Raw genomic sequence first — 225,878 nt, forward strand, 5'->3', positions numbered from 1 at the left:
TGCCCGCCGGCCCTCCATCGCCACCGTCACGCAGGTGCCGGGGACCGGGTCGGCGGAGCGGGTCAGGAACAGTCCGGAAGGGTCGGCGAGGCTGCTGATCCCGCCCTCGTGCATCTCGAAGCAGCCGACCTCGTCGGCGGTGCCGAACCGGTTCTTCACGCCGCGCACCATCCGCAGCGAGGAGTGCTTGTCACCCTCGAAGTGCAACACCACGTCGACCAGGTGCTCCAGCACCCGGGGGCCGGCGACCTGGCCGTCCTTGGTGACGTGCCCGACGAGTACGGTCGCGATGCCCCGCTCCTTGGCGACCGCGACCAGAGCGGCGGTGACCGCCCGGACCTGGGTGACCCCGCCCGGCACCCCCTCGGTGCCGGGGGTGGAGACGGTCTGCACCGAGTCCAGCACCAGCAGGCCCGGCTTGACCGCGTCGAGGTGGCCGAGCACGGCGGAGAGGTCGTTCTCGGCGGCCAGATAGAGCTGTTCGTGCAGGGCGCTCATCCGCTCGGCCCGCAGCCGGACCTGGCTCACCGACTCCTCACCGCTGACCACCAGCGACGGGCTGCCGGCTCCGGCCGCCCACTGCTGGGCCACGTCGAGCAGCAGCGTCGACTTGCCGACCCCGGGCTCGCCGGCAAGCAGCACCACCGCGCCGGGCACCAGGCCGCCGCCGAGCACCCGATCCAGCTCGGGCACGCCGGTCGGGCGGGCCCGGGCCGGGGCGGCGCTGATCGTGGCGATCGGCCGGGCCGGCTCGGCGGGCGCCCGGGAACTCACCACCCGGCCCGAGACGGTGGGACCGGTGAGCGTCGACTCGACGACCGCGCCCCACTCGCCGCACTCGGGGCACCGGCCGACCCACTTGGGCGGTTGGTGCCCGCAGGCGTCGCACTCGTAGGCGGGGCGGGGGTCGCGGCTCGCGGCGCGGCCGCGCCCGGTGGCGGGGCGGGGCGTGGCTCGGCTGGTCGTCACCCGAGCACGCTAACCAATCCGTACGACGGAACCGGAACGACCCGGCCGGACGTCATGCCGGGCCGGGTCGTGACGTGCCGGGGCCTACTCGTGTTCCTCGCCCTCGCCGACGACCGGGGTACCGACCGGGGCCGGCGTGAACGGCACCGCGACCGGGGCCCGTACCGGCACCTGGGTGCCGCCGAAGTCGAAGGTCAGCTCGACGTTGCCGCCCGGCGGCAGCGGCTCGGTCAGCCCGGAGAGCTGGAGCCAGTTGCCGACGGTCTTGTTCAGGATCACGAACCCGCCGGCCGGGATCCGGATCTCGGCCGGCAGCGTCGGGGACGCCGTGGGGGATGGAGTGGTGGCGGCACCCTCGGTCGGGGTCGCCGACGGCGAGCCGCCCGGTTCCGGGCTGCCCGAGGTGGCCGCCGGCGAGGGGCTGCCGGTGGTCGGCGACGGGCTCGACGAGACGGTGCCGGCCGGGGTCGGCGCGGCGGAGGCGCCGGCCAGCACCACCGAACGGGCACCGGCGGAGCTGATCCGCACCGTGACGGCCTCGCCGGAGTCGTTGTAGAGGCCGACGTTCATCGGCGCGTCGGCACCGGCCGGATAGCCCTGGGTGTTCAGGTAGTCGATCGACAGGTTGCGGACCTTGAAGGTGTTGTCGGCCGACTGCGCGTTGGTGCCGACGCTGGTGGGCACCTTGGCGGCGGTCTCGGCGATCTGGCCCGCACCGCACCCGGACAGCAGCAGGGTGGCGGCGGTGGCCGTACCGGCCAGCACCGCAGCGGCTCGCCGAGCCCCCCTGATCGAGCGCGTCACCTGGTCCTCCTCTGTGCGATCCCGGTCGCCGTCGCGATCCCCGGGTCGGCGGAACGGGCACCGTGGCCGTACCCGGGCCCAACGGGCTCCAGGGTAGTGGGCGGTGATCGGCTCGCGTACGCCGACCCGGTATCCCGGCCCGGCCCGCCCGGGCGGTACCGGCCGGCGGCGGGGGCGGGTCAGACCACCCGACCGCTGGTCACCAGCAGCACCACATCGATCAGCGCGACGAGCATGACGGCCCGGAAGACGGCCACCGGGCGGTCACCCCGGGCGGCGGCGGCCCGGCTGGCGTACCAGCCGAGCGCCGGGACCACGGCGGCGACCGCGACCGCCGTCAGGCCGGCCCAGGACGGCGGCCCGGGCGGCCCGACCACCAGGGTCGCGGTGGCCGCGAGCAGCAGCCCGGCGGCGGCCAGCCGGGAGCCGGCCGGGCCGAGCCGGTGCGGCAGGCCGCGCACCCCGGTCTGCTCGTCGTCGGCCAGGTCCGGCAGCACGTTCGCGAAGTGCGCACCGGCGCCGAGCAGCGCGCCGGCCGCGACCAGCCAGGCCGGCGGGGCCGGCGCGCCGGGCAGTCCGAGTACGACGACCGCCGGCAACGTCCCGAACGAGACCGCGTACGGCAGCACCGAGAGCGGGGTGGACTTCAGCGGCCAGTTGTAGAGCAGCGCGGAGACCAGGGCGAGGGTGGCCGCCCCGGCGGCGGCGAGGTTGAGGGTGAGCGCGGGCAGCGGGGTGAGTACGGCGGCCAGCACCCCTGCCGTGCCGACCAGCCGTCGGCTGATCATGCCGCTGGCCACCGGCTTGTCCCGGCGGCCGACCGCGGCGTCCCGGTCGGCGTCGAGCCGGTCGTTGACCCAGCCGATGGCGAGCTGGCTGGCCAGCACGGTGAGGGCCACCGCCGCGATGCCGCCGGGCGGGTGGCCGACGCCCCAGGCGAGCAGGGCCGAGACGGTGGTCACCGCGACCGCCGGCTCGGGGTGGCTCGCCCGGACCAGCCCTAACACCACATGCGACATATGGGAAGTCTGGTTGTTACCGCTCGGTCGTGCCAGGCTCGATCACATGCAGACAGCGCGGACCAGGGCAGACGCCGAGGCCGTCGTGCCCGGCAGCCGGGTCCGCCGGCTGCCCCGCAACGATCCCCGGCAGTACGACGACCTCGCCGACCAGTGGTGGCAGCCGGACGGCGCCTTCGCGATGCTGCACTGGCTGGCCGACGCGCGGGCCGCGCTGGTGCCGCCGGCCGCCCGCCCCGGGGCGGTCCTGGTCGACCTCGGCTGCGGCGCCGGGCTGCTCGCCCCCCGGGTCGCCGGCAAGGGCTACCGGCACGTCGGGGTGGACCTGGTCCGCTCCGCGCTCGCCCAGGCCGCCGCGCACGGGGTCACCCCGGTGAACGGGGACGCCGGGGCGGTGCCGCTGGCCGACGGCTGTGCCGACGTGGTGGCCGCCGGCGAGGTGCTGGAGCACGTACCGGACTGGCGGCGGGTGGTGGCCGAGGCGGCCCGGCTGCTCCGGCCCGGCGGCACGCTGGTGCTGGACACCCTCAACGCCACCGCGCTGAGCCGGCTGCTGGCGGTACGGGTGGCCGAACTCTTCCCCGGGGTACCGAGGGGGATCCACGACCCCCGACTCTTCGTCGATGCCCGGGAGCTGGTCCGCGAGTGCGCCCGGCACGGGATCGCGCTGCGGATCCGGGGCATCCGGCCGGCGGTCTGGGGGACGGCACGCTGGCTGCTGCGCCGGGCCGTCCGGCGCGTCGGCCCGGCCGGCGGGAACGCGCCACGGATCGTGCCGACCTGGTCGGCGGCGGTGCTCTACCAGGGGTGGGGTGCCAGGCAGGGGTAGGGCGGGCGACAGCACCGGCCGACCGGCCGGTGCGGGAAGGACACGGATGACGGTGGACGCGCTCGCAGCGGCACGCCGGGTGGCGCCGAGATTCGCCGCCCGGGCGGCCGAACACGACCGGGACGGCACGTTCCCGGTCGACGACTTCGCCGACCTGCGGTCGGCCGGGCTCCTCGGGTTGATGGTCCCGCCGGGGCTGGGCGGTCTCGGGGCCAGCTTCGCCGGGTACGCGGCGGTCGCCACCGAGCTGGCCCGGGGCAACGGCGCGACGGCCCTGGTGTTCAACATGCACGCCTCGGTGACCGGTGCGCTCGGCGCGCTGACCGAGGAGCTGGCCGAGGCGCTCGGCGTACCGTCCGAGGCGCTGGCGGCCCGGGACCGGCTGCTCGCCGAGGCGGCGGCCGGCGCCTGGTACGCGGTGGCGATGAGCGAGCGCGGGGCCGGCTCCCGGCTGTCGAAGCTGACCACGACGTACGAGCCGGTGGACGGCGGCTACCACATCAAGGGGGCCAAGACCTTCTGTTCCGGGGCGGGGCACGCCGACGCCTACCTGGTGGCCGCCCGGAGCGTCGCCGACCAGTCGGTGGTGTCGCAGTTCCTGGTCCCGGCCGGGCCGGACGGGCTGCACGTCGAGCCGACCTGGGACTCGCTGGGGATGCGGGCCACCGCCTCGCACGACCTGCACCTGGACGTGACCGTGCCGACCGACCGGCTGCTCGGCGGGGTGGAGGGGCTGGCCCTGGTGGTCGCGCAGCTCATGCCGCACTGGCTGGTGGCCAGCTACGCGGCCGTCTACGTCGGGGTGGCCCGGGCGGCGATCGACGCCGCCGTCGAGCACCTGACCGCACGCGGCCTGGACGGCCTGCCGGCGGTACGTGCCCGGGTCGGCCGGGCCGACGCGGCCACCGCCGCCGCCCAGTTGGCGGTGACCGAGGCGGCCCGCCGGGTCGACGAGGCGCCGGGCGACGCCGAGACGAACCGCTGGGTGTGGCGGGCGAAGCTGCTGGCCGGGACGACCGCGGCCGAGGTGGCGGCCTCGATGGTGGAGGCGGCCGGCACCTCGGCGACCCGACGCGGCCATCCGCTCGAACGCCTCTACCGGGACGCCCGGTGCGGGTCGCTGCACCCGGCGACCTCGGACGTCTGCGCGGACTGGCTCGGCATCGCCGCGCTCGGCGGCGACCCGGACCGGGACGCCGCGACCCCCAGGTGGTGAGGCGGCCGGTGACTGAACCATTTCCACCTGAACCGCGCGGCGCTCATACACCGCGTCCCCTTGCGGTCCGCGGACCGCAAGGGGAGGTTGAAAAAGGTTCAGTGGGTACCTGATGGTGCGCGAGCCGGCCGTCCGGCCACCACCGGTCGGGTCGGGCCGTACCGCGGTCGGGCGCGTTCGCCCTGGCGCGAGTCCCGAGGTCACGCTCGGGGGTTGGGCTCGGTGGGCGCGTGGAGCGTGCAGGGGTGCACGGTGTCGCGATCGGAGGACGGCATGGGAAGCGGAAGCGGGCGGGACGGCTCAGGGGTGATCGTCGGCGTGGGTGTGGCGCTGCCGCCCACAGCCAGCCAGCAGGAGCTGTGGGCGGGCTTCTTCGCGGGGCACTTCTCCGGGGCCACCCGGGCGCTCGCCGAGCGGATCTTCGCCAACTCCGGGGTACGGCACCGGCAGGCGGCGGTGAACCCGCTGCTGGAGGACGTCTCGGACTGGCCGACCGAGCGCCGGATGCGCCGGTACCAGATCGAGGCGCTGCCGCTGGGCAAGGAGGCGGTTGGCCGGGCGCTGACCGACGCCGGCCTGTCGGCGGGGGAGATCGGCCTCTTCGTGGTCTGCTCCTGCACCGGGTACGCCACTCCGGGGCTGGACATCCTGCTGGCCCGGGACATGGGGATGGCCCCGGACACCCAGCGCATGTTCGTCGGCCACATGGGCTGTTACGCGGCGCTGCCCGGGCTGGCCGCCGCGAACGACTTCGTCACCGCCCGGGGCCGCCCGGCGCTGCTGCTCTGCGCCGAGCTGACCAGCCTGCACATCCAGCCGTCGACGGCCCGGATGGACACCCAGCAGATCATCTCGCACGCGCTCTTCTCCGACGCCGCCGTCGCCGTCGTGGTCGCCCCGGGCAACGGTCCCGGGTACGCCGTCCGCGAGGTCACCGCCGTCACCGACACCTCGACGGCCGACCACATGACCTGGGAGCTGACCGACACCGGCTTCCGGATGGGACTGTCGCCGAAGGTGCCGCAGGTGCTCGCGGCGCACGTCCGTGACCTGGTCACCGACCTGCTGGCCCGGCACGGCCGGCGGATCTGTGAGGTGGACGGCTGGGCGGTGCACCCGGGCGGTCCCCGGATCCTCAACGTGGTGGAGACGGAACTCGGCCTGCCGCCGGAGGCGATGGCCGCCTCCCGGGCGGTACTCGACGAGTACGGCAACTGTTCGTCGCCGACGTCCCTGCTCATCCTGGAACGACTTCGGCGGGCCGCCGTTCCACCCCGTACCGTGGTGATGCTCGCATTCGGACCCGGGCTGACCCTCTACGCGGCACTGCTGGACCGGCGGCCCGGGGCGGCACGGGCGGACGGCACGCGGCCGGCCCACGAGGTCGGCCGGGGTGGCTCCTAGGGAGATCTCCGCCGGACCGGCGGGAGGAGGCGACCGGTGCGCAGGGTGGCGTTGACGATGGCGGCGGTGCTGCTGGTCGGGATCGGCGGCTGGTGGTCGGTCCGGTCGGCACCGGAGCCGGCCCGGCCGGGGCAGACCCGGGTCGGCGCACCGGAGGTGGTGCCCGGGATCGGTGGGGCGGACCTGGCCACCGAGCGGAGTGGAGGTGCGGCCGGGCAGAGCCTGCCGCGATTTCCGGACACCGTCTGGCGGGAGACGGCGACGCTGAACCAGCGCCGGTTCGTCACCTGGTCGATCGACACCCGTCCGGGCGGACGCTACCTGCTCCAGTACGTCTGCCTCAGCCCGGGCGAGCTGCACATCCGGGTACTCCGGGGGGTGACGGGGAGCTGGTCGAAGTCGGTGAGCTGCCCGGGACCGTTCGGCAGTGTGCAGCTCGTCGCGGCCGGTGACGAACTGTCCATCGGCGCACGGCGGCTGAACCATCGCCACGTGGAGATCGCCCTGCAGGTGGTGGCACTGTCCTGACCGGCCTGACGGGAACGTGACGCGGCGCCGGCTCAGGCCCGTTCGGGTGGCGGCTCAGGCGGCGGTCAGCAGGCGGGGCAGGTCGGCCTGGTAGTCGCCCGGCGAGCTGAGTTCCGGCACGGTCCGGAGGAGCTGCCCCGACCGGCTGGCCAGTACGGCGGCGGGTCTGCCCCTGCCGGCGCCCAGGCGCAGCGTGGCCCGCAGCTCGGAGGTCGGGTCGGTCAGGAAGCGCGGCACCCCGCCGCCGGGCGGCGGCATGGTCCGGGTGCCCGGTTCGGTCCGGCGGGTGCTGACCGCCACCACGGCGACCCCGGGCGGTACGGCCCGGACGGCGGCGTCGAGATGCTCGTCGCAGGCGCAGCCGTCGATGAGGATGATCACGGCCGGAAGCAGGCTCCGCAACGGGACCACCTGGCCGTTCTCGCCCACCAGGTCGAGCGCGGGCAGGGACCGCCCGGCGGGGGCCGTCGGGCTGCCCGGGTTCGTCGGGGCGCCCGGGTTGCCGGGGGTGCTCCGGCCGGTGGCGACCGGTCGGTGCGGGCTGGGCCAGGTGATGGCGAAGAGGCTGGTCAGGGTGGCCAGCAGGGCGACCGACATGATCAGCAGGGAGAGTCTCAGCGGGGCGGGGCCGGCGGTGGTGGTGGGCAACCCGAGGCGCCTGCGCCACCCGTCGCGGCGAGCCTGGAGCCGCAGCTCGCGGCGGACCTGCGCGGCTTCCGCCGCCAGCTCGGCGGGATCGTCGGGGATGACGATCCGGCCCCAGTCGGCGGGCAGGTCGGGCACGCCGTCGAACGGGCCGTTGTCCGGACGGCCGTCGCCGTCCGCCGACGTGCTCATGGCGCACCCCCTGGCTGCTCACCTGAGGTGTGAATCGGGCTCCGCTCCAGCCTCCCCTACCAGGGGTCGTATCGCCAGTGGGCGGCGGTGCCGGGTGCCGAAGAGATATGCTGGGGGGACCGCAACGCCCTACATCCGATTTTTCCGATCCGCCTTGTCGGCCGGTGATCCGTGTGTCACGCAGTGTGCCTAAATCCATGGATCGCTGCCGTGTCAAGCCGAAGAAAGACCTCTCACAGGGCCTCTGAGCTGCGCTAACGGTCAGGACTGCGGTGGGACATCGGTGCCTGAGCGTGTTACCCTAGACACAGCGAAAGGGGTTTCGAACCTATGGTTTTCAGTGTCGGCGAGACCGTTGTTTACCCCCACCACGGGGCCGCACTCATCGAGGCAATCGAGACTCGGGTCATCAAGGGCGAGCCCAAGCAGTACCTCGTCCTCAGGGTCGCTCAGGGTGATCTGACGGTCCGGGTGCCCGCCGAGAATGCCGAGATCGTGGGCGTGCGCGAAGTGGTCGGCGAAGAGGGCCTGGGCAAGGTCTTCGATGTCCTCCGTGCCCCGCACACCGAGGAGCCGACCAACTGGTCGCGGCGTTACAAGGCAAATCTGGAGAAGCTGGCCTCCGGTAACCCCCTCAAGGTGGCGGAGGTTGTTCGCGACCTCTGGCGCCGGGAGCGGGAGCGGGGCCTGTCGGCGGGCGAGAAGCGAATGCTCGCCAAGGCCCGCGACATCCTCGTCGGTGAGGTCGCACTCGCCGAAAAGAGCACCAAGGACGAAGCGGAAACTCTGCTCGACAAGGTGCTCACCGAGGCATAGCCCCCCACGCTGGCACTTTCCGCCGGTGCCCGCGAAGTACCCCGAAGAAAGTCCGAGGACCGCGACGTGACCGCGCAGCTCAATCCGCGCGGTGACGTCGCGGTCCTCGTTCCGGCTGCGGGTGCCGGCGTCCGGCTCGGGCCGGGCGGCCCCAAGGCGCTCCGCCGGATCGGTGGTGAACCGCTGCTGGTGCACGCCGTGCGGCGGATCGCCGCCGCACCCTCCGTGCACACCATCGCGGTGGCGGCGCCGCCGGGCGACGAGGACGCCGTCCGGGAACTGCTCGCCCCGGTCGCCGAGTTGACCGTGGTGACCGGCGGAGCCACCCGGCAGGAGTCGGTCGCCGCCGCGCTGGCGGCGGTCCCGCCCGGCCCGGAGATCGTCCTGGTGCACGACGCGGCCCGGGCGCTGACCCCGACCGCCCTGGTCGAGTCGGTGGCCGAGGCGGTCCGCGGCGGCGAGGACGCCGTGATCCCGGTGCTCCCGGTGGTCGACACGGTCAAGGAGGTCTCGGCCGCCGGTGTGGTGCTCGGCACGGTGGACCGGTCCGCCCTGCGGGCCGTGCAGACGCCACAGGGCTTCCGGCGGGCGGTGCTCGCCGCCGCGCACGCCGCCGCCGTCGATCCGCTGACCGACGACGCGGGCCTGGTCGAGAAACAAGGGGTACGCGTCGCCTGCGTCCCCGGCTCGGAATACGCGTTGAAGATCACCCGTCCGTTCGACCTGGCCCTGGCCGAGCACCTGCTCAACGCGGTGCCGCTCGCCGGGCACCACTGATCGCCTACGCTTTCGCACGTGATCCTTCCGCTGGTCGGTGTCGGCACCGACGTACACGGATTCGAGCCGGGCCGGGCCTGCTGGGTGGCTGGCCTGCACTGGCCCGGGGTGGACGGACTGGCCGGGCACTCCGACGGCGACGTCGCCGCGCACGCCGCCTGCGACGCGCTGCTCTCCGCCGCCGGCCTGGGCGACCTGGGCAGCAACTTCGGGGTGGCCGAGCCGGAGTGGGCCGGCGCCGCCGGGGTGGCGCTGCTGGCCGAGACAGCCCGCCGGCTCCGGGCCGCCGGCTTCGAGATCGGCAACGTCTCGATCCAGGTGATCGGGGTACGCCCGAAGATCGGTCCCCGCCGCGACGAGGCGCAGCGGGCGCTGACGGCGGCGGTCGGCGCCCCGGTCACGGTCTCCGGTACCACCACCGACGGGCTGGGGCTGACCGGTCGGGGCGAGGGGCTGGCCGGCATCGCCGTCGCGCTCATCCACCGGCGGTCCTGAGTCGGGCGGCCCCCGCCGTTCCGGTTGGCGCACCGTGGATTCTGTTGTCACGGATCACTACCATCACCCTCGATGGGCCGCCGACGCCGGGGGTGGGTGCCGTGACCTATGTGAAACCCAAGTCGCTGGACGGAAGCGCGAACACGCTTATCGAGCTGGCGGGCCTGCTCCGGGCCGGGCGGCCGGAGCTGACCCTGTCGGGCCGGGTCGCGACCCCGAACGCGCACGAAGAGGTGGCCGACCGGACCAGGGTCTTCGCCGACTACGCGCACGACCAGTACCAGGACGTGGTGGCGTTGCTGTCGGCACTGTCGACGAAGCTCAAGGTCGCGGCCGCCGGCTACGTCAACGCCGACGCGTCGATCCAGCAGAAGGTCGACTCCTTCATCACCGACTCCACCTTCCGGCGGACGTGACGCCGTGGCGTACCGGGCGGAGGTCAGGTACATCGAGGCGATGAAGCCGCACCTGGTCGACATGGCGGCCGAGGACTTCAAGCGGGTGGTCCGGCTGATCGAATCGGCCCTGCCGACCCTGGAACGGGTCAAACGCGGGACCAGGTGGGCCGGCACCGGCAAGGAGCTGTTCGACCGCCGCCTCAAGGAAGCCGACCTGATGATGGAGGCGTTGCGCGACGGCTACCGGAAGGCCGGACGGGCGCTCGACGACTACGTGGACGCGCAGACCGAGGCCCAGCGCCTGGTCGGCGAGGGCGTACGGGTCGAGAGTGCGCTAGGCAGCCTGGTCGGGCAGATCGGCGACCCCGGCCCTGAGCCGATGAAGGGGTGGGAGTACCTGCGCGCCCGGCATGCCGAGCTCGCCCGGGCCGGGGAGACCGGCATCGCCGAACAGATCAGGCAGATGCAGCCCGAGGCCGACCGGTTGTTCAACCAGGCGGGCGACTTCTACCAGCGGGCGATCAGGACCGAGACCGCAGCTCGGGGGTTGGCCGGGGCAGCGCTCGGAGCGGCCCGCGGCAACCTGCCCGACTTCCTGGCCAACAGTGGCGACGCGCAGGCCATCATCGGTGCCGTCTCGGGCCTTCAACAGGAGATCCGCCAGGCCGCTACCGACCCCAACGCCCGCCGGCCCGGCGCGGCGGTGATGGCGGAGTACCAGGTCGTGGAGGATCCCAACCGGGACAAGTTCCCTGATCCGCCGCTGAGCTGGGTCGTGGACCAGCGCCAGCTCACGGCGTCCGAGGCGGAGATCCTGCGGGAGTTGCAGCGGACGCGCGGCCTGCTGGGGCTACAGAAGTTCAAGGACATCCACGACGAGGCGTTCGCGGTGGCGGACGCGCGTTTCGCCTCCCCGGACCGGAACGACGACCACAACGACGCCTTCCGGCACGCGTACTGGAACGCGCGGCTGACCCAGGAGTTCGGCGAGGAGTGGACGACGCGCTACACGACGGCGCACGAGACCATCCCGGGCAACCCGGCGGCCCGCGAGGCCATGGACCTGTACAACAACGAGGTCGGCCGGGCCGTGGCGCTGGCGAACCCCGGCGTCTCACCCGAGGTGCTGGCCGACAGGGTGCAGGAGGCCGTGCAGCAGGGACGTACGGTGGTCATCGGCCGGGACGGCAAGCTGGACTACAGCGACCAGCTCACCATCCCGGACACGGGCCAGCCGGCCAACACGACCCTGCCGGGGCATCCCCAGCCGCAGAAGAAGACCGGATCGTGATCCGCAGGCGGACGATGCTGGTGGCGGCACTGGTGCTGCCGGTGTCCGCCGTGGCGGGCTGTGCGAAGGAGAGCCGGACGATGACCCCGCAGTTCGACGAGGACCTCGATGCCAAGTTCGCCGAGTTGCGGGCCAGTGGCGGGTCGGCGCCGCTGCGCACGCTGACCTCGTTCGACTGGGACGCCGTCTACTGCTACTACGAGGGCGCGACCGCCGACGAGGTCAACGGCGACGTCGGCGCGACCGTGCTGGAGTCCGGCAGCCGTTTGATGGTCTCCGGTGCCCTGGCCGTGTTCACCAACGGCGGCGAGGTGGTCAAGGCCCTGGTCATCCCCGAGCTGACCTTCACACCCGGCAAGCAGCCCGCCGGCACGACCGTCGTGGTCGAGCAGGGCATGAGCCTGGCGTCCCCGAACTGACGGGGCTAGCCGGCGGCCTGGCGCAGCTTCGTCCGGGGCGTCGCCCCGCACCGGTAGTCGAGCAGGCGATCGTCCCCGCATCCGGGTGGCAGCACGGGCGCGGGGGCACTGCTCGGGCTTGGGCGGGAGTCCTTTTGACGGGATCCCATCGAGGTTCGCGAGCGCGGAAGCCGAGGTGGGCTCGGCAGCGGGAAGCCGTCCGACCAGGTGACCGGGGGCATTAAGGGACCAAGCCTGACGCCACGGGGGGAGCGCCAGGCTTGGTCCCGTCTACGGTACCGCGCATCCGGCGGCATGGGGAGTGGGCATTCGGCGGGTCGCCGGTTAACTGGCCGGCGGCGGCTCGTCAACTGCCCGGAGAGTGGTGTCCGGCGGGTCGGGCGTGGAGATCCGGCGGGACAGCGCCGGATAGGCTCGGCCCGTGTCCAGCGACGCTGATTCCGACCAGTCCTCCTCCGCCGAAGGGTACGTCCAGCGCGCCGAACTGCTCGCCGAACTCGGCCGGTACGACGAAGCTGCCGCCGAAGTCGGGTTCGCGATCGCGCTCGACCCGTCGAACGTGCATGCGCTGGTCATGCTCGCGATGGTCAAGCTCGCGGGCGACAAGCCGGAGGAGGCGCTGAGTGCTGCCGACTCGGCCGTGGCCGCCGCTCCGGAGCTGATCCATCCGCTGGTGATCCGGGGACATGCCCTGGCGGACCTGCGCCGGTTCAAGGAGGCGGCGGCGACGGCCGACGAGATCCTCGCGCTCGGGCCGGACGACGCGTACGCCCAGCGCAGCGCGGCGGCGATCCTGGGTGAGTCGCGTAACGGACAGCAGGCGTTGAACGCCGCGTGGCGGGGTGTCGAGCTGGCGCCCGAGGAGCCGCAGGCGCACCTGGTGCTGGGCCTGGTGGCGGCCAGGATGCAGATGTTCGACCTGGCCGAGCGGGCGTACCGGGAGGCGCTGCGGCTCGATCCGGAGCTGGCGGCGGCCCAGCACAACATCGGAGTGATCCGGCTGGAGCAGCGACGCTACTCGGAGGCGCTGGAACATCTCGCGGACGCGGCGGCACTGGAGCCGACCAGCCGGGACGGTGCCCGGGCGATCGGCGGCGGGCTGCGCCAACTCCTGATGTACGGCGCCGGCTACACCATCGTGGTGTCGGTGCTGGTGGCCTGCCTGGCGGCGGCGAACCCGGTGTCGTCCCGGCTCTGGGCCGGACTCGCGGCGGTGACCGGCGGCATCCTGGTCTGGCGGTTCGCCAGGCGGGTGCCGAACCTGGGCCGGGGACGGCTGCCCGACCTGATCCGCTCCGACCGGCTGCTCGCCCTCGCCGTCTACGCCGTGATCGCCGGGCCCTGCCTGATCCTGCTCTACGCGATCCTCGGTACCCCGTGGCCGCTGGTGCTGGCGATCGCCACCACCGCCGCGACCGAGCTGGCGGTGCTCTTCGGCTGGTCACCCGACCGAGACTGACGGCATGATCCGTATCGGATGGCGTGGATGAACGGGTAGAGTCCGGGACAGTACGGAACATCCCGCTTCTTTTCGGTTCGCCCGTGCCGACCGGACGATCGGGGGTGCGATGGCTCGGCAGTGGACGCAGTGGTGGAGTCGCCGGATCGGTGTGGCGGTGTGCGGGGTGTTGGTGCTGACGGGGTGCACCAGCGAGACCGGACCGGAACCCCCGGCGCCCAAGGTGACCACCCAGGAGTTCGAACAGCGACTCACCGAGCACCTGTCCCGCGCGGTGGCCGGGGCGCTGGAGCCCGACGCGCAGGCCACCCCGCCGAGCCATTCCCGGAGCGTGGGCTGTGCCGACCTGCCCGAGGGCGGGCCGACCTGGGGTGTCCGGCCGCGAGCCGAGCTGACGGTCTCGGCCGGCGAGAAGGCCGGGAAGTACTTCGACGACCTGGACACCTGGCTGATCCGCGAGGGTTTTGCCGAGCACACCAAGCGGTTGCGGACCGGCACGCCCACCGACGTACGGGAGGTCATCGCCGAGCACGAGGACGGCACCGAGTTGCTGATGGAGATGGCTCTGGAGAGTGGAGGGTTCACCATCGGATTGACCGGACCGTGCACCTGGCCGCCGGATCGGCCCGGCGGCCCGCCGTCCTCCGGACAACTCCCACCCCTGCCGGCGCCGTCCGGTCCGACGCAGACCCGCAGCGAGGATTCCGCCGACCCGTGCCGGTCGCCGAAGCTCTACGTCTACAACCGCACCTCCCAACCCTTCGCCGGCCGGGGTCCGCACCTGATGATGCTGGTCAGGTATTCCGACGAGCGGGAGATGGAGTACGCCGAGATCCTGCTGCCCGATGCCTGGGAACCCCGGTACGAGCCGGGCACCTCCAAGCGGAACCTCGACCAGGTGCAACTCCTCGTCTGCGTACGGGTGGCGGCGACCCGGGACTCGCGCAAGGACGTCACCTGCAACTACGCGAGTGAATCGGCCCTCCTGGCCGGTGGTAGCCCGTTCACCTTCGACCTGTTCGAGAGCGTCTACCACGTCACGGTGCGGGAGGCCCGCAGCGGCAGGATGGTCAGCGAATTCACCGTGCCGGGGCGGCAGGGCGCCGAGGATAGCTGCCCGTTTCGCATGAACTACAACCGGAAGCTGGCCCGGGGCATCGACGAGACGGCCTTCGAGCGCAGGCTGCGGCCGCTCGTCGAGGCGCGCCGGTGACGGGTTGGCGGGGTGGGCTCAGCCGGTGGTCCGGCCGGACCAGGTCCAGGCGTACCCGGTGTCCTCGCAGGACAGTGCCGGACCGCAGAGGTCGAGTGGGCGGAAGGTGTCGACCATGACGGCCAGCTCGTCGAAGCTCTCCGCCCCGATCGCCCGCTCCGGGGCGCCGGGCTGCGGTCCGTGGGTGAAACCGGCCGGGTGCAGCGAGATGGAGCCCTGCTCGATCCCGGAGCCGCGCCGCGCCTCGTAGTTGCCGCCGGTGTAGAAGAGCATCTCGTCGGAGTCGACGTTGTGGTGGTTGTACGGCACCGGGATCGCCAGCGGGTGGTAGTCGACCTTGCGGGGCACGAAGGAGCAGATCACGAAGTTCGGGCCCTGGAAGGTCTGGTGCACCGGCGGGGGCTGGTGGAGCCGGCCGGTGATCGGCTCGAAGTCGTGGATGGAGAACGCCCACGGGTAGAGGTGGCCGTCCCAGCCGACCACGTCGAACGGGTGGTTGGCGTAGACGTGCCGGGTCCAGCCCCGGCGGTGCTGGACGTACACCTCGACGTCGGTCTCCTCGACCAGCAGCGGCGCCTCCGGGCCGCGTACGTCCCGCTCGCAGTAGGGGGAGTGTTCGAGGAACTGGCCGCGTACCGAGAGGTAGCGCTTGGGCGGGCCGATGTGCCCGGACGCGGAGATGGCGAGCATCCGCAGCGGTTCGGGGGCGACCGGCACGATCCGGTACACCACCGAGGTCGGGATGATCACGTAGTCGCCGGCGGTCACCCCGAGGACGCCGAAGCTGGACTCGACCCGGGCGGCGCCGGACTCGACGTAGAGGCACTCGTCGCCGACCGCATTGCGGTAGAGCGGGGAGGGCTGGTCGGCGACGACGTACGAGATCCGGACGTCGTCGTTGGCCAGCAGGTGCTGCCGGCCGAGGATCGCGTCGGTGCCGGCTCCGCCGTCGAGCTTGTGGGTACGCAGGTGGCGAGGCTTGAGTGGTAGGTTCGGCACCCGCTGCCAGGCCGGCGGGGTGAACTCCTCGGCGGCGACGATCGCGGTCGGCAGATAGCGGTGGTAGAGCAGTGACGAGTCGGAGGAGAAGCCCTCCTGCCCCATCAGCTCCTCGGCGTAGAGGCTGCCGTCGGGCTGCCGGAACTGGGTGTGGCGCTTCCGGGGAACCTCGCCGACGCTGCGGTAGTACGGCATGATCGCCTCCCTTTTGTCCCAGTCACCGGCCGAAAACGTCCGATAATCGGACGGTGTTGTCCGCTAGTCGTAGCGTCCCGTAAGTTCTCTGTTCGTGTCAACGCAGCTACCCCGGCTCTTCGCCGGGCTGGTCGACGACGCCGCCGTCTTCCCGCCCGGCAGCGCCACGCTGCCCGAGGCGGTCGCCGCGCACCGCCGGCACCGGGGTGCCTGGTACGCCCCATTGGTCGGCCCCCTGCTGCTGCCCGCCTCGGCCCTACCCGAGCTGCCGGCCCTGCTCGGCGACGACGAGCGGATCGACGTCGGCGTGATCGGCGACGTACCCGTGCCGGAGCTGTACGCGCTGCGCGAGCAGACCGACCCCCGGATCCGGATCCGGCAGGTTGAGATGGCGGTGGCCAAGCGGGGCGAGGACCCGCTGCCCGGGCTCGCCGCCCTCGCCCGGCTCCCCGCCCACCTGGACGACGCCGACGTCTACGCCGAGATCCCGCTCACCTGGGGGTTGCTCGGCGCGCTCGACCGGCTTGCCGACGAACGGGCCGGCGGCAAGCGGATCGCGGCCAAGTTCCGCACCGGCGGGCTGGCCGCCGAACTCTTCCCCACCCCGGTCGAGCTGGCCGCGGTGATCGGCGCCTGCCGGGACCGGGAACTGCCGTTCAAGCTCACCGCCGGGCTGCACCACGCGATCCGGCACATCGATCCGGAGACCGGCTTCACCCACCACGGCTTCGTCAACATCCTGGCCGGCACCGCCGTGGCCTGCGCCGGCGCCGAGGTGGCCGAGGTGGCCGAGACGCTGGCCGCGACCGACCCGCTGCCGCTGGTCGAGGCGGCCCGGTCCCGGCGGGAGCAGCACCGTCCGCTCTGGATCGGGTTCGGCTCGTGCAGCGTGCTGGAACCGCTGATCGACCTGGTCCGGCTGGGACTGGTGAATGGAGGCTTCGAGTCGTGACAGTTGGGGAGCACGCGTGACCTGGGTGGCGGAGGCGGCGGGATCGGCGTACGGGGTGCACAACCTGCCGTACGGGGTCTTCCGGTCGGCGGGGCGGGCGCCCCGGATCGGCGTACGGGTCGGGGATCTCGTCCTCGACCTCGACGGCGCGGAGGCGGCCGGGCTGGTCTTGGCCGGCGGCGCGCTGCGGCAGCCGACCCTGAACGCGTTCCTGACGCTCGGCCGGGCACAGTGGACCACCGTCCGGACCAGGATCGTGGAACTGCTGACCGACGAGCGGCACCGGGCGGCCGTGACCCCGCTGCTGGTCCCGCTCGACCGGGTGGAGCTGGTGCTGCCATTCGAGGTCGCCGACTACGTCGACTTCTATTCCTCGGAGCACCACGCCAGCAACGTCGGGAAGATCTTCCGGCCGGACGGGCGGGCGCTGCTGCCCAACTGGCGGCACCTGCCGGTCGGCTACCACGGCCGGGCCGGCACGGTGGTGGTCTCCGGTACCCCGGTGGTCCGCCCGACGGGGCAGCGCGGCACTCCGGACGGGCCGGTGTACGGGCCGTCGACCCGGCTGGACATCGAGGCCGAGGTCGGCTTCGTGGTCGGGGTACCGTCGCCGCTGGGCGAGCGGGTCGGGGTGGACGACTTCGCCGCGCACGTCTTCGGGGTGGTGCTGCTCAACGACTGGTCGGCCCGGGACATCCAGGCCTGGGAGTACCAGCCGCTCGGGCCGTTCCTCGGCAAGTCGTTCTGCACCTCGGTCTCGCCCTGGGTGGTACCGCTGGAGGCGCTGGCCGCCGCCTGGGTACCGGCCCCGGCGCAGGAGCCGGCGGTGCTGGACTACCTGCGGGACGTACCGCACCTCGGGCTGGACCTGCGGCTGACGGTGGACTGGAACGGCACCCGGGTCAGCGAGCCGCCGTTCGCCGGGATGTACTGGACGCCGGCCCAGCAGCTCGCGCACCTGACGGTGAACGGGGCGGCGCTGCGTACCGGCGATCTCTACGCCTCCGGCACGGTCTCCGGCCCCCGCCGGCAGCAGGTCGGCTCGTTCCTCGAACTGACCTGGGGCGGGGCCGAGCCGGTGACGCTCTCCGACGGCTCGACCCGGACGTTCCTGGCCGACGGTGACACGGTCAGCATCGGCGCCACCGCGCCGGGGCCGGACGGCAGCACCGTCGGCCTGGGCGAGGTCGTCGGGACGATCGCCCCGGCCCGCCCCGACTGAGGCCCGGCGTCCGCACAGCCGGTGTCCGGTCGGCGTTCAGCCGGGTCCCGCACAGCCGGTCGGACGGAGTGTGCGATTGACCGGTCGGGACGAGTAACAGGATTGCTCATCGCGCGTTGACTTACCCGGGCGGGGACAAACCCGTCATCAAGTCTGATAAGCCTTGAAAGGGTACAAAGATGTTCAACGCGGAAGTTGCTTGCTGGCGCAAGAGCAGCCGTTCCAACGACCAGGGACTCTGCATCGAGGTGGCCGACAACCTACCCGGCGTGGTCGGCGTGCGGGACTCGAAGGACCCCGACCCGGTGCTGTCGTTCGAGCCGGCCAGTTGGGCGGCGTTCGTGGCGGCGACCAGGACGGGCGCGTTCGGGAGCTGATTGAACCGCGCGGTTCCGAGCACGGTCGGGACCGCGCGGTCACGGGGAACCCTCGCCCCGGTCCGGCACCGGGCGGCGAGATCTGATTCGCTCCCTGTCGAGCTGGGTGCACGGACGGGGCGCCGACCCGGATGACGTGCGGCCGGACCGCCATCGTCGCGGGACGGTGTTGTCGGTGGGTGCACCGGCGGGGCAGCTCGACAGTCTCGCCCGGAGGCATGGTCCGGGACAGAGCGCGGGCGGTGCGTCGAGCGCGCGTCCGTTCATACGTCGCGCTGTCACGTTCTGATCATTCTGCGGCGGTCCGGACTGTGATCGGCCCCTCCCGCGCCGTACCGTGGTGTCGGGGAGGTGCCCAATGTCGACGGTGGCGTTCAGCCGACTGATCGAGGCACCCGCCGACGAGCTGTGGCGGGTCTTCACCGACCTGCCCGCCCGCCCCCGATGGCTCTGCCAGGTCGACGAGGTCGAGGTGCTGAATCCGGCCAGCGCACCGGCACCGGGCCAGGCCGCCGCGCCGTCCGGGTCCGGCGGCGGATCGAACACCAGCCGCGAAGGATCGGATACCGACCGCGAAGGATCGGCCACCGGTCTCGGGGTCGGCACCGTCTGGCGGGAGAGCCGGACCGGGCCGGACGGCACCGTGATGGTCGAGGAGTTCGCGGTCCAGGAGGCGCTACCGCCCCGGCGACTCGTCGTCAGCTCGTCGGGCAACGGCGTCGACTACCTGACGACGTACACCTTCGTTCCGGTGCCGGCGCGGCGACCGGGTCGGGGCCGGACCGTGGTGACCGTCAGCCACGAGGGTGTGCCCACCGCCCGGTACGGCCGGCTGCTGGCCGTGGTCTTCGGCGGGCTCGCCGCGCGGGCCGGCGAGGGTGCGCTCCGCCGGGACCTCGCCGACCTGGCCACCGCCACCGCCACCGGCCCGAGCGGCCCGGCCGTCGCCGCCTGACCGAGCGCGCCCGCCGGGTACCGATCGCGCACCTGCCCGGCGGCGGCCGCCCGGCGGTCGATAGGGTTCCGGCGGAGGTGTCCGGGCATGGCAACGCCGAACGGCGCGCGGAACTGGCCGCGGACGGCGGTCGCCATCGCGGTGGCGGTGCTGCTCGCGGTCGGGTCCGCCGTGATCGTCTACCGGGTGCTGGCGCCCGCCGAGGTGAGCACGCCGGCCCGGGCCGACTATCCGGCCCCGGTGACCGCCCGGCCCGGCGTGGTCGGCACCCTGAACGCGGCACCGCTGATCGTCGACGACCGGATCAGGGTCTACGCCACCACCCGGCAGGTCCGGGCCGACCGGCCGGTCGACGCACCGACCCGGCGCACGCCGTACTGGTCGTACCGGCGCTGGCCCGCGCAGGTGGCGGGGCTGGTGGCCGAGGGTGGCACGGTGGTGACCCGCTGGTCGGACGGCGAGTTGGTGGCGCTGGACGCCCGTACCGGCACGGTCCGCTGGCGGGCCACCGGACCACGCCCCGGGCACGACTATCTCGGCCGGCGCACCGGAGCCGCCACCGTCTACGCCCCGACCGGCCTCCACACCGCCCGCTCCTCGACCGGCCGCCCGGTACTGGTGGTCGGCGAGGCCGCCGACCGCCGCGGGATCGACCTCGACTCCGGCCGGGAACTGTGGCGCCTCAGCACCGTTCCGACCTGCTCCGACCGTGGCCCGGACGACGAGACCGCCGCCGGGGCGGGTCAGGGGCTGACCACCACCGACGGGTTCTTGGCCGTCCTCGACGGCTGTGCCGGGTCGGGCGGGGTGGAGTTCTACGACGTGGCCACCGGCGCCCTCGCCGGGCGCTGGCGGCCCGACGACTCCGGGCGGCCGGTCCGGGTCAGCCCGGTCGGCTGCGCGGCCGGCCGGTCCGGCTGCCGGGCCCTGCGGACGGTCAGCGGCGGCGTGACCCGGGGCTGGCTGGTCGACGGGACCCGCCCGGTGCCGGCCCCGGCCCTGGACGCGCCCGAGGCGGTACTGGTCGGTGAGGTCGCGGTGGCCCCGGGCGGGACCGGGCTGGTGGGCCGGTCGGTGCGGACCGGCGCCGAACTCTGGCGCTGGTCCGAGGCCGGGCAGTCCCGGCTGATCGCCGCCCAACCGGGCCGGGTGCACCTGCGTACCGCCGGAGGTGACCTGGTCACCCTGGACGCCGCCACCGGGGCGGAACGGTCCCGGTTCCCGTTCACGTACGGGCGGGACTCGACCACCTGGTCGCCCGGGTTCGCGTACGCCGCCGGCGGCTTCCTGGCGGTGGAGCGGCTCGCCGAGCCGGTGGATCCGGCCGCCGGGGACGACCGCTACTACCTGGCCGCCCAGCCGGTCATCCTGGCCGGCACCTGACCCGGCCGGAGCGGCGCCGCACCGGGCTGTGGTCCGGGGGACTACGACCCGACCTCCGCCCGGGCGTTTCGACGGCGGTGTGCCCGGCGGGCGACGACGAAGAGTCCGCCAGCCACGACCACGCCGGCGACCAGCGAACTTCCGAGAATCCCCCACGGGGTGCGCAGCGGCCCGAAGAGGCTGCTCGGCTCGCCCACCTCACCCGGATCGGGGAAGGTGATCCTTCCGGTGCCGGTCTGCCGCACCGTGCCGCTCGCGAGCTCGATGTCGATCTTCCACGGGCCGTTGGGTAGTTCCCGAGGGAACCGTACGCCGACCGTGCCGGACGTACCGGGTGCGAGTGTCGTCCCCTCGATCACGTCGAACGGGCCGGCGCGCGTTCCGGCGGGCCCCTCGGAGAGCGACACCGTTCCACCCAGGTCCAGTGCCCGCCTGCCGGTGTTCTCCACCCGGATGCCGACCGACGGTACGCCCTGCGCGTCCCGCGCCGGCACCACGTCACCGATCGTGAAACTGGACGGAGGCTCGCCGCCGACCCCGATGTCGAGATAGACCCGTACGCCGACCCGGTGGATCTGACTGACGTTGGCCGACTTCTTCGGCGGCGATTTCGCCGAGGCCCAGATGACGGCGTACCGCTCACCCGTCGAGGTCGGCGGTGGCACGTCGAGGGTGGCCCGGACCCGGGTCTCGGCGCCCGGCGGGAGGTCCACCCGGTCCTTGTCCAGGGTGATCCAGGAACTCAGCTCGTTCTGGGTCCGGCCCTCCCCGAACCGGAACCGGCCCTCCTCGACCGTGGCCGCCGCCGCGTAGAGGTCGATCCGCTGGGTGCGGGAGGTCTTGTTCACCACCAGCAAATGCCGCCGGATCACGGTGCCCGGCGGCAGGTGGTCCACGATGTAGCGCAGTGCCCGTGGGTCGCCGCGGCGGTCGACCGGTGCCTCCAGCAGTTGGATCCCGATGCTCTCCGTGTCGGGGTCCCGTGCGGCCGCGCCGGCCTGGGTGGGCGGCAGGCCCAGGCCGACGAGGCAGGCGAGGAGCAGCGGTGCCCAGCCCGCCGGTCGCCCCCGGTGACTAGGCCACCGAATGCGTCACCGTCCCGGTGTAGGTGCCGGCCTCGGCATCGAGCGGAACGTTGATGGACAGGCCCGGGTTCCAGGTGGCCGAGTTGTTGCCGGTGCCGCCGACGTGGGTGAACGCCACGAGCGGCGTGACGCTGTCCAGCGGGTCCCGGTCGGCGAAAGTGGGTTGGGCGGGTGTGAAGGTACCGTTGCCGGTAGAGGTGATCAAGGGCCCCGACCAGTAGTCCACCTCGGAGAAGAGGATGGTCTGGCTCGGCGTACCGGTGCCGGTGGTGAAGACGGTGGACGTCACGCTCGCCTCCCAGGAGGCGTCCGCCGAGGCGCGGGCGTCGGTGACGGTGACCGGGCCGAGCGAACCGTTGATCGCGGTGCCCGGTGCGCCAGAGCCGAGGTCGGCCGGGGCCGGCGCGTCGATGTCCAGGGTGCCGGCGGTGACGTCGAAGGTGACGCTGGTGGTGTCGGTCGGCGCCGCCACGGCGGGTGCGGCGGCGAGTCCCACCGCAGCCGTGGCGGCTGCCCCGATCACCAGCATTCTGGCAAGTCGCACGGACAGTACCTCACGTTTCTCGAATGGATCCTGTGATCTCGGGGGCCGGATCATGTCGGCCGCCCATTCAAGAAGATAAGGGGTAATGTCCCACGAAAGTCCTAAAGCGGACAACTGCCATTTTATTCGCGTTATTGCTGATTACTGAGCTGATCCGCGACCGCCAGGAAGGCGTCGTTCTCCGCAGGGGTGCCGACGGTGACGCGTACGCCCTCGCCGGCGAAGGGGCGGACGATGATCCCGCGCGCCTCGCACGCCTGCGCGAACGGCACCGACCGGTCGCCCAGCGGCAGCCAGACGAAGTTCGCCTGGCTGTCCGGCACCGTCGTGGTCGGCCCGGCCGGCAGCCGCTTGCGCAGCGCCTCGGTGACCCGGTCCCGCTCGGTGACCACCAGCGCGCAGCGCCGCCGTACCTCGTCGGCCTGGGTGAGCGCGGCCAGCGCCCCCGCCTGGGCGGCCAGGCTGGTGGAGAACGGGGTGACCACCTTGCGTACCGCCGCGGCCACCTCGGGCTGGCCGACCAGGAAGCCGATCCGCAGCCCGGCCAGCCCCCACGCCTTGGAGAAGGTGCGCAGCACCACCACGTTCGGCCGGTCGCCGTAGGCCGCGAGGCCGTCCGGCACCTCGGGGTCGGTGACGAACTCCCGGTACGCCTCGTCGAGCACCACCAGCACGTCGTCCGGCACCGAGCCGAGGAACCGGTCCAGCTCCGAGCGGCGCAGGCTGGTCCCGGTCGGGTTGTTCGGGTTGCAGACCAGGATCAGCCGGGTCCGGTCGGTCACCGCCGCCGCCATCGCCGTCAGATCGTGCCCGTGGCCGGCGTCGTTGGGCACCCGCACGCTGGTCGCGCCGCTGGTCGCCGCGATGATCGGGTACGCCTCGAAGGAGCGCCACGAGTACACCACCTCGTCCCCGGGCAGGCAGGTCGCCCGGACCAGGTGCTCGGCCAGCGCCACCGACCCGCAGCCGGTGGCGATCCGGTCCGGGTCGACGCCGTGGCGTTCGGCGAGTGCCGCCCGCAGCGCCAGTACGCCCATGTCCGGGTACCGGTGTGCGCCGGCGACCGCCTCGGCGACCGCCTCGACCACCCCGGGCAGCGGCCCGTACGGCACCTCGTTGCTGGCCAGCTTGATCGCCTCCGGCAGGCCCAGCTCCCGGGCCAGGTCGGCGGGGCTGCGCCCGGGCACGTAGTTCGGCAGCGCGTCGAGATCGGCGCGGGTCAGCCGGGGAGCCCCGGGCCGCCGGTCGGGGCCGGGGGTGGAACTGGTCGGACCGGTCATGACGCGGGGCCTCCAGAGCGATCGTTCGGGGTGCCGGTGTGCTCGGCCGGGGAACCGGCCGGTGAAGCGAGCCGGACCACCACGGTCTGGCCCCGCTTGTCGTGCAGGGCCTGCCGTAGCGGCCGGTCGAAGAGCGGGAGCGCGCAGTCGACGAGCTGGATCAGGAAGCCGATGCCGCAGCAACTCCAGAGGAAGACCGGCAGGCCGAGCATGTTGAACCGCCGGAACGAGCGGCCGAAGCCCAACTGCTCGGTCTCGGCCAGCGGTACGACCTTGATCCCCATCACCCGCTTGCCGAAGGTCTGCCCGGTGTTGGCCACCGACGGCACCTCGTAGGCGAACCAGAGCGCGACGGCGATCAGCAGGATGACCACCTGCAACCCGTCGGCCTGGGCGCTGGCCTGCGGCAGGCCCTCGGTGGTCGACTCGCCGGCCAGGGCACGCCGCCAGATCTCCCGGCCGACCGGCTCGATCTCCTGCACGAACCGCCAGACGAACCAGCCGTTCACCACCACGTTGAGTAGCAGCACCAGGCCGATGTCGATCAGCCGGGCGACCACCCGGGCACCGAGCGGCGCCAGTTCCAGCCCGTGCGGTCGGGGTGGTGGGGCGGCCCAGTACGGGTGCGGCCAGCCTGGCGGCGGCTGCCCGTACGGCGGCATCCCGGGCGGCGGCCCGTACGGCTGACCCGCCGGGCCGGCGCCGGGCCAACCGGGCGGGGCCGGCGGACCGGAGGCCGGTGGTCCGCCCGGTGGTGCGCCACTGACCGGCGGCGTCCCGCCCGGCGGAGCGCCGACCGGCGGCCCACCCGACGGTGGCCCACCCCAGGGCGGTCCGCCCCACGGTGCGGCCGGTCCACCGGGCGCGCCGGGCGGAGCCGGTGTCGCCGGTGAGCCGGGCGCGGCGGGGGAACCCGGCGCCCCGGGCGGGGCACCGGCACCGCTGGACGGTGCGGGTGCCGGCTCGGGCTCCTCGGCCGGCGGCGGGCCGGGCGGCGGTGTGGCGTCCACGGGCAGCGGCGCGCCCACCCAGCCCTCGCCGTCCCAGTACCGCTGGGTCGTCGGCTCGGCAGGGTCGGCGTACCAGCCCGGCTGCACCGTCACCGGAACGACCTTGGTTGAGTCCTGACGTTCACGCTGGAACCTTAACCACCACGGTCCTGGCGAACTTGTCGTGGAGGCACTGCTGGTACGGCTTGTCCCAGAGTTGCCAGAGCCCGTCGACGTAGCCCAGACCGGGAACCAGGCCGCTGCCCGCCTGCACCAGGAAGCGCCGGGCGAGGGGAGCCCGGCCGATCGAGCCGGCCGGGTCCAGCGGGACGATCTTGATTTTCATCACCCGCTTGCCGACGGTCTGCCCGGTCCGCCTCGGCATCTCCACCTGGTAGAGGTATTGCAGGGCGAACCCGACCACGAGCAGGGCGGCCTCCAGCAGCAGGAACGGCACCAGGAAGCCGAACGGGTCCGGCTCGACGACGGGACCGTCCGGATCGGGGACGGTGAAGAAGTCCGCGCCCACCGTCGAGAAGAAGACGACAAACGCCGGGATGGCGAGCACCAGCACCGTCCCGCCGAGGATCGCCGCGTCGATCAGGTACGCCAGCAGCCGGTCGCTGAACGAGGCGAGCGGCTGGCCGGACGGGCTGACCGGCGGTGGCGCCACCGGATAACCGGGCATCGGACCGTACCCCGGCCGGCCCGGCGGGTACCCGGGCAGGCCGTAACCCGGCGGGCCGTAACCGGGCGGGCCGTAACCGGGCTGGCGGGGCTGCGGCACGAACCCGCCGGGCGGCGGCCCGGACGGCGACCGACCCTCTCCGGGCGGCGGCGGCATGGCTGGAGGTTGCTGGGTCACGCAGGACAGTGTTACAGGTTTCCGCGCGCCTCTTGCTCCCGCTCGATGGCCTCGAAGAGCGCCTTGAAGTTGCCCTTGCCGAAACCGAGGGATCCGTGCCGCTCGATCAACTCGAAGAAGACCGTCGGCCGGTCCTGCACCGGCTTGGTGAAGATCTGCAACAGGTAGCCGTCCTCGTCCCGGTCGACCAGGATCTTCCGGGCCTTCAGCTCCTCGATCGGGGCGCGCACCTGGCCGATCCGGGCCCGCAGTTCCGGGTCGTCGTAGTACGAGTCCGGGGTGTCCAGGAACTCGACGCCGGCCGCCCGCATCGCGTCGACGCTGGCCAGGATGTCGTTGGTGGCCAGCGCGATGTGCTGGGCGCCCGGCCCGCCGTAGAACTCCAGGTACTCGTCGATCTGTGACTTGCGGCGGGCCACCGCCGGCTCGTTGAGCGGGAACTTGACCTTGCGGGTGCCGTTCGCCACCACCTTCGACATCAGCGCCGAGTAGTCGGTGGCGATGTCGTCGCCGATGAACTCGGCCATGTTGGTGAAGCCCATGACCCGGCGGTAGAACTCCACCCACTCGTCCATCCGGCCCAGTTCCACGTTGCCGACGACGTGGTCGACGGCCTGGAAGAACCGCTTCGGCTGCACGCCAGCGTCGATCATCGGCTGCCGGTCCACGATCGGGCCCTGCGCGACGAAGCCGGGCAGGAAGGGGCCGTGGTAGCGCGACCGGTCGACCAGGGAGTGCCGGGTGTCGCCGTAGGTGGCGATGGTGGCGATCCGGACCGTGCCGTGGGAGTCGGTGACGTCGTACGGGGCGGCCAGGCCGGTGGCGCCCTGTGCCATCGCGTGCGCGTACGCCGCGTCCACGTCCGGCACCGCCAGCGCGATGTCGAGTACGCCGTCGCCGTGCCGGGCCACGTGGTCGGCGTCCGGGGCGTCCGGGCGGACCGCGCCGGTGAAGACGAACCGGGCCGAGCCGCTGGTCAGCACGTACTCGGCGTGCTCCCGGTGGCCCTGCTCCGGCCCCCGGTACGCCACCCGGGTCATCCCGAACGCCGTCGAGTAGTAGTGCGCGGTCTGCTTCGCGTTGCCGACCATGAACCGGATGTGGTCGATGCCCTGCACCGGGAAGGGGTCGGTGCCGTCGTCGTGCGCGACGGCCCCGACGAGCCGGTCGACGTCAACGTCGAGGTCCAGAGCCGAGCCGGCGGTGGACGGCTGGTGGAGTGCGCTGGTCATCGTCCTGCCTCCCTGGGGTGCCCGACCGGCCGGCGGCCCGACCGGTCTTTCCCGGAGCATCCCGCTCGGGCGCCGACTGGGCAACCGAACCGCGAAATGCTGAGCAGGTTGTGCATTTAGTATGGTCAACGACCGTGAGTACTGTGCAAGATGTGCAGCTCGATCAGCTCGACGTCCGCCTGATCGACCTGCTCGCCGCCGAACCCCGGATCGGCGTCCTGGAGTGCTCCCGCCGGCTCCAGGTGGCCCGGGGCACCGTGCAGGCCCGGCTGGACAAGCTGCTCGCCCGGGGCGTGATCGCAGGTCTCGGCCCGCAGCTCGACCCGGCGGCGATCGGCTTCGCGGTGACCTCCTTCGTCACGCTGGAGATCCACCAGCGGCCCGGCCACGACCCGGTGACCGCACACCTGCACGGCATCCCCGAGGTGCTGGAGGTGCACACCATCACCGGCTCCGGCGACATGCTCTGCCGGATCGTCGCCCGGTCCAACGCCGACCTGCAACGGGTACTCGACCAGATCGTCTCGCACGAGCAGATCGCCCGGGCGTCCAGCATCATCGCGCTGGCGGAGAAGATTCCCTACCGGGTGCTGCCGCTGCTCCGCTCGGCCGTGGAGGCCGCGCCGGAGGGCGGAGCGTCGCCGGCGAGCGCGTCGCCGAGCGCGGTTCGCTCGTAGCGGACCGACCGGCCGAGCCGGGTCCGGCTGACCAGCCCGGCGTCCCGGAGCACCGCCAGGTGCCCGCCGACGCTGCCCAGCCCGGTGCCGAGCTGGGCGACGAGTTGACTGGTCGTGGCGGGGACGGCCAGGGCCCGCAGCACCGCCGCCCGGGAGGCGCCGACCAGCCGGTCCACCGCGTCCGGGGTACGGCCGGGCGGGGGCGGGCCGAGCAGGTCGGCCACGCCCCGGGCGGGGTAGACGATCGCGTACGGCCAGGGCGGCTCGGTGTAGCTGATCAGCGGGCCGAAGGCGGTGGGTACGAAGAGCAGCCCCCGGCCGGCCAGTTCCCGGCTGCCCTGACCGGAGCAGTCGACCTCGATCACCCCGTTCGCACCGTCCGAGATCCAGCGCAGCCGGGGGTCGAGGTCGGCGAGCGCGGTGGCCCAGCCGTACGTGCCGAGCTGACCGGCCCGGTGCACCAGGTCCCGTTCCAGCACCGCCCGCAGCCGTGTCCAGTCCGGCGCCACCAGCGCGGTCCAGGCCGCCTCGATCCCGTCGGCGATCCGGTCCACCACGTCCGGTGCCTCGAAGATCCGCCGCGCGTACTCCGGCGGGGTCCGGTGCCCGACCAGGTTGCGGGCCAACTCCTCGCGGGCCTGCTCCAGCGGGGTGGCCCGGATCGCGGCCAACTCGTCAGCGAAGGTCAGCCCGACCCCCGACGGCGGCGGCTGCACGAAGTCGGCGTTGTAGCCGCCCCGGCGCAGCAGTGCCAGCAGCGCACCGACCGCCGGCGAGTCCCGCTGCAGCCGCAGGTAGCGGTCGCGGACCCGGGCCACCCAGGGGGAGAGCGCGGCCGACCGGTGCTGGCCGGCGCAGAGCCGCAGCGCCGACATCGCCTCGCCGAGCGGCGAGATGGCGAACCGGCTGGCCGCCACGTCCGCCGAGGTCACCTCGATCCGGATGGTCACCGACGGGCCTCCCTCCGCCGCTGCCCCGCCGGTGCGCCTGCCCAGGCCACCGCGTCGACCTGGGGGTTGCCGGCACCTTTCGTTCCTGCCCGAAACCCTAGTGCGGTGCGGCGGGGCCGAGCACGCTGGCCGGGTGAGCACCGCGACGGGGCCGGCCGAGGACCGGGCGAGCAAACCCGGGCCGGACGGCCGGCCGCCCCGGACCGGCGCGCCCGCTCCCGGCGACGCGGCGCTCCGGACCGGGACCCCCGGCCCCGGCGACCGGCCCGCGACGTTCGGCAGCGTGCTTGCGGTACCCGAGTTCCGGGCGCTCTTCGCCGGCTTCGGCGTGTTCATGGTCGGCGAGACGGTGAAGATGCTCGCCCTCGCCGTACTGCTCTACGAGCGCACCGGGTCGGCGCCGCTCGCCGCCCTGGCGTACGTCGTCGGCTTCCTGCCGCACGCGGTCGGCGGCGTACTGCTGCTCTCCCTCGCCGACCGGTGGCGGCCCCGGGCCCTGATGGTCGGCTACGACCTGCTGCGGCTCGCCTCCGTCGCGCTGCTCGCGCTCGGGGTGCTGCCGCCGGCCGGCATGCTCGGGCTGGTCTTCGCGGTCGGGCTGCTCGCCCCGGTGAGCACCGCCGCCCGCAACGTGCTGCTGCCGGAGTTGCTGGCCGGGGACGGGTACGTGCTCGGGCGCTCGCTCTTCACCGTCGCGGCGGGCGGGACCCAGGTGCTCGGGTTCGCCCTCGGTGGCCTGCTGCTCGGCCTGGTCGGCCCGTACGGCGCACTCTGGCTGACCGTGCTCACCTGCGCGGTCTCCGCCCTCCTGGTCCGGTACGGCGTGGCGGAGCGGCCGCACCGGGCGGTCGCCCACGGGGTGGTCCGGCAGACCTGGCGGGTCAACCGGCTGCTGCTGCGCGACCGGCGGGTCCGGGGACTGCTGCTGGCGCACTGGCTGCCCGGCTCGCTGCTGGTCGGCGCCGAGGGCGTGATCGTGCCGTACGCCGACGGCCTCGGTCCGGGAGCGAGCGCCGGGGTGCTGTTCGCGGCGTCCGCGTTCGGCATGCTGGTCGGCGACCTGGTGGTCGGGCGGTGGGTCGCGCCGGCCCGGCGGGAACGGCTGGCCCCGTGGCTGGCGCTGCTGCTCGGCGCGCCGATGCTCGGTTTCGCCGCCGGGCCGGGGCTGGCGGCCGCCGTCGTGCTGTTCGGGGTGGCCACCTTCGGCTTCGCCTTCCAGCTCGGGCTGGCCCGGCGGTTCCTGGCGGCGGTGCCGGAACAGCGCCGGGGGCAGGCGTTCGGGCTGCTGGCCACCGGACTGATGACCGTGCAGGGGGTGAGCGCCGGGCTGGGCGGGCTGCTCGCCGAGTGGCTCGCGCCGGGCCGGGTGATGGCGCTCGCCGGGGCCGCCTCGATGGCCGCGACCCTGCTGCTGTGGCGCTGGCTGCGCCCCGAGTCCGCCACCCGAACCGCCGACGGCCAGAATTCCGCCCGACCCCGCATGCCCTGATCGTCGGTCGAGGTCGCGGTGATTCGCCGGGGTGCCTGGTCCTGTCACAGGCGCCTGGCAGTCTCGTACGCATGTGCGAGCGACCCGCGCGTGTGGCGCCCCCCGCGACCGAGATCAGGAAAGTAGGCTGGCGCAATGACCGTGTCAGCCCATGACGTAGCCGCGGCTCTCCGCCATCGGCTTCCCGGTCTACCGACGAAGAAACTGCACAAACTTCTCTACTACTGCCAAGGGCACCATCTTGCCGCATTCGGGGTGCCCCTGTTCCGTGAAACGATCTCGGCCTGGGACATGGGGCCGGTGGTCGGCAGCCTCTGGCAAGCCGAACGCGGCGGCGACATCCCCGCCTCCCCCCTGGAACTCGGCGAGGCCGAACTCAACACCGTCGGCTACGTCGTCAGCCGCTACGGCAAGCTCACCGGGACCGACCTGGAGCACCTCACCCACTCCGAAACTCCGTGGCAGTACGCCAACGCCCTCCGGATGCCCGGCGAGTCGGCCAGGATCGAACTGGAGTGGATACGGGAGTACTTCACCACCGCCGGCGCGGTGGACAATGACGACGAGATCCCAGTCGACGCCGCCGAGGTGCGAGCCATCCTCAAGGGCGCCGAAGCACGTCGCAACCCGAGCCCGCGCGCCGACGACCCTGAGCGGTTGCGCGCCCGGATAGCGGAGATGCGGGCACAACTGGGGCGGAGTGCCTGAGGGACGCGGGTTGTGGCAGTTGGCCGACTTCGAGGACCGCTTCGATGCCTGGGCTGACCGCGACAACCCGTCACCAGACCTTCGGATCGTCGTCGCCGAGTGGATCCTGACCCGCATGGAGGATCCTTACGAGGGCGCGAAGCGGGAGCCCGGGTTTCCGGATCTGTGGTCGGTGCGGATCCGGGGTACCGCGGCCGGTCGGCCGGGCGCGTTCGCGATGGTGCTCTGCTCGTTCTGGGTCAAGGAGACCGAGCACAGCGTGGTGTGCGACAACTTCTCGACCCTTGGCTATCCGGTGTGAGGTCGCCGCCGGATCCGGGAGCTGAGGACGGTACGGCTGGAATTCACGACACGGACATAACGTCCTAGCGGCACTTGCCGGACGATCTCGTTTACGGTAACCGGATGGCCAAGGGGAGCGCCCGGAGCGCGGGCGTCATGTCCGCCCTGGCCATCGCGCTGATCGCGGTGATCGTGCTCGCCGCGACCAACGTCTGGAATCCCTTCCCCGGGGTCTGGGACTGGGTCAACCGCGACGAGCCGATCTCCGAGCCGGACGTCGTCTGGCAACAGCGGATCGGCGGGACGCCGCAGAGCGTCACCATCGCCGGCAACACGGTGGTGATCCGCTACCGCACCCGGGTCGAGGCCCGCAGCCTCGCCACCGGGCTGCGGCTGTGGGAGCGCAAGGCCGACTGGGCCGCGGTGGCGGGTGGTGACCGGGACGCCGTCGTCGCCGTCGGCAAGCTGCTGAGCAAGGGCTACGAACTGCTCGACCCCGAGACCGGAGCGGTACGCCGCAAGGACAGCACGGCGGTCGGCGTCTGGACGTACCGCAACGCCCTGGTCGACGTGCGCTGCCGAGAGCCCCGGGACTGCACGCTGAGCGCCTGGGACCCCCGGGGCAGCAATCCGAGCTGGACGACGTTCCTGCCCGGAGTGGAGACCGGGCCACTGGCCGGCAACCCCGACACCCTGGGTACCCGGCCGTTGACCACCCGGCAGGTCCACGAGGGGGCCGGCGGCCCGGTGGAGATGCCGCCGCTGCTCGGACTCTCCGTCGACGGCCGGGTGCACATCGTGGACACCGCCACCGGCCGGGTGATGCAGGACGTGAAGCCGGGGCAGCAGGACCGGATCGTGGTGGTCGGCGGCCGGATGCTGCGCATCGAGGCCCGGGCCGCCGACGGTACCTGCTACTTCACCGTGGTGGCCCGGGATCCGGTGACCGGGCAGGAGGTGTGGCGCCGGGACGGGCTCAACCTGCGTACCGCCGACGGTGCCGGCTGCGTGCAGCGGGAGGATCCGCAGGGCGGGGAGAACGTCTTCGTCGGCGTCGGGCCGGACGCCCGGGAGACGGTTGTCGACGCGTACGACGGCCGGGTGCTGTGGACGGGTCCCAAAGGTGAGAAGCTGCTCGCCGTCGACGACCGGTACGCGCTCTCCCGCTCCGCCGACCAGCGCTCGGTCGTGGGCAGCGAACTCGCCATCGACCGGGCCCGGTGGACCCGGCCGGTCAACTCGGAGGGCGGCGCCGCGCTGGCCCGGCACGCCGCCCTGCTGATCGACCGGCGGCCGAACCGGATCATCGCGCTCGATCCGCGCAGCGGCCGGGAACTGGCCAACGTCCGCTCCTCGGCCGAGGTGCTCGCGGTGGGTCCGGCCGGGATGGTGATCGGCGACGGGCGGGACATCGGGTACCTCCAGTTCGCCGGGGTCTCGACCGGCGGCCCGGCGCCGACCGCCGGTCCGGGCGGCCAGGAACCCGGGCCCGGCACCGAGTGCGGCGGCCCGAAACAGCCGGAGTGTCCACCGGAGAACGGCAAGGACGGCTGACCGGCGTCCCGCTGGTCGGTCGGCGGGGCGGGTCGGATGAGAGCGGCGTCGCAGGGTCGACCCGGCGGGTGGGCCGGCCCCGGTCGGCTGGCCTAGGCTTGCCGGCTATGAGCAGTGGCGCGCCGTTCTCGTACTCCCCCCTGTTGCCCGTCGGCGCCGACCAGACCGAATACCGACTGGTCACCGACGAGGGCGTCGACGTGGTCCACGGGCCGGGCGGCCGCCGCTTCCTGACCGTGGAGCCCGCGGCGCTGACCGCGCTGACCGCCGAGGCGATGCACGACATCTCGCACTACCTGCGGCCGGCGCACCTGGCCCAGTTGCGGGCCATCATCGACGATCCGGCCGCGTCGCCGAACGACCGCTTCGTCGCGCTGGACCTGCTGCGCAACGCCAACATCGCCGCCGGGGGCGTACTGCCGATGTGCCAGGACACCGGCACCGCGATCGTGCTGGGCAAGCGGGGGCGGCACGTGTTGACGGACGGGTCCGACGACGAGGCGGTGTCCCGGGGGGTCTACCAGGCGTACACCCGGCTCAACCTGCGGTACTCGCAGCTTGCCCCGCTCACCATGTGGGAAGAGAGGAACACCGGCAGCAACCTGCCGGCCCAGGTGGAGATCTACGCCGAGGACCCGGACGGGCACCCGGACGCGTACAAGTTTCTCTTCATGGCCAAGGGCGGCGGCTCGGCCAACAAGTCCTACCTCTACCAGGAGACCAAGGCGCTGCTCAATCCCACCCGGATGATGCAGTTCCTGGAGGAGAAGCTGCGGCTGATCGGCACCTCGGCCTGCCCGCCGTACCACCTCGCGGTGGTGATCGGCGGCACCTCCGCCGAGTACGCCCTGAAGACCGCGAAGCTGGCCTCCGCGAAGTACCTGGACAACCTGCCCACCCAGGGTTCGATGTTGGCGCACGGCTTCCGCGATCTGGAGCTGGAGGCCGAGGTACTGGAGCTGACCCGGCAGTTCGGCATCGGGGCGCAGTTCGGCGGGCGCTATTTCTGTCACGACGTACGCGTGGTCCGGCTGCCCCGGCACGGCGCCTCCTGTCCGGTGGCGATCGCGGTCTCCTGCTCCGCCGACCGGCAGGCGATGGGCAAGATCACCCCGTCCGGCGTCTGGCTGGAGCGGCTGGAGACCGACCCGGCCCGGTTCCTGCCGGACGTCACCGACGCCCAGCTTGACCAGGGCTCCGAGGTGGTCCGGGTCGACCTCAACCGGCCGATGGACGAGATCCGGGCCGAGCTGTCGAAATATCCGGTCAAGACCCGGCTCTCCCTGACCGGCCCGCTGGTGGTCGCCCGGGACATCGCGCACGCCAAGATCGCCGAGCGGCTGGACGCGGGCGAGCCGATGCCGCAGTACCTGCGCGACCACGCCGTCTACTACGCCGGGCCGGCGAAGACCCCGGAGGGGTACGCCTCCGGCTCGTTCGGTCCGACCACGGCCGGCCGGATGGACGCGTACGTGCAGAAGTTCCAGGCCGCCGGCGGCTCGCACGTGATGCTGGCCAAGGGCAACCGGTCTGGCCAGGTGACCCGCTCCTGCCACGAGCACGGCGGGTTCTATCTCGGCTCCATCGGCGGCCCCGCGGCCCGGCTCGCGCAGGACTGCATCAAGCACGTCGAGGTCCTGGAATATCCGGAACTCGGCATGGAGGCGGTCTGGAAGATCGACGTGGTGGACTTCCCGGCCTTCATCGTCGTCGACGACAAGGGCAACGACTTCTTCGCCGAGGTGACCAAGCCGGTGCTGACCGTCGGGCGACGCTGACCGACGGTTGACGCTGGTGCACCGCTCAGCCGGCGCGGGACAGGGCGCTGGTGCGGACCAGCACCTGCCGTTCGGGACCGGCGCTGCCGTCCCCGCGCAGCTCCACGCCGCGCAGGGACAGCCACTCGAGCTGCGGATACCGGCCTAGATCCGCGCCGACCCCGGTGACCCGGAGCACGAGCGGGCCGGTTCCGTAGCAGTAGTCGGATTCGGCGAATTGCAACACGTCCCCGGCGGTCGGCACCGGCCGGGACCGCTCGGGTCTTGCAGAGGCGTCCATGTCCTGGCGTCTCCTCAGGTGTGGATGGCGGCGAAACCGCTGCTCCGACACGGTGCGTCCGTCGCCCCCGCAGGTCGGCGGACGCACCGCCCCCGTCGATGTGTCTCACCTGGTGTCGTGCATCCCAGCGCACAGTGTGGGCGGTGGCGCTCTCGTTCCGCTGCCACCCCGCTATCAAGTCGATTCTGCTGCGAGTGATTGTCGGGTTACTCTGCTGCCGGATGCGACCTCGGTCAGGAGCTGGCATGCGGTTCGGAATCCTTGGGCCGCTCCAGGTGAGCGGCGGCGAGTCGACGGTGACCGCTGGCCGGGACAGAGTCGTTCTGGCGGTGCTACTTCTGCATGCCCCGCAGGTGGTACCGGTCGACGAGTTGGTCGACGCGGTCTGGGACGCCGACCCGCCGGTCACCGCGCGGGGGCAGTTGCAGACCTGCGTCTCCCGGCTGCGCCGGCTGCTCGCCGTGGCTGGGGTGCCCGGTGAGACGATCGTCACCGGGCCGGCCGGCTACCGCATCGTGCTCGGGCCGGACGACCTGGACGCGCACCTCTTCGAGCGGCTGGTCGCCGGGGCCCGGAGCGCCGCCGCCGAACAGAACTGGCCGGAGGCGCGGGAGGGCTACCGGGCCGCCCTCGCGCTCTGGCGCGGTCCGGCGCTCGCCGGTATCACCGGTACGGCGGTCCGCCGGGGTGCGGCGTCGCTGGACGAGCAGCGCATGCTGGCGATGGAGGACGGCTTCGAGATCGAGCTGCGGCTCGGCGGCCGGAGCGGCGACCTGGTCGCCGAACTGACCGAGCTGGTGGAACGCCATCCGCTGCGGGAACGGCTCCGGGGTCAACTGATGCTGGCGCTCGCCGACAGCGGCCGCCGGGCCGAGGCCCTCGCGGTGTTCCGGGCCGGCCGGGAGATCCTCGCCGGCGAGCTGGGCATCGAGCCCGGGCCGGCGCTGCGGGAGATCCACCGGCGGGTACTCGCCGGCGAGGTCGGGCCGGCGGACGACGAGCCCCCGCCCCGGACGCCGGTACGTGCCCTGCCCCGGGCCATCGAGGACTTCACCGGCCGGCACGAGACCATCACCCGGCTGCGCAAGGAGATCGAGGAGGCCGGTCCGCACTTCTCCGCCGTCTACGTCATCGACGGCATGCCGGGCAGCGGCAAGACGGCGCTGGCCGTACACCTGGCGACGGCGCTCGGCGCCGCGTACCCGGACGCGCACCTCTTCGTCGACCTGCACGGGCACAGCCTGCACAGCCCGCTGCCGACCAGCACGGCCGTCGGCACACTGCTGCGGCAGCTCGGGGTACCCGGGGAGCGGATACCGGCCGACCTCGACGACCGGCTGGCGCTGTGGCGTACCGAGCTGGCCAGCCGGCGCGTGCTGCTGGTGCTGGACAACGCGGCCAACACCGCCCAGGTCGGTCCGCTGCTGCCGGCCGGCCCCGGCTGCCTGACCGTGGTGACCAGCCGACGCCGGCTGGTCGGCCTGGACGGGGTACGGGCGCAGTCGCTGACCGTGCTGGAGCCCGCCGAGGCGGTCGACCTGCTGGCCCGGATCGCCGGCCCGGAACGGATCGGGGCCGAGCCGGCGGCGGCGGAGGAGGTGGTCCGGCGCTGCGGGTACCTGCCGCTGGCGATCCGGCTCGCCGGTGCCCGGTTGGCCCACCGTTCCCGCTGGCGGGTGGCGGACCTCGCCCAGCGGCTCGGCGACCCGGACCGCCCGGTACTCGCCGAGTTCGCCGTCGAGCACCGCACCCTGGCGGACGCCTTCGCGCTGTCGTACGCCCAGCTACCGGAGCCGGTCCAGCGGACGTTCCGGCTGCTCGGAGTGCACCCCGGCGTGCAGTTCGACCAGTACGCCTGCGCCGCGCTGACCGAGTTGCCGCTCGGGGTGGTCAGGGAACACCTCGACGAACTGGTCGACGCCCATCTGACCGACGAGGTGGACGCCGGACGGTTCCGCCTGCACGACCTGGTCCGGGAGTACGCCACCGAACTGGTCACCGTGGTCGGCGGCGAGCCGGAGCGGCGGCAGGCGTTGCAGGCGCTGCTCGACTACTACCTGCACACCGCCGCCTCGGTCAGCCACGTCCTCGAACCGACCGGAAACCTGCGGATGGCCGTACCGGGGCAGCCGGCCCGGCCCGACCTGGTCGCCGCCGCGGCGCAGGAGGGGCGGAACTGGCTGGAGGCGGAACGGCGCAACCTGGTGGCACTGGTCCAGCTCGCGGTGCAGGAGGGCCTGTACCGGTACGCCTGGCAGCTCGCCCGGGCCAACTGGCGGCAGCTCTATCTCGGCGGCCACCTGGACGAGCTGATCCAGACGCACACCGACGGGCTGCGCGCGGCGGAGGCGCTCGGCGACGACGCCGGGATCGCCATCATGCACAACTACCTCACCTCGGCGTACTTCCGGCTCGGCGAGTTCCAGCGCTCGGTCGAGTCGCTGCGGGTGGTCATCGCGATCTGGGAGCGGCTCGGCGACGTCGCCGGGCGGTCGGTGGCGACGGTGAATCTCGGCCTGCCGCTGATGATGCTCGGCCGGACCCGGGAGGCGGTGCACTACCTCGAACTCGGGCTGGAGCTGGCCCGGCAGACACCGGGCTGGCACGCGATGCCGAACGCCCTGACCAACCTGGGCAGCGTCTATCTCGTCCTCGGCCGCTATTCGGACGCGCTGCGGGTACTGCGGAACCGGCTGTTCATGGCCCGCCAGGTCGGCAAGATCGCCATGGTGGCGGACACGCTCGGCTCGATCGGCGGGGTGTACGGGCGGCAGGGACAGCGCGACCGGGCGCTGCGCTACATGTCCGTGGCGCTGCGGATCCAGCAGGCCCGGGGCAATCCGTTCGCCGTCGCGGACCTGCTCAACGAGATCGGCAGCATCGAGCGGGAGTGCGGCCGGCCGGAGGTGGCGGTGCAGCGGCACCGGGAGGCGCTGGCCGCGATGCGGGACGCCGGGGACCGGGCCGGCGAGTGCGCGGCCCGGAATCTGCTCGGGCGCGCCATGCTGGCGCTGGGCGACACCGAAGCCGCCCTGGACCTGCACCGGCAGGCCCTGCTCGGCGCGACGAAGATCCAACTGGCGTACGAGCAGGCCCGCGCGCTGGACGGGCTCGCCCGCTGCCTGCGGGAGACCGACCCGCCGGCGGCCCGGTCGTACTGGACCCGGGCGCTGGCCCTGCTGATCCAGGTCGACTCCCCGGACCAGCACGACGTCCGGCGGCGGCTGCGCGAACTGGGCTGAATCCGGCCGCCAGCACCGGCGAGGGCGGCAGGGCGGGCAGCCGGAGCCGCCGGTCGGTGACGGCGATCATCTGCGCGCCGGCCGGGGTCGGGGCAGGATGGAACGCGTGACCACACCAGAGGCGGCCGGCTACCGGATCGAACGCGACACGATGGGCGAGGTGGAGGTGCCCGTCGACGCGCTGTGGCGGGCCCAGACGCAGCGGGCGGTGCAGAACTTCCCGATCTCCGGGCGCGGGCTCGAATCGGCGCACATCCGGGCACTGGCCCAGATCAAGGGTGCCGCCGCGATGGTCAACGCCGAGCTGGGCGTGATCGACGAGGCCGTCGCCGGAGCGATCGTCACCGCGGCGGCGCACGTCGCGGACGGCGGCTACGACGACCAGTTCCCGATCGACGTCTTCCAGACCGGTTCGGGCACCTCGTCGAACATGAACGCCAACGAGGTGATCGCCACGCTGGCCGCCCGCGAACTGGGCCGCGAGGTGCACCCGAACGACGACGTGAACGCCGCCCAGTCGAGCAACGACGTCTTCCCGTCCTCCATCCACCTGGCCGCCACCCATGCCGTGGTGCACGACCTGCTGCCGGCGCTGCGGCACCTGGAGTTCGCCCTGGAGTCCAAGGTGGACGAGTTCGCCGAGGTGGTGAAGGCGGGTCGTACCCACCTGATGGACGCCACCCCGGTCACGCTGGGCCAGGAGTTCTCCGGGTACGCCACCCAGCTCCAGTACGGCATCGAGCGGCTGGAGAGCTGCCTGCCCCGGCTCGCCGAACTGCCGCTCGGCGGCACCGCGGTCGGCACCGGGATCAACACCCCGGCCGGCTTCGCCCCGAAGGTGATCGAGAAACTGCGCGAGATGACCGGGCTGCCGCTGACCGAGGCGCGCAACCACTTCGAGGCGCAGGGCGCCCGGGACGGGCTGGTCGAGGTCTCCGGCCAGCTCCGCACGGTCGCGGTCGGCCTCTACAAGATCGCGAACGACATCCGCTGGATGGGCTCCGGCCCCCGGGCCGGGCTGCGCGAGTTGCAGATTCCCGACCTGCAACCCGGGTCGTCGATCATGCCCGGCAAGGTCAACCCGGTGGTCTGCGAGGCGGTCCGGCAGGTCTGCGCCCAGGTGATCGGCAACGACGCCACGGTCACCTTCGCTGGGTCGCAGGGCGACTTCGAGCTGAACGTGATGCTGCCGGTGCTGGCCCGCAACGTGCTGGAGTCGATCCGGCTGCTCACATCTGTCAGCCGATTGTTCGCCGACCGCTGCGTGGTCGGCCTGGTCGCGAACGTCGACGTGGCGCTGGCGTACGCCGAGGGGTCGCCCTCGGTGGTCACCCCGCTCAACCGCTATCTCGGCTACGACGAGGCGGCGTCGATCGCCAAGGAGGCGCTGGCCAAGGAGCTGTCGATCCGCGAGGTGGTGCTCGCCCGGGGGCACGTCGAGGCGGGCCGGCTCACCGCCGAGCAGCTCGACGACGCGCTCGACGTGCTGCGGATGACCCACCCCTGACGCTCCCGGGGCCCGGTCGCCGTCGCTACCCTCGAACCCGTGGGCCTGCGCACGGTGGTGTTCGACGCGGACGAGACCCTGGTCGACCTGCGTACGGCGGTGACTGGCGCGCTGGTCGCCGTACTGGCCGAGATGCGGCGGCTGACCCCGGCGGCCCGGGACGTCACCCTGGCGGAGATCGAGGGGGACTGGGACGCCGTCTACGCCGAGCACGCCAATGCTCCGGTCACCCAGGTACGCCGGGCCGCGCTGGCCCGGTCACTGGCCCGGGTCGGCCTGACCGCCGAACTGGAGCCGATCGTCGAGCTGTACTTCGCCCGGCGGTTCGCGTTGACCCGGCCCTTCTCCGACACCCTGCCGGCGCTCGGGGTGCTACGCCGGTCGTACACGCTCGGCTTCGCCACCAACGGCAACAGCCGAGTGGACCGGTGCGGGCTGGCCGCCGCCGAGTTCGCCTTCGAGATCTACGCGCACGTCGGGGGCGTACCGAAGAAGCCGGCGCCGGAGTTCTACGCGGCGGTGCTGGCGGCGGCCGGAATGCCGCCGTCGTCGGTGGTGTACGTCGGCGACTCGCCGAGCAAGGACGTCGAGGCCGCCCAGGCGGCCGGCCTGCGCGCGGTCTGGCTGAACCGGGCCGGGCTGGACCGCCCGCCCGGCCTGCGCCCCGACGCCGAGATCCGCTCCCTGGCCGAGCTGCCGGCCGTGCTGGGCCACTGGCGGGAGAGCTCGTAGATCACGCACCATCACGAAACAGTGGTAGCCAAGTCACCCGGAGGCCAACCTTTCCGGGAAGCGGCGCGATCTCCGCTAGGAGAGCGCGGCGGCGATCTCGGTGGCGGCGGTGCGGACCTGGGCGCCGGTCTTGGCCACGTCGAGCGGAGCCAGGGCGACCACGCCGACGCTGGCCTCCAGCCCGGGCACGCCGAGCACGGGTGCGGCCACGCCGTAGGCGCCGGCCTGGAGTTCGCCGCTGGTCGCGACCGGGTCGGCCCGGCCCTGCCGGCCGGCCAGGATCGCCCGGCCGGCCGCGCCCCGGCCCAGCGGATGCCGGGCCCCGGTCCGGTACGCGACGTGGAACGCCGTCCAGCTCGGCTCGACCACCGCCAGCGCCACCCCCTCGGCGCCGTCGACCACGGTCAGGTGCGCGGTCGCCCCGGTCTGCTCGGCAAGCCGGCGCAGCGCCGGCAGTGCCCCGTCGGCGAGCAGCGGCTGGGCCCGCCGGGCCAGGTGCAGCAGCCCCGCCCCGAGCCGCAGCCGGCCACCGGCGTCCCGACGGACCATCCCGTGTTCGGTGAGCGCGCCGAGCAGCCGGTAGACCACCGCCCGGCCGACGCCCAACTGGGCGGCCGCCTCGGTCACGGTCAACCCGCCGGAGGCGTCGGCGACCAGGTGCAGCAGGCGCAGCCCACGGTCCAGGGTCTGCGCCGTCTCGCCGGCCCGGCCAGCGGGCTCCTCCGCTGGGCCGGCCGCTGTGCCGCCCGCCACCCTCGCCACACCAGGCAGCGTACGGCCGGTGCCGGCCGGCACGGGAGCGGGCATGACCGGGGCCGGGCCGGGTGGTGGTCGCGGGGTGAGCCCGGACAGACATCGGTCGGTACCCTTGTACGGTGACGCTACGCCTGTACGACACCGCCGCCCGATCGGTGCGGGACTTCGTCCCCATGCACGCCGGCAAGGTGGGGATCTACCTGTGTGGCCTCACCGTCCAGTCTCCGCCGCACATCGGCCACCTCCGGGGTGGGGTCAACTACGACGTGCTGCGGCGCTGGCTGCTGCGCAGCGACTTCCAGGTGAACTTCATCCGCAACGTCACCGACGTCGACGACAAGATCCTGACCAAGGCGGTCGAGCAGGGCCGGCCGTTCTGGTCGATCGCGTACGCCAACGAGGTGCTGCTCGGCGCGGCGTACCGCAGCCTCAACGTGCTGCCGCCGACGTACGAGCCGAGGGCGACCGGGCACATCCCGGAGATGCACGAGCTGATCAAGAAGCTGCTCGCCGACGGGCACGCCTACGTCGCCGACGACGGTTCCGGCGACGTCTACTTCGACGTCCGGTCCTACCCGGAATACGGCGACCTGTCCGGTCAGCGGCCGGAGGCGACCCAGACCCAGATCGCCGAGGAGGCCGCCGAACGGGGCAAGCGGACCGCCTCCGACTTCGCGCTCTGGAAGGGGGCCAAGCCGGAGGAGCCGGCGGACGCGGCCTGGCCGTCGCCGTGGGGGCCGGGCCGGCCCGGCTGGCACATCGAGTGCTCGGCGATGTGCTGGCGCTATCTCGGCGCCGAGTTCGACATCCACGGCGGCGGACTCGACCTGACCTTCCCGCACCACGAGAACGAGCAGGCCCAGTCCCGCGCCGCCGGCCTGCCCTTCGTCCGGTACTGGGTGCACCACGGCCTGCTCAACCTCGGCGAGGCCAAGATGAGCAAGTCGCTGGGTAACGTGGTCGACCTCGACCACGTCGCCTCGATCGGGATCCGCCCGGTCGAGCTGCGCTACTACCTGGTCGCCCCGCACTACCGGTCCCGGATCGACTACTCGGACGAGTCGCTGCGCGAGTCCGCGGTGGCGTACCGCCGGGTCGAGGGCTTCGTGCGGCGGGCCGTGGAGCGGGTCGGCGCGGGTACGCTCGGCGAGCTGCCGGCCGAGTTCGGCGCGGCCCTGGACGACGACCTCAACACCTCGGCCGCGGTCGCGGTGCTGCACGACACGGTCCGGGACGGCCAGATCGCACTGGCCGGCGGGGACAACGCCGGGACCCGGGAGGCGCTCGCCGTGGTCCGGGCGATGCTCGACGTGCTCGGTCTCGACCCCCTCGACGCGGCCTGGAGCACGAACGGGCAGGATGGAGAGCTGCGGTCCGTGGTCGACTCGCTGGTGGCGCTGGCCCTGGAGCAGCGGGCACAGGCCCGCAGCCGCAAGGACTGGGCCGCCGCCGACTCGGTACGGGACCAGCTCAAGCACGCGGGCGTGGTGGTCGAGGACACCCCGCACGGGCCGCGTTGGACGATCGGAGAACAGGACTGATGCCCGGAAATTCGGCACGAAGAGGGCGTCGGGTCAGCGCCAAGAAGGGCGCCACCACCGGATCCGGCGGCAAGAACCGGGGTGCGCTCAAGGGGCGGGGCAAGACCCTGCCCGCCGACGAGCGCCCCTGGCACAAGGCATACTCCGGCACCGAGCAGGTGCCGCAGCGCACCGCGTGGAAGCAGGCCAAGGAGCGCCGGGCCGCCGCCGAGGAGGGCCGGGCGCCGAAGGTAGGCATACCGGGGAGCAAGGACACCACCTGGGGGGCTGGCGGCGCCGGTACGAAGAAGGGCGGCCGCAAGTCGGTCAGCGCCGGGCGGGGCGCGGCCACCGCCGGGCGTACGGGTGGCAAGCCGGCTCCGCGTCCGGGCGGTCCCCGGGTCGCGCCGGGTCGCCGCTCCGCGCCCGGGCGGGAGGCGGCCGAGCTGCTGGTCGGGCGCAACCCGGTGGTGGAGGCGCTCCGGTCGCAGGTGCCGGCCACCGCGCTCTACGTGGCGCAGGGCATCGACATCGACGACCGGGTGAACGAGGCGGTCCGGACCGCCGCCGACCGGGGCATCGCGATTCTGGAGGTCAGCCGGGCCGAACTGGACCGGATGACCGGCGGCGTGCTGCACCAGGGCATCGGGGTGCAGGTGCCGCCGTTCGCCTACCAGCCCTACGAGGACATGCTCGCGGTGGCGCTGGAGCAGCCCTCCCCGCTGCTGGTCGCGCTCGACGGCATCACCGACCCACGCAACCTCGGCGCCGTGATCCGCTCGGCGGCTGCCTTCGGCGCGCAGGGCGTCTTCGTACCCGAGCGGCGGGCCGCCAGCATCACCGCGACCGCCTGGCGGACCAGTGCCGGCGCGGCGGCCCGGGTGCCGGTCAGCCAGGTGACCAACCTGACCCGGGCGCTCAAGCTCGCCCAGCAGGAGGGGTTCATGGTGGTCGGGCTGGACGCCGACGGCGAGACCGACCTCTACGACCTGGAGGTGGCGATCGGCCCGCTGGTGGTGGTGGTCGGCTCCGAGGGGCGCGGGCTCTCCCGGCTGGTCGGTGCCACCTGTGACCTGCGGGTCAGCATTCCGATGGTCTCCGAGGTCGAGTCGCTCAACGCCAGCGTGGCGGCGGCGGTGGCGCTCGCCGAGGTCTCCCGGCGCCGTCTGGCCGCCTGACCCGCCTGGCCGCCGGACCCCGCGTTACCGACGTGGCTGCCTGACCCGTCGCCCGGCCGGCTGGCCCGGCGCCTCGGCGGGGAGCGGAGCGGCCGGGACATCCCGTCCGCGCACGCTGTCGAGCTGCCCCGCCCGTGCGCCCACCGCCGTCCACGTGGTGGCCGCCGGGCCGGCCCGGCGGCCCGGCCGGGCGGAGGATGGCCGCGGGGGCCCCGGCCGGGCGGAGGATGGCCGCGGGGGCCCCGGCCGGGCGGAGGATGGCCGCGGAGGCGCCGGTCGGTGCTGGGCCGTGCCCCGTAACATGCAGGGCCGGGCAACCCCTCGCCCCCGCGGAGGAGTCGGTTCATGGCAGGTCAGGACGGAGGCTACGGGCTCGGCGTCGACCTCGGGACCTCGCACACCGTGGCGGTGCTGCGCTGGCCCGACGGCCGGACCAGACCGCTGCTCTTCGACGGGCAGCCGGTCCTGCCGTCCGGGGTGTTCCTCGACCAGGCCGGGCGGGCACACGTCGGGCGGGACGCCCAGCGGCTGGCCCAGGCCGACCCTTCCCGCTACGAGCCGAACCCGAAGCGGCGGGTCGACGAGCCGGCCGTACTCCTCGGAGACCGCGAGATCGGCACGGTCGACCTGCTGGCCGGCGTGCTCGGTGCGGTGGCCGGCGCGGCGGTGGAGGCGGTCGGGTTCCTGCCGCCGGCCGTACTCAGCTATCCGGCCAGTTGGGGATCCCGCCGCCGGGACACCCTGGCCGCCGCCGTCGCCCGGGCCGGCTGGCCGCCGGTACCGGCCGGCACCGATGCGGCGACCCGGCCTGCCGGTGGCACGCTGCTGGTGCCCGAGCCGGTCGCCGCCGCCCGCTACTTCGCCGACGTGCTGCGCCGGCCGGTGCCGGTCCGGTCCGCGCTGGCGGTCTTCGACTTCGGCGGCGGCACCCTGGACATCGCGGTGGTGCGCAACGAGGGCACCGACGAGAACGGCCGGGCCCGGTTCGTGGTGGTCGGCTCGGGCGGCGTCGCCGACCTCGGCGGGCTCGACCTCGACGCGGCGCTGGTCGAGCACCTGGGCGGGGTGATCCGGACCGCGCACGGGCCGATCTGGGAGCAACTGCGCCAGCCGGCCACGGCCAGCCAGTGGCGCAGTCGCCGGCAGTTCTGGGACGACGTACGCGGAGCCAAGGAGATGCTGTCCCGGGCCGCGACCGCACCGGTTCCGGTGCCCGGCGTCGAGCAGGCGCTGCACCTGACCCGGGACGAGTTGGAGAGCGTGGTCACCCCGCTGCTGCGCCGGGGTGTCTACGAGGCCGCGTCGGTGATCGCCGACTGTCGGCTCGGCACCGATCAGCTCGCCGGGCTGTTCCTGGTCGGCGGCTCCTCCCGGGTCCCGCTGGTGGCCCGGATGTTGCACGCCGAACTCGGCATCGCGCCGACCGTACTCGAACAGCCGGAGTTGCCGGTCGCGGAGGGCGCGCTCGCCGAACTCCCGGTCGTGACCGTACCGGCTCCCCGGGGCAGCGCCGGGGTGCCGACCAGCCCGGCCGCCGCCGGCAGTGCGGTACCGGGCCAGACCCGGGCGTACGAGGTCGGGGCCGCGGCGGTCGCCGCGCCACCCGCCCAGGCGGCTGCCGGCGGCTATCCGCCGGCCGGCGGCAGCCATCCCGGTCAGCCCGGTCAGCCGGCCCCGCCGGGCAGTCCGGCGCCGTACGGAGCCGGCGGACCGGGCCGTCCGCCCGGACCTGCACACCCGGCCGGCGGCACCGCACCGGCGGGGCTGGCCGGTCTGGTACGCCGCCGGGCGGTCTGGATCGGCGCCGGGGCGCTGGTCGCACTGGTCGGTGTGGTCGTCGCGACCCTGTTCTACCTGACCCGGGACCGCTATCCCGGCATCGACTTCGCCGCGTTCCAGGAGGTCGACCGGATCGCCACCCGCGAGGAGAACCCGTCCGCGCTCTTCACCGCCACCGGCGGCGGGCGGGCGTACGCCGGCTACCAGCGGAACGACCAGCGGCTGGACATCGCGGTACTCGACGCCGAGTCGGCGAAGGTCGATCGGTGGATCACCACGGCGGCCGGCGCCGAGCGGTGGGACTGGATCACGGCGCTGCCGGACGTGCTGCTGGTCAAGCCGGAGGTTACCGGCACCGGTACCCCGGGCGACCTGACCGCCTTCGACCCGGCGAACGGCGCGAAGCTGTGGAGCCGGCAGGTCCGCGGCGACGACAGGCTCTACCTCTTCGACGAGTACGTCGTGGTGCTCGACGAGACCGCCGACACCCTGATCGGGATCAACGCGCGCAGCGGCCCGAAGTGGACCCTGGCGAACCCGAAGGGCGAGTACAGCAGCGACTCCGTCGTCTATCCGGTGCGGACCGCCGGGGAGGTGGGCGGGGCCGCCGAGCCGGCCGGGGACGCGCCGCCACCGCTGAACCATGGTGACGAGCCGCGACTCGTGCAGATCGGCGTGGACGACTCGATCCGGGTCGTCGACGTGACGAACGGCAGAGTGGTGAAGTCCCGGGCCGACGCCGCCGACACCGACGACGAGGTGCTGGCGTACGAGGGCCAGCTCTTCGTCGCGCCGAAGACCGACGGCTACGGCCTGGCCCGGTACGACCTGGCCACCCTGGCCACGCCGACCAGCATCTACAACGCGGTGGACAAGAGCCGCCGGCCGACCGCTCTGGAGCCCTGCGGGGACAAGCAGATCTGCCTGCTGGAGACCGCCGGCTCGGACGCCGAGACCACCGAGCTGGTGGCGGTCCGGACCGACCAGGGCGCTGGCCAGCCGGCCGCCTGGCGGAAAAAGGTGCCGCAGGCGCAGAGCCTGCTGCCGGTCGGCGAGCATGCCCTGGTCCGGCTCGGCTCCAGCGACCCGGCGGCGAAACTCTTCTCCGGCGACGGTACCGAGAAGCTGAGCCGGGACGGGTTCGCCGTCCGGATCGACGGCGGCAACCTGCTGGTCTTCGACGAGCAACCGGGCACGTACAGCCAGGACGCCAGCGTCGCGGGGGTGGTCGCCGAGTCCGGAAAGCTGACCGAACTCGGCCAGCTCAAGCAGGTCATCGGGACCTCCTGCTCCTGGACCACCTCGGTCGTCGTCTGCGGCGCCCGCTCCGAGTTCGTCGTCGTCCGCTTCACCGCCGGATAGCCGGGGACGGGCCACCCGACGACCGTCGGCCGGTAGCCGCCGGGTAGGACATGATCGCGTGTCCGGAAACCGCCGGGTAGCCCAGGGTGAGCGTTGGCGGGCAAACTACGTTCATGAATATCCAGCCTGGCCGGCGGCGGCCGGTCCTGCTCCTCGGCGTACCCGCGCTGGTGCTCAGCGCCGTGGCCACGCTGCTGGCCGGTGCGGCGCTGCGTACGGCCGCCGGCGCCGAGGGCTCCGGGCCCGACCCGGTCACCGCGCGGTTCACCGCCGCCGTCGAGCTGCTGGCCGCTCCCTCCGAGGTGGTACGGGCCGGCGGCGTGCACGCGCTGGAGGGCGTACTCCGGGACGCGCCGGCCGAGCAGCCCACCGTCACCGCGGTGCTCGCCACCTTCGTCCGTCGGCAGTCGCAGGCCGACGCGGCGACGTCCGTCGGCCGGTCGGCTGGGCGCCCGGCTGATCCGGGGCGGCGGCCCGGGGTGGACATACAGGCGGCGTTGACCGTGCTCGGCCGCCGGGACCCCGACCGGGGCCTCCCGGGTGACCGGCTGGACCTGACCGGGGCGGTGCTGACCGGGGCGTCGCTGGCGCAGGCGCGGTTGACCGGGGCACTCCTGACCGGTGCCCGGCTCGACGGGGCCGATCTGACCGGTGCCCGGCTCGACCGTGCCGACCTCACCGACGCCGACCTGCGCGGTGCCGTACTCGACCGGTCCAGCCTGCGGGAAGCCCGGCTGCGCGGGGCGGATCTGACCGAGGCCCGGATCAACCTGGCGACGCTCGACCGGGCGACGCTGGCCGGCGCCCTGCTGGTCCGGGCCGCGCTGGACGGTACCGGGCTGACCGGTGCGACGCTCGTCGGCGCGGACCTGCGCGGCGCCCGACTCGACGCCACCAACCTGGCCGCCGCCGACCTGACGGAGGCGAACCTCAGCGACGCGTACCTCGGCTACGTGACCGCGCCCGGAGCGGAGCTGGTCCGGACCAGACTGGTCGGTGCCAACCTGGTCGACATCGACCTGACCGACGCCCGACTGATCGGGGCGAACCTCAACCGCGCCCTGCTGCACGGCGCCACCATGGTCGCCACGGAGGTCACCGCGGAGCAGATCAGTTGTGCCGTGCTGAGCGACCGGACCCGGCTGCCGGCCGCGATGACCCGTCCCGGGCCGCCGGCCCCGAGCTGCGCGGACTGAACCCTTCCCACCTGGACAGTGCGGCGCGTGCACCCCGTCTTTCACCTGCGACGACGACGGACCGCAAGGGGAGGTTGAAAGAGGTTCACCGACCCCGGCCGGGCCGACGGCCGCCGACCGGCGCGGCGGCGACCACGGTACGGCCGGCGCTTCCGGGCAGCGACATCTGTCCAGTCAGGGGGGCGGTGATCGCGATCCGATCGGGTACGATCCTCATCCACCACGCGCCTGAACTGCGGTTTGGGGCTCCGTCCTGCCCGGATCTTCCGCTCGAAGGTGAACATGACACCTCTTGGACCGTCAGGTCGTCCGTTGCCCGAGGGCCGCTCGGTGTGGTCGGCCACCTTCCTCCTCACCACCCTGGCCGGTACGGCGGCCGTGGTCGCCGCCGTGCTCGGCACCGACCCGCCGGGGTTGGTGGTCACCGCGCTCGCGGCGGTGGCCGCCGGGCTGACCCTGGTGCTGCTGGCGGTGCTCCGGCGCCGGCAGCAGGCCGCCCGGGCGGCGCTCGACGAGCGCGAGCGGGAGTTCGAGCGGCAGGTGCGCAGCTACCAGCAGCAGTTGGCGGAGCGCGAGACGCAGTGGCGGGACCGGGCCGAGGCCCGGTCGGCGGCGGTGGACAACGCCCTCGACCACCTGCTCCGGGTCCGGCTCCCGGCGGTACTGGCCGGGGCGCCGGTGCCGTCCGCCCGGCACGATCCGATGCTGGGCGACCGGACGACCGGCCTGATCGACGAAATCCTCGCCGAGGCGACCAGCGCGCTGAAGCGGTCGGACGAGCGCGAGGAGTCGTTGCGGCTGGCGGTGGTGGCGCTCTCCCGCCGGGTACAGACGGCGGCGCACTCCATCCAGGAGCAGGTCTCGCTGATGGCCGAACGGCACCAGCACGACCCGGACGTGGTGGAGTCCAGCATGCGGGTCGACCACGCCGCCGCGCAGCAGGCCCGGCACGCCCAGAGCCTCGCCGTGCTCTGTGGAGAGTGGCCAGGGCAGCAGTGGCAGGAGCCGCTGGCCATGGTGGACGTGGTACGCGCCGCGTCGGCCCGGATCCTGGCGTACCAGCGGGTCGAGGTCTCCGGCGACCAGGACGTGGCGGTCGCCGCCGAGGTGGTGGAGCCGGTCATCCACCTGGTGGCGGAGCTGCTGGCCAACGCCACCCAGTCGTCGCCGCCGGCCACCAGTGTGCCGGTGACGGTGCGGCGGGTGCAGCGCGGTGCGGTCATCGAGATCGACGACGGCGGCATCGGGATGGACGACCACCGGCTGGAGCAGGCCCGGGAGACGGTTTCCGGGCGCCACCCGGTCGGGCTGGGCGAACTGGGCGAGATTCCGCAGACCGGGCTCGCCGTCGTCGGCCACTACGTACGCCGGCACGGTTTCCGGGCGGATCTGAGCGAGTCCCCGTACGGTGGGCTGCGGGCCGTGGTGCTGATCCCGTCGAAGGTCGTGGAGACGGTGGACCCGCCGGAGGCGGTGGTGATGCGCCCGCCGGCCCCAGTGGTGACAGAGCCGCCGGCCGTGCGGCCCCAACCGGGGCCGAGGCCGGTCGAGGCGGAACCCGCCGATCCGGCGGCCGGCCCGACGCTGCCCCGCCGACGGTCCCGCCGGGGCGAGACCACCCCGGCCGCCCCCGAACCGGCGGCACCGGCGGCGGCCTCCTCGGAGCCGACGCCGGAGCAGGCCGGCTCCTGGATGGGCGCCTTCATCTCCGGCGGCCGGGCCGGTGCGCAGGCGGGTCCGGAGGGCTCTCGCTGACCGCCGACAACCACGAAGGATGACGAACGATGAGCGCGAAGCAAGACCAGAACTGGATGCTGGCCGAGGTGGTCTCGGTGCCGTACGTCCGGCACGCCGTGGTGCTCTCCGCCGACGGTCTGGCGATGGTCCGGTCCGAGCACACCGAGCAGGACGTCGCCGACCGGCTCGCGGCCGCCTGTTCCGGCTTGCAGTCGCTCGGCCGGAGCGTGGGCCGGGAGTTCGGGGCCGGCGCGCGGTCCCTTCGTTCGCTGATGATCGATTTCGACGGCGGATACCTGTTCGTCCGGCGGGCCGGGGACGGCTCGCACCTGGCGGTGGTGACCGAACCGGCCGTCGATCCGGCACTCATCGCGCACCAGATGCAGTCCCAGGTCAACAAGATCGGTGAACGCAACCTCGCCACCACGGCCCGGCACGGCGCCGGGGAATGACCCGGGGTGGCGGGGGTCAGGACACGACGGACCGGACCGGGGAGCCTGGATGACCCCTCCTGACGACCGGAAGCGCGAGTACCGCGACTCGGCGCTGCGGCCGTACGTGCTCACGAAGGGGCGGGCCCGCCCGTCACGTAACACGATCAGTGTCGACACGCTGCTGATCGCCACCGATCCGGTGCCGCCGCTGCCGATCTCGGCCGGTCGTCAGGAGCGTGCCCTGCTGGCGATGTGCCGGGGACTGCTCTCCCTGGTCGAGGTCGCCGCCCGACTGGAGTTGCCGGTGAGTGTCGTACGCGTACTCGCGAGCGACCTGGTCGACTCCGGCCACCTGACCGCGCGGGCCGGAAGCCCCCGCTCCGCGCAGCTTCCCCGGGAACTACTCCAAGAGGTGCTGAATGGTCTCCGCGCGCTCTGACGGTTACCTGCCGGGGACCGTGACCAAGTCGGTGAAGATTCTGGTGGTCGGCAGCTTCGGGGTCGGCAAGACCACCCTGATCGGTTCGGTCAGCGAGATCACCCCGCTGCGCACCGAAGAGATCGTCACCCAGGTCAGCGAGGGGGTCGACGACCTCGCCGGGGTGGGCGACAAGCGCACCACCACCGTGGCGATGGACTTCGGCCGGATCACCCTCAACCAGAGCCTGGCCCTCTACCTGTTCGGCACCCCCGGGCAGCGGCGGTTCTGGGACCTGTGGGAGGGGCTCGCCGAGGGCGCCGCCGGGGTACTGGTGCTGGTCGACACCCGGCCCGGGCGGCTGGAGGCCAGTTTCGAGGTCTTCGACCAGTTGGAGGTCGGCATCGAGTTGCCGTTCGTGGTGGCGGTCAACCACTTCCCGGACACGGTGCCGCACTCCGCCGACGAGCTGCGTACCGCTCTGGACCTGCTGCCGGGGACGCCGATCCTGGACTGCGACGCCCGGGACCGCGCCTCCGCGCTGGCCGCGTTGACGAGCCTGGTCCAGCACGCCCTCGACGTCACGGCCACCGCGCCGGACGACGCCACGCCGAAGATCCCCGTCTCCCAGGAAATGGTCTCGTGACAACCTCCCCCGCGATCGAGAGCCCTGCCGGTGCCCGCAAGCCGCTGGCCGAGCTGACCGGACTGATGCCGCTGGCCGCCACCACCGCCTGTCCCGACCCGCAGCACGTCTTCGCACGGCTGCGGGCCGAGCACGGTCCGGTCGCCCCGGTCGAACTGGAGCCGGGCGTGCACGCCTGGCTGGTCATGGGCTACCAGGAGATCCTCACGGTCACCCGGCAGGAGCAGGTCTACTCCTGCGATCCGGACGACTGGTCGGCCCACCACGACGGCAGCCTGCCGGCGGACTCGCTGCTGCGCCCGATGATGTCGCCGTACGACAACGCCTTCTTCGTCAACGGTGAGCGGCACCGCCGGCTGCGTGCCCCGATCGCGGGTGGGATGGCCGAGATCGACCAGCGGGCGATGCGCCGGGCGGTCGCGGCGCTCTGCACCGACGTGATCGGTTCGTTCGCCGGCCGGGGCGAGGCGGACCTGGTCGCCGACTACGCGGCGATCGTCCCGGTGCTGGCCGTCGCGGACCGGTTCGGCCTGGACGCCGTGCAGAGCCACGAACTCCAGGCCGGCCTGGCCGCGATGTTCGCCTGGGGCGCGGACGCGCTGGCCGCCCGGGAGAAGGTCATGAAGATCCTCGCCGATGTCGTCGCGGCCCGCCGGGCGACCCCGTCGGGCGACCTGACCAGCTATCTGGCCGGGCACCCGAACCTGCGCGGCGACGCCGAGGTCTACGACACCATGGTGCTGCTGCTGGTCGCGGCGAACGAGAACACCATGAGCTGCATCGCCCAGACGCTGCGGCTGATGCTCACCGACGAGCGGTTCGCCGGGCGGCTCCGGGGCGGCCGGCTCGGCGTGGACGACGCGATCGACGAGGTGCTGTGGCGGGACCCGCCGATGACGAACGCGCCGGCCCGGTACGCGCTGCGGGACACCGAACTCGCCGGGCAGCCGGTCCGGCGCGGCGACGCGATGATCCTCGGGTTCACCGCCGCGAACGCCGACCCGCGGATCCACCCCAGTGGTGAGCCGTGGCGGGAGGTCGGCAACCGGGCACACCTCTCCTGGGGCGCCGGCCCGCATGCCTGCCCGGCACAGATCCCGGCCCGGCTGATCGTGCGTACCGCCGTCGAGACCGCGCTGCACCTGCTGCCCGGGGTACGGCTGGCGATCCCGGTGGAGGAGTTGCAGGCGGTCCCCTCACCGTGGGGACGTACCCCGAGGTCGATCCCGGTGCGGTTCACGCCGGTCCGGCACACCGCCGACGGGGAGTCCTGACCGGTCGTCCCGGGCACGGGCCGTACGGCGTGAACTTGTGGCGCCCGGCCGCCGGCCCGTGTGGCGTCGCGGACCCGGTTGACGTCCGCTCCGGGAGCCGGCTATCCGGCGTCCTCCGGGGACGGCGGGGTGCCGGCCAGCCGGCGGGTGGTGGTGTGCAGCCCGAAGAGCGTGTAGCCGACCAGGATCGGGGCCAGCGGCGGCAGGACGAGCACGCAGAGCAGGGTGGCCAGCGCGACCGTACCGGCCGTGCCGAGCAGGGTCACCGGGCGGTCCCGCACGGTCTGCGCCGCCGCGCGGAGCGCGTCCCGCCAGCCCTGGCCGCCCCGCTGGCCGAGGCACACCGCGGTCAGCCCGGCGAAGCCGCCGGCCGCCACCGCCAGTGCGGCGGTGACCGCCACCAGCACCGCGCCGCCCGGTACGGCACCCCGGGTCAGCACCAGCAGGTTCACCGCGAGTACGGCGGCGGCGATCCCGCCGAGCAGGGTGGGCAGGATGCCGGGCAGTACCGCGCGGCGGAAGTCCCGCAGCACAGGCCGTACCCCGGGCCAGCTCCCCGTCTCGATCCAGGAGTGCAGTGCGGCGCTGCCGGTGGCGACCGCAGCACCGGCGGTGACCACCGGCAGCGCCGCGACGGTGATGACGATGCCGAGCAGCGCCAGGTCGGTGGCGTTGCGCAGGGTGTCCCGCCAGTCCGGTCGGGTGTCGGCGGCGGGCTGCTCCGGCCAGTTCGGAGCGGGTGGCTCGGTCATCCTCCGAGTCTGCATCCCCGACGCCTCATCCCTTGAGCCCGCTGGTGTTGATGCCCTGTACCAGCATGCGCTGGAAGGCCAGGAAGAAGACGAAGACCGGCAGCAGCGACAGTACCGACATCGCGAACATGGGACCGAGGGACGTCTGCCCGCTGGAGTCGATGAACAGCCGCAGTCCGATCGGCACGGTGTAACTGGTCGGGCTCGGCAGGTAGACGAGCTGGGTGAAGAAGTCGTTCCAGGTCCAGATGAACGAGAAGATCGCCGTGGTGACCAGCGCCGGCCGGCTCAGCGGCAGCATCACGTGCCGGAACACTCCGTACGGCGAACAGCCGTCGATCTTGGCGGCGTCGTCCAGCTCGCGTGGGATGCCACGCATGAACTGCACCATCAGGAAGACGAAGAACGCTTCGGTGGCGAGTAGCTTCGGCACGATCAGCGGCAGCGGGGTGTCGATCCAGCCGAAGTAGTTGAACATCACGTACTGCGGCACGATCAGCACGTGGCTGGGGAGCAGCAGCGTCCCGATCATGACGGTGAACCAGAGCTTCCGCAGCCGGAACCGCAACCGGGCGAAGGCGTACGCGGCCACCAGGCAGGAGACCGCGTTGGCGACCACGGTGGCCAGGGCGATCACGGTGCTGTTGAGGAAGAACCGGCCGAAGCTGAGGTCTCTGATGTAGTTCCAGCCGTCCGGGTAGTTGGCCCAGGTCACCTCCTGTGGGATGACGGAGAGGTTACTGACCACCTCGGTCGGTGACTTCAGCGACGAGCCGACCATCCACAGCAGCGGATAGAGCACGAAGGCGAGCACCCCGACGAGCGCAAGGACCCGGACGATGCCGCGCGAGCGGCGGCCGGTGGCCGGGGTTGCCCGGACTGCCTGGACTGCCATCAGTCGTCTCCGTCGGAGTAGTGCACCCAGAACCGGCCGGTGCTGAAGAAGATCACGGTGATCACCGCGATGGCCAGCAGGAAGACCCAGGAGAGCGCCGACGCGTAACCCATCCGGAACTCTCCGAAGCCCTGGTCGTAGATGTGCAGGGTGTAGAGCAGGGTGGAGTAGACCGGCCCGCCGGTGCCGTTGCTGATCACGTATGCCGAGGTGAAGCCCTGGAATCCGTTGATGGTCTCCAGCACCAGGTTGAAGAAGATGACCGGGGAGAGCATCGGCAGAGTGACGTTCCAGAACTGGCGGGCCCGGCCGGCGCCGTCGACCGACGCGGCCTCGTAGAGTTCGGTCGGTACCTGCTTCAGCCCGGCGAGGAAGATCACCATCGGGGCGCCGAACTGCCAGATGGCCAGGACCATCAGTGTCTCGAGCGCCCAGGTCGGGTCGTTCACCCAGGCCTCGCCCTGGATTCCGAAGAGTCCCAGGAAGCTGTTGAACGCGCCGTCGCCGCCGAACATGGCCCGCCAGACCAGGGCCAGCGCGACGCTGCCGCCCAGCAGCGAGGGCAGGTAGAACAGGCTGCGGAACAGACCGACGCCACGCCGCTCGCGGTTGAGCAGCAGCGCGACGCCCAGGGCGGCGGCGAGCTTGAGCGGCACGGCGATCAGGGCGTACGTCAGGGTGACCGTCACCGCGTGCCAGAACGCCGGGTCCTCGCCGAACATCCGCCGGTAGTTGTCCAGCCCGACCCACTCGACGAGTTCCCAACTGGAGAGCACGTCGTAGTTGGTGAAGCTCAGATAGAGCGAGAACAGCATGGGGAAGGCGGTGATCGCCATCAGGCCGATCAGCCACGGGGAAAGGAAGACGTAGCCGGCGACCCCTTCGGCGCGGTGTCGCCGCCGGCTGGCCCGCGTCCGCCGGCCCGGCGTACCGGCCGGCGCGGCGTCGCCGGGACGCGGCTTGGTCGCCGTGGATAGAGCCACGGGTTGGTTCTCCTCTCGAACGACGCTCCGGCAGGGGTGGGGAACCGTTGCCCGGCTCCCCACCCCTGGTCGGGCGGTCAGCCGGCGAGCGCCGCCTGGGCCTCGGCGAAGAACTGCTTTGCGGCGTTCTCGGGGGTGGCGCGGCCGTAGGTCACGCTCTCCGCGATGTCACGCAGCTTGTTGCGCAGCCCGCTGTGCCCCTTCGGCGGCGGCGTGGGCGCCGGGCCGAACTTGGAAGCCAGACCGTTCTCGAAGGCCACGGTCGCCTTCATCGCCGGATCGGTCATGGTCGCCTCGATGGCCGTCCGGGTGTCCATGTTCGACGGAAGGCCCCGGTCGACGCCGAAGATCTTTGCCACCTCCGGGTCGTTGACCAGGAAGTTGATCAGGTCGGCCACCACCTCCGGGTGCTCGGTGCTGCGCGACCCCGCCCAGTACAGCGAGGCGCGCGCCCACTGACCCTTCGGGTCGCCGGGGTACGCGACCATGCCCAGCTCGTTCTTGGTGGCCTTCTGCAACTCGCCGAGCTGGTTCGACCACATGAAGGAGGTGGCGGCCTTGCCCGTCACCACGAGCTGGGTGGCGACGCTGCCGTTGACCGCCTCGTGGACGACGTCGGCCGGCGGGGTCGCGTTCTTGGCCCGGGCACCCTGCCAGAGCCGGAACCAGGAGGCGAGGTCGGCCTCGGTGAACGCGAGCTTGTTGCCGTCGTAGAACTCCTTGCCCTGGGCCCGCAGCCACAGCCACAGCGCCTTGTAGTCGGAGCTGGTGTCCATGGTGCCCCAGTACTTGCCACCGCCCTTGGCGGTCACCTGGGCGGCCCAGTCGAAGAGCTGCTCGTAGCTCCAGCCCTCTTGGGGTTCGCTGACGCCGAGCTCCTTGAGCTTGGTCTTGTCGTAGATCATGGCTGGCGTGTTCTCGCCGGTCGCGACCGCCACCTGCTTGCCGTCGAGCTGGCCGTACTTGGTCAGCCCTTCGGCGTGCTTACTGAGGTCGATCTTGTTGTTTTTGACGTACGGCGTCAGGTCGAGGGTGACGTTGCGGCTCGCGTACTCCGCCAGGCCGTTGTCGTCGATCTGGAAGACGTCCGGGGCGTTGCCACCGGCGGAAATGGTGGCGAGCTTGTCGTAGTAGCCGTCGAAGGCCTGCCAGACGGGGTTGATGGTGACGTTCGGGTTCTTCTGCTTGTAGAGGTCGAGTGCCTTCTGGGTCATCTCGGCCCGGGCCTCGCCGCCCCACCAGAAGAACTCGATGCTGACCGGGCCGCCCGGCTCCGGCTCGTCGTCGCCGCAGGCGGCGGCGCCGAGGACGAGGGGCAGAGCGACCATCGCGGCCGTGAAGCGGCGGAGCAGGTCTCGACGGTGCAGGGTACGGTGGCTACGCGCGGCAGGCGCGTTTGCCGTCGGGGGTGTGGCGGGGTGCATTTCGCTCACTCCTTGGCGTTAGGAGGCGACACTTTCGGGGGTGGCCGCGGTCGCGCCGCCCGGGGCCGGATGGCCGTGCGGGCCCGGGCGAGCAGGAGATGCCGCGCCCGGGCGGTCGGCTGCTGCCGCCGTTCCGGGCCGGTCGGCCGAAGCCGCCGGACCGACGCCCGTCGAGTCGCGGATGACCAACTCGGTCTGCAGGCTTACCTGTGCGGTGGTGCGACGGTCGTCGGCGGTGCTGGTCCGTCCGCCGCCGCGCCCGGCGCGTGCGGAGGAGGAACCGTCGTGTTGCAGGAGCATGTCGACGGCCGTCCGGCCGGCGGCCGCGGTTGGCGTGGCCACCGTCGTCAATTTGGGCCGGGTGAGCCGGCTCAGCGCGATGTCGTCGATGCCGACGACGCTGATGTCCTGGGGCACCCGTAGCCCGAGTGAGTCAAGCCCTTCCATCAGGCCGATCGCCATCAGGTCGTTGTAGGCGAGCACGGCGGTGGCACCGGTCCGGCGAACCTGTTCGGCCATGGCGACGCCGCCGCCCTCGGTGGGCGGGTTGGGGCCGAGCACGGTCAGCGAGGCGTCCGCGGCCCGGGCGGCGGTGGTGGCCGCCCGGCGGATCTCCCGGTTGGTCCACGAGCCGCGCGGCCCGCCGAGCAGGGCGAGGTCGCGGTGGCCGAGCCCGGTCAGGTGTTCGACGGCGAGCCGGGCGCCCTGGCCGACGTCCATCACCACCGCCGGCAGGCCGGTGACCTGGCGGTTGATCACGACCAGCGGCACCTCGCGGCTGAGCTGCTCGATCAGGCTGTTGCTCATCCGAGGGCTGCACAGCAGCACGCCGTCGACCTGCTTGGCCAGGGCGTGCACCAGGTCCTCCTCGGCCGCCGGGTCCTCGTTGGTGTCGGCGATGAAGATGTGGTAGTCGCGCTGCCGGGCCTGGCTCTCCGCCGCCTTGATCAGCGGTGGGAAGAAGGGGTTGGCGATGTCGGCGATGATCAGGCCGATGTTGTGGGTGCGCCCGGTGATCAGTGCCCGGGCGGCCCGGTTGGGCCGGTAGCCGAGGTGTTCGGCGCAGGCCAACACCCGGTTCCGGGTCTCCGGATTGACCAGGTGCGGGGCCGAGAACGTTCGCGAGACGGTGGAGATGTGCACCCCGGAGGCGCGCGCGACGTCTCGAATGGTGGCTGGCACGCGAGTCCTCTCTGTGGCTGCCGGTGTGTCTGCCGTCACGTGGTTGGCCAATTAATGCAAACGGTTGCTCAGGTGTCAACGGGGATCGGTTACGGCTTTGTTGCGGTACGCAGCTATGGGAGCACTCCCATAGTTACAGATCTGGATAAAAGCCGCAGCTTTGCTGCAGGTCGTTGACGACCGCTCGGGATGCGTGGTTACTTCTCCTGCAAACCTTTGCAGCCAACGGAGGCGAGCTGGGATGTCGGTAACCCCGGGAAGGCAGCGTTTCGCCCTGGTCGGTACGGGCGCGCGTGCGGAGATGTTCGTCCGGGCCCTGGTGCTGGACCACCCGAACACGGCCGAGCTGGTCGCATTCGCCGACGTCAATCCGGCCCGGATGAACGCGCACAACGGCTGGCTCGCGGAACTCGACTTCGACCCGGTGCCGACGTACCTGGCCAGCGAGTTCTCCTCCATGCTGGAGAAGGAACGGGTCGACGTCGTGCTGGTGACCAGTGTGGACCGGACGCACGACGAGTACATCGTCGCCGCGCTGCGGGACGGGTGCGACGTGATCACCGAGAAGCCGATGACCACCGACGTGCCCCGGTGCGAGCGGATCCTGCGGGCTGTTGCGGAAACCGGCCGAAAAGTTTCGGTCGCCTTCAACTATCGCTACAACCCATTGCATGAGAAGGTCCGGGAGGTGCTCGCCGAGGGCGCCATCGGCGAGATCGGCTCCGTCCACTTCGAGTGGCTGCTCGACGTACGCCACGGTGCCGACTACTTCCGGCGCTGGCACCGGGACAAGGCCAACTCCGGCGGGCTGATGGTGCACAAGGCGAGTCACCACTTCGACCTGGTCAACTGGTGGCTGGACGCGAAGCCGGTCCAGGTCTACGCCTCGGGCCGGCTCTTCTTCTACGGGGACGTGGCCGGCAAGCGGCACGGCTACGCCCGCCCGTACGACCGGGCGCACGGCGCGCCGGCCGCCGCGGACGACCCGTTCGCGCTGCACCTGGCCGACCACCCGAGGCTGCGGGCGCTCTATCTGGAGGCGGAGGCCGAGGACGGCTACCACCGTGACCAGAACGTCTTCGCGCCCGGGGTGACCATCGAGGACGACATGGCGGTGCTGGCGCAGTACGACAGCGGTGCCACCATGACCTACCACCTGACCGCGTACGCGCCCTGGGAGGGTTACCGGGTGATGTTCAACGGCAGCCGGGGTCGGCTCGAACTCGAGGTGGTGGAGAGCGACTTCGTCAGCCCGCAGGCGGCCGGCGAGCTGAAGGGAGCCGCGCTGCACGGGGTACAGGCCGCCGTGGAGGAGGGGTGGGCGAAGATCACCCTGCGGCCCTTCTGGGAGCAGCCCCGGGAGGTACCCGTCTCCGGCTACACCCGGACCGGACACGGCGGTGCGGACGCCCGGATGACCGCGGTGCTCTTCGGCGGGCACACCGACCCGATGGACCGGGCGGCCACCGCCCGGGACGGCGCACTCGCCCTGCTCACCGGCCTGGCCGCGAACCGATCCTTCGAAACCGGGCAGCCGGTCCGCGTCGCCGAGCTGCTCACCATCCCCTGATCGCAAGGAGCCAGCCCGTGTCCGCACCGTCCGACCGGCCCGACCTGCTCTTCCCGTCCGAGCCCAGCCAGCGGGCCATCGCCCGCGAGCTGTACGCGCTGGTCCGGGACCGGCCGCTGATCTCGCCGCACGGGCACGTGGACCCGGGCATCCTCGCCGACGACGTCGCCTTTCCGGACCCGGCGCGGCTGATCATCGTCCCGGACCACTACCTGACCCGGATGCTGCTCAGCCAGGGAGTCACCCCGGCCGAGCTGGGCGTACCGGCGGTGGACGGCGAGCCGGTCGAGACGGACGGCCGGACCATCTGGCGGCGGTTCGCGGCGCACTGGCACCTGTTCCGGGGTACCCCGAGCCGGCTCTGGCTGGAGGAGACCTTCCGGAACGTTTTCGGGATCGAGACCCGACTCTCCCCGGGCACCGCCGACGAGATCTACGACGCGATCGCGGCCCAGCTCGCCCAGCCGGAGTTCCGGCCCCGGGCGCTCTTCGAGCGGTTCAACATCGAGGTGCTGGCCACCACCGAGTCGCCGCTGGACGAGTTGGGCCGGCACGCCAAGCTGGCCGCCGACGGCTGGGGCGGCCCCGGCGGCCGGGTGATCACCACCTTCCGGCCGGACAACGTCGTCGACATGGAGTTCGACGGCTGGGCCGGCAACGTCGCCCGGCTCGGCGAGATCGCCGGCGAGGACACCGGCCGGTACCCCGGCTACCTCGCCGCGCTGCGCAAGCGCCGCGAGGCGTTCATCGCCGCCGGGGCCACCTCCACCGACCACGGCCACCCGACCGCGCTGACCCTGCGGCTGGGCGAGGCCGAGGCGAGCGCCCTCTACGAGCGCGGCCTGCGCGGCGAGGCCACCCCGGAGGACGCCGAGGCGTTCCGGGCGCACATGCTGGTCGAGTTCGCCCGGATGTCCATCGAGGACGGCCTGGTGATGCAGCTCCACCCGGGCTCGGTGCGCAACCACAACCGCTGGCTCTACGCCAAGCACGGGCGCGACGTCGGGGGTGACATCCCGCAGGCCACCGAATACCTGCACGCGCTCACCCCGCTGCTGGACGCGTACGGCAACGATCCCCGGCTGCGGGTCGTCGTCTACACGCTGGACGAGTACACCTTCACCCGGGAACTGGCCCCGCTGGCCGGCGGCTACGCGGCGCTCTACCTCGGCGCGCCCTGGTGGTTCCTGGACTCGCCCGAGGTGCTGCGCCGGTTCCGCGAGGCGGTCACCGAGACCGCCGGCTTCTACAACACCGCCGGATTCGTCGACGACACCCGGGCGTTCTGCTCGATCCCGGTCCGCCACGACGTGGCCCGGCGGATCGACGCCGGCTTCCTGGCCCGGCTCGTCGCCGAGCACCGGCTGCCGCTGGACGAGGCGGCCGAGACCATCGTCGACCTTGCCTACCACCTGCCCAAGAAGGTCTTCAAGCTCGGGAGCACTGACAAGTGACGGTTACCATCACCGGCGTCGACGTGCACGACGTGCGGTTTCCGACGGCGGCGGCCGGGGACGGCTCGGACGCGATCAACCGGGGCGACTACTCGGCCAGCTACGTCGAGTTGCGCACCGACGCACCGGACGGGACCTTCGGGGCCGGGTTCACCTTCACCAACGGCCGGGGCAACGAGCTGACCTGCGCCGCCATCCGGGCCCTTGCCCACCACGTGGTCGGCCGGACCATGGCCGAGATCGTCGCGCGGCCGGTGGCGTTCTGGCGGTCACTCAGCGCCGACGTGCAGTTGCGCTGGCTGGGGCCGGAGAAGGGCGTCATCCACATGGCGACCGGCGCGCTGGTCAACGCGGTCTGGGACCTGCGGGCCAAGCTGGAGGGTAAACCGCTGTGGCGGCTGCTCGCCGAGATGCCGAGCGAGGAACTGGTCCGCAACATCGACTTCCACCACATCATCGACGCGATCAACCCGGCCGAGGCCGCCGCCATCCTGGACAAGGGGCAGGTCGGCCTGGCGGACCGGCTGGCCGAACTGGAGCGGGACGGGTTCCCGTCGTACACCACCTCGGTCGGCTGGCTCGGTTATCCGGACGACAAGGTCCGGGCGCTGACCCGCGAGGCGTACGCCCAGGGGTGGCGGGCGATGAAGATGAAGGTCGGCGGCCCGGTCGACGACGACGTACGCCGGGCGCGGATCATCCGCGAGGAGATCGGTCCGGACGCGCTGCTGATGATGGACGCCAACCAGGTCTGGGACGTCGACGAGGCGATCGCCAACATGTCGAGGCTGGTCGAGTTCGACCCGTACTGGATCGAGGAGCCGACGCACGCCGACGACGTACTGGGGCACGCCCGGATCGCCGAGGCGGTGACCGGGCTCTCCGGCGGGCGCTGCCGGGTCGCCACCGGTGAGGTGGCGGCGAACCGGGTCATCTTCAAGCAGCTCATGCAGGCCGAGGCGATCCGGGTCTGCCAGATCGACGCCTGCCGGATCGGCGGGGTCAACGAGGTGCTCTCGGTGATGCTGATGGCGGCCAAGTTCGGCGTGCCGATCTGCCCGCACGCCGGCGGCGTCGGCCTCTGCGAGTACGTCCAGCACCTGGCGATCTTCGACTACCTGCGGGTCGGCACCTCGCTGGACGGCCGGATGGTCGAGTACGTCGACCACCTGCACGAGCACTTCGTCGACCCGGTACGCACCCGTGGCGGCCGCTACCTCCTGCCGGAGCAGCCCGGTTACAGCTCCACGATGAAGCCCGACTCGATCGCCGAGTACTCCTTCCCGGACGGCCCGGTATGGGCGTGACCGTCGGCGCGTCGCGGCTGGGCCTCGGCGTGCTGCGCCGACTGCCGGCGTCGAGCCGCCCGCTGGTCCGGCCCGGTGCCGTACCGGCCGGGATCGTGCACCTCGGGCTGGGCGCGTTCCACCGGGCCCACCAGGCGGTCTACACCGAGGAGGCGGTCGCGGCGGCCGGCGGCGACTGGGGCCTCATCGGGGTGGCACCGCGCAGCACCGACATGGTGACCAAGCTCGCCGCCCAGGACTGCCTGTTCAGCGTCACCAGCACCTCGGGAGCGGGCAACCAGACCCGGGTGGTCGGGGCGCTCGCCGGGGTCCGGCACGCGGCCAGCGACCCGGCGGCGATCGTCGCGCTGCTGGCCGATCCGGCGATCCGGGTGGTGACGCTGACGGTGACCGAGAAGGCGTACCAGCTCGATCCGGCGACCGGCCGGCTCCGCCCGGACGAGGCGGTACTGGCCGACCTGACCACCGACCGGCCGCCGCAGACCGTGCCCGGCCTGCTGGTCCGGGGCCTGCTGGCCCGTTCAGTCGCCGAGGCCGGCCCGATCGCCCTGGTGAGCTGCGACAACCTGCCGTCGAACGGGGAGCGGCTGCACAGCCTGGTCGGCCAGGCACTCCAGGTGGTCGGTGCCGGCGCGGGCGGGCGGTCCGAACGGATCGCCGACTGGCTGCGCGGCAATGTCAGCTTCCCCGGCACCATGGTGGACCGGATCGTGCCGGCCAGCACCCCGCAGACCCTGGCCGACGCGCAGGCGGCGCTCGGGGTGAGCGACCTGGCGGCGGTGGCGGCCGAGCCGTACCGGCAGTGGGTGATCGAGGACCGGTTCCCGGGCGGGCGACCGGCCTGGGAGCGGGCCGGGGCGGTGCTCACCGACGACGCCGGCCCGTGGGAGCGGCTCAAGCTGCGGGCGCTGAACGGCGTGCACTCGGCAACGGCGTACCTGGGCGCGCTGGCCGGCCGGGAGACCATCGCCGAGGCGCTGGAGATTCCGCACCTGGCCGGGGTGCTGCGCCGGCTGATCGCCGAGGATGTGGCGAAAAGCTTCACCCCGCCGGACGGCGTCTCGGTGGTCGAGTACGGCGAGGAGGTGCTGGAGCGGTTCGCCAACCCGGTGATCCGGCACCGCACCATCCAGATCGCCATGGACGGCTCGCAGAAGCTGCCGCAGCGGGTGCTGCACACCATCGCGGACCTGCGCGCGGCCGGGGCCCGGCCCCGCTGGGCGGCTCTGGTGGTGGCGGCCTGGATGCGCTTCGCCCAGGGCCACGCCGACGACGGTACGTCGCTGCCCCTCGATGACCCGCTCGCCGACCGGATCCGGGCGGCCCTGGCCGCCGGGAAGGACTCCCCGGCCGGGGTGGTGGCGGCGCTGTTCGGGTTGACCGAGGTCTTCCCGGCGGAACTGGCCGCCGACGACGAGGTACGCGACCTGGTGGTCGAGTGGCTCACCGCGCTGGACCGGCACGGGGTGGAGAAGACGTTGGCGGGTGCGGCATGACCGGGGTCGGGGCGCCGCCGAGGGTGGCGCTGGTCGGGGCGAGCGGGCATGGGCTGTGGCACCGCCGGATCATCGCCCCGCTGCACGACGCCGGGAAGCTGGAGTTGGTCGCCCTGGTCGACGTACGCCCGGTGGAGGCGGCGCCGGACGCGCCGGTCCCGCCCGGCACGGGGATCTTCACCGACCACCGCGAGATGCTCGGTGCGGTACGCCCGGACGTGGTGGTGATCTGTACCCCGCCGCACACCCACCTGCCGATCGCGCTGGAGGCGATCCGGGCCGGCGCGGACCTGCTGCTGGAGAAGCCGCCGGTGCTCTCGCTGGCCGAGCACCGCATCCTGGCCGGCGCACTGGCCGAGGCGGGCCGGGTGGCCCAGATCGGCTTCCAGGCGCTCGGCTCGACGGCGTTGCACGAGCTGACCTCGGCGGTCACTGACGGCCGGCTGGGCCGGGTCACCGGCATCTCCACGGTGGCTTCCTGGCAACGCACCGACGGCTACTACGCCCGCGCTCCGTGGGCCGGCCGGCGCAGCCTGGACGGGCGGCCGGCGCTGGACGGCGTACTCGTGAATCCGCTGGCGCATGCGGTGATGCAGTGCCTGGCGGTGGCCGGGGCGGCGGTGGCGGCCGGCGCGGTCGCGCCGCTGGGCGCGGTCGATGGCGCGGCGCCGGACTGGCCGGCACAGGTCGAGCTGGAGCGCTACCGGACCCGGCCGATCGAGGTGGACGACACCGCCGCGCTGCGGGCAACCCTCGGCTGCGGCCTCCCGGTGCTGGCCGCGGTGACGCTCGCTGGTGAGGACTTCATCGCCGGTGAGGTGATCGTGCACGGCTCGACCGGCCGGGCGGTGCTGGAATACACCGCCGACCGGTTGACGCTGCCCGGTGATCCGGGGCCGCGCGACGTACCGGGCCGGGTGAACCTGCTGGAGAACCTGCTGGCGCACCGGGCCGACCCGGGCGGAGTGCCGCTGATCGCGCCGCTTGCCCGGACGGCGGCGTTCACCGCCCTGGTGCAGGCGATCTCGGCCGCTCCGGAACCGGAGCTGGTCGGCGGGGAGCGGGTGGTGGCGACCGGCGCGGGGCCGGACCGGGTGTTGACGATCCGGGGAGTGAACGCGGTGCTGCGCCGGGCGGCGGCCGAGGGGGCGCTGCTGTCGGAGCTGGCTGTGCCGTGGGCGGTGAAGCCGCACCGGGCGGCGGTGGAGAGGGAGACGGGCGATGCGTGACGGCCGGACGTCCTGCGTGATAACGAACGACAGACTGCAAATCTCGGGGACAACTGTTCGATAGAAATCGGACCGAATATCCCTCTACTCGGCATACGGTCGCCGAGCAAATCGTTATTGCCTGTATTCAGTGCAACATACCTGCAAACAGAACGCATTGACACTTTTAAGTGCTGATACCTACCGTTCAATAACAAGAGGATTTCGTAGCCGTTACGAGATCCGGCAAACGGTAGACAGACGCGGAGAGTGGGATGCGATCGAGCAGGTTGACCGCCGCCGTGGTCGGCAGTCTTCTCGTGGTCTCCGGTGCCGTGCTGGCGGCGCCCGCGACGGCCGGCGCGCACGGGAAGGACGGAGTGTCCTGGGTGGCCCGTTCGCTGGGCCGGCAGGCGTTGCCGGCCGGTGACGGCTGGGCCGCCGCCGGCCCCGGCACCACCGGCGGCTCGGCGGCCACTCCGGACCAGGTGCACGTGGTCCGGACCAGGACCGAACTGGTGCAGGCACTGGGTGGCGACAACGCCACGAACAGGAGCAACGCTACTCCGAAGATCATCTATGTCGAGGGCGGGATCGACGGTTTCGAGGCCGCCGACGGGCGGCTGCTCGGCTGCGCCGACCTGGCCGACCCCGAGTACTCGCTCGACGCGTACCTGACCGCGTACGACCCGGCGACCTGGGGGCGGGTGGCGCCGTCCGGGCCACTGGAGCAGGCCCGGGTCCGGTCGGTGGCGAACCAGACCCGGCAGACCCAGATCAACGTCGGGCCGAACACCACCATCGTCGGGCTGCGCGGCGCCACGCTCACCGGGCTGACCCTGATGGTGGACACCGCCAACAACGTGATCGTGCGCAACCTGACCCTCGCCGACGCCCGGGACTGCTTTCCGGCGTGGTCGCCGACGGACTCCGACGCCGGCAACTGGAACTCCCAGTTCGACCTGATGTCGGTACGGCGCAGCGAGAACGTCTGGGTCGACCACAACACCTTCACCGACGGCGACAACCCGGACAGTGGGCTGCCGGTCTATTTCGGACGGCCGTACATGGTGCACGACGGGTCGCTCGACGTGACGCACACCGCCAGCCGGGTGACCGCCTCGTACAACCGGTTCGTCGCCCGGGACAAGGTGATGCTGATCGGCTCGTCGAACACCGTCGGCCCGGACGTGGGCCGGCTCAACGTCACGCTGCACCACAACCTCTTCGACGGCACGATGCAGCGGCTGCCCCGGGTGCGGTTCGGCCAGGTCGACATCTACAACAACGCCTACCGGCTCGCCGGTGACGCGTTCAGCTATGCGATCGGGGTGGGTGTGCAGTCGGCGGTCTACGCCGAGAACAACCACTTCACCCTCGGCTCCGGCGTCACCGCGGCGGACCTGCTCTACGACTGGGACGGCACGGTGCTCACCGAGCGGGGCAACTGGGTACGCGAGGGCCGGAAGCCGGCCCGGCCGGTGAGCCTGCTGGCCGCGTACAACGCCGAGCACGAGCCCGATCTGGGCGGCGACGCCGGGTGGACGCCGACGCTCCGGGCCGGGCCGGTGCTGCCCGCTCCACTCGTCCCGCTGGTGGTGCAGGCCCTGGCCGGAGCCGGTCGGCTGCCGGGATAGCTCCGGCCCCTCGATTCCACCGGTACCGCCGGTGGTGCGGACCCTCGCCGGAGCCGAACGGCGGCCGGTCCAGGGCTGACCCGGTCGTCCCACCGAGTCCAGCCCGCGGCGGCGCGGCGCCGCCGAGAACGCAGTACCCCACACCGCCGCCGTCGCCGCGCCGGCGGCGGCCCACCACCCCCACCACCACAGGGAGGCTCACTGTGCACGCCAACCAGTCCCGGGGACGACCGAGGTGGCGGCTGGTCGCCGTCGCGGGTGCGGCCGGAATGCTCGCCGCCGCCGCGATCACCGTCGCGATGCCGGCCGCCTTCGCCGACACCCTGCTCACCGACAACTTCGAGGACGGCAACTCCTCCGGCTGGTCGACCTCCGGCGGAAGCTGGGCGGTGGCTACCGACGGCAGCCGGGTCTACCGGCAATCCGGGCAGAGCAGCGACGCGCGTACCCTCACCGGCACCACCTCGTGGAGCGACTACGCGGTGCAGGCCCGGGTCAAGCCGACCGGGTTCAACGGTGCCAACCGGCACGTCGGGGTGATCGCCCGGGCACAGAGCTCCAGCCGCTACTACGCGCTGGTGGTGACCAGCACCGGCGGGGTGCAACTGGTCAAGCGGGACGGCTCGGCGCCGGTGGCGCTGGCCAGCGGTTCCGGCGCGGTACCGGTGAACACCTGGGCCACGCTGCGGCTGGAGGCGACCGGCAGCACGCTGCGCGGGTACGTCAACGGCAGCCTGTCGGTGCAGGCCACCGACTCCGTACTCTCCGCCGGGCGGGTCGGCCTGGCCGCCTCGTACGCCAGCGCCTCCTTCGACGACGTCGAGGTGGCGACGGTGACGGGTACGCCGCCGACCGGTGGCCCGACCGGCGGGCCGACGCTGCCGCCGACCGGTCCGCCGCTCGACCCGGGCGCCCCGCCGATCGGCTTCGCCGGGGTCAACGCGCTCGGCCAGAACGGCACCACCGGCGGGGCCGGCGGCCCGACGGTGACGGTCTCCACCGCCACCGACTTCCTCACCGCGATCAGCCAGCCCGGCCCGCTGAACATCCGGGTGCAGGGCATGATCGCGCTTCCCGGCCCGATGCACGACGTGATGTCCGACAAGACCATCGTCGGGGTGGGCGCCAACTCCGGGATCACCGGCGGCGGGCTGAACATCGGGCTGCCGGTCAGCGACGCGACCAGCCCACCGGCGAACGCCATCCACAACGTGATCGTCCGGAACCTGAACTTCCGGAACACCGTCGACGACGCGATCAACGTGCAGATGTTCTCGCACCACATCTGGATCGACCACAACGACCTGTCGGCCGGCTACGACGGCCTGATCGACGTCAAGCGGGGCGCCAGTTACGTGACGGTGTCGTGGAACCACACCCACCACCACACCAAGAACATGCTGCTCGGGCACGACGACAGCAACGCGGCGCAGGACACCGGATATCTGAAGGTCACGTACCACCACAACTGGTTCGACCGTACGCCGCAGCGCAACCCCCGGGTCCGGTTCGGCGACCCGGTGCACGTCTTCAACAACTACTTCGTCTACAACACCGACGTCGGGGTGGCCTGCCAGATGAACTCGGGCTGCGTGGTCGAGGGCAACTACTTCGAGGACGTCGAGGTGCCCTGGTCGATCAGCTACTCCGGGACCCGGGGCCGGCTGGTCGCCCGCAACAACGTGCTGGCCGGTACGAGCGAGCCGGGTGACTCCGGCGGCTCGGTGACCGAGCCGAGCAGCTACTACTCCTACACCGTCGCCGACCCGAACAGCATCCGGGCGACGGTGATGGCGGGCAGCGGCACCGGAAAGCTGCCCTTCTAGGGACCCCGCGCGCGGCGGTACCGGCCCCGCACCACCGCACCGCCGCGCGCGGTCCCGGCACAGGCCACTTCCGGTCGGTCTCGCACGCCAGCAGGCCGCCGGGCCGACCGCCTCCGCAGCCCCGTTCCCTCCGCACACCCGGCGTGTCGAGTCCGGCCGTCCTGGGCCGATCCGGCATCTGAAGATCGACAAACGTCAATGCATAGCTCCGTGAATCCGAGGCCGGTGCCCGACAGGGCAAACACATAACCCGAGGAGGTTCCGTGAGTATCACCGAAACCCGGCGGAGACACCGTCGTGGTCTCCTGATCTCGACCGGCGCCGCGCTCGCCGCGGTCGCCCTCGCGGTCGGGATGGGCGCCACCGCCCAGGCCGCGACGCTCTTCTCCGACGACTTCGAGGACGGCAATTCCAGCGGCTGGACCACGTCCGGCGGCTCCTGGTCAGTGGCGACCGACGGCAGCCGGGTCTACCAGCAGGGTGGTAGCAGCAGCGACGCCCGGGCGCTGGCCGGCACCACGAGCTGGAGCAACTACACCGTGCAGACCCGGGTCAAGCCGACCTCGTTCAACGGCTCGAACCGGTTCGTCGCGGTGCTGGCCCGGGTGCAGAGCAACACCAGCTACTACTACCTGGCGCTACGCAGCAACAACACCGTCGAGCTGAAGCGGCTCTCCAACGGCTCCGCGACCACACTGGACACCGCCAGCGTGACGGTCGGGCTGAACAACTGGTACACGCTCCGGCTGGACGTCTCGGGCAGCTCGCTGCGCGGGTACGTCAACGGCACGCTGCTCACCGAGGGCACCGACAGCCAGTACGCCGCCGGCCGGGTCGGGGTGGCCACCTTCAACGCCACCGCCAACTTCGACGACGTACTGGTCAGCGACAGCGTGAGCACGCCGACTACCCCGCCGACCGGTGGCCCGACCACCACCCCGCCGCCGACCGGCAACCCCGGGACCAACGTGGCCGACGGCTGGGCCGGGGTCAACGCGCTCGGCCAGAACGGCACCACCGGTGGCGCGGGCGGCCCGACCGTCACCGTCACCTCGGCGGCGCAGTTCGTCACCGAGGCGGCCTCGGCCGGGCCGAAGATCATCCAGGTCAACGGGATGATCGACCTGCCCGGCCCGATGCACGAGGTCAGCTCGGACAAGACGATCGTCGGAATCGGCGCCAACTCCGGCTTCACCGGCGGCGGCCTCAACATCGGCCTGCCGATCGACAACGGCATCACCTCGCCGCCGTCGAACGCGGTACACAACGTCATCCTGCGGAACCTCAACTTCCGCAACTGGGACGACGACGCGGTGAACGTGCAGATGTTCTCGCACCACATCTGGATCGACCACAACACCTGGACGACCGGTGCCGACGGCGGCGTCGACGTCAAGCGCGGCTCGTCGTACGTGACGATCTCGTACAACCATGCGGACGGCACCGACAAGAACATGCTGCTCGGGCACGACGACGGCAACGCCGCTCAGGACGTCGGCTATCTGAAGGTCAGCTACCACCACAACTTCTTCGACAACACCAACCAGCGCAACCCCCGGGTGCGCTTCGGCGACCAGGTGCACGTCTACAACAACTACTACCTGAACACCGGCAACTACGGTGTGGCGTCAACGGAGAACGCCGGCGTGATCGTCGAGGGCAACTACTTCGAGAACGTCGACGACCCCTACCACCTCGGTGAGGGGGACTCCGGGGACGGCCGGCTGGTGGCCCGGAACAACTGTCTGATCAACTCGGGCGCCGGCCAGACCGGCGGCAGCGTCAGCAACCCGCCGTACCCGTACACCGTGCAGACCGCCTGCGACATGAAGGCCGTGGTCTCCGCGCAGGCCGGCGTGGGCCGGGTCGGGCTGCCCGGCGGGCCGACCACGAACCCGACGACGCCCCCGCCCACCACCCCGCCGCCCACGACGCCGCCGCCGACCACCGGCCCGCCGCAGACCGGACTGGTCGGCTGGGCCGCCCAGGCCGGTGGCACCACCGGTGGTGCGGGTGGATCCACGGTCACCGTGACGAGTTTCGCCGACTTCCGGACCCAGGCGCAGGCATCGGGGGCCAGGACCATCCTGGTCAACGGCATGCTCAGCGGCTCGGGCACGGTGGAGATCACCGCGAACAAGACGATCCGGGGCGTCGGCGCGAACTCCGGCGTCTCCGGCACCACCCTCAACATCGAGGACATGGAGCCGGCCAACGTGATCATCCAGAACATGAACATCCGTGGCGTGCCCGGCGGGGACGCGATCCAGATCGAGAACGCCACGCACATCTGGATCGACCACAACACGCTGTCCAGCACCATCGAGGACGACCCCGACCACTACGACGGCATGATCGACATCACCCACGCCGGTGACTACATCACGGTGTCGTGGAACGTCGTCCGCAACCACTGGAAGACCTCGCTGGTCGGGCACTCCGACGGCAACTCCGGCGAGGACGTGGGTCACCTGCGGATCACGTACCACCACAACTGGTTCGACCGGACCTTCGAGCGCAGCCCCCGGGTGCGCTTCGGCGAGACGGTGCACGTCTTCAACAACTACTACTCCAACGTCAACAACAACGCCGACTCCTACGCCATCGCCTCCACGATGAACGCCGGGGTACTCGTCGAAGCCAACGTCTTCGAGAACGTGCAGCAGGCGTGCTGGTCGGCGAGCGGGTACGCGGACTCCGATCCCGGACGACTGGTGGCCCGGGACAACTCGCTGACCAACTCCGGCCCGTGCGAGGTCAACGGCTCGGTGGCCCCGGTCCCGTACGGCTACACCGCCGACAACGTCGGCACGGTCAAGGCATCCGTCACCGCGGGTGCGGGCGCGGGCAAGATCTGACCTCGCCGCACATCAGGCGCAGGTAGCGGGCCGGCGACCGGCATCGGTCGGTCGCCGGCACCCGCTACGTGACCTGACCAGGGCTTCGCCGGCGTCGCCCGGCACCGCGCGCTGGCGGGAGGTCCGTGGAAAACGATCGGGGCGGTCGCTTCTGAGGAGAAGCGACCGCCCCGACGCGGTGTGGTCCGGCCGGATCAGATCCGGTTGCCGGTCACGGCGTGGAACGCGTGGTTCCGACCGGTACGCGGCTTGACGTAGACGGTGTCACCCATGTTCGGCATGTGCCGGCGGTCGGTACGCACCACGAACCGCTCCGAGGTGCCGTCGATCGCGGCGTGGCCGTAGACGTTCGCGTCCGAGCCCAGGTCCTCGACCAGCTCGACGACGAGGGCGAGGCCGCCCTCGGTCTCCGAGACCAGGTCGCAGTCCTCCGGACGGAAGCCGACGGTCACCTTGCCGTTGCCGCCCTCGGCCTTGGCCGCGGCGATCTGCTCCCGGGTCAGCGGGATGGCCAGATCGGCGAACATCGCACCGTTGTCGGTCAGCGGCACGGTCTTGATGTTCATGGCGGGGGAGCCCATGAAGCCGGCGACGAAGACGTTGGCCGGGGTGTCGTAGAGCTCACGCGGGGTGTCGACCTGCTGGAGTACGCCGTCCAGCATGACCGCCACCCGGTGACCCATGGTCATCGCCTCGACCTGGTCGTGCGTCACGTAGACGGTGGTGACGCCGAGCTTGGCCTGGAGCGTCGCGATCTGGGTACGGGTCTGCACCCGGAGCTTGGCGTCCAGGTTGGACAGCGGCTCGTCCATCAGGAAGACCTGGGGCTCGCGGACGATCGCCCGGCCCATCGCGACCCGCTGGCGCTGACCACCGGAGAGCGCCTTGGGCTTGCGGCTGAGGTAGTCCTCCAGCTGGAGCAGGGCGGCCGCTTCCTTGACCCGCCGGTCGATCTCCGACTTCGAGGTCTTCCGGAGCTTCAGCGCGAACGCCATGTTCTCGTAGACGGTCATGTGCGGGTAGAGCGCGTAGTTCTGGAAGACCATCGCGATGTCGCGGGCCTTCGGCGGCAGGTGGGTGACGTCCCGGGTGTCGATGTAGATCGAGCCGTCGTCGACGTCTTCCAGCCCGGCGAGCATCCGCAGGCTGGTGGACTTGCCGCAGCCGGAGGGGCCGACCAGGACGAGGAACTCGCCGTCGCCGATCTCCAGGTCGAGGTGGTCGACCGCTGGGCGCTCCGTACCCGGGTAGATCCGGGTGGCTTTCGAGTAGGTGACCGTAGCCATGGTGCAGCGCTTCCTTTCACCGGCAGGAACGTGCCGGACGATCCGAGTGAAAGAGCGACCGGCGCGTTGCCGCACCGGTCCGTGGAAGGCATCCGGGCAGCCGTGGGCAGCTCGGGTGTCATCCGCGTCACGCCACGGTAAACGGGTTTTTCTCACATGCCAAGGTCGGGGGCCTTTCCTGGGATGTATCTGACGAACATTTCGGGCATCTGGGCATGCTCCACCACCAAGCGCGTGGGGTGCCGGCCGGTGTCGGGTATCGGAATCGGTGCCGCCCATGGTAGGAGGGCATCTGTGGCTATGCTGACCACGAACATGCGCCCCTGTAGCTCAGTTGGCCAGAGCACTCGCCTTGTAAGCGAGTGGTCGTCGGTTCGAGTCCGACCGGGGGCTCCAATACCCTCCCGCCAGTGCCAGGCTCATTGCGTCGGCCCATGCGGCGGTGATCCGGCGGGCGATGTCGTAGGCACCCTGGCGCGGGTCTGTGGCGTCGGGTCGACGACGCAGGCGGCGATCTGCCGTGGTCCCTCGGGCGTCACCACCGAGAGGGTCAGCAGGGTCGTACCGATGGGGCAGGTCGGGCCGGGCGGACCCGGCTCGCCCGTCGGCCCGGCGGGTCCCTCTGGACCGGCGGGACCCGCCGGCCCGTCCGGCCCGGTGGCGCCCGGCTCGCCGTTCGGGCCGATGGGGCCGGGAGCACCGGCCGGACCGGGATCGCCCGGCGGTCCGGGCTCGCCGGGCGGACCTGGGTCACCGGGTCTACCGTCCCGACCGGGCAGGCCCGGTGGCCCGGGTGGACCCTCCGGACCGGCCGGGCCCTGTGCACCACGCAGGTCGGCGGGGTCGACGACGCACTCGCCGCCGAGTTGGCGTACCTGCTGGCAGAGCTGTTCGGCGCCGGAGACGGCGGTCGCCGCCCGGCGCTGCTCCACGGCGGCCTGCCGGTCGAGCCGGGCCCAGGCCCAGCCGCCCGTCGCCGCGATCAACGCGGTCGCCACCACCACGATGACGAACCGCCGTCGGATGCGCCGGTCCATCCGACGGCGGAAGATCTCCGTCTCCTCGGTCATGCCGCCCTACCTCCCATAGAGAGCCCGACGGTGGTGTTCGTACGGGCCTCCCCGCCGCGCCGAGACCTCGTCGGGGTCATACCGAGCCGTTCGGGCGGTAGCGGTGCAACTCGCGTTCGACGAGGGCGAGCGCGTCCTCGGCGGCCCGCCGCGCCCGGCGGGCCTCGTCCACGGCCTGTTGCAGCCCTTCCGCCCGCTGTTCGGCCGCGTCGGTCCGGCGTGCGGCGTCGTCCGCGCGCTTCTCGGCCCGGTCGATCGCCTCCTGGTACTCCTTGCGATCGGCCCGGTTGGCATTGAGCAGGTACGCCACGATCATGACGAGCAGGCCCCCGACACCGACGGCACCGAAGCCGCCGGTGGAGAGGAGATTTGCCACTTCACCCACACGTCAGCTCGCCGGGCTGCCCAGTTTCGCCGCCAGCTCCGCCGCCCGATCGCCGAACGCGGTCTTCAGGGCGGCCGCGACGCTGTCCATGTCGCGCTGGCCGAGCCCGGCCAGTACGCCGTCGACGATGGCCTTCTCGTCGGTCGTGTCCCGGCCGACGGCGTCGAGCAGGACAGCCTGGTTGACGGTCAACTGCTGGACCCGGGCCAGCAACTGCTGGATTCCGGTGTCGGCCATCACCTTGGTCTTGGTACGGGTTGCGATCTTGTCGATCGTCGCGTCGTCCACGTCTTCCTCCGTCGGGTCTCCGAGCGCGATCGCCAGGATCCGCTCCATCACGCGTCTGTTGGCGCAGGAGCGCCGGTCGAGGGTCAGGTGCCAGTGCCACAGGTGGCTGGAATCGCTGCTCGCGGCCCGGTTCCGGACGTTGTCCCAGCCGTCGACGACCTTGTCGCCGTCGACGTTGCCGTAGAACTCGCGTACCTCTTCGAGATGGCCGGCGCGCAGGGCGGCGTAGAGCCGTTTGCACTGCGCGACCATCTGGCCGGCCGACCCCGGCGTGAAGTCGACCCCGGCGATGTGTCGCTGTTGGACGGCGGTCAGCCCGGACTGCACCGTGTACGTCCGGGAGGTGCAGTACCGGGACTTGCGGATCCATTCCTGGGAGCGGTGGGCGCCGCGCAGGTGGTTGTGGTCACCCTTGGTACCGAAGGCGCCCCGGGGACGTTTGGTACGTCGGCACAGTTCGTCGCCGAGCCAGTCCAGCTCCGGGGTGATGATCTCCCGACCCCACCATGCTTCAGCCTGCAATTGCGCATAGGTCGCCATCGGACCTGCCTATTGTGAATACTTCTCTAAAATGGGGCGATTCAGATCAGTATTGATATTTGTCGCGAGTTACCACGCTGCGGAAGAAACAGTCGTCAACCCGACAGTGTCGTACCGGGACACGCTCTGACCGGCGCATTCACGAACACCTGCCGGAGCGCGGGCGGGCGCATACCATCGGCTCCGATGCCACCGGCCGGGGAGCGCGGATGACCAGGTACCTGATCGTGGGCGGCGGGATCCTCGGGCTCGCGGTGGCGTACCGGCTGCGCACCGACCGGCCCCGGGACACGGTGACCGTGCTGGAGAAGGAGTCCGGCTGGGCCGCGCACCAGACCGGTCACAACTCGGGCGTGATCCACGCCGGGGTCTACTACAAGCCGGGGAGTCTCAAGGCGACGCTGTGCCGGGCCGGCAGTGCCTCGATGGTGCGGTTCTGCGCCGAGCAGGAGTTGCCGTACGAGGTCTGCGGCAAGCTGATCGTCGCCGCCGAGGCCGCCGAACTTCCCCGACTGCACGCACTGCACGAGCGGGCGGTCGCCAACGGGTTGCCGGTCGCCCTGCTCAACGCGATCGAGGCGGCTGAGTACGAGCCGCACGTCGCCGCCGTCGCCGCGCTGCGGGTCGCCTCGACCGGGATCGTCGACTTCGGCGCGGTCTGCCGGCGGCTCGCCGAACTCCTCGCCGAAAGCGGTGCCGAGCTGCGCCGGAACACCAGGGTCACCGGGATCCACGGCCGGGCCGGCGGTGTGGTGGTGAGCACCAGTGCGGGCGAGGTGACCGGCGACGTACTGGTGAACTGCGCCGGGCTGCACGCCGACCGGATAGCCCGGCTGGCCGGCATCGACCCGCCGGCCCGGATCGTGCCGTTCCGGGGCGAGTACTACGAGCTGGTTCCCGAGCGGCGGAAGCTGGTGCGTGGACTGATCTATCCGGTGCCCGACCCGCAGTTCCCGTTCCTCGGCGTACACCTGACGCGCATGATCGACGGGACCGTGCACGCCGGCCCGAACGCGGTGCTCGCCACCGCGCGGGAGGGGTACTCGTGGCGCCGGTTCGATCCGCGCGACGTCTGGGAGCAGGTCGGCTACTCCGGCCTGTGGGCGCTGGCCCGCCGGCACTACCGGTACGGGCTGACCGAGGTGACCCGGTCACTGTCCCGGAAGCGGTTCGCGGCCAGCCTGGGGCGGCTGGTGCCGGAGCTGACCGAGGCCGACATCGTCCCGGCCGGCGCCGGGGTACGCGCCCAGGCCGTACGCCCGGACGGCGGCCTGGTGGACGACTTCCTGATCGTGGAGGCGGAGCGGCAGGTGCACGTGCTCAACGCGCCGTCCCCGGCCGCGACCAGCTCGTTCGAGATCGCCCGGCACATCGTCGACCGGCTTCCCGCCGACCGCTGACGGGGTGCCCGGCACCGGTCACCGCCCCACCGGTCGCCGAGTGCCCACTGGCCATCACCGTCCGTCACCGGATTGGGCGATGGCGATCGTCGGCCCGTGCCGGTGACACTGGCCTAATGGACCGCCCCGGTGTCGCCATCCTGCTGGTCGGAGTGGCGTTCGGCCTGTTCGTGGGCACCGCGTACGCGGTGGCCCGGCGGGCCTGGGTGGACTACCGCAAGACCAGGGCCAGCCTGTCCGGGCTCCGGAAGACCGCGTGGACGGTGACCCGGATCGCCACCAGCCGTGCTGGCATCGTGCTGCTGATCTGCCTGGCCGCCGTCGGCTGGGCCGCCGTCGGCGGCGAACACTGACCGAAGTGGCCGGCGCACAGGCCGACGGCGGGTGCCGGCCGGGCGGGCTGCCGCTGCTCGCCGGTCCCGGTCTCGTCAAACTTCCCTCCGCCGTGCTGCCCCCGCAGGACGGCCTTCGGGCCGGCTCGGCCGGGTCGACCGCCGGGGCTGCGTGATCTGGTCTCCATATCCTCGACCCGGCGGCCGACGCGGCACCGAACCCCCCGCTGCGGCGGGAGACGGCGGGACGGCGCCGGGTCAGGGCCGGCGTGGGCGGCGGGCCAGCAGGCCGCGCCGGGGGATGGTCCGGACGGGTTCGGTGGCGGCGCCGGCACGCCGGAGGATGTGGTTGGCGGCGAGTATCCCGGTCAGGGCGGCCCGCTCCAGCAGCGCGCTGGGCAACTCGGTGCGGATGCCGTCGCCGGCCAGATAGAGCCGGTCCGCGTCGGTGAGCACGCCGGGGCGGTCGGCCGAGCAGCCCGGCCGGAACGCCGGGGCCCGCCGCTCGACCAGGCAGCGCAGGTCGCGTACCGGCAGGCCGGCGACCTCCGGCCAGAGCCCGACCAGTTCGGCGTGCATCCGCCGGGCCAGCTCCGGCGCGGGTACGCCGTCCGGGCAGGCGTACGCGTGCAGCTCCAGCACCGCACCGCCGGTCCGGGCGGCCCAGTCGCGTGCCTGCGCCTCCAGCCGGTGGTAGAGGGTCACCGAGTCCAGGGTGGGTTGCCGGGATACCCCGCTGAACACCGCCCGGTCGGCGGCGACGTCGCCGGCCAGCCAGTACCGGGCAACCGCGTACGGCGGGCCGGTGCCGAGCCGGGCCACCTGTCCAGCGAGTACGGGGGCCCGGGCGGCCAGCTCCGGCGAACCGGCCAGCAGCGCGGTCAGGGCCGGCGGGTCCACGGCCAGTACGAGGTCGCGGGCCCGGTGCTGGTCCCCGGTGCCGGTCTCCAGCCGCCAGCCGTCGCCGTCGGGCAGCACCGCCGTCACCGGCCGCCCGAGAAGGATCCGGGCACCGTGCCGGCGCAGGTGACCGGCGAGCGGTCGCCAGATCGCCGACTCGTAGTCCCGGTCCGGTGCGTCGAAGCCGAGCCCCTCCGGGTTGCCGAGGAAATAGAAGTGGAAGTTGGCGACCAGTTCGGCGGCGGAGAGGTCGGCCTCGTGGTTGAAGAACGAGTGCGAGAAGACCTCGAAGAGCATCGCCCGGGCCCGGTCCGGCAACCGCAACGCGTCGAGCAGCTCCTCGGCGGTGGTGTGGTCGAGTTCGGCGTACGTGCGTCGGGGGTGGTAGGCCAGCAGCGGCAGGGCCGACCGGCCGTCCAGCCGGCGCAGGTCCCGCAGCCGCAGGCTCGGACTGCGGGCCAGCAGCGCGAACAGGCTCCACGGCGGCCTCGCCGGCAGCCGGGCGAAGTCCTCGGCTGGCCAGTCGGCGTGCAGCACCGGATAACCGGGTACCGGCCGGAGCAGGGTGAGCGCCGGATCGATCCGGCGCAGGATCGCGCGCAGGTTGTGGTACTGCCGGAAGAAGGCGTGGAAACCGTGGTCGACCGGTGCGACCGTGCCGTCGGTCAGCGTCTCGGGCCGGGTGTCCAGCCGCCCGCCGAGCCGGGGTCGGGCCTCCAGCACGGTGACCCGGACACCGCGCTCGGCGAGCACGACCGCCGCCGAGATCCCGGCGACGCCGCCACCCACCACCAGCGCGTCCGTGTCGTGCCGCACCCGCCGCGGGGACCGTCCCATCAGGACTGTCCGGACGGCGGAGGCGGCGGCCGGCAGCCCGGTGGGCGGTCGGAGGAGGGCCAGACGTACGGCACCTCCGGCACCTCGCCGAAGATCGGTCCATAGTGCACCGGATTCTTGCGCAGCAGTGCCGAGCGGTGGCTCAGGTGCAGGTCCTCCCGGCCGATCCAGGGCGGCAGCTCACCGGCGGCGGCCAGCTCGTCCTGCCGGCGTACCCGGGTCAGGCCGCAGCCGGCGGCGAGGTCGGCGACGAGCGTGCCGGCGCAGGTGTCGGCCCGGCCGGTCGAGACCCACTCGGCGCAGACGTCCAGGCCGTACCGGACCAGCGCCTCCTCGTAGCCGGCCCACATCTTCACCGCCGGGTGGTGCCGCCAGCCGTAGCCGGGGCGGACCAGGCCGCGCAGCACCTGGATCGCCTCGACCCGCTGCTTGCCCAGCCGGCGCTGGTCCAGGCTCCGGGCGGTCTGCCCGAAGTCCGGATATGGCAGGAAGGTCTGCACCGGGGTGCACTACCCGTGACCGCAGCTTCCATTCTTCGACACGCTGGGTGATTGGGCTGCCCCGTCCGGTTTCCGGGCGGCTCCCGAGCACTGATCACAGTGACTACCATCCGGGCATGGCGGATCTCTGGCGGACCCGGGCCCGGCGCGCTTTCGAGACCCGGTTGCGGGACGGCCTGCGGACCAACGGGGACCACCGCCCGCACTACGTGGTGTGCGGCCAGGACGCCCTCGCGGTCCACCTCGTCAGCGAGTTGCTGGGCAACGATCCGCAGAGCAGCGGCGTACGGGTGACCGTTATCGTGCCGTATCGCCGCCGGCCGGACGGGCCGGACATCCGGTCGATCCGGGGCGTCCGGGTGATCCAGTCGGACCGGCTCGACGAGGAGACGTTCAAGACGGCCGGGCTGGTCGGGGCGACCGGTCTGGCGCTGCTGCACCAGGACGACGTGGGCAACATCCACGCGGCCCTCTGCGCCCAGGAGGTCGAACCGGACCTCCGGGTGGTGCTGCGGATGTTCAACATGAGCCTCGGCAACGGCATCCGCCAGCTCTTCCCGAACAGCGCCGTACTCTCCGACGCCTCGATGGCCGCGCCCGCGTTCGTCGCGGCGGCGCTCGGCGAGGTCGCACCGTCGTACTTCCGGCACGGCGGCCGTACCCTCTTCGTCGCGCCCCGCGCCGAGGTCCGGCCGGAGCAGGTGGTCTGCGGCCTGGCCGACACCCGGGACCCGCACCACCCGGTGGTGCTGCCCGCCGATCCGGCGGACGCCGACCTGGTACTCGCCGAGGCGGTCGGCCAGGTCGGCACCGAGCAGGCCACCCGGCGGCGGCTGCTGCGCACTCAGCGGCCGGGGCGGCGCCGCACCTCGGTACTGCTCCGGGCGGTGCGCTCGTTCGCCACCCGAAAGATCGGGATGGCCACCATCGCGGTGCTGATCGTGGTGGTGGTGCTCGGCTTCCTGCTCTCCTTCGCCGAGGACACCAGCATCGGAAACGCGATCTACCTGACGATGGTGACCACTATCGTCGGCGCCGATCCGGACGTGCACAAGGGCGCGGCGGCCCAGGTCCTCCAGGTGGTGCTGAACCTGGCCGGATTGGCGCTGATCCCGCTGATCACCGCTGCGGTGGTGGACGGGATCGTCAAGGCCCGGCTGGCGCTGGATGCCGGCCTGCTGCCGAGCGAGCGCAACGGGCACGTCGTGGTGGTCGGCCTGGGCAACGTCGGTACCCGGGTGATGTGGCAGCTCAACGACCTCGGCGTCGAGGTGGTCGCCATCGACAAGGACCCGGAGGCCCGGGGCGCGGCGGTCGCCCGGCGGCTGAACATCCCGCTGATCGTCGGGGACGCCGCCCGGGAGGAGACCCTGGACACCGCCTCGGTGGGTACCGCCCAGGCCCTGGTGGTGGTCTCCACCGACGACGTGACCAACCTCCAGGCGGCGCTGAACGCCCGGGCGCTCCGGGCTGACCTGCGGGTGGTGCTGCGGCTCTTCGACGGCGACTTCGCGCAGCGGATCCAGAAGACCTTCCGGATCGGGGTGTCCCGCAGCGTCTCCTACCTCGCCGCGCCGTCGTTCTCGGCGGCCCTGCTCAACCGGGCGGTGATCGCGACCATCCCGGTGGCCCGGCACGCGCTGCTGGTCGCGGAGGTGCCGATCGCGCCCGGCGCGGCACTGGCCGGGCAGGAACTCCGGGTGGTCAGCCAGGCGGAGTGGGTCCGGGTGATCGCGCTGACCGGTGCCGGCCAGCGGCGCTCCGAGTGGTCCCCGCCGCCGGGGCACCAGCTCCGGCCCGGGGACGTGTTGACCGTGGTGGTCCGGCGGGCCGGACTGAACCGGCTGCTCAGAGAGGCGAGTACCCCGCTGCCACCGCCGCCCGAGCAGAGTGGGGGACCGGCGGGCCGGTCGGGTGAACCGGCGGGCCGGTCGTCGGACCCGAGCCGGCCCAGCCGGCGGACCGTACCCCGGCAGTCCGGCCAGCCGGGGCGGGCGGGCAGCCGGGGTCAGCCGGGTCGTCCGGCTCGGCGGAGCCAGCCGAGTCCGCCACCGGCCCGCCGGCCCGATCCCCCGCACTAGACCCCGGTGATCCTGAGGGTCAGCTCACCTCGATGCCGAGTACGGCTTGCTCGTCGGGGCGGTGCACCAGCTCGTCGGCGAGGAACGACTGCACGGCCGGGGCCAGCCCGACGTCCCGGCCGGCCCGTTCGGAGAGCCGCCAGCGGTGCTCGATGACCTGCACGAAGAGTTCGGCCGGTTCGAGCTTTCCGCGCAGGTGTGCCGGCACCGCCCGGACCACCGGTTCGAAGACCTCGGTCAGCCAGCGGTGCGCCGCCTGTTGCTCGTCGGTGAGGTCGCTCTCGGCCCGGTAGGTGTCCAGGTCGTTGAGGAGCCGCCGGGCCTGGTTCTCCTCGGCGTCCAGCCCGGTCAGCCGGAGCAGCCGGCGGCTGTGGTAGCCGGCGTCGACCACCTTGGGCCGGACCAGGTAGCGGCCGTTGTCCACCACCGACATCGCCACCTCGGCGACGTCGAAGCCGAGTTCGTTGAGCCGGCGGATCCGGCCCTCGATGTCGTGCCGGGCCTCCTGCTCGATCTGCTGCTCATAGGTGATCTCGTGCCACAGCCGCTGGTAGCGCTGGACCACCTCCTCGCAGACGACCTCCGGGTCGATCGAGGGGTGCAGCAGCCCGGCGGCCTCCAGGTCCAGCGCCTCGCCGAAGATGTTGACCCGGGCGATCTCCAGGTCCTCGTCCCGCTGCCCGTTGGACAGCCGGGGGTGCAGCGCGCCGGTCTCGGCGTCGACCAGATAGGCGGCGAACGCACCGGCGTCCCGCCGGAACAGGGTGTTGGACAGCGAGCAGTCGCCCCAGAAGAAGCCGGTCAGGTGCATCCGGACGATCAGCGCGGCCAGCGCGTCGAGCAGCCGGTTCAGCGTCTCGGGACGCAGCGTGTGCGAGAAGAGCGCCCGGTAGGGAAGGGAGAACTGGAGGTGCCGGGTGATCAGCACCGGGTCGAGCGGCTCGCCCCGCTCGTCCTGCCGGTCAGCGACGATCGCGACCGCCTGCACGGACGGGAAGTCGATCCGCTCCAGCGAGCGGAGCAGGTCGTACTCCCGCTCGGCCACCCGTTCGCCGGTCTCCTTGACCGCGTACACGGTGCCGGCGAGGCGGACGAATCGCACGATATGCCGGGAAATTCCCTGAGGTAGCGCCACCAACTGGTCGGCGGGCCACTGCTCCAGCGGAGTCGACCAGGGAAGGTCGAGCAGCGCCGGGTCGACGAGGGCCGAGGTGATCCGCACGGCACCAAGCATGCCGGTCCGGGCCGCCGCGCGCCGCCTCACGTGTGCGGGCACACATCGCCGGCCGTCACGGCGCGTCAGTGGACGGAAACCGGCCGGCCGCCGTCCTGCGCCGGCTTTGGAGCGCCGGCCCGGTAGCGTGGTCGGGTATGCGGGAGACCACGACGGTACGCCGACCGCTGCGGCTGCGCCCCGTCCGTCCGGCCGGCTGGTGGCTGGACGGCGTACTGGTCGCGGCGGTGGTCGCGTTGACCGGCGCGCTCGCCGCCGGCCAGTTGCTCGGGCTCGACCTGGCGGTGCGGGACTGGGTCGACGCGCACCGGCCGGGGCCGGCGTACTGGGTGGCCCGGGTCTTCAACTCGCTGGGCCAGGGCGGCTGGTTCCTGATGCCGATCGCGTTCGGGCTGGCGGTGCTGGTCGGCTGGCGTACCCGGTCGGTCCGACCGCTGCTGGTGCCGATCGGCGCGTTCGTGCTGACCTCGTTCACCATCGGCCCGCTGAAGCTGTGGCTGGACCGGGGCTATCCGCACAACTTCGCGCTGGCGCACCCGGAGAAGCTGTTCAGCGACCCGGTGGACGGCACGGCGTACCCGTCGGGGCATGTGGCGAACGCCATCGTCTGGTACGCGGCGATCGCGCTGCTGCTCGGCGCGCTGCTGCGTACGCTCGGCCGGCCCGACGCCCCGCCCGGGCTGTACGCCGTGATCCGGCTGGCGCCCCCGGTCATCGTCTTCTGCACCACCACCTACCTGGGCTGGCACTGGATCACCGACTCGGTCGCCGGGCTGCTGCTCGGGCTCTTCCTCGGCCGGCTGCTCGGCCGGGTGCCGTGGGACGACGTACCGCTGCCGGCCCTGCCCGGTGGGGTGCATCGACGCGGAGTGTTCACCGACGACCTCTAGGTTGTTCCCACTTTCGCCGGTTTCGCCGTGCCCGCCGTCGGCCCCGGCCAATACCCCCGAACCGGTCGCCTGGAGGACACTGATATGTCTGGCGAGCGTGATACCACCCAGTCATCATGATGACTCGGTGGTATCACCGCCGCATCGCAGATGCCGGGCCGCCGGCGGCCGCCGCGCACGGTGCGGCCACGTCTACCCCCTGGGGCGCCGCACCCCGGACTTCGCCCGGAGCCAGGGCATACCCTCCTGGTACGAGGCCAGTGATGCTACTGACGGGTGACGCGGATGCAGACCTCTGTCTCCTAACGTCAGGCGCATGAAGAAGGCTCTCGCCGCCGTCGGAATCCTGTTCGGGCTCTATCTGATCGTTCGTGCCGTTGCCGAGCCGTTCGTGATCGACATGACCGATCCCGCCAGCTACCGGCAGGACTGGGGCGGGCCGAGCCTGGCCGGGGTACTCCTGGTCCACTGTGGTCCCGGTCTCGTCTCCGCAGTGCTGATCGGGCTGGCTGCGCGTTCGTGGCGGCGACGCCGGGCGGCAGCCGGGCGGAGTCGGGACGGCGAGTGAGTCAGGGCCCGGTGGCGTCGGGTACGGGCCTGCCGTGGGCGGCGACCAGACGAATGTCGCGCTTCATCGTGCCGCCTCGCCCTCGGCGATTCCGGCGAGTTGCTTGGTGACCGACCCCCAGCCCTCGGCGAAGCCGAGTTCCTCGTGGCGGGCGCGGGCGGCGGGATCGCCGTGCCGGAGCAGGACCCGGTATTCCGTGCCGTCTGGATGATCGGTCAGGGTGATCTCGGCGGTCATCGGGACCGGGGCCGGGTTTCTCGGCCGCCACTCGCTGTCGATCGCGTTCGTGAAGACGATCCGCTCCAGTTCGTCGACGACGAGGAAGCTCGCGTCCAGGTGCGGGACGAACTCCGCCCCGTCGTCGCTCATCCGGGTCACCAGCCCGCCACCGGGCCGGACCTCCAGGCGGTCGACGCGGCACAGGGTCGGAGCGGGCAGCCACCACTTCTCGAAGCGGGACGGATCGGTCCAGGCACGCCACACGACGGCGCGAGGGGCGCGGATGATCCGCTGCAGGGCGAGGTCAAGGTCGGGGTTCATCGTGGTTCTCCTCCGGGTCGGTGACCAGCCGTTCGAGGCGGTCGGTGCGCTCCTCCCAGATCTGGCGCTGCTCGGCCAGCCAGTCGTCGAGAAGGGCGAGGCGTTCGCGGTTGAGCACGCAGGTGCGTACCCGACCGGACTTGACCGTGCGGATCAGGCCGTTCGTCTCGAGCGTCCGCACATGCTTCATGAACGAGGGAAGGGTCATCGGGAACTCGCGGGCGAGGTCACCGACGCTCGTCGGACCACGGCCGAGGCGTCGGATGACGTCGCGCCGGGTCGGGTCGGCCAGGGCGACGAACACACCGTCGAGCTGGGCCGAATACTGTGCCATGCGGCTAAGTATTGCCTGCCGAAACACTTAGTGCAAGGGCAAAGTATTCGGAGGACCGACTCTTGCGTGCCCGGCCGTCGCGCGCCAGAGTTTAGCCATGCAGACTCAACTAGATCCTGAGATGTGGCTCCAGTCCTTCGCCGTCCTGGCATTGCGTGTCAACAAACTGTTGACTAGCTCGACCGGCGGAACGGTGCTCATCTACCGTGGTCCCGCCGAGTGGAGCGCCCAGGTCGAGGCCAAACAATCGAGGCCACCCGCCGAGCTGATCGAGGACTGCGCACACCTGCTGCGCGAGATGCCCTTCGTCGGGAGCCGGGCGGCCCACCTGTCCGGTCAGCTCCGCGCGATGCGGGCGATGGTCGGCGGAGCGGACGGCGCGTGTCCGCCGCTGGAGGAGTACGCCAGGCAGTGTCTCGGTGTGGCGGCCACCCGGCAGCCGGAGACGGTTTTCGCGGTGGCGCACGACCAGCTCGACGCCGCCCTGCCCGCCGGAGGGTCACTGGCAGCCCGCCTGCACCGCTGGCAGCGGACGCACACCCTGCCGCCGGACCGCTCGGACCGGCTGCCGGAGCTGGTGCACCGCGCCATCGCCGAAACCCGTGCCCGCACCGAGGCGATCGTGCCGCTGCCCGCGGACACCGCCGTCGAGTGCGTCCTGGACCCTGGCCCGCACCGGGGTCATTACCAGGGCGGACGGCGAGCGACGCTCTACATCTGCGACAGCGTCCCGGTCAACCTCGCCGACCTGCTGTACGTCGTCGCGCACGAGGGGTTCCCGGGGCACATCGCCGAGTCCATGCTGAAGGAGATCCACCTGGTCGAGGGGGCCGGCCTTCTGGAGCATCAGGTCCGGTTCATGATCTCGCCGTCCTTCGTGCTGAGCGAAGGGCTCGGGCTGCACGCGCAGGGGATCGTCTTTCCCGGCGACGAGGCACAGCGGTGGCTGACCGACAACGTCCTGCGCCCACTCGGGATCGGCCCGGACGGCAGCGACTTCGCCGCGATCCACGCCGCCCGGAACGCGCTCTGGGGCGCCTGGGGCAACGCCGCGTTCCTCGCGGCCGAGGGACGCCCGGACGCGGAGATCGTCGATTACCTGACGCGTTGGGCCCTGGTCACCGACGCGGAGGCGAGGTGGGCCCTGGACTTCGTCCGCACCCCCGGGATGAACGTCTACGTCCTCGGTTACTACCACGGCTGGCGACTGCTGCGGCGTTGGCTCGACCACCCCGAGCGGGCCGCCCGGGTGCGCCGCCTGCTCACCGAGCCGGTACTCCTGACCGAGCTGGACGACGACCCGGACCGGCAGTGACACGGCCTCGGGGACGCCGCCCGGCTGGTCCGCCCCGGCGCGGGTGGTTCCCCGTTACCGGGTGGTGGTGATCCCGCCGCCGCAGGGCGCCCCGGGCTCGATCGCGGCGGTCTGCCGGTAGGCGGAGATGAACGCGGCGATCGCGTCGTCGTCGGCGTCGTCGACGGTGAGCTGGTAGCCCCAGGCCTGGAGCGAAATCGGTGCCGACTGGCCCGGGTACGGGCTCAGCATCATGTGCGACAGCCCGCGTACCCGGTCGATGAGCTTGCCCACATCGGACGCCGGCAGGCCCGGCCGGTACGTGATCCACACCGCGCCGTGTTCCAGGCTGTGTACGGCGTTGCCGTCCTCGATCGGCGCGGTGTAGACGTCGCCGTTGCAGTTCTGCCACCGCTGGAAGTGCGGTCCGCCGGCCGGCGGGGTCATCGGGTAGCTGACCGGCTCCTGGACGTGGTCCGGCGAGAGCGCCCCCGGGTTCGTCTCCCGATAGTTGATCACTGCGGAGAGATCCCCGCCGCTGCCGCCGTCCCGCTGCTGGTACCAGAGGAACGCGCCCACCCCGCAGACGAGGAGCAGCAGCAGCGCCACCCCGCCGGCCACGATCCCGATGATCAGCCCGGTACGCGGCCCCGCCTTCGCGGCCGGCACCGGCTGGCCGTCCTGGTACGGGTACCCCGGCTGTCCGTACCCGGGTGGCGGGGCGGGCGGCTGGCCGGGCTGCGGGCCGGAAGGCTGGCCGTACCCGGTCTGGGGTGCTGCGTAGCCCTGCTGCGGCACCGGCGGCGTGCCGTAATCCGGGGGGCCAGCGAGCGGCGGCCCGTAGCCGGGCTGCGGCTGCTGCGGCGGCCCGTAGCCGGGCTGCGGCTGCTGCGCCGGCCCGTAGCCGGGTTGCGCGGGTGCCGGTGCTGGCGGATATCCGGGCTGCGGGGAAACAGGCGGTGGTGCGTAACCGGGGTGCGGGGGCAGCGGGCCCGGCGGCGGACTGGGTTGCTGCGGCTGCGGCGGTTCCGGGTTGCCCATGTCTGTCTACGCCTCCCGGCCGGGGGTGGGAATCCGATCGTACCGAGGCGGGATCGGCAGGCGGTCCGGCGGTGGACACGCCGCGTGGGCGCGAGCCGCACCTGTGCGGGGCGGGACGAGCGACGGGTTCGCGGACTACACGACCTCGTCTGAATCGTCACGGCTTGTCCGATGAGGAGTGGGAGTTACTGGAGTCCCTGTTTCCCTCCACGACGCCGCGGTCTTCACGTCGCATGTCCCCGCCGACGGGAGTTCCGGCACCGAGGCCGTAACGCAGGAGCACAGCGCCCTTGGCCGAGGTGACGGGCGGCTCGAGGAGCGTCAAGTTGGCAGGCACCGCACCGCCGTCGAACACCTTCTTTCCGATGCCGAGCACGATGGGGAAAATCCACAGGTTGAGCCGGTCGAAGAGGCGCTCGTGCAGGAGGGTCTGCACCAGGTTCAGGCTTCCGATCACGTGGACGTGCTCGTGCTTGTCGCGCAGCTCACGCACGGCGCCCACCAGGTCGGGTCCCAGCCGCGTCGAGCCCGCCCAGTCCAGATCGGGGTTGCCTCGCGAGGCGACGTACTTCGGGATGCTGTTGAACAGCGTGGCGATCCCGCCATCGACGCCGTCGACCTGGTTCGGCCAGAACGCGGCGAAGATGTCGTAGGTCTTGCGACCCAGGAGCAGGGCGTCCATGCCCTGCATGCCGGCGGTGACGTACCGGCCGACCGTCTCGTCGAACAAGGGCGCCTGCCATCCCCCGAACGGAAAGCCGTCGGGATCCTCCTCGGGATCACCCGGCGCTTGGCCAACCAGGTCGAGCGTCGCGAACAGGTCGATGTGGACCGTGCCCATGATGTCATCCTCCTTGTGCTCTGGCCTGTGTTCCGGCACGGGCCCTCTCGCATTCCGCCACCAGGGCGGCGCCGACCCACCCGTACTCGAGCAGCGGCAGGCCGTTCGCGTCGAGCGCCCGTACCTGCCTGCTGAACGGGGGAAGGGCCATCGGGAACTCGCCGGTGAGGTCGCCGACGCTTGTCAGGCCACATACTGTGCCAATCGGCTAAGTATTGTTCGCCGACATACTTAGCGCAAGGGCAAAGTATGTTCCGCTACCGGGTGGTGGGGGTTTCACCAGGGCATCCCGGGTTCGATCAGCGGCGGTCGCGCTCGGCGTCCTGCTCTACATGCTGGCCCGGCGCCGCCGGATCGTCACGGCAACGCCAGAGCAGCAGCGCTGGACCGAGGGGCAGGGTTGGGCCGGATGGTGCCCAGCCCTTCCTCCGGAACGCTAGGCGACCTCGGTTGTCGGCGTCGCCCTCGCCCGTACGGAGTCGAGAATCGTGATGATCCGGTCGACGTCCTCGGAAGCGAAGAGGGTCTCCGGGCCACGGGGTGCGACTCCGGTGAACGGGGACTCGTAGAGACGCTCGGGCTTCATCACGCCGTTCGCGGTCAGGTCGCCGATCATCAGGTTGACGAAGTCGAGTTGGGCGGCGTTCAGCGTACGGCCGGTGAGGAACTCGCCGAACGCCTCCCGGGCCGCTTCCCGGTCGAGCCCGACCAGGCCACGGATGAAGAGTCCGAGGCCCTCGGCGGCCCGCCGCGCCTGCTCGATGTCCTGCTTGTCGCCGACACCGCTCTCGGCGAGCCTGTCCAGCCGGTCCAGGTCCGTGCGGCCACGTTCCGTTCGCGGTGGCGCGGCCTCGATCCGGAGCAGGTGTACGCCTACCTGCGCCGCCTCGTCGACGAACTGGAGGACCTGCGGCGGGCCGAGAGCGCCGCCCGCGCCGAGGCGGAGCGGATCCGGCATGGGCTGCGACAGTGCCAGTCCCGGCACGCCCGATGCTGGTTCGTCGATCCGGCCCGGCGTACCCCGAACCGGGGGCCATGGTGAGCGCGACCGGGCTCGATTTGTTGATGCTTAACGATGTTGTCCAAGATCTCTGGGCTTGATACAGTCATCGTCCGCTAGCTCAGCGTAGCCACCAATCGGGGGGTTCCATGCGTACTCGGCGTGCCCGCCTTTGCTCCACCACCCGCGGTTGGCGGCTTTCCGCGCTGCCGACCATCGCCGTCGTCCTGATCGCCGGCATGGTCCTGGCCCCCGCCGGCCCGGCCGCCGCGTCGCCGACGCAGGATCGGTTCGAGCGGTCGAACCAACCGGTGCCGCGCCTCGCGACCGACCGTAACGCAAACCCGAACGCGCTGGCGGACCCCAAGTCGGACGGTAAGCCCTGCGCGACCGGAGTCGCGCGGCCGTACGTGCTGACCACGACCCCGTTCCTGGCCGGCCGGCAGTCCGATCCGGACACCGGGCAGCAGTCGTTGACCACCTGGTTCTACTGGTGGCCCCTCGGCGACTCCCGAAACGAGGTCGACAAGGTTTCGCAGGCTTCTGGGAACCCGAGTACGGTGTCGCAGGCGATCCCGTCCGGCAAGCTGGACGACGGTGGCACGTACGTGTGGCAGGCGCGCACCCACGACGGCTCCGGATACGGTGCCTGGTCGGAGGTCTGCGAGTTCACCGTCGACGTCACGCCGCCGCCGATGCCCGGCAACGTGACGTCGACCGACTACCCGGACGACGGTGCGCACGGCGCGGTCGGCTGGCCGGGGGTGTTCGAGATTGCGCCGCCCGAGGTGGATCCGCACGAGGTCGAGGCGTACGCCTGGACCTTCGACTCGGGGACGCTGCCGACGACCACGATCCCGGCCCGGTCGACCGACCACGGGGCCACGTTGACGGTCGCCCCGCCCCGCGACGGGATCAACATGCTCCGGGTGTGGTCGATGGATCGCGCCGGCCGGTTCTCGACCCAGGCGCGGATCTACACGTTCTCGGTGCGGGCGCCGTGGGGGCCGGCCGGGCACTGGACCTTCGAGGAGACCGGCGGCGACGCCGTCGACGTGAGCGGACACGGCAACACGGCCGCCCTCGACGGTTCCGCGACTCGGGTGCCGGGACGGTCGGGGGTCGGTACGGCGTTGGCGCTGGACGGGAGCGCGGCCGGCACGGTGACCGGGCCGGTGATGCTGACCCGCCCGGGTGAGAGCACGCCGGTGCCGGTCCGGACGGGTGCGGACTTCACGGTGGCCGCCTGGGCCAGGATCACCTCGCCGGCCGGCCCGGCCGAGCAGGTCGTGCTGGCGGGGAACGGCACGCGCACCTTCTCGTACTCGTTGAGCTATGCGAGCGGCGTCGACCGGTGGCGGTTCTCGATGACCGGCGCTGACGCGGACGACCCAGCGGTGTATTCGGTGCCGTCCGACGCCGCCGCGGTGCTCGGGAAGTGGACGCACCTGGCCGGGGTCTACGAGGCGGCGACGCGTAGGCTGACGTTCTACGTCAACGGGGTCGCGCAGACCACGACCGCCACGCTGATCGGCGGCTTCGACGCCACGACCGACACCACGATCGGCAAGCGCCGGTGGAACGGTGGCGACCAGGGGTTCTTCACCGGCGCGGTGGACGACGTACGGGTCTACGACTATCCCGAAAGCCCGGCGAAGCTCGCCGAACTGGCCGTTCCGCTGCAACCGGCGGTCACCTTCCCCAATGGAGCCGTGGCCGATGCCGGCGGCCAGCTCACCGTCGTCTTCGACGCCCGCGGCGACACCAACGTGACGAAGTTCCGTTACAGCGTCCACAACTTCGGGCTGGACACCGTTGTGGCGGCAACGGAGCCGGGTGGCACGGCGACGGTGACGTTTGATGTTGGCAGCCAGATCGGCGACCGGTCGGTGTACGTGGTCGCGGTGGACGACGGCAACCGGGTCAGCGCCTCGGCCCGCGGGCAGTTCACCGTGCTCGGGCAGCCGTATCTCTCCGGCACCGTGATCGATGTCAGGACGTTCATGCCAGTCGCCGGCGCCACGGTGCGGTTGGAGCCGGGCGGCCTTGAGTTGACCACCGGTCCCGACGGGGCCTACTCCTTCACCGGCATCCCCGCCGGCACCTACACCGTGTCGACCAGCCATGACGGGCAGTGCGCCAGCCAGACGATCGACATCTCTCCGGCAGGAGCCTACTTCGATCTCTATCTGTTCCCGTGTGCCGAGGGTGGGCCGCGCTAGACCTGGAAACCCGCACCTGCGCGCCGGTCCGCTGACCGAGCTCGAGCGCCCGGGCCGGGGTGGTCACGGACATCCGGCAGGCGTCCACCATCGGGATACCGGCCGTACCACCGGCCGGCCGCCCAGCTCGTATGCCTTGTTCCGCTGGCCAACCGGATGCACCGTCTCCTCCTCGTAGCCTGAGCCGGCGGCCGACGAGGGGAATGTCAGCCGCCGGGATCGGAACTACACTGCTCGATGACTCGGGGCCGGGCGTCCAACCCCGTACCACCAGGGGGTGGCTGTGCTGCCCCGACAGTCATGCCCTCTCCCGTTGGCCCGAAAGGTTGCCTCGGCATGCGTACGCCCGAGCCGGAACGACCTGTCCCACGTCGCCCGGCCGGTGCCGACGACCCCGCCGTCCCGTTCGCCGACCTCGGCGACCACCAGGTCGTCCCCGCCGAGGCGGCGATGCTCGCTCCGCTGGAGCCCACCCCGGTCGTGCCGCAACCACGGTGGAAGCCGCGCCAGGTCCCGGACGCCGAGGCGCTACGCCAGGCCGGCCGGGCGGTGGCCACCGGTGCCGCGCAGACCGCCGCAGTCGTCGCCACCGGTGCCGCGCAGACCGCCGCGTCGGTGGCGACCGGAGCGGCCCGGACGGCGCGTACCGCCGCCCACCGGGGCACCCGGCCGATCGTGAACCTCGCTGCCGGGATCGGCTACTTCTTCCGGGGCGCCGGGCGGTTCCTCGGCAGCCCGGCACTCTGGCCCTACGCCGTGGCCCCGCTCGTGCTGCTGGCGCTGGTCATGCTCGGCATCGCACACGCCGTCGAGGCCGGCGCCGCCGCCGTGATCGGTTGGCTCACCTCGTTCGCCGAGACGTGGCCACAGTGGATTCACAGTACGCTCGGCGAGATCCTGCTCTGGGGCGTACGGATCGGCATCCACTTCGCCCTCGGTTATCTCGTACTGCCGCTGAGCATCGTGCTGGGCGCGCCGTGCTACGTGCTGCTCGCCCGCCGGCTGGAGCGTCGGCTCGGCCCGGTCGAGCCGGTCGTTGGCGTCGATCCCGGCGCCACCGACCGGGTGCCCTCGCTGTGGCGGGCGTCCGGGGTCGCCATCCGGCAGGCCGTCCTGGTCACGCTGGTGGTCCAGCTCGGCTGGCTGCTGCTCGTACCGCTGCTGCTCGTGCCGGGGCTCAACGTGTTCGTGGCGATCGGCGCGGTCGCCATCTTCAACGGGTTCCTGGTCGGACTGCTGATGCTGGCGATCCCGCTGCACCACCACGGGGCGTCCACGTTCCGGGGCCAGTTCCGGACGGTCTGGCGGCACCGGGCCAGCGTGATCGGCTTCGGTGCCACCAGTGGACTGCTGCTCGGGGTGCCGTTCACCCCGCTGCGGGCGCTCGTCGCGCCGATGGTCTTCACCGGTGCGGTACTGCTGCACCGCCGGATGCGCCGGGCCGACGCGGTGACCCGGAGGGACCGCGCCAGCGACTGCACCGATCTTCATCACAGGTGACAGAAGCGGGGGTCCGACCTGCCGCCCGCATTGTCAACACTGACGAAGACAGCGCCGTCGCGCGCTGTCACGCTATTCGCGTCCGTCGATTCCTCGGTTGTCGCCGAGTTCCGCCCGACGGCAGAGTCCAATTCGTCGCGGACGAGGAGCACCAGGAGAGGGGCGAGATGGTGACAAGGATGAAGAAGCGGCTGCTGGCGGGCGCCAGCGCCACCGTACTGGCCACCGGGGTGCTGGTGCCGGGCGCGGCCAGGCCGGCCCAGGCGGTCGACCCGGGAACGGTGGCGTCGATCATCCAGTTCGCGGCGGCCGCATTCTCGTATTTCAAGGGTTCGCAGAGCGGCGGCATGACGATCGAGCAGGCGACCAGGCAGATCATCAGCGCGGTCAACACCTCCCGGGACGCGATCATCGCGCACGCGGACGCGCTGGCGGTGGCCGAGGCGACGGCGTGCGTCCGGCACCACGTACTCGAGTTTGCCGACATCGCGGAGTTCTCGCTCAGCCTCAAGCAGCGCTGGGCGCAGGACGTGACCAGTTGCGTGACCCTGATCGACGCCCTATGGAGCGGGGTCGGTGCGGACAACACCGGGGCGCGCAACCAACTCGGCATCCTGCTCGGCGCGATCGGGCCGATAGCGTTGATCGCCCGGGCCGAGGCCCGGTTCAGCACTGCGGAGCTGACCACGCTGCTGGTCAACGCGTTCAACCGAGCCAAGCTCCGCTTCCAGCCGACCTGCTTCGGCACGCCGTACTTCATCAACGAGGAGTTCTGGCTGTACCACCCCGAGCCAGTGTGGCTGGATGGCGGATTCTTCTGCTACGGCGGCTACGACAGCATCGTCCAGGACTACGTGGGGATGGCCGCCACCGGTGGCCGGGCTTGGTTCCAGGGCGGAAACCTGCTCGAGTACGACTTCAGCCCACTCGTCGACGCGTCATCGAGGCAGACGGCGCACGGCGTGGCCGTCGCCGCCCTGGCCCAACTGCAACCGTAGCCCGCACCGCGCGACGGTCGTGGTGGCGTTCTTGCCGCCGGATCAGTCGCCGACCCACTCGCCAGCGCGCATCACCCGGACGACGTTCAGGTCGTCGTCCAGCACCACCAGGTCAGCCCGCCAGCCGGGCATCAGCGCGCCGATCCGCTGGCCGAGCCCGATCGCCCGGGCCGGGGTGGTCGCGGCCATCCGGCAGGCGTCCACCATCGGGACACCGGCCGCCACCGCCGCGCGCAGCGCCGCGTCCATGGTCAGCACGCTGCCGGCGATCGCACCCGGCGAGGAGTCCGAGGTGGCCAACCGGACGGTGCCGCCAGCCACCACCACCGGCTGGCCGCCCAGTTCGTACTCACCGTCCGGCATCCCGGCGGCGGCCATCGCGTCGGTGATCAGCGCGGCCCGGTCCGGGCCGGCCACCCCGGCGGCGAACGCCAGGGTGCCGTGGTGCAGGTGTACGCCGTCGGCGACCAGTTCGCAGACCACGTTGGGCGAGCCGAGCAGCGCGAAGACCGGCCCCGGCTCCCGGTGGTGCGCGCTGGGCATGCCGTTGAACAGGTGGGTCGCCACGGTCGCCCCGGCGAGCACCCCGGCGCCGGTCTGCTCGTACGTGGCGTCGGTGTGCCCGATCGCCGCGACGACCCGCCGGGAGACGAGTAGTTCGATCGCGGCCAGCGCGCCGGGCAACTCGGGAGCGAGGGTGACCATCCGGACCGTACCGTCGCCGAGCGCGAGCAGCTCGGTCAGCTCGTCCAGGGACGGGTCGCGGAGGAACTTCGGGTTCTGCGCCCCGCACCGTACCCCGGACAGATAGGGCCCCTCGTAGTGGACGCCGGCGAGTACGCCCTCCTTGACCAGCGGGGCGAACGCCTCGGTGGCGTCCCGCATCAGCTCGTACGGCGAACTGACCAGGCTGGCCAGGATGCTGGTGGTGCCGTGCGAGAGGTGGAACGCGGCGGCGGCCCGGGCCTCGTCGGCGTCCCCGGTGGTGAAGGTGTGCCCGCCGCCCCCGTGGCTGTGCATGTCCACGAAGCCGGGCACGACCCAGTGCCCGTCCTGGATGGACGGATATTCGGCGACCGCCGAGATCCGTTCACCGTCCAGCTCCACGCATCCCTGCCGGATCACGCCGGTCGGGGTTACCACCTTGCCACTGACCCGGACGGTCATGTCGTCTCCTCGCTGCGCTCGTCGTCGCCATGACATATCAGACCGGGCCGATCGACGATCTCGTCAGGCTCGGTCATGTCGTCGTCGTTGCGTCGCGCCGATGGCCGGAACGGCTCGGGACGGGCCGGCCGAGCAGGGCGGCGTGGCCCGCTCACGGCCGGTTCATGGTGTCGAGGGCGAGCAGCGCGGCACCGAGGGAGCCGGCCTCGTCGCCGAGGGCCGCGCGCAGCAGCCGGGGCTCGGTCTGGAAGGTCAGTCGTTGCCGCAGCGCCACGCCGAGCGGGTCGAGCAGGTCGGCGCCGGCCTCGGCCAGCCCGCCGCCGAGCACGACGACCTCGGTGTCGTAGAGCGCCTGGGCGATGGCCAGCCCGTCGGCCAGGGCGTCGATCGTCTCCCGCCACACCCGGGTCGCGGTCTCCTCGCCGCCGGCCACCCGGGCGACCACCTCGGCGGCGGTCGCCGGAACACCGGTCAGCGCCGCGTAGCGCCGGCCGACCGCCGCGGCCGAGGCGACCGCCTCCAGGCAGCCGAGCCGGCCGCAGCCGCAGCGCGGCCCGTCGGGGCGTACCACGACGTGGCCCAGCTCGCCGGCGGCGCCGTGCGCGCCCGCGAAGGCCGACCCGTCGACCACGTGCGCGGCGGCGATCCCGGTGCCGATGGCGAGGAAGAGCAGGTGCCGGGTGCCCCGCCCGGCGCCGAGCCGGGCCTCGGCGAGCCCGCCGGACCGCACGTCGTGGCCGAGCGCCGCGGGCAGGCCGAGCCGCGCGGTGACCAGCTCCCGCAGGGGTACGTCCCGGAAGCCCAGGTTGGCCGACCAGACCGCCCGGCCGGTGGTCTCGTCGACCACCCCCGGCACGGCGAGCCCGACCGCGACCGGGGTGAGCCCGTCGGACCGGGCCTTGCCGGCGAGCCCGTCGGCGACGTCGAGGATGCTCTGCACCACGGCCGCCGGGCCGCGCTCGGCCCGGGTGTGGTGCCGTTCGGTGTGCACGACGCGCCCGTCCGGTCGGACCAGGGCGCACTTCATCCCGGTCCCGCCGACGTCGAGCGCGACGACCACGTCTCCGGCCGGTGCCGGGGCGGGGTCGGTCATGCGAGAACCACGGACCGGGTGAGGTGCCGGGGCGCGTCCGGGTCGAGGCCGCGCCCCTTGGCCAGAGCGACGGCGAAGCGCTGCGCGAGGATCAGGTCGGCCATCGGGTCCAGCGGCGGCCGGCCCGCGGCCCAGCCCCCGATCACCGCGTGTACGCCGTTGGTCCGGCTGTGCACGAACGCCGCCCCGGTGGCCGCGATGTCCTCGGCCAGCCCGTCGGGGATCTCGCCGAACGCCCAGACCACCCGGCCGGGTGCGGCGATCGAGATCGGGCCGTGCCGGTAGTCCATCGCCGGGTACGCCTCGGCCCAGGCGGTGGCCGCCTCGCGGCACTTGAGCGCCGCCTCGTGGGCGATCCCGACCGTCCAGCCCTTGCCGAGGAAGGTGATCTGCTCCACCCGGGCAGGGTCGAACGGCAGCGGGGCGCGTACCGCCACCTCGGCGTCGGCGGCCAGCGCGGTGATCCCGGTGCCGAGGTGGGCCCGGAGCAGGGCCAGGGCGCTGGTGGCGAACCGGGTCTGTACCACCGAGCGCTCGTCGGCGAAGGGCATCGCGACGGCCTGCTCGGCGAGGTCCACGGCCGGCGAGCCGGGGTCGCCGACGATCACGGTGCTCGGCCGGCGCCCGCCCAGCGCGGAGAGGACGTCCAGCACCTCCGTGGTGGTACCGGACCGGGTGATCACCACGACCCGGTCGTACCGGCGGTCGAGCGGGAACTCGGAGGCCTGGAAGGCGTCGGTCTCGCCGTGCCCGGCGCGCTCGCGCAGCCCGGCGTACGCCATCGCCATGAACCAGGAGGTGCCGCAGCCGACCACGGCGACCCGTTCGCCGGGCCGGGGCAGTGCGCCGGTGGAGTCGGCGGCCAGCGTGGCGGCCTGCCGCCAGCACTCGGGTTGACTGGCGATCTCCGCGTCGACGTGGCCCATCTCAGCTCCTCGCAGGCGGGAGACCGCACCGGCGGGGCGGCGCCATGTGGCGGCGGACCGGCCTGCGCAATACGGCTCGGTTTGACGATCTTTCGCGCGTTATTCTGCGCGAAACATAACGGTCGTGGCAACCGCGCGCAGCTTTGCGCAGAACATGGTTTTGCGGCTGCGCGTTTCGCGCACTATTGTGCACGGAATCTCCGCATCGTACGCAGCTGGAGGCCCGGGTGGACCGCTACGCCAGATGGAACGCGCTGCTCGAACTGCTGACCGACACCGGTCGGGTGAGTGTGGAGGACGCCGCCGCCCGGCTGGACGTCTCGCAGGCGACCATCCGGCGCGACTTCGACCAGCTCGCCCAACAGCAGATGATCACGCGTACCCGGGGCGGCGCGGTCGCCAACGGCGTCTCGTACGACCTTCCGCTGCGCTACAAGACCGCCAAGCACTCGGCGGAGAAGCAGCGGATCGGCGCCGCCGCCGCCGCCCTGGTCGCCCCGGGCATGGTGGTCGGGCTCAACGGCGGCACCACCACCACCGAGGTGGCCCGGGGGCTGGCCGTCCGGCCCGACCTGAACAGCAGCGCCGACGGCGCCCAGTTGACCGTGGTGACCAACGCGCTGAACATCGCCAACGAGCTGCTGGTCCGGTCCCGGATGAAAATCGTGGTGGCCGGCGGCGTGGTCCGGCCGCAGTCCTTCGAGCTGGTCGGCCCGCTCGGCGGCGCGCTGCTCCGCGAGGTCACCCTGGACGTGGCACTGCTCGGGGTGGACGCCATCGACGTGCAGCTCGGCGCGGCGGCGCACCACGAGGGCGAGGCGTCGATGAACAACCTGATGGTGGCCCGGGCCAAGCGAGTCGTGATCATCGCCGACTCGTCCAAGCTGGGCGGGCACGCCTTCGCCCGGATCTGCCCGATCGAGCGGGTCGAGACCCTGGTCACCGACTCCGGTGCGGACCCGGTGACGGTGCAGGCGTTCCGGGACGCGGGCGTCAACGTCGTCTGCGCCTGACCCACCGCCGCCCAGCACGGGGCGCGGGCCTCTGCCGGCCTGACCTGGCCGGACGTCACCACATGGTCGATCTCGCTGGGTACTTGACACCGTGAAGCTAAGCTCATTAGCTTTACGGCTATGAAGCATCCTCGATTCACGGCGACCTCGACACCTGCCGCCCCCCGTACCCGGCCCGGCGCTCTCCTGTTCGCCGCCGCCGGTGCCCTGTTCGTCCTCTATCCGGCCATCCGGCCCTGGGACGACGAATCCACCCCGGCCGGGGCGATCGCCGCGATGAGCTCCACCGCGTGGGTGGCCTCGCACCTGTTCGCCATGATCGGTTTCATCCTGCTGCCGCTCGGGCTCCTCGCGCTGCGCAGAGCGGTCGACAGCACCCCGGGCGAACGGCCGGCGGTCGCCGCGATGCTGACCGGGTGGATCGGCGCGGGGCTGGTCCTGCCGTACTACGGCGCCGAAGACTTCGGCCTGAACGCCCTCGCCCGCGAGGCCGCCGAGGGTCAGCGGTTCGACCTGCTCGCCGTGGTCGAGACCGTACGCTTCAGTCCGGTCGCGAGTACCACCTTCGGGATCGGACTGCTGGCGCTGGGCATCGGCGCGGTGCTGGCCGCGGTGGCGGTCTGGCGGTCGGGGACGCTGACCCGCTACAGCGGGATCCCGTTCGCGCTGGGGTTCGCCCTGTTCCTGCCGCAGTTCTTCACGCCCGCTGCGGTGCGGATCACGCACGGCGTGCTCGTCGGGATCGGCTCGGCCTGGTTGGCCTGGGAGCTGTGGAGAGCGGAAGCCCGGTAAGCCGAACGACTCAGCCGAACGGCGGGCCGGAAGGGCGGCTCCGGCCACCAACGGGCGATGTGGACGAACCGGGCATCGCCGTACGGTCGTCCCCGTCCAGTCCGAATCAGTGATGGCGAGGTGTTTCCGATGACCGAACACGACGACCGGAGGCGGTTCCTGCGGCGTGCCGCCGGTGCCGGCGCGGTGGCGATCGGTGCGGCGGTGACCGCGAGCGGGGTGGCGGTGGGTGCGGGCGGGGCCGCCGAGGCGTCCCCACCGAACCGCCGGAGGCCGGACAGCCCGGTCGTGGGTACCTGGCGTGGTGTCGTCACGTTGCCGCACGAGGAGGAGGTGGCACTCTTCACCTTCCTGCCGGACGGCTTCTTCCTCTCCTTCGCCCAGGGGATCCACATCGCCACCGGGCGCTGGGAGCCCACCGGGCGGCGTACCGTCACGTTCACCCTCTGGCAGGTGCTGCCGGACGACCTGAAGGGGATGCCGCTGCGCTACAACGGCGAGGTCCGGGCCCTGCACCACGCCGAGGTACGCGGCGACACGCTGACCAGCCAGGGCACGTACCGGGGGCTCGACATCGACGGCAACGAGACTGGCCGGGGGCCGGTGAGCGCCCGGGCCACCCGGTTCGACATCAGCACGTTCTGAGCGTTCGGCGGAGCGGGCCGGCCGACCCGGCTCAGCGGACCAGGCCGGCGCGGTGCGCCAGGATCGCCGCCTGCACCCGGTTCGTGAGCTGGAGCTTGGCAAGGAGCCGACTGACGTGGCTCTTCACGGTGGCCTCGCTGAGATAGAGCCGCCGGCCGATGTCGCTGTTGGTCAGTCCCTCGCCGAGCGCGACCAGTACCTCCCGCTCCTTGTCGGTCAGCACGTCGAGCCGGCGGAGGGCGTCGTGGCGGTCCGGGTCGGCCGGCTCGGCGAACCGGTGCAGCAGCCTGCGGGTGACCTGCGGTGACAGCATGGCGTCACCGGCGGCGGCGCTGCGGACGGCGGCGGCCATCTGGTCGGCGGTGGCGTCCTTGAGCAGGAAGCCGACCGCGCCGTGCCGGAGCGCCGTCGCCACGTACTCGTCGAGGTCGAAGGTGGTCAGCACGACCACCTTCGGCGGCACCGCGAACCGGGCCAGCGCGGCGGTCGCGTCCAGCCCGTCGGCGCGGGGCATCCGGATGTCCATCAGCACCACGTCGGGGCGCAGGTCGCGTGCCTGGCGTACCGCCTCGGCACCGTCGCCGGCCTCGCCGACCACCTCGATGTCGTCGTACGCGTCCATGATTGTCCGGAGCATCGCCCGGACCATCCACTCGTCGTCCACCACCAGCAGCCGGATCACGGGCTGACCTCCAGGTTCGGGCCGGCCACCGGCAGCCGGGCCGACACCTCGAAACCGCCGCCGGCCAGTCGGCGGGTGCGAAGTGTGCCGCCGACCAGCCGGACGCGTTCGGCGATGCCGAGCAGCCCGTGCCCGCCGCCCGGCGCCATGGCCGGTGCTCTGGTACCGCCGTCGTCCCGGACCACCAGCCAGAGCCCGTCGCCGTCCGAGCCGACCGACACGGTGGTGCGGGCGTCGTGGGCGTGCTTGTGCACGTTGGTCAGCGCCTCCTGCACCACCCGGTAGACCGCGTGCTGCACCAGGGCCGGGGCGGAGAGTCCGGCCTCGACGGAGAGCTCGACGGTGTGCCCGAGGGCCCGGGACGCGGTCACCAGCTCGGCCAGGTCGTCCAGACCGGGCTGTGGGCGCAGCGGCACGGCGGCGCCGTCCCGCAGCACGCCGACCAGGGTACGCAGTTCGGCCAGCGCCTCGCGGCCGATGCCCTGGATCTGGCCGGCGATGGTCACCGCGTCCCGCCCCTGCGCCGACTCCAGCGCGGTGGCGTGCAGCACCATCAGCGCCACCCGGTGGGTGACCACGTCGTGCATGTCCCGGGCGATCTGGGCCCGCTCCTCGGCCCGGGCCTGGTCGATCCGGAGCCGCTGCTCGCGCTCGTTGCGCCGGGCGCGCTCCTCCAGGTTCGCCAGCACCTCCCGGCGGGACGACAGGTAGAGGCCGACCAGCACCGGCAGGATGCAGATCGCGACGCTGAGCGGTACGCCCGCGTCGCCGCCGTTGGCGCGCCAGATCGGCCAGGCCACCGCGGTCACCATGACGGCGGTGAGCACGACCCGCAGCCGGGCGGGGCGGAGATGGGCACCGACGGAGTACTGCGCCAGGATCGTCGCCGGGTACGCCCCGACGACGGCCCAACAGAGCAGCGCGGAGCCGTACAGCAGCAGTGGCCGGTCGCGCCGGACCAGTACGGCGAGCCCGGTGAGCACCCCGAGGGCCGCGTTGACGGCCAGCGGGGCGCGCTGGTTGACGATCGGGGAGCCCTCGAACAACCCGGACTGGAGCCCGTCCCAGACGCCGGCCAGTACGCAGACCGCGGCGAGCAGCAGGTCCACGGCGCGTTGCTGGCGGGAACCCATGCCGGAGAAGTCTATGCAGGTCGGCCTCGTGCCGCCTCGGTCGTTGGATTCATCCGTTAGTAGTGCCGGGGGCCGGCACCGAGCGACCATCGGGCGGCGATGCGGGGTATCTCGGCCGATGGCGACCGGGTCGGGCGTGCCTAGCGTCGAGGCATGTCTCTCGATGTCCGACCGGAGCGGGCCCGCGTCTCCAGGCCCGCTGCCCTCACCGTGCTGCACTGGGTCTTCGTCGGTTTTGCCGCGCTGGCCGTCGGGTCGCTGCTGGGTGGCTCCGACGCGGTCGTACTCCGGGTGGCGGCACTGGTCGGCTATCCGGTGGCGGCGCTGCTGTCGGTGGTCGCCGCGCTGCGCGGGCCGGAGCGCGGGCGCCGGATCACCATCGTCCTGCACCTGGTCCTGGCGCTGGCGCAGTTCGTCTTCAGCATCCCGGCCACGGTCGCGCTGCTCGGCATCCCGCTGTCGCTGGCGATCCTCGCGGTCAGCCGGCCGAGGTTCCCCCGGATGTCGCCCCGGACCCGGAAGGTCTGGCTGGTCCTGCACGTCGGGTTCAGCGTCGGCTGGCTCGGCGTGGCGCTCACCATGACGGTACTGGCGATCGTCGGTACCGCCGCCGAGTCGCACGCGCTCCGGCACGGCGCCTACGAGGTGCTGCACATCGTCGATCTGGCGGCGGCGATCCCGTCGATGTTCCTCGCCATCATCACCGGCCTGGTGCTCTCGCTCGGCACGAAGTGGGGTCTGGTCCGGCACTGGTGGGTGCTGGTGAAGTTCGCCATCTCGGTGAGCATCCCGCTGGTCGCCGGGACGCTGGAGAGTGCGCTCGCCGACGAGTTGGCGCTGCGTACCGTCGACCCGGCCGCCGAGCCGGGTGCCACCGGCGTCGCCCTGACGGCCTGCCTGGCGGCGTTCACCGTCGCGCTCTGGGGCGCCACCATCCTGTCGGTGCTGAAGCCGTGGCCGCGTACCCGGTGGGGGCGCTCGGCCGACGCCCGGGAGCGGGCGGCGCGCCGGGAGGCGCCCCGGCCCTCGGCGTCGGCCGGGTCCCGGTCATGACAGCGATGGACCCACGCCGCCCGGACGGGTCATCCGGGCACCGGCATATGCCGGTCGAGCGTGATACCACCAAGTCATCGTGATGACTCCATGGCATCACGCTCAAACTCTGGTGCCGCCGGCTGCGAGGAGCGACGGACGAGGTACTGAAGATCGCCCGCCCCGATCGATCACCGCAACCGAAGTAGCGTGTATAGCGGGGTAGCGTGCAAAGCGATGGTACGGTGTCGGTCGTTACCGGACGTAGGCGATTCCGGACACGACCAGAGAGGCCGAAATGGCTGCCGTACTGGAGATCGAAGGTCTGCGGAAGACCTACCGGAGTAGACGCCGGGGCACCCGGCAGGCGTTGGACGGCTTCGACATGCGGGTCGAGGCGGGCCAGGTGCACGGGTTCCTCGGCCCCAACGGCTCGGGCAAGACCACCACGCTGCGTACGCTGCTCGGGCTGATCCGGCCCAACGGAGGCCGGATGGCGATCCTCGGCCAGGAGGTGCCGGCGGCGCTGCCGGTGGTCGCCGGCAAGGTCGGCGCGATCGTGGAGAGCCCGCAGTTCTTCCCGCACTTCTCCGCCCGGGACACCCTCTCGCTGCTGGCCGGGGCCGGCGGCGTGCCGCAGACCCGGGTGATGGAGGTACTGGAGCTGGTCGGGCTGCGCGAGCGGGCCAAGGACCGGGTCAAGACCTACTCGCTGGGCATGAAGCAGCGGCTCGCGGTCGCCTCCGCCCTGCTCAAGAACCCGAAGCTGCTGATACTCGACGAGCCGGCCAACGGCCTCGACCCGGGCGGCATCCGGGAGATGCGCAGCCTGATGCGTGACCTCGCCGCGTCCGGCATGACCGTGGTGGTCTCCAGCCACATCCTCGGTGAGGTGCAGCTCATCTGCGACTCGGTCACCATCATCTCGCTGGGTCGCCGGGTCGCCGCCGGTCCGGTCGCCGAGGTGCTGGCCGAGCACTCCGGCGGCGGGCTACGGGTCCGGCTGGAGGCGGTCACCGACCTGCCGGCCGCCGTCGACCTGCTCACCCGGGCCGGCGCCCGGGTCAACCCGCACGACGACCACCTGCTGGTGTACGAGGTGGACAAACCGGCCACCGTCACCCGTACGCTCGCCGCCAACAACCTCTACGTCAGCGAGCTGGCCCCGATCACCGTCGACCTGGAGAGCGTCTTCCTGGAGCTGACCGCCACCGCTCCGGTGCCGGGCCAGCACCGCCAGGTGGACCAGTCCGTGGTGGTCGACGGGGGCGCGACCGACTCCAGGGCGAACGGGGGGTGGGGGGTGTGAACCTCTACACCACGGAACTGCGCCGGCTCGCCAAGCGGCGGTTCGTCCGTTATCTGACCCTGGCCGGGCTGCTCGTGCTGGTCGCCGTCGCGGTCGGGATGTTCGTCACCAACCAGAAGATCGGGCCGGCCCAGGTCGCCCAGGCGGAACGCGCCGCAGATCAGGAATACCAGCAGAACGTCGCGATGACCGAGCAGCACCGGAAGGAGTGCGAGCAGGCGAAGGCGGCCGGCAACGCCTCGACGGACCGTTACCCGGAGAAGTGCGCGGACATCCAGCCGCCGCCCCGGGAGGTGTTCCGGGCCGACTGGCACCTGCCGGCCACCTTCGAGTTCCGCAAGGAGTTCGCCAGCACCATCACCACGCTCACCGCCGTACTCGCGCTGGTGGCGTTCGTCGGGGGTGCCTCGTTCGTGGGTGCCGAGTGGAGTTCCGGCGGGATGATGAACCTGCTGCTCTGGCGACCGCAGCGGATCCGGGTACTCCTCACCAAGCTGGGCGCGCTGCTCTCCGCGCTGTTCGGCGTGACGGTGCTGACCGGCGCGCTCTGGACGGCGGCGTTCTGGGCGACCGGCAGCCTCCGGGGCAGCACCGCGGGCATGACCTCCGGGGCCTGGCAGTCGTTCGGCCTGACCGGACTGCGCGGGCTCGTCCTGATCCTGGTGGCCGGGGTGCTCGGCTTCGGACTGGCCTCGCTCGGCCGGCACACCGCGCTGGCGCTCGGCGGGGTGCTCGGGGTGATGGTGGTCGGGCAGTTCGGCCTGGGCATCGTACTGGCGGTGGCCCAGGTCAGGTTCATGGAGAGCTGGCTGCTGCCGACGTACCTGCTGGCCTGGATGGACAAGAAGGTCACGTTGCAGAACTGGGACGCCTGCCAGGCGTCGTTCACCGGCGAGTGTCAACCGCTGACCAAGGACATCACCTGGCAGAACTCGTCGGTCCTGCTCGCCGTCGGACTGGTGGCCGTGCTCGGCGGGGCGATCTGGTCGATGCGGCGGCGGGACATCACCTGACGGGACGTCACCTGATCTGTCGCGGCGGCGGGTGACGGGGGTCGGGGGCGGCGGCCGGGGGGTGCCGCCCCCGGCGGCCGCCGCGCCTGGGAACGGGCCGTCCGGAGGTGACGATTGTCGCCGGTGGCGCCCGGTGCGGTCTTGGTCGGGCGTCGGTAGGCTGGTGAGCTGTTCGCAGGTCGTGCCGTGTCTACTCCCGGGGGAGCGCCATGAGGAACGCCTCTGCTCCGGCCGACGACGAGGCGGACGACGTCGCCACCGGGCACGCCGAGACCGTCCACGTTCCGCAGCCGCGGCCCGCGCCCGGTGCGGAGTCGGAGGACGTACCCGAGATCCCCGCCCCGGCGCCGCCGGCCGACCCGGCACTGTCCGAGCGGGAACGCGAGATCCTGGCCTTCGAACGGCGCTGGTGGAAGCATGCCGGCGCCAAGGAGCAGGCGATCCGGGACGCGTTCGACCTCTCCGCCACCAGGTACTACCAGCTCCTCAACGGACTGCTGGACAATCCGGCCGCGCTGGAGGCCGAGCCGATGCTGGTCGCCCGGCTCCGCCGGCTGCGCGCGGCCCGCAGCCGCAACCGCCGCCGCTGACCACGCCTGTTTCCGGACCCGCCGCCCCGGGCCCGCCGGGACCGGTCACTTCTCGTACGTGCGCAGCCCGTTGCCGAGTGCGATGAAGGTCGGCGCCCACTCGCCGATGAAGATGCCCCAGCGGTCGGCCCGGTCGATCCCGGCGCTCTCCATCTGCTTCGACAGGCACCAGCTCAGGAACGACAGCCCGATGCTGGCCGCGCCCGCCATGTACATGTGCTCGGCCCGCAGGCCCATCCGGTGCAGGTGCTCCAACATCTGCGCCCCCCCTCGTGTCAAGCCCCGCCACCGACGCTACCGTCGGTAATTGTCGCAGGCAGGCAGGTTGCCCAGATGGGGTGCGCCGCCCGCGCCGACGCCCGCTCGGCAACGGGTCGCCCACCCCGACGGCCGGTCGCGGGGAACTGCTTCCCGACCCGTCGATTTCGGCCGGATCGGGTCTGATTCACGGTAGACAGGAGAGAGGACCACCGTCGGAGTGCCGGGGAGCCGCCGATGAGACCGTCAGGCCGCCCGCAGCCGGAGCTGCGCCGATGATGCGGGTCCGGTCGGCCTCGGCGGCCGCGCCGGGACGACTGGAGAACGAGGACCACGTCTTCCGGTACGGGGAACTGGTCGGCGTACTCGACGGGGCGACGGTGCCGGACGGCTTCGACACCGGCTGCGTACACGGTCCGGCCTGGTACGTCCGGCGGCTCGCGGCGCGGCTCGGGTTGGCCGCGGCGGACCGGCCCGCCGCCGCGCTGACCGGCAACCTCGCCGCCGCGATCCTGGCGGTACGCGCGGACCACGGCGGTGCCTGCGACCTCGACCATCCCGGCACCCCGTCGGCGACCGTCTGCCTGCTGCGGCACGGTGGCGACTCCGTCGACTACCTGGTGCTCTGCGACAGCCCGCTGGTGCTCGACCTGGGCGAGCGGGTCCAGGTGGTCTCCGACGAGCGGCTACGGGCGGCAATGGCCGACCTGCGGCAGAAGGCGACCACCGTGGCGCGGGTGGGCGGTGAGGTGGACCCGGCGACCCGGTTCCGCCGGGCGGTGGCGTTGCAGCGGGAGCAGATGAACCAGACCCACGGCTACTGGGTGGCCGCCGCCAATCCGGATGCGGCGTACCACGCGGTCGCCGGCAGCCTGCCGCTGCACGGGCCGGGGCGGATCCGCCGGGCCGCGCTGCTCACCGACGGGGCCTCGGTCGCGGTCGAGCAGTTCGGCCTCTTCGACTGGCGTGGCCTGCTCGACCTGCTCAGCGAGGCCGGGCCGGGCGAGCTGATCCGCCGGGTCCGGCTGGTCGAGGCCGGCGACGGCCAGCGGCGCAGCGGCTTCAAGCGGCACGACGACGCCACCGCCGTGCTCTGCGAGTTCGACGACTGAACGCCGGCCCGGGCACGGCACCGGCCCTGGCAGCGCGGGCGCCGGGTCGAAACCGGGTGGCGGGTCGAAACCGGGTGGCGGCGATCGCCGGGTACGGCGACGATCGGCGTCGTGTCGATTCCCCAGCGGCAGATCCGGGCCGGCTACACCGACGAGACGATCACGGTCTACCAGGCGTACCCGCCGTCGATCGCCGAGCCGGCGCTGGCCGCCGGCCGGTTCGTGGCCCCGTTCAAGCGGGAGCGGATGACCTGGATCAAGCCGTCCTTCCGGTGGATGATGTACCGCTGCGGCTGGGCGGAGAAGCCCGGACAGGAGCGGGTACTCGCGGTCGAGATCACCCGGGACGGCTTCGAGTGGGCGCTCGGCCGGGCCTGCCTGAGCCACTACGACCCGGACCGGTATCCGAGCCGGTCGGACTGGGCCGCGCGGCTGAAGACCAGCCCGGTACGCGTGCAGTGGGATCCGGAGCGCTCGCTGGAGCTGGCACCGCTGCCGCACCGGTCCCTCCAGGTCGGGCTGAGCGGGCCGGCCGTCACCCGGTACGTGGACGAGTGGACCGTCGGGATCCGCGACGTCACCGCGACCGCGCAGGCGATCCGGGCACACCTGCGGGCCGGCGAGCGGGACGCGGCGGCCGCGCTGCTCCCCGCCGAGCGGCCGTACCCGCTGCCGGAGCCGGTGGCGGCGGTCATCGGCGCGTCCTGATCCGGGCCGGCGCCGGTCGTACCGTGCCCACCCGAGGTGTCGCGGGTCCGCCGGCCGGCGCCGGGGTCGGCACGACCAGCCAGTCGGGCAGGGGGTCGCCCGGTCGGGTCGGGATGGCCCGAACGGAGCGGGTCTGGCAAACCGGTGGACGCGGCGGCGACGCGGCGAGAAGCATCGAGATCGTGACCCGTGAGGTACGGCTGACGCCGGTAGACGAGCAGAATCTCGAACCGCTGCTGTCGGTGGCGGTCGCCGAGACCGAGCCGGACGAGGTGATGCCGCCGGTCGAGGCGCCTGCCGGCTGGTCACAGGCTCGGCGGGACGCGTTCCGGGAGTTCCACCGGGCGAACTTCGGCGGCCTTTCCGGGCCGACCGGCAACCTGATGTACGCGATCGTCCAGGACGGCGACGTGGTCGGGATGGGCCGGCTGGGCCGGCACGCCGAGCCGGGCACCCTGGAGACCGGGATGTGGCTCGGCAAGTCCACCCGGGGGCAGGGCATCGGGCTGATCGCACTGCGGCTGCTGCTGGCCGAGGCGATCGAGGCCGGGGCCCGGCGGGTGGTGGCCGAGACCCGGGCGGACAACATCCCGGCGCTGAACCTGCTGGCCCGCTGCGGCGCGGTGCTGGACGGCGACGGCACGGCGATCCGGGCGGAGATCCGGCTCGGGGTCAACGAGGACGTGCCGGCGCCTGGTGAGGCCCGGGCGGCCGGCGGGGCCGGGTAGCCGCCGGTCGCCCGCCGTCAGCGGGCCGCGCCCGGCCGCAGGCCGGCAAAGATGATCGCCAGGGTACGTTCCCGCAGCTTCGCGTCCCAGCCCCCGTGCAGGGCGCCCTGGCAGGTACTGGCGAGCAGCGCCATCACCTCGGGCAGGCGTACCTGCCGGTCGACCGTGCCGGCGGCCCTGGCCTGACGGAGCAGGCCGTGCACCGCCTCGCCGAGCACGTCCAGCACCTCGGGTAGCTGGATCTCGACGCCGGTCCGGGCCAGCAGGTCGGCCACGGCCTTTTTGGTGGCGGCCTGCTCGACGGTCTGGGCGAAGAACGTGAACAGCCCGGTGCCGTCGCGGTTGTCGCCGCCCAGCGTGGCGGCCTGCTCGACCAGCCCGGCCAGTACGCCCTTCATGATCGCGGCGAGCAGGTCGTTCTTGGTCGGGAAGTGCCGGAAGACCGTACCGATGGCGACCCCGGCCCGGGCCGCGACCTCCTCGGTCGACGCCGCGACGCCGTGCTCGGCGAACACCTCCTCGGCGGCCGCCAGGATCCGTACGCGGTTGCGCTGCGCGTCCGCGCGCAGCGGCCGGCCGGGATCGGCTGTCCGGGACGTCATGCGGGGCTGCCCTCCTTGCAAAATGAGTCGAGGCTCATTATCTTCCTAAGTCGAGTCATCACTCACTCTAGCCTCGAGGAGATGTCCCGATGAGCACGCCCAGCGAAGCCTTCGCCCGGATCCGGAACAACTTCCTGGCCAACACGGCCGTCTTCGCCGAGGACCAACTCGCCGAGGACGTGGTGGTGGAGATGCCGTTCGCCGCACCCGGCCGACCCCACCGGATCGAGGGCCGGCGGGAGTTCCTCGACTTCGCCGCCGCCGGCCGGGCCCAACTCCCGTTCCGGATCGACGACTGCCGCAACGTGGTGATCCACGAGACCACCGACCCCGAGGTGATCGTCGTCGAGTACGAACTCGCCGCCACCGTGACCACCACCGGCGTCTCCGCCTCCGCCCCGTTCATCGCGGTGCTCCGGGTCCGGGACGGCCGGGTGGCGCACTGGCGCGAATACCAGAACCCGGCCGCATTGGCCCTGGCGACCGGCCAGGAGTGAGCCACCGGCCAGTCCGGCGCCACCGGGCGGCCCGACCGGCACCGGCTCACCGCTGCGCGGCGTACCCGGCCAGCCAGGCGACCTGGCCCGGATCCAGGGACGGCCGGACCCGGGCCCGGGCCGTCGCGACGTGCCCGGCGTGCACCGTGCTCGCCTCCAGCGACTCCCGCATCGCCGCGAGCGCCGCCTCCCGGACCAGCGCGGCGCAGTCCGCCGCGGAGAACCCGTCCAGCTCCTCGGCCAGCGCCGCCAACTCCACCTCCTCGGCCAGCGGCACCGACCGGGCAGCCGCCCTCAGGATCTCGGCCCTTGCGGCGGCGTCCGGCGGCGGCACGTAGACCAGCCGTTCCAGCCGGCCCGGCCGCAGCAGCGCCGGGTCCACCAGATCCGGCCGGTTCGTCGCACCGATCACCACCACGTTGCGCAGCGGCTCCACCCCGTCCAGCTCGGTGAGCAGCGCCGCGACCACCCGGTCGGTGGTGCCGCCGTCGGTGGCCTGGCCACGTACCGGGGCCAGCGCGTCGACCTCGTCGAGGAAGACCAGGGTGGGGGCCGCCTCCCGGGCCCGCCGGAACAGCTCCCGGACCGCCCGCTCGCTCTCGCCCACCCACTTCGAGAGCAACTCCGCGCCCTTCACCGACAGCACGTTCGCCCGCCCGGTACCGGCCAGCGCGCTGACCAGGAAGGTCTTGCCGCAGCCCGGCGGGCCGTAGAGCAGTACGCCGCGCGGCGGCTGCACGCCGAGCCGGGCGAAGGTGTCCGGATAGTTCAGCGGCCAGAGCACCGACTCGGTCAGCGTCTCCTTGACCTCGGCCATGTCACCCACGTCGTCCAGGGTCACGTCGGCCAGCTCCAGCATCGAGGACTCGGCCATCGAGGTCGGCCGGACCACCTCCAGCGCCGCCGAGAAGTCCGCCATCGCCACCGTCGGGGCGGTCGCCTCCTTCTGCCGCAGCGCGGCGCGTACCCCGGCCTCCCGGGTCAGCGCGGCCAGGTCGGCGGCGACGAATCCGGGCGTACGGGCGGCCACCTCGTCCAGCCGGACGTCCTCGGCCAACGGCATCCCCCGGGTCAGCACCGTCAACTGCTCCCGGCGCAGCGCGGCGTCCGGCAGCGGAATCGCGATCTCCAGCGAGAGCAGGTCGGGGGAGCGCAGCGCCGGATCCACCGACTCGGGTCGGCTGGTCGTGCAGACCACGGCGGCTCCGGCGCGTACCGTCTCGGCGAGCAGTTGCCGGAAGACCGTGCCCACCGGACCGGGCGTGTCGCGCGGGGCCAGCGCCTCGACGTCGGAGACCAGCAGCACCGCCGGCGGCGCGTCCCGGACCGACGCGGCGGCCTCGCGCAGCCGCCGGGCGGCGGCGTCGTTGGTCAGCGCCGCCACCTCGGGCGCCCAGATCGCGGCGAACCGGGCGCCCACCGCCCGGGAGACCGCCCGGACCAGCGCGGACTTGCCGGACCCGGCCGGACCGGTCAGCAGTACGCCGAGCGAGACAGTGGTGCCCAGCCGGCCCAGCACCTCACGGTGGTGGAAGCCGAGGTCCAGCAGCTCGGTCAGCTCCTCGGCCTGGGCCCGCAGCCCGGGCAGCTCGTCCAGCCCGGGCGCCGGATCGGGCACCGCCCCGGTCGCCGCCGCCGGGCTGGGGCCGCCGGTCACCGCCCGTACCTCGGTCGGTGCGGTGCCATGCGTGGCGTGGCCGCCCTGCCAGCCGACCACGCTGTCCATGGTCACCAGCACGGAGTCCGTGCCGCCGCCGGGGAGCCCGTTCGCGGACTCCGCCGAGGTGACCGTCAACAGGGTGCTGGTCCAGGCGTAGCCGACAGTGTTCGCCAGGCTGCGCCGGGCCGCCTCGACCAGGGTCCGCACGCCCGCGTCCGGGAGTACGTCCTGGGGCAGCAGGGAGACGTCGTCACCGGTGGTCACCATCTTGCCGAGCAGCGCGAGGCGGAGCATCTCCGGCGAGACCACGGCGACGATCTCCGGCGGGCCGGTCAACATCACCCGGCGGGCCGCCACCACCGGGGTCGGGGTGACGGTGACCTGGCTGCCGTCGCGTACCCCGAGGTTGCCGAGGACCAGGTCGTCGGCGTAGAGCAGGGCACGGCTCGCCGACGGCTCCGCCCGGGCCACGATCCCGGCGGTGGTACGGCGCCCGGTGAGCCGTACCGGAGCGCCGGGGTGCAGGCCCAGCGCGGTCAGTACCTCCGGATGCAGCCGGACGATGCCCCGGCGGGCGTCCAGCGCGGCCGGCCGCAGGCTGGCGGTGAGCGTGAGATCCCGACCCGTCACCGGCCGAGAGTACCGACCGGGAACCAGCCGCCGGGACGCGACGAGTGGCCCTTTTTCGACCTCCCCTTACGGTCCGGCGCACCGCAAGGTCGGCGGCGGTGCGTGAGCGGCGCGCGATCCAGGTTGAAATAGGTTCAGTGCGCCGGTGACCGTCGACGGCCTCAGCCGTGGTCGTCGGGGCCGAGCAGGGACGGGTCCCGCCGGATCAGGTCGGCGAGCCGGGCGGCGGCGTCCGGAGTCGGCGGATCCTCCGGAGCGGCCCAGCTCGGCACCGTCCGCACCGACATCGGCCAGGAGTGCGGTGGCTGCCCGGCGACCGGCAACGCCGGCTCGGCGGCGGGGCGTACCGTGACCACCCCGTCCGACCAGGCGACGTGCATCGCCGAGATGTTCGGTCCGTCGGCGACCCACATCGTGACCGCCACGTTCGGATACTGCGCGACGACCCGCTGGACCGCGTCGGTCACCTCCTCGACCGGTGACCCGGCCCGGGCCGCCGCCTCCTGGGCCCGTCGTCGTTGCAGCGCCTCCCGGCGCTCCATCCGTGCCAGTGCGTCGTCCAGTTCGCCCCTCATCGCGTCACCCTTCCCGGCCAACCGCCGACCCGTCGCGGCCGGACCGTCGCGGGCTAAGTCTCCCGCTCCCGGATCGCTCGATCCAGGGCCCGATCCAGCACGATCAGTAAGGCGTCGCGTACCGAAAGTCGATCTCTGGCGTCGAACTGGACCAATGGGACATGTTCCCCGATCGCCAGCGCCCAACGGATCGCCGTCAGGTCATGCGCGATCTGGCCGTCGAACGCGTTGACCGCGACGACGAAGGGTAGACGGGCCCGCTCGAAGTAGTCGATGGCGGGATAGCAGTCGTCGAGCCGCGAGGAGTCCACCACCACCAGCGCCCCGAGCGCGCCCCGGGCCAGGTCGTCCCACATGAACCCGAAGCGGGACTGCCCCGGCGTGCCGAAGAGGTAAAGCTTGAGACTGCGGTCGATGGTGACGCAGCCGAAGTCCATCGCCACCGTCGTGGTGGTCTTCTCGGAGCGGATTCCCGGATCGTCGACGCCGATCCCGGCGGTGGTCATCTCCGCCTCGGTGGTCAGTGGCGCGATCTCCGAGATGGCGCCGACCGTGGTGGTCTTGCCGACCCCGAAACCACCAGCGATCAGGATCTTCACCGGAATCGGCGGCGCGGTACCACGCCGCTGCTCGGACCGGTGCGCCCCGGCCGGGTCGGCGCCGGCCTCCCGGGCGTGCCGGGGCGGTACGTGGCGGGTGGGCGGGGCGTACCCGGCGGGCAGCCCCCGGCCGGTCCCGACGCTGTGTCCGGGCGGGCTGCCGTACCGGCCGGGTGCGCTGTTCGCCAGGGGGCCGGCCGGCGGCGAGGCGGGCCAGTCAGGAGATCGCACGAAGTCCATCGATCACTCGCATAATGAGGTCGGGGTCGTGGGCATCCTCGACGGGACAGATGTGTACGTCGAGGTGGCCGGCGGCCCGCAGGTCACCGACCAGGATCTTGGTGACGCCGAGATGCATCCGGAGCCGCGCGGAGATCTCCGCCACGGACATCGGCTCGACGCACAGCGCGACGATTTCCTGGAGTTCCGAGGAGAGCCGGTTGACCGGTGGGCTGGTCCAGGACGTGGCATCGATCCTGGCGGTCACCTGGGTCTCCAACCCGATCGCCGGGTCGGCCCCGGAGACCCGCCCGGAGGTCAGCACGAACGGGCGCAGCCCGGTCGGCACCGGCTGCACGATCGGCAGTTCCCCGGTGTCGACCTCCGGCTCCGCCTTCTCCTCCGCCAGCACGGCCTGGAGATAGGGACGGATCCGGACCGTCGGCAGTACCTCCGGCTCCGGCTCGGCGTCCGGCTCCGGCAGCTCGCTCCGCTCGGTCATGCCGGTCCCTCACTCCGCCCCAAGGCGTTCCGGGGGGTACGGCGCGGCGGGCCGCCACCCGCAGCACCCGTGGTCACGACTGAACGGAGTTCTTCAGTTCGACGATCAGCCGAGGGGTGAGCGCGCCTCCGGCCCGACCGGCGAACAGGGTCATCTCGTAGGCGACGGTGCCGAGGTTGGCCGACCGGTCGGCGACCACCCCGAGGACCGAGCCGCTGCTGATCGCGCTGACCAGCAGGTAGCCGTCGGTCATGTCCACCACCACCCGGTTGAGTGCACCCAGCGTGTACCAGTTCGCGGCGCCGCTGGCCAGGCTGGTCATCCCGGAGACCACCGCGGCCAGGCGCTCCGCGTTCGACCGGTCCTTGATCGACGACATGGCCATCAGCAGACCGTCGGAGGAGACCGCGATCGCCTCCTGTACGCCGGCGGTGCCGGACGTGAACGAGTCCAGCAACCAGTTGAAGGTGCGCGCCTCCTGGCTCAGCTCGCCGGTGCCCGCTGCCTGCTGGTCCTGCTCGGTACGGATGAAGGGAGTGCTCATCGGGAGCTGCCCGAGAATCCGCTGGCTTCAGCCATGGGGAGGAAAGGGCGGTCAGGCGTGGTGGTTTTCGGCATGGCGTCGACTCCTCTGCGGGTCCTCGCGGGTCAAATCTGTCGGATGCGGCTGGGATGCTTGTGGGCGTGGACGAGACGGTGCGGTACACCTACCGGTTGCGCCCTGGCGCGACTGCGGAGGCCGCGCTGCTTGGCGAGTGGGGGCGGTGTCGCTGGTTGTGGAACGAGGCCGTCCACAAGCACAGGACCGGCCGCAAACCGACCTTCGGCAGGTTGTCGAAGTTGTTGACCGAGGCACGGGCCCGCTCGCCGTGGTTGCGGGAAGGGTCCCAGGTCGCCCAGCAGCAGACGTTGCGCACCTATGCTCTCGCCCTCCAGCGCTCCTTCAAGGTGAAGGGACGCGGCCGGCCGAGGGTCAAACGACTGAAGGACACGCTGCCCAGCCTGGAATACACCACGCGCGGGTTCTCGATCCGCGACCGTCGGCTGCGGCTGCCCGGCGGCGTCAGCATTCCGGTCGTCTGGTCCCGCGAGCTGCCGTCCGATCCGACCAGCGTCCGCGTCTACCAGGACTCGCTTGGGCACTGGTACGCCTCCTTCGTCGTCCGCCGCAAGGCTATCGCCGCCCCCGACGTCGAAGGGGCGATCGGTGTCGACTGGGGCGTAACCACGACCGCGACGACCACCGACCCCGCCTACGACCTGCCACACCTCGCCCACCGGAAACGGTGCGCCGCCGAACTCGCCAAACTCCAACGCCGAATGAGCCGCCGTCGGCGCCCCAGGGGTGTCAAGCCGTCGAACGGCTACCTGCGGGCCAAACGCCAGGCGGCGAAGCTGGTGAAGAAGGCGGCCCGGCAGAACACCCACGATGCCCGTGTCTGGGCGAAGAAGATCGTCGACAACCACGCGACGATCGCCGTTGAGGATTTCAAGCCGACGTTCCTGGCCAGGTCCCGGATGGCGGGCAAGGCTGCTGATGCGGCGATTGGTGCGGCGAAGCGGGAACTGGTCGATCGTGGCTTGCGGGCGGGCCGGAAGGTGGTGCTGGTGCCGCCCGCCTACGCCACGATGACCTGCTCGCAATGCGGTACGAGAGCCAAGCACCGTCTCGGGTTGGGTGTCAGAGTCTTCCGGTGCGACGACTGCGGATACACCGCCTGTCGGGACCGGAACGCCGCGAGGACGATCCTCGCCACGGCAGAGCGCGGCCGTGCTGGTGCCGACGACGTGAGACATGCGATCACCTCCTTCCGAGACGGTGCTCGGGTGCGGTCCGAGCCAGAAATCCCCCGGCCTCCAGCCGTGGGGAAGCGTTAACGTGGGGTTCCCTCTTCGTGGTGGCGGTGTTCTGTTCGGACTTCGCTCAGCGCGCGGGCGACACCGGACTCGAACTGCATCATCAGCTCGCGTACCTTCTCGGGGTCGTCCGGTCCGGCGGTGGCGACGGCCGGCGCCTGGCCGAGCGGGGTGGTCGGCAGCGGAACGCTCAGGTTGGCTCCGGGGACCCGCCGGTTGAGTCGCGGCGGAGCGCCCGTCGCGGCGGGGGTCGCCGCTGCGGTGCCGTTGGCTCGGGGTGCTGATCCCGCCGGCCCGAGGCTACCACCCGCCGGACCCGGGCCGCCCCGCTCCGCCGGAGTGCTACCCGGCGACCGCAGGTCGGACCGCTCCGGACCGGGAAGCACCGGTGGCGAGACGGCCCGCCGGGACTCTCCGGGCCCGGTGCCGACCTGCGCCGCCCGGAGACCCTCGCCGGTCGGCCGGGACTGCTGCTCGCGCTGCGCCCGGCGTACCCCGGCCTCGAACTCCTCGATCAACGCCCGGACCACGGACGGGTCGGCCGGGGTCGGCTCGGGGCGGGTCCTGCTGGTGGTGGTCGGCAGTTGGGCGCCCGGGACCCGCTGGCGCAGCCCGGTGCCGGGGCCGGACGAGTCGGGTCCCGGGCTGCTGTCGGCGGAAGGCGTCGCCGGCGCACCGGAGGACGCCGGGCCACCTCCCGCATCCGGGCCGGCCGGCCGGTCGCCCGGGGCGCCACCGCCCGGTTGTCCCGCCGGTTCCGCACCGGTCCCGGCGGTGCCGGCCCGGGCGGTGCCGGTCCCGCTGGCACCGGTCCCGGCGGTGCCGGCCCGGGCGGTGCCGGTCCCGGTGGCACCGGTCCCGCTGGCGCCGGGCTGGGCGGTGGCCACCGGGCGGGTCAGGAAGGCGTTCCAGGGCTGGCCGGACGTCAGCGACCGGGTGGCCCGGCGGATCAGCTCCTCGTCGAAGACCGGTCCGGCCGGTACCGCCACCGGCATCAGCTCGGGCAGCCGGAACACCGGTGCCGTCTCGGCCATCGCCGGCACCGGTTCCGGGGTCACCGGCGCCGGCCCGGCAGGGCTGTGTACCGGTGCCGGCTCGGTGGGCCTGGATGGTGCCGGCTCGGCGGTCGGGGCCGTCGCCCGGCCGACCGGGGTGCCGGGCTCGGTGATCCGGACCGGCCGGACCGGCAGCGGTGCCGAGGCGCTCGCCCGGGGCGTCGGCAGTTCGGGCTCCGGACGGCGGGTGACCAGCAGCCGGTCGTCGATCTCCACCCCGACGGTGACCCCGCCGCCGGGCGTGGTCGCCGAGAGGGTGACCCGCCAGCCGTGCCGGCGGGCCAGCCGGCCCACCACGAACAACCCGAGCACTTCGGTCGGGACCAGGTCCAGCCGTTCCCGCCGGGTCAGCCGGGCGTTCTCCTCGGCCAGCCGCTCCGGGGTCATCCCGATGCCGTGGTCGACCAGGTTGAGGCGTACCCCGCCCGGGATGACCTCGGCGAGCACGGTGACCCGGGTGTGCGGCGGGGAGAAGGCGGTGGCGTTCTCCATCAGCTCGGCCAGGGTCAGCACCAGGTCGCCGATGACCCCGGGCGCCACTCCGACGTCGAGCCGGACCTGCACGTCGACCCGGGTGAAGTCCTCGATCTCACCGAGTGCCAGCCGGACCACGTCACCCAGCGGCAGCGGGGCGACGTGCCCGTCGCCACCGGCGCCGCCGGAGAGCACCACCAGGCTGCTCGCGTTGCGACGCAGCCGGCTGGAGACGTGGTCGAGCCGGTAGAGGTGCTGGAGCCGGCCCGGGTCCGTCTCCTGGTGTTCCAGCCGGTCGATCAGGGCGATCTGCCGGCCGACCAGGTTCTGGGTACGCCGTCCGACGTGCCCGAACATCTGGGCCACGTTCCGCCGGCTGGCGGCCTGCCGCTCCACCAGCCGGGCGGCCGTACCCTGCACCCGCTCGAAGGCCCGGGCCAGGTCGCCGACCTCGTCGCGGCCGTCCACGTCGACCGGGTCGAGCCGGATCGGGTGGTACGACTCGGACTCATCGTCGACGATCCGGGTCAGCTCCTCCTCGGCGGCCCGGGCCATCCGCTCGGCGGAGACGGTCAGCCGGGTCAGCGGCCGGGCGACGGTACGCGCCACCGCCAGGCTCAGCAGCATCATCAGCGCGATGATCAGCAGCACCAGCAGCCCGACCGTGTACGCACCGGCGATGGCCCGCTGGCGCTGGTCGGTCACCTCGGCGACCACGTCGGTGACGATCTTCTTCTCGATGAACTGGCCGAGCGTGATCAGCGAGGTGGCGGCCGGGAACAGGTCCGCCAGGTTCAGGTCGGCGATCGCCTCGGTGGGGTCGGCGGCGCCGGCGCTGAGGAACTCCGGGCCGGTGCGGGCCGCCGTCGCCCGCTCGATGAGCCGGTAGAGATCGTTCTGTGCCGGGGTGGCGAAGCTGCGGAACCGGGCCAGATTGGATTCGAGCCCGGCCATGGTGCCGACGTACGCGATGCCGGCGGCCGGGGTCTTCGTCCCGGCGACCAGCACGATCAGGCTGGCCGCGGCGCTGATCCCCTCGTCGGTGAGGAGCACCGCGTCCAGCGCGATCATCTGGCGGCCCTCGGGCGTGGTCGCGTCGGCGGACCGGACCAACCCCAGCGACGCGATCAGTGCGGTGTGTACCTGCCCGAACGCGGCGATGACCTGGTCCGGCCTGGCCCGCCGGGCCAGGACACCGGCCCGCAGGTCGGCCAGCCGCCCGACACCCGTGATCGCGGCGTCGATCTCCCCGGTCAACTGCCCGCCGAGGTCGGCCCGCAGGTCGGCGATCCGGTCACCCACCTGCGCGCTCTGCTGGACCAGTTCCGAGCGGTCGACGACGTTCAGCAGGTAGCCGACGGAGAGCAGCCGTTCCCGCTGGAGATCCTGCACGAGGGTGCCGACCTGGCCGGCCCGGCGCACCGTGTCGGCGGTGTCGGCGGCCTTCTGGGCCGAGGAGATCCGGTCGGCCAGCACCGGGACGGCGAGGCCGATGGTGCTGAGCAGCGGAAGGATGACGAGCAGGGCCAGCCGGCCCCGGATCCGGAGCCTACCGAGCATCGGGACGTCCCCACGGCGCCGGGCGCTCCGGCACGGCCGACTGGGTGGCCTGGCCGGCGGGTACCGGATCCTGCCAGTCCGCCAGCGGGGACCGCCGGCCCGGGTCGCCTGCGGGGTCCGGCCGGCGCGGCCGGCGTTCGGGCAGCGGCGGCAGCCCGCCGGCCGGCGGCCCGGCCAGCGTCGCGCCGACCGGCAGCGCCGACTCGGCCAGTGGCGGCCCGGTCGGCGGCGGCCCGGACTCGGCATCGACGGTGCGGCGCAGCCCGTCGGTGGTCGGCTCACCGGCCCCGGCCGGGGTGCCGCGGCCCCGGTCGGCGGCCCGGGCGGCCAGCACCGGCAGGGCGGCGAGGGCGAGCACCAGGAGTACGGCCAGCACCAGCGCGCCGACCACGATGCGCCGCTCGCCGGTCAGCCCGTCGACCCGCTCCCCGAGCAGGATGTCGAGTTCGGCCAGGATGATCGTGGCCAGCCCGGATCCGGCGAGCTGCGCCGAGGCTCGGGCGGCACCCACCTGGATCGGGTTGGGTGCGGCCGAGTCCCGGGTGAGCGTGGCCAGGTCCTCCACCGCACGCTGGTAGCCGTCGAGCCGGCTGAGCAGGTTGCCGCCGAGCGTCCGGCTGGCGGTGTTCTCCACCGCCGCGCGCAGGTTCTCGACCAGGTCGGCGGCGGGGGCGAGTACGGCGGACCGGGCCAGGGCCAGCTCGCCGGCGGTACGCAGCGGGTTGCCACCCGAGCGGCCCGCCGCGAGTACCGAGCGGTCGGCGAGCCGTCCGGCCGCGACCAGGGCTTCCGGCAGTTCCTCGGCCACCGCGTCCTGGAGGTGGTAGGAGTCCGACTCCGGGTCCCGGATCAGCCCGGAACTCTCCCGCACCTTGGCGTAGAGCGCCAGCAGCAGGTCGGTGGTCTCGGTGTAGACCGTCCAGGCGTCCTGCGGGTTGGCCGGCGGGCGGTCCGGCAGCGCCTCGATCTTGGCGTGCAGCCCGGCCCAGCGCTCGCTGGTACGCAGCTTGGCGCCGTACCGGACGTCGACCGCGCTGGTCTCCTCGACCGCGGTACGCAGCGCGGCAGCCGCCGCCGCCCGGCCCGCCACGGCACCGGACTGGGCGTCGACCAGGGCGAGCGTCACCTGTCCCAGGGAACGCAGGTACTCGACCCCGTGCCGCTCGCGTTCGGCGACCGTGAGCCGGTCGTCGTCGCTGCGCCAGGCCGAGCTGAACAGCACGCCGGCCGGAAGCAGCAGGGCGACCGCGAGCAGCACTCGCAGCGCTGTGCCGGTCCGGTTCGGCTCACGCCGGGACCGTTGCGCGGGAACTGTCATCGTCCATCTCCATCGGCGAGAGGGGTCGTGCTGCGTGGCGGGCGTGGGGAGACCGCCCGGTCCCGTCCACCGGACCGGAAAACTAGTAGACGTCGGACCCGCTCGATCCGGGTCGAGCAGTCAGTTATGCGTCACTTGGGTACAGGTAACACCCGGTGACCAAAAATGTGACTCCTTGTGGATAGTTGCCTAGGCGCATGTATCGGTTAGGTGGGCGTTGCGCCGAAAGATCGGAATTCACAGGATCCGAAGTCGCCCCGCCGGATACCCGGTGGCGCGACGCGGACGACGACTCACGGACACCGAACGGGCCAGCCGGACGGACGTACGGCGGATCTCAGCCAACGCTCAGCTCCGGCGCCGTACGGTGTGAGCCATGCCTTCCCGACTGCTGGCGCGGCTGCGCCGTGCCCGGCCGACCCGGCGCCGGTTGATTGCCGGATCGACCGTGCTGGTGTTGCTGGCCGCGCTGGTCGGCTGGGCGGTGTGGCCGGAGAACCCGCCCTACTCCACAACGGACTCCATGATCTCCGTCCGGTCCGGACCGGGCGGCGACCAGCCGGTCGACCTGGACACCAGGTTCTACCTGCCGGACGGGGCGAGCGCCGACCGGCCGGTACCGGCGGTGCTGCTGGCGCACGGCTTCGGCGGCACGAAGCGGTCCGTCGAGTCCGACGCCGAGGACCTGGCCGGGCTGGGTTACGCCGTGTTGACATACACCGCCCGGGGGTTCGGGCGCAGCGGCGGGCAGATCCACCTCGACCACCCCGACTACGAGGTACGGGACGCGGCCCGGTTGCTCGACTGGCTCGCCGCACGGCCGGAGATCCGCAAGGACTCGGCCGGCGACCCCCGGGTGGGCGTGGTCGGCGGCTCGTACGGCGGCGCCCTGGCCCTGCTGCTCGCCGCCCAGGACCAGCGGGTGGACGCCATCGTGCCGATGATCACCTGGAACGACCTGGCCCGCTCCTTCCTGCCCGAGTCCACCGGCCGGGAGCCGGTCGACGGGGTGTTCAAGAAGGGCTGGGCCGGGATCTTCTTCGGCAGCGGCGGCGGTACCGGCCTGGGCGGACTCACCGCCCCCGGCACCGCACCAGGCGGCGAGGACTCCGGCGACGAGGATGCCGACGGGGACGGTCCGGCCGGCGGGCAGGACCCGGTGCTCGGCACGGTGCCGGGTGCCGCTCCGGGCGGTACCCCGGACGACCCGGCCTGCGGGCGCTTCGCCGCCGACGTCTGCGCCGCGTACCTGCGGATCGCCACCACGGGCCGGGCCGACCCGGCGGCGGTCGAGCTGCTCCGCCGGTCCAGCCCGGCCGGCGTGCTCGACCGGATCAAGGCGCCCACCCTGCTGGTCCAGGGCGCCGCGGACACGCTCTTCCCGCTCGCCGAGGCGGACGCCAACGCCCGGGGCATCGCGGCCGGCGGCACCCCGGTCCGGGTCGCCTGGTTCACCGGCGGGCACGACGGCGGCGAGGGCCCGCAGACCGACCGGGACCGGCTGCGGTTCCTGATGGCACAGTGGCTGGAGCACTACGTCAAGGGGTCCGGCGACGCGCCGTCGACCAGCTTCACCTGGTCGCGGATCGCCGGCTTCGACGCGCTGGACCGCGGGCTGGTCGCCACCGGCTTCTCCGTCACCGACTATCCGGGCGTCGGCGGCACCACCAGCGAGTCGATCGCGGTGGCCGGGCCGGCACAGCGGATCGCCAACCCGCCGGCCGGCAACCCGGCGGCGATCTCCGCACTGCCGTTCGGTGGCGGCTTCTCGTCGCTGCTCGACGGGGTCGCCGGAGACCTGCCCGGCCAGCACGGCCGGTTCGAGTCGGCACCGCTTCCCCGGGCCGTCGACGTGGTCGGCTCGCCGACGGTCACGATCCGGGCCGCGTCGCCGACCGGCGAGGCGGTGCTCTTCGTCAAGCTCTACGACGTCGACCCGAACGGCCCGGCCGCGCTCTCGAACGGCCTCGTCGCGCCGGTCCGGCTGACCGGGCTGCCCGCCGACATCTCCGCCGCGACGCCGGTCCGGGTCACCCTGCCGGCGATCGTGCGCCGGATCGAGGCCGGGCACCGGCTCCGGATCGTGGTCGCCACCTCCGACCAGGGCTACGCCACCCCGGTCGAGCCGGTCACCTACACCGTCGCGCTGGCCGGGCCGGCCTCCGGGGCCGTACCCGGAATGCCGGCCGGGGCCGCCCTGACCGGCGCCGAGGTGTCGCTGCCGACCGTGGTCGGCGAGCCGATCGCCACCCCGGCGGTGGTCTGGCGCTGGGCGCTCGCCGGCCTGGTCGCCGCGATCGTGCTCGGGCTCGTCGTGGTGGTGGCCGTGCTCCGCCGCCGGCACCGCCGGCACGACACCTCGGTGCATCCCGAGTACGCCGACACCCCGCTGGTCGTCCGCGACCTGCGCAAGGAGTACGCCGACGGCTTCGTCGCGGTCTCCCGGATCGACTTCGAGGTGCACCGGGGCCAGGTGGTCGGCCTGCTCGGGCCGAACGGCGCCGGCAAGACCACCACGCTGCGGGTGCTGATGGGGCTGACCCAGCCGACCACCGGCGAGATCCACGTCTTCGGTCACCGGCTGGTGCCCGGCTCGCCGGTGCTGTCCCGGATCGGCGCGCTGGTGGAGGGGCCGGGCTTCCTGCCGCACCTGAGCGGTCTGGAGAACCTGCGCGCGTACTGGCGGGCGACCGGCCGGCCGGAGGCGGACGCGCACTTCGAGGAGGCGCTGGAGATCGCCGGGCTCGGCGACTCGATCCACCGCAGGACCCGCAAGTACAGCCATGGCATGCGGCAGCGGCTGGCCATCGCGCAGGCCATGCTCGGCCTGCCGGAGCTGCTGGTGCTGGACGAGCCGACGGACGGGCTGGACCCGCCGCAGATCGCCGAGATGCGCCGGGTGCTGCGCCGGTACGCCACCGACGGCCGGGCGGTGCTGGTCTCCAGCCACCTGCTGGCCGAGGTGGAACAGACCTGCACGCACGCGGTCGTCGTGCACAAGGGGCAGATCGTGGCGGCCGGCAGGGTGGAGGAGATCGTCGGCGAGTCGCCGAGTACCCAGTTCGACGTCTCCGACGTCGACGCCGCCCGGGCGGTTATGGAGCGGCTGGCCGGAGTACGGGTGCTGCCGGAGACCAACGGCGCGCTGGTGGTCGACACCAACGGCACCGCCCGGAGCGAGGTGGTGGCCGAACTGGTCCGGGCCGGTGTCGGGGTGGACCGGGTGGTGCCGCGCCGCCGCCTGGAGGACGCCTTCCTCGCCCTGGTCGGCGAGAACTCTCGGGGAAGCGGGGACCGCTGATGACCGCCACACAGACTCCGGCGGCACCGGACGCGGCCGGTGCCGCCGCCGGGTACCGGCCCCGGGCCACGCTCTCGATCGCCGCCGAGTGGCGCCGGCAGGCGTCCCGCCGGCGTACCCAGTTCGCGCTCGGCTTCATGGTGCTGCTGCCGCTGATCATCCTGATCGCGTTCCAGTTCGAGGGCTCCGGCGACGACGACAACGGCGGGGGCGAGTTCGGCAGCCTGATCGAGCTGGCCACCAGCGGCGGGCTCAACTTCACCCTCTTCGCGCTGCTCGTCTCGTCGTCGTTCCTGCTGGTCGTGGTGGTGGCGCTGTTCTGCGGCGACACGGTGGCCAGCGAGGCGAGCTGGGGCAGCCTGCGCTACCTGCTGGCCGTACCGGTGCCCCGGGCCCGACTGCTGGCGGTCAAGCTGGTGGTCGCACTCGGGTACTCGCTGCTGGCCCTGCTGCTGCTGGCCGGCACCGCGCTGCTCGTCGGCACCCTCCGGTACGGCTGGTCCCCGCTGTCCAGCACCGTCGCCGCGCAGATCCCGGCCGGGGAGGGGCTGCTGCGCCTGCTCGGCATCCTCGGCTATCTGGCGGTCGTCCTGCTGGTCGTGGCCGGCCTGGCGTTCCTGCTGTCGGTGACCACGGACGCGGCGCTCGGCGCGGTGGGTGGCGCGGTGCTGCTCTGGATCCTCTCCAGCATCCTCGACCAGATCACCGCGCTGGGCGTGGTGCGGGACTTCCTGCCGACGCACTACAGCAGCGCCTGGCTCGGCCTGCTCTCCACCCCGGTGCAGACCGACGACATCGTCAAGGGCGCCATCTCGGCGATCTGCTACGCCACCGTCTTCTGGTCGCTCGCCTTCTGGCGCTTCACCCGCAAGGACGTGGTGTCGTAGCACGACGGTCGCCGGGTGGTGGGCAGTTCCCAGCTGGCGGTGATACCACCGGGTCATCGTGATGACTCGGTGGTATCACGCTCGCCAGGCATGTGCCGGCGTCAGTCTGGTGCCCGGCGCAGCTCGGGCCATCGTTGCCGTACGGCGACCGTCAAGCCTCCGGCGGGCTCTCCGCCGCTGGTCGGTAGCGATATTCTCACTGCCGGTGGCGGGAGCGGCGTGGGCGACGAAGCCGTCACCCTGCGGTCCACGACGCTCCGCGCCGGCCGGGGCCGCGGGACGGCTGCCCGGTGACTCTGGGACAGGGGGTGTCCGGTGCTGGATCTTGCCACCCGGGTCGGGCGACCGCCCCGGCGGATCAGCCGGTTCCTCTCCGAGGCACGACTGGGCTGGGTGGACGCCCGGCTGATGGTCACCATGCCCGGCCGGGAGCGCACGCTGCGCTTCATCGCCGTGCTGCTGTTCTGCCAGCGGGCGAGCTACATCGTGCCGGCGCTGCTCGGGATGTCCAGCGGTGACACCCGCTACCACAGCCCCGCGCTGAACACGACGCTGCTGCTCGGCGTGGTTGGCTGGAACGTCCTGCTCGGGGCGCTCGTGTGGCGGCGGGGTTGGTTCAGCTACGGGCACGTCGTGCTGGACGTCGCGATCATCTGCGGGCTGCTGGTGGTGGTCAACGCCAACATCCGGTCCGGCTACGAGCTGTCGGCGGCGAACTGGGCCGGCAAGTTCGCCCTCGGCTCGGCGGCACTGGTCGGGGCGGTGCTGAGCCTGCGGGCGCTGCTCGTCGGGCTCGGGCTGCTGGTGCTGACCGCGGTGGCCGCCGCCTCGGTGCAGATCGGCGGGCTGCCGCCCTGGGAGTCGGGTTTCGTCAACCACGTCAACTCCAGCCTGTGGTTCGCGCTGGTGCTGCACTTCACCCGCCGGTTCCTCTGCGCCCAGGCCAACGCCGTCGACGAGGCGACCCAGCGCCGGCTCGCGGCCGAGACGGCGACCGCGGCCGGGGCGGCCCGGTACGCCGAACGGCTGCACCACTACCGCCGGCTGCACGACACCGCGCTGGCGACGCTGACCGCGATCGCCCGGGGCGGGCTGGACCATCGCGCCGAGGACGTCCGGCGGCGCTGCGGCCGGGAGGCCGACTACATCCGGAGCCTGGTCACCGAGGACCGGGCCGAGGCGGAGAGCACTCTCGGTGTCAGCCTCGCCGAGGTGGTGGCCGACGCGACCGGGCTGGGCCTGCGGGTGCACCTGCGCTCGGGCAACGTGCCGTCCCAGCCGCCCCGGCACGTCGTACGGGCGGTCTGCGACGCCGCCCGGGAGGCGCTGAACAACGTGGCCCGGCACGCCGGTACCGGCGAGGCGTGGGTCACCGTCGACTGGTACGACGGCGTGCTCGGGGTGCGGGTCGTCGACCGGGGGGTCGGGTTCGACACCGACGGTGCCACCGGAGGTTTCGGGTTACGCCGGTCGATCGCCGAACGGATGACCGAGGTCGGCGGCGAGCTGCGGCTCTTCTCCGAGCCCGGTCACGGCACGAGTGTCGAGCTGCTCTGGCCGGCGTCGTCGCCGGAGGCGGACGGGTAGCGGTGCAGCCCGTCCTCGCGGACCCGGTCGGCGAGGTCGAGTTTGGTGTACGTCGGCCGGCCCGCGTCGCAGTATTTCGCCTTGACCCGGTCCAGGTACTGCCGCGCGGTCGTCGGTTGGATGCCGACCTTGCGGGCCACCGCGGTCAGCGTCATGCCGGAGGCGTAGGCGACCAGTACGGACCGTTCCCGGGGCGCCAGTCTGGGCCGGTCCGGCCGCTCGTCACAGGACCAGGCGAAGGCCAGCTCGGGGGAGTGCGCCACCTCGCCCCGGGCGACCGTCCGGATCGCCTCGGCCAGGCTCGGCAGGTCGTGGTCCTTGGTGAGGTAGCCCGACGCGCCGGCCCGGATCACGTCCACGCCGTGCACCACGTGCGGCACCACGCTGACCACCAGCACCGGCCGCCCGGTGGCGACGAGCCGGCGCACGTTGTCCACCGGCGCGGATCCGTCCGCCAGCAGCAGGTCGAGTACGACGACGTCAGCCCGGCCCGGTTCGGTGTCGAGGAGTTGGTCGACGGTGGCCGCCGTGCAGAGCAGCCGGAGGTCGGGAACGGAATTGAGCCAGGCGGCCATGCCGTCCAGCAGCATCCGGTCGTCGTCGACCACGGAGACCGAGAGCGCGGACACGACAGACAGCACCTCGCCTTCCGCCGGGAAGGGTGACCCGGAGCCCGGGACGGTGGGGTGGCAGGGGCCCCGGACACTAGATCCCCGCCGATCCGCTGTCAAGACGCCAATTCTGCTTTCTGGTATCGCACGGTGACAGTCGGTGATTCTTGACTGGATCGAGTCCCGTCGGCGAGACCCGCCGCACGGACCTCGGGACAGCGGGGAACCGCCCGACGGCGGCTCCCTCCGGCTGGACGGGGAGTGCTCATGCGACTGTCGGCGATGTGGGACTCCCTGATCGTCCCGGACGACCTCGGCTACTTCCGCTGCCGCGACCGGTATCTCGTGGAGAATCCGGGCCTGGCCGCCTGGGCGGTGCTCTCCGAGGAGGAACTCGGACTGCTGCGGGCGCTCGCCGACGGGGCCGCCCCACCGTCCGGATCCACCGTGCCCGGCGAGTGGCACCGTCTCGAACGCCAACTCGGCACCCTGGTGCTGAACTGGCTGGTCTACCTGCCGGGCCGGGTGCCCCGGGTCCGGCCGGCCGAGCCGAGGTTGAGGGCGGTCCGCTACGCCATCACCGAGGGCTGCCCTCCGCCCTGCCGGGAGCGCCCCGCCTCCTGCGCCCACCCGCTCCCCGGTGAGCTGGAACCGGCGGAGTCCCTCGACCTGGTGGACCAGATCGCCGAGCTCGGCGCGGAGCTGCTGATCCTGACCGGCGGCGAACCGATGCTGCGGCGCGATCTCTTCGACGTGGCCGACCTCGCCCGCAGTCGGGGGCTGCGGGTCAACCTGGTCACGACCGGCACCCGGATCCGGGACGCCGGCACCGCCCGGCGGATCGCCGACACCTTCGCCAGCATCACCGTCAGCCTGGACGGCGGCGGCCACGAGCTGCTCGGTACGGCTCCGGGCGAGGGCACGGTCGCGCGGACCGTACGCGGGCTGGCCCTGCTGAACGCGGCCGGTGTCAAACCGGCGATCGACCACGTGGTGTCGCCGGAGAACATCGCCGCGCTGGACGACCTGATGGCGTTCCTGGACGGCATCGAGTTCAGCCGGATCCGGATGATGAGCCACACCGCCGTCGAACGGGGCGGCCCGGGCGGTCCCCACCTGGGCTGGGAGTACCTCGGCGGGGAGTACCAGCTCGCGGCGCGGCGGTCCGGCTGGACGAGCCCGGTGGCCCGGAAGGCCCTCAGCCAGGGCCCGAGGGCGGTTCCCTCGTGTTCGGTCCAAGCCGACTGCGGGCTCCGCGGCATCGACATCCACGTCGACCCGCGTGGCGACGTCTATCCCCGCGAGCCGGTCCCCGGCCCGCCGCACCCGGCCGGCAACCTGCGGAACCAGCCGCTGCGCGAGATGTTCGCCCCACCCGTCCGCCGACGGCCGGCACGCCCGGACCCCGCCGTCCGGAGGATGCCGGTCGCTTCCACTGCTGACCACCGGACTGGGAGGTGCCGCGTGACGGTCGGAATCAACTCCGGGATCGTCTGGGTCGACGACGACGAGGAGGTCCGGCTCTACAACCCGGCCGACGGGGAGTTCCAGACGCTCAACGCGAGCGGCGCGCAGATCTGGCGTCGGCTCGCCGCCGGCAGCGCCGTGGAGACCGTCGTGCGTGACCTGGCCGACGCGTTCGGCGGCGACGACGGCCGGGAACGCGAGGCCGTCGCCCGGGACGTCCGCGAGTTCGTCGGGCTGCTGCACGCCCGCGACCTGCTTCGGGCGGCCGAGCCGTCCGGACCGGCCGGAGCGGAGGGCGACCGGTGAGCGGAAGCGGCTTCGCCGACCTGGTACGCGCGACCCTCGCCGCCGGAGGACTGGCCCGGGTACCGGTCACCGACTCCGGCATGCTGCCGGTGCTCTCCGGCGGCACCGTCGTCGTCGAGCCGGTCGAGTTCGACCAGATCCGCCCCGGCGAGGTGGTCGCGTACCAGCACGGCGACGGGATCGTGGTGCACCGGGTGGTGGCCCGGCTGCCGGAGCACCTGCTGACCGCCGGCGACAACCTGCCGCTGTACGACCCGCCGGTGCCCCGGGCGGCACTGCTCGGCCGGGTGCCGCAGGTCGCCGCCCGGCTCCCGGGTGCCCCGGCCGTCGGCTGGCCGCCGCTCCCGCCGCCGGACGGCGTCACGCTCTGGCTGGTCGGCGCGGCGGCCCGGGCCGTACCGGAGACCGACCACCAGCTTCCGGTGCCGGGGAGCCGCCGTCCGGAGGCCCTGGTCCGAGTACGCCACCTCGCCGCCGGCTCCGCCCTGCCGGACCGGGTACGCCGAGCCCTGGACGCGCTCGACGCGCTGGGCGGGGTGACCGTGGGCATCTCCCCGGCCGCGGTACGCCCGGTCGACGACCTACGTACCGGACTGGCCGGCCCGAGCCGCCCGGCGCAGCGGCTCGACATCGTGCTCGGCTGCCGGTTCGGCTCGCCGGCGCTGCCCGGCGCCGCCGGCCGGGGCACGGTCGCGCCGCAGGCCGGGCCCGGTGACGCGCAGCCGCTCATCGCCCCGGACGACGTCGATCACCACCTGCGGACCGGCCCGCCACTGCGGGAGGCGGGTCCGGAGAGCGAGATCCGGATCATCCTCGCCACGCTGGGCGTACCCCCGTTGCCGGGATCCCCGGAGCCGGCGCTCGACGGTGCGCCGTGACCCCGGCGATCGTCGCGACCGACCTGGTCAAGGTGTATCCCGGCGTCGCCGCCCCGGCGGTCGACGGGCTGACCTTCGACGTTCCGGCCGGCCAGGCGGTCGGGTTGCTCGGCCCGGCCGGCTCCGGCAAGACCACCCTGCTCAAACTGGTCTGCGGCGCCTGCCCGGCCAGCTCCGGTCGGATCCTGGTGCACGGCCGCCAGCCCGACGCCGGCGCGCGGCGGGACGTGGCGGTGGTGCACCAGTCGGGGCCGTTCGACCTGATGTTGACGGTCCGGGACAACCTGCGGATCGCCGCGGCGTTCCGGGGCCTGCCCTGGCGCCGCGCCCGGTCCCGGGCCGACGAACTGCTCGGCGCCTTCGAGCTGGCCGGCAGCGATGACCAGCTCGTGCACACCCTCTCGGCCGGGCAGCGGCGCCGGCTCCAGCTGGTGCGGGCCCTGCTCCGGGTGCCGAGAGTCCTGCTGCTGGACGAGCCGTCGGCCGGACTGGACGTCGAGGGCCGGCGCCGGGTCTGGGCCGGCCTGAACGAGCTGCGCCGGCAGCACGAGCTGACCATCGTGCTGACCAGCCACTACCTCGACGAGGTGGAGCGCAACACCGAACGGGTGCTGGTGCTGTGCCGGGGCCGGATGATCCGGGACGGCGCTCCGGCGGATCTGCGGGACGAACGCGGCGAGGCGCGGGCGGTGCTGCGGAGCGGATCGGTGGACGGCTGGCCGGCGATCGCCGCCGGGGCGCTGCGGCTGGGCCTGGCCGCGGCCCGCAGCGGAAACGAGATCGTGCTGACCGGGCCGGACCTGCGGCGGCGGCTGCCCCGGCTGCTCGCCGAACTGGCCGACCAGCAGATCCCGGTCGACAGCGTGGAGCTGGCCACGGCCTCGCTGGAGGAGGCCTTCGTGGCCCTGACCCGATCGGAGGTGACCATCCGGTGAGCCTGTCCGGCCTGGCCGACGACGACACCGCCGCGCCGCCCTGGCACGGCTCCGGATTCACCGCGACGCTGCGGCGGGAGTGGTTGCTGCTCACCCGCAACCGCAGCAACCTGCTGCTCGCGGTGGTGCCGACCGCCGTCTACATCGCACTCGTCGCCACCTCGCTCGCCGACCTGCTCGGTACGGTGACCTACCGGGGCGAGAGGGTCGGCTACCCCGACTTCGTGGTACCCGCGCTGATGTTCGCCGCGCTGCTGGCCGCCGCCACCACCTCGGGTACGGCGTTCGTCCAGGAGCGGGCGCACGGGATGGCGCTGGAACTGTGGTCGTACCCGCTCACCCGCTGGCAGTACGTCGCCGGCAAGCTGCTCGCCGGCTCCGCCCTGGTGTTCGTCCACACGGTCGCCGCGCTGGCGGCCTCGGCGGCGCTGTTCCGCGGGCGCTGGCCGGCGGACCGCTGGGCCGCGCTGCTCTGCGGGGCGCTGCTCGCCGCGCTGGCGTTCAACGCGCTCTGCCTGCTGCTCGGCACCGTGGTGCAGGACTCACAGCGGTTCACCGTGCTGGTGAACGTGCTGGCCCCGCTGGGACTCTTCGCCAGCCCGTCGTTCTATCCGATCGAGAATCTCGGTACGGTGCAGCGGATCCTCGCGGACGTCAACCCGGTCAGCTACGGCGTCACCGCGCTCCGGGAGGCGCTGCTGCGCGGGTTCCCCGGCGCCTGGCCGTATTTCCTGCTGCTCGGGGTGGTCGGCGTCGTCGCGGTGGCGGGGGTGGGCCGGGCCCTGGTGCGGCAGTCCCGGGCGCTCTGAGGTGACGCCGCCAGGCTCACCGTCAGACCTTCTGGTCGCGGCTGGCCAGCCCGGCCGGTGCGGCGGCCAGGGCCGCCTGGATCGCATCGACCAGGGCGAGCGCGGACTCCTCGGTCAGCTCGACCGCGACCCGGGCGGCCGGGCCGGCGGCCGGGTTCAGAAAGTCGATGTTGAGGGTGTGTGCGTACGGGGCGTGCGTCGGATGGTCCACGTAGACGCAGGTGTGGCTGACCGGGAACCAGCCGTCGGCACCCTTGCCGCTGCCGTCGACCTCGCGTTTCACCGTGACGTACGTGCACATGCCGGCCTCCTCTGGCTCGGGGCGGAACGGGGTCAGGCGCCGAGCTGGCGGTCGAAGAAGTCCCGGACCCGCCGCCAGCCCTCGGTGGCGGCCAGCGGCCGGTAGCCGGGCCGGTCGACGGCGAAGAAGCCGTGCCCGGCGTCGGCGAAGGTGTGGAACTCGTGCGGCTTGCCGAGCCGGGTCAGCTCCCTGGACAGCTCGTCCATCTGGGCCGGCGACGGGTACTGGTCCTCGGCGCCGAAGAGCCCGAGCAGCGGGCAGGAGAGCCTGTCAGCCTGGTCGAGCAGCGGCTTCACCGCCAGCGGGAAGCTCTCCGGCGGGTCGCCGACCACGAACGCGCCGTAGCAGTCGACGGCGGCGTCCAGCGGCAGCCGGGTGGCGGCCAGGAACGCCTGCCGGCCGCCGGAGCAGTACCCGATCACCCCGACCCGGCCGTTCGACCCCGGCAGCCCGCGCAGGTGTTCGGCCGCGCCGCCGACGTCGCCGACCAGCCGGTCGTCCGGTACGCCGCCGGCGGCCCGCGCCGTGGCCGCCGCGTCGTCCGGGCTCGCCCCCGGCGCCTCCCGGGAGTAGAGGTTGGGGCAGATCGCCGCGTACCCGTAGCTGGCCAGCCGGCGGGTGATCTCCTTGGTCGCCTCGTCGTAGCCGGGCATGTGGTGGATCACCACCACCCCGCCGCGCGGCGTGGGTCCGAGGGGCTGGGCCAGGTACGCCTCGATCTCGTCGCCGCCCGCCCCGGTGATCCGGACCGTCCCGGCCTGCATCGCGTCCTGCAACGTCGCGCTCCCGTCCTGCCGGCCGGACTGTCACCGCCGGCCGCACCGAAGTTTCGTTAGCCTGGGATAACTATTTCAGCCGGTGGTCCGCGGCGGTCCGGCGGCCCGGCGCGGGGATCTTGCTCACACCGGGAAGAGACCCGGGACAGTGGCTCCCGGTGCCCGTAGACTGGCGGCACAACTTCATACCTCATCCAGAGGGGCTGAGGGATACGGCCCGATGACGCCCCGGCAACCACTCCACGGCGGAGCAGGTGCCAAATCCGTCCCCGCCGCGCGGTGCGGCGCCAGGGAAAGATGAGAGGACGGCAATCGCCATGACGTCGATCATCGACGCGACCCCCAGCCAGACCAGCCCGGTGGCCCCCAACCCGGCCCGCGTCCTCGTCTGCCGCGGTTGTGGCACCGAATACCCGCTGGTCGCCCAGCACGCCTGTTACGAGTGTTTCGGCCCGCTGGAGGTCGGCTACGACGCCGCGACTCTGGCCCGGGTCACCCGGGCCGACATCGAGGCCGGCCCGAAGAACCTCTGGCGGTACGCCGCGCTGCTGCCGACCGGCCAGGACCCGACCACCCGGGTCACCCTCGATCCGGGGCTGACCCCGCTGGTCCCGGCCGCCGGCCTCGCCGCCGAGCTGGGCATCCGGGCGCCGCTCTGGGTCAAGGACGACAGCGCCAACCCCACCCACTCGTTCAAGGACCGGGTGGTGTCGGTGGCGCTGACCGCCGCCCGTGGCCTCGGCTTCACCCGGTTCGCCTGCGCCTCGACCGGCAACCTGGCGAACTCGGTCGCCGCGCACGCGGCCCGGGCCGGGGTGCCGTCGATCGTCTTCATCCCCGGCGACCTGGAGCAGGGCAAGGTGGTGACCACCGCCGTCTACGGCGGCGACGTGGTCGCCATCGACGGCTCGTACGACGACGTCAACCGGCTCTGCGGCGAGCTGGTCGAGACCGACGAGTTCGAGGACACCGCGTTCGTCAACGTGAACGTCCGGCCGTACTACGCCGAGGGCTCCAAGACGCTGGGCTACGAGGTCGCCGAGCAGTTGGGCTGGCGGATCCCCGAGCAGGTGGTCATCCCGATGGCCAGTGGCGAGCTGCTTACCAAGATCGACAAGGCGTTCAGCGAGCTGGTCGAGATCGGACTGGTCGAGGCCCCGGCCAACGGCTGGAAGGTCTTCGGCGCCCAGTCGGCCGGCTGCAACCCGATCGCCGTCGCGCTGCACGCCGACACCGACGTGATCACCCCGGTCCGGCCGACCGGGATCGCGAAGTCGCTCAACATCGGTGACCCGGCCGCCGGGCTCTACGCGCTGGAGGCGGTCCGCCGCACGGGCGGCTGGATGGACTACGCCGATGACGACGAGATCCGTGCCGCCATCCGGCAGTTGGCCCGTACCACCGGGGTCTTCGCGGAGACGGCCGGCGGGGTGACGGTGGCGGTGCTCGGCAAGTTGGTGGCGAGCGGCCGGCTGGACCCGGACGCCGAGACGGTCGTCTACAACACCGGCGAGGGCCTCAAGACGCTGGACGCGGTGGCGGCGCAGGTCGGTCCGACGTACCGGGTCAAGCCGTCGCTGCGGGCGGCCCGGGACGCCGGCCTGCTCGGCTGAATTTTTCGGGAAGAATTTTTCGGCATCTGCCCGGGCCTGCCCGGGCAGATGCACGTGCAACTTGCAGGTTAGATCGTTCGGGTTCTCCGGACGAGCGGTGGACCCGGTGGTACGGATGCGGTGCGTAGCTGCTGTTTTGCCGCCCGTAACGAAAACACGCGGTAGAGGGCTTGACGGCTGCATCTGCACGTCGCAAGATGCTCCGTGCGGGAGGACGCACCGCCGTAGACTTTCAAAGCTCTTACGACCCGACGCCGGAGGCGTTGTGCGGGCGTCCTCCCGACCAAAACTCTCTCCCCGGCCGGGCTGCCGCCATCGCCCGCCCGTTGGCTCAACGCGGATCCATCGACCCGGGTGACGGTTCCCCGATATTCGGTCGCGCCCGGTTCGTGCAAGCGGCACCCTCCAGAGCATGGACATCGTGGTCACTCCCCTGGACGTCGCCGACGTCGCCGCCACCGAGCGGGCGTACGAGATCGAGGCCGCCGCCCGGGCGACCGACCAGCCCGACGTGCCGAGGCTGCCCCGGCAGCGCTTCTTCGCCGGGCTCCGGCGCCCCTGGCCCGGTAACGACGACCGGCACGCGCTGGGCTATCTCGACGGGGTGGCCGTGGGCTACCTGGCGGTCTCGCTGCCGCAGCGGGAGAACCTGGAGAACGCCGGGCTGACGCTCGCCGTCCATCCGGAGTACCGCCGCCGGGGCGTCGGCCGGGCCCTCTACGAGTACGCGGTGCGGGTGGCCCGGGACGAGGGCCGCAAACGGATCATCGGCGAGGTGGCGAACATGAGCCCGCAGGCCGCCCCGACGATGCCGGGCGACGCCTTCGCCGCCGCGCTGGGTGCCAAGCCGGCGTTGGCCGACGTACGCCGCCGGCTCGACCTGACCACCCTGGACGAGCCGGAACTCGACCGGCTGCTGACCGAGGGCCTGGCCCGGGCCGAGGGCTACTCGATCGTGCGCTGGCAGGGCGCGACCCCCGAGGAGTACGCCGAGGACGTCGCCTACCTGGACAGCCGCCTGGTCAGCGACGCGCCGATCGGCGACCTGACCTGGGAGGCGGCCAGGCCGGAGGTGACCCGGCTGCGCGAGATGGAGCAGGGCTACCACGATCGGGGCCAGTACTGGTACAACAGCGGCGCCCGGCACGACGCGACCGGCCGGTTGGTGGCCTGGACCGGGATCGGCATGAACATTGGCTGCGACTGGCACGCGTTCCAGCAGATCACCCTGGTCGAGCCGGCGCACCGGGGGCACCGCCTCGGCACCGTGATCAAGATCGACAACCTGCGGCAGATCCGGGCGCACGAGCCGGCGCTGCGGGTCATCGACACCTACAACGCCGCGTCGAACGACTACATGATCTCGATCAACGAGGCGCTGGGATTCCGCGCGGTCGCCGGGCTCAACACCTGGCAGGCGACCCTCTGACCGGCGGCGTCCACCCCCGGTGCGGAGGCTGGGACGGGCCGGGCCGGTGCGGCATGATGGCGGGATGACGGAGACCCCGCACCCCTTCTTCGCCCGGCACGCCGACACCCTGGAACGGGCACTCACCGCGATCACCGAACGCTCCTACTGGTCCGCCTACCCCGAGTCACCCAGCCCTCGGGTCTACGGCGAGACCGCCGCCGCCGAGGGCGAGGCGGCGTTCCGGGCGTACCTGGGCGGCAAGTTCCCGCTCGACCAGCCCGGCACCGGTGACTGGGTGGCCACCGAGGCCAGCCCGTTCGGCATCGACCTCGGGGTGAGCTACCCGCACGCCGACCCGGAGGTGCTGCTGGCCGCTGCCGCGACCGCGCTGCCGGCCTGGCGGGACGCGGGGCCGCAGACCCGGGTCGGGGTATGCCTGGAGATCCTCGCCCGGCTGCACGGACACGTCTTCGAGCTGACCAATGCGGTGCACGCCACCACCGGGCAGGCATTCGTGATGGCGTTCCAGGCCGGTGGCGCGCACGCGCTGGACCGGGCCCTCGAAGCGCTCGCCTACGCGTACCAGGAGATGACCCGGCACCCGGCGACGGCGGCCTGGGAGAAGCCGGCCGGCAAGGGCGACCCACTGCGGATGACCAAGAACTTCCACGTGGTGCCGCGCGGCGTGGCGCTGGCGATCGGCTGCAACACCTTCCCGACCTGGAACACCTACCCGGGACTCTTCGCCTCGCTGGTCACCGGCAACCCGGTGGTGGTCAAGCCGCACCCCCGGGCCGTGCTGCCGCTCGCCATCACCGTCCGGTACGCCCGCGAGGTGCTGGCCGAGGCCGGCTTCGACCCGAACCTGATGCTGCTCGCCCCCGAAGCGCCCGGCGAGCGACTCGCCTCCACCCTGGCGCTCCGCCCCGAGGTGAAGATCGTCGACTTCACCGGCTCCACCGAGTACGGCGACTGGCTGGAGGCGAACGCCCGGCAGGCCGCCGTCTACACCGAGAAGGCCGGGGTCAACGCCATCGTGGTCGACTCGACCGACGACTTCGCCGGGATGTGCCGCAACATCGGCTTCTCGCTGACCCTCTACAGCGGGCAGATGTGCACCACCCCACAGAACATCCTGGTGCCGCGTGACGGGATCGAGACCGACCAGGGGCACAAGAGCGTCGACGAGGTCGCCGCCGGCATCGCCGGGGCGGTCGGCAAGCTCACCGGCGACCCGGCCCGCGCGGTCGAGCTGATCGGCGCGATCGTCAACGACGGCGTGCTGGCCCGGCTCGACGAGGTCGCCGGGATCGGCGAGCCGGTACTGCCGTCCCGGCCGGTCGAGCACCCGAACTACCCGGGCGCGGTGGTGCGTACGCCGCTGATCGCGAAGCTCGGCGCCGACGATCTCGGCACGTACGGGCGGGAGTGGTTCGGGCCGATCTCGTTCGTGATCGCCACCGACTCCACCCCGCACAGCCTGGCGATCCTGCGGCAGACCGTCGGCGAGCGCGGCGCGCTGACCGCCGCGGTCTACTCGACGGACTCCGCCGTGCTGGACGCGGCCGAGAACGCGGCGATCGAGACCGGGGTGCATCTCTCCTGCAACCTCACCGGCGGGGTCTTCGTCAACCAGTCGGCGGCGTTCTCGGACTTCCACGGCACCGGCGCCAACCCGGCGGCGAACGCCGCGCTGACCGATGGCGCCTACGTCGCCAATCGGTTCCGGGTGGTCCAGGCCCGCCGGCACAGCTGACCCGGCAGCGGTGGGGGCTCCTGCCACGCCGGTCGGGCCCCTTCCACCGTCGCCGGAGATCAGGCGGTCCGGCGCATCTGTAGTTCGCGGAGCGTGCGGACGGTCGGGTGTGCCACCCGTACCCCCGTGTCGACGAAGCCCAGCCGCTCGTACGCCCGTACCGCCCGGTCGTTGCCGACCACCACTTCCAGCAGGAGCTCTGGCCGGGCGACCGCCCTGGACCAGTCGGCCACCGCTTCGACCAGGGCGGCCAGCAGGCCGCTGCCCCGCCAGGCCGGAGTGAGGTAGACGGCGAAGACGACGGTGACGCCCGGCTGACCGGGTGCCGCCTGGCCACCGGCGTGCCCGACGACCCGGCCGTCGACCTCGGCGACGAACGCCGCCGTCCGGGGGCCGGTGGACATCCCGGCGATCCGGGCCGCGAACTCGGCGTGCGGTCGGGCCGCAGCGTCGGCGAGCGTCTCCAGGAAGGCCAGCGGGGAATCCGCGAGCATCTCCAGGCGGATCGCCCGGACCCGGGCGGCGTCGGCGGGACGTACCCGGCGGACCGTCGGTAGGTCGGCGCTCGGTCGAAGACCGGAATCGGCCGTACCGGCGGCCCGGTCCGGGGTAGCTGACCCGGGTCGATCGGAGGAGTGCGCGGACTCCGGCTCGGCGGCGGTCTGCGGGATGGAAGCCGGCACGTCCGCCATGGTCGCACGCCGTACGGCGCCCAGTTTCGGCGGGTAACGGAGCCGCCGGCGGTTTCGGTGCGGGCCGGTTGAGCTGGGCAGCGACGGCCGCCAATAGGTGAGAGGCCGGAAAGGACCGCCCGGTTGTCTGCTCGGTGACCGTTTTGGCCTAGTGCGCCGCCGCCCGACCTTGGTGTACGGTGCGGGTTCGGCCGCTCGATTCGTGGTTCCCCAATTACATGATCCATTTTGGGGATAGCGACTCGGCGGTCCCGGCAGGCATACGGCGTCGCCGGAGCTCGGGCAGCTCCGACGCGACCGAAGTAAGGAAGTGCACCGTGGCGCAGGGCACCGTGAAGTGGTTCAACAGCGAAAAGGGCTACGGCTTCATCGCGGTCGATGGCGGGCAGGACGTCTTCGTCCACTTCTCCGCGATCCAGATGGACGGCTACAAGGCGCTTGACGACGGTCAGCGCGTCGAGTTCGAGATCGCCCAGGGGCAGAAGGGCCCGCAGGCGGAAAAGGTCCGGGTCATCGCCTGAGCTGCCGGGCCATCGGCCCGCCGCTCTCGGGCTCGTCCCCCGTTCCGCTGCCACCCGGCCGCCGGTAAGCCGCCGGTCGGGACCGTTGCCGGCCCAGTCCGGACTCCCGCCGTGTCGATACTCCACAACGACGGCGGTCTGCGGCTGGCCGGGTCGCCGTGCGACGTCGTTGGCGTGTCCGGCGGGTCGGTGTGCCGGTTGCTACCGCGCTCGTGCCGGTCGTCCGGCGGATCTCTACGCGTCTTCCGTCCGATGCGTCTCTCGGACTGCCCGCACGGATCCGGGCTGCTGCGGTATGGCGTCCGGCAAGGCGCCCGCTGTCCTGATCGGGTTGGCGTCGACCGCCCCTTGGCCGGGCTTTCCCGTGATTGCGACAACCCGCATTCCGGCCCCCTCCGGAGACGCCGGGGCCGCGCGGTCGGCGGGCGCGGGGGCGCGGATCTGCCGGCGCTTCCCGACTCCCGGCCGGGTCCTGACACCGCTGGTTCGGCTGCCGTTCCGCTCCCATTGGGCTGCTGGTCTCCCGCCGCGCTCCGGCCGCCGCCAGCCGGTCCCGATGCCCGGTTCGACCGGCTCACTCGCTTGCACTCGGCAGGGGAGAGTGCTAAACAAGTGTTTGGCACTCGCATACCGTGAGTGCCAAGGCCGGGGCGGTAGGGCCACGGTCGCGGGCTCGCGGAGCGGGTGCGCGGCACATGGCCGGTCGTCGCGGGCTGTCCGGCCCGGCCGGCGGACGTCACTGTCGCACAGCGCGACGGAGCAGAGCAGGCACCCACGGGTGTCGGCGGCCCCGTCCGCCAGTGCCGTAGTGACGTCCGAAGGTGCGTAATCAGGCGGCAGGTCGGGGTCAACAGGCTCCGGCGGCCGTGAGTGTCCAGGAGGACAACGCCGTATGGCCAAGATGATCGCGTTCGACGAGGAGGCGCGCCGCGGCCTTGAGCGGGGCATGAACACCCTCGCCGACGCCGTAAAGGTGACGCTGGGCCCGAAGGGCCGCAACGTCGTGCTCGAGAAGAAGTGGGGCGCTCCCACCATCACCAACGACGGTGTGAGCATCGCCAAGGAGATCGAGCTCGAGGACCCGTACGAGAAGATCGGTGCGGAGCTGGTCAAGGAGGTCGCCAAGAAGACCGACGACGTTGCCGGTGACGGCACGACGACGGCGACCGTCCTCGCCCAGGCGCTGGTCCGTGAGGGCCTGCGCAACGTCGCGGCCGGTGCCAACCCGATGGCCCTGAAGCGGGGCATCGAGGCCGCCGTCGCGAACGTCTCGGAGGAGCTGAGCAAGCTCGCCAAGGACGTCGAGACCAAGGAGCAGATCGCCTCCACCGCCTCCATCTCCGCTGGTGACACCAGCGTCGGCGAGATCATCGCCGAGGCGATGGACAAGGTCGGCAAGGAAGGCGTCATCACCGTCGAGGAGAGCAACACCTTCGGGCTCGAGCTGGAGCTGACCGAGGGTATGCGCTTCGACAAGGGCTACATCTCGGGGTACTTCATGACCGACCCCGACCGGATGGAGGCCGTGCTCGACGACCCGTACATTCTGATCGTCAACAGCAAGATCTCGACGGTCAAGGACCTGCTGCCGATCCTCGAGAAGGTCATGCAGTCGGGCAAGCCGCTGGCCATCATCGCCGAGGACGTCGAGGGCGAGGCCCTCGCGACCCTGGTGGTCAACAAGGTCCGGGGCACCTTCAAGTCCGTCGCCGTCAAGGCGCCGGGCTTCGGTGACCGCCGCAAGGCCATGCTGGGCGACATCGCCATCCTGACCGGCGGGCAGCCGATCAGCGAGGAGGTCGGCCTCAAGCTGGACGCCGTCGGCCTCGACATGCTGGGCCGGGCCCGCAAGGTCGTGGTGACCAAGGACGAGACCACCATCGTCGACGGTGCCGGCGACGCCGACCAGATCAACGGTCGGGTCAACCAGATCCGTGCCGAGATCGAGAAGAGCGACTCCGACTACGACCGCGAGAAGCTGCAGGAGCGCCTGGCCAAGCTGGCCGGCGGTGTTGCGGTGATCAAGGTCGGCGCGGCCACCGAGGTCGAGCTGAAGGAGCGCAAGCACCGCATCGAGGACGCGGTGCGCAACGCGAAGGCCGCCGTCGAGGAGGGCATCGTCCCCGGTGGTGGTGTCGCGCTGGTCCAGGCCGGCAAGACCGCCTTCGACAAGCTGGACCTGGCCGGCGACGAGGCGACCGGCGCGCAGATCGTCAAGATCGCGCTGGACGCCCCGCTGCGGCAGATCGCCGTCAACGCCGGCCTTGAGGGCGGCGTCGTGGTCGAGAAGGTCCGCAACCTGGACGCCGGGCACGGCCTCAACGCGGCCAACGGTGAGTACGTCGACCTGCTCCAGGCCGGCATCATCGACCCGGCCAAGGTGACCCGTTCGGCGCTGCAGAACGCGTCGTCGATCGCGGCCCTGTTCCTGACCACCGAGGCTGTGGTGGCGGACAAGCCGGAGAAGACCCCGGCTGCCCCGGCTGCGCCGGGCGGCGGGGACATGGACTTCTGAGTCCAGGCTCCACGTCGTGGGGGCGGGCCGCGTCAGCGGTCCGCCCCTTCGTCATGTCGGCATCCGCCGCTGGTTGCGTCGTTTCTGCGCCTGACTGAACGGTTCCTGGGTCGACCTCGGCGCGTCCACCAGCGCCACGGGCTCCTCGGGAGACATGCCGTCGACCCCGTCCATTTCCGCCCGCTGCTCGGCGTCCCCGTAATCGAGCCGGGACACCGGGGTATGGGCGGAGAGATCCGGGGACGCCCAGGCGACCGAATGGAGATCGTCAACCGGTTCGTCATCTTTTGTCATGACTGCCTCCTCCACCGCAAACGGTAGGAGGCGGCGACCGATAACACGGGTAAATGGCGCGGTATCGATGCGAGCCGCTGCTGGTGCGGTGTGCGGTAGCGGCTCCTAGAGCTGCTTGCGGTAGAGGAAGAAGACCCGCTCGATCCGTGCCCCGGCGCTGGCCGCATAGAACGGCACCGGGCCGACCCAGCCGATCTCGGCCCGCAGGTGTCCGGCCGCCCGCTGGTCGCGTAGGCACCGGCGGAGCAGTACACCGCCGATCCCCAGTCCCTGAGCGGCGGGCGCGGTACCCATCGGCCCGAACCAGCTCGGCCGGGACGAACCGTACGCGGCGAAGCCGAGCAGTTCCGGCGCCCCGCCGCCGGTGGGCGTACGGACCGCGACGTGGCAGCCGGCGCCCTGCCGGCCGACCGAGTGCAGCAGCTCGGCGTCCCAACTGCCGCCGAAGGTCGACCGGGCGAACCCGGCCAGCATCTCCAGGTCGGCCGGCTCGGCCCGGCGTACCGTGACACCCTGCTCCGCCAGCCGCCGCTCGGCAGCCTCGGTGGAGCGCAGCGCCGGAGAGGACTCGGTGGAGAGGTCGGCGGTCATGTTCCAGGCGGTCCCCTCCGGGCTGTAGCCGAGCGCCAGCGCGGTGCAGACCGCCGGGGTGTACCGGACGTCGATGCCGGGCCAGACGTAGTGCGGCGGGTTGCCGACGATGCGTACCTGGGTCGCGCCGAGCCCGGCGAGCGCCTGCTCCAGCCGCGACACCAGGGCGCGGCCGATGCCCCGCCGTCGCCGCTCCGGGTGCACCGCGACCAGGTCGAGGTGGCCGGCGGTCGGGTCCGGGCCCCGGTCGGCCATCGAGCCGAGCGCGACCCCGGCGAGCGCGCCGTCCTGCCAGCCGAGCACCCCGACGGTACGCCGCGGCCCGGCGGCGCCCGGCAGCGGCGAGTCGTCCCGGAGCCGGGCCACGATCTCCGCCGCCTCGGCCGAGTCGTCAGGCAGGTCCAGCGCCGCCCGGCAGAGTTCCACCACTGCGGGTAGCTGGTCGTCGGTCAACTCGGTCAGGGACAGCTCGGCGTTCATGGTCGCCGACCATACCGAGCCCGGCCGACCCGACGCGGCCCGGTTCGGCCGGGCCGGGCCAGGGACCGGGCGCCGGCTACCGGTTCGGCTGGCCGAGTTGTCGGGCGGCCTGGACCGCCGCGTACGCGTCGACCAGCCCGGCACCGGTGATGTTCCGTTCCGAGCCACAGGTGTCGGTGTCCTGCCGCGACTGGAACGTCGGCTCGGCCGGGGTGGCGGTGTCGAGCAGGATGCGCCGGGTCGTCTCCAGGTCGCCGACCAGCGCCGGGTTGGCCGACCACATCAACGCGACCACCCCAGCCAGGTGCGGGGCCGCCATCGAGGTGCCGCTCAGCGTGCCGTACCCGCCACCGGGCAGTGCCGAGAGGACGTCGGCGCCGGGCGCGACCAGGTCCGGTTTGGGCAACCCGCCGGGCGCCGGGCCACGGCTGGAGAAGGAGGTGACCCGGCGCTGCCGGTCCACGGCGCCGACGGTGAAGACGTCCGGGTACGGTGCGGGCGGGTCGTCGACCGAGCCGCAGAACGAGCCGGTGTTGCCGGCGGCGGCGACGAAGAAGATCCCGGCCGCCGCGAGCGCCGAGGTGGCCGGCTGGAGGGTGTCCCGGGCGCAGCCCTCGATCGCCGGGCAGCCCCACGAGTTGCTGAGTACCTGGGGTGCCCGGTCCGGGCGGCCGCCGGTGAACGGGTCGGCACCGGGCGGGAACGGCGCCAGCATGAACTGGAGGCAGTCGAGGTAGCGCGCGGGGTTGCCCAGGTTCCGGTCGAGGTTCACGCAGCCGACCCACTCCGCTCCGGGCGCCACTCCGACCCGCTGGTGGCCGACGGCGGTGGCCAGGGTGTGCGTACCATGGCCGCCCAGGTCGGTGGGGGAGCGGGAGCCGTTCCACGGGTCGTACCAGGAGTCGTCACCGCCCCGGAAACCGGCGGAGAGCGCCGGGTGCCGGCCGTCCACACCGGAATCCGAACCACCCACCACGATGCCCGAGCCAGTGACGCCGAGCTGTGACCAGACCCGGTCCGCGCCGACGAGGCCGAGGTTCCAGCTCGGTACGGCCGGTGCCGGCTCGGCACCACGGCTCGGCGACCCGCTGGCCGGCAGCGGGCGCAACCGCTGGCTGACCAGTACCTGGTCGACGTCCGCCCGCCGGGACAGCCAGGCCCGCACCGCCGCGCCGCCGTCCACCTCGACCGCGTTGACCAGGTAGTACGGGGTGTAGTCCAGGTGCAGACGGTCCAGTTCCCGGCGCAGGTCCGCCTGGGACCGTTCGGCGGTCTCGACCAGTCGGCGGTACACCTCCCGACCCCGGGCCTGCCGACCGGCCGGGCCGGTCTGCGCCACCACCCCGGTCAGGTCCGCCTGCTCCCTGAGCACCACGAAGAGCCGTTCGCCGTGCCAGCCCGGGGAGCCGAGCCCGACGTACACCGCGCCGGTGGCGAGCAGCAGGACTCCGGACACGGCTGCGGCGACCGGGCGGCGCGGGGTGGCTGCGCCGGGGCGACCGAGGCCGACGCCGTACCCGATGCCGAGCAGCACCGCGATGGCGAGCGAGCCGGCGGCGGCGATGGCCGCCCAGAACGGCACGTCCCGGGCGGTGGAGAGCAGCAGCGTGATCTCCTCCGGATCGACCAGGGTCAGCGGCCCGGCGGCGGCGATGCCGACCAGCCAACCGACCGGGGCGGAGCCGACCGGCCGGAGCCCGGCTTCCGGCGTGCCGGCCCCGGCCGCCGACCGGGCCCGGGAGGTCACCCGCAGGGCGGCGAGCGCGAAACCGGCCGGCGGGAGGACGAGCAGCGCGCCGAGTTGCGCACCGGACTGGCCGATCCCGCCCGCGACCAGCGCCAGTGTCACTCCGGCCACCAGCCCGCCGACCAGGACCAACCGGGCCCCGCCCACCGGGCGCCCCGGGGCCGGGCCGCCGCTGCGGCTCGGGGCGGACCGCTCGTAACCGGCCCAGAAACGTCCATCCAGGACGGTGGCGGCCAGCCAGCCCACCGCGGCCGAGGCGAGCAGTCCGCACACCGTCTCCAGTGCGCCGCCCAGGGCGCCGACCCAGACCCAGGGCAGCAGCAGGGCGAGCCCGGCGGCCACGGCCAGACCGATCGCGGCCGGCTCCGGCCGGACCTGCGCTGCCCGGAGCCGCTCCGGTCGGCTGACGAGGCGTCGGATCAGCAGGGCGCCCAGTCCGGCCACCCCGGCCAGCCCGGCGAGATAGACCTCCGGGAGGGTGAGCGGTACCGCCCGGAGCAGCCCGAGCGTGCCGAGCGCGATCGCGCCGAGCAGCCAGGCGCGGCCGGCGGCCCGGACGGCCGGGGAGCGGGGCAGCGCGGCCAGCAGTCCGGCCGGTACCCCGACGAGCAGCGCGGTCACGACGCCGGTCACCGGCCACAGCCAGTCCTGCCGATCCAGGCCGGAGACGAGCAGGACCTGCTCGACGAGCCAGCCGACGGTCTGGCCGCCGGCGGTGACGCCGACCGCCCAGACTCCGACCAGCGCGGCGGCGACGACCGGCCAGACCCCGCCGCCGGCAACCGGCACCGGCCGGACCCGCGCTGCCGGCCACGGCGGGTGCGGCCCGCCGGACCAGGGTTGGTGCGGAACTGCCGGCCACGGCTGGTGCGGGGCCGGCGGCCAGGGCGGGGTGGGCGGGGACGGCGGGGTGGGCGGGGACGGCGGGGTGGGCGGGGACGGCGGGGACGGTTCGTCGGGCGGCGGTGGCGGACCATCCTGCATGTCCGAACAGTACGACGCCGCCCGGCCACCGCCGACCTCGGCCGGCTACGGTACGACGGCGTTCAGCTCTCCGGCTCCGGCTCGGCGGTGGCGTTGCGCAGTCGGCTCACCAGCTGCTCCAGCGCGGCGACCTCGGCACGCAGGGCGGCCCGGCCCTGCCGGGTGAGCCGCAGCCACGTGCAGGGCCGGCGTCCCTCGTACCCCTTGATCACCCGGAGCAGTTCGGCCTGTTCGAGGATGCGCAGGTGCCGGTTGAGGTTGCCGTCGGTCAACCCCAGTTCGTCCCGGAGGGTGGCGAACTTGCACTCCCGGGTCTCGCTGAGCACGGTGAGGATGCCGAGGCGCACCCGCTGGTGGACGGTGTCGTCCAGGGCCAGTGCCGGATGCGCCGGAGCCGGCCGGTCGTCAGGCATCGCGGACGTGTCTGGTGCGGGCCACGCGTACGGCGGCGAAGACGACGAGCGGCAGTGCCATCAGCACAAGGTAGTGCCCGGGCCGGAGCGAGAGTTGGCCGCCGAGTGAACCGGACTGGCCGCCGAGGATGTCGGTGACCCAGGGCGGCAGGTAGCCCAGCGGGAACGTGCCGCACAACCAGACCGAGAGCAGGGCGATCCAGATCCCGGCGGCGGCGAGACCCGGGCTGCGCTCGGCCCAGGCGAGTGCCAGTACGGCCACCGCGACCGGGAGCAGCGGGGTCAACAGCCCCGGCCAGAACCAGTCCGGTGCTGCGCCCAGCGCACCGGACGGAGCCTCCGTCTCCGGTACCGCCGCGAGGACCGCGAGCAGCAGCAGCATCCCGAGCCCGGCAGCGGCGAAGATCGGCCAGGAGACCCGCAGGCCGAGTCGCCGGGCGCGCAGGGTGTACCAGGCGGCGGCCGTGGCGACCAGCAGCGGGGTGCCGACGAACCAGAAGGCGTACGACAGGACCGGGTGCCGCTGCTCGTCGGGGAGTCCGGCCCAGTAGGGATGGTCGATGCGCAGCGCGGTCGGCTGCCCGAAGGGCATCCGGTAGAGGGCGATGCTGGCCAGCAGCAGTACGGCGACGGCGAGTGCCGGCAGCCACGCCCCGCCGTGGGTCCGGGTGCGGGTGCGACTGCGCAGCCGGTCCAGCTCGGCCAGGATCTCGGCGGGCCGTTCCTCGTCGGTGGAACTCATCGTCGCCTCCTCAACTTTGCATCAGCGCTTTACTCTGCGATGCAAAGTCTACGGCCGCTGTCAATCCTCCGCCGTCGACACCGCCCGAAGTGACACCCGGAAAGCCCGTGCCGGTCGCCGCTGCGGCTACCGTGGACAGGTGCGTGACCCCAACCTTTCCCGGAACACGGCCAGCCGGCTCTCCCCGTCCCGCCGCGCCGCCGACCTGCGCCGGCTCCGGAGCGAGCGGTTCGACGTACTCGTCATCGGCGGTGGGGTGACCGGCGCGGGCGCCGCGCTCGACGCCGCCTCCCGGGGGCTCAAGGTGGCCCTGGTCGAGGCCCGCGACTTCGCCTCCGGCACCTCCAGCCGGTCCAGCAAGCTGATCCACGGCGGGCTGCGCTACCTGGAGCAACTGGAGTTCCACCTGGTCCACGAGGCGCTGACCGAACGTGGCCTGCTCGCCACCCGGCTCGCCCCGCACCTGGTGCGCCCGGTGCCGATCCTGGTCCCGTTGCCGCCCGGCACCGGCCCGGCCGGGTTGGCCGGCCGGGCCTGGCGGCGCTCCTACTACGGCACCGGGGTCGCGGCGTACGACGCCTTCGCCGGGATCTTCGGCGGCGGGCGGGGGATGCCGCTGCACCGGCACCTCACCCGCGAGGGAGCCCGGCGGACCTTCCCCAGCCTGCGCGCCGACGCCATCGCCGGGGCCATCCGCTACTACGACGGGCAGGTCGACGACGCCCGCCTGGTGGTCACCCTGGCCCGCACCGCGGCCAGCCTCGGCGCGGCGATGGTGACCAGCGCCCGCGTCGTCGGCCTGACCCGGCAGGCCCGCGAGGTGACCGGGGTACGGGTCCGGGACATGGAGGCACCGCCCGGCTCCCCGGACGCCGAGTTCGAGGTACGCGCCCGCACCGTCATCGCCGCCACCGGGGTGTGGAGCGACGACATGTCCGAACTGCTCGGTGACGTCGGGGTGCGGCGCGGCCTGCGGGTCCGCGCCTCCAAGGGGGTGCACCTGGTGGTGCCCCGCTCGGCGATCACCGGCGAGGCCGGGCTGATCCTGCGTACCCCGACCTCGGTGCTCTTCGTGATCCCGTGGGGCGGGCACTGGATCATCGGCACCACCGACACCGACTGGCGGCTCGACCGGGCCCATCCGGCGGCCTCGGCCCGGGACATCGACTACCTGCTCGACCAGGTCAACACCGTGCTGGACCGGCCGCTCACCACCGCCGACATCGAGGGCGTCTACGCCGGGCTGCGCCCACTGCTCAGCGGCGAGGCAGACTCGACCTCCAAGCTCTCCCGGGAGCACGCGGTCTACGAGCCGATGCTCGGGCTGCTGCTGGTGGCCGGCGGCAAATACACGACGTACCGGGTGATGGCCGCCGACGTGGTCGACCGGGCCGCCCGCCGGCTCGGCGGGGTACGCCCGTCCCGCACCGCCGACCTGCCGCTGCTCGGCGCCGACGGCTACGCCGCGCTGTGGCGGGACCGGGCCGACCTGGCCCGCCGGCACGGCGTACCGGCCGGGGTGGTCGAACACCTGCTGGAGCGGTACGGCAACCTCACCACCCACCTGCTGGACATGGTCGACGCCGACCCGCTGCTCGGCTCCCCGCTGGCCGGAGCCCCGGAATACCTCGCCGCCGAGGTGGCGTACGCGGCCCGGGCCGAGGGGGCGCTGCACCTCGACGACGTGCTGACCCGGCGTACCCGGATCTCGTTCGAGACGCCGCACCGGGGCGTCGAGTCGGCCGAGCAGGCAGCCGAGATCATGGGCCGGGTGCTCGGCTGGGACGCCCCGGTCCGGGCCCGCGAGATCGAGCACTACCTCGCCCGGGTGCAGGCGGAACGGCAGTCCCAGCGGATGCCGGACGACGCCACCGCCGACGCCGCCCGGCTGGGGGCGCCGGACGTCCGCGGTTTCGCCTTCGACCGGGGCGCCGGCGCCGGCCTCGACGGGGTGGAGTTGCCCGGCTGACCGGTTCCGTGTGCCGCCGGTCCGGCAAGCCGGGGGAGCGCGGGGCGTCGCCGGGGCCGCCGGACGGCGGCCCCGGCGGTCACAGCACCTTGCCGGGGTTGAGCAGCCCGGTCGGGTCGAGCGCGTCCTTGACGGCCCGGTGCACCCGCAGGCCCACCGGTCCGATCTCCCGGGCCAGCCAGTCCCGTTTCAGCAGGCCGACCCCGTGCTCGCCGGTGCAGGTGCCGCCGAGCGAGAGACCGAGTTCCATGATCGCGTCGAACGCTCGCCGGCCCCGCTCCAGGTTCGCCGGGTCGGCCCGGTCGACCACGATGTTCGGATGCATGTTGCCGTCCCCGGCGTGCCCGACCACGCCGATCGGCACGTCGTACTCGGCGGAGATCCGGGCCACCCCGTCGAGCAGCGCCGCCAGCGCGTCCCGGGGTACGGCCACGTCGTCGATGACCAGCCCGCCGTTGCCGTCCGGATAGCTGTCGGCGGCGAACCGTTCCATCGCCGGGTGCGCCAGCCGACGGGCCGCCAGCAGCGCGGCCGCCTCCTCCGCGTCGGTGGCGGCGAAGACCTCGTCGGCGCCGCTCGCCGTGCAGACCTCGGCCAGTACCGCGAGGTCGGCGGCGGCCCGGGTGCCGGTGTCGGCGGCGGCCAGCAGCAGCGCCTCGGCGTCGGTCCGCAACCCCATCGGCCGGTACGCCTCGATCGCGCCGAGGTGGGTGCGGTCCAGCAGCTCCAGCAGGCTCGGGCTGAGCCCCCGGGCGGAGATCTCCGCGACCGCCCGGCCGGCGGCGGTGGTCGACGGAAAGACCGCGACCAGGGTCAGCGACTCCTCGGCGGCCGGGCGGAGCGAGACGGTCACCTCGGTGATCACCCCGAGGGTGCCCTCCGAGCCGACGAAGAGCCGGGTCAGGTCGTATCCGGCGACCCCCTTGGCGGTACGCCGTCCGGTGCGCAGTATCTCGCCGTCGGCCAGCACCACCTCCAGACCGAGGATGTACTCGGTCGTCACGCCGTACTTGACGCAGCACATCCCGCCCGCGTTGGTCGCCACGTTGCCGCCGATGGTGGACGACTCCCAGGAGCCGGGGTCGGGCGGATAGCGCAGGCCGTGCTTGGCGACGGCGCCGGCCAGGGTGGCGTTGACCACCCCCGGCTGGACCACCGCGATCCGGTTCACCGGGTCGACCTCGCGGATCTCGTCCATCAACACCGTGGAGAGCACCACGGCTCCGTCGACCGCGTTGGCCGCACCGGCCAGTCCGGTCCGGGCCCCCTGCGGTACCACCGGTACCCGGTGGGCGGCCGCCGCCCGGACCACCGCGACCACCTCCTCGGTGGTCCGGGGCCGGACCACCACGGCCGGCATGCCGGCCACGCAGAGGTCGGCCTCGTCACGCTGGTGGCCGCGGAGCAGGTCGGGATCGGTCAGTACGGCGGACTCGCCGAGCGCCGCCCGCAGGTCGTCGAGAAGATCCGGCATGCCTGGCAGGCTAGCCGCCCGGGAGTACGCCGACCACGGCCGTTTCCGGCCGTCCGGGGACACCTCGGACCACCGCCGTCGGCCGGCACAGTTGCCCTCCGGACGGGTTCGGCGGGTTCGTCAGTGGGTAGTCCCCGCCATGCGCTCCGTCCGGGACACCGTGGCCAAAACGCCCGTGGAGCTCGATCGGGAGCGGATCGCCAACCTGGCGAAGGAGTTCCGACAACGGTCCCGGGCCACCGTACGGGACCGCTGGCACGCCGTACGGTTCAACCTGGTGCTCGCCCTCCAGGCGGGGGTGGCGGCCGCGCTGGCCTGGGTCGGCTCGCACGAGTTCCTGGGCAACCCGTCGCCGGTCTTCGCACCGATCTCCGCGATCGGTACCCTCGCCTCCTCGGTCGGCCAGCGGCTCCGCCGGACCGTCGAGCTGATCATCGGTGTGGCGGTCGGCATCGGGCTCGGCGACGCCCTGGTCTTCGCCGCCGGCACCGGGCCCTGGCAGCTCGGCGTCATCGTGTTCCTGGCGATCGTGGTGACCATCTTCCTCGGCGGCGGTCCGGCGGTGGTGACCCAGGCGGCGGCGACCGCCGTGCTGATCGTGACCGTCGACATGCCGCACGAGGCCAACATCGAGTCGCCCCGGGTCATCGACGCGCTGATCGGCGGCTTCGCCGGGCTCGTGGTGATCGCACTGGTGCTGCCGTTGAACCCGTTACGTGTGGTGGACCGGGCGGCCCGGCCGGCGCTGGGCCGGCTCACCGAGGAACTCTCCGAGACGGCGGAGGCGATCAAGTCCCGGGACGCGCCCCGGGCGCAGGCCGCGCTGGACCGGCTGCGCGAGGTGGAGCGGCACCTCCAGGGCTTCGAGGAGGCGCTGGAGGGCGGCCGGGAGACGTCGATCCTGTCACCGGTGCGCTGGCACCGCCGGGGAGCGCTGACCCAGTACGTGGAGAGTTCCGAGTACATCGAGCACGCCGTGCACAACAGCGGGACCCTGATCCGGCGGGCGGTCACCGCGCTGGAGGACGATGAGCCGATCCCGGAGGAGATGTCGAACGCGGTGGCGCTGCTCGCCGAGGCGGTACGGCTGCTGCGCAAGGACCTCGGGCTCGGGGTACGCCCGGAGGCAGCCCGGGAGCAGGCGTTGCAGGCGATCGGCCAGGCCGGTCGGGCGTACGCCGAGGGCGTCGGGTTCTCCGGCAGCGTGGTGATCGCACAGGTGCGTACCACCGGCAGTGACCTGCTCCGGGCCACCGGCATCGAGCGGCTGGAGGCGAACCAGCTCGTCCGCCGGGCGGCGGGCGGGCATGCCGGCGAGGCCGCCGCGGAGGCCGCCCGGCAGCCCGGGACCAGAGCCTCGGACCGGCCCTCCGACACCCCCTCCTCGGAGGCGGGCCCCGCACGGTAGCTCAGCGGATGGCGGACAGGGCGGTGAGCAGCCGGTCGACCTGCGCGGCGGTGCTGCCCAGCCCGATGCTCGCGCGCAGTGCGGTCGGCGGCAGGTCGCGCCGCCCGCTCCGGGTCGCCGCCTCGGCGAGCAGCCGCCGGGCCAGCGGATGCGCACAGAACAGCCCGTCCCGCAGCCCGATCTGCCAGTGCTGGGCGAGGTCGGCCGCGACCGTCGCCGAGTCCCGGCCGGCGACCACGAACGACACGATGCCGACCCGGGGCGCGTCCGCGTCGAAGGTACGCAGTTCGACCACGTCCGGCAGGGCGGCGAGCCCGGACCGCAGCCGGGTGAGCAGGGCCTGCTCGTGTGCGTACAGCGCGTCGCGGTCCGCCTCGGACAGGGCGGCGCAGACCGCGGCCAGCGCCACCGCGCCGAGCAGGTTGGGGGTGCCGGCCTCGTGCCGGCCGGGCCCGTCGGCCCAGCGCACGTCATGGGTGGCCGCCCCGACCCCGAGAGTCGCCCCGCCACCGGCCAGGTACGGCGGGGCGGCGTCCAGCCAGTCGGCCCGTCCGGCCAGTACGCCGATCCCGAACGGCGCGTACAGCTTGTGTCCGGAAACGGCCACGTAGTCGACCGCCAGGGCGGTGATGTCCAGTTCGGCGTGCGGGGCGAGCTGGGCGGCGTCCAGCGCGATCCGCGCGCCGTGCCGGTGGGCGACCCGGGCCAGTTCGGCGACCGGCCAGCACTCGCCGGTGACGTTGCTGGCCCCGGTCACCGTGACCAGGATCGGTGCGCCGCCGCCGCTGCCCCGACGCAGTTCCCGCAGCGCCGCGTCGACCGCCCGGACGGCGTCCCCGGCCGAGCCGGGCACCGGCAGCCGGACCGTACCGGCGGGCCAGGGCAGCAGGTTGGCGTGGTGCTCGGCCGCGAAGGTCACCACCCGGGCGCCGGGCGGCAGGGCCCGGGCCAGCAGGTTGAGCGCGTCCGTGGTGTTGCGGGTGAAGACGACGTGGTCGCCCGCGCGTACCCCGAGGAAGTCGCCGACATCCTGCCGGGCCCGCTCGTACGCCAGCGTGCTGCGCCGGGAGAGCGCCCCGGCGCCCCGGTGCACGCTGCCGTACCAGGGCAGCAGTTCGGCCACCGCGTCGGCGGCGGCCCGCGCGCACGGCGCGGTGGCGGCGTAGTCGAGGTTGACCTGTCCCGGCACCCCGAGCACCCCGAGCGGTCCGGTCGCGGCGACCCCGGCCGCTGTGACGCCCGGCGTTGCCGGCGCGGTCGGCGTGGCTGGCGTGGCCGCGCCGGTCGGCCGGGCGGGGACGGAAACGAGGCTGGTGCTCATCGGGCATACCTCCGGTGTCCAGGGACCCCGGAGTCGGGCGGGAACGGGGTCCGCGCTTGCCCGGTGCGGACGTGCACCGAGCCCGGTCATCACCCGGGGCACCCCACCGCGAACCTCGACGAGGGTTGCCGGCCAGCAAGCCGGGGCTTGGACGCTGGCACTCGTGACCTGCCAGGAAGCATAGCCGGGCCGGATGTGGTCCGGCCCGGCTGTCCGGAGGAACTACGCTGATCACATGGCCGACACCCCGCCCGGTGCGGCGGCGCCCCAGCCGCCGTCGCCGACTCCGCCGTGGCCGCCCGCCCCGGCGCAGCAATTCCCGCAGCCGGCCGGCACCGCGCCGGAGGTGGCGCAGGGCACCGTGCCGGAGGTGGCGGCGACGTCCGAGCGGCGGAGCCTGGCCCGTCTGCTGACGGTGATCGGGGCGATCACGCTCATCGTCGTCTGCGCGGTGCTGATGGCCTGGGAGCTGGTGTCGCCGGCCGGGGTCACGCCGCCGCTGATCGGGCTGGCCGCGGCGGCGCTGCCGGTGCCGGTGCTGGTCGCCTGCTTCCTCTGGCTCGACCGGTACGACCCGGAGCCGGTCAAGTATCTCGCCTTCTGCCTGGGCTGGGGCGCGGCGGTCTCCACCTTCGCCGCACTGCGGACCAACACCTTCGCGGCCGACACCCTGGAACTGCCCCTCCCGGTGGTCGGGGTGCTGGTCGCGCCCTTCATCGAGGAGCTGACCAAGGCGCTCGGGCCGCTCCTGCTCCTGCTCTACCAGCGCCGCAAGTGGTCCGGGATCACCGACGGCATCGTCTACTGTGGCCTGTCAGCGGTCGGTTTCGCCATGGTCGAGAACATCCTCTACTTCGGCCTGCACGGCTATGCCGAAGGCGTCGACCAGTACGGCCCGGCCACCGGTGCGCAGAACGTCTTCGGCATCTTCATCCTGCGGGTCCTGATCAGCGGCTTCGCGCACCCGCTCTTCACCTCGATGACCGGGATCGGGCTCGGCATCGCCGTCCGGTCGGCCAGCCGCCCGATCCGGATCCTCGCCCCGCTCGCCGGCCTGCTGCTGGCGATGATGCTGCACGGCGCCTGGAACCTGGCCGCGACCCTCACCCAGCTCACCGGGGAGCCGCTGATCCTGCTCTACAGCTACCTCGGACTGATGGTGCCGATCTTCCTGGGCGTGGTCGGCCTGGCCGTCTGGGTCCGTAGCTGGGAGGGGCGGCTCACCCAACGCCGGCTCCCCGACTACGTGTCGACGGGGTGGCTCACCCCGCCCGAGCTGGCCGCGCTCGGCACCCTCGGCCGGCGGCACGCGGCCCGGCGCTGGGCCCGGCGGATCGCCGGTGACGAGGGGGTCAAGGCGATGCGGGCGTTCCAGATCTCGGCGACCCGGCTCGCCCTGCTCCGCGACGGGCTGGTGCGCGGGCTGGAGCGCCGGCCGGAGCGGCTCGCCGGGCGGCTCGCCGAGGAACGCCGGCTGCTCGACGCGATCCAGGCCGCCCGCAAGGTCTTCGTGGGGCGCGATCCGCAGGCACCGGCCGGCATCTGGGACGGCTCCCGATACCACCTGTCGTTCCCGGACGGCTCCCGCCGGAGCCTGCCGGCTCCGGCCGAGCCGGTGGTGCCGATCCCGGTGGTCCTGGTGGCGCCGCCGCGCCCGCTGGCTCCGGTCGGCCCCGGCTATCCACCCTCGGGATACGGCGGGCCGCCATCCCCTTACCCCGGCACACCGGGCCCGTACGGCGGGCCACCCGCACCCGCACTCGGCCCCGGGCCGGTCGGGTCCTGGCCGGACCCGTACCGGCGCTGAGCGGGTCCGCCTCGCCGGGACACTGAACCTTTTTCAACCTGAACCGCGCGGCGCTCGGGCACCGCGTCCGACCTTGCGGTCCGTCGGACCGCAAGGGGAGGTTGAAAAGGTTCACTGAGCGGGTCGGTCGTCAGTGGGCGCGGGCGGAACGGCGCGTCACAGGTAGAGGCCGGTGGAGTCGGTCTCCACCCGCCGGGCGGCCACCGCATGCACGTCGCGCTCGCGGAGCAGGACGTACTCCCGGCCGTGCAGTTCGACCTCGGACCGGTCGTCGGGGTCGAAGAGCACCCGGTCACCGGAGACGATGGAGCGCACGTTCGGACCGACACCCACCGCGGTCGCCCAGGCCAGCCGCCGCCCCATCGAGGCGGTCGCCGGGATGACGATGCCGGCGGTCGAGCGGCGCTCGCCCTCGCCGCCGTCCGCCCGGACCAGCACCCTGTCGTGCAGCAGGCGGATGGGCAGGCCGTTGTCGTTGTTTTCCTCGGCGGTCACGACCGGAACGGTACCGTGTGCCGCCACCAGGCAGGTTGGTGGCCGTCACCCCGCCGGCCGCACCGTGCCGGCCCGTGCTGGTGCGGCTACCGTAGGAAGGCCGATTCCGCCGTGGGAGGTGCGCTTGCGCCGTTTCGAGCAGCTACGAGCAAGGATCCGTAACGCGTATGCGTCCGGGCGGTCGTCGGGCTCGTCCGGGGGAGCCGGTCCGGTGCGGAGCCGTCCGGCGGCCGCGCCCGAGCCGGCGCCCGCGTCGACGCCGGCCGGGGGTGAACCGGTCGCCGACCTGCACCCGTCGACGTCGAGCCGGGACGACGCGGACGTACCGCACGCGCTGCGGATCGCCGCCGCCTGGTCGTGGCGACTGATCGTGATCGGTCTCGTCGCCTGGGCGCTGCTGCGGGTGGTCGGCACGATCCGGATCGTGATCATTCCGTTGGCGATCGCCCTGTTGCTCTCCGCCCTGCTGGCCCCGCTGGTCAGCCTGCTGCTGCGGGCCCGCTTCCCGCGGTCCCTGGCCACCGCGGTGGTGCTGGTCGCTGGCCTGGCCGCCGTGGTCGGCACGCTCACCCTGGTGGTCAACGAGTTCATCCAGGGCGTACCGGACCTGAGCCGCAACGCCACCAGCGGCATCCGGCAGATCCAGGAGTGGCTGAAGACCGGTCCGCTGCACCTGTCGGACAACCAGCTCAACTCGTACATCGAGCAGGGCGAGCAGTGGATCAACGAGAACACTCAGGCGTTGACCAGCGGGGCGGTCTCCACCGCCGCGACCGTGGCCGAGTTGCTCACCGGGGCGCTGCTGGTGCTCTTCGCCACCTTCTTCTTCCTCCGGGACGGCGAGAAGATCTGGCGGTTCCTCGTCCGGCTGCTCCCGCTGGCCGCCCGGTGGCGGGTCGACGACGCCGGCCGGGCCTCCTGGGCGACGCTGGTCGCGTACGTCCGGGCGACCGTACTCGTCGCGTTCATCGACGCGGTCGGGATCGGCATCTTCCTGGTGATCTTCGACATCCCGTTCGCGTTTCCGCTGGCCGCGCTGGTCTTCCTCGGCGCGTTCATCCCGATCGTCGGGGCCACCCTCTCCGGTGCGGTGGCGGTGCTGGTGGCCCTGGTCGACAGCGGCTGGGTGAGCGCGCTGATCATCCTCGGCGTGGTGATCGGGGTCCAGCAGGTCGAGGGGCACATCCTGCAACCGCTGATCATGGGTCGGGCGGTGGCGATCCACCCGCTCGCGGTGATCGTCGGCATCGCCGCCGGGGTGGTGCTGGCCGGCATCGTCGGCGCCCTGGTCTCGGTACCGCTGATCGCGGTGCTCAACACCGCGGTCCGTCGACTCGCGCACCGCCGGCCGCCGGAGGTGCCGCCGGACGCCGTGGTGGTCGCCGCGAAGGCCCCCTAGCGCGTAGTCGCCGCGAAGGCCGGTCGGTCCCGGTCGCGCCGGTCGGTGGCGGTCGCGGTCAGGACTTGCCGAGCCGCTCCAGGGCGCCCCGGGCGACCTCCGGCCGGGTGGTGTACCAGAACGGCGGCAGCGACTTCCGCAGGAACGCGCCGTACCCCCGGGCGGTCTCCAGCCGGGAGTCGAGTACCGCCACCACGCCCTTGTCGCCGGTCGACCGGATCAGCCGGCCGACTCCCTGGGCCAGGCGTACGGCGGCGATCGGCACGCTCACCGAGGCGAAGCCCGAGCCGCCCGACGCGTCCACGGCCGCGGCCCGGGCCGCCGCCAGCGGCTCGTCCGGGCGCGGGAACGGCAGCCGGTCGATCACCACGAGCTGGCAGGAGTCGCCGGGCACGTCCACGCCCTGCCAGAGCGACATCACCCCGAACAGGCAGCTCGCCCGCTCCTGCCGGAACCGGCGGACCAGCAGCGGCAGCGCCTCCTCGCCCTGGAGCAGGATCGGCAGGTCGGTACGGGCCCGGAGCAGCTCGGCGGCCTGCAACGCGGCCCGGCGGGACGAGAACAGCCCCAGGGTACGGCCGCCGAGCGCGCCCACCAGCCCGAGCAGTTCCTCACCGGCCGCCGCCGGCAGGCCCGAGGCGCTGGGCCGGGGCAGGTGTGCGGCGACGTAGAGGATGCCCTGGCGCGGGTAGTCGAACGGGGATCCGACGTCGAGTGAACGCCAGCCGGCGTCACCCCCCGACCCGTCCGCCTTGGCAGACCCCGCCTTCGAGGAGTCCACTTTCGAGGGGTCCGGTTTCGAGGCGGTGTCCCGGTGAGCGGCCCCGGGCTGGTCCTCGGCGCTCGGCTGCCCCGCCCGGGCCGCCCCGGCACCGGGTGGCGCCGCGTCGGGTCGTACGGTGCGCAGCGCCGCCGCCCGGGGGTGCGGACGGGTCGGATCGACTCCCGGGTCCGCCGGGGCGGCCAGCCCGAGGGCCCGGGCCACGGTGTCGAACCGGCCGCCGAGGGCGAGCGTGGCCGAGGTGGCGACGACGGTGCGGTCCTCGTACAGGTGGGTGGCGAGGGTGCCGGCCACGGAGAGCGGGGCGACGACCAGGGCCCGCCGGCCCGCGCCGCCGCCGTCCGGCTTCTCCACCCAGGCCACGTCGTGGTCGGCCTCCTCCAGCAGCCGCTGGGCGGTCTTCGACAGGTCGTCGAGTACGGCCTTGGCCTGCTGCTTGCGGACCGGGTCGGGATCGTCGGCCTTGACGTCGCCGATCTTCTCCAGTGCCGCCCGGGTCGCCGCGTCCAGCAGCGTGCACGCCTCGCGCAGCGGGGCCGGCAGCTCGCCGGTGATCCGCCCGGCCGGTGCCTCGGCGAGCCCGACCGCCAGCGAGTCGCCGGCCGCCACCAGCGATTCGGCCAACTCCGGGGTGAGCAGGGGCCGGCTCCGCCGGGCGGCCCGGTCGATCAGCTCCGGAATCAGTTCCGCCTGGGCCGCCGAGGAGACCCGGTCGGCCAGCTCGTGCGCCTCGTCGATCACCAGCAGCTTGTGCGGCGGCACGATGTGCCGGCCGGCGAGCATGTCGACGGCGAGCAGGCTGTGGTTGGTCACCACCACGTCCGCCTCCCGGGCCCGGGCCCGGGACGCCTCGGCGAAGCACTCGGTGCCGTACGGGCAGCGGGCGGCGCCGACACACTCCCGGGCCGGCATCGAGACCAGTCGCCACGCCTGGTCGTCGACGCCTGGGTCGAGCTCGTCGCGGTCGCCGGTCCCGGTCTCCATCGCCCAGTCCCGGATCCGCTCGATCTGCTTGCCCAGCCGGCCCGCCTCGCCGAGCCACTTCGTCCCGCCACCGCCCCGGCCCGGCGTGTCGAAGAGGGCGTCCTCCGGCTCGTCCTCTGTGGAGTTCTCCAGCCGGGCCAGGCAGAGGTAGTGGTGCCGGCCCTTCAGCACCGCGAAGGTCGGCCGCTGGCCGAGGACCGGGGTGACCGCGTCGGCCAGCCGGGGCAGGTCGTGGTCGACGAGCTGGGACTGGAGCGCGAGGGTGGCCGTGGAGACCACCACCGGGCCGTCGACGGTCAGCGCCGGGGCGAGGTACGCCAGCGACTTGCCGGTGCCGGTGCCGGCCTGCACCAGCAGGTGCTCGCCGGAGAGGATGCTCTCCTCGATCGCGGTCGCCATCTGCTGCTGGCCCGGCCGGGCGTTGCCGCCCGGCACCGCACCGACCGCCGCGGCGAGCAGCTCCGCGCCGCTGGGGCGGTCGCCTCGGCGCCGTCGGCGGGACCGGGGCGCCGGGGGACGGCCGGAGTCCGCCGCCTCGGAGTCGATCAGGGTGGGGGCGCTGGCGTCGGTGGCGGGCACGGTCACCGTGCGACCGTACCCGCCGAACCCGACACCGCCGCGCCGCCTCGCCCCGGCGGGTCCGCGGCCCGGCCGGATCGGTGCCCGGACCAGGGTGCGGGCCCGGATGATGTTGTCGATTTCGACGCCTGCCGGACGCTTCACGCACCGCGCGTATTGGGTGACATCGGCTAGGGTGCGGGCATGTCGAGCGATGTGGTCCGAGTCGTCTACCGCAAGTACGACGGCACCGCACACCGGGACTACCCCGCCCGCAGACTGACCGAGGACGACCTGGGCGTGTGGCTCGGTGTGACCGCCGGGACGGAGTCGGTCTACCACGGTCGCCCCTCGGTGGAACAGATCCCGTTCGTGTTGCTGGTGCCGCACGACGCGTGGTGGAGCGCGATGTTCAACCCGCCGCCGCGGACCAGCGAGGTCTACTGCGACATCGCCAGCCCGGCCCGCTGGGAGGGGGACACCGTGCACCTGATCGACCTCGACCTCGACGTGGTGCGTCGGCGCGGCACCGGTCTGGTGGAGCTGCGCGATGAGGACGAGTTTGCCGAGCACCGGGTCCGGTTCGGCTATCCGGAGGAGACGGTGGCGCAGGCCCGGGCCGCGGCGGAGTGGCTCTACGTCGCGCTCGGCGACGGCACCGAGCCGTTCGCGTCGGCGTACCGGAAGTGGCTGGCGCTGGTGGTCTGAGCCCGGCGCCCGCGCGGCCCGGCCGGCTGCGGACGCCGCGCGGCGCCGGCTATTCGCGCTGGAACTGCCAGGGGTGCTCGTCCGCGCCGATCCGGGGCACCCGGGCCAGCTTCTCCGGGTTGAGCTGGTGGTAGGCGGCGGTGATCCGGCCGTCGGCGACGGTGAACCACATGATGCCGTGCAGCGGCAGGCCGGGCCGGTAGTCCGCCTCGATCTGGAATCCGAGCGTGCCGTTGACGAGTACCGGCCGCATCCGCAGGTCGTGGGTGTCCCAGGCGGCCCGGCGCATCAGCCCGAGGGCGAACCGGGCCACCTTGACCGCGCCGACCACCGGATGCCGCGCGGTCGGGAAGAGGCCGCCGCCGTCGCCGACGAAGACCACGTCCGGGGCGAGGACCTCGAGCAGCCGCTCGGGTTCGCCGGACTCGACGGCGTGCAGGAACGCGCTGACCAGCCGCTGGTGTTCGGCCGGGTCGGCGGAGTGGCGCGGGCCGTCCTCGGTGACCGCGCGCCGGGCCCGGGAGGCGAGCTGCCGGGCGGCGGCCGGGCTGGTCGCCAGCACCGTGGCGATCTCCGCGAAGGGTACGGCGAAGACGTCGTGCAGCACGAACGCGACCCGCTGCTCCGGGGTGAGCCGTTCCAGCACGGTCAGCAGGGCGATGCTGACCTGCTCGGTGTGCGCGGCCCGCTCGGCCGGGTCGGGGGCGAACCCGTCCGCCCCGCCGGCCGACCCGGGCAGCCGGCTGACGATCGGCTCCGGCAGCCACTCACCGTGGTACGACTCCCGGCGTACCCGGGCCGAGCGGAGCACGTCGAGGCAGATCCGGGCGGTGGCGGTGGTGAGCCAGCCCCGCAGGTCGCGTACCTCGGCGCGGGCCTGCGGGGTGCCCAGGGCACCGGCGCAGCGCAGCCAGGTCTCCTGTACGGCGTCCTCCGCCTCCGCCCGGGTGCCGAGCATCCGGTACGCGACCATGGTGAGGTGGTCCCGTTCGGCCTCGAACTCGCTGGCCAGATCCCGCACCGCTGCCTCCCCCGCCGCCGTACGTCCTCCCGCGAGGTTAGCGCCGACCGCGGGGCCGGCAGCCGGCCGTACCGGTCCGGTTTCGGCCGGACCGGGAGGTCAGGACCGCCCGGTGCGTCGATGGGCGGGTGCCGGCGCGGCGAATCTCACACCGGCGGCGGTGTCGGGCCGTTCGGTCGGGTTCGTGCCGGCCTGTCGACGATAAAGGTGAACAGCAGATGAATGCCAGGTGAACCGCCCCTGACCAGGGGTGGGCGGGCGAAAACTCCGATCCGAGGTTTCCTAGCATTCCCCAGGGGCAGCCTCTTGCGGCCCGCCACCCGTCCGCCGACGCAACGAGGTCCGTGCCGTGAAGTTTTCCCTCCGCCCCTCCGAGGGCGCGTTCTACGAGTTGTTCAGCAGAGCCGCTCAGAACCTCGTGCGGGGTACCGAGCTGCTGAACGAGCTGGCGCTGCCCGGGGTCGACGTGCAGTCGGTCAGCGAGCGGCTCACCGAGGTCGAGCACGACAGCGACCAGATCACCCACGAGCTGTACAAGAAGATCAACTCCACCTTCGTCACGCCGTTCGACCGGGAGGACATCTACCGGCTCGGCTCGCTGCTCGACGACGTGATGGACCACCTGGAGGCGGTCGGCAACCTGCTCTACCTCTACGGGCTGACCAAGCTGCCGTCCCTGCCCCGCGAGATGCACGAGCTGGTGAACGTCCTCGACCAGCAGGCCAAGCTCACCGCCGAGGCGATGCCCCGGCTGCGGGCGATGAAGGACCTGGAGGACTACTGGATCGAGTGCAACCGGCTGGAGAACGACGGCGACCAGGCGTACCGGATGCTGCTGGTCCGGCTCTTCTCCGGCGAGTACGACGCGCTGACCGTGCTCAAGATGAAGGAGGTCGCCGACGAGCTGGAGGCGGCCTGCGACGCGTTCGAGCACGTCGCCAACACCGTCGAGACCATCGCGGTCAAGGAAAGCTGACCCGTGAGTCCTGAACTCATCGCCGTACTGGCGGTGATCGCCGTCGCGCTGCTCTTCGACTACACCAACGGGTTCCACGACGCCGCGAACGCGATCGCCACCAGCATCTCCACCCGGGCGCTGACTCCCAGGGTCGCGCTCGGCATGGCGGCGATCGGCAACTTCATCGGCGCGCACTTCGGCGCGGACGTGGCCAAGACGGTCGGCTCCGGCCTGGTCGAGCTGCCACCCGGCGTCTCCAGCCTGGGCATCGTCTTCGCCGGGGTGATCGGCGCGATCACCTGGAACCTGATCACCTGGTACTTCGGCCTGCCCTCCTCGTCCTCGCACGCCCTGATCGGCGGGCTGGTCGGGTCGACGCTCGCCGCCTCCGGCACGGTGCTCTGGAAAGGCATCGGGGAGAGCGTCGTACTGCCGATGATCCTCTCGCCGCTGGTCGGTTTCCTGCTCGGCTACCTGGTCATGGTCGCCGTCCAGTGGATCTTCCGGAACGGGCAGCCGGGCAAGCTCAACCGGGGCTTCCGGTGGGCCCAGACCGCCTCGGCGGCGGCGATGTCGATCGGGCACGGCATGCAGGACGCCGCCAAGACCATCGGCATCGTGGTGCTCGCCCTCTTCGTCGGCGGCTACCAGAGCAGCGCCGAGCACATCCCGGAGTGGGCGTTCTGGACCTCGGCCACCGTGCTGGCCCTCGGCACGTACGCGGGCGGCTGGCGGATCATCCGTACCCTCGGGCGGAAGATCATCGACCTCCGGCCGCCGGAGGGCTTCGCCGCCGAGACCGTGGCCAGCGGGGTGCTCTACTTCAACGCCCTGGTGCTGGGTGCGCCGATCTCCACCACGCACACCATCACCTCGGCGATCATGGGCGTCGGGGCGACCAAGCGGCTCTCCGCCGTCCGCTGGGGGGTGGCCGGCAACATCGTCGGCGCCTGGATCCTCACCTTCCCGGCGGCCGGCTCGATCGGCGCGCTGATGTACCTGCTGGTCAACCCGCTCTTCTGAGCGATCCCGCCCCGGACGGCCAGCCGTCCGGGGCGGTCAGGGGTAGGTCACGCCGATCTGCTCCCGGATGTCGTCGAGCAGGCCCATCACCTCCAGGGTCGCGGCGTGCGGCACCAGCGGGCTCTCCAGCAGCCCGGCGGCGAGGCAGCGCTGCACCTCGGCCGCCTCGTGCTGATAGCCGGAGCCGGTGAGGTCGACCGGCAGCAGTTCCGGGTCGGCGCCGTCCCGGAGCAGGGTGACCTGGCCCGACCGGTAGAACGGCGGCGCCAGCTCGATCCGGCCGGTCCGCCCGGTGATCGTCGCCGCCACCCGGGTCGCGCCGATCATGCCGCAGCTCAGCGTGGCGACCGCGCCCGTCTCGTAGCCGAGGATGATCCCGGTGTTCTCGTCGACCCCCTCCGGGCTGATCCGGGCCCAGGAGCGGACCTGGTCCGGCAGGCCGAGCAGCAGGTGCGCCAGGCTGATCGGATAGACCCCGAGGTCCAGCAGGGCGCCACCGCCGAGCGCCCGGGCCCGCATCCGGTGCTCGGGCGGGAACGGCCCGCCGACCCCGAAGTCCGCCTGCACGCTGGTCACCTCGCCGATCGCGCCGTCGGCGATCAGCTCCAATATCCGGAGTACGACCGGATTGCACCGCATCCACATCGCCTCCATCAGGAAGCGGTTGCTGGCGGTGGCGGCGTCGACGAGCCGCTGGGCGGCGGCCTGGTCCAGGGTGATCGGCTTCTCGACGAGTACTGCCCGGCCGGCGTCGAGGCAGGCCATCGTGGCGTCGAAGTGTGCCGCGTGCGGGGTGGCGACGTAGACCACGTCGACGTCGTCGTCGGCGGCGAGTTCCTGCCAGGACCCGTACGCCCGGGGGACCCCATGCCGGTCCGCGAAGGCGCGGGCGGTCTCCTCCGTACGGGAGCCGACGGCGACGACCTCGGCGTCCGGCAGCAGCTTCAGATCCTCGACGAAGGTGGCGGCGATGTAACCGGTGGCCAGGATGCCCCAACGTGTCTTGCGCTCGGGGCTGTATTGCTGCGCCATGGAACCTCTTCAACTACGGGTCGGCGGGCACGTCCGCCGGTCAACGGCACGGGAAACAGACCTGAAGCATCCCCGGCGACCCAAGGCGAGGCAAACCGCACCCGGTCTCCAGGCGTGACACCCGTCGCGCCTCCATGGTGTGGGGTTGGGATATCTGCCAGCGAGACTGTCGAGCTGCCCCGCCTGTGCGCCCACTGTCCCGGGCCGTCCAGGCCCCGGCCCCCGCTGGCCGGTCGACCCGAACCACCTCGCCATGCGCCGTCTCGGTAAACCCGACCCTCCGTGCCCCGTCTGTGCACCCAGCTCGACAGTCCGCGCACCAGCTACTCCCCGGTTCGCCGGGGGCGCTCTTTCTGATTCTTACGGCCATCCGCTTCATCACCGACAGGGTTATTTGAGATCGGTCGATGTGCGCTTGGCCTTTCCGCCGTATTGGAGCCGTTCTCTGGCGCCTTCTCAGCGCGCCCCGGTCCCGACCGTCCGGGGCCGGGGCCGGGGCCTTTGCGACGCGCTGACCTGCTGGTGCCTGCCCGGCGCTATTTCGCCTCTGAAGCCAGACTTGAGCGCCTCATGTCCGGCTCCGGAGCCGAGCACCCTGCCGCCCCGTACACAAGATCGCGGCTGCCCGGACGGTCGAACTACCCTCGCTGCATGACCAGCTTTGCCGCCCCGGAGTCGATCGCCGCACACGCCCGCCGGTTCTACGCCGAGGGCGGTACGCCGGTGCCGCCCCGGCCGGCCGCGACCGTACTGCTGCTCCGGCCGGACGCCTCGGGGCGGGACGGCTTCGAGGTGTACATGATCCGCCGCGCCGCCAGCATGACCTTCGGCGGCATGTACGCCTTCCCCGGCGGCAGCGTCGACCCCGGCGACTCGGAGATCCGGCTGGACTGGTCCGGCCCCGGCCCGGCGGAGTGGGGGAGCCGGCTGGGCCAGCCGCCCGGACCGGCCCAGGCACTGGTCTGCGCGGCGGCCCGAGAGGTCTTCGAGGAGGCGGGCGTACTGCTCGCCGGCCCGGACCGCGACACGGTGGTGGGCGACGTCAGCGGCGAGGAGTGGGAGCGGGCCCGGCAGGCGCTGGTGAACCGACGTAGCGGCTTCGCCGACCTGCTCCGGGACTGCCGGCTGACCCTCCGCTCCGACCTGCTGCTGCCGTGGAGCCGCTGGGTCACCCCGGAGTTCGAGCCGCGCCGCTTCGACACGTACTTCTTCGTGGCGCTGCTGCCGGCCGGGCAGGTGCCCCGGGACGTCTCCGGGGAGGCCGACCACACGATGTGGATCCGTCCGGCGGAGGCCCTGGGCCGGTTCGAGGCGGGCGAGATCGCCATGCTCCCGCCTACGGTCATCACGCTGACCGAGATCGGCGACTGCGCGGACCTGGCCGGGGTGCCTGCCGCCGCGGCCGGGCGGGACCCCAGCACCGCGATCATGCCCCGTTTCGGCCAGGCCGAGGACGGCACCCCGCACTTCGTACTGGATTGAGCTGAGCTGCGGAATCGGATGATCCCGGAGAGTTCGGCCGCTGGGAATCAGCCAAACTCCCCGGGATCATGGAGGAGCGAGCGTACGGAGCGCGTCGGTCAGCCGAAGCGGCCGGTGATGTAGTCCTCGGTCTTCTTCACGCTCGGGTTGCTGAAGATCTTCTGGGTGTCGTCGTACTCGATGAGTCGGCCGGGGTCACCGGTGCGCTCGATGGAGAAGAAGGCCGTCCGGTCGGAGACCCGGGCCGCCTGCTGCATGTTGTGCGTGACGATGATGATCGTGTAGCGGTCCTTCAGCTTGAACATCAGGTCCTCGATCGCCAGCGTGGAGATCGGGTCCAGCGCCGAGCAGGGCTCGTCCATCAGCACCACCTGCGGCTCGACCGCGATGGTCCGGGCGATGCAGAGCCGCTGCTGCTGCCCGCCGGACAGCCCCGCGCCGGGCTTGCCGAGCCGGTCCTTGACCTCGTCCCAGAGGTTCGCCGAGCGCAGCGCCCGCTCGGCCGCGTCCTCCAGGACCGACTTGCGGCGTACGCCGTTGAGCCGCAGCCCGGCGACCACGTTTTCGAAGATCGACATGGTGGGGAACGGGTTCGGCCGCTGGAAGACCATCCCGATCATCCGGCGGACCGCGGTCACGTCCACGTCCCGCTCGTAGATGTCCTGGTCGTCGATGGTGAGCTTGCCGTCGACCCGGGCACCCGGCAGCACCTCGTGCATCCGGTTGATGGTGCGCAGGAAGGTCGACTTGCCGCAGCCCGAGGGTCCGATGAGCGCGGTGACGGTCTTCGGTTCGACGGTGAGGTTGATGTCCTCGATCGCCTTGAACGAGCCGTAGTACGCGGTGACGCTGGTCGCGTCGATTCGCTTGGCCATGATCATTCCTTCGGGGTTATCGGCTGAACCGGTTGCGGCGGGCCAGCAGTTTCGCCGCGATCGTCAGGATCAGCACGAGGGCGACGAGGGTGAGTGCCGCGGCCCAGGCGCGGGCCGGCGCGTACCGGGAGGCGTCCCCGGCCTGCTGGTAGACGAAGAGCGCCAGCGACGACTGGTTGTTCTCGAACGGGTTGAAGTTGATCGCGGCGCCACCCCCGGCGACCAGCAGCACCGGCGCGGTCTCCCCGGCCGCCCGGGCGACCGAGAGCATGACGCCGGTGACGATGCCGGGCAGGGCGGTGGGGAGCACGATCCGCAGGATCGTCTTCCACTTCGGGATGCCGAGTGCGTACGAACCCTCGCGCAGCGGCGCCGGCACCAGCCGGAGCATCTCCTCGGTGGACCGGACGATGGTGGGCAGCATCAACACGCTCAACGCGAGCGAGGCGGCGAAGCCGGAGTAGCCCGGCCGCCCGTCGTTGAAGTACGGCGACACGATCAGGATCCAGAAGGCCAGTACGAAGAGGCCGGCGACGATCGACGGGATGCCGGTCATCACGTCCACGAAGAACCGGATGGTGAAGGCGAACCGGCCCCGGCCGTACTCGACGATGTAGATGGCGCAGGCGATGCCGAGTGGCACGGTGATCAGGGTGGCGACGCCGACCTGCTCCAGCGTGCCGACGATCGCGTGGTACGCGCCGCCGTTCGGGTCCCGGGCCCCGATGTTGTTCATCGAGGTGCCGAAGAAGTTGCCGTCCAGCCGCTCGACACCCTTGCTGACCAGCGTCCAGGTGACCGAGGCCAGCGGCAGCAGGGCGAGTACGAAGGCGGAGTGGATCAGCGCGCTCCAGGTACGGTTGCGGGCCTGCCGCCGCCCCTCCACCACGCTGCTGGCGACGAAGAGACCGACCAGGTAGAAGACCACCGCGAGGGCGACGACCAGGGCGGCGCCGCCGATCCCGGCGCCGTAGACCAGCGCGGCGGAGAGCACCACGGCGGCGGCAGCGATGCCGAGGCTCGCCACCACCGGGAGTTTCCGGGCACGCAGTTGTGGGCTCTGCCCCGGCGCGGCCGAGGGGGGTGCGGTCATCGTTGTCGTCATGCTGCGGACTCCGTGAACTCCCGGCGCCGGTAGATGATGGCCCGCGCGGTGATGTTGACGATCAGCGTGATCGAGAAGAGCACCAGGCCGGAGGCGATCAGCGCGCCCCGACCGACGTCGTTGGCCTCGCCGAACGCGTTCGCGATGTTGGCGGCGACGGTGTTGCCGCCGTTTTCGATGATGTTGAACGAGATGTTCGAGACGATGCCGAGGGTCATCGCCAGGGCGATGGTCTCGCCGAGCGCCCGGCCCAGGCCGAGCATGGTGGCGCCGATGACGCCGGGGCGCCCGTACGGCAGCACCGCCGTCCGGATCATCTCCCACTTGGTGGCGCCGAGCGCGAGCGCGGCCTCCTCGTTGGCGGTCGGGGTCTGCCGGAACACCTCGCGGGAGAGCGAGGTGATGATCGGCAGCACCATGATGGCCAGCACCAGCGAGCCGAGCAGGATCGACCGGCCGAACGGCCCGTCACCGCCGAAGATCGGGATCCAGCCGAAGTACTTGTTCAGCCAGACCGAGAACTCCTGGACCGGACCGTAGAAGAAGTCCCGGCCCCAGAGCCCGAAAACCACGCTCGGCACCGCGGCCAGCAGGTCGATCAGGAAGCCCAGCGCGGTGCCGACCCGGCGGGGTGCGTAGTGCGACAGGTAGAGCGCGATGCCCAGCGCCACTGGCACGGCCAGCAGTAGCGCCAGGACCGACGTGAGTACGGTGCCGAAGGCCAGCGCGCCGATGCCGAACCTCGGCTGCGCCTCGTTGGGGAACCAGCCCTCGAAGGTGAAGAAGTTGGCGGTGTTGGCGTTGAGTGCCGGTACGGCCTTGGCGATCAGGAAGATCGCGATCGCCACGATGATGACCAGCACCATCGTGCCGGCGGCCATGGTGAAGCCCTGGAAGAGGCGCTCGGCGCCGAAGGCCCGTCGCCGGGGCAGCGCCCCGCCGCCGCCCAGGCCGGTGCCGCCGCCGCTGCCGTCGCCGCCGCGCCAGCCGGCTCCGTCCGGAGCGCGGTCCGCGGGTGTCACTGGTACGTCGACCGACAGCGCGGCACCGGCGGACCCGGTGTGACCAATGGTCACCCGAGGTCCGCCGGTGCCGGCGTTGGCCGAGCGGTCTGGGGTGTCGCCCATCTGCTCGCTCGCTCCGTTGACGAAGTTATGAGGATGATCTATTTGGAGATCAGGCGAGAGCCTTGACCGACGCCTCGACCTTGCTGCGGACCGACTCCGGCAGCGGGGCGTAGCCCAGCTCGGTCAGGTCGGCCTGCCCCTCGGTGCTGGCGGCGTAGCTCAGGAAGCCCTTGACCAGCGCCAGCTTGTCGGCGGCGAGGCCCTTGGAGCAGACGATCTCGTAGGTCACCAGGACGATCGGGTACGCCCCGGCCTCCTTGGTGTTGAAGTCGATCGACATCTTCAGGTCTTCGCCCTGGCCGGTGACCTGCGCACCGGCGATGGTCTTACCGGCCGACTCGGGGGTCAGTTCGGCGTACTCGCCGGCCCCGTTGCCGATCTTGGCCATCTTGAGGCCGCCGTTCTCGGCGTACGACATCTCGACGTAGCTGATGCTGCCCTGGGCCTGCTTGACCGCGCTGGCCACGCCGTCCGACTTGGCCGCACCGGTGCCGCCCGGCGCCTTCCAGGCCTTGCCCTTGCCGAAGGTCCAGTCGGCCTCGGCGGTCTTGGCCAGGAAGTCGGTGAAGTTGTCCGTGGTGCCCGACTCGTCCGAGCGGTGCACGGTCTGGATCGTGGTCGACGGCAGGGTCGCACCCGGGTTGTCGGCCTTGATCGCGGCGTCGTCCCACTTGGTGACCTTGCCCGCGAAGATCTTGGCGAGGGTGGCCGGCTTGAGCTGGAGGTTGTCCAGGCCGTCCACGTTGTAGACGACCGCGACCGGGCCGATCACCATCGGCAGGTGGATGGCCTTGCCGCCGGGGCACTTGGCGTCGGCCTTCGGCTGCTCGTCGTCCTTGAGGGCCGAGTCCGAGCCGGCAAAGTCCGCGGTGCCGGCGATGAAGGCCTGGATGCCGGCACCGGAACCGCTCGGTTCGTAGTTGATGGTCGAGCCGGTGCACTTCTGCTGGTATGCCTTACGCCACTCGTCGACCGCGTTCTTCTGCGCCGACGAACCCTGGGCGTTGATCGTGCCCGTGGCGCAGTCGGCCGCCGCGGAGGACCCGGAAGCCGATGGCTCGGTGGGCTCGTTATTGTCCGAGCCGCACGCGCTGACTGCCAGTGCCGTGGCCAGAGCGAGACAGGCAATGGTGCCGTGCCGCTGGAGCTTCACCTGAAAGGTTCCCTTCACCTTGTACGAAGCAAGCCCGAGGCGCCGCCCCGGGAGCCGACTAGTGGTCGGCTAGTAGGGAAGTTAGGAGCGCCAGGTAGCCGGTTCGCCGGTCGTGAGTGAACGCAGGGTGAACAGGGGGAGCCGGCTGGGTGGCCGGATCCTGAGGGCAAGATGTCCGTTCCGTGAACCGTGGGACCGGTGCGACATCTAGGGCTATTAGCGCGGTTCGTGACCCGCCCGGGCCAACCGGACGGCCGGTGGCCGGTGCTCCGTACGGACGGTCTGGGTCGACCGCGGGGACGGTGCGGCTGGCCCGTACGGTCGCCGCCGGATGGCCGCCCGGGATGCCGGCCGTCCACTCCGGAGGCGCGGCCCGGTCAGGCTGGGCGCTGCGCCGACCCCGGCGACCGGCGGTACCGCACGTGCCGCAGCCAGTTCGCGAAGCCGAGCCGGGTGTAGAGCGCCATCGCGCCGGTGTTGGACTCGTCGACGTAGAGCATCACCCGGGTCAGTCCCCGGTCGCGCAGGTGGTGCAGGCCGGCGAGGGTGAGCGCCCGGCCCAGCCCGAGCCCGTGGCTGTCCGGGTCGACACCGAGCACGTACACCTCGCCGATCGGCGCGGTCCCCGCTGCCCGGGCGGCCGGCTCCGGCCCGCCGTGCGCCTCGGTCCGCCCGCCGTGCACCTTGGTCCAGTGGAAGCCGAGCAGCCGGCCCGACGACTCCTCGACGGCGAGCAGGAAGCCGGCCGGGTCGAACCACGGCTCGGCGAGGCGCAGCCGCAGGTCGGCCAGGTCCCAGCGGCCCTGCTCCGGGTGGCTGGCGAAGGCCCGCCGGTTGACCGCCAGCCACGCCTCGTCGTCGCTGCCGGGCCGGAACGCCCGCAGCGCGACCCCGGCCGGCAGCTTCGGCTCGGGCAGCGGGTCCCGCAGCGAGCGGCGCAGTTGCCACAGCACTCGGGACCGGTGCAGCCCCAGGTCGAGAGCGAGCGCGGCGGCCGAGGGATGGTCGCTGTGCGCCCAGACCAGCAGCGCGCCGGTTCCGGGTACCCGGTCCAGCGCCGCCGAGACCAGCGCCCGGCCGAGCCCCTGCCGGCGCCACAACGGATGTACGACGAGTTCGGCGGAGACCTCGGCCGCCCCGTCCAGCGGTTCCAGGTGCGCGTAGCCGACCACCGCCCCGGCCGGTTCCCGGACGAGCAGATGGGTGACCGGGCTTGCCTCGGCCTGCCGGAGCCGCAGCGTCACGTGCTCGGAGAGCGGGTCGGCGCCGTCGGCGGCACTCGCCACACCGGCCAGGGCGAGTACCGCCCCGACCTCGTCCGGTGCGAGCCTGTCGAGGCTGGTCACCCGCGACTCCGCCGGCTGTTCGGTGGTCATCTGCTCACCGTAGTCCCCGCTGCGGCGGTACCCGCCGGCCGGAGGCTCAGGACCGCACCGCCGGCCCGGCCAGCGGGGTTCCGGCCGGCGGCTGTCCACTGGGCGGGGCCGCCGGCCAACCGGGTGAGGGTGCCGCGCCGCCCGGCTGGCCCTGCATCGGCGTGCCGCCCGAGGGCGTGCCGGCGGGCGGAATGCCGATCGGCGGTGGGCCGGTCGGCAGCGCGGCGAGGGCGTACCGCCGGGCGAGATCGGGCAGCAGCCATCCGAGCGCGATCACGGTGCCCTGCCGGTTGCCGCCGGCGTCGTGCAGCAGCACGATCGCTCCGGGAGCGACGCCGGCGATCACCCGCGCCGCGATGGCGCCGGCACTGGGACGGGTCCAGTCCTTCGGGTCCACCGCCCAGTGCAGCGAGGTCATGCCCAACTGCCGGGCCACCGCGACCACGGTGGCGGTCCAGGCCCCGCCGGGCTGCCGGAAGTACCCGATCCGCGCGTCCGGCACGGCGGCCCGGATCGCCTCGTTGGTGCGTACCAGGTCGGCCCGGATGCTGGCGCTGGACCGGCTGCCCAGCCCGACGTCGTGCCGCCACGAGTGGTTGCACAGGGTGTGCCCCTCCGCCACGATCTCCCGGACCAGTTCCGGGTACTGCTGGGCGTTCTCGCCGACCAGGCAGAAGGTGGCCTTGACGTGGTACTCGCGCAGCACGGCCAGGGTCTGCGGGGTGTACCGGGGATCGGGGCCGTCGTCGAAGGTGAGCGCCACGTAACGGGCGCCGGTGCTGACCCGGGCGCCGTACGGTCCGTCCCGCTCGGGTGGCAACTGCGGCTCGTACGGCTGCGTCTGGTCCGGATCGGCCGGACCGGGCTGCGGGGTGCCGCCCGGCGGCGTGCTGGCCGGCGGTGCCGGAAACCCCGGACCGTCCGGGGCCTCGGTCGGTCCGTCCTGCTGCCCCGGGTCGGCCCGTCCCTCGGCCGGCCCGCCGGCCCGGTCTGCCGACCGCTGGTCCGGTTCCCCGTCCGACTGCGGATCGGTCTGGTGCCGGGCCTGGTTCTCGGGTGGGGCCAGTGCTCCGCCGGGCTGGCCGAGGGTGTGGCCGAGCGCGTACGCGCCGCCGAGTACGGCGACGGTGACCAGCGTGGCGACCGTGAGCATGTGGGTGCGGGACATGGTCGGCATCAGCGGACCGCCCTGGGGGAATCCGCCCGTCCCGCGCCGAAAACCATCGTGGGAACCACTGATGCCACCTCTGCCTCCTCCGGACGTTCCCGGTCAAGGCTACGTACCTATTGCCCGAATTCTTATGGTTTCTCGCATTTGCTGTGAGTTGCCTTCGGGTCGGTACGCCAGAAGGCCACCCGGCACCGCCGGGTGGCCTTCGTGGTCGAGGTCGGACGTCCTCGTCAGACGGGCAGCGGCACGCTCTCCGACTCGGGCAGCGGCCGGGACGGCGGGGTGACGAACTTGTAGCCCACCTGCCGGACGGTGCCGATCATCGACTCGTACTCCGAGCCGAGCTTGGCCCGCAGTCGGCGTACGTGCACGTCGACGGTGCGGGTGCCGCCGAAGTAGTCGTAGCCCCAGACCTCGCGGAGCAACTGGTCCCGGGTGAAGACCCGGCCCGGGTGCTGGGCGAGGAACTTGAGCAGCTCGAACTCCTTGTAGGTCAGGTCGAGCGGCCGGCCCTTGAGCTTGGCGGCGTAGGTGTCGGGGTCGATGGTCAACTCGCCGGCCCGGATCAGCCCGCCGGCCGCCGCGGTCGCGTTGCTGAGTCGGCCGACCGCGAGTCGCAGCCGGGCCTCCACCTCGGCCGGACCGGCGCTGGCCAGGATGACGTCATCGACGCCCCAGTCCGCGTTCAGGGCGATCAGACCGGCCTCGGTCACCACCGCGACCAGCGGCACACCGAGCCCGGTCGCGTGCAGCATCCGGCACGTCGCCCGGGCTTCGCTCAGTTCCGAGCGGGCGTCGACGAGTACGGCGTCCGGGCTCGGCCCGGAGACGAGGGTGCGGACATCACGCGGGGCGGTACGCACCGAGTGGGGGAGCAGGTCGAGGGCCGGCAGCACGACGGACGGTTCGCCTGCGCGCGCGGTCACCAGCAGCAGGATCTCCACACATCACCTCCGTCCCGGCGGCACCTGGGGCGCCGCGCGGTGGCCAGCGGCACTCGGGCGGGGACTCCGGGACCGCTGGGGGTTGGGGTCGTCCCGGCGTCACTGACGGGCAGGTAAGGCTCAACCTTATCGGAACTTCCGCCGGACGCTCTCACACGTTCGGTTCATCGGTTGTGTGATCGGTCATTACCGGCAGGTTTCCCGGATCGTGTTCCGGTTCGGGGACGTCGGGCCCGGCGCGTCGGTGGTCGGTCTGGCACGATCGGGGCGTGTACCCCTCGACGCCACCGGAGACCGGCCGCGATTCCTGGCCGGAGAACCGCCCCGGTCCGGCCGGCCCGCAGCGCGCCCCGGACCCGCGCGGTCGCCCCGCCGGGCCGGACGCCCGCAGCCCCTTCGACGCTCCGCGCGTGCCGGACGGTCCCCGGCACGGTGACGGAGGCAGGTCCGGCGACGGCCCCCGGAACCCGGACGGCCACCGCGCCGGCGGCCGGGTCACGGACGGCTCGCGCCCGGACGGCGAGGTGGACCCCGAGGAGCTCGACGGCGAGGAGGAACTGCCACCCGTACCGGTCCGCCGGCTGCTCTCGGTGGCGATCGCCGGCTTCGCCGGACTGCTCGGCGTCGGTCTGATCTTCGGGGCGCAGACCGCCGGGCCCGGTGCCCGGCTGCCGTTCGCCGTGGTCGTCTTCGGGGTGCAGCTCCTCTTCGTCCTCGCCTGGACCATGGCGATGCGCCCGCCGGCCCTGCTGCTGGTGGGCGGGGTCGCGGTGGCGGTCGCGGCCGCCGCCGACGCGGCCGCCGTGTTGCCGCAGATCGCCGCGCTCGCCCCCCTCGGGTACGTGGCCGCGGGCGGCTTCCTCGTCGGGGTGCTCGGGCAGCTCGTCCGTCGGGCGGACCGGGCCCGGGTGACCGAGTCGCTCGGCGCCACCCTGTTCATCGTGGTCGGCGTGGTCGCCTTCGGCACCCTGATCGTGCTCAGCCGGATCCCGAAGGGTACCCAGGCGATCTTCGTCTGCCTGACCGCGGCGGCGGTGGCGCTGACCGTCGCCCGGGTGACCGACGCGGTGCTGCCCTGGCCGCGCCTGGCCCCACAGGTGCCACGCGGCGCTGCCGGTGTGGTGATCGGGGCGATGCTCGGCACCCTCGCCGCGGGCATCCTCGGCAGCTACCTGGTGGCGTTCACCCCGACCAGCGGTGCGGTGGTCGGACTGGTCGCCGCGGCTGCGGCGGCCCTGGCCGACCTGGGGGTTGGCTACGGCGAGGCGGGTCGGCAGATGGCCGGCGAACCGCCGACGATGTGGGTCGCCCGGCACATGCAGGGACCACTCGGCGGCTTCGCGTTGGCCGCACCGGCCGCGTACGCGATGAGTGTCTTCTTCCTCTGAGCAGGGGGCGGCATCGGAGCGGAAGGGCGGCTCCCACCACCCGCCGGGGCGGCGTACCCCGACGGTTGGAGATGTGCCCGTTCGGGTAGATAGTGGTGCCGACGACGGCGGTAGGCGGGTGCGACGGCACCGGATCTGGGAGGCGGCGTGGCGGACAGCTATCCGGCAGACGGCGGGACGTACGGCGAACGGCCCCGTCGGCGCAGGGGGCGTCGCGCGCTCGTCATCCTGGTCATCCTGCTCCTGGTGCTGGCCGGGCTGCTGGTGGTGGCCGACCGGGTCGCCGCCGGGATCGCCGAGCGGGTCGTCGCGGACCAGATCGACCAGGAGATCTCCCGGCAGAACGTGCAGTCCGCCGCTCCCGAGGTGACGGTCGGCGGCTTCCCGTTCCTGACCCAGGTGCTCGGCGGCCGGTACGACTCGATCAAGGTCCTGCTCCGCGACGTGCAGGGGCCGGTGCAGGGCACCGACGCCGCGGTGAAGGTGCCGGAGCTGACCGTCGACGCCCGGGACGTGACGGCGTCGCTCGACACGCTCCGCTCCGGCCAGGGCGAGGTCACCGCGAAGACCGTCCAGGGCACCGGGACCGTCGCGTACGACAGCGTGGTGGCGCTGATCGACCGGCCGGGAGTCCAACTGCGGGAGCAGGACGGCAAGCTCGCCGTGACCGCGCCGGTCCGGGTGCCGATCCTGGAGCAGGAGCTGACCGTGCAGGGCACCGCGAACGTGACCGTCGACGGCGACGACATCGTGGTCACCTTCGACCGGCTCACCTCCGCCGACCTGCCGGACAATCCGGTGGTCCAGACCTTCGTCAACAACTTCGCCCGGCAGCTCTCGGTCCGGGTGCCGTTGCCGCCGTTGCCGTTCGCGCTGCAACTGCACGAGGTACGGCCGCTGCCGGACGGACTGGCTGTCACCGCCAGCGCCCGGGACGTGGCGCTGAGCGAGGTTAGCTGATCAGAGTGGTCAGATCCGGGGTCGCGCGATCCCGGATCGTGGTTGGTCCTGTGTGACGAGTCCGTAGCGCTGGTAGGCTCCCGGTTCATGGGGACGCTCCTCACCAAACGGCGCGCGGTCGACCTGTGCCGCGTGGCCACCTGCCTGTGTCGCCCCGTCATCTGACGGCGGGGCTGTTCTGCGTACCCTCTGAGTCCTTCCCTCACGCCCGGCAGCGGCGCCGTCGCACGTACCCGTGATCCCTACCTGTCCATGGGTCCCGCGCGTGAGATGCGACAACAACATCGGTCGACCTCCACGCGCAGGCTCACACAAATCCTCACCAAGGAGTGATCTGATGAGTCGCGACACCGCACTCGTCTCGGCCGACTGGGCCGAGAAGAACCTCGCCACTCCCGGCGTGGTCTTCGTCGAGGTCGACGAGGACACCACCGCCTACGACGGCGGGCACATCGCCGGTGCGATCAAGCTCGACTGGAAGACCGACCTCCAGGACCCGGTACGTCGGGACTTCGTGAACAAGGCGCAGTTCGAGGCGCTGCTCTCCGAGCGCGGCATCTCCAACGACGACGTCGTGGTGCTCTACGGCGGCAACAACAACTGGTTCGCCGCCTACGCGTACTGGTACTTCAAGCTCTACGGGCACCGCGACGTCAAGCTGCTCGACGGCGGCCGCAAGAAGTGGGAGCTGGACGCCCGTCCGCTGGTCACCGACACCGTCTCTCGCCCCGCCACGCAGTACACCGCGCAGGAGCCGGACCTGTCGATCCGGGCCTTCCGCGACGAGGCGGTCGCCGCGATCGGCAGCAAGAACCTGGTCGACGTGCGCTCCCCCGACGAGTACGCCGGCCGGCTGCTCGCCCCGGCGCACCTGCCGCAGGAGCAGGCGCAGCGGGCCGGGCACATTCCGACCGCGATCAGCGTGCCGTGGTCGAAGGCGGCCAACGAGGACGGCACCTTCAAGTCCGACGACGAACTGCGCAAGATCTACGGCGAGGCGGGGCTGGACGGCAGCAAGGACACCATCGCCTACTGCCGGATCGGCGAGCGCTCCTCGCACACCTGGTTCGTGCTCAAGGAGCTGCTCGGGCACCAGAACGTGAAGAACTACGACGGATCCTGGACCGAGTACGGCTCGCTGGTGGGCGTGCCGGTGGCGCTCGGCGACGAGCCGGGGGAGGCGTGAGCACCATGACCGCTCCGATCGCCGCCGGCTGCGCGGCGCCCGACCAGGCGGCTCCGCTGCCGGCGAGCCTGGACCTGGAGAAGGAAACCGTCATCACCGGGGTCGTCAGCGCCGAGAACGGCGAGGCCGTTCCCGGGGCGTACGTCCGGCTGCTCGACTCCACCGGCGAGTTCACCGCCGAGGTGGTCACCTCGCCGGCCGGGCAGTTCCGGTTCTTCGCCGCACCGGGCACCTGGACGCTGCGGGCGCTCTCCCGGCACGGCAACGGCGACCTCTCGGTCACCGCCGGCCGGGGCATCAACGAGGTGGCCGTCACGGTCGCCTGATTCCCCGCACCACCTCTGGCGGTACGCAAGGGTCCCCCGATCTGCTCCGATCGGCGGGACCCTTTCGTATGTCCGGGACAGGTCCGGTCCACCGGGCGCCGATCTGGGAGGACCCTTCCTCAAGCCTCGATTCCCCAGGTCAACTGGGCCGTGGTGAGCACTACCACCGCCAGCCCCAGGATCACCGGCCCCAGGACGTGGCTCCGGTGGCGGGGGTTGCGGTGGTCGCCGGCCCGGACGTGGTAGGCGAGGGCGCCGACGAGCAACAGCGTCAGGCCGGTCCCGGCCGCGACGCCGAGCGGTGTGTACCAGATGCCGACGGCGAGCCCGAGTGCGGCGGCGATCTCCAGCGCACCGATCAACCGGGTCAGGCTGGCGCCGGCGCCGAGCCGCCGTAGATTTCCGGTGACAGCCTCCGCTAGTACCACTTTGGACAAACCGGCGGCGAGGAAGACAGCAGCGAGAAGAGTGCTGAGTACGGACACGAGCACAATGACCTCCTCGGACGTGTAAAACGAACGCTCCTTCACAGTTGTTCAGAGTGCGGCTGTTGTCAAGAACGAATGTTCGTTCTAAGGTCGGTAACATGGTGCGACCCGCGCAGCAGCGCTCCGACGAACGGACCCGACAGATTCTCGACGCCGCCCGCCGCCGCTTCACCGACAACGGTTTCCACGCCACCTCGATGCAGGACCTGCTGCTGGAGGCGGACCTCTCGGCGGGGGCGGTCTACCGGTACTTCAAGGGCAAGGACGAGATCATCGCCGCGATCACCTCGGAGGCCCTCGGGGAGGTCGCCGCGATGTTCGATCGGATCGACGCCGAACGGCCGCCGCCGCTGGAGTCCATCGTGGATCTCGTGCTCGACACCGGCCGCTCGCCGCTGGACACCGCGCCGGAATCGGCCCGGCTGCTGGTGCAGATCTGGTCGGAGGCCCTGCGCTCGCCCTCGCTCGCGGTGCACGTACGCACCGTCTACACGGAGGCGCAGCGGATCCTCGCCCGGTTCGTCGCCCAGCACCAGCAGCAGGGACTGATGTCCGCCGATGTATCCGCCGAGCATGTCGCCCAGGCGCTGATCGCCTTCGTCGACGGCTTCATGGTGCGCCGGGCGGTGACGGGCGACGTCGATCCCGCCGCCTTCCGCAACGGCCTACGTGCCCTCTTCGCCACTGCCTGACCCCTTTGCCGACGATCCGCGGAACGCCCGCGGGTCTGAAAAGGACGAGCGCTCGTTTCAGGAGGATCCGATGGCCACTGACGACGTTCTCATCGTGGGTGCCGGCCCGACCGGCCTGATGCTGGCCATCCAGCTCGCCCGGCACGGGGTCAGGCCGCGGGTCGTCGACGCCGGCCCGAGCACCAACCGGGAGAGCCGGGCGGTCGCGGTCGTGGCCAGGTCGCTGGAGATCCTCGACGATCTCGACCTCGCGCACGAGGCGATAGGCCTCGGCCAGCCGCTGCACGGCATCCACTTCTATCGTGGCGCCCGGACCCTGGCGGACATGGACCTGACCGTGGTCGACTCCCCCTTTCCGATGGACCTGTGCATACCGCAGTGGCAGACGGTCGACCTGCTGCGCCGACGCGCGACCGACCTCGGGGTCGAGGTCGAGTGGGAGACCGCCCTCACCGCGTTCGAGGCCGGGGCGGACGACGTCGCGGTGGAGTTCGGCACCGGGAAGCGGTCCAGCACCCGATGGCTGGTCGGCTGCGACGGCTCGCACAGCACGGTACGCAGGCTGGCCGGCATCGACTGGCAGCGGCAGGATCTCGACCGGGGCTTCATCCTGGGCGACGTCCGGGCCGGCTGGGACCTGCCCCGGGACCGGTTCCATGCGATCTTCGGGCCGGGCGGTGTCGTCGCGGTGTTCCCGATGCCGCAGGACGGGGTCTGGCGGGTGCTGGCCAGCACCTCCGAGGGGCTTCCGCCGGAGCGGCCGGGGCTGGGGGACTTCGCCGCCCGGATCGGTGCCGAAACGTCGCTCTCCACCCGGATCTCCGATCTACAGTGGGCGTCGTCGTTCGCCGCCCGGGAGGGACTGGCCGGAACGTTCCGCAGCGGTCGCGTGCTGCTGGCGGGAGACGCGGCCCACAGCCACAGTCCGATCGGTGGCCAGGGCATGAATGTCGGCATACAGGACGCCTACAACCTCGGGTGGAAGCTGGCCATGGTGGCCACCGGCGGTGCGGGTGACTTTCTGTTGGACAGTTACCAGACCGAGCGCAGGCCGGTGGCCAGGGCAGTTGTCGAGACCACCTCGACCGCCACCCGGCTCGCCACCCTGCGGCCCCGGATGGCTCGGTGGGCGCGGGGCAAGGCGCTGCGCATCGTCGGCGGCCTCGACGCCGTCCAGCGCAGATTCGCCCAGGCCATCGCGGAGCACCAGGTCAGCTACCACGAGAGTCCGACCGTCGGGGAGCGGTGGGCAGAGGCGCCGCCGACCATCTGGAGCGGCTACGACAACAGCGGACCGGCCGCCGGTGAGCTGGCGCCCGACGCCTACCTGGAGACCGACCACGGACCTGTCGCGCTGCGGCACCGCTACCGCGACCCCGGCCACCACCTGGTGCTGTTCGCCGGAGACACCACCGACCGGAGTGCCCTGGCGAGTTGGCGGGCCGCCGCCGGCCAGGCGATGCGAGGGCGCGGCTCGGTACACCTGGTCACCCGTAGCCGCCAGGGCTTCCTCACCGATCCGCGGAGCGAGGCGCACAACCGGTACGGCGTACGCCGGCCGAGCGTCTACCTGCTGCGCCCGGACAAGTACGTCGGTTTCCGGACCGACACCGTCGACTTCGGCCTGGTCGACGGCTACTTCCGCCGGCTGACCCGGACGTCGTAGCCGGCCGAGGTGTGCGACGGGCGGGAACGGGAACCCGCACCCGGTGGTGGGAAACGGGCTGAAACGGTCGATGGGGGACGTCATGCCGGAGTACGCGACCGAAACCACGACCGTGGGCGAGTTTCTGCTCTGCCGGCTGCACGACCTCGGCGTACGGCACATCTTCGGGCTGCCCGGCGACTACACCATGGAGTTCCTCGACCAGGTCGAGGCGTTTCCGGGAATCGAGTGGGTCGGAAGCTGCAACGAGGTGAACGCGGCGTACGCCGCCGACGGGTACGCCCGGCTGGCCGGCATCGCGGCGATCGTCACCACCTTCGGCCCCGGCGAGCTGTCCGTGGTCAACGGCCTGGCCGGCGCGATGGCCGAGTCGGTGCCGATCGTCTCGATCGTCGGCGGCCCGACGACGGAGATCATGGACCGGCGGGCCGCCATGCACCACTCCCTCGGGGACGGCGACTTCGACCGGTGGGTCCGGGTCGCCCGGGAGGTGACGGTCGCCCAGGCCACCCTGACCGCCGGCAACGCCACCGTCGAGATCGACCGTGTGCTGCGGGAGTGCTGGACCCAGCAACGTCCGGTCTACCTGCGGCTGCCCGGGGACGTCGCCCGGCAGCCGGTCCCGAAGCCGCCCCGGCGGTTCGACCGGCCGGCACCGGTCAACGCCCCCGAGCAGCTCGACGCGTTCGATGCCGCCGCACAGCGGCTGCTGAACGGTGCCACCTGCCCGGCCCTGCTGGTCGGCAACCTGGCCGTCCGGTACGGCCTCGGCGCCGAGATCGCCGCGCTGCTCGCCGACCGGCACTGGCCGGCTGCCACCCAGGGCCTCGGCCGGGGGCTGCTCGACGAGACCGGCCCGAACTACGTCGGCGTCTACAACGGCGGGGACAGCGTCGAGCCGGTGCGGCGGATCATCGAGGAGGCCGACGTGCTGGTCTGCGTCGGTACCAAGTTCTTCGACTGGGACGGGCTGTTCACCGCCGACCTGGATCCGGCCCGGATCATCTCGATCGGCCGGCGGGCGAGTTCGGTGGGCGGCCGGCTCTTCGCACCGGTCGCCCCGGCCGCCGCGCTGGCCCGACTGCACACCATCGGGCCGGTCCGCGCCGTCGACTGGGCGACCGCGGCCGACCCGGGCCGGCTGCCGGCAGCCCGGCTCGACCCGGCCAGCAACGCGCCGGTCACCCAGGCCCGGCTCTGGCCGGCGATCTCGGCGATCCTCGCCGAGGGCGACATCGTGGTGCCGGAGACCGGTACCCCGTCGTTCGGGGTCGCGTCGATCCGGCTGCCGAGGAGCGCGGTCTGCGTGCAGGCGCCGCTGTGGGGGGCGATCGGGTACGCCGTACCGGCCGCGTTCGGGGCGGCGACGGCGGCACCGGAGCGGCGGGTCGTGCTGATCACCGGGGACGGTTCGCTGCAACTGACCGCCCAGGAGATCAGCCGGATGATCGCCACCGGTCAGCGACCGCTCATCTTCGTGCTGAACAACGCCGGCTACACGGTGGAGCGGGCAATCGACGGGCGGCACCAGCCGTACAACGACATCGACAACTGGCGGTACACCGACCTACCAGGCGTCTTCAGCCGACAGGTCGCGGTCGACTCGCACCTGGTCGGCACCGAGGGGGAGTTGGCCCGGGTACTGGCCGGGCTGGGCGGCGTACCGGATCGGCCGACCGTGGTCGAGGTCATCCTCGACCGGCTGGACCTGCCGGCCGGGATGCCGCAGTGGGGCCGGGAGACGACGGCGGTCGACTACCAGACGACGTTGGGCGAGGAACCCCGGCTCTCCTGGCGCGGCCCGCCCGACCAATGACCCCGATCACTCCGGCACGTGCACCCGGCACCCCGTACGAGTTCACCGCCATCGCGGAGGCGCTGTCGTCGCGTACGACGACGACCACCGACGGGCCTACGCCGAGCGAGCCGACGCAGCCGGAAGCAACGTGACGGGGGCGGGCAGGGGGTGGCGACGGCACGCGCTATCGGCCTCAGCCTCGGTTCGCGTTCGTGACTCCGGAGAGCGCCACCACGAGGGTCCAGTCCGAGCTGCCTCCCCGATTCGGGTCGGCGGCATCGACGGGAAAGTCCGGGCTGGCGGCGTTGACCGCCCCCGGGCCCTCCTCGGCTTCAATGGTGATCCACCGTCCGTCCTGTAGCCGGAAGGTGTACTGGCCGAAAGCCGTCGTGTCGACCTCGTCGAGAAGCCCGAACTCAGGGTGTTCGATCAGCTCCACCGTCGCCGACCGATAGTCCCAGTTGGTGCCCAGGCCGTTGGCGAAGACCAGGTCGTATCCGGGCGACACGACGCCGTGGCAGAAGGCGAATCGGTCCTGCCGGCCGACCTTCAACGACTGGTCGAGGTTGTACCAACCCGGGTCCCACAGCGCGAGGAGGGTCAGGTCGCTACTCACGCCCTGACTGTAGGGCTGGCTGTCATCAGCACGCCGGGCGGATGACAGCCGGGCCAGGACCGCCGACGGGCTCATGCCGAGGGATCCCGGCATGAGCCCGTCGTTCCAGGCGCCGGCAACGGTTCGTTACGGCAACTGCCGCAGGGACTCGATGGCCACCGCACGGCTGGTGTTCGCGTACGAGGCGGCTTCGACGGCTGCCGGATCGATCGGGCCCAACTGCCACTCGCCGAGCCAGTACTGCTCCAACTGCGTCGCGGTATGCGGGCCGTAGACGGTGCAGGTGTAGGAGCGGATCAGCGGGACCGCGTTCGGCTCCGGATAGGAGTACTGGCAGCTCGGCGCGAGCTTGTCCACGATCTTCTGCAACGCCGCCCGGTACTGGGTACGCAGGTTCGTCGTGCCGAAGCCGGCCCGGGCCCGGGCCACCATCGCGATCGGGAAGAGCGTGACGACTGCGTACCCGACATCGTCGATCGCCTTCTTGCCGGCGACCGCGTCCAGATAGCTGCTGGCCCGCACCGCGTCGTGGGTGACGTCCTGGGCCCAGTCCTCCAACGTCTCCTCGGCGAAGTTGTTGATGTCCTCGAACTCGATGACGGCGGCGGTGGCGTCGTCGCGGATGTCGGCCACGGCGATGGCGTCGAGGTGGGCGATCACCGCCGACTCGGCCTGGTTGAGCGCGTTGATGACGTCCTGGGTCATCGCGGCCAGGTCCTCGGCCGACACGTCGCCGTCGCCGACCCGGCCGAGCAGGTTGAGAGCGAGGTCGAGCATGTCGATCAGCGAGGTGTTGGTGCCGTCCGGGTTGGCGTGCGCCGGCTGGGTGGTCCCGGGCAGCACGACGGCGAGCGCGAGGGCCGTCGCGGCGATCCCGCGCAGCAGTCTGGCTTTCATACGTTGTCTCCTCTCACCCCTTGTGCCGTGAGGCTGGCGGACCGCACTGGATCCCTACTGGAGACTCACTGGACCGGCCGCTGGTCTGGTGCCGGGCGCGGCCCGGCCGGGATGACGGTCGGGGAGGCGACCAGCCGGATCATCGGCAGCTCTACGGGGCGGGCGGCCACCACCCCGGCGGCGGTGGCCGCGACCGGTACGACCCTGCGAGAATCGACCTGCCGCGATCGCCGCCAGTTCGCGGCGTCGTGTACTCCACTCCGAACGGGTGGGAAGGACGCACATGGCAGGGACAAGCTGGCGAGTGAGCCTGACGATCAGCCCGGTCGCGATCCTTCCGACGTCCGCCCTCGCGGTGCTCGGCCTCGCGCTCGGCGGATTCGATTTCGACGACGGCTTCTGGGGTTGGGCGACGCCGCTCCTCGCCGGCTACCTGGTCAACGCCGGGCTGGACTGGCTGGGCACCGTCACCGGATACTCCGGTTGGCTCTCGGGGCGGCCCGGCGTCTGGACAAAGCTCCGCTGGTTGTTGACCGGTGTGCTGGTCAACATGCTGCTGCTCGCCCTGCTTCCGTGGTTCGCCGGCCTCTTCGGGGTGGACATCTCGACCGGCGGGCTCGGCACGCTCCTGCTGGCGGCGGCGATACTCGGCGCCTGCTTCTATCTCGGTTCGCGCTTCGAGGACATGTCGTTCTACTTCGAGAAGGGCGCACCCGACCGGCCCGAATCCGACGAGCCGTAGCCAGCCGGAGTACCGGCCGAGGATCGCACCCCGGCCGCCGTATTAGGCTCGCCCGGTCGGAGACCTTTGGGGGGAGGACGGTATGCGACCGGGGTGGTATCCCGATCCGTCCGGCCGGTACCCGTTGCGGTGGTTCGACGGAACACGGTGGACGCCGCAGGCGCTCGACGGCTGGCAGCGACCGGTCGTCGACCCGCTGCCGGCGGTGGCCGAGACCGCCTCCGCAGCAGGTTCGCCGCCAGCAGTGTCCGGTACGCCGTCGGCAACGCCAGGTGCGCCGACGGCTTTGCCGGGTACGCCGTCGGCAACGCCAGGTGCGCCGCCGGCTTTGCCAGGTGCGGTTCCGGCGCCGCCGTCCGTGGCGGTGCCCACCCCGGCCGACCAGGGGCGGTGGCTGTTCTGGCTGGCGTGGCGCGTCCTGCTGCTCGCCGTCGCCCTCGGCCTGCTGCTGGCCGGCTTCTTCGTGCTGCCGTGGGGTCACATCCTCCGCCCCGGGATGCCGGTGACAACAGTCCACTACCTCGACTTCGCGGACTGGATCGACGCGGCCGATCTGGAGGCCAGCGGATGGCAGCGCGCGTACGCACAGGGACTGGGGCTGGTGCACGCACTCGTCGCGCTCGTCGCCACCGCCGTGACGATCGCGGTGAGCCGGCCCGGCAGGTACGCCCCCTGGGGCGGCGTCCTGCAGTTGCTGCTCTTCGCGTCGATGATCGCCGTCCACTTCGGCTCACCGTTCGCCGACATCGAGGGCGTACATCCCGCAGGTGCGGGGCTGGCGGTCTTCGGCGGCATCTTCGCGCTCTTCGTCGCCTGCCCCGGCTTCGGGACAAAGCCCACAACGCCGCCCCCGGCACGCTAGCCGGGCGCCGCTCACGCTCAGAGGCCGAGGTCGCTCAACCCGGGGTGGTCGTCGGGGCGGCGTCCGAGCGGCCAGTGGTACTTCCGCTCCGACTCGGCTATCGGCAGGTCGTTGATGCTGGCCAGCCGGACCCGCATCAGCCCGTTCTCGTCGAACTCCCAGTTCTCGTTGCCGTACGACCGGAACCAGTTCCCCGAGTCGTCGTGGCACTCGTACGCGAACCGCACGGCGATCCGGTTGCCCTCGGTCGCCCAGAGCTCCTTGATCAGGCGGTACTCCAGCTCCTTGGCCCACTTGCGGCGCAGGAACGCGATGATCTCGTCCCGCCCGTGGATGAACTCGGCCCGGTTGCGCCACCGGGAGTCCGGGGTGTAGGCCAGCGCCACCTTCTCCGGATCCCGACCGTTCCAGGCATCCTCGGCCAGTCGCACCTTCTGGATCGCGGTCTCGGTGCTGAACGGGGGCACCGGAGGACGTGTCGCCATGATCCCATCCTAGGCAGACGTCGGTTGCCCGTGCTTCTTCCGGCTATCCGGGCGTCAGGCACCAGTAGCCGTACGGGTTGCGGTAGAGGTCGTCCGGGTCGTAACGGGCGCAGTCCCGGCTGCCGAGCATCCAGTACGGGGCATCGGCGGCGAGCGCGAACGTCTCGCCGTCGCGGATCTGGCCGGCCCGGGGCTCGGTCAGCAGGTAGCGGGCCAGCGCGTCGAGCAGGCGTACCTGTGCGTCGATCTCGGCAGCCCCGGTCGGCTGCCCGGCGCGCAGTTCGACGTCCGGGGCGCCGAGCAGGTGCATCCCACAGCTGTAGACCGCGACGCCGTCGGTGATCGGCCGCTTGACCCAGGCCCGGTGCAGCACCACCGCCAGGGTCGGGTCGTCGGTCGCGGCGGCGGCCCGGTCGGCCAGGTCGAGCCAGCGGTCCCGGCCGTGCGCCAAGCCGCTGCTCTCGTTGCGTACCGCCGTGGCGCCGGCCCGGAGCAGCGCGGCGGTCAACGCCAGCATCCGCCGCGACACCTCCAGCGCGGTCTGCCGGGTGGCCGGCGGCGACAGCAGGTACGCCACCGTGTCGTGCTCCCTGACCGCCCGCCGGTCGGCGTCGGTGAAACTCGGGCTGGTCAGCGAGGACCGGAACGAGGCGACCATCCGCGGGTCGGGTTCCGGCCGGGAGTATTCGGCGTCGAGGGTGCAGTCCGGGCCACCGATCTCGGCCGCGAGCCGAGCCACGACGTCGAGGTCCAATCCCGCGCCGAGCACGCAGAGCACGTGCTGCGGTGGCGCGGATCCGGCCTCGTCGATCACGCCCGGCAGGCTACCAACGGGTACCGCGCCGCTGTCAACGTGCCCGACGCAGCGGACCGGCCGGACCCGGTACCGGACCGGCGCCCGACGGCAAGGGCGGTGCCCGCCGCCCCCGGACGGGGACGGCGGGCACCGCCGCTCGGCAGTCACCGCCGGGTCAGCACCCGGCCGCCGCCGGTCAGATCCCGCCCAGCCGGGCCGGACACGGGTTCACCGGTTCCAGGGTGAAGTCGAGCGTGCTGACCAGGCTGGCCTGGATCTGCTGCCGCTTCACCTGCGGCACCCAGCCGTCCTTGGCGGCGATGACGTCGTACCGGCCCTTCGGCAGCCACCACGAGTACGTCCCCTTGTCCACCGTGGAGAGGGTGTACCCGGTGGATGGATCGCCGACCAGGTTGACCCGGACCGTCGCCGCCAGCGACACCTCGGCGCCGCCGCAGGTCCGGCCGACGACCGTACCCTGGATCTTGCCCCAGGTGCCCGGCGGGGAGACGTTCATCTCCACCCCGATCACCGGTACCGGATACGGGCTGTCCGTCACCAGGCCGAGTTCGGCGGTGTAGGTGCCGGGCTGGGCGACCCCGGCCGCCGCGGTGGCGGCCAGGGTGACCGTGACGTTCCGGGACGCCCCGGCGGCCAGGGTGAAGCTGGCCGGCGCGGTGCTCAGCCAGGACGCCTCGCCCGCCTCCAGACAGGCTTCCAGCCCGCCGAGCCGCTCGGTCTCGGCCGACCCGACGAACGAACTCGGCGAACCACCCACCTTGTACGCGCCGCAGACGCCGGCGCCCCGATAGCGGGCGAACTGCGCGTTCGGCAGGTTCACCCAGGCACCGGCCACCGGGTCGTACCCGATCGTCCGGTTGGTCAGCGTGGTCGAGGCCGCGGTGGCGCCACCGGCCAGCACCAGCATGCCGCCGGCCGCCGCGTACTGCGAGCCCCAGAGGTCGAGCGGCATGTCCGGCAGCGAGTCCCAGGCGTCGGTGGCCGGGTCGTAGACGTAGCCGTTCTTGTACTCCACCGCGCCGACGCCACCGGCACAGTAGACCTTGCCGCCGATGCCGCCGCAGGACATCCAGGAGGAACCCTGCGGATAGTCGGCGACGGTGTCGAACGTGCCGGCGAGCGGGTCGAAGACCGTCACGTCCGGGGTGTCGACGGCGCACTCGTTGTCGCCGCAGCCGCCGATGACGTAGAGCTTGCCGCCACTGGTCGCGAACGCGGCTGCCGCCCGGGGTGCCGGGTTGGTCACTCCGGGCAGGGTGCTCCAGGTCCCGGTCGCCGGGTTGAACATGTCGACCGTGGCCACCGGGGCGGCACCGTCGCCCCAGCCGCCGATCGCGTAGATCCGGCCGTTCAGCGCGGCGACCGCCGGCTTCGACCGCGCGGTCGGCATGTCCGGCAGCGCCGTCCAGACGTTGGTCGCCGGGTCGTAGACCCAGGTCTTGCGCTCGTTGCCGGTGCCGGCACCGCCACCGATCGAGTAGACCTTGCCGTCCAGGGTCACCGCCGAGTTGTCGTAGATCGACGCCGGGAGGTTCGCCACCCGGGTCCACGCCTCGTCGACCAGCGGTGCGGCGGCGGCGGTACCGGTGCCGGGCCCGTACGCGGTCCCGGTGCGGCTCTGGCTCAGCCCCTTCATCTTGTGTTCCACCAGCTCGGCGCCCTTCGCCGAGAGCTGGCTGAACTGGGCCGCCCGCTCCATCGTCTGCACGGTGGCCGGCGCGTTGCCGGTGTTCGTCACCGTCAGTGTGACGTTCCGGGTGCTGCCGTACGGCTGGTGCAGTTCCAGGGCGTTCGAGGTGACCGTCAGCCGGGCCGCCTTGAGCGCGAAGTCAGCCCGCCGGGTGGCGTCCGCCGGTACCGTCACCTGCTTGGTGAACCCCCGGTACGGCGACAGGCTGGCGGTGAACGGCTGCGCCCCGGTCAGCCCGGAGTAGAGCCAGTAGAAGCCGTCCGGGATGTTCGGGTCGTCCGGCGTCGCCGCCGAGACGCCCTTGTCGGCCGGCTGGTTGTCGCTGACCACCGTCACGCCGTTGAGCGGGCCGCCGGTGTTGGCGTCGGTGGTGAAGCCGGCGACCAGGCCGCCCGGCTTCGGGGTGCAGGTCCGGTTGACGAACTGGACATTGTCCACCTGCCACCACCAGGCGAAGGTGCCGTTGAACCGGAACCGCACCCGGGTGTTGGCCGCACCGGCCGCCGGGTCCAGCGGTACCTCCTCGACCCGTGGGCCACGCCGGCTGACCGTCTGGTGCCAGACGTTGGTCCAGGTCGTACCGCCGTCGGTGGAGACGTCGACGTCGGCGGTGTCGCTGATCCCGACCGCCCGCCAGTCGCTGTTGAAGCGCAGCAGTGGCGCGCCCGTCGCCGAGAAGTCCAGCGCCGGGGTGACCAGGTCGGTGTCCTGGGTGTTGCCGGTGCCGAGGTGGTCACTGTCGACGATCGCGAAGTTGCCGGTGCCGCCGGTCAGGTTGGTCCGGCCAGCCGGGTCGTCGAACGCCCAGCCGCCCTTGTCGGTCCGGTTCACCACCGACCAGCCGGCCGGGGCCGAGGTGCCGTCGAAGCTCTCCGTCAGCAGCGGGTCGCTGACCCCGGCCGCGTAGCCGGCGGCGGTGCAGGCCGGCAGCACGGTGGCGCTGATGTCGACGGTCTTCGAGCCGGTGCCGACCGCCACCTCGGTGCTGACCGGCCGGTAGCCGGGGTAGACGACCGTGGTGTCGAGCCGGTAGGTGGCGCTGCCGGGGACGGTGAACGAGTAGGCGCCGGTCACCGGGTTGGTGTAGACCGGGCCGCCGGGTCGGCCGGAGACCTCGATCTTCGCGTACAGCGGCCAGCCGTGCCCGGAGCCGTCGGTGACCTTGCCGGCGACGGTGACCATCCGGGCCGTGCCGAGGGCGAAGTTCTGGGTGACCGCCTCGCCCCGGGCCACGGTCACGGTGGCGGAGCCGGGGTTGAAGCCGTACCCGCTGGCGGTCAGTTCGTGGGTGCCGACCGGCAGTACCAGCGCGTACCGGCCGTCCGCGTCGGTGACCGTGTTGAACTCGCCGGTACGCACCTCGGCGCCCGCGACCGGCTCCCCGGTGCCGGCGTTGGTGACGGTCCCGGTGACCCGGCCGGAGTCGCCGCGCGGCGCCGCCTCGACCGCCTGGTACGCGTTGAGCCGGCCCTCGCCGAAGGTGTTGTTGTCGTCGAGGGTGCCGCCGCAGGTGAGCGCGTTGACGTCGGTGGCGGTGTCGTCGAGCAGCCGTTCGGTGGCCGGGATGTTGCCCTTCAACCCGGGCGCGGCCGACCAGATCAGCGCGACGGTGGCGGAGACGTGCGGTGCCGCCATCGAGGTGCCGCTGCCCGTGCCGTAGCCGTTGCTGGGCAGGCTGGACCGGACGTTGCTGCCCGGCGCGGCGATGTTCGGCTTGACCGATCCGTCGATGCTGGACGCGCCCCGGCCGGAGAAGCTGGAGACGTTGTTGTTGCTGTCGTAGGACCCGGCCGCGTAGGTCAGGGGGTAGTCGCCGGGGTTCTCGGTGGTGTTGCAGCCCGGCCCGTCGTTGCCGGCGGAGAAGCTGGGGAAGATGCCGGCGGCCCGCCAGGAGACCACGGTCTGCTTGTACCACTCGTCGTTGCGGCCGCCGCCCCAGGAGTTGTTGACGATGTCCGGGGCCAGGTCGGGCCGGGCGTTCTGCCCGTTCAGGTCGGTCGGGGCGAGCACCCACTGGCCGGCGGCGAGCAGGGAGGCGTCGGTGCAGTCGTTGGTCTCGCAGCCCTTGGCGGCGATCCACCGGGCCCCGGGCGCCACCCCGATCTGGTTGCCGGCACCGTCGTCGCCGACCATGGTGCCCATGGTGTGCGTACCGTGGCCGTTGTTGTCGCACGGCGCCGGGCTGGCGCAGACCCCGGCCGGGTCGAACCAGTTGTAGTTGTGGTCGAAGCCGCCGCCGGTGTTGCCCCGGTAGGAGTTCCGCAGCGCCGGGTGGTCGAACTGCACCCCGCTGTCGATGTTGGCGACGACCACGTCCTCGCCCCGGGTGTCGAACTCGGACCAGACCCGGGGTGCCTCGATGTTGTCGAGGTTCCACTCGACCGCGTTGGTACCGGTGCCGGTGGTGGCGCGGAACGGCTCGGGCTTGATCAGTTCGTAGGTACGACTCGGTTCGATGCTCTGCACGTCGTCCCGGGCCGCGATCGCGTCGAGCAGGGCGCGGTCACCCTCCACCCGCAACACGTTGGCGATCCAGTACGACCGGTACGTCGCGCCGCGCTTGTCCAGTTCGGCGCGGAGGTCGCGCTGGCTGCGCTCTGCGGTGGCGGTGAGCGTCCGGTAGACCGCGGTGGCCCGGTCGTCGGAGTCGGCCAGCTTCGCCGCTCCGCTCAGCTCGGCGCGTTCTCGCAGGTAGACGGTGAACGTGGTGCTGCCTTCGGCGGCGAGTTCGGCGAGCAGTTCCCGGTTCACCTCCGCCTCGGGACCGGCCGCCGTGGCGATCGCGGGCTGTGCGGTGACGCCGAGCAGCACGGCGGCCGCGGCGGCCACCAGGCGCCAGCGTCTCGGCCTTCGGGCCCAGCTCCGTCCGGAACGATCCGGCATGGTTCCTCCCCCACTGTTCGGCGTCCCGAGCCATCCCGGGAGCCAGTTCCCCCAGCTCCGGGCTGCCCGGTGCTGCCGCGCGCGCGTGGGTCCGACGTTTGCTTACGGACAGCGCCCCCCACATCGGCTTGGAGTAATGCTCTTGCTCCCCGGGGTGGTGATCAATGCCCGATGTCGGCCAGTATCTAGGCAGTAACTAGGCGTATCTCGGTCAGGAGTGAGCCGAATGCCTTACATCGGTTAGCGTCGCTGTTGACTCGCCCGGTCAAACCCGTTTGGCTAGGGTCCGCAGCCGACGGGGGAGGAGTGGAGCGAGGTGGCAAGCGGAGAAGTCCCGCTCGTCGTGTGCGTGTCGACGGACGTTGCGGTGCGGGAACGGGTGGTTCGACGACTCGACGACTTCGGTACGGTCGTGATCTGTTCGGACCTGTCCGAGTTGCGGGCAATGTTGTTTCCGATGGTTGGCAACGCGACGGATTCCGAACCAGGGCCGGTGAGCCTCGGTGACCTGTCCGTCGACCCGGGCGGCCACCTGGTCACCTGGCGAGGCGAGCCACTGGCGCTGACCCGGCTGGAACGGGAACTGCTGGCCCGGCTGGCCAGCGCGCCGCTCGGGGTGTGGACGTACGAGCGGCTGTTCGCGTCGGTCTGGGGCGGCGCCTACCTCGGCGACACCGCCATCCTGCACTCCGCGGTGAAGCGGCTGCGCCGCAAGCTGCGCGACGTCGAGGGCGGGCCGCAGGTGCAGACCGTACGCGGCGTCGGCTACCGGCTCGCCCCTGGACAGTGACCGGGGAGCCACCGTGCCACCATGTCGGGCGTGAGCATCGACGCCCCGACATCGGCCTGGCCCGGTCAGCCGGCCCCTCCGGCCCCGCCCCGGCGGCGGCGCTGGCTGCTCGCCGGCCTGGTGGGCTGGGGCGCGCTGCTGCTGGTGCTCACCCTCGTCTCGGTCTACGGCGACGAGCCGACAGTGAAAGAGCAGCGCACGATCGAGCAGGCCGAACCGGTGCTGGATCGGGCGCTCGGTGAGCTCGTCGCGGCAGCCGGCCCGGACGTCGCCGTCGAGATCGCCGGACGACCGGTACGTGACGACTGCGAACTCACCGTCGTCCGGGACGGCGCGTCGCTGGACGCGGCGGTCGTCGTGCACGCCCCGGACGCGGAGGTACCCGCACTGCTGGACCGGATCGCGGACCGGCTGCCGGCGGCGTACCGGGCCGGGGTCCGGCACAGTGCCGACGGGAGCACCCACGCGCTGCGCGCCGACGCGGGCGAGTTCGTGGCGATCGAGGGCGGTCAGGCCGGCCCGGGGATGGTCGAACTGACCGTCCGGACCGGCTGCCGACCGGTCTCCGGCGACCCGGACGGCCCGGCCGTTCCGCCGCTGCCGCCGGCCGAGCCGGATCCGCTCCGGGTGCTCGGTGCACTCGGCGCGGCCGAGCCGACCCCGGTCGAGCTGGTCGCCGCGCGCTGCCCGGGGCAGGGCACCACGTGGACCGCACGCGCCACCGGCCGGGGCGTGCCGGCCGGTCTACCGAGCGCCGCGCTGCCCCGGCCGGCCGGCGCCGTCGTGGTCGCCGACACCCCCGAGCTGTACGCGTACCGCAGCGGCCCGGTGAGCGTGGTGGTCGAGAGCGGCGACGGCCGGATCCGGGTCGCCGTGAGCAGCGGCTGCGCCCGGTGACCGGGGCCGTCCGTGGCCCGGGCTAATAGACCAGCGCCTGGGCGCCGTCCGCCATCGCCTCCTCGACGAAGACCGCCGCCCCGGCGATGCGTACCCCGGGCAGGACGTCGGACTCGCCGATCTCGCGGCGGGCGGCGCACTGGGTGCAGACGGTGACCCGGCCGCTGCTCAGGATCACGTGCAGCAGCTCGGCCAGCGGCGCGGAGTGCGGCAGCTCGAACTCCTCGGCCCGGCCGGGCAGCGCGAACCAGCTCGACTCACCGGTCAGCCAGAGCGACACGTCGACGCCGGAGGCGACCGCGGTCGCGGCGACGGTGAACGCCTGGGCGCAGCGCTCCGGCGAATCCGAACCGGCGGTGGCCTTGACGACCAGGGTACGAGCCATGCCGCCAGCATAGGATCTACCCGTCATGGTTACCGAGATTGGGTTCGTCAGCCTGCTGGTCGCGGGTTTCGGCGCGCTCGCCGGTTACCTGGTGTATCTGGCAGTGAGAATTTCGAGAGGACGTTGGTGAGTGCGAGGAGTGAGCCGGGTTTGCGAGCCCCGCAGTCACGAGCGGAAGGGACACTGTGAGTAACCCGATTGAGCCGCCGCCCTGGCTGAACGCGCCGCCGGTCGACCCGTACCCGTACGAGGAGACGTACGACCTGCGCAAGGGGCCGGACCTGCACCCGGCGCTGCTCGGCCTGCTGCCGTACGTCGGGCTCTGGCGCGGGCGCGGGCGGGGCGGGTTCCCCAGCATCGAGGACTTCGACTACGCCCAGGAGATCCGGATCACCCACGACGGGCGGCCGTTCCTCTACTACGAGTCGCGGGCCTGGATCCTGGACGAGCAGAGCCGGCCGGTCCGGCCCGCCGGTCGTGAGGTCGGCTGGTGGCGGGCCGTACTCGACGCCGACGGCAAGGGCACCGACGAGCTGGAGGTCCTGCTCACCACCCCGACCGGGATCATGGAGCTGCACCTCGGCAAGGTCACCGGCACCCGGGTCGAGATCGCCACCGACGCGGTGGTGCGCTCCGCCACCGCCAAGGAGGTCACCGCCGGCCACCGGCTCTTCGGCATCGTGGAGGGGGCGCTGCTCTACGCCCAGGAGATGGCCGCGGTCGGGCACCCGCTCTCCCCGCACCTCTCCGCCCGGCTGATCCGGGTCGGCGGCTGACGCCACCGCTCAGCGCGGCGGGACGGGGAAGCCGAGCAGGTCGGCCAGTACGGCGGTGTGCGGCGAGGCGGGCAGCGGCACCCCGTCCAGCTCGCGGACCTCGGCGAGGCCGCGTACCGAGGAGGTGAACCAGACCCCGTCGGCGCTGTGCAGCTCGGCCGGGGTGACCAGGCGGTGGGCCGCCGTCCAGCCCAGCTCGCCGACGTTGCGGAGCAGCCAGTCGGAGGTCACCCCGGGCAGGATCCCGGTCTCCGCCGGTACGGTGCACAGCTCCTCGCCGGTCAGCCAGACCAGGTTGGCGCCCGGCCCCTCCAGGGCGTACCCGTCGGTCGAGCTCCAGAGCACGTCGTCCACGCCGTTCGCGGCGGCCCAGCGCCGGGCGGCCTCGCTCAGCCCGTACGACAGGGTCTTGAGCCCGCCGAGCAGCCACGGCCGGCCGGTGCGGGCGTCGGCGGCGACCCCGAGCGGCAGGGTCGCCACCCGGATGCCGTCCCGCCGGGCCTGCCGGGACGCGGCCGGCACCGCCGAGAGGGTGGCGTAGACGGTCGGTCCGGTGCCGCCCTCCGGGCCCCGGGTGCAGACCAGCCGCACCCTGCCCTCGGTCCCGTCCGGCCAGCCGGCGCAGGCGGTGTCGAGCAGGTCGCGCAGCTCGTCGGTGCGGGGCAGCTCCAGCTCCAGCGTCGCCGCCGACCGGGTCAGCCGGGCCAGGTGCTCGTCGACCAGCCAGGGGCGGCCGGCCCGGACGTGCATCGTCTCGAAGAGCCCGTCACCCCGGAGTACGCCCCGGTCGTCGGCCCGGATCAGCGGCTCGCCGGCCGGTACCACGCCCCGGCCCAGTACGGCGACGATCGGCTGCTCGCTCGACATTCCGCCGAGGGTAACGGCCGAGGGGCCGTACTCGCCGGGGCGCACTATGCTTTGTCGGTGTCGGAATCGTCACTTGCGGAGATGCTGCGTTCCCGCGGACTGCGGTTGACGGCGCAGCGGCAGTTGGTCCTCGAAGCCGTGCTGGAGCTCGGGCACGCCACCCCCGAGCAGGTGCACTCGGCGGTCCGCGAGGTCGCCGCCGGAGTGAACATCACCACGATCTACCGGACCTTGGAACTACTCGAACGCCTCGGGCTTGTTACCCATACGCATCTGTCCCACGGGTCACCGACGTACCACGCCGCGGGTGAGGACACCCACGTGCACCTGGTGTGCCGGGTCTGCGGGGCGGTGGACGAGGTCGATCCGGAGGTCTTCGGGCCGCTCTGCGACAAGCTCGCGGCCGAACGGGGCTTCCAGGTCGACATCGGGCACGTGGCGCTCTTCGGCGTCTGCGGGCGGAGCGACTGCGAGGAGCGGCGAGAATGATCGACATCGCGGGTGCGGTGGCTGTCCAGGCGATCGACGAGCAGACCCGGGACCAGCCGGAGCCGGAGCACGCCGCCGCCGGGGTACGCCCGGTGGCCGCCCACTACGGCGACCCGATCCGCGAGCAGCGGCTGCTCGCCACCGACGTCGGCCTGGTCGACCGGTCGCACCGGGGGGTGATCGCCGTCCCCGGGGTCGAACGGGCGAGCTGGCTGCACACCCTGACCAGCCAGCACCTCGCCTCGCTCGCCGCCGGGCAGGGCAGCGAGCTGCTGGTCCTCTCCCCGCACGGGCACGTCGAGCAGCACGCCATGGTCGCCGAGGACGGCGAGACCACCTGGCTGGACACCGAGCCGGGCGACACCGGCGGCCTGCTGAGCTACCTGGAGAAGATGCGCTTCTTCACCCCGGTCGACCCCCGGGACGCCACCGCCGACTGGGCACTGCTCTCGCTGGTCGGGCCGCGCGCCTCCGAGGCGGTCGGCACGCTCGGCGTCACCGGGCTGGCCGAACCGGACCTGCTCGGGGTGCCGGGCCCGAAGTTCGCCGCCGGCTCCGTGCCACCCCGGCCGACCGTCGTGTACGACGTACGCGCGTTGCCGGGCGGGGGCTGGGCGCGCCGGGTCCGGCTCGGGGTCGACCTGCTGGTGCCCCGGGGGAGCATGCCGGAGGTGGTCGACGCGCTGACCGCCGCCGGCACACCGGTCGCCGGACTGTGGGCGTACGAGGCGGTGCGGGTGGCGCAGCGGCTGCCCCGGGTCGGCTTCGAGACCGACCACCGGACGATTCCGGCCGAGGTGGGGCTGGTGGCGCCGGCCGTACACCTGGACAAGGGCTGTTACCGGGGTCAGGAGACGGTGGCCCGGGTGCACAACCTCGGCCGCCCGCCGCGCCGGCTGGCGCTGCTGCACCTCGACGGGGTGACCACCGACCAGCTTCCGGCGGTCGGCGCGCCGGTGACCGCCGCCGGGCGCACGGTCGGCTTCGTCGGTACGGCGGTCCGGCACCACGAGCTGGGCCCGGTCGCGCTGGCGGTGCTGAAGCGCTCGGTGCCGGACGACGCGGCACTGCTGGTCGAGGGCTCGGCCGCCGCGATCGACCCGGAGTGACCGGCCGCCGCCTCGGCTAGGATCCCGGCATGACGGGCACCTTGATCACGGTCGCGCCGACCGGGGCCGAGTCGGCGAAGGCGGAGGTGCCGGCGCTGCCGGTCACCCTCGACGAGCTGGTGGTCACCGCGAAGGAGTGCGAGGCGCTCGGCGCCGCGGTGATCCACGTGCACATCCGGGACGACCAGGCCCGGCCCACCCTCGACCTGGGCCGGCTGCGGGAGACCGTGGCCGCGCTGCGGGAGAGCACCGACCTGATCGTGCAGCTCTCCACCGGGGGCGCGGTGACCGACCCGGAGGCGGACCGGCTGGCCGTGCTCGACGCTGGCCCGGAGATGGCCTCCTGCACCATGGGCACGGTCAACTTCGGCGACGACGTCTTCCTCAACCGCTGGCAGTTCATCGTCGACCTGCACACCCGGATGCAGGACCGGGGCGTCGTGCCGGAGTACGAGATCTTCGACCTCGGCCACCTGACCGCGCTGCGCCGGCTGCTCGACCGGTACGGCCTGCCGGCCGGCGGGCACGTGCACGTCGACTTCGTGATGGGGGTGCCCGGTGGGATGCCGGGCAGTACCGAGGCGCTGGTCGCCTGTGCCCAGGCGCTGCGGGACCTGCCCGACGGGACGACGTTCTCGGCGACCGGCATCGGCCGGAGCACCATTCCGGTGATGCTCGCCTCGGTCTCGGCCGGCGGGCACCTGCGGGTCGGCATGGAGGACACCATCACGTACGCCAAGGGGCGTCCGGTGGAGTCCAACATGCAACTGGTCGCCCGGGCGGTCGGGCTGGCCCAGCTCGCCCAGCGCCCGCCGCTGAGTCCGGCACAGGCGCGGGAGCTGTTGGGACTCGCGGCACAGCGCTGAGGGGTGCCGGGTCGGCGGGCCGGCCCGGTGGGTACCGTCCGCGACCATGGGCGAGATCTACGACGGCGGCGTACCGCTGGTGGAGGCGGTCCGGTCGGGCTTCGTGGAGTCCGTGCACCGGGGTTCCGTGGTGGTGCTGGACGCGGCCGGTTCGGTGCGGGCCGAGGCGGGCGACGTACGCGGACCGGTCTTTCCGAGGTCGTCCAACAAGCCGCTCCAGGCGATCGGGATGCTCCGGGCCGGGCTGCCGCTGACCGGTGCCGACCTGGCGGTCGCCTGCGCCAGCCACCACGGCGAGGACCTGCACGTCGACCGGGTCGGCGCGCTGCTGCGGCGTACCGGACTGACGGAGTCGGCGCTGCGCTGCCCGCCGGACCTGCCGCTGTCGGAAGCCGCCCGGGCCGCCCTGCTGCGGGCCGGCGGTGGGCCGTCCCGGCTCCGGATGAACTGCTCGGGCAAGCACGTCGGGATGCTGCTCGCCTGTCAGGCCGCCGGCTGGCCGACGGCGGAGTACTGGCGTCCCGAGCACCCGCTCCAGCAGCGGATCACCGCCGCGATCGAGGAGTTCACCGGCGAGTCGGCGGCGGCGGTCGGTGTCGACGGCTGCGGTGCACCGCTGCTCGCCGTCTCGCTGACCGGCCTCGCCCGGGCGTACCTGCGGCTGGTCTCGGCCGAGCCGGGCTCGGTGGCCCGGACCGTCGCGGACGCGATGCGGGCGTACCCGGAGATGGTCGCCGGCACCGGAGCCGAGGCGTACGACACCCGGCTGATGGCCGGGATCCCCGGGCTGCTCGCCAAGAGCGGCGCGGAGGGTGTGGTCGCGGTGGCGGTGCCCGGAGTCGGCGCGGTGGCGGCCAAGATCGACGATGGTGCGTCGCGCGGCCGGATGCCGGTGTTGGTCTCGGCGTTGCGCCGGCTGTCGGTGGACGCCCCGATCCTCGACGAGCTGGCCGAGTTGTCACTGCACGGCGGCGGCGAGGTCGTCGGCTCGGTACGCACCCGCTGGTGACCCGGCGCCGGCGGATGAGACGCCGCTAACTATTGCTAACTTTCGCAAGCATTCTGCTTGCAGGAGCAAGCGCTGCTCGCTACCGTCGAGACATGGCCAATCCGAAGGACCTTCCGCGGGACATCGGCGGGTTCATCCGCGACCTGCGGCGCAACGCGAAGATCTCGTTGCGGCAACTGGCCGAGCAGGCCGGGGTGAGCAACCCCTACCTGAGTCAGATCGAGCGTGGGCTGCGCAAGCCGAGCGCCGAGGTGCTCCAGCAGTTGGCCAGCGCGCTGCGGGTCTCCACACCGGCGATGTACCTCCGGGCCGGGCTGCTCGACGACCGCGAGGGGCAGGGCGTGCTCGCCGCCATCGCGGCCGACCCGGACCTGACGATGCCGCAGAAGCAGTCGCTGAGCCAGATCTACGAGACCTTCCGCCGGGAGAACCTCCGGCACGCGGACGTACCGGCCGCGCCCGCCGACACCGGCGCGGTCCCGAGCGCCGCCGCCGACGAGGATCCGGCGGAAGCCGTCCTCGAATCGGTGGCGGTGACCGAGGCGGGCGCCGCCGCACCACCGACCGAATCCCGGCCCGGCGCGAAGTCCAGGCCGCCGGCCGCAGCCACCAAGAGGACCGCCCGGCAGGCGGTCAAGAAGGCCGCGCCGTCGACTCCGACGGTCGCCTCGGCCTCTGACGAGGAGGAACAGTCATGACCCAGCCCCGAACCGCCCGGATCCCCGCCCCGCTCTACGCGGTGGCCGGTGCCGGCGATCTCGCGTACCAGCAGTTGCGCCGGCTGCCCGCCGTGGTCAGCGGGCTCGGTGACGAGGCGACCCGTACCGAGCTGCGGTCCAAGGCCGTGACGACCACCGCCGAGCTGCGGGAGAAGGCGATCGCGACCACCGCCGAACTGCGGGAGAAGGCCGTACTGACGCTGCGCAACGCCAACTCCGGCGCGGCGAACCTGCGCAACCGGGCCGCCAACGGCGAGCTGGACCTGGACCGGCTGCGGGAGGCGACCATCCGCAACGCGGCGGTGGTGGTGGCCGGTGCCCAGGCCGCGCAGGAGCGGGCCATCGCCGTCTACGGCGACCTCGTCGCCCGGGGCGAGCGGGTGGTCGGTTCCGGCGTGGTGCAGGCCGCCGACACGGTCAACGCGGACATGGCCGCCACCGAGACTCCGGCGGTGACCGCCGCCGGACAGCCGGCGCTGAGCACCACCCCGGCCGAGGTCGTCGAGCAGGTCAAGGAGCCTGCCGCGGCGGCCGCGGCGACCGAGGTCACCCCGGCGAAGGCCCCGGCGGTGAAGCGCCGCCCGGCGGCGAAGTCGACCCGCCCGGCGGCCAAGCGGACCCGCCCGGCGGCCGACAAGTAGGCGGCCGGCGACCGTCGAGCAGTCGCCGGTGACCTCGGGTGGGTGCGCCAAGTGGCACGTACCCGGGGTCACCGGCATAAGCTTTCCGCCATGGGCACAGCCGCGCCGCTCTTCTTCGACGACGTCGTCTTCATCATCAACCTGGTGCTGATCGTCTTCGCCCTCGTGATCCAGGGCGTCGCGCTCGTGCACTGCATCACCCAGCGCTCGGACGCCTTCCCGGCGATCGGCACCCTCCCCAAGGGAGCCTGGGTGGCCATCCTGGCCGTCTGCCTGGTGCTCACCCTGCTGCTCTACCGGCCACTCAGCCTCTTCGCGCTGATCGGCATCGCGGCAGCGTTGATCTATCTCTTGGACGTCCGGGTCGGGTTGCGTGACCTGACCGACGGCAAAGGCTTCTGGTGAGGGATTTCCGCTGGCCACCGCCGCCCGACGGCGGGCCACGGACGTACGGCCCGGGGCCGACCGCGCCGCGCAGCGGCCGGCCGGCGCTGCCCGACCCGGAGACCGAGCTGGTCGCCACCCCGCACGGCGTACGGCTGGAGCGGCTGGTCACCGGCGACGGTGACCCGGTCACGGTCTTCGCACACGGACTCGGTACCGGCATCTCCACCACCCGACCGCTGGGCAGCGCGGTCAACGGACGCAAGATCTTCTTCCAGTTCCGTGGGCACGGCCGCTCGGAGGCTCCGGAGGGCGACTGGAGCTACGCCGACCTGGCCCGTGACCTGCGGGCGATCGCCGATCTCGGCGGCGCCAGCCGGGCGCTCGGGATCAGCCTCGGCGCGGGCGCGCTCTGCCGGCTCCTCTGGGAGAGCCCGGCCCGCTTCGAGCGCGCGGTCTTCGTGCTGCCGGCCGTACTCGACGAACCCCGTCCGGAGGTGGCCCGGCGGCGGCTCACCGAACTGCTCACTGCGGTACGCAGCGGCGACGCCGCTGAGGTGGCCGAGGCGGTCGCCTACGAGGTGCCACCGGCGATCCGCAACACCCCGGCCGGCTGGGCTTACCTGCGGCAGCGGGTGGACCAGTTGACCCGGGACGGTCTCGCCTCCGGGCTGGCGAGTCTGGCCGGTCAGGTCGCCGTCCGGCAGCGTTCGGCCCTGGCCGCGGTCACCGCCCGTACCCTGGTGATCGGCTGTGCCGGCGACGACCTGCATCCGGTCGCGGTCGCCGAGCAGCTCGCCGAGGCGCTGCCGGGAGCGACGCTGCACGTCTACGACAAGCCGGGCCTGCTCTGGACGCACCGCGCCGACCTGCGCGAACGGATCTCCGGTTTCCTCAACTGACCCCGGGTTCGGCGGGCGGGTCACCCGGGCCGGCGGCGCAGGGGGTGCTTGTCGACCAGGCTGTCGAGCTGCCCCGGTTGTGCGCCCGGCCGAGGGGCCACCGGTACCACCGGAACCGTGCCGGCCGGAGTAACCTGGCGAGCCATGGGCGTTTCCCAGCACGGCCGGACGCACCGGCTCGACCTCGCCGACCCGACCCTGCGGGAGTGGGAGTGCACGGTGCTCTCCGCCGATCCCGAGCAGGGAATCGTGCTCGACCGGTCGGCCTTCTATCCCGGCGGCGGCGGCCAGCCGCCGGACCACGGGGTGCTGCTCTGGCAGGGTGTGCAGACCCGGATCGTCGGCACCCGCAAGGGCGACGACCTCTATCTGGTCCCCGCCGAGGGTGACCCGCTGCCGCCGGTCGGCACGGCGGTGACCGGCGCGGTGGAGGACGTGCGGCGCAGCCTGCTGATGCGTACCCACTCCGGGCTGCACGTGCTCTGCGGCGTGGTGTTCCGGGACTTCGGCGCCCTGGTGACCGGCGGCAACATGGAGCCGGGCGAGGCCAGGATGGACTTCAACCTGCCGGAGGTGCCGACCGACTTCAAGGCCCGGCTGGAGGAACTGGTCAACACCGAGGTCACCGCCGACCGGGCGGTGGCGGTCAAGGTGCTGCCCCGGGACGAGGCGCTGGCCCTGCCGGACATCATCCGTACCCAGTCCAACCTGATTCCCGCCGACGAGCAGGAGATCCGGATCGTCGACATCGTCGGGCTGGACGTGCAGGCCGACGGCGGCACCCACGTCGCCTCGACCGCCCAGATCGGCAAGGTCCAGGTGGTCAAGGTGGAGAGCAAGGGCCGGGCCAACCGGCGGGTACGGGTCCGGCTGGTCAACTGACCCCGAGCCGCCGCGGTGCCGACGCCGTCTCGCTGACCAGCACGTCGACGGAACGGGCGCGGTGGCCGCTCCCGTCAGCGGCCGTGCTCGCCCTGTCCCCGGCCGGATCACCAGGCCGACCGGGGACTTCAGCGCACCACCGCTGCAACAGCGGCACGCAAGGCCGGGACGCCGACCCTCACCCCTCGCTCGTGCGACCGATGATCGGGGGTGGCTCTGGTGGTGGCTGCCGGTCGGCCAGCAGGTTGGGCACACGCACAGCTTCGTCACCGCGCCGGGACCGTCACAGACAATCACCGACCCGGGACAGCCGTGTGGCGTCTCGCTCGGCAGCGCCGGAGGAACGCCGAGCCGGCACGGCATACACACCGTCGTCGTGTCGCTCACTGGATCCGCCGACGGAGCGTCTGCGCGACCTCCCGCAGCTCGGCCGGTGTCACCTCGCCGGGATGGGATGCGCGGGCCAGGATGTCCGCAGCCTGACCGGGTACCGGATCGCCGATCCGGGTGAAGTAGCCGACGGCCCACGTCAGGTACCGGCACTTCCCGTCGTCGTCACACTGCCGACAGCGGCGGCCGTCCTTGTGCATGTGGAGGAACCGGCGGGCGGTCAGATCCTCCAGCGTCGTCGACCAGCTATCGAACATGGACGTCACGGCGGGTTCCTCCTGCTCTTGCTCGGGGTGTGCCAGCGGCCCGTACTGCCGGTCGAGGGCGTCGACCAGCAGCCGAGCCAGCGACCCGGGCGGCAGTGTCCGCTTCAAGGCGTACGCCCGCCGGAGCACCCGGCGTACCCGCTCCGGGTCGGGGGTCACTGGTCGGCCATCGCGTCGATCACGGCACCGACCCGAACCATCGCGTCGATGCACGGGCCGTGGTCCGGGTGGATGCCGCACCACGGCGAGTGTCCCCAGATCCGCAGGTAGCCGACGCCCAGCTTGTACATGATCGGCGGGTGGGTGGACGCGACGATGACGGTCGGCCGCCGGTCGACGTACGGGGTGGCTAGCGTCAGCCAGTCCGTGGGTTCGAGGCGAAGTTCGAGACCGACCGGGATCCGCTCGACGGCCGCCGCGTCGAGCGCCCGCTGCTTGGCGCGGGCTACCTCGGCTTCCTCGTCGGCTTGCGCCCGGTCGAAGATCCGGTTAGCCCGGTTGTCGTTGATCACCGTCCGCCACCTACCGATCGTGCCCATCGATCCCTCCCTGTCGGACCGGGGGGTGTGGTGGCCGGAGTCCCACGACTGTCCGCCGGCCACCACACCCCCCGTCTGGATGGGCGGCACCCAACGGGGGGAAGGGTGCCGCCCGGTGGACGCGGCCCGTCCGGGGGAGGCTGGTCGCCACGTCCAGTTCGGGGCGACCGACACAGGGTGCCTACCCCTAGATCACCTTCTGTGTCGGCCGCTTAGACGGTAAGCTACACCTGTACAGACGACCCGTCTAGATAGGTTTACGGTCGGGAGGGCAGAAACATTCCCAGCGCACTGATCGGGGGTACGGTGACCGACGTGCCTACCCCGCACGAGCGGCCCCGCTATCGCCGGGTCGCAGACGAGTTACGCCGTCGGATCCTCTCCGGCGCGATCCCACCCGGGTCCATCTTGCCGTCCGAATCCGCGCTTATGGCCGACTTCGGCGTGGCCCGTGGAACCGTCCGTGAAGCGGTCGGACTGCTCCGCAATGAGGGCCTGGTCGTTACCGAGATGGGCCGAGGAACGTACGCCCGGCCGGTACTGCCGGTTCGCCGACTCGGCTCCGACCGGTACCGCCGGGAACTGGAGCAAGTCCGGTCCGGCGAACTGGGCACGTCGTTCACCGCCGACCAGCAGATCGGCTGGTCCGACTACCGGCTCGACAGGGAGTTCCGCGAGGTGCCGGCAGACCGGGCGACCGCCGAGCTGTTCGACATCGCCCCGGGCACGATGCTGCTGGAACGCCGGTTCGTGTTCCGCTCCCAGGGCGTACCGCAGCAGATGTCGACGTCCTGCCTCCTACTCGACATGGTGGCCGACACGCCGGTCGCCGACCCTGACCGGGAGCCGTGGCCGGGCGGGAACACCGCCCAGCTTCACAGCCTCGGCATCACGATCACCGGAGTACGGGAGCGGGTGCGTTCCCGAATGCCGGTCCGCGAAGAGACCGAGGCGTTGCGGATCCCCGGCGGCGTGCCGGTGGTGACAATTACTCGACAGACGTACGCGGGTGAGCAGGTCGTTGAGGTCGCCACCGACATCGTGATCCCGGCGGACCGGGTTGAACTGGATTACTGGATCGACCTGACCTGATCGTTTGCCCAGAACCCGTGGCCGGATTCCCGGGGAAAACCTGACGCAGGCTGTCAGAATTCGCTGCCAGGCTCGGAGCCATGACTGCGGAACTGACTGGAAAGATCGCGCTCGTCGCCGGGGCGACCCGGGGTGCCGGCCGGCAGATCGCCGTGCAGCTCGGCGCGGCCGGCGCCACCGTCTATGCCACCGGGCGGAGCACCCGGGAGAAACGCTCCGAGGTGGACCGGCCGGAGACCATCGAGGAGACCGTCGAGCTGGTCACCGCGGCCGGCGGCGTCGGGATCGCGGTACAGGTCGACCATCTCGTCCCTGACCAGGTACGCGCCCTGGTGGAGCGGATCGACCGGGAACAGGGCCGGCTGGACGTACTCGTCAACGACGTCTGGGGGGCGGACCGGCTGATCGGCTGGCACAAGCCGATCTGGGAGCAGGACCTCGACGACGGCTTCCGTACGCTGCGGCTCGCTGTCGAGACGCACATCATCACCAGCCACTTCGCGCTACCGCTGCTGATCCGCAACCCGGGCGGGCTGGTCGTGGAGGTCGGCGACGGCACCAAGGAGTACAACGACGCGAACTACCGGCTGTCGGCCTTCTTCGACCTGGCGAAGACCTCGGTGAACCGGCTCGGCTACCTCTGGGCGCACGAGCTGAAGGAGCACGGCGGGACGGCGGTCGCGCTCACTCCGGGCTGGCTGCGTTCGGAGTTCATGCTCGACGAGTTCGGCGTCACCGAGGAGAACTGGCGGGACGCCATCGAGAAGCAGCCGCACTTCGTCATCTCGGAGAGCCCGGCGTTCGTCGGCCGGGCGGTCGCCGCACTCGCCGCCGACCCGGACAAGGCCCGCTGGTCCGGGCAGTCCCTCTCCAGCGGCCAGCTCGCCAGGGAGTACGGCTTCACCGACCTCGACGGCAGCCAGCCGGACGCCTGGCGCTACATCGTGGAGGTGGAGGCCACCGGCAAACCCGCCGACGCCACCGGCTACCGCTGACCGTCGTAGAGCTGGGCCAGCCGCCGTGCTGCCGAGCTGAGCCTGGCCCGCAACTCCGGCGGCTCCAGCACCTCGACCTCCGGGCCGAGGCTGAGTAGTTGGCCGTACGCGACGTCGGGGGACTCGACGGGCAGCCGGGTGACCACCCAGCCCTGCGCGTCGGGTTCCCCGGCGTTCGCCTCCGCCTCCCGTACGGCGGGCGGCTCGGTGACGAACCGCAGGGCGTACCGCCCGGCGGGGCTGAGCCGGACCCTGATCTCGTCGCCCAGCATCTCCCGGACGAACCGTTCCGCCTGGCTGGCCCAGTAGCCGGCCAGCTCGAACGCGTCGTCCCGGTCGAACGTCTCCGCGCCGACCGTCACCCCGGTCATCCGGTCCACCCGGTAGGTGCGGTGCCCCGCGCCGACCCGGGCCACCAGATACCACCTGCCGCCCTTGCACACCAGCCCGTACGGCTCGACGGTCCGGGTCACCTCCCGGTCGCCACGCCGGTAGCGGAACTCGACCGTCCGGTCCTGCCACACCGCCTCGGCCAGCTCACTGAGCCAGACCGGCGGATCCGCCGCCTGGAACCACCCCGGTACGTCGAGGTGGAACCGCCGCTCCACCCGGGTGGAGGCGTCCCGCAGCCCGCTCGGCAGCGCGGCCAGTACCTTCAACTGGGCGGCCGCCACCACGTCGGCGAGACCCATCTCGCCGGCCGGGCCGGGCAGCCCGGAGAGGAAGAGCGCGTCGGCCTCGGTCCGGCTCAGCCCGGTCAGCCGGGTCCGATAGCCGCCGAGCAGCCGGTAGCCGCCGGCCCGGCCCCGGTCGGCGTAGACCGGGATGCCGGCGGCGTTCAGCGCCAGCACGTCCCGGTAGATCGTCCGCTCCGAGACCTCCAGCTCCCGGGCCAGCTCGGCACCGGTCATCGACTCGCGGTTCTGCAGGAGCAGGACCAGGGAGATCAACCGGGCGGCGCGCATGCGTCCCATCCTGCCCGGCGGCGCCGACATCCCCGCCGGGCGTCGGCAGCGCCTCGCGCCGTGCCGGCGGTGGCGGCGGCCGATAGGCTTTCCGGTCGTGCAGACCCCCACCCCCGCCGAGTCGCGCCCCCGCCGGGTCGGCCCGTTCCTCTCCGCGTTCGGTTCCGGCGTCGGGCTGCTGTTCCGGGGGCTCGCGGTCTATGGTCGCAGCCCGATGCTGGTACTGCTCGGCATCGTGCCCGCGGTGATCTCCGGTGCGCTCTACCTGGCCGGCCTCGGTACGCTGATCTACTTCTCCGACGACCTCGCCGCGTTGATCACACCGTTCGCGGACGACTGGTCGGACGGGCCGCGCCAGCTCCTCCGGCTGATCGCCGGGCTCGCCCTGCTCGGCCTGGGTGGCCTGCTCGGGGTGCTCACCTTCACCGCCATCACGCTGGTGATCGGCGACCCGTTCTACGAGAAGATCTCCGAACGGGTGGAGGAGCGCTACGGCGGGGTGCCGGACGAGGTCGAGCTGCCCTGGTGGCGCTCGCTGCGGCGGAGCATCGCCGACGCGGCGCGGCTGCTCGTCCGGTCGGTGCTGTTCGGGCTGCCGCTCTTCGTCGCCGGGTTCGTGCCGCTCGTCGGGCAGTTCGTCGTACCCGTGATCGCCGCGATGGTCGGCGGCTGGTTCCTCACGATGGGCATGGTCGGGGTGCCGTTCCAGCGGCGCGGGCTCCGGCTGCCGGACCGGCAGCGGGCGCTGCGGGCGAACCGGCCGCTGACCCTGGGCTTCGGCGTGGCGGTCTTCCTCTGCTTCCTGATCCCGCTCGGCGCGGTGCTGCTCACCCCGGCCGCGGTCGCCGGGGCGACCCTGCTGGCCCGCCGCACGCTCGGCCAGTCGATCGACCACCCCGACCGGGCCCGCGTGACCGCTCCCGGGGCGGCCTGATGCGGATCGACCTGGTCCAGGGCGACATCACCGCCCAGCGGGTGGACGTGATCGTCAACGCCGCCAACTCGTCGCTGCTCGGCGGCGGCGGAGTGGACGGCGCGATCCACCGCCGGGGCGGCCCGGCGATCCTCGCCGAGTGCCGGGCCCTGCGGGCCGCCCGGTACGGGCGCGGCCTGCCCACCGGGCAGGCGGTCTCGACCACCGCCGGCAACCTGCCGGCCCGCTGGGTGGTGCACACCGTCGGGCCGGTCTGGTCCGCCGACGAGGACCGGTCGGCACTGCTGCGGAACTGCTACGCCAACAGCCTGGCCGTCGCCGACGACCTGGGCGCGACCTCGGTGGCCTTCCCGCTGATCTCGTCGGGCGTCTACCGGTGGCCGGTCGAGGACGCGGTCCGGCAGGCGTTGACCGTACTGGCCGCCGCCCGGCCGGCCAGCGTCACCACCGCCCGACTGGTGCTCTTCGACGCCGCCACCGCCGGCACCGCCCAGCGGGTACGCCGACAGTTCGACTGACCGGGGTCAGGCGGAGGCGCGCAGGACGAGTTCGGTGGGGAGCAGGACGGCCGGCTCGATGCGTTCACCGGCGGCGAGCCGGAGCAACTGGCGGGTCATGGTCCGGCCGAGATCCTGGATCGGCTGCCGTACGGTGCTCAGCGGCGGATCGGTGTAGCCGGCCAGCTCGATGTCGTCGAAGCCGATCACCGCCACGTCTTCCGGCACCCGGCGACCCGCCTCGCGCAGCGTACGGAGTGCGCCGTGCGCCATCAGGTCGGAGGCGACGAAGACCGCGTCCAGGCGCGGTTCCTCGGCCAGGAGCTGCCGCATCGCGACCGCACCGGACTCCCGGGTGAAGTCACCGAACGCCTCCACCGGCCGTTGTCCGGCGTCCCGGAGCTCGGCCCGGTAGCCGGCCAGCCGGTCGATCCCGGCCACCATGTCCTGCGGGCCGGCGATGGTGGCGATCCGCTGCCGGCCGGACCTGAGCAGGTGCCCGACCGCGCCGCGTACCCCGGCGACGTGGTCCACGTCGACGTACGGCACCGGGATGGGGGGCTGGCCGAGCGGGCGGCCGCTGCACACCACCGGCAGCCCCGCCTGGGCGAGCGCGCCGGGCAGCGGGTCGGCGCCGTGCAGGGAGGCGAAGAGTACGCCGTCCACGTGCCCGCCCATCGCGTAGCGCTCGACCCGCTCGTGGCTGGCCGCCGACTCGGCCAGGGTCAGCACGAGCTGCTTGCCGGCCGCCTCCAGCTCCCGGCTGACCCCGAGGATGATCCCGGGGAACACCTGGTCGTCGGAGAAGACCCGGGTGGACGCCTCCGGCAGGATCAGCGCCACCGAGTCGGTCTGCTGGGTCACCAGGCTGCGTGCCGCGAGGTTGGGCACGTAGCCCAACTCCCGCACCGCCCGCCGGACCGCCTGTTGGATCGGCTCGGCGACCGTGGTCGAGCCGTTCACCACCCGGGACACGGTGGCCCGGGACACCCCGGCCCGTTGAGCCACCGCCTCCAGCGTGGGCCGCGCGCGGGTCACCGCCATCTCCGCTCCTCAGCTCAGCCGCCGGGAAAATGGTTCCACGCGCGCCTGAAGGTCAACAACCCCGTCGGCGGGCGCCGGGTCCCTCGGCCACGGCACGCGTGGCCCGGGACCGTTCCGGTCAGCCGACGCGCAGCCCTTGCAGCAGCCCGGCGTCGCCCGCCACGTCCAGGGCGTCGAAGCCGAGCCGGCCCCAGAGAGCCAGCAGCAGGTCGCTGGCCGTACCCGAGATCTGTGCCCGGGCGTGGTGGTTGTCGCTGTCCAGGATCGTGTCGGTGTCCAGCAGGGCCACGCCCGCACCGCGCAGCCGCAGGTACCACTCCTGGCCGGCGTCGGTCGCGACCAGGTGGACCACCCCGTGGAACGGCTGGTCGGAGGCGCGCCGGCCGGCCGGCAGGTGGGTGTCGAGCACCTCGCCGACCCCGTCCGCCGCGAGCTTGGCCTCGATCGGCTCCCCGGCGGCGACCGCCATCTGCGCGTCCCAGCGGTGCACCGCAGTCTCCTGCGCCATCCGGCGGTGCCAGAACCCGGCCTTCTTCGGCTGGGGTGCGTAGTTCCAGGCCGGCGCCTCCGGGTCCACCCGGTCCAGCACGGCCATGAGCTGGTCGAACTCCTGTCGCCACCACTGCACGGCCGCCGGCCCGGTCGGCAGGCCGTCCGGGACCGTGAGCGGGTCGGCCCGCTCGGTGCTGCCCCGGCTCACGATGCCCCGGGCCCGGGCGTAGACGGACCCGAGGTGGTGCACCAGATCGGTCATGGTCCATTCGGGACAGGACGGCACCCGGATGTCGAGCGGCGCTTCGGCGACGGCGGCGCCGAAGGTCGGCCCCTCGGCGCGGAGTGCCCCGATCCAGAAGTCCTTGGTGCCGTGCAGTCTGGTCATGACGTTCCTCCCGTGCCACCGGGCCGCCACCGGCCGGGCTGTCTCTCAGCCTAGGGTGAATGCTGTGCCAGACGTTAATGCCCGCCCGATAACTGCCGCCGACTCCGCCGATCCCACACGATTGGCCGGTTACACGACCCTGCGGCTCGGCGGCGCGCCGCGGCGACTCGTCACCGCCACCCGAACGGATGAAATCCCCGGGAAACTCCGCGAGGCGGAGTTGCGGGACGAGCCGGTCCTGGTGCTGGCCGGCGGCAGCAACGTGGTGGTCGCGGACGAGGGGTTCCCCGGCACGGTGCTGCTGGTCCGATCGCGGGGCTTCGAGGTGGTCGCCGAGGACGAGGCGGCGGTCACCATCCGGGTGGCGGCCGGCGAGCCGTGGGACGACCTGGTCGCGGCCACCGTCGAGGCCGGCTGGTCGGGGGTGGAGTGCCTCTCCGGCATCCCCGGTTCGGCCGGCGCCACCCCGATCCAGAACGTCGGGGCGTACGGGCAGGAGGTCGCCGAGACGGTCACCGGGGTCGAGGTGTACGACCGGCTGGCCGGCGAGGTGACCCGGATGAGCGCGGCCGAGTGCGCCTTCGGGTACCGGTCCAGCGTCTTCAAGTACCACGACCGGTGGACGGTGCTCACCGTCGACTTCCGGCTGCTCCGCTCGACGCTCTCCGCTCCGGTGCGCTACGCCGAGTTGGCTCGGGCGCTCGGGGTGGAGGTCGGCGACCGGGTGCCGCTGGGCGACGCCCGGGCGGCCGTACGCGCGCTGCGCGCCGGCAAGGGCATGGTGCTGGACCCGGCCGACCCGGACACCCGTTCGGTCGGGTCGTTCTTCACCAACCCGGTGCTGGACGCCGGGGCGTACCAGGCGCTGCGGGAGCGGGCCGGCGGGCTCGGCGAGCCGCCGTCCTGGCCGGGTACGGGCGGCACGGTGAAGGTCAGCGCCGCCTGGCTGATCGACAAGGCCGGTTATCCGAAGGGCTACCAGGGGCCGGGCGGGGTGGCCATCTCCTCCAAGCACACCCTGGCGCTGACCAATCGGGACGGCGGCTCGACCGGGGCGCTGCTGGCGCTGGCCCGGGAGATCCGCGACGGGGTGCACGACCGGTTCGGTGCCACCCTGCATCCGGAGCCGGTACTGGTCAACTGCGCCATCTGAGGCCGCACCGCACCCTTCCACCATCGCTGGTGCCCAGATCCGCCAGAACGGTACTCCGGTTCCTTGCGCCGCAAGGTACCGTGTTCCACATGGTTACCGTCTACGCCCGTCGTCGCTAGATGGCAGCGGCCAAGCCCGAGGCGCTGCCCGGGCAGCTCCGCCGCGGAACGCTGGAGTACTGCGTACTCGCACTGCTCCGGCCCGGCGAGCGCTACGCCCTCGACCTCGTCCGCGAGCTGGGCGCGGTCGACGGCATGGTGACCAGCGAGGGCACCATCTACCCCCTGTTGTCGCGGCTGCGCCGGGACGGTCTGGTGGAGACCGCCTGGCACGAGTCGCCGAGTGGGCCGCCCCGCCGCTACTACCGGCTCACCGCCGCCGGGCGGGACCGGCTCGACCAGTTCGTCGGTGAGTGGATCCGGTTCCGCGACGCGGTGGATTCCCTCGTCATCCCGAAGGAGACCGCATGAAGCGGACCACCCCCGAGGCGCTCGTCCGGCGATACCTGCGCCAGTTGCGCGCCGAACTGGCCCCGCTGCCGACCGACCGCCGGCAGGAGGTGCTCGACCAGATCGCCGAGCACATCGCCGTACGCCGGTCGGAGCCGGACGGGCAGAGCCTGGCCGAGGTGCGCGCGATACTCGACCGGCTCGGTGATCCGGCAACGCTCGGTGCGGACGCCCGGGAGCGGTTCGGCGTGCCACCCCGGCGCCGCGGCCCGGTGGAGACGCTGGTGCTGGTCTGTGCCGCGGCGGGCCCGTTCCTGGTGCTGGGCCCGGCCGTGCTGCTGCCGTTCGGGTCGGTCCGGCCCTGGCACGTCGTCCCGGTGGCTGTCGCGGCGCTACTCTGGCTCTCCCGGTTCTGGCTGGTCCGGGACAAGCTCGTCGGCACCGCCCTGCTGCTCGGCTGCGCGGCCGTCTTCGTCCTGCTCGACCTGCTCGGCTTCCAGGACACCGGCCTGGGCTCGCTGGCCCTGCTGCTGGTGTCGCTCTTCGTGCCCTTCGGGGCCGCCACCTGCTATCTGGCGATCCGGATGTCCCGACTCGGCGCCACCGTGCCGGCCCGACTCGGCACCCAGTAGCCGGGCGGTCCGGCCCGGCAGGACGAGCCGGCACCCGGCCCGGCTCGGCATGCGGCCAGCTCGGCTCGGTACGCGGTAGCCGAGTTGCCCGGGAGGCACGGGCCGCATCTGGGCACGGTCCGCGTTACCGAGGCTCTCCTGCCGGGGAGGCGTCGGGTGGCGCCACCGCCGACCACGCCACGGTCACCTCGCCGAGCCGCCACCGCGCCGGCCGGTCCAGTACGGGCCAGCCGGCCGCTCGGAGCGCCTCGACCGTACGCCGCCAGCGCTGCCGGGGCCCGAACGTGGCGTACGGGGCCGCGTCCCGCCAGCCCTCCTCCAGCGCCCGGATCAGCGCGTGTACTCCGGTGCCCGGCACGTTGTGGTGGATCAGCGCCTTGGGCAGCCGCTCGGCCAGCGTGGCCGGACTGTCCAGTGTGGATAGCCGGGCGGCCAGGGTCAGCGACCGGGGGCCGGTGGCGTCCACGAGCAGCCAGCCGGCCAACCGGCCCAGCTCGTCACAGGTCCCCTCGACCAGTACCCCGCCCGGTTGCAGCGCCCCGGTCATCGTCCGCCAGGCCGGTACGACCTCCGGCTCGGCGTACTGCCGCAGCACGTTGAACGCCCGGACCAGCACCGGGCGCAGCCCGGCCAGCTCGAAGCCGCCCCGGCCGAAGGCCAGCCCCGGCGGGTCGGCGGCGGGCGCGGCGGCGGCCACCCGTACGGGATCGATCTCCAGCCCGACCACCCGGACGTCCGGCCGGACGGCGGCGGCCAGCCGGGCCCGCAGCTCGACCACGGTGACCGGGCTGGCGCCGTAGCCGAGGTCCACCACCAGTGGATCGCGGGCATCCCGGAGCAGGTCGGCGCAGGTCGCAGCGATCCAGTTGTCCACCCGGCGCAGCCGGTTGGGGTTGGTGGTCCCCCGGGTCACCGCGCCGACCGGGCGCACCGCCCCGCCGCGACCGGCACCGATCGGCGGCGCGCCGCCGATCCGCCCGGTCGGTGCTCCCGCCGGTCCCCGCCGAGCGGGTGGGCCGGGAACGCCGGCTCCCGGCTCACCGGCGGCGGCTCCCGGCTCACCGGCGGCGCCCGGTCGCGGCGGCGGCACCCGGCTCACTGCCCGGTGTCGGTCCCGACCCGGTGCACCTTGTGCTGGGCCGCCTGGGCCAGCGGGCGGACCACCAGCCGGTCCACGTTGACGTGGTGCGGGCGGGTGGCGCACCAGGCGATGCAGTCGGCCACGTCGTCGGCGACCAGCGGCTCGGCGACCCCGGCGTAGACCGCCGCCGCCCGGCTGGCGTCGCCGTCGAAGCGGACCAGCCCGAACTCCTCGGTCCGGACCATGCCCGGGTCGATCTCGATCACCCGGACCGGCCGTCCACAGAGCTCCAACCGCAGCGTCTCGGCCAGCGCCGTCTGGGCGTGCTTCGCCGCCGCGTAGCCGCCGCCGCCCTCGTAGACGATCAGGCCGGCGGTCGAGCTGAGCACCACCACCGTGCCGGCGCCGGAGGACTCCAGCGCGGGTAGCAGCGCCTGGGTGACCCGGAGCGTGCCGAGCACGTTCACGTCGTACATCCACTGCCAGTCGGCGACCGAGCCCAACTCGACCGGATCCAGGCCGCGCGCGCCACCGGCGTTGTTGACCAGCAGGGTGACCGGGCCGCCCAGCCTCCCGGCGGCGGTGGCCAGCTCCGCCACCGACTCGTCGGAGGTGACGTCGCAGGGCTGTGCGGTGGCCGTGCCGCCGGCCCGGCGGATCTCCTCGACCAGGGCGTCCAGCCGGTCGGCCCGGCGGGCGGCGGCGAGCACGGAGAATCCCTCGGCGGCCAGCCGGCGGGCCGTGGCGGCGCCGATTCCGCTGGACGCCCCGGTGACGATCGTGACAGGGGTCATCGGGACATTCTGGCCCAAGCCGTCCCGATGCCATGGACCTGGGCCCGAATGAGGTCGGTCACCTCCTCGGGCACCCGGACGATTGGCCCTCGCCCGATCGGGAAGATGACACGCAACACGGTGGTTGCTCTGTGAGGTGACCCGGTCGTGCGGGACGGCGTAACACGTTGACAGAAGGAGCGAACGTGGCGGAACTGCACACCGGGGTAGCCCGGCAACGAGGTATCCAGCCGTGGCCGACGCCACGACGCATCGCGACCCTTTCCGTGCACACCTCGCCGCTGCACCAACCCGGCACCGGTGACGCCGGTGGGATGAACGTCTACATCGTCGAGGTATCCCGGCGGCTGGCCGAGGCCGGCGTCGAGGTCGAGATCTTCACCCGGGCCACCTCCAGCGACCTGCCGCCGGTGGTCGAGATGGCCCCCGGAGTGACGGTCCGGCACGTCACGTCCGGCCCGTTCGAGGGACTGGCCAAGGAGGAGCTGCCCGGCCAGCTCTGCGCGTTCACCGCCGGCGTACTGCGGGCCGAGGCCGCCCGCCCGCCCGGCTTCTACGACCTCATCCACTCGCACTACTGGCTCTCCGGTCAGGTGGGCTGGCTGGCCAAGGAGCGCTGGGGGGTGCCGCTGGTGCACACCGCGCACACCCTGGCCAAGGTGAAGAACGCCCGGCTCGCCGAGGGCGACCGGCCCGAGCCGAAGGCGCGGGTGATCGGCGAGGAGCAGGTGGTGGCCGAGGCCGACCGGCTGGTCGCGAACACCACGGTCGAGGCGCGGGACCTGATCTCCCGGTACGACGCGGACCCGGAACGGGTCGAAGTGGTCCGCCCCGGCGTCGACCTGGACCGCTTCACCCCGTCCCCGCCCGGTCGGGAGGAGGCCGCCCGGCTCGCCGCGCGCCGCCGGTTGGGGCTGCCCGAGCGGGGCACGATCGTCGCCTTCGTCGGCCGGATCCAGCCGCTGAAGGCGCCGGACGTGCTGCTGCACGCGCTCGCCGAGCTGTGGAGCTGGCAGCCCGGGATCGCCGGGACGGTCACCGTGGTGATCGCGGGCGGGCCGAGCGGCACCGGCCTGGACCGGCCGACCGCGCTGATCGAACTCGCCGCCAAGCTCGGCGTCGGCGACGCGGTGCGGTTCCTGCCGCCGCAGACCGGCGACGACCTGCCGGCGCTCTACCGGGCCGCCGACCTGGTGGCGGTGCCCTCGCACAACGAGTCGTTCGGCCTGGTCGCCCTGGAGGCACAGGCCTGCGGTACCCCGGTGGTCGCCGCCGCGGTGGGCGGTCTGGTCACCGCCGTCCGGGACGGCAGCAGCGGCGTACTCGTCGACGGGCACCACCCGCGCGACTGGGCCCGGGTGCTCGGCGGCCTGCTGGCCGCACCGCTGCGCCGGGCGGAGCTGTCCCGGGGTGCGGTCGAGCACGCCCGCGCCTTCTCCTGGGCCCGTACCGCCAGCGGGCTGCTCGCGGTCTACCGTGAGGCGGTGGCGGAGTACCGCGACCGGCTCGCCTCCGAGCTGGCGGACGGCACGGCGACGCTCCCGCTGGCGACCTGCTGAACGCGCGTGCCACGGCCCGGACGGGAAGGTGGACGGGAAGATGGAGTCTCGGGCGGAGATCGGTCGGCTGATCGAGGCGGTCTGTGCCGACCGGGAACTGGCCTGCGAGCCGACCGGCGAGTACTCGTACGCGGTCACCCTGCCGGGCACGCACAAGCTCAAGACGGTCTGCAACCTGATCGTCGGGGAGCATTCGCTGCGGATCGAGGCGTTCGTGATGCGCCAACCGGACGAACGGCGCGAGGAGCTCTTCACCTGGCTGTTGCAGCGCAACGCCCGGATGTACGGGGTGGCGTTCTCCGTCGACGCGGTCGGTGACGTCTACCTGACCGGCCGGGTGGGCCTGGCCGGGGTGACCGAGGAGGAGCTGGATCGGCTCTTCGGCTCCGTGCTGACGTACGCGGACGAGTCGTTCGACACCATGCTGGAGATCGGGTTCGGTACGGCGATCCGCCGGGAGTGGGAGTGGCGGGTCAGCCGGGGCGAGTCGTTGGCGAACCTGCGAGCGTTCGCGCACCTCTTCGAGCGTTCGGCGACGGAAAACTCGGGTTTGGACCGCCCCTGACGGGTATGCCCCGGCGGCGGCACCAGGATGTGGCGATGGCCGCGCCGCCTGCCGAGACAGACTGTCAGAGGGAGCGTGAGGATCTCATGGCTCAGCGGAACAGTTCCGGTCGCGGCGCAACCGCGACCGCGACGAAGCGCCGATCCAGCAGCAGCACGGGCGACATCAACGAGCGCAAGATCAGCTTGATGAAGGTCGACGACATCCGGGGACAGCTCAGAAAACGCGGTGTTTCAGGCATATCCGCGCTGCGCAAGATGGACCTGGTGAAGAGCCTGGTCCGGACGTTGAAAGCCGAGAGCCGGGGCGGGACGGGCCGGAAGGCCACGACGGCGCCGAGCAAGCGGACGAGCGCGAAGAAGGCGCCGGCCAAGCGGGCCGCCGCGAAGAAGGCGCCGTCCCGTACGGTCGCGGCGAAGAAGGCACCGGCCCGCAAGGCCAGCACCGCCCGGGTGACCGCGAAGAAGGCACCAGCCCGCAAGACGGTGTCCGCCGCCCGGAAGGCACCGGCCCGCAAGGCCGTTACCTCTGCCCGGACGACGAGCGCCGCCCAGCGGACCGGTACCGCGCCGGCCCGGAAGGCGCCCGGAGCCCGCGCGACCGGCCCGGGCAAGGCGCCCGGGGCACGGGCGACCGGCCCGGGCAAGGCCACCGGCGCCCGCGCCACGGGCCCGGGCAAGGCGACCGGCGCCCGGAAGGGTACGACCGCCGGGAAGAGCACCGCCGCCGCTCGCAAGACGACCGGAGCGCGGAAGTCGACCGCCGCGCCGGTCCGGAAGGCGAACGGGGCCGGGAAGTCGACCTCCAACGGCGGTGGTCAGTCGAGGTCGCTGAAGTACGCCCAGCCGATCTCCTCACCGCAGGACACCCCGGAGCGCCCGGGGCGGAGCCTGGTGACCCGGGACCACGACGTGATCCGGCGCTGGGCCGAGGGCCGGAACGCCCAACCGGCGACGATCGAGGGCACCGAACGCGAGGGTCGGCTCGGCGTACTGACGTTTGACTTCCCCGGTTGGCGGGAAGGCGGACGACTGAAGCCGGTCAGCTGGGACGAGTGGTTCCACACCTTCGACCTACGCCAACTGAATTTCATTTACCAGGAGCAGCTTTCCGACGGTCGGCAGAGCAACTTCTTCCGTACCGAATCGCCGATGCGCGAGGACGGCTGAATTCCGGTAGGTGGACCGGGAATACCCCAGACCACCTGGGGCGTTGAACTACGAGGCGCCGGATATCGATCGCCCTTGGGTGTGATGGGCGAGACAGAGTCACCAGCTTGTGTCGGTCATCCGGCGACAACTAACGTTATTGCACGCGCCACGCTCGGATGCGTTCGGGGGAACGGCAGATCGCGCAGATCTGTGCACCGGGCACTGGCGCTGGGGGACGGGTGGCAGGGAAGCCGTTGGGGGACGGCGCCGCCACCTGTAACCGGCGGTGTGTGCGGGCGACGTTTACGGGGGTGAACGTCGCCCGCCGCCGCCGGTCCATCCCGTCCGGCGTGCCGGTCCGCCGAGCCGCCGCCCCACACCTCCTCGACGGCGAACCCTCCCGGGCCAGACTCGACTCGATCCAGCCGGCCGCGAAATCCTCTCCCGCTACCGCGTCGTCGCGGCCTCGACCGAGAAGACCTCTCCGTTGGCCGGTACGCCGATTCCCCGCCAGGTGAACGGAATTCCCCGGGCGACGTCGAGATCCGGATTGTCCATTAATTGGAAGTGGACATGTGGTTCGGAGGAGTTGCCGGAATTCCCGCACTCCGCCACCGGCTGACCGGTTCGGACCCGGTCTCCCGCCCGGACGAGCAGCGAACCCCGGCGCAGGTGCGCGTACGCGGCGTACCCGCCGTCGCCGAGGTCCAGGATCAGGTGGTTGCCGAGGATCTGGCCGGGGCCGACGATCTCCCGGAACAGCCCCTCGAAAACCAGGTAGAGCAGGGCCGGGTACGAGTTGCGGCTGAGATGGTCGCGGTTGCGGTCGACGGCCCGGACCACGGTGCCGTCGGCGACCGCCAGCAGCGGTGCCCCGAAGGCCGGAAAGTCCCGGTTGCGCCGGGCCAGCGGCCACCAGCCGAAGCCCGGGCGCGGCCGGCCCACCGGTTCCGCGACCAGGTCGATCGCGTACGCCTGGCCGTAGGCGCGTACGCCGTGGCTGGGTACCTTGCTGGCCGGGCTGTTCAATGCCGACCAGCGGCCGCGGACCGGGGGATCGACCTCGACCGGTGACCCGGCGTCCCGCCCCGTGCCGAGCATCCGCCCCAGCACCACCCGCAGGCCGATGGCGAGGGCGATGGCCAGCCAGCCCCACAGCGAGGTGAAGTCGACGAAGAAGCCGGCCACCAGGATCGCCAGGAATGCGAGCCAGCAGCAGCGGTGCAGGATCATCAACGCCTTGAGCATGGAAATCTCCTCTCGGGCGAGGTCAGGCCCGGGCGATCGCCACCGCCACCAGCAGCGGGACGACGCGCCCGGCGGGCACCTCGTAGCGCCCCCGGCCGGGGCTGTGCAGCCAGCCGGCCGCGGCCAGTTGCCGCAGGTGGTGGTAGGCCTGTCCGGTGGTGCCCAAGCCGTCGAGTGCGGTGAGTTCGGCGACCGTACGCCGGCCGGCGAGGATCTCGCGGAGCAGTCGCAGCCGGACCGGGTGGCCGAGTGCGGCGAAGGAGTCCGCCACGTCGCTCCAGTCGCCCGCCCCGCCCGCGAGCAGGGCCTCGGTCGGCAGGCCGTACTGCCAGTCGTAGCGCTCGTGGCTGGGTAACCGGACCGAGCCGGTGTAGAGCACGCCGCCCTGCTCGGCCCCGAGCGCGGCCAGCCGCGCCTTCAGGCCGTCCAGGGCCCAGAAGTCGCCCTCGCCCGGCAGTGGCCGCGGCGGGGCCGCCGGGGCGTCCGCCCGCTCCTCCAGGGCCGCCAGCCGGCGTTCCAGCTCGGTGACCCGTTCCTCCAGCGTCATGGATTCGAGTTTACGTAATTACGTAATTCCCCGCCAACCCGCGCCTGCCGTCGAGGAATGTCCGTAGCTCAGGCGCGGGCCACGGCCGACCGCCGGGTCGAGCCCGCCCCACCGGGTTCGGACACCCCCGTCCCACCGGGCTCCGGTTGCGTCACCGCGCCGGGCTCCGGTCCCGTCGCCCCGGCCGCCAGCCCCGCCGCGCCGGTCTCGGCCGTACGGAGTGCCCTGACCCGCCGTTCCCGGGCCGGTCCGGAGAGCAGGTGGGCCACCGCCACCACGCCGCCGAGCGCCGCGCAGCCCAGCCAGAGCGCCGCGTTGCCGAACTGTTCCCGCACGAAGCCCCCGGCGACCGGGGCGGCGAACGTCGCCACCGACCAGGAGAGCGAGAAGAGTCCCTGGTAGCGACCGCGCAGTGCCGCCGGGGACAGTTCGGCGATCAGCGTGGAGTTGGACGGCGAGTTGAGCATCTCGCCGAGGGTCCAGATCAGCACGGTGAGTACGTAGAACCAGGCCGCGTCCGCGAAGGCGGTCAGCCCGAAGCCGACCCCGACGATCAGCGCGGCCAGCGCCAGTACCCGGGACCGGCCCCGTCCCCGGATCAGTCGCGGTACGAAGAGCTGCCCGGCCACGATCAGCACCCCGTTGACCGCGATCACCGACCCGTACGTCGACGGCGACAGTCCGTCCTGGCCCATCGCGATCGGCAGCATCGAGATGTGCTGCATGAAGACCAGGGCCAGCAGGATGTTCAGCGCCACGAAACCGACGAAGACCCGGTCGCGGAGCGCGCTGCCCAGCCCGCCCCGGTGCGGGGCGGCCAGCCCGGCCGAGTCGACCCGGACCCGCCGGGTCTCGCCCACCCGCAGAAAGATGATCAGCGCGGTGGTGACCGTGGTCACCGCGTCGACCACGAAGAGCAGCAGGTAGCTCGCCTCGGCGGCCAGCCCGGCCAGGATCGCGGCGGAGGCGAAGCCGAGGTTGATCGCCCAGTAGTTCAGGGTGAAGGCGCGCAGCCGGTCCCGTTCCGGTACGACGTCGACCATCATCGCGCCGAAGGCCGGCCGGGCCGCCTCGGCGAACATCCCGAGCAGCAGCGCGCCGAGCCCGACCAGCCACAGCTCCCGGGCCAGCCCCAGGGCCAACATCATCGCCGCCGCGCCCAGGTGCGCGGTGAGCAGGGTGGGCCGCCGGCCCCACCGGTCGGCGAGGATCCCGCCGGTGAGGGTGCCGACCGCACCCCCGGCGCCCCAGAGGCCGAGCACGATCCCGGCCTGGAACTCGGAGAAGCCCCGCTCGGTGGTCAGGTAGATGGCCAGGAAGACGAGGACGAAGGAGCCGAGCCGGTTGATCAGCGTGCCGGCCCAGAGGTACCAGAAGGTCCGGGGTAGACCGCCGGTGGTGTCCTGGAACCACTTCCCGACCGTCCGCATCCGCCGCCCCCGTACTTGTAATGACCGCTCATCCTCAAACGCCTTACGAAGCTAGTGCGGCGGGTCCGGCCTGGTCATCCCGTTTTCCACGTGTCGGTCGTCACCCCGGGTCGCCGCATGGCGGTCGGGCGGGTCCGGCAGGATGAGTTGCATGACTGCGAGCACGAGTGATCGGCCGGAGGAAACCGTGGTGGCAGGTGAGGGCGCCGCGGTGGGCACGTTGGTGCTGCTCCGGCACGGCGAGAGCGACTGGAACGCCAAGAACCTCTTCACCGGCTGGGTCGACGTGGACCTCACGGCCAAGGGTGAGAGCGAGGCCCGGCGCGGTGGCGAGCTGCTGCGCGAGCACAACCTGCTGCCCGACGTGCTGCACACCAGCGTGCTCCGCCGGGCGATCCGCACCGCCGAGCTGGCGCTGAACGCCGCCGACCGGCACTGGATCGCGGTACGCCGCTCGTGGCGGCTCAACGAGCGGCACTACGGCGCGCTCCAGGGCAAGGACAAGAAGCAGACCCTGGCCGAGTACGGCGAGGAGCAGTTCATGCTCTGGCGCCGGTCGTACGACACCCCGCCGCCGCCGATCGCGGACGGCGACGAGTGGTCCCAGGTCGGCGACCCGCGCTACGCCCTGCTCCCGCCCGAGCTGATGCCGAAGACGGAGTGCCTGAAGGACGTCGTCGACCGGATGCTGCCGTACTGGTTCGACTCGATCGTGCCGGACATCCTGGCCGGTCGCACCGTGCTGGTCGCCGCGCACGGCAACTCGCTGCGGGCGCTGGTCAAGCACCTGGACGGCATCTCCGACGAGGCGATCGCCAAGCTCAACATCCCGACCGGCATCCCGCTGCGCTACGACCTCGACCGGTCGATGCGCCCGCTGGTGACCGGCGGGGCGTACCTCGACCCCGACGCCGCCAAGGAGGCCGCCGCCGCGGTCGCCAACCAGGGCCGCTGAGCCGCACGACGTCGAGGCCCCTTCCTGGTCCTGGGAAGGGGCCTCGACGTGTCCGGACTCAGTCGGTGACGGTCTCGCCGGTGACCAGGTAGACGACCCGGCGGCCGGCGTTCACCGCGTGGTCGGCGTACCGCTCGTAGAAGCGGCCGAGCAGGGTCGCGTCGATGGCGGTCTCCACCCCGTACGGCCAGTTGTCGGCGAGCACCACCGCGAAGAGCTGCCGGTGCAGGTCGTCCATGGCGTCGTCGTCCCGGTCCAGCTCGGCGGCGAGGTCGGCGTCGGGCTTGGAGAGCACATTCGCGATCTTGTCGGCGATCCGGTCCGCCACCCCGGCCATCTCGGTGAAGACCGGGCGCAGCTCGGCCGGTACGGCGGGCGACGGGTGCCGGCGTACGGCCGTCTTGGCGACGTGGTCGGCGAGGTCGCCCATCCGCTCCAGGTCGGCGGCGACGTGCAGGGCGGTGATCAGGGCGCGCAGGTCGGAGGCGACTGGCGCCTGCCGGGCCAGCAGGTCGCAGACCCGCTCCTCGACCTGGCGGTAGAGGGAGTCGATCTCCGCGTCCCGTTCGATCACGGTCTCGGCGGCCGACCGGTCGGCGGTGAGCAGCGCCCGGGTGGCCTGGCGCATGGCGGCCCGGATCGCCTCGGCCATGTCCACCAGCAACTGGCTCACGATGTTCAGGTCGATCCGGAATTCGTCGCGCATGATCACGTCCTGCGGGGAGTGGCGGTTTCGCCGACCGTGGCGGGTTGCGCACGGACGGTGCTACAGGTGTCGGTCCGGACCACGGTAGGGGGATCCGGCGGCGCCGGGGTGAACATTCGTGAACGGCACTGGGCCGGCGGGTGAACATTCTCGGATGCACGCGTGATTCGCCCAATTTTGCCTGGTCGATAGGTTAACGATGACCCTACGATCGCCGCGTGGAATGGGGGGTGGTCGCGGGCGTGCTCGTCGGGCTCGGCCTCGGCCTGTCCTTCGGTCCGCTCCGCCACCGGGTCGCCGGATGGTTCTCGGCCGGGCGCACCACGACCGGACGAGGCGGGACACGCAGTAACAGGAGGCCGGCGATAGGCACTGACGAGCAGGCCGGCGGGCTGCCGGGACTCGGCCGCAAGAGCCTCGACTCCCTCCGGGTCGGCGTGGTCGTCCTCGACGCCCACGACGTCCCGGTCCTGGTGAACCCGGCTGCCCGGGCGATGGGACTGCTCCGGGTCGGCAGTACCCCGGGCACGGTTGCCGCGCACCCGATCATCCGTACCCTGGCCGGCCAGGTGCGGCGCACCGGAGTGCGCCGCGAGGTCGAGCTGGACCTGCCCCGGGGCCGCGAGGGGGGCATGTCCGACCCGCTCGGCGTGCACCTGCGGGCGATGGGCCTGGGCTCCGGTTACATCGCGGTCGAGGCGGCCGACGTGACCGAGTCGCACCGGGTCGCCCGGGTCCGCCGGGACTTCGTGGCCAACGTCAGCCACGAGCTGAAGACCCCGATCGGTGCGCTGCAACTGCTCGCCGAGGCGCTGCTGGACGCCACCGACCAGACCGCCGGAAACGGGACGCTGGACCCCTCCGAGGACATGGCGGCGGCCCGCCGGTTCGCCGAGCGGATCCAGCACGAGTCCACCCGGCTCGGCAAGCTCGTCAACGAGCTGCTCGAACTCACCCGGTTGCAGGGCGCGGAGCCGCTGCCCGCGCCGGAGCCGGTCGCGCTGGACTGGGTCACCGCCGAGGTGGTCGACCGGACCCGTACCGCCGCGACCGCCCGGGAGATCACCGTGGTGGTCGAGGGCGAACGGGACCTGACCGTCTACGGCAGCGACAGCCAGATCGCCACCGCGGTCAGCAACCTGGTGGAGAACGCGATCGCGTACTCCGCGGAGCGGACGCAGGTCACGGTGGCGATCAAGAGCACTGGCGAGCACATCGAGATCGCCGTCACCGACCAGGGCATCGGGATCGCCCCGGACGACGTGGGCCGGATCTTCGAGCGCTTCTACCGGGCCGACCAGGCCCGGTCACGGCAGACCGGCGGGACCGGGCTCGGCCTGGCGATCGTCAAACACATCGCCACCAACCATGGCGGCCGGGTCGAGGTGTCCAGCACTCTTGGTGGTGGCTCGACGTTCACCCTCCGGCTTCCCGCGCGTCCGCCGGACGCCTTCCTACCGCCAGCCCCGTCAGTTGAGATCGAGACCGGTTCGTTCGGATAGTTCCGAGCGGACCGACACAGAGAGGAAAGTCCGTGGCCCGCGTACTCGTGGTCGAGGATGAGGAGTCGTTTTCCGACGCCCTCTCCTACCTGCTGCGCAAGGAAGGATTCGAGGTCTCGGCCGCGGCGACCGGCACGGCAGCGCTGACCGAGTTCGACCGCACCGGCGCGGACATCGTGCTGCTCGACCTGATGCTGCCGGAGATGTCCGGTACCGAGGTGTGCCGGCAGCTCCGGCAACGTTCCCAGGTGCCGATCATCATGGTCACCGCCCGGGACAGCGAGATCGACAAGGTGGTCGGGCTGGAGATCGGCGCCGACGACTACGTGACCAAGCCGTACTCGCCGCGTGAACTGGTCGCCCGGGTCCGGGCGGTACTGCGGCGGCGCGGCAACGAGACGGTCGAGCCGGGCACCCCGACGCTGACCGCCGGCCCGGTCCGGATGGACATCGAACGGCACGTGGTCACCGTCGACGGCTCCCCGGTGCAGCTTCCGCTGAAGGAGTTCGAGCTGCTGGAGCTGCTGCTCCGCAACGCCGGGCGGGTGCTCACCCGGGGGCAGTTGATCGACCGGGTCTGGGGCGCGGACTACGTCGGCGACACCAAGACCCTCGACGTACACGTGAAGCGGCTGCGCTCGAAGGTCGAGCCGGAGCCGTCCGCACCGCGCTTCATCGTCACCGTCCGGGGCCTGGGCTACAAGTTCGAGCCGTAGGCCGGAGCATTCGCCCGGTCAGCGGGGCGTGCCGCGCGGCCTCCGCTGCGGCGCCGGCCGCCGGCCGGCGCTGGCGGCCTTCGGGCTGGCCGGCTCCCGGCCGCCCTCCTCGGGACGGTCCAGCACCGGGTCGGCTCCGGCGGTCGCCGGATGCGTCGCCACCAGGCCGCGCCGCTCCCGCTCGGCGCAGAGTTCGGCCAGTTTCGCGTACGCCGGCTTGCCGATCAGCGCGGTCAGTTCCGGCTCGTACGACAGGTACATCGGCTCGGTGCCGACGTGCGCCTCCGGCGACGAGGTGCACCACCAGTCGAGGTCGTGCCCACCCGCGCCCCAGCCGCGCCGGTCGAACTCGCCCAGCGTCGACACCAGCACCTTCGTCCCGTCCGGGCGCTTGACCCAGTCCTGGTCCCGGCGTACCGGCAGTTGCCAGCAGACGTCCGGCTTGTATTCCAGCGGGTGTACGCCGTCGCGCAGCGCCTGGGCGTGCAACGCGCAGCCGCCCCCGCCGGGGAAGTCGGCGTCGTTGAGGAAGACGCACGGCGCCTCCTCGCTCCGGGTCGCCGTACGCCGGGCCGGGGTCTCGCCGTCCACCGAGTCCATCTCGGTGTAGTTCTTGAAGCCTCGCCGGTAGTGCTGCCAGGTCTGCGGGGTGAGCCGCTTGACCGCCGACCGGACCCGCTTCTCGTCGTCGGCGTCGGTGAAGAACGCGCCGTGCGAGCAGCAGCCGTCGGCGGCCCGGCCGGCGATGATGCCGTGGCAGGTCTGGCCGAAGACGCAGGTCCACCGGGAGAGCAGCCAGGTCAGGTCGGCCCGGACCAGGTGCTCGGGGTCGGCGGGGTCGGCGAATTCGAGCCACTCCCGGGGGAAGTCGAGCGGGACCTCCCGGCTGCGGGGGTCGGCGGGGTCGTCCACCAGGATCCGGAGCTGGTTGCGTGCTGTTGCCACCCGATCAGCCTACGCCCGCTATCCGCCCGCGACCTGCGTCTAGTGTCTTTCCCATGCGGCTCGGCGTGCTTGATGTCGGTTCCAACACCGTGCACCTTCTGGTCGTGGACGCGCACCACGGCGCCCATCCCTGGCCGGCACACTCCGAAAAGGCGGTGATCCGGCTCGCCGAGCAGATCGGCCGGGACGGGGAGTTGACGGTCGCCGGGGCGGACGCGCTGGTCGAGGCGGTGAACGAGGCGAAGATGGCCGCGGCCCGGCTGACCGCCGACGACCTGCTGGCCTTCGCGACCTCCGCGGTCCGGGACGCCACCAATGCGCCGGAGGTGCTGACCCGGGTCCGGGCCGAGACCGGGGTACTCCTCCAGGTGCTCTCCGGTGCCGACGAGGCCCGGATGACCTTCCTCGCCGTACGCCGGTGGTTCGGTTGGTCCGCCGGCCGGCTGCTGGTGCTGGACATCGGCGGCGGTTCGCTGGAGCTGGCGGCCGGGATCGACGAGGAACCCGAGTTCGCCCACTCGCTGCCGCTCGGCGCCGGCCGGCTCACCCGGGAGTGGCTGGACGTGGGGCCGGACAGCAACCACACCCCGTCGGCGGCGGCGGTGGCCAAGCTGGAGGCGTACGTCGAGGAGATGCTGGAGACCGTGGTCGACGACACCGTCGAGGTCGGCTGGGACCGGGTCGCCGCCACCAGCAAGACGTTCCGGACCCTGGCCCGGCTGGCCGGGGCGGCGCCGTCGTCGGACGGGCTCTGGGCACCACGCGGCCTCTCCCAGACCGGGCTGCGGCAGGTGATCGGCTTCATCCGGCACATCCCGCCGAGCAAACTCGCCGAACTCGAAGGGGTCAGCGCGCGTCGGGCCCACCAGTTGCTGGCCGGGGCGATCGTGGCCGAGGCGGCGATGCGCCGCCTCGGGGTGGAGAACCTGGACGTCTGCCCGTGGGCGCTCCGGGAGGGTGTGATCCTGCGCCGGCTCGATCTGCTGGAGCCGGCCCAGGGTCCGCGAGAGCCGGTTTGAGCTGCGGTTTTGTCTGCCGCTGGGGCTTTGCGCTCGATCCGCGAACGGATGCGATGTGCCGGGCCGGGCTACCCTGAGACCGTGACCACCCGCGTACTGCTGTCCAGTTCCTCGGTCTTCCCCGAGCCGACCGCGGCCGCCTTCGAGATGGCGGCGGCGCTCGGCTACGACGGCGTCGAGGTGATGGTCTGGACCGACGCGGTGAGCCAGGACGCCGGAGCGCTGAGCGGCCTGGCCCGGCACTACGGGGTACCGGTGCTCTCGGTGCACTCGCCCTGCCTGCTGGTCACCCAGCGGGTCTGGAGTTCCGACCCGTGGGAGCGGCTGCGTCGCTCGGCGGTGCTGGCCGAGACCCTGGAGGCGTCGACCGTGGTGGTGCACCCGCCCTTCACCTGGCAGCGGGAGTACGCTCGCTCGTTCGTCGACGGGTTGGGCAAGCTCGGCGACGACCACCCGGGGATCCGGTTCGCGGTGGAGAACATGTACCCGGTCCGGATGGCCGGTCGGGAGTTCGTCCCCTACATGCCGGGGTGGAACCCGACCGACACCGGTTACCCCGCCTACACCCTGGACCTGTCGCACTGCGCCGCCTCGCACAGCGACGCGCTGGAGATGGCCGACAAGATGGGGGCCGGGCTGGCGCACGTACACCTCGGCGACGGCACTGGTGAGGGCCGGGACGAGCACCTGGTGCCCGGCCGGGGCACCCAGCCCTGCGCCGAGCTGCTGACCTCGCTCGCCGGGCGGGGCTTCACCGGCTCGGTCGCGGTGGAGGTCTCCACCCGGCGGGCCCGCAGCCGCGCCGACCGGGAGAGCGACCTGCGGGCGGCGCTGGAGTTCGCCCGCCAGCACCTGGCCGCGCCGACCCCGGTCGACGCCCGCTGACCGACAGCCGGCACGCGGGCCGGTCCACCCGCCTCGACCGGCCGGATTGTCGGTGCCGGTCAATACCATCGGCGGATGGTGACCGTAGCCGAGGTACGGGCGCTGGCCCGGACGCTGCCGCGCAGCAGCGAGCACCTGGTCCGCGACCGGGTGAAGTTCCGGGTCGGGGCGATCGTCTACGTCGCCTTCTCCCGCGACGAGACGACGATGGGTTTCGGCTTCCCCAAGGAGGAACGCGCGGCCCTGGTCGCCAGCGACCCGGAGCTGTTCTTCCTGCCGGGCGAGTCCGACCTGCGGTTCAACTGGGTCTGCTGCCGGCTGGACCGGCTCGACCACGACCAGATGACCGAGCTGGTCACCGAGGCGTGGCGGATGGTGGTGCCCAAGTTCCTGGCCCGGCAGCGGCTGGGCGGCTGACCGGCGCCGTCAGTCGCCCAGCCGCGGTGGCAGCGCGACCCGGGCGACGCCGGTCAGCCGGTGGAGTTCAGCGGTTCGGCGGTTCGGCACCGTAGCGAAGCATCCCGTCCCGCCGCAGCCCGGTCTGCCGGGGTGGGGCGACAATCGTGCCCCACCCCGGCAGGCCGTCAGGTGGTGCAGAGGGAGCCGTTCAGGGTCCAGCCGGTGGGCGGCTGGTTGGTGCCGCCGTGGGTGCCCTGGAAGCCGAACGAGGCGGTGCCGTTCGGCGGGATCGAGCCGTTGTGGGCCGCGTTCCGGGCGGTCACCGTCGACCCGCTCTGCGTCACCGTGGCGTTCCAGCTGTTGGTGACCTGCTGACCGGTCGGGAACGAGAAGCTCAGCGTCCAGCCGTTGACGGCGCTGGTGCCGGTGTTGGTGACTGTCACGTCGCCGGTGAACCCGTTGTTCCAGGAGTTGGCCGCGTACGCCACCCGGCAGGCGGCCGTGCCACCCGGCGGCGGCGTACTGGCCGGTGGCGTCGTCGGCGTCGGGGTGGTCGGTGTCGGGGTGGCGGTGGGCGGCGGGGTGGTGGGATCGGTCCCGCCCGTGATGGCGAGTTCGTCAGAGCTGAACGTGCCGTGCGGCGGGTTGACGTCCGCCTCACCGCCGCCGCCGTCGCAGCTCCGGCTCGGGTTGAACATCAGGTACGTGCCCGACGAGCAGTTGCCTCCGGTCGGCCCGGCCGGTGGTTCGGCGTCGCCGCCGACCACCGCGCTGCCGCCGATGGTCACCCCGCCGTGGATGATCGCGTTGCCCTTGACGACCGCGTTTCCGTTGACGGTGCCGCCGTTGACCCAGGCCAGATCCTCGATCCGGGCGTTGCCGGTGACCGATCCACTGTAGACGGCGGCGCGCGGCCCGACGTACGCGGTCGAGGCCACGTTCGCGTTGCCGGCGACCCAGCCGCCGCCGTTGGAGTGCCAGCGCCCGCCGTTGGTGGCGGCCGGCTTCTGGTAGCCGGGCTCGTGGCCGGACGGAATCGCACCGGAAATACGGAACTCGTACGGGTAGCGGCGGTTCTTCGGCCAGCCGTCGAGGAACGCGTACTTCGGCACACTGCTGGCCGGGGTGCCGGTGACGACCAGGAAGACCTCGCGCTCACCGGGCTGGGTCTGGAAGCTGAGCTGGCCGGAGGTGCCCTGGGTCAGTGGCCCGTACCTGGGTGTGCCGTTGCGCACCGCGACGAACCCGAACGTCCAGCCGGTGGCGCCGGTCTCCGCGTGACCCTTCAGGTGCAGTCGGATCAGCGCGCCGTCGCTGTCCGGCACGAGCTGGATCTTGTTGTAGCCGTAGTCGGACGGCGCCATCGCGTCGGAGATGCGGTAGTGCCGGGCGCCCGCGTTGACCGCCTCGACCGGTACGCCCTTGTAGGCGTTGAGGAAACCGGCGCCGTAGACGCTGTTGATGAACGGCATGAAGTCGGCGCGGTTGGAGTAGTCCCAGGTGACGTTGTGCTGGGCGTACTCGCCGATGCGCCGGTTGAGTTCGGCCTGGTTGATGCCGGAGATCCGCCGGTACACCTCCAGCGGGTGTTCGGTGTTGCGGGCCTCGTTCCAGATCCGGTTGAACATCTCGATGCCGTCGCGGTCCTTGATGTACTGCAGCAGCATCCAGGCGCCGTAGTGGTGCCGGGACGAGGAGTAGTACAGGTTCTCGGTACGCAGCCAGCGGGTGAGGTCACCGGCACCGCCGCGCGGGTAGACCTGCATTGCCATGAACTCGGCGCTGGCCTCCCAGAAGGTGCCGGCCGAGGCGTGCGTGAAGCCCATGCCGGAGCGGCCGAGGAATGTGTAGTTCTGCATCACGTGCCCCAGCTCGTGCGCCAGGCCCCAGGAGCCGGGCTGCGCGGCACCGGGCGCGATGTTGATGACACCGACCCGGCCGTCGGTGGAGCCGCCGGTCGCCCAGGCGTCGAGCGCGGTCCGGTTCCAGGTACGCGTGACGATCACGATGATCTTGTGCTGGGCCAGCAGCCCGGTCTCCGGCGTGAACCGCATCGTGTTCACGTAG

General features: G+C 72.5%; 212 protein-coding genes, 1 tRNA gene, 3 pseudogenes and 2 riboswitches (2 of these 218 cut by a window edge). Of the genes and pseudogenes, 127 read left to right on the plus strand and 89 right to left on the minus strand.

All coding sequences use genetic code 11. The features are described from left to right. The 3 genes from radA to ACSMXO_RS02320 all read right to left on the minus strand — a co-directional run. A protein-coding gene (radA, locus tag ACSMXO_RS02310) for a DNA repair protein RadA (RefSeq protein ID WP_346259051.1) crosses the window boundary here: on the minus strand, window positions 1-969 show its 5' portion. It extends 477 nt beyond the left edge of the window; only the first 969 of its 1,446 coding nucleotides appear in the window; it begins with the start codon at window positions 967-969; its stop codon lies beyond the left edge, outside the window. 84 nt (window positions 970-1,053) lie between these two features. Then, the gene (locus ACSMXO_RS02315) at window positions 1,054-1,773 is read right to left on the minus strand and encodes a hypothetical protein (protein ID WP_455416527.1); all 720 of its coding nucleotides are present in this window, start codon (window positions 1,771-1,773) and stop codon (window positions 1,054-1,056) included. A gap of 179 nt (window positions 1,774-1,952) precedes the next feature. After that, window positions 1,953-2,792 carry a UbiA family prenyltransferase gene (locus ACSMXO_RS02320; RefSeq protein WP_455416528.1) on the minus strand — a complete coding sequence of 280 codons (840 nt, stop codon included), beginning with the start codon at window positions 2,790-2,792 and terminating at the stop codon, window positions 1,953-1,955. Between the two features lie 46 nt (window positions 2,793-2,838). Between ACSMXO_RS02320 and ACSMXO_RS02325 the strand changes: the two genes are divergently transcribed. The 4 genes from ACSMXO_RS02325 to ACSMXO_RS02340 all read left to right on the plus strand — a co-directional run bounded on the left by ACSMXO_RS02325 (window position 2,839) and on the right by ACSMXO_RS02340 (window position 6,769). Further along, window positions 2,839-3,621: a methyltransferase domain-containing protein gene (locus ACSMXO_RS02325; RefSeq protein ID WP_455416529.1), complete on the plus strand. Its 783-nt coding sequence runs from the start codon at window positions 2,839-2,841 to the stop codon at window positions 3,619-3,621. Window positions 3,622-3,667: 46 nt separating this feature from the next. Further along, window positions 3,668-4,837: an acyl-CoA dehydrogenase family protein gene (locus tag ACSMXO_RS02330; RefSeq protein ID WP_346259048.1), complete on the plus strand. Its 1,170-nt coding sequence runs from the start codon at window positions 3,668-3,670 to the stop codon at window positions 4,835-4,837. A 273-nt stretch (window positions 4,838-5,110) separates the two neighbouring features. Beyond that, window positions 5,111-6,241 (plus strand): type III polyketide synthase, encoded by a 1,131-nt coding sequence (locus ACSMXO_RS02335; RefSeq protein WP_455416530.1) that lies wholly within the window; start codon window positions 5,111-5,113, stop codon window positions 6,239-6,241. A 36-nt stretch (window positions 6,242-6,277) separates the two neighbouring features. Beyond that, the gene (locus ACSMXO_RS02340) at window positions 6,278-6,769 is read left to right on the plus strand and encodes a hypothetical protein (protein WP_346259046.1); all 492 of its coding nucleotides are present in this window, start codon (window positions 6,278-6,280) and stop codon (window positions 6,767-6,769) included. A 54-nt stretch (window positions 6,770-6,823) separates the two neighbouring features. Here the strand turns inward: ACSMXO_RS02340 and ACSMXO_RS02345 are convergent, their stop codons facing one another. Next, a complete protein-coding gene (locus ACSMXO_RS02345; RefSeq protein ID WP_455416531.1) occupies window positions 6,824-7,606 on the minus strand; it encodes a hypothetical protein in 783 nt (260 codons plus the stop codon). A gap of 330 nt (window positions 7,607-7,936) precedes the next feature. Between ACSMXO_RS02345 and ACSMXO_RS02350 the strand changes: the two genes are divergently transcribed. The 8 genes from ACSMXO_RS02350 (at window position 7,937) to ACSMXO_RS02385 (ending at window position 14,474) form a co-directional block, all read left to right on the plus strand. Continuing rightward, complete coding sequence (locus ACSMXO_RS02350; protein WP_007073334.1) at window positions 7,937-8,422, plus strand: CarD family transcriptional regulator; 486 nt, start codon at window positions 7,937-7,939, stop codon at window positions 8,420-8,422. 66 nt (window positions 8,423-8,488) lie between these two features. Beyond that, complete coding sequence (ispD, locus tag ACSMXO_RS02355) at window positions 8,489-9,199, plus strand: 2-C-methyl-D-erythritol 4-phosphate cytidylyltransferase (RefSeq protein ID WP_346259044.1); 711 nt, start codon at window positions 8,489-8,491, stop codon at window positions 9,197-9,199. An 18-nt stretch (window positions 9,200-9,217) separates the two neighbouring features. Then, window positions 9,218-9,694: a 2-C-methyl-D-erythritol 2,4-cyclodiphosphate synthase gene (gene ispF / locus ACSMXO_RS02360; RefSeq protein ID WP_346259043.1), complete on the plus strand. Its 477-nt coding sequence runs from the start codon at window positions 9,218-9,220 to the stop codon at window positions 9,692-9,694. Between the two features lie 101 nt (window positions 9,695-9,795). Further along, entirely contained in the window at window positions 9,796-10,110 is a 315-nt protein-coding gene (locus ACSMXO_RS02365) for a hypothetical protein (protein ID WP_455416532.1), read from the plus strand. 4 nt (window positions 10,111-10,114) lie between these two features. Then, the gene (locus ACSMXO_RS02370; protein WP_455416533.1) at window positions 10,115-11,383 is read left to right on the plus strand and encodes a DUF6973 domain-containing protein; all 1,269 of its coding nucleotides are present in this window, start codon (window positions 10,115-10,117) and stop codon (window positions 11,381-11,383) included. Further along, window positions 11,380-11,802 (plus strand): hypothetical protein, encoded by a 423-nt coding sequence (locus ACSMXO_RS02375; protein ID WP_455416534.1) that lies wholly within the window; start codon window positions 11,380-11,382, stop codon window positions 11,800-11,802. The genes ACSMXO_RS02370 and ACSMXO_RS02375 overlap by 4 nt, the downstream gene beginning before the upstream one ends. 421 nt (window positions 11,803-12,223) lie before the next feature. Next, complete coding sequence (locus ACSMXO_RS02380; RefSeq protein WP_455416535.1) at window positions 12,224-13,261, plus strand: tetratricopeptide repeat protein; 1,038 nt, start codon at window positions 12,224-12,226, stop codon at window positions 13,259-13,261. A 166-nt stretch (window positions 13,262-13,427) separates the two neighbouring features. Beyond that, window positions 13,428-14,474 carry a hypothetical protein gene (locus ACSMXO_RS02385; RefSeq protein ID WP_455416536.1) on the plus strand — a complete coding sequence of 349 codons (1,047 nt, stop codon included), beginning with the start codon at window positions 13,428-13,430 and terminating at the stop codon, window positions 14,472-14,474. A gap of 18 nt (window positions 14,475-14,492) precedes the next feature. Here ACSMXO_RS02385 and ACSMXO_RS02390 read toward each other — a convergent pair whose 3' ends face one another. Further along, on the minus strand, window positions 14,493-15,668 hold the full coding sequence (locus ACSMXO_RS02390) for a homogentisate 1,2-dioxygenase (RefSeq protein WP_346259037.1): 1,176 nt from the start codon (window positions 15,666-15,668) through the stop codon (window positions 14,493-14,495). 94 nt (window positions 15,669-15,762) lie between these two features. Here ACSMXO_RS02390 and ACSMXO_RS02395 point away from each other — a divergent pair, with 94 nt between their 5' ends. The 5 genes from ACSMXO_RS02395 (at window position 15,763) to ACSMXO_RS02415 (ending at window position 20,557) form a co-directional block, all read left to right on the plus strand. After that, window positions 15,763-16,620 carry a hypothetical protein gene (locus tag ACSMXO_RS02395; protein WP_455416537.1) on the plus strand — a complete coding sequence of 286 codons (858 nt, stop codon included), beginning with the start codon at window positions 15,763-15,765 and terminating at the stop codon, window positions 16,618-16,620. Between the two features lie 16 nt (window positions 16,621-16,636). After that, the gene (fahA, locus tag ACSMXO_RS02400; RefSeq protein WP_455416538.1) at window positions 16,637-17,842 is read left to right on the plus strand and encodes a fumarylacetoacetase; all 1,206 of its coding nucleotides are present in this window, start codon (window positions 16,637-16,639) and stop codon (window positions 17,840-17,842) included. Between the two features lie 179 nt (window positions 17,843-18,021). Beyond that, window positions 18,022-18,219 carry a DUF397 domain-containing protein gene (locus ACSMXO_RS02405; RefSeq protein ID WP_346259034.1) on the plus strand — a complete coding sequence of 66 codons (198 nt, stop codon included), beginning with the start codon at window positions 18,022-18,024 and terminating at the stop codon, window positions 18,217-18,219. A gap of 358 nt (window positions 18,220-18,577) precedes the next feature. Continuing rightward, window positions 18,578-19,174 carry an SRPBCC family protein gene (locus ACSMXO_RS02410; protein ID WP_346259033.1) on the plus strand — a complete coding sequence of 199 codons (597 nt, stop codon included), beginning with the start codon at window positions 18,578-18,580 and terminating at the stop codon, window positions 19,172-19,174. An 87-nt stretch (window positions 19,175-19,261) separates the two neighbouring features. After that, a complete protein-coding gene (locus ACSMXO_RS02415; RefSeq protein WP_455416539.1) occupies window positions 19,262-20,557 on the plus strand; it encodes an outer membrane protein assembly factor BamB family protein in 1,296 nt (431 codons plus the stop codon). A gap of 41 nt (window positions 20,558-20,598) precedes the next feature. Here the strand turns inward: ACSMXO_RS02415 and ACSMXO_RS02420 are convergent, their stop codons facing one another. The 6 genes from ACSMXO_RS02420 to hppD form a co-directional block, all read right to left on the minus strand. Beyond that, a complete protein-coding gene (locus ACSMXO_RS02420; protein WP_455416540.1) occupies window positions 20,599-21,453 on the minus strand; it encodes a hypothetical protein in 855 nt (284 codons plus the stop codon). Window positions 21,454-21,631: 178 nt separating this feature from the next. Beyond that, on the minus strand, window positions 21,632-22,186 hold the full coding sequence (locus tag ACSMXO_RS02425) for a hypothetical protein (RefSeq protein WP_455416541.1): 555 nt from the start codon (window positions 22,184-22,186) through the stop codon (window positions 21,632-21,634). Between the two features lie 131 nt (window positions 22,187-22,317). Beyond that, window positions 22,318-23,466, minus strand: coding sequence for a histidinol-phosphate transaminase (gene hisC / locus ACSMXO_RS02430; RefSeq protein ID WP_455416542.1), 1,149 nt, complete (start codon window positions 23,464-23,466; stop codon window positions 22,318-22,320). Further along, window positions 23,463-24,569, minus strand: a complete 1,107-nt coding sequence (locus ACSMXO_RS02435) for an RDD family protein (protein WP_455416543.1) — start codon at window positions 24,567-24,569, stop codon at window positions 23,463-23,465. Before ACSMXO_RS02435 ends, hisC begins: the two co-directional genes overlap by 4 nt. 28 nt (window positions 24,570-24,597) lie before the next feature. Then, window positions 24,598-25,320: an RDD family protein gene (locus tag ACSMXO_RS02440; protein WP_455416544.1), complete on the minus strand. Its 723-nt coding sequence runs from the start codon at window positions 25,318-25,320 to the stop codon at window positions 24,598-24,600. A gap of 11 nt (window positions 25,321-25,331) precedes the next feature. After that, a complete protein-coding gene (gene hppD / locus ACSMXO_RS02445; protein ID WP_346259028.1) occupies window positions 25,332-26,552 on the minus strand; it encodes a 4-hydroxyphenylpyruvate dioxygenase in 1,221 nt (406 codons plus the stop codon). Window positions 26,553-26,686: 134 nt separating this feature from the next. On the opposite strand from hppD, the gene ACSMXO_RS02450 reads away from it, so the two are divergent. Then, a complete protein-coding gene (locus tag ACSMXO_RS02450; RefSeq protein WP_346259027.1) occupies window positions 26,687-27,229 on the plus strand; it encodes an Lrp/AsnC family transcriptional regulator in 543 nt (180 codons plus the stop codon). On the opposite strand, the gene ACSMXO_RS02455 is transcribed toward ACSMXO_RS02450, so the two are convergent. Beyond that, window positions 27,133-28,173 carry a DUF5937 family protein gene (locus ACSMXO_RS02455; RefSeq protein WP_455419152.1) on the minus strand — a complete coding sequence of 347 codons (1,041 nt, stop codon included), beginning with the start codon at window positions 28,171-28,173 and terminating at the stop codon, window positions 27,133-27,135. The genes ACSMXO_RS02450 and ACSMXO_RS02455 overlap by 97 nt on opposite strands. A 289-nt stretch (window positions 28,174-28,462) precedes the next feature. On the opposite strand from ACSMXO_RS02455, the gene ACSMXO_RS02460 reads away from it, so the two are divergent. The 5 genes from ACSMXO_RS02460 (at window position 28,463) to ACSMXO_RS02480 (ending at window position 33,990) form a co-directional block, all read left to right on the plus strand. Then, window positions 28,463-29,668, plus strand: a complete 1,206-nt coding sequence (locus ACSMXO_RS02460; protein ID WP_455419153.1) for an MFS transporter — start codon at window positions 28,463-28,465, stop codon at window positions 29,666-29,668. A 135-nt stretch (window positions 29,669-29,803) separates the two neighbouring features. Then, complete coding sequence (locus ACSMXO_RS02465; protein WP_455416545.1) at window positions 29,804-30,376, plus strand: Panacea domain-containing protein; 573 nt, start codon at window positions 29,804-29,806, stop codon at window positions 30,374-30,376. Beyond that, complete coding sequence (locus ACSMXO_RS02470; RefSeq protein ID WP_455416546.1) at window positions 30,369-30,677, plus strand: hypothetical protein; 309 nt, start codon at window positions 30,369-30,371, stop codon at window positions 30,675-30,677. The genes ACSMXO_RS02465 and ACSMXO_RS02470 overlap by 8 nt, the downstream gene beginning before the upstream one ends. A gap of 104 nt (window positions 30,678-30,781) precedes the next feature. After that, window positions 30,782-32,212 (plus strand): outer membrane protein assembly factor BamB family protein, encoded by a 1,431-nt coding sequence (locus ACSMXO_RS02475; protein ID WP_455416547.1) that lies wholly within the window; start codon window positions 30,782-30,784, stop codon window positions 32,210-32,212. Window positions 32,213-32,319: 107 nt separating this feature from the next. Then, window positions 32,320-33,990: a fumarate hydratase gene (locus ACSMXO_RS02480; RefSeq protein ID WP_455416548.1), complete on the plus strand. Its 1,671-nt coding sequence runs from the start codon at window positions 32,320-32,322 to the stop codon at window positions 33,988-33,990. A gap of 25 nt (window positions 33,991-34,015) precedes the next feature. On the opposite strand, the gene ACSMXO_RS02485 is transcribed toward ACSMXO_RS02480, so the two are convergent. Further along, complete coding sequence (locus ACSMXO_RS02485; protein ID WP_455416549.1) at window positions 34,016-34,270, minus strand: hypothetical protein; 255 nt, start codon at window positions 34,268-34,270, stop codon at window positions 34,016-34,018. Between the two features lie 245 nt (window positions 34,271-34,515). On the opposite strand from ACSMXO_RS02485, the gene ACSMXO_RS02490 reads away from it, so the two are divergent. The 3 genes from ACSMXO_RS02490 (at window position 34,516) to ACSMXO_RS02500 (ending at window position 39,751) form a co-directional block, all read left to right on the plus strand. Further along, window positions 34,516-37,512, plus strand: a complete 2,997-nt coding sequence (locus ACSMXO_RS02490) for a BTAD domain-containing putative transcriptional regulator (RefSeq protein ID WP_455416550.1) — start codon at window positions 34,516-34,518, stop codon at window positions 37,510-37,512. Window positions 37,513-37,618: 106 nt separating this feature from the next. Further along, window positions 37,619-39,019: a class II fumarate hydratase gene (locus ACSMXO_RS02495; RefSeq protein WP_455416551.1), complete on the plus strand. Its 1,401-nt coding sequence runs from the start codon at window positions 37,619-37,621 to the stop codon at window positions 39,017-39,019. 39 nt (window positions 39,020-39,058) lie between these two features. Beyond that, a complete protein-coding gene (locus tag ACSMXO_RS02500; protein WP_455416552.1) occupies window positions 39,059-39,751 on the plus strand; it encodes an HAD family hydrolase in 693 nt (230 codons plus the stop codon). Window positions 39,752-39,826: 75 nt separating this feature from the next. On the opposite strand, the gene ACSMXO_RS02505 is transcribed toward ACSMXO_RS02500, so the two are convergent. Next, on the minus strand, window positions 39,827-40,558 hold the full coding sequence (locus tag ACSMXO_RS02505; protein WP_455416553.1) for an IclR family transcriptional regulator: 732 nt from the start codon (window positions 40,556-40,558) through the stop codon (window positions 39,827-39,829). Window positions 40,559-40,626: 68 nt separating this feature from the next. Between ACSMXO_RS02505 and cysS the strand changes: the two genes are divergently transcribed. The 9 genes from cysS (at window position 40,627) to ACSMXO_RS02550 (ending at window position 52,051) form a co-directional block, all read left to right on the plus strand. Then, window positions 40,627-42,048: a cysteine--tRNA ligase gene (gene cysS, locus ACSMXO_RS02510; RefSeq protein WP_455416554.1), complete on the plus strand. Its 1,422-nt coding sequence runs from the start codon at window positions 40,627-40,629 to the stop codon at window positions 42,046-42,048. Then, window positions 42,048-43,205: a 23S rRNA (guanosine(2251)-2'-O)-methyltransferase RlmB gene (gene rlmB / locus ACSMXO_RS02515; protein WP_346261627.1), complete on the plus strand. Its 1,158-nt coding sequence runs from the start codon at window positions 42,048-42,050 to the stop codon at window positions 43,203-43,205. The genes cysS and rlmB overlap by 1 nt, the downstream gene beginning before the upstream one ends. 345 nt (window positions 43,206-43,550) lie before the next feature. Continuing rightward, window positions 43,551-46,346, plus strand: a complete 2,796-nt coding sequence (locus ACSMXO_RS02520; protein WP_455416555.1) for an Hsp70 family protein — start codon at window positions 43,551-43,553, stop codon at window positions 46,344-46,346. Window positions 46,347-46,459: 113 nt separating this feature from the next. Further along, window positions 46,460-47,542 (plus strand): pentapeptide repeat-containing protein, encoded by a 1,083-nt coding sequence (locus ACSMXO_RS02525; RefSeq protein WP_455416556.1) that lies wholly within the window; start codon window positions 46,460-46,462, stop codon window positions 47,540-47,542. Window positions 47,543-47,854: 312 nt separating this feature from the next. Further along, entirely contained in the window at window positions 47,855-49,297 is a 1,443-nt protein-coding gene (locus ACSMXO_RS02530) for an ATP-binding protein (RefSeq protein ID WP_455416557.1), read from the plus strand. 29 nt (window positions 49,298-49,326) lie between these two features. Further along, window positions 49,327-49,731, plus strand: coding sequence for a roadblock/LC7 domain-containing protein (locus tag ACSMXO_RS02535; RefSeq protein ID WP_455416558.1), 405 nt, complete (start codon window positions 49,327-49,329; stop codon window positions 49,729-49,731). Window positions 49,732-49,780: 49 nt separating this feature from the next. Beyond that, window positions 49,781-50,152: a DUF742 domain-containing protein gene (locus ACSMXO_RS02540; protein ID WP_455416559.1), complete on the plus strand. Its 372-nt coding sequence runs from the start codon at window positions 49,781-49,783 to the stop codon at window positions 50,150-50,152. Next, window positions 50,133-50,777 (plus strand): GTP-binding protein, encoded by a 645-nt coding sequence (locus ACSMXO_RS02545; protein WP_455416560.1) that lies wholly within the window; start codon window positions 50,133-50,135, stop codon window positions 50,775-50,777. Before ACSMXO_RS02540 ends, ACSMXO_RS02545 begins: the two co-directional genes overlap by 20 nt. Further along, a complete protein-coding gene (locus ACSMXO_RS02550; protein ID WP_455416561.1) occupies window positions 50,774-52,051 on the plus strand; it encodes a hypothetical protein in 1,278 nt (425 codons plus the stop codon). Before ACSMXO_RS02545 ends, ACSMXO_RS02550 begins: the two co-directional genes overlap by 4 nt. 101 nt (window positions 52,052-52,152) lie before the next feature. Here ACSMXO_RS02550 and ACSMXO_RS02555 read toward each other — a convergent pair whose 3' ends face one another. From ACSMXO_RS02555 to ACSMXO_RS02575, 5 genes are all read right to left on the minus strand, one after another. Then, a complete protein-coding gene (locus ACSMXO_RS02555) occupies window positions 52,153-52,803 on the minus strand; it encodes a hypothetical protein (RefSeq protein ID WP_455416562.1) in 651 nt (216 codons plus the stop codon). A 25-nt stretch (window positions 52,804-52,828) separates the two neighbouring features. Beyond that, a complete protein-coding gene (locus tag ACSMXO_RS02560) occupies window positions 52,829-53,698 on the minus strand; it encodes a carbohydrate ABC transporter permease (protein ID WP_455416563.1) in 870 nt (289 codons plus the stop codon). Beyond that, complete coding sequence (locus ACSMXO_RS02565; RefSeq protein ID WP_346261617.1) at window positions 53,698-54,681, minus strand: carbohydrate ABC transporter permease; 984 nt, start codon at window positions 54,679-54,681, stop codon at window positions 53,698-53,700. The genes ACSMXO_RS02560 and ACSMXO_RS02565 overlap by 1 nt, the downstream gene beginning before the upstream one ends. Before the next feature lie 77 nt (window positions 54,682-54,758). Further along, window positions 54,759-56,105 (minus strand): ABC transporter substrate-binding protein, encoded by a 1,347-nt coding sequence (locus ACSMXO_RS02570; RefSeq protein ID WP_455416564.1) that lies wholly within the window; start codon window positions 56,103-56,105, stop codon window positions 54,759-54,761. 18 nt (window positions 56,106-56,123) lie between these two features. Further along, complete coding sequence (locus ACSMXO_RS02575; RefSeq protein ID WP_455416565.1) at window positions 56,124-57,287, minus strand: LacI family DNA-binding transcriptional regulator; 1,164 nt, start codon at window positions 57,285-57,287, stop codon at window positions 56,124-56,126. 241 nt (window positions 57,288-57,528) lie between these two features. Between ACSMXO_RS02575 and ACSMXO_RS02580 the strand changes: the two genes are divergently transcribed. The 8 genes from ACSMXO_RS02580 to ACSMXO_RS02615 all read left to right on the plus strand — a co-directional run bounded on the left by ACSMXO_RS02580 (window position 57,529) and on the right by ACSMXO_RS02615 (window position 70,643). Next, complete coding sequence (locus tag ACSMXO_RS02580; RefSeq protein ID WP_455416566.1) at window positions 57,529-58,857, plus strand: Gfo/Idh/MocA family protein; 1,329 nt, start codon at window positions 57,529-57,531, stop codon at window positions 58,855-58,857. Window positions 58,858-58,874: 17 nt separating this feature from the next. Next, window positions 58,875-60,311 (plus strand): glucuronate isomerase, encoded by a 1,437-nt coding sequence (uxaC, locus tag ACSMXO_RS02585; RefSeq protein ID WP_455416567.1) that lies wholly within the window; start codon window positions 58,875-58,877, stop codon window positions 60,309-60,311. Continuing rightward, a complete protein-coding gene (locus ACSMXO_RS02590; RefSeq protein ID WP_455416568.1) occupies window positions 60,308-61,618 on the plus strand; it encodes an enolase C-terminal domain-like protein in 1,311 nt (436 codons plus the stop codon). The genes uxaC and ACSMXO_RS02590 overlap by 4 nt, the downstream gene beginning before the upstream one ends. After that, window positions 61,609-63,114, plus strand: coding sequence for a mannitol dehydrogenase family protein (locus tag ACSMXO_RS02595; protein WP_455416569.1), 1,506 nt, complete (start codon window positions 61,609-61,611; stop codon window positions 63,112-63,114). The genes ACSMXO_RS02590 and ACSMXO_RS02595 overlap by 10 nt, the downstream gene beginning before the upstream one ends. Then, complete coding sequence (locus tag ACSMXO_RS02600) at window positions 63,111-64,343, plus strand: Gfo/Idh/MocA family protein (protein WP_455416570.1); 1,233 nt, start codon at window positions 63,111-63,113, stop codon at window positions 64,341-64,343. Before ACSMXO_RS02595 ends, ACSMXO_RS02600 begins: the two co-directional genes overlap by 4 nt. 254 nt (window positions 64,344-64,597) lie before the next feature. Continuing rightward, window positions 64,598-65,959 (plus strand): pectate lyase family protein, encoded by a 1,362-nt coding sequence (locus ACSMXO_RS02605; RefSeq protein ID WP_455416571.1) that lies wholly within the window; start codon window positions 64,598-64,600, stop codon window positions 65,957-65,959. A 203-nt stretch (window positions 65,960-66,162) separates the two neighbouring features. Then, entirely contained in the window at window positions 66,163-67,785 is a 1,623-nt protein-coding gene (locus ACSMXO_RS02610; protein ID WP_455416572.1) for a pectate lyase family protein, read from the plus strand. Window positions 67,786-68,048: 263 nt separating this feature from the next. Beyond that, window positions 68,049-70,643 (plus strand): pectate lyase family protein, encoded by a 2,595-nt coding sequence (locus ACSMXO_RS02615; RefSeq protein ID WP_455416573.1) that lies wholly within the window; start codon window positions 68,049-68,051, stop codon window positions 70,641-70,643. Between the two features lie 194 nt (window positions 70,644-70,837). Here the strand turns inward: ACSMXO_RS02615 and ACSMXO_RS02620 are convergent, their stop codons facing one another. After that, on the minus strand, window positions 70,838-71,929 hold the full coding sequence (locus tag ACSMXO_RS02620; RefSeq protein WP_346261606.1) for an ABC transporter ATP-binding protein: 1,092 nt from the start codon (window positions 71,927-71,929) through the stop codon (window positions 70,838-70,840). A 319-nt stretch (window positions 71,930-72,248) separates the two neighbouring features. On the opposite strand from ACSMXO_RS02620, the gene ACSMXO_RS02625 reads away from it, so the two are divergent. Continuing rightward, a tRNA-Thr gene (locus ACSMXO_RS02625) sits at window positions 72,249-72,325 on the plus strand. A gap of 23 nt (window positions 72,326-72,348) precedes the next feature. Here ACSMXO_RS02625 and ACSMXO_RS02630 read toward each other — a convergent pair. The 3 genes from ACSMXO_RS02630 to ACSMXO_RS02640 form a co-directional block, all read right to left on the minus strand. After that, complete coding sequence (locus ACSMXO_RS02630) at window positions 72,349-72,999, minus strand: hypothetical protein (RefSeq protein ID WP_455416574.1); 651 nt, start codon at window positions 72,997-72,999, stop codon at window positions 72,349-72,351. A gap of 76 nt (window positions 73,000-73,075) precedes the next feature. Continuing rightward, on the minus strand, window positions 73,076-73,375 hold the full coding sequence (locus tag ACSMXO_RS02635; protein ID WP_455416575.1) for a hypothetical protein: 300 nt from the start codon (window positions 73,373-73,375) through the stop codon (window positions 73,076-73,078). Between the two features lie 12 nt (window positions 73,376-73,387). After that, the gene (locus ACSMXO_RS02640) at window positions 73,388-74,212 is read right to left on the minus strand and encodes a hypothetical protein (protein ID WP_455416576.1); all 825 of its coding nucleotides are present in this window, start codon (window positions 74,210-74,212) and stop codon (window positions 73,388-73,390) included. Between the two features lie 209 nt (window positions 74,213-74,421). On the opposite strand from ACSMXO_RS02640, the gene lhgO reads away from it, so the two are divergent. The 3 genes from lhgO (at window position 74,422) to ACSMXO_RS02655 (ending at window position 76,120) form a co-directional block, all read left to right on the plus strand. Next, complete coding sequence (lhgO, locus tag ACSMXO_RS02645) at window positions 74,422-75,612, plus strand: L-2-hydroxyglutarate oxidase (RefSeq protein WP_346261595.1); 1,191 nt, start codon at window positions 74,422-74,424, stop codon at window positions 75,610-75,612. A 116-nt stretch (window positions 75,613-75,728) separates the two neighbouring features. Continuing rightward, the gene (locus ACSMXO_RS02650) at window positions 75,729-75,965 is read left to right on the plus strand and encodes a hypothetical protein (RefSeq protein ID WP_455416577.1); all 237 of its coding nucleotides are present in this window, start codon (window positions 75,729-75,731) and stop codon (window positions 75,963-75,965) included. Window positions 75,966-75,970: 5 nt separating this feature from the next. Further along, on the plus strand, window positions 75,971-76,120 hold the full coding sequence (locus ACSMXO_RS02655) for a hypothetical protein (protein ID WP_455416578.1): 150 nt from the start codon (window positions 75,971-75,973) through the stop codon (window positions 76,118-76,120). An 82-nt stretch (window positions 76,121-76,202) separates the two neighbouring features. Here ACSMXO_RS02655 and ACSMXO_RS02660 read toward each other — a convergent pair whose 3' ends face one another. Continuing rightward, window positions 76,203-77,681: an FAD-dependent oxidoreductase gene (locus ACSMXO_RS02660; RefSeq protein WP_455416579.1), complete on the minus strand. Its 1,479-nt coding sequence runs from the start codon at window positions 77,679-77,681 to the stop codon at window positions 76,203-76,205. Further along, window positions 77,681-78,181, minus strand: a complete 501-nt coding sequence (locus ACSMXO_RS02665) for an MSMEG_6728 family protein (protein WP_455416580.1) — start codon at window positions 78,179-78,181, stop codon at window positions 77,681-77,683. The genes ACSMXO_RS02660 and ACSMXO_RS02665 overlap by 1 nt, the downstream gene beginning before the upstream one ends. Before the next feature lie 116 nt (window positions 78,182-78,297). Here ACSMXO_RS02665 and ACSMXO_RS02670 point away from each other — a divergent pair, with 116 nt between their 5' ends. Then, complete coding sequence (locus ACSMXO_RS02670) at window positions 78,298-80,262, plus strand: NAD-binding protein (protein ID WP_455416581.1); 1,965 nt, start codon at window positions 78,298-78,300, stop codon at window positions 80,260-80,262. A gap of 19 nt (window positions 80,263-80,281) precedes the next feature. Here the strand turns inward: ACSMXO_RS02670 and ACSMXO_RS02675 are convergent, their stop codons facing one another. Then, on the minus strand, window positions 80,282-81,538 hold the full coding sequence (locus ACSMXO_RS02675) for a DUF4032 domain-containing protein (protein WP_455416582.1): 1,257 nt from the start codon (window positions 81,536-81,538) through the stop codon (window positions 80,282-80,284). A 95-nt stretch (window positions 81,539-81,633) separates the two neighbouring features. Here ACSMXO_RS02675 and ACSMXO_RS02680 point away from each other — a divergent pair, with 95 nt between their 5' ends. Continuing rightward, complete coding sequence (locus ACSMXO_RS02680; protein WP_455416583.1) at window positions 81,634-82,386, plus strand: phosphatase PAP2 family protein; 753 nt, start codon at window positions 81,634-81,636, stop codon at window positions 82,384-82,386. Window positions 82,387-82,702: 316 nt separating this feature from the next. Further along, complete coding sequence (locus ACSMXO_RS02685) at window positions 82,703-82,954, plus strand: hypothetical protein (protein ID WP_346261589.1); 252 nt, start codon at window positions 82,703-82,705, stop codon at window positions 82,952-82,954. Window positions 82,955-83,017: 63 nt separating this feature from the next. Here ACSMXO_RS02685 and ACSMXO_RS02690 read toward each other — a convergent pair whose 3' ends face one another. Both ACSMXO_RS02690 and ACSMXO_RS02695 read right to left on the minus strand, forming a co-directional pair. Then, on the minus strand, window positions 83,018-83,494 hold the full coding sequence (locus tag ACSMXO_RS02690; RefSeq protein WP_346261588.1) for an SRPBCC domain-containing protein: 477 nt from the start codon (window positions 83,492-83,494) through the stop codon (window positions 83,018-83,020). Further along, on the minus strand, window positions 83,478-83,828 hold the full coding sequence (locus tag ACSMXO_RS02695; protein ID WP_346261587.1) for an ArsR/SmtB family transcription factor: 351 nt from the start codon (window positions 83,826-83,828) through the stop codon (window positions 83,478-83,480). The genes ACSMXO_RS02690 and ACSMXO_RS02695 overlap by 17 nt, the downstream gene beginning before the upstream one ends. 169 nt (window positions 83,829-83,997) lie before the next feature. On the opposite strand from ACSMXO_RS02695, the gene ACSMXO_RS02700 reads away from it, so the two are divergent. Next, on the plus strand, window positions 83,998-85,143 hold the full coding sequence (locus tag ACSMXO_RS02700) for a hypothetical protein (protein WP_455416584.1): 1,146 nt from the start codon (window positions 83,998-84,000) through the stop codon (window positions 85,141-85,143). A 54-nt stretch (window positions 85,144-85,197) separates the two neighbouring features. Here ACSMXO_RS02700 and ACSMXO_RS02705 read toward each other — a convergent pair whose 3' ends face one another. From ACSMXO_RS02705 to ACSMXO_RS02715, 3 genes are all read right to left on the minus strand, one after another. Continuing rightward, window positions 85,198-86,163: a DUF3105 domain-containing protein gene (locus tag ACSMXO_RS02705; RefSeq protein ID WP_455416585.1), complete on the minus strand. Its 966-nt coding sequence runs from the start codon at window positions 86,161-86,163 to the stop codon at window positions 85,198-85,200. A gap of 157 nt (window positions 86,164-86,320) precedes the next feature. Further along, window positions 86,321-87,004: a dihydrofolate reductase family protein gene (locus ACSMXO_RS02710; protein ID WP_455416586.1), complete on the minus strand. Its 684-nt coding sequence runs from the start codon at window positions 87,002-87,004 to the stop codon at window positions 86,321-86,323. Between the two features lie 436 nt (window positions 87,005-87,440). Further along, on the minus strand, window positions 87,441-87,869 hold the full coding sequence (locus tag ACSMXO_RS02715; RefSeq protein ID WP_455419154.1) for a type I restriction-modification enzyme R subunit C-terminal domain-containing protein: 429 nt from the start codon (window positions 87,867-87,869) through the stop codon (window positions 87,441-87,443). Here ACSMXO_RS02715 and ACSMXO_RS02720 point away from each other — a divergent pair. From ACSMXO_RS02720 to ACSMXO_RS02735, 4 genes are all read left to right on the plus strand, one after another. Then, window positions 87,771-88,046: a DivIVA domain-containing protein gene (locus ACSMXO_RS02720; RefSeq protein ID WP_455419155.1), complete on the plus strand. Its 276-nt coding sequence runs from the start codon at window positions 87,771-87,773 to the stop codon at window positions 88,044-88,046. The genes ACSMXO_RS02715 and ACSMXO_RS02720 overlap by 99 nt on opposite strands. A 107-nt stretch (window positions 88,047-88,153) precedes the next feature. Next, a complete protein-coding gene (locus ACSMXO_RS02725) occupies window positions 88,154-90,226 on the plus strand; it encodes a LamG-like jellyroll fold domain-containing protein (protein WP_455416587.1) in 2,073 nt (690 codons plus the stop codon). Window positions 90,227-90,562: 336 nt separating this feature from the next. Further along, window positions 90,563-91,726, plus strand: coding sequence for an EI24 domain-containing protein (locus ACSMXO_RS02730; protein WP_455416588.1), 1,164 nt, complete (start codon window positions 90,563-90,565; stop codon window positions 91,724-91,726). Window positions 91,727-91,893: 167 nt separating this feature from the next. Then, complete coding sequence (locus ACSMXO_RS02735; RefSeq protein ID WP_455416589.1) at window positions 91,894-92,724, plus strand: hypothetical protein; 831 nt, start codon at window positions 91,894-91,896, stop codon at window positions 92,722-92,724. 42 nt (window positions 92,725-92,766) lie between these two features. On the opposite strand, the gene nagA is transcribed toward ACSMXO_RS02735, so the two are convergent. From nagA to ACSMXO_RS02750, 3 genes are all read right to left on the minus strand, one after another. Beyond that, window positions 92,767-93,891: an N-acetylglucosamine-6-phosphate deacetylase gene (gene nagA, locus ACSMXO_RS02740; protein ID WP_346261571.1), complete on the minus strand. Its 1,125-nt coding sequence runs from the start codon at window positions 93,889-93,891 to the stop codon at window positions 92,767-92,769. Between the two features lie 151 nt (window positions 93,892-94,042). Then, window positions 94,043-94,984, minus strand: coding sequence for an ROK family protein (locus ACSMXO_RS02745; RefSeq protein ID WP_455416590.1), 942 nt, complete (start codon window positions 94,982-94,984; stop codon window positions 94,043-94,045). Beyond that, window positions 94,981-95,910, minus strand: a complete 930-nt coding sequence (locus tag ACSMXO_RS02750; protein ID WP_346261569.1) for an SIS domain-containing protein — start codon at window positions 95,908-95,910, stop codon at window positions 94,981-94,983. The genes ACSMXO_RS02745 and ACSMXO_RS02750 overlap by 4 nt, the downstream gene beginning before the upstream one ends. 227 nt (window positions 95,911-96,137) lie before the next feature. Between ACSMXO_RS02750 and ACSMXO_RS02755 the strand changes: the two genes are divergently transcribed. The 3 genes from ACSMXO_RS02755 to ACSMXO_RS02765 all read left to right on the plus strand — a co-directional run bounded on the left by ACSMXO_RS02755 (window position 96,138) and on the right by ACSMXO_RS02765 (window position 98,360). After that, window positions 96,138-96,923: a DeoR/GlpR family DNA-binding transcription regulator gene (locus tag ACSMXO_RS02755; protein ID WP_318396735.1), complete on the plus strand. Its 786-nt coding sequence runs from the start codon at window positions 96,138-96,140 to the stop codon at window positions 96,921-96,923. Window positions 96,924-97,043: 120 nt separating this feature from the next. After that, window positions 97,044-97,715 (plus strand): hypothetical protein, encoded by a 672-nt coding sequence (locus ACSMXO_RS02760; protein ID WP_455416591.1) that lies wholly within the window; start codon window positions 97,044-97,046, stop codon window positions 97,713-97,715. A 129-nt stretch (window positions 97,716-97,844) separates the two neighbouring features. Then, on the plus strand, window positions 97,845-98,360 hold the full coding sequence (locus ACSMXO_RS02765; protein ID WP_455416592.1) for a hypothetical protein: 516 nt from the start codon (window positions 97,845-97,847) through the stop codon (window positions 98,358-98,360). Window positions 98,361-98,391: 31 nt separating this feature from the next. Here the strand turns inward: ACSMXO_RS02765 and ACSMXO_RS02770 are convergent, their stop codons facing one another. Further along, complete coding sequence (locus ACSMXO_RS02770; protein WP_346261566.1) at window positions 98,392-99,042, minus strand: response regulator transcription factor; 651 nt, start codon at window positions 99,040-99,042, stop codon at window positions 98,392-98,394. Continuing rightward, window positions 99,039-100,175 carry a sensor histidine kinase gene (locus ACSMXO_RS02775; protein WP_455416593.1) on the minus strand — a complete coding sequence of 379 codons (1,137 nt, stop codon included), beginning with the start codon at window positions 100,173-100,175 and terminating at the stop codon, window positions 99,039-99,041. The genes ACSMXO_RS02770 and ACSMXO_RS02775 overlap by 4 nt, the downstream gene beginning before the upstream one ends. A gap of 153 nt (window positions 100,176-100,328) precedes the next feature. Here ACSMXO_RS02775 and ACSMXO_RS02780 point away from each other — a divergent pair, with 153 nt between their 5' ends. The 4 genes from ACSMXO_RS02780 to ACSMXO_RS02795 all read left to right on the plus strand — a co-directional run bounded on the left by ACSMXO_RS02780 (window position 100,329) and on the right by ACSMXO_RS02795 (window position 104,119). Further along, window positions 100,329-101,228 carry a hypothetical protein gene (locus tag ACSMXO_RS02780; protein ID WP_455416594.1) on the plus strand — a complete coding sequence of 300 codons (900 nt, stop codon included), beginning with the start codon at window positions 100,329-100,331 and terminating at the stop codon, window positions 101,226-101,228. A gap of 277 nt (window positions 101,229-101,505) precedes the next feature. Beyond that, the gene (locus ACSMXO_RS02785) at window positions 101,506-102,516 is read left to right on the plus strand and encodes an ATP-binding cassette domain-containing protein (protein ID WP_346261563.1); all 1,011 of its coding nucleotides are present in this window, start codon (window positions 101,506-101,508) and stop codon (window positions 102,514-102,516) included. Further along, window positions 102,513-103,529: an ABC transporter permease subunit gene (locus ACSMXO_RS02790; protein ID WP_346261562.1), complete on the plus strand. Its 1,017-nt coding sequence runs from the start codon at window positions 102,513-102,515 to the stop codon at window positions 103,527-103,529. Before ACSMXO_RS02785 ends, ACSMXO_RS02790 begins: the two co-directional genes overlap by 4 nt. A 209-nt stretch (window positions 103,530-103,738) precedes the next feature. Further along, on the plus strand, window positions 103,739-104,119 hold the full coding sequence (locus ACSMXO_RS02795) for a DUF3263 domain-containing protein (protein ID WP_455416595.1): 381 nt from the start codon (window positions 103,739-103,741) through the stop codon (window positions 104,117-104,119). 45 nt (window positions 104,120-104,164) lie between these two features. Here ACSMXO_RS02795 and ACSMXO_RS02800 read toward each other — a convergent pair whose 3' ends face one another. After that, on the minus strand, window positions 104,165-104,377 hold the full coding sequence (locus ACSMXO_RS02800) for a hypothetical protein (RefSeq protein WP_107257510.1): 213 nt from the start codon (window positions 104,375-104,377) through the stop codon (window positions 104,165-104,167). A 275-nt stretch (window positions 104,378-104,652) separates the two neighbouring features. Between ACSMXO_RS02800 and ACSMXO_RS02805 the strand changes: the two genes are divergently transcribed. The 3 genes from ACSMXO_RS02805 (at window position 104,653) to ACSMXO_RS02815 (ending at window position 106,925) form a co-directional block, all read left to right on the plus strand. Continuing rightward, window positions 104,653-105,489, plus strand: coding sequence for a hypothetical protein (locus tag ACSMXO_RS02805; RefSeq protein ID WP_455416596.1), 837 nt, complete (start codon window positions 104,653-104,655; stop codon window positions 105,487-105,489). A gap of 111 nt (window positions 105,490-105,600) precedes the next feature. Continuing rightward, the gene (locus ACSMXO_RS02810; protein ID WP_455416597.1) at window positions 105,601-106,197 is read left to right on the plus strand and encodes a DUF4291 domain-containing protein; all 597 of its coding nucleotides are present in this window, start codon (window positions 105,601-105,603) and stop codon (window positions 106,195-106,197) included. Window positions 106,198-106,379: 182 nt separating this feature from the next. Further along, window positions 106,380-106,925, plus strand: a complete 546-nt coding sequence (locus ACSMXO_RS02815) for a GNAT family N-acetyltransferase (RefSeq protein WP_455416598.1) — start codon at window positions 106,380-106,382, stop codon at window positions 106,923-106,925. Window positions 106,926-106,942: 17 nt separating this feature from the next. On the opposite strand, the gene ACSMXO_RS02820 is transcribed toward ACSMXO_RS02815, so the two are convergent. Beyond that, window positions 106,943-107,527, minus strand: coding sequence for a TetR/AcrR family transcriptional regulator (locus tag ACSMXO_RS02820; RefSeq protein WP_455416599.1), 585 nt, complete (start codon window positions 107,525-107,527; stop codon window positions 106,943-106,945). 89 nt (window positions 107,528-107,616) lie between these two features. On the opposite strand from ACSMXO_RS02820, the gene ACSMXO_RS02825 reads away from it, so the two are divergent. Then, window positions 107,617-108,024, plus strand: coding sequence for a nuclear transport factor 2 family protein (locus ACSMXO_RS02825; protein ID WP_455416600.1), 408 nt, complete (start codon window positions 107,617-107,619; stop codon window positions 108,022-108,024). 46 nt (window positions 108,025-108,070) lie between these two features. Here ACSMXO_RS02825 and ACSMXO_RS02830 read toward each other — a convergent pair whose 3' ends face one another. The 5 genes from ACSMXO_RS02830 to ACSMXO_RS02850 form a co-directional block, all read right to left on the minus strand. Beyond that, entirely contained in the window at window positions 108,071-110,314 is a 2,244-nt protein-coding gene (locus ACSMXO_RS02830) for an AAA family ATPase (protein WP_455416601.1), read from the minus strand. Between the two features lie 161 nt (window positions 110,315-110,475). Then, window positions 110,476-110,889 (minus strand): hypothetical protein, encoded by a 414-nt coding sequence (locus ACSMXO_RS02835; RefSeq protein ID WP_346261554.1) that lies wholly within the window; start codon window positions 110,887-110,889, stop codon window positions 110,476-110,478. Between the two features lie 53 nt (window positions 110,890-110,942). Continuing rightward, the gene (locus tag ACSMXO_RS02840) at window positions 110,943-111,728 is read right to left on the minus strand and encodes a GTP-binding protein (protein WP_346261553.1); all 786 of its coding nucleotides are present in this window, start codon (window positions 111,726-111,728) and stop codon (window positions 110,943-110,945) included. Continuing rightward, window positions 111,706-112,209 carry a DUF742 domain-containing protein gene (locus ACSMXO_RS02845; protein WP_346261552.1) on the minus strand — a complete coding sequence of 168 codons (504 nt, stop codon included), beginning with the start codon at window positions 112,207-112,209 and terminating at the stop codon, window positions 111,706-111,708. The genes ACSMXO_RS02840 and ACSMXO_RS02845 overlap by 23 nt, the downstream gene beginning before the upstream one ends. A gap of 73 nt (window positions 112,210-112,282) precedes the next feature. Next, the gene (locus ACSMXO_RS02850; protein WP_101369297.1) at window positions 112,283-112,753 is read right to left on the minus strand and encodes a roadblock/LC7 domain-containing protein; all 471 of its coding nucleotides are present in this window, start codon (window positions 112,751-112,753) and stop codon (window positions 112,283-112,285) included. A gap of 140 nt (window positions 112,754-112,893) precedes the next feature. On the opposite strand from ACSMXO_RS02850, the gene ACSMXO_RS02855 reads away from it, so the two are divergent. After that, window positions 112,894-114,087, plus strand: coding sequence for an RNA-guided endonuclease InsQ/TnpB family protein (locus ACSMXO_RS02855; protein WP_455416602.1), 1,194 nt, complete (start codon window positions 112,894-112,896; stop codon window positions 114,085-114,087). Here ACSMXO_RS02855 and ACSMXO_RS02860 read toward each other — a convergent pair. Both ACSMXO_RS02860 and ACSMXO_RS02865 read right to left on the minus strand, forming a co-directional pair. Continuing rightward, on the minus strand, window positions 114,084-117,155 hold the full coding sequence (locus ACSMXO_RS02860; protein ID WP_455416603.1) for a nitrate- and nitrite sensing domain-containing protein: 3,072 nt from the start codon (window positions 117,153-117,155) through the stop codon (window positions 114,084-114,086). The two genes, ACSMXO_RS02855 and ACSMXO_RS02860, sit on opposite strands and share 4 nt — an antisense overlap. Further along, the gene (locus ACSMXO_RS02865; RefSeq protein ID WP_455416604.1) at window positions 117,145-118,473 is read right to left on the minus strand and encodes a hypothetical protein; all 1,329 of its coding nucleotides are present in this window, start codon (window positions 118,471-118,473) and stop codon (window positions 117,145-117,147) included. Before ACSMXO_RS02865 ends, ACSMXO_RS02860 begins: the two co-directional genes overlap by 11 nt. Before the next feature lie 376 nt (window positions 118,474-118,849). Between ACSMXO_RS02865 and ACSMXO_RS02870 the strand changes: the two genes are divergently transcribed. From ACSMXO_RS02870 to ACSMXO_RS02880, 3 genes are all read left to right on the plus strand, one after another. After that, entirely contained in the window at window positions 118,850-121,774 is a 2,925-nt protein-coding gene (locus ACSMXO_RS02870) for an alpha/beta fold hydrolase (RefSeq protein WP_455416605.1), read from the plus strand. After that, a complete protein-coding gene (locus ACSMXO_RS02875) occupies window positions 121,774-122,661 on the plus strand; it encodes an ABC transporter permease subunit (protein ID WP_455416606.1) in 888 nt (295 codons plus the stop codon). The genes ACSMXO_RS02870 and ACSMXO_RS02875 overlap by 1 nt, the downstream gene beginning before the upstream one ends. A 315-nt stretch (window positions 122,662-122,976) precedes the next feature. Next, a complete protein-coding gene (locus ACSMXO_RS02880; RefSeq protein ID WP_455416607.1) occupies window positions 122,977-124,248 on the plus strand; it encodes a sensor histidine kinase in 1,272 nt (423 codons plus the stop codon). Here ACSMXO_RS02880 and ACSMXO_RS02885 read toward each other — a convergent pair. Beyond that, a complete protein-coding gene (locus ACSMXO_RS02885; protein ID WP_455416608.1) occupies window positions 124,191-124,889 on the minus strand; it encodes a response regulator in 699 nt (232 codons plus the stop codon). The genes ACSMXO_RS02880 and ACSMXO_RS02885 overlap by 58 nt on opposite strands. A 237-nt stretch (window positions 124,890-125,126) precedes the next feature. Here ACSMXO_RS02885 and ACSMXO_RS02890 point away from each other — a divergent pair, with 237 nt between their 5' ends. From ACSMXO_RS02890 to ACSMXO_RS02905, 4 genes are read left to right on the plus strand one after another with little or no spacing between them, the layout of a single operon-like run. Continuing rightward, on the plus strand, window positions 125,127-126,632 hold the full coding sequence (locus tag ACSMXO_RS02890) for a PqqD family peptide modification chaperone (RefSeq protein WP_455416609.1): 1,506 nt from the start codon (window positions 125,127-125,129) through the stop codon (window positions 126,630-126,632). Continuing rightward, entirely contained in the window at window positions 126,629-127,510 is an 882-nt protein-coding gene (locus ACSMXO_RS02895) for a S24/S26 family peptidase (RefSeq protein ID WP_455416610.1), read from the plus strand. The genes ACSMXO_RS02890 and ACSMXO_RS02895 overlap by 4 nt, the downstream gene beginning before the upstream one ends. Then, a complete protein-coding gene (locus tag ACSMXO_RS02900) occupies window positions 127,507-128,445 on the plus strand; it encodes an ABC transporter ATP-binding protein (protein ID WP_455416611.1) in 939 nt (312 codons plus the stop codon). The genes ACSMXO_RS02895 and ACSMXO_RS02900 overlap by 4 nt, the downstream gene beginning before the upstream one ends. Continuing rightward, window positions 128,442-129,254, plus strand: a complete 813-nt coding sequence (locus ACSMXO_RS02905) for an ABC transporter permease (RefSeq protein ID WP_455416612.1) — start codon at window positions 128,442-128,444, stop codon at window positions 129,252-129,254. Before ACSMXO_RS02900 ends, ACSMXO_RS02905 begins: the two co-directional genes overlap by 4 nt. Window positions 129,255-129,276: 22 nt before the next feature. Here the strand turns inward: ACSMXO_RS02905 and ACSMXO_RS02910 are convergent, their stop codons facing one another. Next, window positions 129,277-129,555, minus strand: a complete 279-nt coding sequence (locus ACSMXO_RS02910; protein ID WP_455416613.1) for a DUF6295 family protein — start codon at window positions 129,553-129,555, stop codon at window positions 129,277-129,279. Between the two features lie 32 nt (window positions 129,556-129,587). Beyond that, window positions 129,588-130,331 (minus strand): dienelactone hydrolase family protein, encoded by a 744-nt coding sequence (locus tag ACSMXO_RS02915; RefSeq protein WP_455416614.1) that lies wholly within the window; start codon window positions 130,329-130,331, stop codon window positions 129,588-129,590. 187 nt (window positions 130,332-130,518) lie between these two features. After that, window positions 130,519-130,635, plus strand: a riboswitch (SAM riboswitch). 13 nt (window positions 130,636-130,648) lie between these two features. On the opposite strand from ACSMXO_RS02915, the gene thrC reads away from it, so the two are divergent. From thrC to paaN, 3 genes are all read left to right on the plus strand, one after another. After that, complete coding sequence (gene thrC, locus ACSMXO_RS02920; RefSeq protein WP_346260922.1) at window positions 130,649-131,944, plus strand: threonine synthase; 1,296 nt, start codon at window positions 130,649-130,651, stop codon at window positions 131,942-131,944. Window positions 131,945-132,356: 412 nt separating this feature from the next. Further along, on the plus strand, window positions 132,357-133,373 hold the full coding sequence (locus ACSMXO_RS02925) for a GNAT family N-acetyltransferase (RefSeq protein ID WP_346260923.1): 1,017 nt from the start codon (window positions 132,357-132,359) through the stop codon (window positions 133,371-133,373). A gap of 64 nt (window positions 133,374-133,437) precedes the next feature. After that, the gene (gene paaN / locus ACSMXO_RS02930; protein ID WP_455416615.1) at window positions 133,438-135,111 is read left to right on the plus strand and encodes a phenylacetic acid degradation protein PaaN; all 1,674 of its coding nucleotides are present in this window, start codon (window positions 133,438-133,440) and stop codon (window positions 135,109-135,111) included. A gap of 59 nt (window positions 135,112-135,170) precedes the next feature. On the opposite strand, the gene ACSMXO_RS02935 is transcribed toward paaN, so the two are convergent. Further along, window positions 135,171-135,794, minus strand: a complete 624-nt coding sequence (locus tag ACSMXO_RS02935) for a GNAT family N-acetyltransferase (protein ID WP_346260925.1) — start codon at window positions 135,792-135,794, stop codon at window positions 135,171-135,173. A gap of 326 nt (window positions 135,795-136,120) precedes the next feature. On the opposite strand from ACSMXO_RS02935, the gene ACSMXO_RS02940 reads away from it, so the two are divergent. Both ACSMXO_RS02940 and groL read left to right on the plus strand, forming a co-directional pair. Next, a complete protein-coding gene (locus ACSMXO_RS02940; protein WP_123563110.1) occupies window positions 136,121-136,324 on the plus strand; it encodes a cold-shock protein in 204 nt (67 codons plus the stop codon). 892 nt (window positions 136,325-137,216) lie between these two features. Next, window positions 137,217-138,839 (plus strand): chaperonin GroEL, encoded by a 1,623-nt coding sequence (groL, locus tag ACSMXO_RS02945; RefSeq protein WP_107257537.1) that lies wholly within the window; start codon window positions 137,217-137,219, stop codon window positions 138,837-138,839. A gap of 51 nt (window positions 138,840-138,890) precedes the next feature. On the opposite strand, the gene ACSMXO_RS02950 is transcribed toward groL, so the two are convergent. The 5 genes from ACSMXO_RS02950 to ACSMXO_RS02970 form a co-directional block, all read right to left on the minus strand. Next, window positions 138,891-139,148 (minus strand): hypothetical protein, encoded by a 258-nt coding sequence (locus tag ACSMXO_RS02950; RefSeq protein ID WP_455416616.1) that lies wholly within the window; start codon window positions 139,146-139,148, stop codon window positions 138,891-138,893. A gap of 90 nt (window positions 139,149-139,238) precedes the next feature. Continuing rightward, window positions 139,239-140,204, minus strand: a complete 966-nt coding sequence (locus ACSMXO_RS02955; RefSeq protein ID WP_346260927.1) for a GNAT family N-acetyltransferase — start codon at window positions 140,202-140,204, stop codon at window positions 139,239-139,241. 76 nt (window positions 140,205-140,280) lie between these two features. Beyond that, window positions 140,281-142,935 carry a S8 family serine peptidase gene (locus ACSMXO_RS02960; protein WP_455416617.1) on the minus strand — a complete coding sequence of 885 codons (2,655 nt, stop codon included), beginning with the start codon at window positions 142,933-142,935 and terminating at the stop codon, window positions 140,281-140,283. A 62-nt stretch (window positions 142,936-142,997) separates the two neighbouring features. Next, window positions 142,998-143,348: a winged helix-turn-helix domain-containing protein gene (locus ACSMXO_RS02965; RefSeq protein ID WP_346260929.1), complete on the minus strand. Its 351-nt coding sequence runs from the start codon at window positions 143,346-143,348 to the stop codon at window positions 142,998-143,000. Next, window positions 143,341-144,090 (minus strand): hypothetical protein, encoded by a 750-nt coding sequence (locus ACSMXO_RS02970; RefSeq protein WP_455416618.1) that lies wholly within the window; start codon window positions 144,088-144,090, stop codon window positions 143,341-143,343. Before ACSMXO_RS02970 ends, ACSMXO_RS02965 begins: the two co-directional genes overlap by 8 nt. A 139-nt stretch (window positions 144,091-144,229) precedes the next feature. Here ACSMXO_RS02970 and ACSMXO_RS02975 point away from each other — a divergent pair, with 139 nt between their 5' ends. Continuing rightward, the gene (locus ACSMXO_RS02975) at window positions 144,230-146,059 is read left to right on the plus strand and encodes a glycerol-3-phosphate dehydrogenase/oxidase (RefSeq protein ID WP_455416619.1); all 1,830 of its coding nucleotides are present in this window, start codon (window positions 144,230-144,232) and stop codon (window positions 146,057-146,059) included. A 79-nt stretch (window positions 146,060-146,138) separates the two neighbouring features. Here ACSMXO_RS02975 and ACSMXO_RS02980 read toward each other — a convergent pair whose 3' ends face one another. Beyond that, window positions 146,139-147,533 carry an FAD-binding oxidoreductase gene (locus ACSMXO_RS02980; RefSeq protein ID WP_455416620.1) on the minus strand — a complete coding sequence of 465 codons (1,395 nt, stop codon included), beginning with the start codon at window positions 147,531-147,533 and terminating at the stop codon, window positions 146,139-146,141. Window positions 147,534-147,708: 175 nt separating this feature from the next. Here ACSMXO_RS02980 and ACSMXO_RS02985 point away from each other — a divergent pair, with 175 nt between their 5' ends. After that, window positions 147,709-148,941, plus strand: coding sequence for an FUSC family protein (locus ACSMXO_RS02985; RefSeq protein WP_346260933.1), 1,233 nt, complete (start codon window positions 147,709-147,711; stop codon window positions 148,939-148,941). 1 nt (window position 148,942) lies between these two features. Here ACSMXO_RS02985 and ACSMXO_RS02990 read toward each other — a convergent pair whose 3' ends face one another. Beyond that, window positions 148,943-150,262 (minus strand): aminotransferase class V-fold PLP-dependent enzyme, encoded by a 1,320-nt coding sequence (locus ACSMXO_RS02990; RefSeq protein ID WP_455416621.1) that lies wholly within the window; start codon window positions 150,260-150,262, stop codon window positions 148,943-148,945. Window positions 150,263-150,309: 47 nt separating this feature from the next. Further along, window positions 150,310-150,431: riboswitch (SAM riboswitch) on the minus strand. Between the two features lie 24 nt (window positions 150,432-150,455). On the opposite strand from ACSMXO_RS02990, the gene ACSMXO_RS02995 reads away from it, so the two are divergent. Continuing rightward, the gene (locus tag ACSMXO_RS02995; protein ID WP_455416622.1) at window positions 150,456-152,069 is read left to right on the plus strand and encodes a PrsW family intramembrane metalloprotease; all 1,614 of its coding nucleotides are present in this window, start codon (window positions 150,456-150,458) and stop codon (window positions 152,067-152,069) included. A gap of 156 nt (window positions 152,070-152,225) precedes the next feature. On the opposite strand, the gene ACSMXO_RS03000 is transcribed toward ACSMXO_RS02995, so the two are convergent. After that, on the minus strand, window positions 152,226-152,564 hold the full coding sequence (locus tag ACSMXO_RS03000) for a GroES family chaperonin (protein WP_346260935.1): 339 nt from the start codon (window positions 152,562-152,564) through the stop codon (window positions 152,226-152,228). 64 nt (window positions 152,565-152,628) lie between these two features. Between ACSMXO_RS03000 and ACSMXO_RS03005 the strand changes: the two genes are divergently transcribed. Next, the gene (locus ACSMXO_RS03005) at window positions 152,629-153,963 is read left to right on the plus strand and encodes an AI-2E family transporter (RefSeq protein ID WP_455416623.1); all 1,335 of its coding nucleotides are present in this window, start codon (window positions 152,629-152,631) and stop codon (window positions 153,961-153,963) included. Window positions 153,964-154,021: 58 nt separating this feature from the next. On the opposite strand, the gene ACSMXO_RS03010 is transcribed toward ACSMXO_RS03005, so the two are convergent. Further along, window positions 154,022-156,163: an ATP-dependent DNA helicase gene (locus ACSMXO_RS03010; RefSeq protein WP_455419156.1), complete on the minus strand. Its 2,142-nt coding sequence runs from the start codon at window positions 156,161-156,163 to the stop codon at window positions 154,022-154,024. Window positions 156,164-156,490: 327 nt separating this feature from the next. Here ACSMXO_RS03010 and ACSMXO_RS03015 point away from each other — a divergent pair, with 327 nt between their 5' ends. Further along, window positions 156,491-156,994 (plus strand): DUF402 domain-containing protein, encoded by a 504-nt coding sequence (locus ACSMXO_RS03015; RefSeq protein WP_346260937.1) that lies wholly within the window; start codon window positions 156,491-156,493, stop codon window positions 156,992-156,994. Between the two features lie 49 nt (window positions 156,995-157,043). Here ACSMXO_RS03015 and sigJ read toward each other — a convergent pair whose 3' ends face one another. Next, the gene (gene sigJ / locus ACSMXO_RS03020; protein WP_455416624.1) at window positions 157,044-158,015 is read right to left on the minus strand and encodes an RNA polymerase sigma factor SigJ; all 972 of its coding nucleotides are present in this window, start codon (window positions 158,013-158,015) and stop codon (window positions 157,044-157,046) included. A 349-nt stretch (window positions 158,016-158,364) separates the two neighbouring features. On the opposite strand from sigJ, the gene ACSMXO_RS03025 reads away from it, so the two are divergent. Further along, the gene (locus ACSMXO_RS03025; RefSeq protein ID WP_346260939.1) at window positions 158,365-158,991 is read left to right on the plus strand and encodes a DUF47 domain-containing protein; all 627 of its coding nucleotides are present in this window, start codon (window positions 158,365-158,367) and stop codon (window positions 158,989-158,991) included. A 3-nt stretch (window positions 158,992-158,994) separates the two neighbouring features. Beyond that, the gene (locus ACSMXO_RS03030) at window positions 158,995-159,996 is read left to right on the plus strand and encodes an inorganic phosphate transporter (protein WP_346260940.1); all 1,002 of its coding nucleotides are present in this window, start codon (window positions 158,995-158,997) and stop codon (window positions 159,994-159,996) included. Window positions 159,997-160,032: 36 nt separating this feature from the next. On the opposite strand, the gene ACSMXO_RS03035 is transcribed toward ACSMXO_RS03030, so the two are convergent. Beyond that, window positions 160,033-161,028 (minus strand): Gfo/Idh/MocA family protein, encoded by a 996-nt coding sequence (locus ACSMXO_RS03035; RefSeq protein ID WP_455416625.1) that lies wholly within the window; start codon window positions 161,026-161,028, stop codon window positions 160,033-160,035. 651 nt (window positions 161,029-161,679) lie between these two features. Between ACSMXO_RS03035 and ACSMXO_RS03040 the strand changes: the two genes are divergently transcribed. Continuing rightward, complete coding sequence (locus ACSMXO_RS03040; RefSeq protein ID WP_455416626.1) at window positions 161,680-162,510, plus strand: NUDIX hydrolase; 831 nt, start codon at window positions 161,680-161,682, stop codon at window positions 162,508-162,510. A 98-nt stretch (window positions 162,511-162,608) separates the two neighbouring features. Here ACSMXO_RS03040 and pstB read toward each other — a convergent pair whose 3' ends face one another. From pstB to ACSMXO_RS03075, 7 genes are all read right to left on the minus strand, one after another. Beyond that, window positions 162,609-163,385: a phosphate ABC transporter ATP-binding protein PstB gene (pstB, locus tag ACSMXO_RS03045; RefSeq protein WP_346260943.1), complete on the minus strand. Its 777-nt coding sequence runs from the start codon at window positions 163,383-163,385 to the stop codon at window positions 162,609-162,611. Window positions 163,386-163,401: 16 nt separating this feature from the next. Then, a complete protein-coding gene (pstA, locus tag ACSMXO_RS03050) occupies window positions 163,402-164,490 on the minus strand; it encodes a phosphate ABC transporter permease PstA (protein ID WP_346260944.1) in 1,089 nt (362 codons plus the stop codon). After that, the gene (gene pstC / locus ACSMXO_RS03055; RefSeq protein WP_346260945.1) at window positions 164,487-165,617 is read right to left on the minus strand and encodes a phosphate ABC transporter permease subunit PstC; all 1,131 of its coding nucleotides are present in this window, start codon (window positions 165,615-165,617) and stop codon (window positions 164,487-164,489) included. The genes pstA and pstC overlap by 4 nt, the downstream gene beginning before the upstream one ends. A gap of 49 nt (window positions 165,618-165,666) precedes the next feature. Further along, window positions 165,667-166,770 carry a phosphate ABC transporter substrate-binding protein PstS gene (gene pstS, locus ACSMXO_RS03060; RefSeq protein WP_346261013.1) on the minus strand — a complete coding sequence of 368 codons (1,104 nt, stop codon included), beginning with the start codon at window positions 166,768-166,770 and terminating at the stop codon, window positions 165,667-165,669. 377 nt (window positions 166,771-167,147) lie between these two features. Beyond that, window positions 167,148-168,146 (minus strand): mycothiol synthase, encoded by a 999-nt coding sequence (gene mshD, locus ACSMXO_RS03065; protein WP_455416627.1) that lies wholly within the window; start codon window positions 168,144-168,146, stop codon window positions 167,148-167,150. Window positions 168,147-168,192: 46 nt separating this feature from the next. Beyond that, window positions 168,193-169,314, minus strand: a complete 1,122-nt coding sequence (locus tag ACSMXO_RS03070; protein WP_455416628.1) for a polysaccharide deacetylase family protein — start codon at window positions 169,312-169,314, stop codon at window positions 168,193-168,195. Between the two features lie 233 nt (window positions 169,315-169,547). Next, window positions 169,548-170,261 carry a winged helix-turn-helix transcriptional regulator gene (locus tag ACSMXO_RS03075; protein WP_107257554.1) on the minus strand — a complete coding sequence of 238 codons (714 nt, stop codon included), beginning with the start codon at window positions 170,259-170,261 and terminating at the stop codon, window positions 169,548-169,550. A 269-nt stretch (window positions 170,262-170,530) separates the two neighbouring features. Here ACSMXO_RS03075 and ACSMXO_RS03080 point away from each other — a divergent pair, with 269 nt between their 5' ends. The 5 genes from ACSMXO_RS03080 (at window position 170,531) to ACSMXO_RS03100 (ending at window position 174,121) form a co-directional block, all read left to right on the plus strand. Next, a complete protein-coding gene (locus ACSMXO_RS03080) occupies window positions 170,531-171,649 on the plus strand; it encodes an ICP22 family protein (protein ID WP_346260948.1) in 1,119 nt (372 codons plus the stop codon). 147 nt (window positions 171,650-171,796) lie between these two features. Beyond that, on the plus strand, window positions 171,797-172,609 hold the full coding sequence (locus ACSMXO_RS03085; RefSeq protein WP_455416629.1) for an LmeA family phospholipid-binding protein: 813 nt from the start codon (window positions 171,797-171,799) through the stop codon (window positions 172,607-172,609). A gap of 87 nt (window positions 172,610-172,696) precedes the next feature. Further along, the gene (locus tag ACSMXO_RS03090; protein WP_311202345.1) at window positions 172,697-172,774 is read left to right on the plus strand and encodes an Ms5788A family Cys-rich leader peptide; all 78 of its coding nucleotides are present in this window, start codon (window positions 172,697-172,699) and stop codon (window positions 172,772-172,774) included. 172 nt (window positions 172,775-172,946) lie between these two features. Beyond that, complete coding sequence (locus ACSMXO_RS03095) at window positions 172,947-173,795, plus strand: sulfurtransferase (protein WP_346260950.1); 849 nt, start codon at window positions 172,947-172,949, stop codon at window positions 173,793-173,795. 5 nt (window positions 173,796-173,800) lie between these two features. Then, window positions 173,801-174,121: a DUF1416 domain-containing protein gene (locus tag ACSMXO_RS03100; RefSeq protein WP_455416630.1), complete on the plus strand. Its 321-nt coding sequence runs from the start codon at window positions 173,801-173,803 to the stop codon at window positions 174,119-174,121. Between the two features lie 119 nt (window positions 174,122-174,240). Here the strand turns inward: ACSMXO_RS03100 and ACSMXO_RS03105 are convergent, their stop codons facing one another. After that, on the minus strand, window positions 174,241-174,612 hold the full coding sequence (locus ACSMXO_RS03105) for a DoxX family protein (RefSeq protein WP_455416631.1): 372 nt from the start codon (window positions 174,610-174,612) through the stop codon (window positions 174,241-174,243). Between the two features lie 95 nt (window positions 174,613-174,707). Here ACSMXO_RS03105 and ACSMXO_RS03110 point away from each other — a divergent pair, with 95 nt between their 5' ends. The 3 genes from ACSMXO_RS03110 to ACSMXO_RS03120 all read left to right on the plus strand — a co-directional run bounded on the left by ACSMXO_RS03110 (window position 174,708) and on the right by ACSMXO_RS03120 (window position 178,783). Then, window positions 174,708-175,301, plus strand: coding sequence for a TetR/AcrR family transcriptional regulator (locus tag ACSMXO_RS03110; protein ID WP_455416632.1), 594 nt, complete (start codon window positions 174,708-174,710; stop codon window positions 175,299-175,301). A 70-nt stretch (window positions 175,302-175,371) separates the two neighbouring features. Next, window positions 175,372-176,967: an FAD-dependent monooxygenase gene (locus ACSMXO_RS03115; protein WP_455416633.1), complete on the plus strand. Its 1,596-nt coding sequence runs from the start codon at window positions 175,372-175,374 to the stop codon at window positions 176,965-176,967. An 82-nt stretch (window positions 176,968-177,049) separates the two neighbouring features. Further along, window positions 177,050-178,783 (plus strand): alpha-keto acid decarboxylase family protein, encoded by a 1,734-nt coding sequence (locus ACSMXO_RS03120; protein ID WP_455416634.1) that lies wholly within the window; start codon window positions 177,050-177,052, stop codon window positions 178,781-178,783. A 175-nt stretch (window positions 178,784-178,958) separates the two neighbouring features. Here ACSMXO_RS03120 and ACSMXO_RS03125 read toward each other — a convergent pair whose 3' ends face one another. Next, on the minus strand, window positions 178,959-179,381 hold the full coding sequence (locus ACSMXO_RS03125) for a hypothetical protein (protein ID WP_455416635.1): 423 nt from the start codon (window positions 179,379-179,381) through the stop codon (window positions 178,959-178,961). Between the two features lie 126 nt (window positions 179,382-179,507). Then, a complete protein-coding gene (locus ACSMXO_RS03130) occupies window positions 179,508-180,278 on the minus strand; it encodes a hypothetical protein (protein ID WP_346260956.1) in 771 nt (256 codons plus the stop codon). 304 nt (window positions 180,279-180,582) lie between these two features. Between ACSMXO_RS03130 and ACSMXO_RS03135 the strand changes: the two genes are divergently transcribed. The 3 genes and pseudogenes from ACSMXO_RS03135 (at window position 180,583) to ACSMXO_RS03145 (ending at window position 181,882) form a co-directional block, all read left to right on the plus strand. After that, window positions 180,583-181,020, plus strand: a complete 438-nt coding sequence (locus tag ACSMXO_RS03135; protein ID WP_346260957.1) for a hypothetical protein — start codon at window positions 180,583-180,585, stop codon at window positions 181,018-181,020. A gap of 82 nt (window positions 181,021-181,102) precedes the next feature. After that, window positions 181,103-181,174, plus strand: a pseudogene (locus ACSMXO_RS03140) (DUF2510 domain-containing protein); the annotation flags it as partial. 174 nt (window positions 181,175-181,348) lie between these two features. Then, window positions 181,349-181,882: a hypothetical protein gene (locus tag ACSMXO_RS03145; RefSeq protein ID WP_455419458.1), complete on the plus strand. Its 534-nt coding sequence runs from the start codon at window positions 181,349-181,351 to the stop codon at window positions 181,880-181,882. Between the two features lie 17 nt (window positions 181,883-181,899). Here ACSMXO_RS03145 and ACSMXO_RS03150 read toward each other — a convergent pair whose 3' ends face one another. The 3 genes from ACSMXO_RS03150 to ACSMXO_RS03160 form a co-directional block, all read right to left on the minus strand. After that, window positions 181,900-182,367, minus strand: coding sequence for a nuclear transport factor 2 family protein (locus ACSMXO_RS03150; RefSeq protein ID WP_455416636.1), 468 nt, complete (start codon window positions 182,365-182,367; stop codon window positions 181,900-181,902). A gap of 43 nt (window positions 182,368-182,410) precedes the next feature. Next, window positions 182,411-183,181 carry a hypothetical protein gene (locus tag ACSMXO_RS03155; RefSeq protein WP_455416637.1) on the minus strand — a complete coding sequence of 257 codons (771 nt, stop codon included), beginning with the start codon at window positions 183,179-183,181 and terminating at the stop codon, window positions 182,411-182,413. Between the two features lie 178 nt (window positions 183,182-183,359). Further along, complete coding sequence (locus ACSMXO_RS03160) at window positions 183,360-187,757, minus strand: S8 family serine peptidase (RefSeq protein WP_455416638.1); 4,398 nt, start codon at window positions 187,755-187,757, stop codon at window positions 183,360-183,362. Window positions 187,758-188,073: 316 nt separating this feature from the next. On the opposite strand from ACSMXO_RS03160, the gene ACSMXO_RS03165 reads away from it, so the two are divergent. Both ACSMXO_RS03165 and ACSMXO_RS03170 read left to right on the plus strand, forming a co-directional pair. Continuing rightward, window positions 188,074-188,547 carry a winged helix-turn-helix domain-containing protein gene (locus tag ACSMXO_RS03165; RefSeq protein ID WP_455416639.1) on the plus strand — a complete coding sequence of 158 codons (474 nt, stop codon included), beginning with the start codon at window positions 188,074-188,076 and terminating at the stop codon, window positions 188,545-188,547. A 30-nt stretch (window positions 188,548-188,577) separates the two neighbouring features. After that, window positions 188,578-189,444, plus strand: a complete 867-nt coding sequence (locus tag ACSMXO_RS03170) for a hypothetical protein (protein WP_455416640.1) — start codon at window positions 188,578-188,580, stop codon at window positions 189,442-189,444. Window positions 189,445-189,466: 22 nt separating this feature from the next. Here the strand turns inward: ACSMXO_RS03170 and ACSMXO_RS03175 are convergent, their stop codons facing one another. After that, window positions 189,467-189,829, minus strand: a complete 363-nt coding sequence (locus ACSMXO_RS03175) for a DsrE family protein (protein WP_318400063.1) — start codon at window positions 189,827-189,829, stop codon at window positions 189,467-189,469. Between the two features lie 25 nt (window positions 189,830-189,854). On the opposite strand from ACSMXO_RS03175, the gene mtfM reads away from it, so the two are divergent. Together mtfM and ACSMXO_RS03185 are read left to right on the plus strand one after the other, a co-directional pair. Next, window positions 189,855-189,959 (plus strand): small membrane protein MtfM, encoded by a 105-nt coding sequence (mtfM, locus tag ACSMXO_RS03180; protein ID WP_278065698.1) that lies wholly within the window; start codon window positions 189,855-189,857, stop codon window positions 189,957-189,959. 55 nt (window positions 189,960-190,014) lie between these two features. Beyond that, complete coding sequence (locus ACSMXO_RS03185) at window positions 190,015-190,605, plus strand: FABP family protein (protein ID WP_455416641.1); 591 nt, start codon at window positions 190,015-190,017, stop codon at window positions 190,603-190,605. A gap of 9 nt (window positions 190,606-190,614) precedes the next feature. On the opposite strand, the gene ACSMXO_RS03190 is transcribed toward ACSMXO_RS03185, so the two are convergent. Then, entirely contained in the window at window positions 190,615-191,472 is an 858-nt protein-coding gene (locus ACSMXO_RS03190) for an aminotransferase class IV (protein WP_455416642.1), read from the minus strand. Between the two features lie 57 nt (window positions 191,473-191,529). Here ACSMXO_RS03190 and ACSMXO_RS03195 point away from each other — a divergent pair, with 57 nt between their 5' ends. The 9 genes from ACSMXO_RS03195 (at window position 191,530) to ACSMXO_RS03235 (ending at window position 198,473) form a co-directional block, all read left to right on the plus strand. After that, on the plus strand, window positions 191,530-191,961 hold the full coding sequence (locus tag ACSMXO_RS03195) for a Fur family transcriptional regulator (protein WP_346260967.1): 432 nt from the start codon (window positions 191,530-191,532) through the stop codon (window positions 191,959-191,961). After that, window positions 191,958-193,070 carry a CAF17-like 4Fe-4S cluster assembly/insertion protein YgfZ gene (ygfZ, locus tag ACSMXO_RS03200; protein WP_455416643.1) on the plus strand — a complete coding sequence of 371 codons (1,113 nt, stop codon included), beginning with the start codon at window positions 191,958-191,960 and terminating at the stop codon, window positions 193,068-193,070. Before ACSMXO_RS03195 ends, ygfZ begins: the two co-directional genes overlap by 4 nt. Before the next feature lie 29 nt (window positions 193,071-193,099). Continuing rightward, complete coding sequence (locus ACSMXO_RS03205) at window positions 193,100-193,936, plus strand: 3-keto-5-aminohexanoate cleavage protein (RefSeq protein WP_455416644.1); 837 nt, start codon at window positions 193,100-193,102, stop codon at window positions 193,934-193,936. Window positions 193,937-193,982: 46 nt separating this feature from the next. Then, entirely contained in the window at window positions 193,983-194,945 is a 963-nt protein-coding gene (locus ACSMXO_RS03210) for an asparaginase (RefSeq protein WP_455416645.1), read from the plus strand. 92 nt (window positions 194,946-195,037) lie between these two features. Continuing rightward, window positions 195,038-195,643, plus strand: a complete 606-nt coding sequence (locus ACSMXO_RS03215) for a helix-turn-helix domain-containing protein (protein ID WP_455416646.1) — start codon at window positions 195,038-195,040, stop codon at window positions 195,641-195,643. Next, window positions 195,640-196,305, plus strand: coding sequence for a hypothetical protein (locus ACSMXO_RS03220; protein WP_346260972.1), 666 nt, complete (start codon window positions 195,640-195,642; stop codon window positions 196,303-196,305). Before ACSMXO_RS03215 ends, ACSMXO_RS03220 begins: the two co-directional genes overlap by 4 nt. 90 nt (window positions 196,306-196,395) lie before the next feature. Continuing rightward, entirely contained in the window at window positions 196,396-196,710 is a 315-nt protein-coding gene (locus tag ACSMXO_RS03225; protein ID WP_107257588.1) for a DUF2516 family protein, read from the plus strand. Continuing rightward, window positions 196,707-197,591 (plus strand): alpha/beta fold hydrolase, encoded by an 885-nt coding sequence (locus ACSMXO_RS03230; RefSeq protein ID WP_346260973.1) that lies wholly within the window; start codon window positions 196,707-196,709, stop codon window positions 197,589-197,591. The genes ACSMXO_RS03225 and ACSMXO_RS03230 overlap by 4 nt, the downstream gene beginning before the upstream one ends. Before the next feature lie 144 nt (window positions 197,592-197,735). Beyond that, window positions 197,736-198,473, plus strand: coding sequence for an alanyl-tRNA editing protein (locus ACSMXO_RS03235; RefSeq protein ID WP_346260974.1), 738 nt, complete (start codon window positions 197,736-197,738; stop codon window positions 198,471-198,473). 383 nt (window positions 198,474-198,856) lie between these two features. On the opposite strand, the gene ACSMXO_RS03240 is transcribed toward ACSMXO_RS03235, so the two are convergent. Together ACSMXO_RS03240 and ACSMXO_RS03245 are read right to left on the minus strand one after the other, a co-directional pair. Next, window positions 198,857-199,288 carry a hypothetical protein gene (locus ACSMXO_RS03240; protein WP_455416647.1) on the minus strand — a complete coding sequence of 144 codons (432 nt, stop codon included), beginning with the start codon at window positions 199,286-199,288 and terminating at the stop codon, window positions 198,857-198,859. Next, window positions 199,285-199,668, minus strand: coding sequence for a hypothetical protein (locus ACSMXO_RS03245; protein WP_346260976.1), 384 nt, complete (start codon window positions 199,666-199,668; stop codon window positions 199,285-199,287). The genes ACSMXO_RS03240 and ACSMXO_RS03245 overlap by 4 nt, the downstream gene beginning before the upstream one ends. Window positions 199,669-199,983: 315 nt before the next feature. Here ACSMXO_RS03245 and ACSMXO_RS03250 point away from each other — a divergent pair, with 315 nt between their 5' ends. Together ACSMXO_RS03250 and ACSMXO_RS03255 are read left to right on the plus strand one after the other, a co-directional pair. Next, on the plus strand, window positions 199,984-200,760 hold the full coding sequence (locus tag ACSMXO_RS03250; protein WP_346260977.1) for a GntR family transcriptional regulator: 777 nt from the start codon (window positions 199,984-199,986) through the stop codon (window positions 200,758-200,760). A gap of 80 nt (window positions 200,761-200,840) precedes the next feature. Beyond that, window positions 200,841-201,755: an SDR family oxidoreductase gene (locus tag ACSMXO_RS03255; RefSeq protein WP_455416648.1), complete on the plus strand. Its 915-nt coding sequence runs from the start codon at window positions 200,841-200,843 to the stop codon at window positions 201,753-201,755. On the opposite strand, the gene ACSMXO_RS03260 is transcribed toward ACSMXO_RS03255, so the two are convergent. After that, complete coding sequence (locus ACSMXO_RS03260) at window positions 201,746-202,720, minus strand: helix-turn-helix transcriptional regulator (protein WP_346260979.1); 975 nt, start codon at window positions 202,718-202,720, stop codon at window positions 201,746-201,748. The two genes, ACSMXO_RS03255 and ACSMXO_RS03260, sit on opposite strands and share 10 nt — an antisense overlap. Before the next feature lie 97 nt (window positions 202,721-202,817). Here ACSMXO_RS03260 and ACSMXO_RS03265 point away from each other — a divergent pair, with 97 nt between their 5' ends. Continuing rightward, window positions 202,818-203,654 (plus strand): EI24 domain-containing protein, encoded by an 837-nt coding sequence (locus tag ACSMXO_RS03265; RefSeq protein WP_455416649.1) that lies wholly within the window; start codon window positions 202,818-202,820, stop codon window positions 203,652-203,654. Further along, entirely contained in the window at window positions 203,654-204,172 is a 519-nt protein-coding gene (locus ACSMXO_RS03270; RefSeq protein ID WP_455416650.1) for an O-acetyl-ADP-ribose deacetylase, read from the plus strand. The genes ACSMXO_RS03265 and ACSMXO_RS03270 overlap by 1 nt, the downstream gene beginning before the upstream one ends. 6 nt (window positions 204,173-204,178) lie before the next feature. On the opposite strand, the gene ACSMXO_RS03275 is transcribed toward ACSMXO_RS03270, so the two are convergent. After that, window positions 204,179-205,195, minus strand: a complete 1,017-nt coding sequence (locus ACSMXO_RS03275; protein WP_455416651.1) for a LacI family DNA-binding transcriptional regulator — start codon at window positions 205,193-205,195, stop codon at window positions 204,179-204,181. Window positions 205,196-205,313: 118 nt separating this feature from the next. After that, entirely contained in the window at window positions 205,314-206,075 is a 762-nt protein-coding gene (locus tag ACSMXO_RS03280) for a maleylpyruvate isomerase family mycothiol-dependent enzyme (protein WP_455416652.1), read from the minus strand. Between the two features lie 64 nt (window positions 206,076-206,139). Here ACSMXO_RS03280 and ACSMXO_RS03285 point away from each other — a divergent pair, with 64 nt between their 5' ends. The 3 genes from ACSMXO_RS03285 to ACSMXO_RS03295 all read left to right on the plus strand — a co-directional run bounded on the left by ACSMXO_RS03285 (window position 206,140) and on the right by ACSMXO_RS03295 (window position 208,309). Further along, window positions 206,140-207,228 carry a UDP-N-acetylmuramate dehydrogenase gene (locus ACSMXO_RS03285; protein WP_455416653.1) on the plus strand — a complete coding sequence of 363 codons (1,089 nt, stop codon included), beginning with the start codon at window positions 206,140-206,142 and terminating at the stop codon, window positions 207,226-207,228. A gap of 119 nt (window positions 207,229-207,347) precedes the next feature. Next, the gene (locus ACSMXO_RS03290) at window positions 207,348-207,698 is read left to right on the plus strand and encodes a PadR family transcriptional regulator (RefSeq protein ID WP_346260984.1); all 351 of its coding nucleotides are present in this window, start codon (window positions 207,348-207,350) and stop codon (window positions 207,696-207,698) included. Beyond that, on the plus strand, window positions 207,695-208,309 hold the full coding sequence (locus tag ACSMXO_RS03295; RefSeq protein ID WP_455416654.1) for a DUF1700 domain-containing protein: 615 nt from the start codon (window positions 207,695-207,697) through the stop codon (window positions 208,307-208,309). The genes ACSMXO_RS03290 and ACSMXO_RS03295 overlap by 4 nt, the downstream gene beginning before the upstream one ends. A 124-nt stretch (window positions 208,310-208,433) precedes the next feature. On the opposite strand, the gene ACSMXO_RS03300 is transcribed toward ACSMXO_RS03295, so the two are convergent. Both ACSMXO_RS03300 and ACSMXO_RS03305 read right to left on the minus strand, forming a co-directional pair. Further along, a complete protein-coding gene (locus ACSMXO_RS03300; RefSeq protein WP_455419157.1) occupies window positions 208,434-209,264 on the minus strand; it encodes a class I SAM-dependent methyltransferase in 831 nt (276 codons plus the stop codon). A 140-nt stretch (window positions 209,265-209,404) separates the two neighbouring features. Continuing rightward, entirely contained in the window at window positions 209,405-210,184 is a 780-nt protein-coding gene (locus tag ACSMXO_RS03305; protein ID WP_455416655.1) for an SDR family oxidoreductase, read from the minus strand. Window positions 210,185-210,369: 185 nt separating this feature from the next. On the opposite strand from ACSMXO_RS03305, the gene mshA reads away from it, so the two are divergent. From mshA to ACSMXO_RS03320, 3 genes are all read left to right on the plus strand, one after another. After that, the gene (mshA, locus tag ACSMXO_RS03310) at window positions 210,370-211,743 is read left to right on the plus strand and encodes a D-inositol-3-phosphate glycosyltransferase (RefSeq protein ID WP_346260987.1); all 1,374 of its coding nucleotides are present in this window, start codon (window positions 210,370-210,372) and stop codon (window positions 211,741-211,743) included. 40 nt (window positions 211,744-211,783) lie between these two features. Beyond that, entirely contained in the window at window positions 211,784-212,308 is a 525-nt protein-coding gene (locus ACSMXO_RS03315) for a type III secretion system chaperone family protein (RefSeq protein WP_318400105.1), read from the plus strand. Window positions 212,309-212,496: 188 nt separating this feature from the next. After that, complete coding sequence (locus ACSMXO_RS03320; protein WP_455416656.1) at window positions 212,497-213,477, plus strand: hypothetical protein; 981 nt, start codon at window positions 212,497-212,499, stop codon at window positions 213,475-213,477. Between the two features lie 429 nt (window positions 213,478-213,906). On the opposite strand, the gene ACSMXO_RS03325 is transcribed toward ACSMXO_RS03320, so the two are convergent. The 3 genes from ACSMXO_RS03325 to ACSMXO_RS03335 all read right to left on the minus strand — a co-directional run bounded on the left by ACSMXO_RS03325 (window position 213,907) and on the right by ACSMXO_RS03335 (window position 216,684). Then, entirely contained in the window at window positions 213,907-214,707 is an 801-nt protein-coding gene (locus ACSMXO_RS03325; RefSeq protein ID WP_455416657.1) for a M23 family metallopeptidase, read from the minus strand. A 22-nt stretch (window positions 214,708-214,729) separates the two neighbouring features. Continuing rightward, complete coding sequence (locus ACSMXO_RS03330; protein WP_455416658.1) at window positions 214,730-215,254, minus strand: ArsR/SmtB family transcription factor; 525 nt, start codon at window positions 215,252-215,254, stop codon at window positions 214,730-214,732. 68 nt (window positions 215,255-215,322) lie between these two features. Further along, entirely contained in the window at window positions 215,323-216,684 is a 1,362-nt protein-coding gene (locus tag ACSMXO_RS03335; protein ID WP_455416659.1) for an MDR family MFS transporter, read from the minus strand. A gap of 187 nt (window positions 216,685-216,871) precedes the next feature. Here ACSMXO_RS03335 and ACSMXO_RS03340 point away from each other — a divergent pair, with 187 nt between their 5' ends. Then, a complete protein-coding gene (locus ACSMXO_RS03340) occupies window positions 216,872-217,639 on the plus strand; it encodes a phosphoglyceromutase (RefSeq protein ID WP_346261017.1) in 768 nt (255 codons plus the stop codon). 58 nt (window positions 217,640-217,697) lie between these two features. On the opposite strand, the gene phoU is transcribed toward ACSMXO_RS03340, so the two are convergent. Beyond that, entirely contained in the window at window positions 217,698-218,345 is a 648-nt protein-coding gene (phoU, locus tag ACSMXO_RS03345) for a phosphate signaling complex protein PhoU (protein WP_455416660.1), read from the minus strand. A 218-nt stretch (window positions 218,346-218,563) separates the two neighbouring features. Between phoU and ACSMXO_RS03350 the strand changes: the two genes are divergently transcribed. Both ACSMXO_RS03350 and ACSMXO_RS03355 read left to right on the plus strand, forming a co-directional pair. Further along, the gene (locus ACSMXO_RS03350) at window positions 218,564-219,847 is read left to right on the plus strand and encodes a sensor histidine kinase (RefSeq protein ID WP_346260991.1); all 1,284 of its coding nucleotides are present in this window, start codon (window positions 218,564-218,566) and stop codon (window positions 219,845-219,847) included. Window positions 219,848-219,879: 32 nt separating this feature from the next. Further along, window positions 219,880-220,563, plus strand: coding sequence for a response regulator (locus ACSMXO_RS03355; RefSeq protein ID WP_101369394.1), 684 nt, complete (start codon window positions 219,880-219,882; stop codon window positions 220,561-220,563). A gap of 18 nt (window positions 220,564-220,581) precedes the next feature. Here the strand turns inward: ACSMXO_RS03355 and ACSMXO_RS03360 are convergent, their stop codons facing one another. Further along, the gene (locus ACSMXO_RS03360; RefSeq protein WP_346261018.1) at window positions 220,582-221,481 is read right to left on the minus strand and encodes a hypothetical protein; all 900 of its coding nucleotides are present in this window, start codon (window positions 221,479-221,481) and stop codon (window positions 220,582-220,584) included. A gap of 80 nt (window positions 221,482-221,561) precedes the next feature. Here ACSMXO_RS03360 and ACSMXO_RS03365 point away from each other — a divergent pair, with 80 nt between their 5' ends. From ACSMXO_RS03365 to ACSMXO_RS03375, 3 genes are all read left to right on the plus strand, one after another. Continuing rightward, entirely contained in the window at window positions 221,562-222,527 is a 966-nt protein-coding gene (locus ACSMXO_RS03365; protein WP_455416661.1) for a Ppx/GppA phosphatase family protein, read from the plus strand. A gap of 48 nt (window positions 222,528-222,575) precedes the next feature. Continuing rightward, a complete protein-coding gene (locus ACSMXO_RS03370) occupies window positions 222,576-223,412 on the plus strand; it encodes a sugar phosphate isomerase/epimerase family protein (protein WP_455416662.1) in 837 nt (278 codons plus the stop codon). A 75-nt stretch (window positions 223,413-223,487) separates the two neighbouring features. Beyond that, the gene (locus ACSMXO_RS03375) at window positions 223,488-223,829 is read left to right on the plus strand and encodes an MmcQ/YjbR family DNA-binding protein (RefSeq protein WP_455416663.1); all 342 of its coding nucleotides are present in this window, start codon (window positions 223,488-223,490) and stop codon (window positions 223,827-223,829) included. Window positions 223,830-223,996: 167 nt separating this feature from the next. Here ACSMXO_RS03375 and ACSMXO_RS03380 read toward each other — a convergent pair. Next, window positions 223,997-224,350, minus strand: a pseudogene (locus ACSMXO_RS03380) (cellulose binding domain-containing protein); the annotation flags it as partial. Window positions 224,351-224,851: 501 nt separating this feature from the next. Continuing rightward, window positions 224,852-225,878: pseudogene (locus tag ACSMXO_RS03385) on the minus strand (DUF6055 domain-containing protein) (its annotated part continues 302 nt past the right edge of the window); the annotation flags it as partial.

The organism is Plantactinospora sp. DSM 117369 (assembly GCF_053764795.1).

Bases quoted from the DNA above. Each gene is read 5' to 3' on its own strand.
- ACSMXO_RS02320 (WP_455416528.1), bottom strand. From the start codon at position 2,792: ATGTCGCATGTGGTGTTAGGGCTGGTCCGGGCGAGCCACCCCGAGCCG.
- ACSMXO_RS02325 (WP_455416529.1), top strand. From the start codon at position 2,839: ATGCAGACAGCGCGGACCAGGGCAGACGCCGAGGCCGTCGTGCCCGGC.
- ACSMXO_RS02330 (WP_346259048.1), top strand. From the start codon at position 3,668: ATGACGGTGGACGCGCTCGCAGCGGCACGCCGGGTGGCGCCGAGATTC.
- ACSMXO_RS02335 (WP_455416530.1), top strand. From the start codon at position 5,111: ATGGGAAGCGGAAGCGGGCGGGACGGCTCAGGGGTGATCGTCGGCGTG.
- ACSMXO_RS02345 (WP_455416531.1), bottom strand. From the start codon at position 7,606: ATGAGCACGTCGGCGGACGGCGACGGCCGTCCGGACAACGGCCCGTTC.
- ACSMXO_RS02350 (WP_007073334.1), top strand. From the start codon at position 7,937: ATGGTTTTCAGTGTCGGCGAGACCGTTGTTTACCCCCACCACGGGGCC.
- ACSMXO_RS02390 (WP_346259037.1), bottom strand. From the start codon at position 15,668: ATGCCGTACTACCGCAGCGTCGGCGAGGTTCCCCGGAAGCGCCACACC.
- ACSMXO_RS02405 (WP_346259034.1), top strand. From the start codon at position 18,022: ATGTTCAACGCGGAAGTTGCTTGCTGGCGCAAGAGCAGCCGTTCCAAC.
- ACSMXO_RS02410 (WP_346259033.1), top strand. From the start codon at position 18,578: ATGTCGACGGTGGCGTTCAGCCGACTGATCGAGGCACCCGCCGACGAG.
- ACSMXO_RS02415 (WP_455416539.1), top strand. From the start codon at position 19,262: ATGGCAACGCCGAACGGCGCGCGGAACTGGCCGCGGACGGCGGTCGCC.
- hisC (WP_455416542.1), bottom strand. From the start codon at position 23,466: ATGACCGGTCCGACCAGTTCCACCCCCGGCCCCGACCGGCGGCCCGGG.
- hppD (WP_346259028.1), bottom strand. From the start codon at position 26,552: ATGACCAGCGCACTCCACCAGCCGTCCACCGCCGGCTCGGCTCTGGAC.
- ACSMXO_RS02465 (WP_455416545.1), top strand. From the start codon at position 29,804: ATGACCGTGTCAGCCCATGACGTAGCCGCGGCTCTCCGCCATCGGCTT.
- ACSMXO_RS02475 (WP_455416547.1), top strand. From the start codon at position 30,782: ATGGCCAAGGGGAGCGCCCGGAGCGCGGGCGTCATGTCCGCCCTGGCC.
- ACSMXO_RS02480 (WP_455416548.1), top strand. From the start codon at position 32,320: ATGAGCAGTGGCGCGCCGTTCTCGTACTCCCCCCTGTTGCCCGTCGGC.
- ACSMXO_RS02485 (WP_455416549.1), bottom strand. From the start codon at position 34,270: ATGGACGCCTCTGCAAGACCCGAGCGGTCCCGGCCGGTGCCGACCGCC.
- ACSMXO_RS02490 (WP_455416550.1), top strand. From the start codon at position 34,516: ATGCGGTTCGGAATCCTTGGGCCGCTCCAGGTGAGCGGCGGCGAGTCG.
- ACSMXO_RS02505 (WP_455416553.1), bottom strand. From the start codon at position 40,558: ATGCCCGCTCCCGTGCCGGCCGGCACCGGCCGTACGCTGCCTGGTGTG.
- rlmB (WP_346261627.1), top strand. From the start codon at position 42,048: ATGCCCGGAAATTCGGCACGAAGAGGGCGTCGGGTCAGCGCCAAGAAG.
- ACSMXO_RS02520 (WP_455416555.1), top strand. From the start codon at position 43,551: ATGGCAGGTCAGGACGGAGGCTACGGGCTCGGCGTCGACCTCGGGACC.
- ACSMXO_RS02525 (WP_455416556.1), top strand. From the start codon at position 46,460: ATGAATATCCAGCCTGGCCGGCGGCGGCCGGTCCTGCTCCTCGGCGTA.
- ACSMXO_RS02535 (WP_455416558.1), top strand. From the start codon at position 49,327: ATGAGCGCGAAGCAAGACCAGAACTGGATGCTGGCCGAGGTGGTCTCG.
- ACSMXO_RS02540 (WP_455416559.1), top strand. From the start codon at position 49,781: ATGACCCCTCCTGACGACCGGAAGCGCGAGTACCGCGACTCGGCGCTG.
- ACSMXO_RS02545 (WP_455416560.1), top strand. From the start codon at position 50,133: ATGGTCTCCGCGCGCTCTGACGGTTACCTGCCGGGGACCGTGACCAAG.
- ACSMXO_RS02555 (WP_455416562.1), bottom strand. From the start codon at position 52,803: ATGACCGAGCCACCCGCTCCGAACTGGCCGGAGCAGCCCGCCGCCGAC.
- ACSMXO_RS02560 (WP_455416563.1), bottom strand. From the start codon at position 53,698: ATGGCAGTCCAGGCAGTCCGGGCAACCCCGGCCACCGGCCGCCGCTCG.
- ACSMXO_RS02570 (WP_455416564.1), bottom strand. From the start codon at position 56,105: ATGCACCCCGCCACACCCCCGACGGCAAACGCGCCTGCCGCGCGTAGC.
- ACSMXO_RS02580 (WP_455416566.1), top strand. From the start codon at position 57,529: ATGTCGGTAACCCCGGGAAGGCAGCGTTTCGCCCTGGTCGGTACGGGC.
- ACSMXO_RS02595 (WP_455416569.1), top strand. From the start codon at position 61,609: ATGGGCGTGACCGTCGGCGCGTCGCGGCTGGGCCTCGGCGTGCTGCGC.
- ACSMXO_RS02600 (WP_455416570.1), top strand. From the start codon at position 63,111: ATGACCGGGGTCGGGGCGCCGCCGAGGGTGGCGCTGGTCGGGGCGAGC.
- ACSMXO_RS02605 (WP_455416571.1), top strand. From the start codon at position 64,598: ATGCGATCGAGCAGGTTGACCGCCGCCGTGGTCGGCAGTCTTCTCGTG.
- ACSMXO_RS02620 (WP_346261606.1), bottom strand. From the start codon at position 71,929: ATGGCTACGGTCACCTACTCGAAAGCCACCCGGATCTACCCGGGTACG.
- ACSMXO_RS02630 (WP_455416574.1), bottom strand. From the start codon at position 72,999: ATGACCGAGGAGACGGAGATCTTCCGCCGTCGGATGGACCGGCGCATC.
- ACSMXO_RS02640 (WP_455416576.1), bottom strand. From the start codon at position 74,212: ATGGCGACCTATGCGCAATTGCAGGCTGAAGCATGGTGGGGTCGGGAG.
- lhgO (WP_346261595.1), top strand. From the start codon at position 74,422: ATGACCAGGTACCTGATCGTGGGCGGCGGGATCCTCGGGCTCGCGGTG.
- ACSMXO_RS02650 (WP_455416577.1), top strand. From the start codon at position 75,729: ATGGACCGCCCCGGTGTCGCCATCCTGCTGGTCGGAGTGGCGTTCGGC.
- ACSMXO_RS02660 (WP_455416579.1), bottom strand. From the start codon at position 77,681: ATGGGACGGTCCCCGCGGCGGGTGCGGCACGACACGGACGCGCTGGTG.
- ACSMXO_RS02670 (WP_455416581.1), top strand. From the start codon at position 78,298: ATGGCGGATCTCTGGCGGACCCGGGCCCGGCGCGCTTTCGAGACCCGG.
- ACSMXO_RS02680 (WP_455416583.1), top strand. From the start codon at position 81,634: ATGCGGGAGACCACGACGGTACGCCGACCGCTGCGGCTGCGCCCCGTC.
- ACSMXO_RS02685 (WP_346261589.1), top strand. From the start codon at position 82,703: ATGAAGAAGGCTCTCGCCGCCGTCGGAATCCTGTTCGGGCTCTATCTG.
- ACSMXO_RS02690 (WP_346261588.1), bottom strand. From the start codon at position 83,494: ATGAACCCCGACCTTGACCTCGCCCTGCAGCGGATCATCCGCGCCCCT.
- ACSMXO_RS02695 (WP_346261587.1), bottom strand. From the start codon at position 83,828: ATGGCACAGTATTCGGCCCAGCTCGACGGTGTGTTCGTCGCCCTGGCC.
- ACSMXO_RS02705 (WP_455416585.1), bottom strand. From the start codon at position 86,163: ATGGGCAACCCGGAACCGCCGCAGCCGCAGCAACCCAGTCCGCCGCCG.
- ACSMXO_RS02710 (WP_455416586.1), bottom strand. From the start codon at position 87,004: ATGGGCACGGTCCACATCGACCTGTTCGCGACGCTCGACCTGGTTGGC.
- ACSMXO_RS02725 (WP_455416587.1), top strand. From the start codon at position 88,154: ATGCGTACTCGGCGTGCCCGCCTTTGCTCCACCACCCGCGGTTGGCGG.
- ACSMXO_RS02730 (WP_455416588.1), top strand. From the start codon at position 90,563: ATGCGTACGCCCGAGCCGGAACGACCTGTCCCACGTCGCCCGGCCGGT.
- ACSMXO_RS02735 (WP_455416589.1), top strand. From the start codon at position 91,894: ATGGTGACAAGGATGAAGAAGCGGCTGCTGGCGGGCGCCAGCGCCACC.
- nagA (WP_346261571.1), bottom strand. From the start codon at position 93,891: ATGACCGTCCGGGTCAGTGGCAAGGTGGTAACCCCGACCGGCGTGATC.
- ACSMXO_RS02745 (WP_455416590.1), bottom strand. From the start codon at position 94,984: ATGACCGACCCCGCCCCGGCACCGGCCGGAGACGTGGTCGTCGCGCTC.
- ACSMXO_RS02750 (WP_346261569.1), bottom strand. From the start codon at position 95,910: ATGGGCCACGTCGACGCGGAGATCGCCAGTCAACCCGAGTGCTGGCGG.
- ACSMXO_RS02760 (WP_455416591.1), top strand. From the start codon at position 97,044: ATGAAGCATCCTCGATTCACGGCGACCTCGACACCTGCCGCCCCCCGT.
- ACSMXO_RS02765 (WP_455416592.1), top strand. From the start codon at position 97,845: ATGACCGAACACGACGACCGGAGGCGGTTCCTGCGGCGTGCCGCCGGT.
- ACSMXO_RS02775 (WP_455416593.1), bottom strand. From the start codon at position 100,175: ATGGGTTCCCGCCAGCAACGCGCCGTGGACCTGCTGCTCGCCGCGGTC.
- ACSMXO_RS02780 (WP_455416594.1), top strand. From the start codon at position 100,329: ATGTCTCTCGATGTCCGACCGGAGCGGGCCCGCGTCTCCAGGCCCGCT.
- ACSMXO_RS02785 (WP_346261563.1), top strand. From the start codon at position 101,506: ATGGCTGCCGTACTGGAGATCGAAGGTCTGCGGAAGACCTACCGGAGT.
- ACSMXO_RS02795 (WP_455416595.1), top strand. From the start codon at position 103,739: ATGAGGAACGCCTCTGCTCCGGCCGACGACGAGGCGGACGACGTCGCC.
- ACSMXO_RS02800 (WP_107257510.1), bottom strand. From the start codon at position 104,377: ATGTTGGAGCACCTGCACCGGATGGGCCTGCGGGCCGAGCACATGTAC.
- ACSMXO_RS02805 (WP_455416596.1), top strand. From the start codon at position 104,653: ATGATGCGGGTCCGGTCGGCCTCGGCGGCCGCGCCGGGACGACTGGAG.
- ACSMXO_RS02820 (WP_455416599.1), bottom strand. From the start codon at position 107,527: ATGACGTCCCGGACAGCCGATCCCGGCCGGCCGCTGCGCGCGGACGCG.
- ACSMXO_RS02825 (WP_455416600.1), top strand. From the start codon at position 107,617: ATGAGCACGCCCAGCGAAGCCTTCGCCCGGATCCGGAACAACTTCCTG.
- ACSMXO_RS02835 (WP_346261554.1), bottom strand. From the start codon at position 110,889: ATGAGGGGCGAACTGGACGACGCACTGGCACGGATGGAGCGCCGGGAG.
- ACSMXO_RS02840 (WP_346261553.1), bottom strand. From the start codon at position 111,728: ATGGACTTCGTGCGATCTCCTGACTGGCCCGCCTCGCCGCCGGCCGGC.
- ACSMXO_RS02845 (WP_346261552.1), bottom strand. From the start codon at position 112,209: ATGACCGAGCGGAGCGAGCTGCCGGAGCCGGACGCCGAGCCGGAGCCG.
- ACSMXO_RS02850 (WP_101369297.1), bottom strand. From the start codon at position 112,753: ATGAGCACTCCCTTCATCCGTACCGAGCAGGACCAGCAGGCAGCGGGC.
- ACSMXO_RS02860 (WP_455416603.1), bottom strand. From the start codon at position 117,155: ATGCTCGGTAGGCTCCGGATCCGGGGCCGGCTGGCCCTGCTCGTCATC.
- ACSMXO_RS02865 (WP_455416604.1), bottom strand. From the start codon at position 118,473: ATGACAGTTCCCGCGCAACGGTCCCGGCGTGAGCCGAACCGGACCGGC.
- ACSMXO_RS02870 (WP_455416605.1), top strand. From the start codon at position 118,850: ATGCCTTCCCGACTGCTGGCGCGGCTGCGCCGTGCCCGGCCGACCCGG.
- ACSMXO_RS02875 (WP_455416606.1), top strand. From the start codon at position 121,774: ATGACCGCCACACAGACTCCGGCGGCACCGGACGCGGCCGGTGCCGCC.
- ACSMXO_RS02890 (WP_455416609.1), top strand. From the start codon at position 125,127: ATGCGACTGTCGGCGATGTGGGACTCCCTGATCGTCCCGGACGACCTC.
- ACSMXO_RS02910 (WP_455416613.1), bottom strand. From the start codon at position 129,555: ATGTGCACGTACGTCACGGTGAAACGCGAGGTCGACGGCAGCGGCAAG.
- thrC (WP_346260922.1), top strand. From the start codon at position 130,649: ATGACGTCGATCATCGACGCGACCCCCAGCCAGACCAGCCCGGTGGCC.
- ACSMXO_RS02925 (WP_346260923.1), top strand. From the start codon at position 132,357: ATGGACATCGTGGTCACTCCCCTGGACGTCGCCGACGTCGCCGCCACC.
- paaN (WP_455416615.1), top strand. From the start codon at position 133,438: ATGACGGAGACCCCGCACCCCTTCTTCGCCCGGCACGCCGACACCCTG.
- groL (WP_107257537.1), top strand. From the start codon at position 137,217: ATGGCCAAGATGATCGCGTTCGACGAGGAGGCGCGCCGCGGCCTTGAG.
- ACSMXO_RS02955 (WP_346260927.1), bottom strand. From the start codon at position 140,204: ATGAACGCCGAGCTGTCCCTGACCGAGTTGACCGACGACCAGCTACCC.
- ACSMXO_RS02960 (WP_455416617.1), bottom strand. From the start codon at position 142,935: ATGCAGGATGGTCCGCCACCGCCGCCCGACGAACCGTCCCCGCCGTCC.
- ACSMXO_RS02965 (WP_346260929.1), bottom strand. From the start codon at position 143,348: ATGCCTGACGACCGGCCGGCTCCGGCGCATCCGGCACTGGCCCTGGAC.
- ACSMXO_RS02970 (WP_455416618.1), bottom strand. From the start codon at position 144,090: ATGAGTTCCACCGACGAGGAACGGCCCGCCGAGATCCTGGCCGAGCTG.
- ACSMXO_RS02980 (WP_455416620.1), bottom strand. From the start codon at position 147,533: ATGCCGGATCTTCTCGACGACCTGCGGGCGGCGCTCGGCGAGTCCGCC.
- ACSMXO_RS02990 (WP_455416621.1), bottom strand. From the start codon at position 150,262: ATGAGCACCAGCCTCGTTTCCGTCCCCGCCCGGCCGACCGGCGCGGCC.
- ACSMXO_RS02995 (WP_455416622.1), top strand. From the start codon at position 150,456: ATGTGGTCCGGCCCGGCTGTCCGGAGGAACTACGCTGATCACATGGCC.
- ACSMXO_RS03015 (WP_346260937.1), top strand. From the start codon at position 156,491: ATGTCGAGCGATGTGGTCCGAGTCGTCTACCGCAAGTACGACGGCACC.
- ACSMXO_RS03035 (WP_455416625.1), bottom strand. From the start codon at position 161,028: ATGGCGCAGCAATACAGCCCCGAGCGCAAGACACGTTGGGGCATCCTG.
- ACSMXO_RS03040 (WP_455416626.1), top strand. From the start codon at position 161,680: ATGACCAGCTTTGCCGCCCCGGAGTCGATCGCCGCACACGCCCGCCGG.
- pstB (WP_346260943.1), bottom strand. From the start codon at position 163,385: ATGGCCAAGCGAATCGACGCGACCAGCGTCACCGCGTACTACGGCTCG.
- pstA (WP_346260944.1), bottom strand. From the start codon at position 164,490: ATGACGACAACGATGACCGCACCCCCCTCGGCCGCGCCGGGGCAGAGC.
- pstC (WP_346260945.1), bottom strand. From the start codon at position 165,617: ATGGGCGACACCCCAGACCGCTCGGCCAACGCCGGCACCGGCGGACCT.
- mshD (WP_455416627.1), bottom strand. From the start codon at position 168,146: ATGACCACCGAACAGCCGGCGGAGTCGCGGGTGACCAGCCTCGACAGG.
- ACSMXO_RS03070 (WP_455416628.1), bottom strand. From the start codon at position 169,314: ATGTCCCGCACCCACATGCTCACGGTCGCCACGCTGGTCACCGTCGCC.
- ACSMXO_RS03090 (WP_311202345.1), top strand. From the start codon at position 172,697: ATGGGGACGCTCCTCACCAAACGGCGCGCGGTCGACCTGTGCCGCGTG.
- ACSMXO_RS03095 (WP_346260950.1), top strand. From the start codon at position 172,947: ATGAGTCGCGACACCGCACTCGTCTCGGCCGACTGGGCCGAGAAGAAC.
- ACSMXO_RS03100 (WP_455416630.1), top strand. From the start codon at position 173,801: ATGACCGCTCCGATCGCCGCCGGCTGCGCGGCGCCCGACCAGGCGGCT.
- ACSMXO_RS03110 (WP_455416632.1), top strand. From the start codon at position 174,708: ATGGTGCGACCCGCGCAGCAGCGCTCCGACGAACGGACCCGACAGATT.
- ACSMXO_RS03115 (WP_455416633.1), top strand. From the start codon at position 175,372: ATGGCCACTGACGACGTTCTCATCGTGGGTGCCGGCCCGACCGGCCTG.
- ACSMXO_RS03120 (WP_455416634.1), top strand. From the start codon at position 177,050: ATGCCGGAGTACGCGACCGAAACCACGACCGTGGGCGAGTTTCTGCTC.
- ACSMXO_RS03130 (WP_346260956.1), bottom strand. From the start codon at position 180,278: ATGAAAGCCAGACTGCTGCGCGGGATCGCCGCGACGGCCCTCGCGCTC.
- ACSMXO_RS03150 (WP_455416636.1), bottom strand. From the start codon at position 182,367: ATGGCGACACGTCCTCCGGTGCCCCCGTTCAGCACCGAGACCGCGATC.
- ACSMXO_RS03160 (WP_455416638.1), bottom strand. From the start codon at position 187,757: ATGCCGGATCGTTCCGGACGGAGCTGGGCCCGAAGGCCGAGACGCTGG.
- ACSMXO_RS03175 (WP_318400063.1), bottom strand. From the start codon at position 189,829: ATGGCTCGTACCCTGGTCGTCAAGGCCACCGCCGGTTCGGATTCGCCG.
- mtfM (WP_278065698.1), top strand. From the start codon at position 189,855: ATGGTTACCGAGATTGGGTTCGTCAGCCTGCTGGTCGCGGGTTTCGGC.
- ACSMXO_RS03190 (WP_455416642.1), bottom strand. From the start codon at position 191,472: ATGTCGAGCGAGCAGCCGATCGTCGCCGTACTGGGCCGGGGCGTGGTA.
- ygfZ (WP_455416643.1), top strand. From the start codon at position 191,958: ATGATCGACATCGCGGGTGCGGTGGCTGTCCAGGCGATCGACGAGCAG.
- ACSMXO_RS03205 (WP_455416644.1), top strand. From the start codon at position 193,100: ATGACGGGCACCTTGATCACGGTCGCGCCGACCGGGGCCGAGTCGGCG.
- ACSMXO_RS03210 (WP_455416645.1), top strand. From the start codon at position 193,983: ATGGGCGAGATCTACGACGGCGGCGTACCGCTGGTGGAGGCGGTCCGG.
- ACSMXO_RS03215 (WP_455416646.1), top strand. From the start codon at position 195,038: ATGGCCAATCCGAAGGACCTTCCGCGGGACATCGGCGGGTTCATCCGC.
- ACSMXO_RS03220 (WP_346260972.1), top strand. From the start codon at position 195,640: ATGACCCAGCCCCGAACCGCCCGGATCCCCGCCCCGCTCTACGCGGTG.
- ACSMXO_RS03225 (WP_107257588.1), top strand. From the start codon at position 196,396: ATGGGCACAGCCGCGCCGCTCTTCTTCGACGACGTCGTCTTCATCATC.
- ACSMXO_RS03235 (WP_346260974.1), top strand. From the start codon at position 197,736: ATGGGCGTTTCCCAGCACGGCCGGACGCACCGGCTCGACCTCGCCGAC.
- ACSMXO_RS03245 (WP_346260976.1), bottom strand. From the start codon at position 199,668: ATGGGCACGATCGGTAGGTGGCGGACGGTGATCAACGACAACCGGGCT.
- ACSMXO_RS03255 (WP_455416648.1), top strand. From the start codon at position 200,841: ATGACTGCGGAACTGACTGGAAAGATCGCGCTCGTCGCCGGGGCGACC.
- ACSMXO_RS03260 (WP_346260979.1), bottom strand. From the start codon at position 202,720: ATGCGCGCCGCCCGGTTGATCTCCCTGGTCCTGCTCCTGCAGAACCGC.
- ACSMXO_RS03270 (WP_455416650.1), top strand. From the start codon at position 203,654: ATGCGGATCGACCTGGTCCAGGGCGACATCACCGCCCAGCGGGTGGAC.
- ACSMXO_RS03275 (WP_455416651.1), bottom strand. From the start codon at position 205,195: ATGGCGGTGACCCGCGCGCGGCCCACGCTGGAGGCGGTGGCTCAACGG.
- ACSMXO_RS03280 (WP_455416652.1), bottom strand. From the start codon at position 206,075: ATGACCAGACTGCACGGCACCAAGGACTTCTGGATCGGGGCACTCCGC.
- ACSMXO_RS03290 (WP_346260984.1), top strand. From the start codon at position 207,348: ATGGCAGCGGCCAAGCCCGAGGCGCTGCCCGGGCAGCTCCGCCGCGGA.
- ACSMXO_RS03295 (WP_455416654.1), top strand. From the start codon at position 207,695: ATGAAGCGGACCACCCCCGAGGCGCTCGTCCGGCGATACCTGCGCCAG.
- ACSMXO_RS03305 (WP_455416655.1), bottom strand. From the start codon at position 210,184: ATGACCCCTGTCACGATCGTCACCGGGGCGTCCAGCGGAATCGGCGCC.
- ACSMXO_RS03315 (WP_318400105.1), top strand. From the start codon at position 211,784: ATGGAGTCTCGGGCGGAGATCGGTCGGCTGATCGAGGCGGTCTGTGCC.
- ACSMXO_RS03320 (WP_455416656.1), top strand. From the start codon at position 212,497: ATGAAGGTCGACGACATCCGGGGACAGCTCAGAAAACGCGGTGTTTCA.
- ACSMXO_RS03325 (WP_455416657.1), bottom strand. From the start codon at position 214,707: ATGCTCAAGGCGTTGATGATCCTGCACCGCTGCTGCTGGCTCGCATTC.
- ACSMXO_RS03330 (WP_455416658.1), bottom strand. From the start codon at position 215,254: ATGACGCTGGAGGAACGGGTCACCGAGCTGGAACGCCGGCTGGCGGCC.
- ACSMXO_RS03335 (WP_455416659.1), bottom strand. From the start codon at position 216,684: ATGCGGACGGTCGGGAAGTGGTTCCAGGACACCACCGGCGGTCTACCC.
- phoU (WP_455416660.1), bottom strand. From the start codon at position 218,345: ATGCGCGACGAATTCCGGATCGACCTGAACATCGTGAGCCAGTTGCTG.
- ACSMXO_RS03365 (WP_455416661.1), top strand. From the start codon at position 221,562: ATGCGGCTCGGCGTGCTTGATGTCGGTTCCAACACCGTGCACCTTCTG.
- ACSMXO_RS03370 (WP_455416662.1), top strand. From the start codon at position 222,576: ATGCGATGTGCCGGGCCGGGCTACCCTGAGACCGTGACCACCCGCGTA.
- ACSMXO_RS03375 (WP_455416663.1), top strand. From the start codon at position 223,488: ATGGTGACCGTAGCCGAGGTACGGGCGCTGGCCCGGACGCTGCCGCGC.